Raw genomic sequence first — 230686 nt, forward strand, 5'->3', positions numbered from 1 at the left:
GACCGCCTCCAGCCGGATCCGTTCCCTCGCCGCCCTCTTGGCGTCGGTCAAACCGCCGCCCTGCGCGTATCTCACACCACACAGCTACCGACCCGGCTCAGCCGCTGTCAGCCGAACGGCCCGACATCACCCAATCAAGTTCAGTAGCAGCAACAGTGTCGTAGGACGTCCGCGTGTCTTCGAGCCAGCCGTCAGTGTTCATTCCCATTCCCATGACCGCAGGCTACCCAACAGCCCAAGCAGGACGCCCCTTAGTTCAGAGAAGGATGCACGAGGCCAACAGCATGATCTCCCCGGTGGTCGGCCTCCCCGCCGACCTGCCGGTGATCGAGTGGCCCGAGCTCTTCGCGGAGGACCCCGACGGCCTGTGCTGGAAGACCCGTCCGCTGCTGGAGTGGGCGGCAGGCCGCCCCTTCGCCTGGGTCGACGACATGATCACGGGCCTGGACACGGCCCATGTGGCGGCGCACCACAGCGCTCCGGCGCTGCTCCTGCGGATCCACCCCGGGCGGGGACTGCGGGAGGCGGACTTCGCCACGCTCGCGCGGTGGGCGGAGGCAGTCCGCGCTTCCTGACAGCGTCCGCATCCGCCCGGTCCGGCCCGGGTCGGGCGCTTCGCCGCCCGGATCGCGCCCTTCCCCGCCCGGATCGCGCCCTTCCCCGCCCGCATCACACCGCTTCGCCAATTGGCATGGACCTGCCCAATATCCTCGGCTACGCTCCGCCTGGCACCGCCTGAGAGCGCTCTCCGGCGCCTGCTGTTCCACCCCCACATGCTGCTGGAACAACAGAGAGGGCCAATCCCTTGAGACGCATGACTGTCATACGTAGCAGCCTGTCCGCGCTTCTCGTCCTCGGAACGTGGGCCACGGTCGGTCTCGTCCCGTCCGCCGCCGCGGCTTCCCCCTCCGCCGCCGCCTCCACCGCCGAGGCCCCCGCGTCCGCGAGCCTGCTCGCCGCGATGCGCGAGGACCTGGGCCTGACGAAGAGCCAGGCGGAAGCCCGGCTGGCCGCGGAGAGGACCGCGACAGCCGTCGAAGGAAAGGCGCGGCGCGCGGCCGGCTCGTCGTACGGCGGCGCCTGGTTCGACGCCGGCAGCGGCACACTCACCGTGGCCGTCACCGACAAGCGCAAGGCCGACGCCGTACGGGCGGCCGGCGCGACCGTACATCTGGTGAAGCACAGCGCGGCCCAGCTCGGCGCCGCAAAAGCGAAGATCGACACACTCGGCGCACCGGCCGGGGTCAGCAGCTGGCACGTCGACCCCAAGACCAACCAGGTCGTGGTCGATGTCGTCGCTTCGCGACAGAACGACAGCGCGGTCCAGGACTTCCTCACCCGGGCCCGGCAGGCCGGACCCGTGACCGTCGAGCAGACCACCTCGGCCCCCCGGACCTTCGCGGCGGGGACCGTGGGCGGTGACCCGTACTACACGGGCAACGTCCGGTGCTCCATCGGCTTCTCCGTGATCGGCGGCTTCGTCACGGCCGGCCACTGCGGCCAGCCGGGCGCGGCGGTCAGCGGCTGGGACGGCTCGGCGATCGGCAACTTCCAGGGATCGACCTTCCCGGGCAACGACTACGCCTGGGTGAGCGTCGGCAACGGCTGGTGGACCGTCCCGGTCGTCCTCGGCTGGGGAACAGTCTCCGACCAGCTGGTCCACGGCTCGGCGGAAGCCCCCGTCGGCGCCTCCATCTGCCGCTCCGGATCCACGTCACACTGGCACTGCGGCAATGTGCTGGCGACGAACGAAACGGTCAACTACGCCCAGGGCGCGGTCTACGGGATGACCGGAACCAGCGTCTGCGCCGAGCCCGGTGACTCCGGCGGCTCCTTCATCAGCGGCGACCAGGCCCAGGGCGTCACCTCAGGCGGCTGGGGCGACTGCACCGGCGGCGGCCAGACCTGGCACCAGCCGATCAACCCGATCCTGAGCCACTTCGGCCTCACCCTCCAGACGGCCTGACCCTCAGGGCCCGACGGCATGCGACAAGCCGGGAGTACGGGGAGGCCGCCCAGGCGGCACGACACCACCGCCCCTTGCTCCCGGCTTCCGTCATGCACGTACGATCTTCGGCATGTCGTCCGAGCCACCGCACGAGCCCTCTTCTGCTCCGGCAATTGAGGAAAACCCCGCTCCCCGCCGCGCCGGACAGACTAGAATGAAGACTTACAAAGCGGGCAGCGGGCAGCGGGCAGCGGGCAGCGGGCAGCGGGCAGCGGGCAGCGGGCAGCGGACCGTGCTGTATGCCGTACGGTCGGCGACCGCGCTGAACCGGCTGCTCGACACCCTTCCCGTCTTCGCGGGGGATCACCGCGTGAGCCCGGTCTTCACCCTCGTCCCCGGCTCCGACTTCAGTACGGACGCGCTCGCCGCGCTCGACAGTGCGGGCGCTCGCACCATTCCGTGGCGGGAAGCGGTCCAGGGCGGGCATGACCTCGTGGTGGCCGCCAGTCCCAACGGGCCGCTTCCCGAGCTGTCCGGGCCACTCGTCCTCCTTCCGCATGGGGCCGGGTTCAACAAGCGGCTCCCCCACGCCCGCGCCGAGACCACGCCCTCCGCCAGCGCATCCGCGGCCGCGGCCGCATCGGATGTGGCTTCCGGACTGCACCCACGGCAACTCCTGCGCGGTCAGCTGCCGCTGGCCTCGGTGCATGCCCTCGCGCACCCCAGTCAGCTGACCCGGCTCGCACAGGGGTCACCGGTCGCGGCGGAACGGGCCGCCGTGGTGGGGGACCCGACACTGGACAGGATGCTGGCCTCCCGCTCCCGCCGGGAGCGGTACCGGGACGCGCTGCGCACCGGCGGGCGGCGGCTCGTGGCCGTGGTGTCCACCTGGGGCAAGGAGTCGTTGCTGAAGAGACGGCCCGAGCTGCCCGGGCGGCTGACCGCCGAGCTGCCGTACGACGCCTATCAGGTCGCCCTCGTGCTGCATCCCAACGAGCATGTCGAGCGGGGCGGTTTGACGCTCCATGAGCACATGGAGCCCGCGCTGGCCGCCGGGCTGCTGCTGCCCAGGCCGCACGAGGAGTGGGCGGCGGTCCTCACCGCGGCCGACTGCGTGCTGACGGACCACGGGTCGACCGCGCTGTACCCGGCGGCGCTGGACCGGCCTCTGCTCGGCTGCTACGACGGCGGTACGGAACTGCTGCCCGACAGCCCCATGGCCGAACTTCTCGCCCACGTACCGCGTCTGAGGCCGGACGAGCCCTTCGCCGCGCAGATCGACGCCGCCGTCGCCGCCCACCGTACGGGAGACACCAGCGCACTCGCCGCCACCGCCTTCGCCGAGCGAGGGCGTTCACTGGAGCACCTGCGCGACCACTGCTACCGGCTGCTCGAACTCGAACCACCGCCCGGCCGGCCCCGTGCCCGGCTTCTGCCCGTCCCCCGGACCGCCGCGCGGCGGCCGTCCGGGTTCGCGGCACGCGTCGACGTACGGGGGAACGCGGTGTCGGTGGCCCGCTATCCGCTGAACGGCGGCCCGCACGGGGGGCATGTGGTCGCCGAGGACGGTTTCTCGGAGCTCGGTGAGATGTGGAGCGCCGGGCTCATCGTCCGCTACGCACCGCCCCCGGCCGGGCGCGACCCCCGGGACGCCGTCTGGACGGCCGGCGGATGGACGGTCCACACACTGGCCGGGCATCCCGGATGCCGGAGCGCGGCCGCCATCCTCACATCGGAGCACTGCGTACTGAGGCGCCGCGAGCCGGAAGCCGACGGACCCCACGGACCCCACGGACCCGACGGACCCGACGGATCGTGTGCGCCGACCGGCCCGGAGCGCACGGTCGGACCAGCCGGACCGGACAGAACCGGGCGGCCGGACCGTCAGGGGCTGCTCTCGGTGCGTATCGGCATCGATCCGTCCGAGGGCGAGCCCTGGGTACGGCCCGATCCGGCGGCGGTCCTCTCCGGCGTCCACGAGTGGCTCGAATGCGGGGGTGGTCCACTACCCGCGATGCTCACCTGCACGGTCGGCGGCCGCCGGACGACGGTCCGGCTGGCGTACGCGACCGATGAGGACGCGTACGCCGAGCTGTGACCGTCAGTCGTCCGTCCCGACGCCCGCCTGGTCCCGCAATGCACGGGCGCGGGCGCGGTGCTCCTCGGCCGCCTCCGTGTCACCCGTCTCCCGGGCGAGCTCGGCGAGCTCCTCGTGCAGCGTGGCTTCGTCGTACGTGGAGCCGCGGCGCTCTTCGACGGCCAGCGCCTCACGCAGCGCCGCGACGGCCTGATCAGGACGGCCCAGGGCCCGCCTGACGCGGCCGAGTTCGGCCGCGGAGCGCGCGATCACCCGGCTCCTGTCCAGCTCCCGCGCCTGATCGAGCGCTCCCGTCAGCTCGCTCTCCGCCTCGGCCAGCCGGCCCGCGGTACGCAGGGTCCGGCCGAGCAGAAACCCTTGCAGCAGAGCGCCGTACGGGTTCCCGATCGCGAGGTGGATGGCGCGTGACCGTCCGAAGCACTCCACAGCCCCGTCCCACTGCCCGGTCCGCGCGAAATACTTCCCCCGGAACTCCAGGGCGGAGGCGTGCAGTTTGCTGTCCCGGACCACGGACTCGGCCGACCGCAGCGCCTGCTCGGTCTCCGTGTCCGCCTCCCGCGACCGGCCGGCGCTCCAGAGCGCCTGCGCCAGCTGGCAGCGCATCCGGATCAGGACGTCGGGCAGTTCGCAGCGGAGCGCGGCGTCCCGCCCCGCCCCGAAGGCGCGGATCGCGTCATCGTGATTGCCGTGGTCCTCGTAGTGCTTCCAGAGCGGTTCGCACAGCGACCAGGCGTGGGTGTCCTCGCCCAGATCACTCGCGGTCCGGACGAATCCGTACAGCGCCCTGCGTTCGGTGTCGAGCCAGCCCCGCGCGTCCGCCTCGTGTGTGAACGTCACGTCAGGGGCGTACGGCAGCTCCGGTACGGGGTCGGCCAGCCGCATCCTGGACCGTGCGATCGTCCGGTCGGCCCGCTCGGCCTGTCTGCGGTACCAGACGAGGAGCCGGCGCAGCCCCTCGTGAGTCTCGGCCGGGTCGTCGTGCCGGCTCGCGCAGCGCGTGGCGTGGGCGCGCAGCAGGCCGTGCAGGCGTAGCCGTCCCGGGCGGTGCGGCGGGGACGGGGCCAGCAGTCCCGCCCGCGTCAGATCGTCGAGGGCGTCTTCCGCGTCGTCGAGCCCGGCCCCGAGGAGGGCCGCGGCCGCTTCCGGAGTGATGTCGTGGCCGGGGTGCCGGGGCAGCAGCCGGTAGAGCTGGGCCGCCGGCGCGGCGAGCGCCTCGTAGGTGGCGTTCCAGACCGCCTCCACCACAGGCAAGCCCCTCTCGTCGAGTTCCGAGGTCAGGTCCGCGATGAGCCGTTCCGTACGTCTGCCCGGGTGTTCGCAGAGGTGGCTGCCCGCCGCGCGGAGAGCGGCGGGGAACCCTTCGCAGAGCCGCGCCAACCGGACGAGCGCCTGCGGGGACTCGTCAGGACGTACCGGGCTGATGATCTTCCGGAGGAGGTCGACGGCGTGGTCGTCCGACAGCCGGGGCAGCGGAAGTCCGATCGCGCCGCGCGCCTCCAGGCGCGGCAGCCGCTCCCTCGCGGCGATCAGGACCACCGAGTCGGCCGAGACCGGCAGCAGGGTGGTGACCTCATCGGCGGACCACACGTTGTCGAGGACGAGCACGAGGCGTGCCCCTTGCGTTTTCCGCTCGTACAGCCGCACGAGCGCGCGGTACTCCTCCGGCAGCCAGTTCTCCGCCACACCGAGCCGGACGAGGCGGTCCCTCAGGACCGCCGCGAGGTCGACGGACCCGGCGGTGCGCCATTCGTCGAGGTCGACGTAGCCGGCCGTGAAGTCGCTCTTCAGCTCGTGGGCGAGCCGGACGGCCAGCGCGGTCTTGCCGATGCCTCCCACCCCGCTGAGGACGAACGTCAGCGGGCGGACCGGGCCGGTGTACCGCTGCCGTTCCTCGACCCCGTGCCGCACCCGGTCCCGCTGGGGGTGCCTGTTCTCGAACGGGTCGTCCTCCAGGGGCAACTGGTGCGCCGGCGCCGGTGAGGAGGCGAATACCCCGGCGCCGTCCAGCAGGGCGCGCAGGTCCCCGGCGGCTGCCGGGTCGGCCCGCAAGGTGCGGTGCAGGCGGGAACGGAGTTCCGCGCGGAGGTCGTCCGCGGTCTCCTCGTCGTCGTCCTGCCGGGCCGCGACCAGATCGGCCCGCGTCTCCTCCAGATCCGCTTCGACGGATTCCGCCGACGCGGAGCCCCGTGCGGCGAGAAATCGAACGACCCGGTCGCGTGCCCGGGACCAGCCGTCCGTCGCCATCTGCTGGACGAGTGCCGTCGCTCCTGCCGCCGCCAGCGCCATCAACTCGGCTTCCACCGGGCCCCCTTCGACCGCTTCTCGGGTACGCCGGAGAGCCTACCGGTCACCTGCCGAGCAGGGCGGTGAGCGCGCCGACCGGGTCGGTGTCGGGGGTGCCGCGAGGCCACCAGTCCTCACGGTCGCGGTCGGATTCGTAGCCGTACCAGAGGCCGTCGCGGCCGAAGCGGAGCTGGAGGGAAGGCCCCGAGAGCTGATTGCGCCAGGGGCGGAAGGAGGGGAAGTCCGCTGCGACGAGGGCGGGGCGGGCGCGGTCGAAGGGGCCAGCTGGCGGGTCCCAGGGATCTTCGAGTACGGCGAGGCCGGCGAGCCCGCCCTGACGCCAGGCGGCGACCGCGCGGGCCAGGTCGGTGGGGGTGCGGTCGAGTGCGGCGGCCAGGTCACGGTAGAGGGCGCGGGTGGAGGCGGTCAGTCCGGAGCCGGGGTGGGCGGCGGCCAGGCGCACCGCGTCCTGCCAGGGGGTGAGGGCGGCGACCGGGTCGAGGCCGGTGGTGAGGAAGGTGTGGGCGCGCACGGCCGCTTCGGTGGCGAGGAGGTCGAGGGCGAGCGGGTCAGGGGCGCCGGGTGTCTGCGGGTAGACCGGTGGGCGGCCTGGCTGGGCCGGCACGCGGAACGGGGGCGGCAGCGCGGGCAGCGTGCGCGGGGCGAATGCGGCGCGGGCCGCGACCGTCGGCATGGCCGGTGCGGCCGTGGTCCGTTCGGCCGCCGAGCGGGTGGCGTTGCGCCGGGTCAGATCGGCCAGGACCTCGTGTTCGCCTCGGCCCCGCATGAGGAAGAGCACGAAGGGGTCCTCGTCGAGGAGCCTGGCCGTCTGGTAGCAGAGGGCGGCGGCGTGCTTGCAGGGGTAACCGTCGTCGGGGCAGGAGCAGTCGGGGGTGAGGTCGCCGCCGACGGGCAGGAGGTCGGCCGACGCGGCGAGCGCGTGCGGCATGTCCTTGTCCAGGAGGGCCGCGATGTGATCGGGGCGGGCCGCCGCCGCGTCGAGGAGCTCCTCCCAGTCGGCGTCGCCGAGGGTCCGCAGGCGGATTTCCGTACGGTACGGACGGGGCCTGGAGCCGTGGACGTACGCCGTGACGCGGCCGGGTGTCACGGTGATCGCGTCGACATGGCCCCGGCCCGCGTAGGCACGGCCGCGCTGGAGGCGGGCCGGGTCGAGGGCGGCCTCCTCCATGGACTCCACCCAGGCGTTGCCCCACCAGGTGGCGGCGAAGTCGCCGTCGCCGGCCGGGCGAGGAGGCAGGGCGGGGAAGGTACGGCGGCGGTCGTCGTGGCGGGGGGCGCGCGGGGCGGTCATGCGGGCCTGCGCAGGGAGACGAGATCGGCCAGTTCACGGTCGGTCAGCTCGGTCAGGGCCGCCTCGCCCGAGCCGAGGACGGCGTCGGCGAGCGCCCGCTTGGACGCCAGCATCTCGGCGATCCGGTCCTCGACCGTCCCCTCCGCGATCAGCCGGTGGACCTGCACATGCTGCGTCTGGCCGATGCGGTAGGCGCGGTCGGTGGCCTGCTCCTCCACGGCCGGGTTCCACCAGCGGTCGAAGTGGACGACGTGCCCGGCACGGGTCAGGTTGAGGCCGGTGCCCGCCGCCTTGAGGGACAGGACGAAGACCGGTGTCTCACCGGACTGGAACCGGTCCACCATGCGCTCGCGCTCCGCGACCGGTGTGCCGCCGTGCAGGAGCTGGGACGGGATGGCACGGGCGGTGAGATGGGCGGAGAGCAGGCGGGCCATCGACACGTACTGGGTGAAGATCAGGACCGAGCCGTCCTCCGCGAGGATCGTGTCGAGCAGTTCGTCGAGAAGGGCGAGCTTGCCGGAGCGGCCGGTGAGCCGGGCCGCGTCCTCCTTCAGATACTGCGCGGGGTGGTTGCAGATCTGCTTGAGCGCCGTGAGCAGTTTCATGACGAGGCCGCGCCGGGCGATGCCCTCCGCTTCCTCGATGGCCGCCATCGTCTCGCGGACGACCGCCTCGTAGAGAGAGGCCTGTTCCCGGGTGAGCGCGACGGGGTGGTCGCTCTCCGTCTTGGGCGGCAGCTCGGGGACGATCCCCGGGTCGGACTTCTTCCTGCGCAGGAGGAACGGCCGGACCAGTCGCGACAGCCGCTCCACCGCCTCCGCGTTGTCGGCGTCCTTGATGTCGGCGCTCTTCGCGTTCTCGACGTTCTCGACGATTCGTGCGTGGCGGGCCCGGAAAGCTTTGAGCGGGCCCAGCAGACCGGGGGTGGTCCAGTCGAGGAGCGCCCACAGCTCGGAGAGGTTGTTCTCGACGGGGGTGCCGGTCAGCGCGACCCTGGCGGGCGAGGGGATCGTGCGGAGCGCCTTCGCGGTGGACGAGAAGGGGTTCTTGACGTGTTGGGCCTCGTCGGCGACGACCATCCCCCAGGTGTACGCGGCGAGTTCGCCGGCGCTGCCGCGCATGGTGCCGTACGTGGTGAGGACGAAGCCGTCCGTCACCTCGTCCAGCGTGCGCCCCGCTCCGTGGAAGCGGTGCACGGGCACTCCGGGGGCGAAGCGGGTGATCTCGCGCTGCCAGTTGCCGAGGAGGGAGGCGGGGCAGACGACGAGGGTCGGCGCGGGGCGGCGCCGGTGCAGGTGGAGGGCGATGACCGTGACCGTCTTACCGAGGCCCATGTCGTCCGCGAGGCACCCGCCCAGGCCGAGCGAGGTCATCAGGTCGAGCCACGCGAGGCCGCGCAGCTGGTAGTCGCGCAGGGTCGCGGCGAGGGCCGGCGGCTGGGGGACGGTGGCCGGACCGGCGAGGAGACGGTCCCGCAGAGCGGCCAGCGCGCCCACGGGGACCGCTTCCACCGTCTCGCCGTCCACCTCGGCGGTGCCGCTGAGGGCGACGGCCAGCGCGTCGACCGGCTCCAGCAGGCCCAGTTCCCGTTTGCGCGCCTTGCGTACGAGGGCGGGATCGACGACCACCCACTGGTCGCGCAGCCGCACGATCGGCCGGTGCGACTCGGCCAGCGCGTCCATCTCCCGCTCGGTGAGGGGATCTCCGTCGAGTGCCAACTGCCAGTTGAACTTGAGCAGTTCTTCGCTGTCGAAGAACGGCGTGCCGTCCGTGGCGGAGCCGGGTGCGGGACGGACGACCGCCGCGGCGGTGAGCGTACGGGCCAGCTCCCTGGGCCAGTGGACGGCGACGCCCGCCGCGGCGAGCCGGGCCGCTCCTGGGCCGAGCAGCTCGTACAGCTCGTCCTCGGAGAGCGACAGCGCGTCGGGGACGTCCAGCTCCAGCAGCCGTGCGAGCGGGGTCCAGACGCGGGCCGCCCGGCGCAGGGCGAGCATCGCGTCGATCCGGGCGCGCGGCCCGAAGCTCTCGTCGCCGTCCCCCGCCCAGAGGCCGGCCGCGTCCATCACGAGGGTCGGGTCGGCGAGGCTGTGGATCTGGACGAGCGCGGCCCCGGCCCGCCGCGCCACGCCGGTCTCGCCGGTCTCGCCGGGGGCACCCTCCGCGCCGGTGTCCGTGGCCGTCCCGGCCTGGTCGAAGAGGTCGAACGCGGACAGATCGAGGCGCAGCGAGACCCGGACCCCGGCGTCCATCCCGGCCGCCGCCTCCGCGGCCCAGGTCCTGGCCCCGGGAAGATGCTGCGGGGCACGCGCGGCGAACGGCGCGCCCGCCGCGTACGCGGCGGCGGGGGTACGCGGCAGGGAATCGGCCACCGCGTCGAGGAATGCCCGCACCAGCGCTTCGGGGTCGGGCAGCCGCAGCGGGCGCAGATCCGGCAGTGGCACGGCGTGCGCTTCGGGAGGCATGGCCGCGGCGATCGCCCTCAGTTGCGCGATGTCATCGGCGTCGAGCGGTCCCGCCCGCCAGGCGTCATGGTCGGAGGCGGTGAGTCCGGGCAGGAGGCGGCCGCGCGCCGCCAGCTGGAGGGCGTGCAGCGCGGCGGCGCCCCAGCAGGCGGCGGCCGGATGCGCCGTCTTGTCGCCCCGGGCGCGGACGAGCAGGGGCACGGCGTCGGCGACGGACAGCAGCACGGCGGGGACGGTGCGGGTACGGACACCGGCCCCGTGGCGCCGTACGACCGTGACGTCGCCCCGGCCGAGCCGGACCGGACCGAACACACCACCCGCGGGCCCGCCCGCATCGCCCGTATCACCCGTCTCGCGCGCCGTACCCGTGTCGCTCATGCCTGACTCGCCGCCCGTCGGCTCGTCCTCCGCGCCGACGGGCAGCTCCCCCTCCGGCGCCCAGAAGGCGACCCGCCCCTCCCGTGGCAGTCCGGCGGGCAGGAAGACGGCCGCGCACCGCGAGAGCCCGGCGGTCATGTCGGACACCCGCGCGGGCGGCCGCACCGGGTTGTGTACGAATCGCGTCATGTCCGCCGCCTCCCTCCCGCCTCGGTCGGCCCAAGGTCCGATTACCTCTGCGAGTCTAGGCGGGGGGTCTGACAGTCGGCCCCGGAGTGACATCTGCGCAGGTCAGCGCAGTCAGCTCAGGTCAGGTCAGGTCAGGTCAGGTCAGGTCAGGTCAGGTCAGGTCAGCGCAGTCCTTCCCAGAGCTCCCGCTCCTGCGGCCGAAGATCCTGAGCGGTTCCGGACGCCGCCACGGAACGGGCTCCGGCGTCAGCCGCGGCGCCGAACACCATCGCGGTTCGCGTCCGGCGGTCGTACGGCTCCCAGCCCGGGTCTCCCGTCCCGGCGAACGCCACCCACGCCCGGTGCATCGCGTCCGCCACCTCCTGCGGCGGTCGCTCACCGATCATCGGGGTGTACGACGGGTCCCGGACCCGGTCGAAGACGAAGCCCAGCTCCGCCGCGTGGCAGGCTCCCAGCCGCCCGCCGAATCGCGGGGAACGCCAGGCGAACTCGTACAGGTACGAGCCGGGGACCGACTCGGCGAGGCGGATCGCCGGGATCCGGTAGAACCAGTCCGTCGACATCGCGTCGAACAGCTCACCCGGCGTCGCTCCCGGCCGCGCGCCGCCGTAGACGGAGAGCGCCCGGTCGGGGTCGAGTCCGTAGGCCATGGCGGTCGCGCGCAGCTTGGACCCGGTGAGCGCGTCCAGCCGCTCGGTGGGGACGAGGAAGAGGCGGTACTCCTCGCGGTTGCTGCCGACGAGCAGGTCCACGCCGCAGTCGGGGGCGGGCAGGGTCCGGCCGTCGAGCACCGGCTCGAAGGGCATCATGTTCAGCGCCGCCTCGCCCCACAGAGCGGGATCCGGGCGGGCTCCGATCTCCGACCGCAGTTCCGTCTGGGCGGGCAGCAGCCGGGTGGCGGGCACGGCGGCGAACGCCTCGGCGGTGGGAGCGATCGACAGCTTCCCGGCCAGCCTGGCCGTGATCAGGCGAGCCGAAGGCGGCCGCAGGAAGTGGTGGGCCCCACCGCTCTGCAGGATCGCCCGCCGGAACAGACCACGCGCCCGTTCCATCCCCAGCAGTACGCCGATACTCATCGCCCCGGCCGACTCCCCGAAGACCGTGATCCGCTCCGGATCACCTCCGAAGGAGGCGATGTTGTCCCGGACCCACTCCAGGGCGGCGATCTGATCGAGCAGCCCCCGGTTGTCCGGGACACCGTCCAGGTGGAGGAAACCGTCCACCCCGAGGCGGTAGTTGAGCGTCACGCACACCACGCCGTCCCGCGCGAACGTACTGCCGTCGTACGCGGAAGCCGATCCCGAGCCGTTCGCGAACGCCCCGCCGTGCACCCACACCATGACCGGAAGGCGGGCCTCCGGGCCGGGTGAGGGGGTCCAGACGTTCAGATTCAGACAACTCTCCGCAGGCCCTCCGGGGATGAAGTTCTCCGGGATGAGGGCGTCGAGGGGAGGTGCGTACGGGGCCTTGGACGCGGTCGGACCATACGCGACCGCCGGCCGTATGCCCTCCCACGGCTCGGCCGGGACCGGGCGGCCGAAGCGGGGCGCCGTCGCGTACGGAATGCCCAGGAACGCGGCCACGGGGGCCGGTTCCCCGGCCGACGTGCCGGGCGGTGGCGTGCGAAGACGGCCCCTGACCTGGCCCTGCCGGGTCGTGCACACCGGTTCCATACGCGTCGTGTCTCCTCGGCCGACCGCTCCGGCGGCACCCCGGCGGGTTCCTCCGCCGACCGGTGCGCGCCAGGTGCCCGGCATCGGGCACCGTCCCCTCTCGTACCCTGCCGCCGGCCGCGCGTAAAGATCTCGCGCAAAGATCACAGGACAGGACCCGCCGCGTCAGGCGTGCGGCGGGTCTCCGATGAATCCTGCGGGGCCTGGGGATGCGCACCGGGACTGAGACCGGGGACTGAGACCGGCGACTCAGGCCGGGGGATTCAGACGTGGTGCGACTCCCGCGCCGGCCTCCGGGCGGGCGGGGGCGGGGCGGGCGACGCCGGCGGGGCGGGCGCCCCGGCCGCCTCGGGCTTCCCCGGCGGTACGCCGGGCCCGGCCCCGGCGACGGCCTCCCCCTCGGCGGGCGTCGGCGTCGGCGCTCCGGCCACTCCGGGCGCCGCCTGTACGGCCCCGGAGACCGCCTCCACCGCGTGAGCGGCTTCGGACGGCGTGGCGCGTTCCAGGAAGCGGAGGAGCTCGACCGGGAAGGGCAGGACGAGCGTGGAGTTCTTCTCGGCCGCGACGGCCACGACGGTCTGCAGCAGCCGGAGCTGAAGTGCGGCGGGCTGCCCCGACATCTCCTTGGCCGCCTCGGCGAGCTTCTTCGACGCCTGGAGCTCGGCGTCCGCGTTGATCACCCGCGCGCGCCGTTCCCGGTCGGCCTCGGCCTGCCGTGCCATCGAGCGCTTCATCGTCTCGGGCAGCGACACGTCCTTGATCTCCACCCGGTCGATCTGGACTCCCCAGCCGATCGCCGGACTGTCGATCATCAGCTCAAGTCCCTGATTGAGCTTCTCCCGGTTGGACAGCAGGTCATCCAGGTCGCTCTTGCCGATGATCGACCTCAGGGACGTCTGCGCCATCTGCGAGACCGCGAAGCGGTAGTCCTCGACCCGTACCAGCGCCTCGGCCGCGTCGATGACCTTGAAATAGATCACCGCGTCCACGCGCACCGTCACGTTGTCCCGCGTAATGCCGTCCTGGGCCGGCACGGGCATGGTCACGATCTGCAGGTTGACCTTGCGCAGCTTGTCCACGAAGGGGACGATCACGGTGAATCCGGGCCCTCTGACGCCCTCGCGCAGCCGCCCGAGGCGGAAGACCACGCCCCGCTCGTACTGCTTGACGACGCGCGCGGCCGACAGTGCGTACACCCCGCACGCGCACACGAGCGCTATGACCAATATGACGAGACCTTCGACCATGATGGTGGCCCCCTGACGGCCGGCCCCCGCAGTGTTAATACCACGATATGCCTTGATTGTTCGGTCGGTCGAGACGCGCGGGGGAAAGGTACCCGCCCGTAGCCCGACCGGCCGCGCATCGGATGCCGCCCCGTCGGCGGTCCGGCAGGGTGGCGGACACCAGTCTTCTCCGCACAGACGAGGATCGCCCATGTCCGTGACCGATCACCGGCGCCTCGGCGTCGCCGCCGGGGCAGCACTGCTGACCCTCACCGTCGCGGGCTGTTCCGGCCTCGGCCGGACCGCGGTGGGCACCGTCGCTTACGAGACCGGGCGGCATCGCCATATCCAGGTGTCGAACCCGCTGGTCACGGGCTGCCACCGGCTCGCGCCCGCCGGGGCCGTCGAGATCTCCAACAGCACCCTGGTCGACATGGTGCTGTACCGAACGCCCGACTGCACCGGCCACGGGACCACGTACCTGGCCACCACGCTGGCCGACAGTCCCGCCCCCGGCGCCGGGCCGTGGCGCAGCTACACCATCGTGCACTGACGTTTCCCGGCGAATCCTCGCCCACTCGGGTCGCGGACCACTTCTGTGGGTACACCCCCATAAGGGAGGTATGGGAGGTGATGAGTGATGCGTACGGGGAATGAGCCCGCCACCGCGCGCAGTGCACTGCGCATGCGGTTCTGGCTGAGCGTCTGGGGCCTGATCTGGACCGCCTTCGGCACCACCGCGTTCGCGATGGTGGGGAGAACGGGCTGGTCCGTGGTGTGCGGTGTGCTTTTCTTGATCGTCGTGGTGGACCTGGTCATGGTGCTGCGCCACATCCGCCAGGGGCCGCACTTCCAGCCAGGGCGTGAGGTCCCGCCGTACGATCCGGTCCCCGGCCCGGGCGCGGACGCCGGACGTCCGGACGAGGGCGGCGACCCGGAGCACTACTGGCAGCACGGCGGTGGTCGTGGCCCCCGCCGGGATCCCGCACATCACCGATGAGCGCTCGTGCATCTGATCGCTCGCCGTGCGGTCACTCGCCGTGCGGTCCGGCGCCGTGGCGCCCGTCGTCGTGCGGTCAGTCGTCCTGGCCGCTCGCGCCGGAGTCGAAACGGGCCGCCTTCAGGTACTCCGGCCTGGGGTCCAGCGCGGCCGCCAGGCGGAAGTGCCGCTTGGCGGCCTCCGGCCGACCGGAGCGCTCAAACGTGCGGGCCAGCGCGAAATGCGCGAAGGCGTTGTCCGGCTCACGTTCCAGGACGAGTTCGAATTCCAGCTCCGCCGGGCGGAGTTGGGCCGCCGCGAAGAAGGCGCGCGCACGCAGCAGCCGGGCCGCCGTGTTCTCCGGGTGCGCGGCGATCACCGAGTCGAGCAGCTGAACGGCCCCGCGCGGGTCCCGCGCGGCCAGCAACTGCTCCGCGGCGCGATAGTCGATGACGTGGGTCTCCGGGCTCTCGGGCACGGTCGCTTCCTTCCCTCACTGCGCGCTGTCAACGCCGGGCGCGGTGACGCTATTCCGTCGCCGCTCCGCCACGGCCCTCATGGAGTTCCCGCCAGACCTTGCGGACCTGCGGTTCCAGGCGTTCCAGCGGACCGTCGTTGTCGATGACGATGTCCGCGACCGCCCGGCGCTGCTCGCGGGTGGCCTGCGCGGCCATCCGCCCGCGCGCCTCGGACTCCGCCATGCCCCGCAGCCGTACGAGCCGTTCCAGCTGCGTCCCCGGAGAGGCGTCCACCACCACCACGAGGTCGTACAGCCCGGCCATACCGTTCTCGACCAGCAGGGGTACGTCGTGCACGACGACCGCGTCGGTGTCCGCCGCCGTCTCCAGCTCGGCGGAGCGGGCCCGCACGAGCGGGTGCACGATCGCGTTCAGGGCCCGCAGTCTGCCGGGGTCGCCGAAGACGATGCCACCCAGTTTCGGACGGTCGAGGGCTCCGGTGCCGGTCAGTACCTCCGGGCCGAACTCGGTGACCACCGCCGCGAGTCCCGGTGTTCCTGGCTCGACCACTTCCCGGGCAATCCGGTCGGAGTCGATCAGCACCGCTCCGTAACCGGTCAGCAACCGCGAGACTTCGCTCTTGCCCGCACCGATTCCGCCTGTGAGTCCCAACCGCAGCATGAGGCCAGCCTAGGCCCTGTCCGCCGGTCTCCGCCGGGCCCGGCGGAACGACGAGGGCCCAAGCCCAGGAACCGGGCGAGGCAGGCGGGACAGGCGAGACAAGCGGGCGGGGAAACACAGTGCCGCACGGCTGAGCGGATCAGCCGTGCGGCCCGTACCCGCCCAGGGCCGAGGAGGCGCTTGAGGGCAGGTCTCGCGGGACGGCGGTTTACGCCCCCGTCTCGCCCTCGCGGTCCGCGAGGAACTTCTCGAATTCACGGCCGATCTCGTCGGCCGACGGCAGCTCCGCCGGCTCGGCGACCAGATTGCCGCGCGTCTCCGCGCCCGCGACGGCGTCGTACTGGTGCTCAAGTCCCTGCACCATCGTGACGAGTTCCTCGTCGCCCTCGCCGAGTTGCCGCTCGATCTCGGTCTGGGTGCGCTGGGCCTCCGTACGCAGGGAGTGGGCGACGCTCGGCAGCACCAGACCGGTCGCCGCCGTGATCGCTTCCAGCGCGGTCAGCGCCGCGTCGGGGTACGACGACCTGGCCACGTAGTGCGGCACGTGCGCGGCGACACCGAGGACGTCATGGCCCGACTCCATCAGCCGGTACTCGACGAGCGCCTCGGCGCTGCCGGGCACCTGCGCCTCGTCGAACGGGCTGCGATGGCCGGGCATGAGGTCGGTGCGGTTGCCGTGCGGGGTGATGCCGACGGGCCGGGTGTGCGGGACACCCATGGGGATGCCGTGGAAATTGACCGACAGCCGCACGCCGAGGCGTTCGACGATCTGGCGCACGGCCGTCGCGAAACGCTCCCACTCCACATCCGGCTCGGGTCCGGACAGCAGCAGGAACGGCGCGCCCGTGGCGTCCTGTACGAGCTTCACGTCGAGCGTCGGCGTCTCGTATCCCGCCCACCGGTCGCGGCGGAAGGTCAGCAGCGGGCGCCGGGCGCGGTAGTCGACCAGTCTGTCGTGGTCGAAGCGGGCCACCACCTGGTGAGGCAGCGACTCCAGCAGGTTCTCGACGATCTGGTCGCCGGTCTCACCCGCGTCGATGTAGCCGTTGAAGTGGTACAGCATGACAAGGCCCGCCGACTCCTGCGCGAGCGCCACGTCGACGACTCCGAGCCCCTTGGGCTCCCACTCGTACAAACCCTGCGGATCAAGCACGATTACCGCTCCTCCTCGTGTTCCTCCGCAAGAACACCCCGGGGGGCGCGGGCATTCCCGCGCCCCCCGGGCGGACTGCTCTCAGGCCAGGACGCGTTCGTGCAGCGCGGCCACCGTTTTGCGCGCGGAGGTGAAGGCGCCGTGCTGCCAGGCGTCGGCGTAGGACAGATAGTCACCGGCGAAGTAGACGCGTCCGGCGGCCTTGTTGAGCGGCGCGAAGACGGGCGCGTCCGGCCCACCGGACAGCGAGTGCCAGGATGCCTCCAGGTGGGGGGTCTGGCGCCAGTGGTGGGAGAAGGACGTGGCGAGTTCGCTGCGGTACTTCTCGCCGTGGATCTTCACGCCCTGGGCGACGGCCCGCTCCTCGCGCTCGCGCGGCGTGAGCTTGGCGTAGTTGTCGGCCTGGGAGCCGGTGTTGTAATAACCGACGATCAGACCGCGCTTGCCGTGGTGCCCGTAGGACGGGTACCAGATGTGGGCCAGGTCGAGATCGGTCTCGGTGATGCCCCCGTAGATCCGGTGGTCGCTCTCCCACCACCGGTTGCGGTACTCCAGCCCGATCTTGCCGGCCGACGACGGCGTGCACGCCTCCAGCGCGCTCTGCACGGCCGGGCCCAGATTGTGCGAGGTCTTGGCGAGGATGTTGGGCGGCAGGGCGGCGACGCAGTAGTCCGCGTCGAGGGTGTGGGTACGGCCCTGCTCGGTGTACGTGACGGTCACGCCGTGCGCCTTGTCGGTGATCTTCTGGACGACCGCGCCGGTCCGGATACGGCGCTTGCCGACTTCCCTGGTCAGCGCCGCGGGGATCCGGTCCATGCCGCCGACCGGCTGGAACATCAGCATCGCCTGGTCGTAACCGAATTCGAAGGAGAAGTAGCGGCCGACCCCGCTGGCGAAGACCTCGGACGCCGAGGGCACCGGACCCAGTTCGATGCCCGGCGTGCCGGCGGCGGCCGGGTCCACGCTGTAGCCACGGCGTTCGCTGCCGGTGTACGTCAACTTGCTGCCGATGTCCCCGAAGGACTTGAGGAATTCGAGCAGCCGCTCCTGGTCCTCGGCGGTGATCTCGCTGTCGAGCGCGCCCTTGCCGGTGGCCTTGGCGAGCAGCTCGGACACATAGCCGTACACATCGGCCTTGGCGGTGCGGTAGCGCACCGGGGCCGTCATGCCGGCCTTCTCGTTGAAGAGGTAGGCGTTGGCGTTGCTGTTGGTGAACACCTCGACGGGGACGCCCAGTTCGCGGCAGTAGTCCATGGTGACCATCCACTGCGGGATGCGGCCCGGACCCGCGTTCATGTACTGGCCGTCGCTGAAACGCGCCGTCTGGCGGTTGCCGTACAGATCGAGGTTCGTATCCCCGCCGCGTACGGTGAAGTTGCGCCCGCCGGTACGGTCCCTGGCCTCCAGGATCGTGCAGTCGTAGCCCGCCTTGCCCAGCTCGTACGCGGTGGTGAGACCGGCTATGCCGCCGCCGACTATGACGACCTTGGCGGCGCCCTTGCCTCTGAGGGTGAAGTCGCCCGCGCGGGGCGCTCGGAAGACGGGTTCTCGCCCGGCGGCCTCGGCGGTGGGGGCGAGGCCCAGGGCCCCCATGGTGGCGAGCATCGCTCCCGCTCCCCCGGTGACGCCTACCTGGCGCAGAAAGCTTCGGCGGCTGGTTCCCGTGGTGATGTTCGGCGCATGGCTCATGCCCGGTACCCCTTCCGGTCTTCAGGTGTGCCGGGATCGTGACAAGCGCGTGTTACGGCTCGTCAGGTGATCGTGTGTCCTGCGTGTTGCTCTCGGCTCGCCGCCCCGGGAGCGGGCACACAGCGATCGGCCGTCCGGACACCGGACACGCGTGAGGCCCGCTCCCCCGAAGGGGAACGGGCCTCACGTTCAGCCGTACTACCAGCTAACTACGGGGTCGGAGCGTCAGCTCTGGCCACCGGCCAGCTTCTCGCGCAGGGCAGCCAGGGCCTCGTCCGACGCCAGGGCGCCGGAGTTGTCCGCGGACTCCGAGGAGTACGAACCGCCACCGGAGGCGGCCGGTGCACTGCCACCGCCGGCCGGGGCGGCAGCACCCTCGGCCGCAGCGGCCTCGTCGGCCTCGCGGGACTTGATGACCTGGGCCTGGTGCTGCTCGAAGCGCTGCTGCGCCTCGGCGTACTGGGTCTCCCAGACCTCGCGCTGGGACTCGAAGCCCTCGAGCCAGTCGTTGGTCTCGGGGTCGAAGCCCTCGGGGTAGATGTAGTTCCCCTGGTCGTCGTACGACGCGGCCATGCCGTAGAGGGTCGGGTCGAACTCGACCGAAGCCGGGTCGCCACCGAACGCCTCGTTGGCCTGCTTCAGCGAGAGGCTGATGCGGCGACGCTCCAGGTCGATGTCGATGACCTTGACGAAGATCTCGTCGTTGACCTGGACGACCTGCTCCGGGATCTCCACGTGGCGCTCGGCCAGCTCGGAGATGTGCACCAGGCCCTCGATGCCCTCGTCGACGCGAACGAACGCACCGAACGGGACGAGCTTGGTGACCTTACCCGGGACGACCTGACCGATCTGGTGCGTCCGGGCGAACTGCTGCCACGGGTCTTCCTGCGTCGCCTTGAGCGACAGGGAGACACGCTCGCGGTCCATGTCCACGTCGAGAACCTCGACGGTGACTTCCTGGCCGACCTCGACAACCTCGGAGGGGTGGTCGATGTGCTTCCAGGACAGCTCGGAGACGTGCACGAGACCGTCGACGCCGCCGAGGTCCACGAACGCGCCGAAGTTGACGATCGAGGAAACGACGCCGGAGCGGACCTGGCCCTTCTGCAGGGTCGTGAGGAAGGTCTGGCGGACCTCGCTCTGGGTCTGCTCCAGCCAGGCACGGCGGGACAGGACCACGTTGTTGCGGTTCTTGTCCAGCTCGATGATCTTGGCTTCGAGCTCCTTGCCCACGTAGGGCTGGAGGTCGCGGACGCGGCGCATCTCGACGAGGGAGGCCGGCAGGAAGCCACGGAGGCCGATGTCGAGGATGAGACCACCCTTGACGACCTCGATGACGGTGCCGGTGACGATGCCGTCTTCTTCCTTGATCTTCTCGATCGTGCCCCAGGCGCGCTCGTACTGAGCACGCTTCTTGGAGAGGATCAGACGACCTTCCTTGTCCTCCTTCTGGAGAACAAGGGCTTCGATCTCGTCGCCGACCTTGACGACCTCATTGGGGTCGACGTCGTGCTTGATCGAAAGCTCGCGGGACGGGATCACGCCTTCGGTCTTGTAACCGATGTCGAGCAGGACCTCGTCCCGGTCGACCTTCACGATGACGCCGTCGACGATGTCGCCGTCGTTGAAGTACTTGATCGTCTCGTCGATCGCGGCAAGGAAGGCTTCCGCGTTACCGATGTCGTTGACCGCAACCTGCGGGGTGGTGGCGGTGGTCTCGGTGCTGCTCGTCATGTGGGAAAGGGCTCCGGTGCGGACAGTGAGTCGTAGGTACTGCTACGCCGGGAGCCCGTATCGCCTCTGCCGAAGCCGGACAGCCAAGGAAGCGCCGCCCCCGGACAGCAGGGAAAGCGCCTCGACAACCGAGGGGACCACAACAGATGCGAGCGCGGCTGCTACGTCTGAGGCGCGCAAGCCCGCAGCGCAACCTTTAGCATACGGGGGCAGCCGGGCACGGTCAATGCGCGAAGGCGCACACCCGGGGCAAAACGTCCCAATCCCGGCACAATCCACGTTTGATGAGGCCATGACGGCCCCATCGTGGCCTCCGCCCCCTGCGACCACGCGGTCTCAGCACACTACGACGACGGACAAGATGATCCAAGAGCACGAACCCGAAGCGACACGCCGCGACTCCGGAGACACGGAGAGCAGCCGGGCCAACCGCGGCTGGTGGGACCGGAACGCGGACGACTACCAGATCGAGCACGGCACCTTCCTCGGCGACGACCGTTTCGTCTGGGGCCCGGAGGGGCTCGACGAGGTGGAGGCCGGGCTGCTGGGACCGCAGGAGTCCCTGCGGGGCCTCGACATCCTGGAGATCGGGGCGGGCGCCGCGCAGTGCTCCCGCTGGCTGGCGGCCCAGGGCGCGCGCCCGGTCGCCCTGGACCTCTCGCACCGCCAGCTCCAGCACGCGCTGCGGATCGCCGAGGGCCGCTCCCTCACCTTCCCGCTGGTGGAGGCCGACGCGGGTGTGCTGCCCTTCCGGGACGGCTCCTTCGACCTCGCCTGCTCCGCCTACGGCGCCATCCCCTTCGTCGCCGACCCCGCCAAGGTCTTCCGCGAGGTGCGGCGCGTGCTGCGGCCGGGCGGGCGCTGGATCTTCTCCGCCACCCACCCGATCCGCTGGGCGTTTCCCGACGAGCCGGGGCCCGAGGGTCTGACGGTGACGGCCTCCTACTTCGACCGCACTCCCTATGTCGAGCAGGACGACCAGGGGAACGCCGTCTATGTGGAACACCACAGGACGCTCGGCGACCGGGTGCGGGACCTGGTCGGGGCGGGCTTCCGGCTGGTCGACCTGGTGGAACCGGAATGGCCGGCCTGGAACAGCCAGGAGTGGGGCGGCTGGTCCCCGCTACGGGGCAATCTGATCCCGGGCTCGGCGATCTACGTCTGCGAACGGGACTGACCCGGGACGCGCACCGACAGACCCAGGCAGGCTCAGGCAGGGCCAGGCAGGCTCAGGCAGGGCCAGGCACGGGCGAGCGCGGGGCAGTCGGGCGGCCGGGACGGGACAGGACCGAACACCGGTGAGCACCGTTACCCGGCCACGGCCGCGCCGGACCGGGTAACGGGCTGTCCGGCCCGCGTACGAGACTGGGCGGGTGATCCGCGACGACATCCTGGCCCGCCTGCCCGTACGTACCGCCGTCCCCGCGCTGGAGCGTGCCCTCGACGGGCACGGCAGCGCGGTCCTGTGCGCACCCCCCGGGACCGGCAAGACGACACTGGTGCCGCTGGTCCTGGCCGGGCTGCTCGGCGACGGACCCGTCCGGCGGGTGATCGTCGCCGAGCCCCGGCGGATCGCGGCCCGCGCGGCGGCCCGCCGGATGGCCTGGCTGCTCGGCGAACGCGTCGGGGAGCGCGTCGGCTTCACCGTGCGCGGGGAACGCGCGGTGGGGCGCTCGACGGTGGTGGAGGTGGTGACCACCGGCGTGCTGCTCCAGCGGCTCCAGCGTGACCAGGAACTGGCCGGGGTCGATGTGGTGATCCTCGACGAATGCCACGAGCGGCATCTGGACGCGGACACCGTGGCGGCCTTCCTGCTGGACGTACGGGCGGCCCTGCGGCCCGAGCTGCGTCTGGTGGCGGCTTCCGCGACGACCGACGCCGCCGGCTGGGCGCGGTTGCTGGGGGACGCGCCGGTGGTGGAAGCGCGGGGCGTCTCCTGTCCGGTGGAGGTGGTGTGGGCGCCGCCCGTACAGCCCGTGCGTCCACCGCACGGGATGCGGGTCGATCCGGCGCTGCTCACCCATGTCGCGTCGGTGGTGCGCCGGGCCCTGGCCGAACGGGACGGCGACGTGCTCTGTTTCCTGCCGGGCGTGGGCGAGATCGCCCGGGTCGCGGGACAGCTGGGCGAGACCGGCGCCGAGGTGCTCCAGGTGCACGGGCGGGCACCGGCCGCGGTGCAGGACGCGGTGCTGGCCGGTTCCTCCGGCCGCCGCCGGATCGTCCTCGCGACGGCGGTGGCCGAGTCGAGCCTGACGGTGCCGGGGGTACGGATCGTCGTGGACGCGGGCCTGGCGCGTGAGCCCCGTACCGATCACGCACGGGGGCTGAGCGCCCTCACGACGGTACGGGTCTCGCAGGCGGGCGCCCGGCAGCGGGCGGGCCGGGCCGGGCGCGAGGCCCCCGGCGCCGTCTACCGCTGCTGGTCGGAGGCGGAGGACGCCCGGCTGGTCCGCTTCCCCTCCCCCGAGATCAAGGTCGCGGATCTGGCGGCCTTCGCGCTCCAGGCCGCCTGCTGGGGTGATCCGGACGCGAGCGGGCTCGCGCTGCTGGACCCGCCCCCGGCCGGGGCGCTGGCCGCCGCGCGCACGGTGCTGGCCGCGATCGGCGCGGTGGAGACGGTGCGGACGGTGGAGGCGCCGCGCACGGTGACGGCGGTCGAGGCGGTGGACGGCGGGGCGGCCGGGGGCGGCGGGGGCCGGGTGACGGACCGGGGCGTACGGATGGCCAGGCTCGGCCTGCACCCCCGGCTCGCGCGAGCCCTCCTCGACGGCGCCGGGCAGGTGGGGACGCGCCGGGCGGCCGAGGTGGTGGCGCTCCTGAGCGAGGAGCCGCCGCGCTCGTACGGGGACGATCTGGCGGCGGCCTGGCGTACCGCCCGCTCCGGCGGGGACGCGTACGCGGCCCGGTGGCGCCAGGAGGCGCGGCGGCTGGCCTCGGCGGCCGGCGAGGACACGGCGGGCCGGGAACCGGCCGCCACGGATGACGCCGTCGCCGGGCTCGTGGCCGCGCTCGCCTTCCCGGAGCGGGTGGCACGGGCGCGGGGCGCCGGGTCGTACCTCATGGTGTCGGGCACCGGCGGCGAACTGGCCGACACGTCCCGGCTGCGCGCCGCGCCCTGGCTGGCGGTGGCCGTCGCGGACCGGCCGGCCACGGCGGCGGCGGCGCGGGTACGGCTGGCCGCGGTCATCGACGAGGACACCGCGCGGGCCGCCGCCGGACATCTGCGGGTCGCGGGCGAGGAGGTGCGCTGGGAGGACGGCGATGTCGTCGCCCGGCGGGTCGAGCGCCTGGGCGCGGTCGACCTGTCCGTCAGGGCGCTGCGCTCACCCGATCCACGGCTGGTACGGGAGGCGCTGCTGGACGGGCTGGCGCGCGAGGGGCTCGGGCTGCTGCACTGGACGCGGGACGCGCGGGGGCTGCGGGAGCGGCTCGCCTTCCTGCACCGGGAGGTGGGCCGGGGCTGGCCCGACGTCTCGGACGACGCGCTGCTGGCGGACCCGGACGCCTGGCTGGAGCCGGAGCTCTCCCGGGCGCGGCGCCGCTCGGATCTGGGACGGCTCGACGCGGGACAGGCCCTGCGGCGGCTGCTGCCCTGGGCGACCGGCGAGGCGGCCCGGCTGGACGAGCTGGCGCCGGAGCGCGTCGAGGTGCCGAGCGGGTCGCGGGTGCGGGTGGAATACGGCGGCCCGCAGCCCGTACTGGCGGTGAAACTGCAGGAGTTGTTCGGCCTGCGGGAGACCCCGAAGGTCGCGGGTGTACCGGTGCTGGTCCACCTGCTCTCCCCGGCGGGGCGCCCGGCGGCGGTGACGGCGGACCTGGCGTCCTTCTGGCAGGAGGGCTACCGCGCCGTACGGGCCGAACTGCGCGGCCGCTACCCCCGCCACCCGTGGCCGGAGGACCCGTCCACGGCGGTGGCGACACGCCGTACGAACGCGCGGCGCTGAGAGGACGTCCCGCCGGGGCCGGAGCGCGAACCGCCCGTCGCCCTCCGGTCTGGCGGGACAGAGAACGACGGGCGACGCGCGGCGTGGCGTGGTCCGGCGGGGTCAGGCGACCTTCAGCTCGATGATCAGTGTCGCGCCGCCCTCGGTTTCGAGGCGGAGCAGGAACGTGCCCGTCGTGTCGTCCGCGTAGATCTTCGGAAGCCGGAGGACGCCGTCGGCGTCCGTCCTGAGATCCGTCAGGGACCGGACCGGGTTGCCCGCCGCGTCCTTGAAGCAGGGGCCCGTCACCGGCGTGGTGGCGTCGTCCGCGGACGTGATCATGGCCGCGGTCACCGCCACACCCGACGCGGCGGCCCCCTTGTAGGTGGCCTTGACCTCGACCGGGGCGGCGAACTCGGCGCCGGGCGCGGCGGTCAGCTCCTGGTCGGAGATCCTGGCGAGTCCGTCGGCCCGGGGGGCCGTGACCGTCGCGGCGTACTCGACGGGCGCGACTCCGCTGACGGCGACGGTGGCCCGCACCGTGAACTTCCCGGTCTGCCGGCCCGCCTGGACGGGCGGGGCGCTCGCCGTGCCGTCCTTGCCGGTGATGACGGTCAGCTTGGAGACCTTGAGCGCGCCGCCGACCGCGGTGAAGCGGGCGTCGGTGTCCCCGACGATCTCGAACTGGACGCGTACGTCGGCGACGGGCTTACCCGCCGCGTCCACGGCGCGCACGGACGTCCGCCCGGTGAACACGCTGCCCGCCACGGCGGTCAGCTCGCCCGCGCCGGTGTTCTCGATCCGCTTGACGACGGGCGCGGGCACGGGGGTGCCGGGGCCGTCGCTGTCACCGGGGGCCGGGGTGGGCTTCGAGGGGGCGGGGGTACCGGGCGTGGGCTTCGAAGGAGTGGGGCCCGGGCTCGGCGCGTTGCCGGGCGTGGGATTCGAGGGGACGGGGCTCGGGCTCGGCGTGGAACCGGAGTTCGCGGGTCCGGAGCCGACGGGCAGCACACCGGTGCCGTTCGGAACCTCGTGTGTGCCCTTCTTGTAGTACTGGAACCAGCTCAGGACCGTGTTCAGGTACTCCGTCGAGTGGTTGTACCCGAGGATCGACTTGTGCAGGTTGTCCTCGACCGAGAGGTCACGGTCGCCGGCGCAGAGATAGAGTCCGGCCGCCAGCGCCGCGTCGAAGATGTTGTTGGGGTCCTTGCGGCCGTCACCGTTGGCGTCCTGGCCCCAGGTGGCCCACGTCGACGGGATGAACTGCATCGGGCCGACCGCGCGGTCATGCGTCGAGTCGCCGTCGTACTCACCGTTGTCGGTGTCGGAGATGTTCGCGAAGCCGACGCCGTTGAGGACCGGGCCGAGGATCGGCGAGAGCGTCGTGCCGTTGGCGTCCACCCGGCCGCCCCGTGCCTGGCCCGACTCGACCTTCCCGATCGCGGCGAGGAGCTGCCAGGGCAGGTTGCAGCCGGGCTTGGTCCGCGCGATGGTCTGCTCCGCCTGCTTGTACGCGGCGAGGACCGAAGCCGGTATGCCGGCTTCCGCCGGGCCGGTGGCCGGCAGCTCGATCGAGGTACCCGGGCCGCCGGGTGTGATCAGCGGTGGGAGCTCCGTGTAGTACGGGGAGTTGCCGGTCACGGCGGTGTCGGCGCGCGGTGACGTTTCTTCGGGGGTGTCCTGCGATCCCCCGGCGTTGACGGTGACGGCGCCGGGCGCCTGTGATGCGGAGAGCGCCGCGATCGCGGCGACGGCCGCCGCCGTCGTGGTCGCTCCTCTGCGCAGTCGACGACCGAATAGCGCTGCCATACGTCTGGTCCCTCCCGGTGGCTGACTGTGCGCGCTCCCCGCGCGTGGACTCAGGCGACCCTACGTCAACTCCTGGCCTCAGCACACCGCCCGGTGACCGGTTTTCACCAGTTCGCCACCTGCCGGACGTCCGGGAAAGCGGAGTCCGCTCTGTCCCGTAACCGTCCCGTCAACTGACCAGCGCTTTTCCCCCTCGGACCGGCCCCGGCCGGGGCGTCCTTCCGGAACGCCCCGGCACCACCCGGTCCTCGTCGGCACTCACACTCGTACGTCACACTCGTACGTCGCGCTCGCGCGGGTCAGTGCGCCGCCGACTCCCAGTCAGCCCCCACACCCACCGAGACATCCAGCGGTGCGCGCAGTTCGACGGCGGCCGACATCTCGCGGCGGAGCAGCTCCTCCACCCGGTCGCGTTCGCCGGGGGCGATCTCCAGGACGATTTCGTCGTGGACCTGAAGAAGCATCCGCGAGGTGAGTCCCGCCTCGGTCATCGCCCGGTCCACGTTGAGCATGGCGACCTTGACGATGTCCGCCGCGGTGCCCTGGATCGGCGCGTTGAGCGCCATCCGCTCGGCCATCTCGCGGCGCTGCCGGTTGTCGCTGTTGAGGTCGGGCAGATAGCGGCGGCGGCCGAGCATCGTCTCCGTGTAGCCCGTGGCCCTGGCCTCCACGACGGCTCGCTGCAGATAGTCCCGTACGCCTCCGAAGCGCTCGAAGAACGTGTCCATCAGCCCGCGCGCCTCGGCCGCCTCGATGTTCAGCTGCTGGGAGAGGCCGAACGCCGAGAGCCCGTAGGCCAGTCCGTACGACATCGCCTTGATCTTCCGGCGCATCTCCGGGTCGACCGCGGACTTCGCCACACCGAACACCTGGGAGGCGACGGTGGTGTGCAGGTCCTCACCGGAGGCGAACGCCTCGATCAGGCCCGCGTCCTCGGAGAGGTGGGCCATCACGCGCAGCTCGATCTGGCTGTAGTCGGCCGTCATCAGCGACTCGTACCCCTCGCCGACCACGAAGCCCCGGCGGATGGCCCGGCCCTCGTCGGTGCGGACCGGGATGTTCTGCAGATTGGGGTCGGTCGAGGAGAGCCGGCCGGTCGCCGCCACCGTCTGGTTGAAGGTGGTGTGGATACGGCCGTCGGCCGCGATCGTCTTGATCAGGCCCTCGACGGTGACCCGCAGCTTCGCCTGCTCGCGGTGGCGCAGCATGATGACCGGCAGCTCGTGCTCGGTCTGGGCGGCGAGCCAGGCCAGCGCGTCGGCGTCCGTGGTGTAGCCGGTCTTGGTCTTCTTCGTCCTGGGCAGGCCCAGCTCACCGAAGAGGACCTCCTGGAGCTGCTTGGGCGAGCCGAGGTTGAATTCGTGACCGACGGCCGCGTGCGCCTCCTTCACCGCCTGCTGCACGGCGCCCGCGAACTGCTGCTCCATGGCCTCCAGATGGGCCCGGTCGGCGGCGATGCCGTACCGCTCCATCCGGGCCAGCAGGGTGGAGGTGGGCAGCTCCACGTCGTGCAGCAGCCCGGTGGCACCGACCTCGCCGAGGCGCTCGGTGAACGCGTCACCCAGATCGAGGACCGCGCGCGCCTGCGCCATCAGCGCATCGGCCTCGGCCTGCTCGTCACTGCCGAAGGCGAGCTGTCCGTCGGCGGAGGCCTCCGGGGCCAGTTCACGGCCGAGGTACTCGATGGCCAGGGCGTCCAGCGCGAACGAGCGGCGGCCCGGCTTGACCAGATAGGCGGCCAGCGCGGTGTCCATGGTGACCCCGTCGACCCGCCAGCCGTGCTCGGGGGCGACCCGCATCGCCCCCTTCGCGTTGTGCATGACCTTGGTCCGGGCGGCGTCTCCGAGCCACCCCGCGAACGCCTGCTCGTCGGCCTCGTCCAGCTGCGTCGTGTCGAACCACGCGGCGGCGCCGCCGGCCGCGGCGAGCGCGACCTCGGTGACACTTCCCGTACCCAGCGCCCAGGTGTCGACCGTGGCCACCCCGAGCGGCTGCGCGCCGTGCTCCGCCAGCCAGGGCGCCAGCTCGCCGGAGCCCAGCACCGCGCCGTCCAGCTCGACCCCGGCGGCCGGCGGCGGGGCCTCCTCCTCGGCCGCGCCCGGGTCCACGGCCAGCAGCCGCTCACGCAGGCTCGGGTTCCGGATCTCCAGCACGTCCAGCACGCCCTTCACCGCAGCACGGTCGTACGGGGCGCGCTCCAGGTCCTGCGGGGTCTTGGGCAGCTCGACGTCCCGCACCATCTCGGTCAGCCGGCGGTTCAGCCGCACCGAGTCCAGGTGATCACGGAAATTCTGCCCGGCCTTGCCCTTGACCTCGTCGGCGCGGGCCACCAGCTCGTCGAAGGAACCGAACTGATTGATCCACTTCGCGGCGGTCTTCTCCCCGACCCCCGGGATGCCCGGGAGGTTGTCGGACGGGTCGCCGCGCAGCGCCGCGAAGTCCGGATACTGCTGGGGCGAGAGTCCGTACTTCTCCCGCACCTTCTCCGGTGTGAAACGCGTCAGCTCCGAGACGCCCTTCGTCGGGTACAGCACCGTCGTGTGCTCGCTGATCAGCTGGAAGGAGTCCCGGTCGCCGGTGACGATCAGCACCTCGAAGCCCGCCGCCTCGGCCTGCGTGGCCAGGGTCGCGATGACGTCGTCCGCCTCGAACCCGTCGACCGCGAACCGGTCCGCGCGCATCGCGTCCAGCAGCTCGCCGATCAGCTCGACCTGGCCCTTGAACTCGTCGGGCGTCTTCGAGCGGTTCGCCTTGTACTCCGGGAACTCCTCGGAGCGCCACGTCTTGCGGGACACGTCGAACGCCACGGCGAAATGCGTGGGCGCCTCGTCACGCAGCGTGTTCGCCAGCATCGACGCGAAGCCGTAGATGGCGTTCGTCGGCTGACCGGTCGCGGTCGTGAAATTCTCCGCGGGCAGCGCGAAGAACGCCCGGTACGCCAAGGAGTGCCCGTCCATGAGGAGCAGGCGGGGACGGATGTCTGCGGTCTTCTTCGATGCTGTCTCAGCCACGGACTCGATCCTGCCACGCCCCACCGACAATCCCGACCGCCCCCGTCTCCCCTCCCGTCCGCCGGGGGCGCGTGACAGGATCGGGGGAGACACCCGGAAGAGCAACGTCCGAAGCGGATCCGCGTACGTGTCCGAGGGAGAACGCGATGGCCAGCAAGCCCCCCGCAGGCGATCCGGTCCAGGACGCGCCGCAGGTCCGGCCCCCCAAGCGCGCGGCCGCGGGCATCCCCGCCATCGCGCACACCCTCCGCATCGCCCACCAGCAGATGGGCATCGGCCGCACCGCGAGGACCCTGCTCAAGGTCAACCAGAAGGACGGCTTCGACTGCCCCGGCTGCGCCTGGCCCGAAGGCGACCACCGGCACACCGCGGAATTCTGCGAGAACGGCGCGAAGGCCGTCGCCGAGGAAGCCACGCTGCGCCGGGTCACCCCGGAATTCTTCGCCGCGCACCCGGTGTCCGACCTGGCCGACCGCAGCGGCTACTGGCTGGGACAGCAGGGGCGCATCACCCAGCCCATGCTGCTCGAACGAGCCGCCGGCACGGCCGCCGGTTCGCTATCGGGCGGCTCCCCGCCGCACGGGGCCCGGCACGACGGGGACCGGCACGACGACAGCGGGCACGACGACAGCGGGCACGACGGGGACCATTACCGGCCGGTCAGCTGGGAACGCGCCTTCGCGATCATCGCCGAGGAGCTCACCGCCCTCGACTCCCCCGACGAAGCCCTCTTCTACACCTCGGGCCGCACCAGCAACGAGACCGCCTTCCTCCTCCAGCTCTTCGCCCGCGAATTCGGTACGAACAACCTGCCGGACTGCTCCAACATGTGCCACGAGTCCTCCGGCTCGGCGCTCAACGAGACCATCGGCATCGGCAAGGGCAGCGTCTTTCTGGAGGACCTCCACCAGGCCGACCTGATCATCGTGGCCGGACAGAATCCCGGCACCAACCACCCCCGGATGCTCTCCGCCCTGGAGCAGGCCAAAAAGGCCGGCGCGAAGATCATTTCGGTCAATCCGCTGCCCGAGGCCGGCCTGGAACGGTTCAAGAACCCCCAGACCCCGCGGGGCCTCAGCAAGGGCGCCGCGCTCAACGACCTGTTCCTCCAGATCCGCCTCGGCGGCGACCAGGCCCTCTTCCGGCTGCTCAACAGGCTGATCCTGGAGACCCCCGGCGCCGTCGACGAAGCCTTCGTCCGCGACCACACCCACGGCTACGAGGAATTCACCGCCGCCGCCCGCGCCGCCGACTGGGACGAGACACTCACCGCCACCGGCCTGGAACGCGCGGACATCGAACAGGCCCTCACCCTCGTCCTCGCCTCACAGCGCACCATCGTCTGCTGGGCCATGGGCCTCACCCAGCACAAACACTCCGTGCAGACCATCCGGGAAGTCGTCAACTTCCTGCTGCTGCGCGGCAACATCGGCCGGCCGGGCGCCGGTGTCTGCCCCGTACGCGGCCACTCCAACGTGCAGGGCGACCGCACCATGGGCATCTTCGAACGGCCCGCCCCCGCCTTCCTCGACGCCCTCGACAAAGAATTCGGCATCACCTCGCCGCGCCACCACGGCTACGACGTCGTGCGGTCCATCGAGGCGCTCCGCGACGGCAGGGCCAAGGTCTTCATCGCCATGGGCGGCAACTTCGTCGCCGCCACCCCCGACACGCACGTCACCGAAGCCGCGATGCGCCGCGCCCGCCTCACCGTCCACGTCTCCACCAAACTCAACCGCTCGCACGTCGTGACCGGCACCCGCGCGCTGATCCTGCCCACCCTCGGCCGCACCGACAAGGACATCCAGGCCGGCGTCCGGCAGATCGTCACCGTGGAGGACTCCATGGGCATGGTCCACGCCTCCCGGGGCAACCTCCCGCCCGCGAGCCCCCACCTGCTCTCCGAGCCGGCCATCGTCGCCCGGCTGGCCCGCGCCGTCCTCGGCCCCGGATCCGCCACACCCTGGGAGGAGTTCGAGAAGGACTACGCGAACATCCGCGACCGGATCGCCCGCGTCGTCCCCGGGTTCGAGGACTTCAACGCGCGCGTGGCCCACCCGGGCGGCTTCGCCCTGCCGCACGGTCCGCGCGACGAACGCCGCTTCCCCACCGCCACCGGCAAGGCCAACTTCACCGCCGCGCCCGTGGAGTTCCCGTACCTGCCCGAGGGCCGCCTCCTGCTGCAGACCCTGCGCTCGCACGACCAGTACAACACCACGATCTACGGGCTCGACGACCGCTACCGGGGCATCAAGGGCGGCCGCCGCGTCGTCCTCGTGAACGCCCAGGACGCGGCCGGGCTGGGCCTCGCCGACGGCTCGTACGCCGACCTGATCAGCGAATGGAAGGACGGTGTCGAGCGGCGCGCGCCCGGCTTCCGGGTCGTCCACTACCCCACCGCGCGGGGCTGCGCGGCCGCCTACTACCCGGAGACCAATGTGCTGGTCCCCCTCGGTGCCACCGCCGACAGCAGCAACACCCCGGCGAGCAAGTCCGTCGTCGTGCGCTTCGAGCCGGCCGGCCGGGCCCCGTGACCACCCCTGAGCTGTCACTCGGCGATCTGGTAAGCACTACGGTGCACACACCGCACGAGCGCTGACGATCGGAGCCGGGCCCCATGGGTGACCAGTCCACCGCGAAGTTCCCGCAGGACATCATCGACGAGTACACCGCGCTCGGGGTGGACCTGCCGGCGCTCCTGTCCGCCGGACACCTCGGCACCCGTATGGGCGTGGAGATCGTCGAGGCGTCCGCCGACCGCGTCGTCGGCACCATGCCCGTCGCGGGCAACACCCAGCCGTACGGACTGCTGCACGGCGGGGCCTCCGCCGTCCTCGCCGAAACCCTCGGCTCCGTCGGGGCGATGCTGCACGGCCGCAGCGCCAAGATCGCGGTCGGTGTGGACCTCAACTGCACGCACCACCGCGGCGTCCGCGGCGGAACCGTGACCGGGGTCGCCACCCCCGTCCACCGCGGCCGCACCACCGCCACCTACGACATCGTCATCACCGACGAACAGGACAAGCGGGTCTGTACCGCCCGCCTCACCTGCCTCCTGCGCGACGCCGTACCCCAGAGCTGACCCACGCCCGGGAACGGCCGGATTCCACCCGACGGCGACACCCCCACCGCGTCACCCCAATGGTGACGAACGGTCACCCCACGGCCCCGTCCCGGTCCGATCGACCGGCCCGGGACGCCCGGTCGACCCCCGTACCGGGCCCGCAGTCGATCACCCCTTCCCCAGATGTAACACTGCGTAACATTCACGCAATGGGAAACAGCGCACCGCGGCCGACCCCGACCCACCCTCCGGGCATCGGCGCGACCAGCGGACTGTCAGCACCAAGATCACCCCAAGCGCCTTAGCGGAACTGGGAGTTCTCAGCATGTGAACACCGCGTCAGGTGCGGAAAACACCCATCTGTCCACACTGGCGCCCCCTCCTGTCCGTCCCGGCATAACAAGACAGTCACATCCTGACCTTCACCGCTCCCTCACCACTCTCCCTGCCCTTAGAGTCACGGCCAGTCACCGCGCCGCCGGGCGCGTCCACTGCACGACCCTGCATCACCCCGTACGGCCCGGCGAGACACATGGCACCTCAGCAGAGGCAGCCGCGCCAGGGAGAGGACACATCGTGCGACACCGTTCCTTGCTCATACTCACCTCCGTGCTCACCACGGGAGCGCTTACCCTCACCGCCTGCGGCTCTCGCGACGAAGGCAAGAGCACCGACGCGAGCGGCAAGATCACCGTCGTCATCGGCGTCGACGCCCCGCTCACCGGATCGCTCTCCCCGCTCGGCCAGGGCATCAAGAACTCCGTCGACCTCGCCGCCAAGACCGCGAACAAGAACAACGAGGTCCCGGGCGTCGAGTTCAAGGTCGAAGCCCTCGACGACCAGGCGGTCCCCGCCTCCGGCCAGGCCAACGCCACCAAGCTCGTCGGCGACAAGAACGTCCTCGGCGTCGTCGGCCCCCTCAACTCCGGCGTGGCCCAGTCGATGCAGGGCGTCTTCAACTCCGCCAACCTCCTCGAAGTCTCGCCCGCCAACACCAACCCGTCCCTGAGCCAGGGCGACAACTGGGGCAAGGGCGAATTCAAGCGCCCGTTCAAGACGTACTTCCGCACCGCCGCCACGGACGTCGTCCAGGGCAAGTTCGCCGCGCAGTACTACTTCAACGACGCCAAGAAGAGCAAGGTCTTCATCGTCGACGACAAGCAGACCTACGGCGCCGGCCTCGCCGCGATCTTCGCCGAGGAATTCAAGCGCCTCGGCGGCAAGGTCGTCGGCACCGACCACATCACGGTGAAGGAGACCGACTTCTCCAGCACCGCCGACAAGGTCAAGGCCTCCGGCGCCGACTCCGTCTACTTCGGTGGCCAGTACCCCGAAGGCGGCCTGCTCTCCGACCAGATCAAGAAGACCGGCGCGAAGATCCCCACCATGGGCGGCGACGGCATCTACGACCCCAACTTCATCGCCGCCTCCGGCGAATCGAACGAGGGTGACCTCGCCACCTCGATCGGCTACCCCGTCGAGAAGCTCGACACCGCCAAGAAGTTCATCGCCGACTACGCCGCCGGCGGATACAAGGACCCCTACGGCGCCTACGGCGGCTACTCCTACGACGCCGCCTGGACCATCATCCAGGCCGTCAAGGCCGTCATCGCCGACAACGACGGCAAGCTGCCCGACGACGCCCGCGCCAAGATCGTCGACGCCGCCTCCAAGGTCGCCTTCGACGGCGTGACCGGCGAGGTCGCCTTCGACGAGTACGGCGACACCACCAACAAGCAGCTCACCGTCTACAAGGTCGAGGGCGGCGCCTGGAAGGACGTCAAGAGCGCCACCTTCGAAGACTGACCCCCCACACACCCCCGCAGCACACGACCCAAGCCGCGCGAGGGCGCAACAGCGCCCTCGCGCGGTGTCATATCCGCCACGCACATCGGAGGCCCTGCGGTGAACGAACTGCCGCAACAGCTCGCCAACGGCCTTGCGCTCGGTGCCCTCTACGGCTTGATCGCCATCGGGTACACCATGGTCTACGGCATCGTCCAGCTCATCAACTTCGCCCACGGCGAGATCTTCATGATCGGAGGCTTCGGCGCCCTCACCACCTACCTGTGGCTACCCAGCGGAACATCCCTGCTGGTGTCGATACCCCTCATGATCATCGGTGGTGCCATCGCCTCGGTCGCCGTCGCGACAGCGGCCGAACGCTTCGCCTACCGCCCCCTGCGAACCGCCCCGCGCCTCGCACCCCTGATCACCGCGATCGGCCTCTCCATCGCACTGCAGCAGCTCATCTGGGCGTTCTACCCCGACGCCAAGAAAGCCCGCAGCTTCCCCGAATTCAAGGGCGACTCCTTCCAGCTGCTGGACAATCTCTACCTCCAGCGCGCCGACGCCTTCATCCTGATCCTCGCCCCGGTCTGCATGCTCATCCTCGGCCTCTTCGTCTCCAAGAGCCGCAGCGGACGCGCCATGCAAGCCACCTCGCAGGACCGCGACACCGCCAAACTCATGGGCATCAACACCGACCGCATCATCGTGATGGCCTTCGCCATCGGCGCCGCCTTCGCCGCGGTCGCAGCGGTCGCCTACGGCCTCGACAAGGGCCAGATCAACTTCGAAATGGGCTTCCTCCTCGGACTGAAGGCCTTCACCGCCGCGGTCCTCGGCGGCATCGGCAACATCTACGGAGCCATGGTCGGCGGAGTCGTCCTCGGCCTCGCCGAAGCCATGTCGATCGCCTACATCGAACACATCCCCGGCATGCAGCAACTCGGCGGCGGCGCCTGGGCCAACGTCTGGGCCTTCGTACTCCTCATCGTCGTACTCCTCGTCAGGCCACAGGGGCTGCTCGGTGAGCGCGTCGCGGATCGGGCGTGAGAACAATGACTGACACCACCTCCCGCACCACCCAACTGCGCCTCCTCACCCTCGGCGGCGCCATAGCCACCGTCGCCAGCGCCTTCCTCTCCTGGACCTACACCTCCGAATTCCCCGGCGACCTCACCGTCTACGGATACCCGGGCGGCCTCCAGGTCCTCACCCTCGTCGGAGGCATCCTCACCGCCCTCCTCACCCTGTCCGCACTGGACATCAAGGGGCTGCGCTGGCTCACCCCCGCCGGCTCCACCAACGCCCTCCGGCTGATCGCCCTCGGCACCTTCGCCACCACCTGGTTCACCGTCCTCGCCATCGCCATCGAGCTCGGCGGACTGGTCAACCTCGACCCCGGCGGCTTCGTCGCGGCGGTGGCCTCCGTCATCCCGGTCATCGGCGCCTACCTCCTCCCCGACGACACCCGCCAGGCCGACCGCCCCGGAGAACTCCCCTCCTGGGCCGAAATCCTCATCATCGTCGCCGCGTTCGGTACCGCCCTCTACATCTTCGCCTACGGCATCGGCACCGAATACGCCGAACTCTTCACCGGCTTCCTGCTCACCGTCGGCTTCACCGCCGCGGCACTCTCCAAAGCCGGCCTCATCGCACGGCTCAACGGCCTCACCGCCAAATACCGGATGATCGCCGTCACGGCCGCATTCGTCGCCGCCGCCGCGTTCCCCTTCACCCAGAACACCGACCAGTACACCCTCATCGCGGTCAACATCCTCATCTTCGCGACCGTCGCCCTCGGGCTGAACATCGTCGTCGGCCTCGCCGGCCTCCTCGACCTCGGATACGTCGCCTTCCTCGGCGTCGGCGCCTACACGGCCGCCCTCGTCTCCGGAACCACCGCCTCCGTCTTCGACATCCAATTCCCCTTCTGGGCCTCCGTCCTCACCGGCGCCGTCGTCTCCCTCGTCTTCGGCGTCCTCATCGGCGCACCCACCCTCCGCCTCCGCGGCGACTACCTCGCCATCGTCACCCTCGGCTTCGGAGAAATCTTCCGCATCGCCGTCGGCAACCTCGACGGAGTCTCCGGCCCCCGCATCACCAACGGCCCCAACGGCGTCCCGAACATCCCCGACCTCAACTTCTTCGGGTACAACTTCGGCGAAGCCCACACCATCCTCGGCATCGAGCTCGGCTCCTACGCCAACTACTACCTGCTCATGCTGCTCGCCATGATCCTCGTGGTCGTCGTCTTCAGCCGCGCGGGCAGCTCCCGCATCGGCCGCGCCTGGGTCGCCATCCGCGAGGACGAAACCGCCGCCACCGCCATGGGCATCAACGGCTTCCGCGTCAAACTCATCGCCTTCGCCCTCGGCGCCACCCTCGCCGGCCTCGCCGGCACCGTCCAGGCACACGTACAGCACACCGTCGTACCCGAGATGTACGTCTTCGCCGGACCCGTACCGCCCAACTCCGCCTTCCTGCTCGCCGCGGTCATCCTCGGCGGCATGGGCACCATCACCGGGCCCCTCCTCGGCGCCTCACTGCTCTACCTCATCCCCGCCAAACTGCAATTCCTCCAGGACTACCAGCTCCTCGGCTTCGGAATCGCCCTCATCGTCCTCATGCGCTTCCGCCCCGAAGGGCTCATCGCCAACCGCCGCGCGAAGCTCGAATACCACGAGACCAGCCAACCCGACATACCGGAACAGCCCGGCGCAACCGTCGGCACCGTCAAGGCCGGGGCGTGAAAGACATGACAACCGCGACCAGCACCAGCAGCGCCCCCGAAGCCGACAGCGTCCTCGAAGCCAGCGGCGTCACCATGCGCTTCGGCGGCCTCACCGCCGTACGCTCCGTCGACCTCACCGTCAACGCGGGCGAGATCGTCGGCCTCATCGGACCCAACGGCGCCGGCAAGACCACCTTCTTCAACTGCCTCACCGGCCTCTACGTGCCCACCGAAGGCAAGGTCACCTACAAGGGCACCGTCCTCCCCCCCAAACCCCACCTCGTCACCCAAGCCGGCATCGCCCGCACCTTCCAGAACATCCGGCTCTTCGCCAACATGACCGTCCTCGAAAACGTCCTCGTCGGACGTCACACCAGGACCAAGGAAGGCCTCTGGTCCGCACTCCTGCGAGGCCCCGGCTTCAAGAAAGCCGAAGCCGCCTCCCACGAGCGCGCCATGGAACTCCTCGCGTTCATCGGCCTCCAGCACAAGGCCGACCACCTCGCCCGCAACCTCCCGTACGGCGAACAGCGCAAACTCGAAATCGCCCGCGCCCTCGCCAGCGAACCCGGCCTGCTGCTCCTCGACGAACCCACCGCCGGAATGAACCCGCAGGAAACCCGGGTCACCGAAGAGCTCGTCTTCGCCATCCGCGACCAGGGAATCGCCGTCCTCGTCATCGAGCACGACATGCGGTTCATCTTCAACCTCTGCGACCGCGTCGCCTGCCTCGTCCAGGGCGAGAAACTCGTCGAAGGCACCGCCGAGGTCGTCCAGGGCGACGAACGCGTCGTCGCCGCCTACCTCGGCACCCCCTTCGAAGGCGCCCCGGGCGCCGAAGAACTCGCCGAAGTCGAAGCGGCCGAAGCCGAAGCCGGCACCCAGAACCCCGCCGGGAACACCGGCACCGCCGGAACCGCCGGAACCACCAGCACGATCAGCACAGAGGAGGGCGCCCAGTGACCGCACTGCTGGAGGTCGAAGACCTCAAGGTCGCATACGGCAAGATCGAAGCCGTCAAGGGCATCTCCTTCACCGTCGAGGCCGGCCAGATCGTCACCCTCATCGGCACCAACGGCGCGGGCAAGACCACCACCCTGCGCACCCTCTCCGGGCTGATCAAACCGCTCAGCGGCGACATCAGGTTCAACGGCCAGTCCCTCAACAAGGTCCCGGCCCACCAGGTCGTCGCCCTCGGCCTCGCCCACTCCCCCGAGGGGCGGCACATCTTCCCCCGCATGTCGATCGAGGACAACCTGCGGCTCGGCGCCTTCCTGCGCAAGGACAGCGACGGCATCACCAAGGACATCCAGCGCGCCTACGACCTCTTCCCGATCCTCGGCGAACGAAGGAAGCAGGCGGCGGGCACCCTCTCCGGCGGCGAACAGCAGATGCTCGCCATGGGACGGGCCCTGATGTCCCAGCCCAAACTGCTCATGCTCGACGAGCCCTCCATGGGACTCTCGCCCATCATGATGCAGAAGATCATGGCCACCATCACCGAGCTGAAGGCCCAGGGCACCACCATCCTGCTCGTCGAGCAGAACGCCCAGGCGGCCCTCTCCCTCGCCGACCAGGGCCACGTCATGGAGATCGGCAAGATCGTTCTCTCCGGCACCGGCCAGTCCCTGCTCCACGACGAGTCGGTCCGCAAGGCGTACCTCGGCGAAGACTGAGCCGCACACACCGGCCGTACGAACAGACCGTACGAGCCGAGCGAACAGGCCGTACGCGGACGTCGTACGAAGGAGGCCCGCCCCGGTCGCACCGGGGCGGGCCTCCTCGCATCCTGACCTCCGGGCTACTGGCCCTTCGCGGCCTTCTTCTCCCGCTCGTCCTCGATGACCGCCTCGGCGACCTCCTGCATCGACAGCCGCCGATCCATCGACGTCTTCTGGATCCACCGGAACGCGGCGGGCTCGGTCAGCCCGTACTGCGTCTGAAGGATCGACTTCGCCCGGTCCACCAGCTTCCGCGTCTCCAGCCGCTGCGTGAGATCCGCGACCTCCTGCTCCAGCGTCTTCAGCTCCGTGAACCGCGACACCGCCATCTCGATGGCCGGCACCACGTCGCTCTTGCTGAACGGCTTCACCAGATACGCCATCGCCCCGGCGTCCCGGGCCCGCTCCACGAGATCGCGCTGCGAGAACGCGGTCAGCATCAGGACCGGCGCGATGGACTCCTCGGCGATCTTCTCGGCGGCGGAGATCCCGTCGAGAACGGGCATCTTCACATCGAGGATGACCAGGTCGGGCCGGTGCTCCCGAGCCAGCTCAACGGCCTGCTGCCCGTCACCGGCCTCGCCGACGACCGAGTAGCCCTCCTCCTCCAGCATCTCTTTGAGGTCGAGGCGGATCAGAGCCTCGTCCTCGGCGATGACGACACGCGTCGTCAGCGGCGGGACGTGCGACTTGTCGTCATCGTCGGCGGGCTGGGGAGACTCGGGGGTGGTCACGGTGACTCCTCGTTACAGACAGGATGCTGCTCCCCATGAGCCTACCGAGCCAATAGCCCCAGCGGTCACCCGGTATACTCTGACCAGCAACCTTGCCGGGTTGGCGGAATGGTATACGCTGATGTCTCAAACACATTTGTCCGAAAGGACATGCGGGTTCGAGTCCCGCACCCGGCACCAGAACAAGAAGTGGATGCTCACGTTCGCGTGAACATCCACTTTTTTGCACTCAGGGCGACATTCGATCACACAGAGTGTGTCCATGAGTTCTCATGGGACCGCCGTACGACAGGAAGCGCTCACGCTGCTGCGGACCGGGACGAGGAACGCGGACGTCGCCCGCCGGCTGGGCATACCCCCCGGCACCATCGCTTACTGGCTTCACGTGGACCGCGCCGAGCGCGGCGAATGCCCGGGATCGCACAACCCGAAGTGTCCGCGGTGCGACGGTCGCGCTCTGCACGAAGCCGCCTACGCGTATCTCCTCGGGCTCTACCTGGGCGACGGGCACATCATCCAGTACTCCGAGCACAGAGTGCCGAGCCTGATGATCACATGCGGTGACAACTGGCCAGGACTGATGGATCTGTGCGAGCACGCCATGCGGGCGGTTTTCCCGGACAACTCCGTCTGCCGCGTCCAGCGAATCGGCTGCCACAACGTCAAGGTGTACTCGAAGCACCTGTGGTGCATGTTTCCTCAGCACGGCCCTGGCATGAAGCACACGCGCCCGATCGTCCTCGAAGGCTGGCAGCGGGAAATCGTGGACGCACACCCCTGGGAGTTCGTCCGGGGACTCGTCCACTCCGATGGCTGCCGGAACATGAATTGGACGACCCGCGTCGTCAAGGGCGAGAGGAAGCGGTACGAGTACCCGCGCTACTGGTTCACCAACGTCTCGGACGACATCCGGAAGCTCTACACCGACACCCTCGACACACTGGGCATCGAGTGGAAGAACTGCACCCGGGCGGGGAAGCCGTACAACATATCCGTCGCCCGGCGCGCGTCCGTCGCCCTCATGGACGCGCACATCGGGCCGAAGTACTGACTCCGGCCCGATCCAGCGCCGTCCTTCGTCACTTCGGGCTGTCGTCCTCGCCCACGTGGTGCACCCGTACCAGGTTCGTCGAGCCGGACACGCCGGGCGGGGAGCCTGCCGTGATGACCACGATGTCGCCCTTCTGGCAGCGGCCGATCCGCAGGAGGTGCTCGTCGACCTGCGCGACCATCGCGTCCGTGGAGTCGACGTGCGGGCCGAGGAACGCCTCCACCCCCCAGGTGAGGCTCAGCTGCGCGTGCGTCTCCGGGTCCGGGGTGAAGGCCAGCAGCGGGATCGGTGAGCGGTAGCGGGAGAGGCGCTTGACCGTGTCGCCGGACTGGGTGAAGGCCACGAGGAACTTCGCGCCGAGGAAGTCGCCCATCTCGGCGGCCGCGCGGGCGACCGCGCCGCCCTGGGTGCGGGGCTTGCTGCTCGGGGTGATCTCGGGGAGGCCCTTGGCGAGGATGTCCTCCTCGGCGGCTTCCACGATGCGGCCCATCGTCTTGACGGTCTCGATGGGGTATTTTCCGACGCTGGTCTCGCCGGAGAGCATGACGGCGTCGGTGCCGTCGATGACGGCGTTGGCGACGTCGGAGGCTTCGGCGCGGGTGGGCCGGGAGTTCTCGATCATCGAGTCGAGCATCTGCGTGGCGACGATGACGGGCTTGGCGTTGCGCTTCGCCAGCTTGATCGCGCGCTTCTGGACGATCGGGACCTGTTCGAGGGGCATCTCGACGCCGAGGTCGCCGCGAGCGACCATGATGCCGTCGAAGGCGGCGACGATGTCGTCGATGTTGTCGACGGCCTGCGGCTTCTCCACCTTGGCGATGACGGGGAGCCGGCGGTTCTCCTCGTCCATGACGCGGTGGACGTCGTGGATGTCGGCGCCGCTGCGGACGAAGGAGAGGGCGATGACGTCGGCGCCGATGCGCAGGGCCCAGCGGAGGTCGTCGATGTCCTTCTCGGAGAGGGCGGGGACGGAGACGGCGACGCCGGGCAGGTTGAGGCCCTTGTGGTCGGAGACCATGCCGCCCTCGATGACGAGGGTGTGGACGCGGGGTCCTTCGACGGCGGTGACTTCGAGGGTGACCTTGCCGTCGTCGACGAGGATGCGTTCGCCGGCGGTCACGTCGGCGGCGAGACCGTCGTAGGTGGTGCCGCAGGTGTCGCGGTCGCCTTCGCAGGGTTCGACGGTGATGGTGAATTCGTCGCCGCGTTCAAGGAGTACCGGGCCTTCGCGGAAACGGCCGAGGCGGATCTTCGGGCCTTGAAGGTCGGCGAGGATTCCGACGCTGCGTCCGGTCTCGTCGGCGGCTTTGCGTACGCGGTGGTAGCGCTCCTCGTGTTCGGCGTAGCTGCCGTGGCTGAGGTTGAAGCGGGCGACGTCCATTCCGGCTTCGACCAGGGCTTTGATCTGGTCGTACGAGTCGGTGGCGGGGCCCAGGGTACAGACGATCTTTGCTCGGCGCATGAGTCGAGCCTACGACTTACCGGCCGGTAGAGAATTGGCCGTGCATGACTACTCAACAACCTTTGCGTGAAAGGTTGTTGACAAGTGTTGAAGTGTGCAGAGGCTTGCTCCGATGAGCATTTTTCAGGGTGGTCGGACCGGTGGCTGCCGGTCAGCCGGTGAGGTCGGGCGGGGTCATCGTGAAGCGGGCGTTCACCTGGGCGTAGACGGTCTGCCGCTGCGGTTCGAGGTCCAGGGCGGGGGCTGTGCTGTCCGCCGCGCCGTCGCCGTAGGCGACTCGGCTGCGCATGGCGCCGGGCGGCGGGACCATGCCGTATCCGGCGGTGTTCTCGGCTCCGAGGTCGGCCAGCTCGACGAGGGCGGCGAGGTGGGAGCCGAGGGCTCCGGCGTATTCGCGGGCGCGCTGGACGGCTTCCCGTACGGCTTGGCGGCGGGCTTCGCCGTGGGCCGGGGAGTCGGGGCGCAGGGCCCACCAGGGCCCGCTGACGTGGGTGAGGTCGAGGTCGGCGAGGCGGGTGGTGAGTTCGCCGAGGACGGTGAAGTCGGTGAGTTCGGCGGTGAGGTGGACGCTGCCGTGGTAGGCGCGGACGCGTTCGCCGTGGCCGCGCCGGGTGAGTTCGGGGCTGATGGAGAAGGCGCCGGTTTCGAGTTTTTCGACGGAGTCGCCGTAGGACTTGATGAGGGCGAGGACGTGGGTGTTGCGGCGGGTCAGGTCGTCGAGTGCGGCGCTGCGGTCGGGGCCGCGGGCGGTGACGGCGATGGAGATGCGGGCGATTTCGGGGTCGACTTCGAGGTGTGCTTCACCGCGGACGGCGAGCCTGGGTGTTTCGGGGGTGCCGTAGGGGGCCGCGGGGGTGGAGTGGCCGGTGGTCATGGGGTGACTCCCTCGGGGGTGTGGCCGGTGCTTCGGGCGCGGTGGGGCTCCACCACACTCTCGCACCCCGGTTCGACCGGTGGCGGTCATCCGATCGCAACCCGCGGGGGGTGTTGCGGCGGAGCGTTCTCGGCCAGAATCTACGCGCGTTGCCATGACATCGAGGAGAAGAAATGCCGTTGAACCGTAGGACGTTCCTGGGTCACTCCGCCGCCGCCGGCGCCGGTGCCGCGCTGGTGGCCGGGGCCGCTGTGCCGGCTGGGGCGACCGGCCACGATCACGGCCATGGCCACGGGCGTCCGCGGAAGCGGTACTCGTTCACCGTGATGGGGACGACCGATCTGCACGGCAACGTCTTCAACTGGGACTACTTCACGGACAAGGAGTTCGACGACGCGGCCCACAATGACATCGGGCTCGCGAAGATCTCCACACTGGTCGAGAAGATCCGCAAGGAGAGGGGCCGCCGTAACACCCTCCTGATCGACGCGGGTGACACGATCCAGGGCACGCAGTTGTCGTACTACTACGCCAAGGTCGACCCGATCACGGCGAAGCGCGGCCCGGTGCACCCGATGGCGCAGGCGATGAACGCGATCGGTTACGACGCGGCGGCGCTCGGCAACCACGAGTTCAATTACGGCATTCCGGTGCTGCGGAAGTTCGAGGAGCAGTGCGACTTCCCGCTGCTCGGTGCGAACGCGCTGGACGCGAAGACGCTGAAGCCGGCGTTCGCGCCGTACGTGATCAAGAAGCTGCGGACGCCGCACGGGCACGAGGTGCGGGTGGCGGTCCTCGGTCTGACGAATCCCGGCATCGCGATCTGGGACAAGGCGAACGTGCAGGGGAAGATGACGTTCCCGGGTCTGGAGGAGCAGGCGGCGAAGTGGGTGCCGAAGCTGCGGTCGATGGGCGCTGACGTGGTCATCGTGTCGGCGCACTCGGGGACGGACGGTTCCTCTTCGTACGGTGATCTGCTGCCGTACGTGGAGAACGCGGCGACGCTGGTGGCGGAGAACGTGCCGGGGATCGACGCGATCCTGGTGGGGCACGCGCACGCGGAGATCCCGGAGCGCCGGGTGGTCAACAAGAAGACCGGCAAGGAGGTCGTGCTCTCGGAGCCGGCGAAGTGGGGGCAGCGGCTGACGCTCTTCGATTTCGATCTGGTGTGGGAGCGGGGCGGCTGGTCGGTCGAGCGGGCCGGTTCGCAGGTGCTGAATTCGAACACGTCGGCCGAGGACAAGAAGATCACCCGGCTGCTCTCGGACGAGCACCGCAAGGTGGTGGCGTACGTCAATCAGGTCATCGGTACGTCGACGGCCGCGATGTCCACGGTGGACGCGCCGTGGAAGGACGAGCCGATCATCGATCTGATCAACCATGTGCAGACGGAGACGGTGAAGGCGGCGCTGGCGGGTGGCGCGTACGCGGCGCTGCCGGTGCTGTCGCAGGCGTCGTGTTTCTCGCGTACGGCGGCGATTCCGGCCGGTCAGGTGACCATCAAGGACGCGGCGGGGCTGTACCCGTTCGAGAACACGATGGAGGCGCGGCTGCTGACGGGGGCGCAGGTCAAGGATTATCTGGAGTTCTCGGCGCGGTATTACGTGCAGACGGCGGCGGGTGCGCCGGTGGACACGTCGAAGCTGACGAACGCGGGGAACACGCCGGATTACAACTACGACGCCCTGTCGGGTGTGACGTACGAGATCGACATCGCGAAGCCGGCGGGGTCGCGGATCGCGGATCTGCGGTTCGAGGGGAAGGCGCTGGATCCGGCGGCGACGTTCGTGCTGGCGGTGAACAACTACCGGGCGAGCGGCGGCGGGAACTTCCCGCATGTCGCCGCCGCTCAGCAGGTGTGGTCGAACTCGGACGAGATCCGTAACACGATCATCGGCTGGGTGAAGGACACGGGCACGGTCGATCCGGCGGTGTTCGCGTCGGTGGGCTGGAAGCTGACGCGGGACGGTTCGCCGGTCTTCTAGGGCGGGTCCCGAACGGCCTTCCGGTTCTGTCAGAGGACTTCGGTGAGAGGGACCAGGCCCCTCGGTGCGGGCATCGGGCGGGTCTGGTCCTGCGGGTCGAGACCGAAGCTGGTGAAGGCGGTGCGCCGGGGCAGCGGGTAGGGGTTGCCGCCGGTGAGGTGGTTGAGGATGGTGGCGCTGCGCCAGGCGGCGAGTCCGAGGTCGGGGGCGCCGACGCCGTGGCTGTGCCGTTCCGCGTTCTGTACGTAGACGGAGCCGGTGACGCCGGGGTCGAGGACGAGCCGGTGGTGTTCGTCGACGCGGGGGCGTCCTGAGGCGTCGCGGCGCATGTAGGGGTCGACGCCGGCGAGGATCCGGTCGAGGGGGCGTTCGCGGTAGCCGGTGGCGAGGATGACGGCGTCGGTGGTGAGGCGGGTGCGGGTGGCCTGCCGGGTGTGTTCGAGGTGGAGCTCGATCTTGGTGGTGGCGACGCGTCCCGCGGTGCGGACGGTGACGCCGGGGGTGAGGACGGCTTCGGGCCAGCCGCCGCCGAGGGTGCGCCGGTAGAGCTCGTCGTGGATGGCGGTGATGGTGTCGTGGTCGATGCCCTTGTGCAGTTGCCATTGGCGCGGGACGAGGTCGTCGCGTACGTGCTCGGGCAGGGCGTGGAAGTAGCGGGTGTAGTCGGGGGTGAAGTGCTCCAGGCCGAGCTTGGAGTACTCCATGGGGGTGAAGGCTTCGCTGCGGGCGAGCCAGTGGATCTTCTCGGCTCCGGTGGGGCGGGCGCGGAGCAGGTCGAGGAAGATCTCGGCGCCGGACTGTCCTGATCCGATGACGGTGATGTGTTCGGCGGCGAGGAGCCGTTCGCGGTGGTCGAGGTAGTCCGCGGAGTGGATGACGGGGACGCCGGAGGCCTCAGCGAGGGGTTTGAGGGCGTCGGGGACGTACGGCTCGGTGCCGATACCGAGGGCGATGTGGCGGGTGTAGGCGCGGCCGAGGGCTTCGGCTTCGCCGGCGGGGTCGAGTTGGGTGAAGTCGACTTCGAAGAGGTCGCGTTCGGGGTTCCAGCGGACGGCGTCGACCTGGTGGCCGAAGTGGAGCGCGGGGAGTTGTTCGCTGACCCAGCGGCAGTAGGCGTCGTATTCGGCGCGCTGGATGTGGAAGCGCTCGGCGAAGTAGAAGGGGAAGAGCCGGTCGCGGGCTTTGAGGTAGTTGAGGAAGGTCCAGGGGCTGGCGGGGTCGGCGAGGGTGACGAGGTCGGCGAGGAAGGGGACTTGGAGGGTGGTGCCGTCGATGAGGAGGCCGGGGTGCCAGTGGAAGGCGGGGCGCTGGTCGTAGAAGGTGGCGGCGAGGCGGCCGTGGATGCCGTCGGCGAGGGCCGCGAGGGAGAGGTTGAACGGGCCGATGCCGATGCCCACCAGGTCGTGGGGCTGGTCGAGGTCGGTGGGGGGCTGGGGGGTCATCGGCGGGTGCCGCCTTCCACGAGGGTGAGGAGTGCTTCCAGGTCGCCGGGGGTGGCGTGGGGGTTGAGCAGGGTGGCTTTGAGCCAGAGGCGGTTGTCGGCGTGGGCGCGGCCGAGGACGGTGGTGCCTTCGGTGAGGAGGGCCCGGCGGATGGCGGCGACGGTGTCGTCGGTGGCGCCGGTGGGGCGGAAGAGCACGGTGGTGAGGGTGGGCCGCTCGTGGAGTTCGAGGCCGGGGCGGGCGTCGATGAGGTCGGCGAGGCGCTGGGCGGCGGCGCAGGTGTGGTCGATGAGGGCGGCGAGCCCGGTGCGGCCGAGTGCTTTGAGGGTGACGGCCGTCTTGAGGATGTCGGGGCGGCGGGTGGTGCGCAGGGAGCGGCCGAGGAGGTCGGGGAGGCCGGCTTCGGTGTCGTCGTCGGCGTTGAGGTAGTCGGCGGTGTGGCCGAGGGGGGTGAGGTCGGTGGTGGCGGGGACGGCGAGGAGGCCGGCCGCGATGGGTTGCCAGCCGAGTTTGTGCAGGTCAAGGGTTACGGAGTGGGCGCGGTCGAGTCCGTCGAGCGCGGCGCGGCGGGTGGGGCTGAAGAGGAGTGGTCCGCCGTAGGCGGCGTCGATGTGGAGTTCCGCGCCGTGGGTGTCGCAGATGTCGGCGATGGCGGGGAGCGGGTCGATGCGGCCGGTGTCGGTGGTGCCGGCGGTGGCGGTGACGAGCAGGGGCGGGGTCAGCCGGGAGAGGGCTTCGTCGAGCGCGGCGGGGTCGATGACTCCGGTGGGGGTGGGGAGGGTGATCGGTGCGGGGAGGCCGAGGAGCCAGGCGGCGCGGTGGACGGAGTGGTGGGTGTGGGCGCCGCAGATGATCTGGACGCGGCCGTGGCGTTCGCGGGCGAGGAGCAGGGCGAGGTGGTTGGATTCGGTCCCGCCGGTGGTGACGAGGGCGTCGGGTGCGGGGTGGCGGGGGTAGACCTCGGCGGCGAGGGCCCGGGTGACGAGGGTTTCGAGCACGGAGGCGGCGGGTGCCTGGTCCCAGGAGTCCATGGACTGGTTGAGCGCGGACGCGGCGAGGTCGGCGGCGACGGCGAGTGCGAGGGGCGGGGTGTGCAGGTGGGCCGCGCAGTGGGGGTGGGCGGGGTCGGCGGCGCCCTGGGTGAGGGCGTGGACGAGGGTGCGGAGGGCCTGGTGGGGGCCGGTGCCTTCGTCGGGGAGTACGGGTTCGGCGGCGGCGCGCAGCTGTGCGGCGACGTGTGCGGGGCCGCCGGCGGGGATGGGTCCGCCTCGTCGGGTGGCTCCGTCGCGGAGGGCGTCGAGGACGGTGGCGAGAAGGGGCCGCAGGGCGTCGGGGCCGTGTTCGCCGCCGGCGAGGGGCGGGAGGGGGGTGCCGGTGGGCTGCGTCCTGGGTGGGGCGCTCGGCGGCGTACGCATAGGAGGTCCTTCGGATCCGCTTGGGGCAGATACACCAGGTTCTCCGGGGTTCGGCGGTGGTGCCCGTGGAGCACAACGATCGGAACCCGAAAGGGGTATTGCTGCGCGGTGAAGGAGAGTTGACGGCCCGCCGCCTGATATGACGGCGGCCGCCCCGGGGTCCGCGTACGCGCGTACGAAGGGTGCCGGGGCGGCCGGGTGGTGCGGATGGTCAGGACGTGTGGCTGACCGGCCGCACGTGATCAGGGGTACGGACGGTCAGGGCGTACGGACGGTCAGGGCGTGCGGATGGTGGTGTGGCGCGTACGGCTGGTCAGGCGCCACGGACCCGCAGGGCGCGGGCGAGGTCGTCGAGCTGGTCGACGAGCTTGCGGCGCAGCGCGGGGATCATGTCGGCGGTGTCGAGGTGCTCCTGGCCGAGGCGCAGGGATTCCGCGTCGACGGCGTGGAGCGGGAAGGCGTAGCGGCCCGCGGCGTCGGCGATGGCGGGGCCCCGGCGCTCGGCCACGGCGATCGCCTCGGGGTAGAAGCGGGGCACGTACTCCCTTACGAGGTCGGCTTGTTCGGGCTGCCAGAAGCCCTGGGCGGTGGCGGCGAACAGGTAGTTGGAGAGGTCGTCGCCGGCGAAGAGCCGGGCCCAGGCCTCGGCCTTCGCGGCCGGGTCGGGGAGGGCGGCGCGGCAGCGGGCCGCGCCTTCCTGGCCGGTGGCGCTGGGGTCGCGGTCGAGTTCGGCGTCGATGGCGGAGGCGTCGACGGCGCCGAGGACGGCGAGGCGGGTGAGGACGCGCCAGCGCAGCTCGGGGTCGAGTTCGGGGCCGCCGGGGACGCTGCCGGAGCCGAGCCAGTCCTGGAGGGGGCCCGGCTGGGTGGTGGCGTCGATGAGGTGGCGTACGGCGGTGAGGCGCAGCCCGGGGTTGTTGCCGTCCTCGGTGCGGCGGATGAGGTCGCGGCAGAGGGCGGTGAGGGTGGCGAGGGCGGTGCCGCGTTCCTCGGTGGTGAGGTAGCGGTCGGTGATCTGGCCGGCGGCGAAGGCGAGGACGCCCTGGACGAGGGCGAGGTCGGTCTCGTGCGGGAGGTGGGCGCGGGCGGCGTCGAGGTAGGCGGTGGGGGCGAGTTCGCCGTCGCGGACCATGTCGCGGGCCGCGTTCCAGATGACGGCGCGGGTGAGGGGATCGGGGATGCCGGCCAGGGAGCGCAGGGCGGTGTCCCATGATTGCGCGTCGAGGCGGACCTTGGCGTAGCTGAGGTCGCCGTCGTTGAGGACGACGAGGGCGGGGCGGTGACCGGGGTGGGTGGTGGCGCCGGTCAGCGGGAGGTCGAGGGGGATGCGGTCCCGCTCGACGAGGCGGTCCGGGTCGACGGGGTCGATGTCGTAGGTGCCGACGGTGATGTGGTGGGGGCGGCTGCCGTCCCGTACGACGTCCAGGGTCCATTCGGTGTCGGCGTCGCTGATGTGGGGGGTGAGGGTGTCGACGCCGGAGGTGCGCAGCCACTGGGCGGCCCAGGCGTGGACGTCGCGGTCGGTGGCGTGGGCGAGGGAGTCGATGAAGTCGGCGAGAGTGGCGTTGGCGAATTTGTGCCGGGCGAAGTGGGTGTTGATGCCGGCGAGGAAGTCCTTCTCGCCCAGCCAGGCGACGAGCTGGCGCAGGGCGGAGGCGCCCTTGGCGTACGAGATGCCGTCGAAGTTGAGGAGCGCGGAGGCGGTGTCGGGGACGGCTTCCGGGTCGGGGGCCACGGGGTGGGTGGAGGGGCGCTGGTCGGCGTCGTATCCCCAGGCTTTCCGGCCGATGCCGAATTCGACCCAGGTGTCGGTGAAGCGGGTGGCTTCGGTGAGGGTCTGGTAGCCCATGTACTCGGCGAAGGACTCGTTGAGCCAGATGTCGTCCCACCAGGCGAGGGTGACGAGGTCACCGAACCACATGTGGGCCATTTCGTGGGAGATGACCATGGCGCGGGTCTGGCGTTCGGTCTCGGTGACGGCGGAGCGGTAGATGAATTCGTCGCGGAAGGTGACCAGGCCGGGGTTCTCCATGGCGCCGGCGTTGAATTCGGGGACGAACGCCTGGTCGTAGGAGTCGAAGGGGTACGGCTCCGAGAATTTCTCGTGGTAGCGGTCGTAGCAGGCGCGCGTGATGTCGAGGATCTCGTCGGCGTCGGTGTTGAGGTGGGGGGCGAGGGAGCGCCGGCAGTGGATGCCGAAGGGGAGACCGGCGTGTTCGGTGCGGACGGTGTGCCAGGGGCCGGCGGCGACGGCGACGAGGTAGGTGGAGATGAGGGGCGTGGGGGCGATGGTCCAGCTACCGTCCGGGCTCTGTTCGGCGATGCCGTTGCCGAGGACCGTCCAGCTGTCGGGGGCGGTGACGGTGAGGGCGAAGACGGACTTGAGGTCGGGCTGGTCGAAGGCGGCGAAGACGCGCTGGACGTCGTCCATGAACAGCTGCGTGTAGACGTACGTCTCGCCGTCGGAGGGGTCGGTGAAGCGGTGCATGCCTTCGCCGGTACGGGAGTAGCGCATGTCGGCCTCGACGCGCAGCTCGTGCTCCCCGGCGGTGAGCCCGGTGAGCGGGAGCCGGTTGTCGGTGAGTGCGGCGGTGTCGAGGGCCTGCCCGTCGAGGGTGACGGAGCGCAGGGCTGCGGGCTTCAGCTCGACGAAGGTGTCTCCGGCCGCCCGCGCGGTGAACTGGATGACGGTGCGGGAGTCGAAGGTGTCCTCGCCGGTGGTCAGATCGAGGGCGATCGTGTACCGGTGGATGTCGAGGAGCTGGGCTCGGGTCTGCGCTTCGTCGCGCGTCAGTACGGACATGAGTGCCATGCTGCCTGATGGGCCGGGCCGGGCGCAGCAGGGTTCTTTGCGCTGTCAGCGCAGGGCCATGGTGTGCTGGGCGCCGGGGTGTGGACGGGCAGGTCGCGTTCGATCGCGGCTGCGGCCGGTCGCTTGTCGTAGGTGACGAAAGCGGTCAAGGCTTGTTCGAGTTGCTCCGCGCATGCCAGGTGGATGGCGTCAAGGCTACGCGGATGCCGCTGCGGCAGCATGCCTGCGGCCCGCAGGACGGGGTCGGAGAGCCGGATGCGCAGCACACGGTCAAGCTTCCGGTGCGGATGAGGTCTTCCATGACGCGTTGCTCAGGGTCCGGCGGGCCCAGGACGGCGATGAGACGCCCGTTCCGGGTGATCTCGACCCGCTCCCCGGCCACCACTCTCTCGATGAGCTCACTCGCGTGTTGCTGAAGCTGGCGAATCGGCACTCTTGCCGTCATAACGCCACGCTGGAGGCGGGCGTGCGGCACTTTCGCTCGTACGAAGTACGCAGGGGCCCGTCCGTTGGCGCGCCAGGGGGGGTCAACCGACGGAGGTTTCTCCGTCGTCGGCGTCACGAGCCTCGGTGGCAATCGTCTCGTGGTGCCGGATGACTTCCGCGATGATGAAGTTCAGGAGTTTTTCGGCGAAGGCCGGGTCCAGTCTGGCGCTCTCCGCGAGCTCGCGGAGCCGGGTGATCTGGCGGCCTTCGCGGGCCGGGTCGGCCGGGGGCAGGTGGTGTTCGGCCTTGAGGAAGCCGACCTGCTGGGTGCACTTGAAGCGCTCGGCGAGCATATGGACGACGGCCGCGTCGATGTTGTCGATGCTTTCGCGGAGGCGGTTCAGTTCGGCGCGTACGGAGTCGTCGATGCCGGTGTCGCTCGTGGTCATGGTCCCGGAGCTTAGACCGGCCGGGTCGCGGGCGGCAGTGCGTGGTCACGATGCGGGACCGGGACGCCGGACCGGCACGCGGAGGCGACGACCCGGAGGCAGCGACCCGGAGGCGGCGACGGGAGGCAGCGACCCGGAAGCGGCGACAGCCGGGCGGGGCCGGTGCCGGACCGCCGTGTCCGGCACCGGCCCCGCCGTCACCGCTACAGCCCTGCCGCCGCTGACGCGATGTCGGGGGCGAAGGTGGACACCTCGGTGTAGACACCGGGATACCCGGGCCGGGCGCAGCCGTTGCCCCAGCTCACGATGCCGACCTGGATGAAGGCGCCGGCGTTGTCCTCGCGGAACATCGGGCCGCCCGAGTCGCCCTGGCAGGTGTCGGTGCCGCCTTCGGCGAAGCCGGCGCAGATCTCCTCACCGGCTATCAGCTCGCCGTCGTACGACGCGTCGCAGCTGGCGTCGGAGACGAACGGCACGCTCGCCTTGAGGAGGTAGCGCTGCTGGCCGCCGCCCTCGGTGGCCGCGCCCCAGCCGGCGACGGTGAAGTCGCCGCTGTTGTACGCGGTCGTGGTGGCGATCTTCAGGGTCGGCTGGTCGATCGGCTCGGCGAGCTTGATCAGCGCCCAGTCCTTGCCCGCTCCGTCGTAGCCGGGGGCCTGGAGTACCTCGGTGGACCGGACGGTGACGGCGGCGGCGCTCTGCAGGTCGACGACGCCGGCGGTGGCGGTGATGCTGGTGTCGCTGCCGGATCCGTCCACGCAGTGCGCGGCGGTCAGGACGATGTCCTGGGCGTAGAGGGCGCCGCCGCAGCCCATCGAGAGCCGGATTATGAAGGGGAATTCACCCTGGGCGGCGCGGGTACCGCCGACGACGGGCGGTGCGACGGGCGCCGCGGCCCGGGTCAGGGCCTGGGGGGCGGCCGGCCCGGGGGCAGGCGCGGCGGAGGCGGAAGAGGGCTGGAGACTGACGGCGGCGAGGAGGACGGCGCTGGTGGCGGCACATCTTTTCAGGGCGCGCGGAAGCTGACTCAACAGTCTGCCTTTCGTGGGGGGTGTGGTGCGGTGTGGGGGGTGCGGTGCGGTGTGGGTGTGGTGCGGTGGGGCCGTACGTGGGGGGCCGTACGTGGGGGGTGGCGGTACGCGAGCCCGGTCCGGTCCGCCCGACAGATTTGACATGGACCCGACAAGCAATACCGTGCTCCGGATTATGCGGAGAGGATCAGCCTGGCCACAAGGGCCATGTTTCGGCCAGGCCGGAACAGCCCCCGCTCGGCCGCTGTCCGGCCATCGGACGGCCGGTCGGCTCGTCCCCGTAGAGTTGACGGCGGCCGACCGTCCTTGCAGGGGGTACGACGTGACGAACGGCGGCGAGGTCCTCCACGGCTATCCGCATCTGGCCACCGTGCGGGCGGCGATCACCGCGCTCTACCGGCGGCTCTCCCCCGACGGCGTCCGCGCGTACGCCCCCAGCGTCGCCCCCGCCGACGTGGCCTTCTCCGACCAGGACGACCTGCATCTGGGCACCCAGCGGGTGGCCGGCGCCCTGGTCCGGCAACTGCGGCTGCCGGACGCGCGGGTGATCGTGAGCTTCCGCGAGATGCGGCACGCGGCCGCCGTGGAGCTGGCGGCGGGACCCGAGTACTTCATCGAGCTGAACAACCGCTTCCGCACCCACCGCAGGGACATCGGCGCCGCCCTCGCCCACGAGATCACCCATGTCCTGCTGCACCGGCTCGGGCTGAGCTTCCCCGGCACCCGCGACAACGAGATACTCACCGACACCGCCACGACCTATCTCGGCGCGGGCTGGCTGCTGCTCGACGCGTACCGCGAGGACCGCGACTCCAGCCAGAAGCTCGGCTATCTCACCCCCGAGGAGTTCGGCTACGTCCTCGCCAAGCGGGCGCTCGTCTTCGACGAGGACCCCCGGATCTGGTTCACCAGTCCCCAGGGCTACACCTCGTACACGAAAGGCGGGGAGCGTGCCCTGCGCGACGAGCGGCAGCCGCCGCTGACCACGGCCGGACGGGTGGGCCGGCTCCGGTACGCGAAGGACCGCCGCCACGCGCTCGACCGTCCGGGCGAGGCCCCCGCCCGGGGCGGTGCGACGGGCCGGGACAGCGGCACGGACCCTGCCGCGCCCTACCTGTTCGAGCGGCTGCCGGACGGCCCCCGGGTCTCGTTCCCCTGTCCGACCTGCCACCAGCGCATCCGGCTGCCGGTCCGGGGGCGGGTGCGGGCGCGGTGCGGGCTCTGTCACACCGTTCTGGAGTGCGACACCTGACCGGGCGCCCCACGTAGGGTCCTGGCATGACCAATGAGTCGACAGCGGGCGTCGCGGACCTCTTCGAGGCGGTGCTGCATGGCGCGGAGGACACCGTGGTACGGCTGCTCCGGGCCGGGGTGTCCGCCGAGGCGGCCAACGAGGACGGCGAGACCGTTCTGTACGCGGCGGCGCTCAGCGACGAGCCGTGCGTGGTGCGGCTGCTGCTCGCGGCGGGCGCCGACCCCGAGCGGGCGAGCGGCCGGGACGGCGGGGACCTGTCGCTGTGCGGGGCCGCTTGCAGCGGGCACACCGAGGTCGTGCGCGCCCTGCTCGCCGCGGGCGCCCTGCCCGACAGCCGGGAGGCTTTCGGCTTCACGGCGCTCGCCTGGGCGGTGACCCAGGGGTTTCCCGACACGGTGGAAGCGCTGCTGGAGTACGGCGCCGATCCGGTCCTGCCTGGCCCGGGCGGTGAGCCGCCCCTGCTGCTGGCCGCCCGCCGCGGCTCCACGGCGACCGTACGGGTCCTGCTGCGGTACGGCGCGGGCGGGCACGACGCGGCGCTCGCCGAGGCCCGGCGCTGGATGGCTCTGGATGTGGAACAGGAGCTGCGGGACGGTCTCCTGGCCGCCCACGGTGACGGATACGAGACGGTGGTGCGCCGGATCGAGGCGGACGGTTCGGTGACCGTCGCCGTCGAACTGCTGCGGGACGGCGAGCCGATGGCCGGGCGGGAGCAGGACACCGGTCACGCGGCCGTCGCGACGATACTCGAAGCGGAGCTCGGCATCGCGACGCCGTACGAGGAGCTGGCCGGGCGGGCGCTGCGCTGCGGGGTCCCCGGGCGGGACGACTGGACGGAGTCCGTGGCGGCGCTGTGGCGGCGCGGCGACGAGGAGACGTTCCGGGCGGCGGCGGCCTGGTGCGCGAGCGGGGAGCCACCCCGGCAGGCGTTCGCCGCCGATGTCCTGGCGCGGCTGGGCGCGGTGGACGGGGACGGGGCGGGGCCTTTCACGGCCCGCGTGGTGCCGTTGCTGCGGGAGCTGTCGCGGCGGGCCACGGACCCGGCGCTGGTCCGCGCGGTCGTCGGGGCTCTCGGCCAGCACGGCGATCCGGCGGCGCTGCCGGAGATCCTGCGGCACACCGGGCATCCGGATGCCGGGGTGCGGCGGCGGGCGGCCCTGGCGCTGACGGGGCTCGTACCGGGTGACCACCGGGACGCGGTGTGGGCCCTGGTGCTGTTGAGCAGGGACGCGGACGCGTCGGTCAGGGGCCGGGCGGTGACGGCCCTGGCGAGTGTGGCCGCGAACACGCAGCCGCTGCGTGAGGCGCTGGCATCCCGGCTGACCGAGCCGGACGCGGCGACGGCCGCCGAGGCGGCGCGTGCTCTGGCGGCCCGCCAGGACCGGCGCGCGGTGGCGGCGTTGGCGCGGATTCTGGACGAGGAGCCGGGCGGGTACGCGCGGGCGACGGCGGTGGACGCGGTGCGGTTCGTACCGGAGGGGCCGGAGCGGCGGCGCCTGGAGCGGACGCTCCCGCGCCGCCGCTGAGAGAGCGGGCTCAGCGGAGCCGGAGGACGCCGGGCGCCTCTTCCTCGATGAGCTGGACCAGCTGGTCGAAGACCGTGGGTCCCCGGCCCGCCCGGGCCTCGTCCAGCTGGGCCTGGACAGCGGCGTTATCGCCGGGGTGCGTACGTTCCAGCCGGCGCCGGAGCGTACGCACGGTCTCGTCGTGACCGAGCGCACGGCGCGCCTCGTCGTGGCGGTGCCATTCGATGACGAAGTCGCCGTCGTCCGGTGTGCCGAACCCGCCGTGCAGACAGTCCGCGAGGGCGTCGAGATTGCTCCCGAAGTATCCGCCGGGCCCGTTCACGGCCGCACCGATCACCTGCCAGAAGCGGTCGAGGCTGGTGACCTCCGCCCCGTCGATCACATACGTCACCGTCATGGGACGGAGGTTACCTTCCGGTTCAGCGGCCGTGGTCGGCTCAGCAGCCGTGGTCGACGAGCTTGAACGACGCGTAGTGGTCGGCGGTGTAGTAGTCCTCGTCGGTCGTGTCGCCGGTGATGACGCGGCGGGCACCACGGTCCGGGGAGCCGGGGGTGACGACGGTGTACTCGTGGTAGTAACCGGCCGACCGGCTCGGGAGCAGGCCTTCGCGGTTCTGGAAGACGCCTCCGTCCTGGGAGTACGGGTAGGGCCCGCCGACGTCGATGAGGTCGAGGGTGTCGTGGGCCTGGGACGGCAGGGCGGAGTAGCAGACGCCGCCGACCGCGGTGGGGGCGGCGGAGGTGGCGGCGGCGGTGACTCCGCCGACGAGGAGGGTGGAGACCAGAGCGGCGAGGCCACCGAGGGCGGCGATACGTGGGGGGATTCGCATGAGCACCATGATGACGCGCGTAGACGTGTACGCGTCAATCCCAACTGCCCTGAGTTTCCTGGAAATTAACCCGCTCTCACGCTCCGGCCACACCTCGTGCGCCAGCCCTGCCGCGCGCGCCACAGGTGTGCCGTGACGGCGGAGTCGGAAACCGCGAACACCCCGGAGCACCGCCCCTTTTCGCGAGCACCCCCTTCGGAGCACCCTTCGCGAGCGCCCTCTTCGCGAGCAGGCCCAGGACAGCCGGAAGCCCGGCCCCGCGCTGGGCGCGGGGCCGGGCTCACGTGTCTGTCATGCCGGACGGAGGGCTCAGGCGGCGGTGCGGCGGCCGCCGCCCTCGCCCGTGGCTCCGCCGCCCGGGCGGCCGCGCCGGCCCCGGCTGCCGCGTGCGGCGCCACCGAGGCGGGAGGAACCTCCGCCGGAGCCGGAGCCCGTGCCTCCACCGCTGCCCGTGTTCTTACGGGCCGGGCGGGACGTCCGGGGCTTCTGCTGCTTCGCCTGGACGGTGGGCTGCTGCGGCACCTCGATGGTGACGGCCACCCCGGAGGGCTCCCGCGCACCGGTGAGCTGCGCCAGCTCCTCGTCCGTGGACTTGATCCGCGCGGACCTGGGGGCGATGCCCGCGTCCGACATCAGCCGGGTCATCTCGCGCCGCTGCTCGGGCAGCACCAGCGTCACCACACTGCCGGACTCCCCCGCGCGGGCGGTGCGTCCGCCGCGGTGGAGGTAGTCCTTGTGGTCGACGGGCGGGTCGACGTTCACGACCAGGTCGAGATCGTCGACGTGGATGCCGCGGGCCGCGACGTTGGTCGCGACGAGCGCGGTGACCTGGCCGTTCTTGAACTGCTCCAGGGTCCGGTTGCGCTGCGGCTGGGAACGGCCACCGTGCAGGCCCCCGGCGCGTACGCCGCTGGCCAGCAGCCGCTTGACCAGCCGGTCGACGGACCGCTTGGTGTCCAGGAAGAAGAGCACCCGGCCGTCGCGCGCCGCGATCCGGGTGGTGACGGCCTTCTTGTCGGTCTCGTCGAGGACGTAGAACACGTGGTGTTCCATCGTGACGACGGCGCCCTGGGACGGGTCGACGGAGTGCACGACCGGGTCCGTGAGGTACAGCCGTACGAGCTTGTCGATGTTGCGGTCGAGGGTCGCCGAGAACAGCATCCGCTGTCCGTCCGGCTCGACCTGCTTCAGCAGCGCGGTGACCTGCGGCATGAAGCCCATGTCGGCCATCTGGTCGGCCTCGTCGAGCACGGTGATCGAGACCTTGTCGAGGCGGCAGTCGCCGCGCTCGATGAGGTCCTTGAGCCGTCCGGGTGTCGCGACGAGAACCTCGGCGCCGCGCCGCAGCGCGCTCGCCTGCTTGCCGATCGAGAGACCGCCGACGACCGTGGTCAGCTTGAGGTTCAGGGCGGTGGCGTACGGGGTGAGCGCGTCGGTCACCTGCTGCGCCAGCTCACGCGTGGGGACCAGCACCAGCGCGAGGGGCGCGTGCGGCTCGGCGCGGCGGCCGGCGGTGCGGGCGAGGAGCGCCAGCCCGAAGGCGAGGGTCTTGCCGGATCCGGTGCGTCCCCGGCCGAGGATGTCGCGGCCGGCGAGGGAGTTCGGCAGGGTCGCGCCCTGGATGGGGAACGGGTCGGTCACGCCCTGGGCGGTGAGGGTCTTCAGCAGCCCAGCGGGCATGTCCAGCTCGTCGAACGACTCGACGGCGGGCAGTGCGGGGGTGATGGTCTCCGGCAGCGTGAATTCCTGCGGACGTGCGGCGGTGCGGCGGGCGGGTGCCTTCGCGGAGCCTTGCGCAGATCCTTGGGCGCGGGAATTCACCGGGCGCTTGCCGGCGGGTCGGGCAGCACGGGCCGGGCGTTCGGATCGAGTCATTCGGGAAAGAAGCCTTCCTGGGCCTGAGGACAGCGCGAGCCGGGGCCCGCACCTGCACGGTGCGGGCCCCGGCTGCGAGGTACACGTCCGGAAATTAGGCCGGGACGATGTTCTCCGCCTGCGGGCCCTTCTGGCCCTGCGTCACGTCGAACGAGACCTTCTGGCCCTCCTGGAGCTCACGGAAGCCCTGGGTGGCGATGTTCGAGTAGTGGGCGAAGACGTCGGCGCCGCCGCCGTCCTGCTCGATGAAGCCGAAGCCCTTTTCCGAGTTGAACCACTTCACGGTGCCAGTAGCCATGTCATTCTCCTAAAACAGGTGCAGAGCCGGAAATCCGCACTTTACGAATTCCTCGTCGCCGCATTGAGCCACCCATCCGGAGAAGCCGGCAAAAACAATAATGCGCCTGAGGAACATTCCCGTCAGGCGCACATAAAGTTCATGGGTACCAAAACTGCAACGACGTCAGCCTAGCACGCCCCGGCGGGGAACATCGAGTGGGACACGCCACATGATCACGACGCTCGATGATCTTGACTTTTACCGGATGCGGAGTCGCCCTCGCGGGGTGCGTCCGCACGGCCTCGGGACTGCGTGACCGCCAGCGTCTCGTCGCCGCCGGCGTTCGCCTGGAGGGCGCCTCGCGGGTCACCGGCCCGCCGGGGCTTCACCGGCCACATGCCACGGCGCCTGCCGTCGTCCGGTCGGGGACTGGGGGCAGGCGCCGCGCCTTGCGGAGGGCCCGGGAGTTGTTCTCCCCGGACCGACACCGCCCGTACGCCGTTGTACGGGACGTCTCTTGAGTTGTGCGCTCCGGCGGCCGGGCCTTGTGCGCTCCGGCGGCCGGACCGTCAGACCGTCAGCGCGCGGTCCGTCGGGCGGATCGGCGCCGGCAGGTCGCTCGCCCCGGTCAGGTGGCGGTCCACACCGCGCGCCGCCGAGCGGCCCTCGGCGATGGCCCACACGATCAGGGACTGGCCGCGGCCCGCGTCACCCGCAACGTACACGCCGGGGACATTGGTCGCGTAATCCTCGTCGCGGGCGATGTTTCCGCGCTCGTCCAGCTCCAGGCCGAACTGCTCGACCAGGCCGTTCCGCTGGTCCGTGCCGGTGAAGCCCATGGCGAGGGTGACCAGCTGGGCCGGGATCCTCCGCTCGGTGCCCGGCCGCTGTTCCAGCTTGCCGGCGACGAACTCGACCTCGATGAGGTTGAGGGACTGGACGTTGCCGTCCTCGTCGCCCTCGAAGTGGGTGGTGGAGACGGAGTAGACCCGCTCGCCGCCCTCCTCGTGCGCGCTGCTCACCTTGTAGAGCATCGGGAACGTCGGCCACGGCTGGTGGTCGGCGCGCTCGTCGCCGGGCCTCGGCATGATCTCCAGCTGGGTGACGGAGGCGGCGCCCTGGCGGTGGGCCGTACCGACGCAGTCCGCGCCGGTGTCGCCGCCGCCGATGACCACCACGTGCTTGCCCTCGGCGGAGATCGGGGAGACCGTCAGGTCGCCCTCCTGCACCTTGTTGGAGAGCGGCAGGTACTCCATCGCGAAGTGGATGCCGTTGAGCTCGCGGCCCGGGACGGGCAGGTCGCGGGAGATGGTGGCGCCGGCGGCGATGACCACGGCGTCGTACCGCTTGCGCAGCTTGCCCGCGTCGATGTCGCGGCCGATCTCGGTCTCGGTGCGGAACTTGGTGCCTTCCGCGCGCATCTGCTCGATACGGCGGTTGATGTGCGACTTCTCCATCTTGAACTCGGGGATGCCGTACCGGAGCAGTCCGCCGATGCGGTCGGCCCGCTCGTACACGACGACGGTGTGGCCGGCCCGGGTCAGCTGCTGGGCGGCGGCCAGTCCGGCCGGTCCCGAGCCGATGACGGCGACGGTCTTGCCGGAGAGGCGCTCGGGCGGCTGCGGGGTGACGTCGCCGCTGTCCCACGCCTTGTCGATGATGGAGACTTCGACGTTCTTGATGGTGACGGCGGGCTGGTTGATGGCGAGGACGCACGCGGACTCACAGGGGGCGGGGCAGAGCCGCCCGGTGAACTCCGGGAAGTTGTTGGTGGCGTGCAGCCGCTCGCTCGCCGCCGTCCAGTCCTCGCGGTACGCGTAGTCGTTCCACTCGGGGATCAGGTTCCCCAGCGGACAGCCGTTGTGGCAGAACGGGATACCGCAGTCCATGCAGCGGCCGGCCTGCTTGCTGATGATCGGCAGCAGCGAGCCCGGGACGTAGACCTCGTTCCAGTCCTTGACGCGCTCCTCGGCGGGCCGGGTCCTGGCGACCTCGCGGCCGGTGGTGAGAAAGCCCTTCGGGTCAGCCATGGGTCGCCGCCTCCATCATCTTCTCGGTGGTCTCGGTCTCCGAGAGACCGGCCAGCTCGGCGGCGTCCTTGGCGGCGAGCACTGCCTTGTACGTGGTCGGGATGATCTTGCTGAACCGGTCGGCGGCGATGTCCCAGTCGGCGAGGATCTTCTCGGCGACGGTGGAGCCGGTCTCCTCCTGGTGGCGGCGCACCACGTCGTGCAGCCACTGCTTGTCGGAGTCGGCCAGCGGTTCGACGGCCGCCAGGTTCCCGGCGTTGACGTTGTCCGGGTCGAGGTCGATGACGTACGCGACGCCGCCGGACATGCCGGCCGCGAAGTTGCGTCCGGTCTCGCCGAGGACGACGGCGTGGCCGCCGGTCATGTATTCGCAGCCGTGGTCGCCGACGCCTTCGGAGACCACGGTGGCGCCGGAGTTACGGACGCAGAAGCGTTCGCCGGTGCGGCCGCGCAGGAAGAGTTCGCCGCCGGTGGCGCCGTAGCCGATGGTGTTGCCGGCGATGGTGGAGTACTCGGCGAGGTGGTCGGCGCCCCGGTCGGGGCGGACGATGACCCGGCCGCCGGAGAGGCCCTTGCCGACGTAGTCGTTGGCGTCGCCCTCCAGCCGCAGGGTGATGCCGCTGGGCAGGAAGGCGCCGAAGGACTGACCGGCCGAGCCGGTGAAGGTGATGTCGATGGTGTCGTCGGGCAGGCCGGCGCCACCGAACTTCTTGGTCACCTCGTGGCCGAGCATGGTGCCCACGGTGCGGTTGATGTTGCGGATGGCGATCTGGGCCCGCACGGGCTGGGCCGCTTCGGCGCTCTCGGCGCTCAGCGCGTCGGCGGCGAGCTTGATCAGCTCGTTGTCGAGGGCCTTGGCGAGGCCGTGGTCCTGCTCGATCGTGCGGTGGCGCGCCGCCGTCTCCGCGAGGGCGGGCACGTGGAAGAGCGGCTTGAGGTCGAGGCCCTGGGCCTTCCAGTGGTTGACGGCCCGCTCGGTGTCGAGGAGTTCGGCGTGGCCGACGGCCTCTTCGAGGGTACGGAAGCCCAGCTCGGCGAGGAGTTCGCGGACCTCTTCGGCGATGAACTCGAAGAAGTTGACGATGTGTTCGGCCTTGCCGGTGAACCGTTCGCGCAGCACCGGGTTCTGGGTGGCGATGCCGACGGGGCAGGTGTCGAGGTGGCAGACGCGCATCATGACGCAGCCGGAGACGACGAGCGGCGCGGTCGCGAAGCCGAACTCCTCGGCGCCGAGGAGTGCGGCGATGACGACGTCGCGGCCGGTCTTGAGCTGGCCGTCGGTCTGGACGACGATGCGGTCGCGCAGGCCGTTGAGGAGCAGGGTCTGCTGGGTCTCGGCGAGGCCGAGTTCCCAGGGGCCGCCCGCGTGCTTGAGCGAGGTGAGCGGCGAGGCTCCCGTACCGCCGTCGTGCCCGGAGATCAGGACGACGTCGGCGTGCGCCTTGGAGACGCCGGCGGCGACGGTGCCCACGCCGACCTCCGAGACCAGCTTCACGTGGATGCGGGCCTTCGGGTTGGCGTTCTTGAGGTCGTGGATCAGCTGGGCGAGATCCTCGATGGAGTAGATGTCGTGGTGCGGCGGCGGGGAGATCAGACCGACGCCCGGGGTGGAGTACCGGGTCTTGGCGACCCACGGGTAGACCTTGTGTCCGGGCAGCTGGCCGCCCTCACCGGGCTTGGCGCCCTGCGCCATCTTGATCTGGATGTCGTCGGCGTTGACCAGGTATTCGCTGGTGACGCCGAAGCGGCCGGAGGCGACCTGCTTGATGGAGGAGCGGCGGGCCGGGTCGTACAGCCGGTCCGCGTCCTCGCCGCCCTCGCCGGTGTTGGACTTGCCGCCGAGCTGGTTCATGGCGATGGCGAGGGTTTCGTGCGCCTCGCGGGAGATCGAGCCGTACGACATGGCGCCGGTGGAGAAGCGCTTGACGATCTCGGTGGTCGGCTCGACCTCGTCGAGGGGGATCGACGGGCGGTCGGAGGCGAAGTTGAAGAGGCCGCGCAGCGTCATCAGCCGCTCGGACTGCTCGTTCACCCGGCCGGTGTACTTCTTGAAGATGTCGTAGCGGCGCGAGCGGGTGGCGTGCTGGAGCCGGAAGACGGTCTCCGGGTCGAAGAGGTGCGGTTCGCCCTCGCGGCGCCACTGGTACTCGCCGCCGATCTCCAGCTTGCGGTGGCTGGCGGAGATCCCGGAGGCGGGGTAGCCCTTGGCGTGCCGGGCGGCGACTTCCCTGGCGACGATGTCGAGGCCGGCGCCGCCGATCTTGGTGGCGGTGCCGTTGAAGTACTTGTCGACGAAGGCCTGGTCGAGGCCGACGGCCTCGAAGACCTGCGCGCCCCGGTAGGAGGCGACGGTGGAGATGCCCATCTTGGACATCACCTTGAGGACGCCCTTGCCGAGCGCGTAAATCAGGTTGCGGATCGCCTGCTCGGGCTCCAGGCCCTCGATGAACGTACCGGCGCGGACGAGGTCCTCGACGGATTCCATGGCGAGGTACGGGTTGACGGCGGCGGCGCCGTAGCCGATGAGCAGCGCGACGTGGTGGACCTCGCGGACGTCGCCGGCCTCGACGAGCAGGCCGACCTGGGTGCGCTGCTTGGTGCGGATGAGGTGGTGGTGGACGGCGGCGGTGAGCAGCAGCGAGGGGATCGGGGCGTGCTCGGCGTCGGAGTGCCGGTCGGAGAGCACGATGATCCGGGCGCCGCTCTCGATGGCGGCGTCGGTCTCGGAGCAGATCTCCTCGATCCGGGCGGCGAGGGAGTCGCCGCAGCCGCTGACCCGGTAGAGGCCGGAGAGGGTGGCGGCCTTCATGCCGGGCATGTCGCCGTCGGCGTTTATGTGGACGAGCTTGGCCAGCTCGTCGTTGTCGATCACCGGGAAGGGCAGGGTGACGCTGCGGCAGGACGCGGCGGTCGGGTCCAGCAGGTTGCCCTGGGGTCCGAGGGAGGAGCGCAGCGAGGTGACCAGTTCTTCGCGGATGGCGTCCAGCGGGGGGTTGGTGACCTGGGCGAAGAGCTGGGTGAAGTAGTCGAAGAGCAGCCGGGGGCGCGCGGAGAGCGCGGCGATCGGGGAGTCGGTGCCCATGGAGCCGATCGGCTCGGCCCCGGCCCGCGCCATCGGCGCGAGGAGCACGCGGAGCTCTTCCTCGGTGTAGCCGAAGGTCTGCTGGCGGCGGGTGACCGAGGCGTGGGTGTGCACGATGTGTTCGCGCTCGGGGAGATCGTGCAGCTCGATCTCGCCGGCTTCGAGCCAGTCCTGGTAGGGCTTCTCGGCGGCGAGGGACGCCTTGATCTCGTCGTCCTCGATGATGCGGTGCTCGGCGGTGTCGACGAGGAACATCCGGCCGGGCTGGAGGCGGCCCTTGCGGACGACCTTGGCCGGGTCGATGTCGAGGACGCCGACCTCGGAGGAGAGGACGACGAGGCCGTCGCTGGTGACCCAGTAGCGGCCGGGGCGCAGTCCGTTGCGGTCGAGGACCGCGCCGACCTGGGTGCCGTCGGTGAAGGTGACGCAGGCGGGGCCGTCCCAGGGCTCCATCATCGTCGCGTGGTACTGGTAGAACGCGCGGCGGGCCGGGTCCATGGAGTCGTGGTTCTCCCACGCCTCGGGGACCATCATCAGGACCGAGTGCGGCAGCGACCGGCCGCCGAGGTGGAGGAGCTCCAGGACCTCGTCGAAGGAGGCGGAGTCGGAGGCGTCGGGCGTACAGAGCGGGAAGATCCGCTCCAGCTTGTCGGCTCCGAAGAGGTCCGAGCCGAGCTGGGACTCGCGGGCGCGCATCCAGTTGCGGTTGCCCTTGACCGTGTTGATCTCGCCGTTGTGCGCGACGAAGCGGTACGGGTGGGCGAGCGGCCAGCTCGGGAAGGTGTTGGTGGAGAAGCGCGAGTGGACCAGCGCGATGGCGGTCGCGAAGCGGCGGTCGGAGAGGTCCGGGAAGAACGGCTCCAGCTGGCCGGTGGTGAGCATGCCCTTGTAGACGATCGTGCGGGCGGAGAGCGAGGGGAAGTAGATCCCGGCCTCGCGCTCGGCGCGCTTGCGCAGGAGGAAGGCCTTGCGGTCCAGTGCGATGCCGGTGCTCGTGCCCGTCCGGTCCGCGACGAAGAGCTGGCGGAAGGCCGGCATCGTCGAGCGGGCGGTGGCGCCGAGCAGCGCGGGGGCGACGGGGACCTCGCGCCAGCCGAGGACGGTGAGGCCCTCGTCGGCGGCGATCGTCTCGATCCGTGAGACGGCGGCGCTGGAGTCCTCGGCGGGCAGGAACGCGATGCCGACGGCGTACGAGCCGGCCTCGGGCAGCTCGAATCCGGTGACCTCGCGGAGGAAGGCGTCCGGCACCTGGAGCAGCATTCCGGCGCCGTCGCCGGAGTCGGGCTCGGAGCCGGTGGCGCCACGGTGTTCGAGATTGCGCAGTACGGTCAGCGCCTGCTCCACCAGCGTGTGGCTGGCTACACCGGTCAGGGTGGCCACGAACCCGACACCACAGGCGTCGTGCTCGTTACGGGGGTCGTACAGGCCCTGGGGGGCGGGGCGACCATCCATGGGCGACCAGGCGTCGGAACGCATCGGCTCTCCCGTCGTCGTCGTGGCATATGCGGTACCGAGGGACGACGCTGGCCCTCCAAGAAATTTCGTGCAGGTTACATGATGGGCGGCTTCTCAGGAAGTGGATAGCTCGTTCCAGCATGTGGACACCGCTCGTAGCGGTGGATGGAGGGGCACTGTCGGACAGATCGTCGTCCGGTCGGCTGTGGCGGAGCGGGCTTCATTGCCCGCGACGCGTCCGGCTCATGCCCGTTCGTTGCGAGTTTGAAACCGCGGGGTAACGGTCGCGGGCGAGAGGGCGTCCGGGGCGCCCCGCCCAGTCTTGCATCCCCGGCCGCGGAACGCCCCGGAGCCGCCCCGAAGCCACCCCGGAACCACCCAGGGCGGACAACCGCCCAGGTCAGAAGGTCGCGCCGAACAGCGCGCCGAGCCCGTAGGTGAGCGCGGCGGCCGTCCCTCCGAGCAGCAGCTGCCGCAGCCCGCTGTACCACCAGCTGCGCGCGGTCACCCGGGCCACCAGCGCGCCGCAGGCGAAGAGGCCCAGGAGGGCCGGTATCAGTGCGGGCCAGAGTGCGGTGGCGCCCAGCAGATAGGGCATGACGGGCAGCAGCGCGCCCAGGGCGAAGGAGCCGAACGACGAGACGGCGGCGACCAGCGGGGACGGCAGATCGTCCGGGTCGATGCCCAGTTCCTCGCGGGCGTGGATCTCCAGAGCCTGCTCCGGGTCCTTCGACAGCTGCCGGGCCACCTCGCGCGCCAGCGCGGGCTCCACACCCCGCGAGACGTAGAGCGCGGCCAGCTCCTCCATCTCGTCGGCGGGGTGTTTGCGCAGCTCACGTCGCTCCACCTCCAGCTCCGCCTGGACCAGCTCACGCTGGGAGGCGACGGAGGTGTACTCGCCCGCGGCCATCGAGAAGGCACCGGCCGCGAGGCCCGCCAGCCCGGTGATCACGATCGTGTGCTGGGAGACCGCGCCGCCGGCGACGCCGGTCATCAGCGCGAGGTTGGAGACCAGCCCGTCCATCGCGCCGAACACCGCGGGACGCAGCCAGCCGCCGTTCACATCGCGGTGCGTGTGGTTGTCCCGGTGGGCCTCGTGCAGCGTGGCCTCGGTCTCGATGACGGACATGGTTCTCCTCCTCCGTGGAAGTGGATCCGGGCCCGTCCATGGACCGGTGTCCACCCCTCCCAACGCTCGAAACTACGCACGAAAAAGCGCTCCCGCCAGCAAGGAAGGCCGTACTTACCAGGCCGGGGCCGACCGCGCCCGGGGGGCCGCCCGGGCGCGGTCGGGTGACAGGAAGGTTTCGCGGACTCCCCGGCCGCTCCGCGTGGCACAGATGGGCAAGACAGATGGCAAGACAGATGGCACCAGCGTGCGGCAGAGGCAACAGAAGGCAGCAGAGGGCAGCGACGAGCGGGAACAGCGGCTCGTCGCCCGCGAAAGGGCGACACGATGGAGTTGATCGCATACGATCCGGCAGCCGATGAGATCGCGGCGCTCCGCGACCGGGCGCGCGGGGCGCTGCTCGGCCTCGCCGTCGGTGACGCGCTCGGCGCTCCCGCGGAGAACATGCGCCCCTCCGAGATCCGCCGCCGCTGGGGCCGTATCGAAGGCTTCGTCTCCGACAGCCCGGCGGGTACGGACGACACCGAGTACGCCATCTTCTCCGGGCTGCTGCTCGCCCGGCACGGCTCCGCCCTGACCGTCGCCCATGTCGAGAAGGCCTGGCACCACTGGCTCGCGGACCTGGACGAGGGCCCGTTCCGGGGCGCGGGCTTCAGTGAGCGCGGCACCCTGGAGAACCTCAGACGCGGCCTCGCCGCCCCCATCACCGCGCAGCACCGGCACGCCTGGAGCGACGGTCTCGCGATGCGCGCGGCGCCCTTCGGTGTCTTCGCGGCGGGCCGGCCGGCCGAGGCGGCCCGGCTGGTCGCCGTCGACGGCTGCGTCAGCCATGACGGCGAGGGCATCTACGGCGGCCGGGCGGTGGCGGCGGGGGTCGCCGCCGCGATGACCGGCGCGGGTCCCGCCTCCGTGATCGCCGCCGCGCTCTCCGTCGTCCCCATGGATTCCTGGACGGCCCGCTCCCTGCGGCGCGGGGTCGTGGCCGCGCGGCGGGAGTACGGCGACACCCTCACGCGGGAGCGCGCGGTCCGCTCCGCCGTGGTCATCGGCGGTTACCCCTGGACCGATCTGGCGCCCGAGGCGGTGGGGCTGGCGTTCGGCGCGTTCGCGGCGGCCCGCGGGGACTTCCGTACGTCGGTGCTGACCGCCGTCAACATGGGCCGCGACGCGGACACCACCGCGGCGGTCGCGGGCGCCCTGGCCGGGGCGATGTCGGGGGCCGGCGCGATCCCTCCCGAATGGGCCTCGGTCATCGGCCCGGTCCGGGGCAGCTGCCTGCCCTCGATGCGCGGCTACCACGTTCTGGACATCGCGGACCTCCTGACCCCGGACGACGAAGAGGCCACCTCATGACCACACCCCGCCGACCGGCCGTCCACGAGACACGGCACTCCCCGGCCCCGGCCCCGACCGGCCCCGGCCACGGCGCCTCCGCGCGGGCCGCCGGAGTACCGGCCGGTCCGGCGGCGGGCCGGCCCGCCTCGCCTCCCGCTCCCTGTCCGCCCGTCAGCGGCGGCGCCCCCCATGCCCCGTCCGTACCCGGGCCGGACGGCGGCGGCGCCCCCGGTCTCCCGGCGGGCAAGGTCCCGGCGGGCAAGGTCCCGGCCGGCGAGGTCCCGGCGGCGCCCGGCGGGGACGGCGCACCGACCGCGCGGACCGGGCTGGAGACCCCGCGCGCGGGGGCCCGTAGCCGTACCCCGTACGCTCCCGCCGCCCCCGCCGTCGGCGCGTCATGTGAGGCGGGCGCGCGGCCGGTGCGGCGGATCGAGGGGCTGCTGCTCGGGCTGGCCGCCGGGGACGCCGCCGGGTGGCCGGCCGCCCGGCACCGGGCGGCCCGGATGCCCGAGTGGACACGGCGGCTCACCCGGGAGCTGGACACGTTCGCCGAGCAGAACGCGACGACCACCCTGCCCGTCCCCATCGCTCTCAACCAGCCGCCCGAGCCCCTCAGACTCGGACCTTCCGACGACGCCGAATGGGCCGCGTTCACCGCGCGGGCCCTACTCGCCGCCGCAGGTGACCTCTTCCGCGCGCTGCCCGCCGACCGCCGCGTCCGTGCCGCCATCGACCTGGCCTGGAACGGGCTGGCCGGTGAGATCGCCGCCGCGGCGGCGCGGGCACCCGAGGTCGAGTCCGCCGTACTGCCGCTGCGGGCACGGATCTCCGTGCGCGCGGGTCTGGGCAATCTCGCCACCGGCCTGCGCCCGCCCGCCACCGGTCACGACAATCCGCACTACTTCGACGACGCGGCCTGCGTACGGGCCGTCGTCCTCGCGGTCGCGCACCCCGGCGACCCGTCGGCGGCGGCCGGGCTCGCCGAGTTCGACGCGCGGTACACGCAGGACGGCGACGGGGTGTACGGCGCCCGTGCCATGGCCGCGGCCGTCGCCGCCGCGCTCGGCGGTGCGAACGCCGGGACCGCCGTGGCCGCCGCCCTCGCCCAGCTCCCGGAGGGCACGGAGATCGGCCGCAACGCGCGGCACGCCGTGGAGCTGGCGCGCGGCTTCGCCGAGGAGCCGGCCGGCGCCTTCGCTCTCGTCCCCCTGCTGGAGCATCAGATCGTCGACCACGTCTACAGCTACGGCATCGCCGCGGCCGAGACCGTCCCGGTCGCTCTCGCCCTGACCATCGCCGCCCGGGGCGGCGTCACCGAGGCGGTGCCCGCCGCCGCCTGCCTGTCCAGGGTCGCCGACTCCGCTCCCGCCCTCGCCGGAGCGCTGACCGGCGCGCTCGGCGGCGGCGACGCCGTGCCGGCCGCCTGGCGGGACGCCTGCCGCACCCTCGCGGGCTGCGCGCTCCCCCGGCTGGCCGGGACCGATCTCGTCGAACTCGCCGGGCTGCTGGCAGACACGGAACCGACCTCCCGGGGTGGACAATCCCGACATGACGCTCCTTTCGGCACCTCCCAGGCCCACGACGACGCCCACCCTCGATGACCGGATCACCGGCTGCCTGATCGGCGCGGCCGTCGGCGACGCGCTCGGCGGTCCGGTCGAGGGCTACTCCCCCGACCAGATCGTGGAGCGGCACGGCGGCCGGGTGTCCGGCATCGTCGGGCCGTGGAACGAGAACTGGCGTACCGCCCGCCCGCTCGCCCCCTACCACAAGGGCGACGGCCACGTCACCGACGACACCCTGATGACCCATGCGCTGATCCGGGTGTACGGAGTCGTCCGCGACCACCTCGACGCGTACGCCGTCGCGGGCCATCTGGTTCCTGATCTGATCTCCACGCCGCGCTGGATCCCGGAGCTGGAGGCGGAGGCGCTGCCCCTCCAGCGGATCTTCCTCGCCGAGAAGTGGATGGTGACGCGCCTGCACTACGGGCATGTCGACCCGCGCGAGGCGGGCACCGGGAACATCGTCAACTGCGGTGCGGCGATGTACATGGCGCCCGTCGGGCTGGTCAACGCGGCGCATCCGGCGGGCGCGTACGCCGAGGCCATCGATGTGGCGGGCGCGCACCAGTCGTCGTACGGGCGGGAGGCGGCCGGGGTGTTCGCGGCGGCGGTCGCGGCGGCCTGTCTGCCGGACGCCACCCCGGCCTCGGTCGTCGAGGCGTGTCTCGCGCTCGCCAAGGACGGCACCCGCGCCGCGATCGAGGCGGTGTGCGACGTGGCCGCCCGGCACCGCGACACGGAGTCCGCGCTGCGCGGGCTGCGGGACGCGATCGCGCCCTTCGACACGGTCGGCCCGAACTACCGCGCGCCGTCCCTCGGCGCCCGCCGCCCCTCCCGGCTGCACGCCATCGAGGAACTGCCCGTGGCTCTCGGGATGCTGCTGATCGGCGCGGGCGACTACCGCCGCACGGTGCTGGGTTCGGTCAACTACGGCCGGGACTGCGACTCGATCGCCACGATGAGCGGCGCGCTCGCCGGGGCGCTGAGCGGCGAGTCGGCGATCCCCGCCGAGTGGGCCAAGACGGTGGCCGAGGCGAGCCGCCTCGATCTGCACGCACCGGCCCGAGCGCTGGCGGAGGTCGCGTACGAGGTGTTCGCGCGCGACACCGAACGGCGCCGCGCGCACGAGGGCGCGTTCGCCCGGCTGACGGATCCGCGATGACGGGTCTCCGTCTCACCTGGGTCCAGCCCGAGGACCTGATCGGCCACGAACTGCGCCAGGCGGCCGAGGACGACCGCGACACGGCGGAGATCACCCGCCGCTGGCATACGGCGGGCGGCCGTCCGGCTGCGGAGCGCGCGGGTGCCTCACCGGGTCCCGCCTCCCCCCGGCTGCGCGCGCTGGCGGAGGAGCTGCTGGACGAACTGGCTTCCCTGGATTCACCGTTGGCGGCGACGGAACCGACGGAGCTGGCGGCGGTCAGGGCAGCCTGCCCCTCCTGGCCGGCCGCCGCCCCCGCCCTCGGCCCGGTCCCCGTCCCCGCCCGCGAAGAGCCTCCGAAGCCCGGGGAGCGCACAGGGCCCGGGGAGCGCCCGGCGCCCGAGGAGCGCACAGGGCCCGGGGAGCGCCCGGCGTCGCACCGGGCGCCGGCGCCCGCCTTCACCCTCCCCCAACTGCACGCCGCCTGGCTCGGCCGGGCCGCCGGCTGCCTGCTCGGCAAGCCCGTCGAGAAGCTGCCCCTCCAGGGCATCCGGGCCCTGGCGCGCGCCACCGGCAACTGGCCGTTGCGTACCTGGTTCACCGCCGAGGGACTGCCCGCCGGACTCGCCGCCGCGTATCCCTGGAATCGCCGTTCCGCGCCGACCTCGCTGCGGGAGAACATCGACGGGATGCCCGAGGACGACGACCTGAACTACCCCCTGCTCAATCTGCTGCTGCTCCGGCGTCACGGCCGGGACTTCACCACCGCGCAGGTGGCGAAGCTCTGGCTCGACGAACTGCCCGCCGGGCGTACGTTCACGGCGGAACGGGTCGCGTACCGCAATCTGCTCTCCGGGATCGAGCCGCCGGACACCGCCCGCCACCGCAACCCGTTCCGCGAGTGGATCGGCGCGGCCATCCGGGCCGACACGCACGGCTGGACGAACCCCGGCGATCCGGGCGCCGCCGCCGGGCAGGCGCACCGGGACGCGACGCTCACCCACACCGCCAACGGGGTGTTCGGGGCGATGTTCATCGCGGCGACCATCGCGGCGGCGGCCACGCACGACGACGTGCACGCGTGCCTGCGGGCCGGGCTGAGCGTCGTACCGCCGCGCTCCCGGCTCGCCGGGGCCGTCCACCTCGGCATCGGAACCGCCCGCGCCCACGCCGATTTCGAGACCGTCGCCGACGTGCTCCACTCGGCCCTCGGGCATTACCACTGGGTGCACGTCCTCCCCAACGCGGCGCTGGTCGCCGCCGCGCTCACCCACGCCGACGGCGACTTCGGCGGCTCCATCTGCCGTGCCGTGTCGGGCGGCTGGGACACCGATTCGAACGGCGCGACGGCCGGTTCGGTCGCCGGACTGCTGGCCGGGCACCCGGACCGGCTGCCCGAGCACTGGACGGGCCCGCTCAAGAACCGCCTCGCCACCTCGGTCGGCGGTTTCGACTCCATCGGCTTCGACAGCCTGGCAGAACTCACCCGGACCGTGACCCCACGGCCCGTGAACCTCAGGGAGACACCCCACCCATGACCGGCATCGTGGTGCTCGGCAGCACCAACATGGATCTTGTCGCGTATGTCGCCCGGGCCCCGAAGTCCGGCGAGACCGTCACGGGCCGCGAGTTCCGTATGGTCCCGGGCGGCAAGGGCGCCAATCAGGCCGTCGCCGCCGCCCGGGCGGGCGGCGAGGTGGCGATGATCGGCGCGGTCGGCGCGGACGAATTCGGGGAGCAGCTGCGGCACACCCTGATCGCCTCCGGGGTCGACACCGACCTCCTGCGTACGGCGGAGGGCCTCTCCGGCACCGCCCATGTCGTCGTCGACGACGAGGGCGGCAACTCGATCGTGGTGATCGCCGGTGCGAACCACACCGTCACCTGTCTCGGCCCCGGCGACGAGACGCTCATCGCCACCGCCGGCACCCTGCTCCTCCAGCTCGAACTCCCGCTGAGCGCGGTGCTGTCCGGCGCGGAGGCCGCCCACCGCCATTCCGTACGGACCATTCTCACCCCGTCCCCCGCCCAGCCCCTGCCGTCCGAGCTGCTCGGCACCATCGATCTGCTGGTCCCGAACGAACACGAGGCGGCTGTCCTGACCGGGATCGCCGACCCGCACGCGGCGGCGGAGGCGCTGCTCCGGCAGGTTCCCCAGGTCGTGATCACCCTCGGCGCCGCGGGCAGCCTGTACGCGACGCGGGGCGCGGAACCGGTGACCGTACCGGCTCCCCGGGTCAGCGCCGTGGACACCACCGGCGCCGGCGACACCTTCGTGGGGACCCTGGCGGTCGCGCTCTGCGAGGGCCGGCCGATGCGGGAGGCGATGGGGTGGGCCTCGTCGGCCGCCGCGCTGTGCGTCCAGCGTCACGGGGCGTCCACGTCCATGCCGTACCGCACCGAGATCGAGGCATCATGACCGCCGCGCCCACGCATCCGCCCACCCCGGCACCCGCCCCGGCCGGGGCCCCGGTACCCGCCCTCCCGCCACTGGCCGGGCTGCGCGTCCTCGACCTCGCGACGCTCTTCGCGGGCCCGCTCGCGGCCTCCATGCTCGGCGACTTCGGCGCCGAGGTGATCAAGGTCGAGCACCCCAGCCGCCCCGATCCGTCACGCGGACACGGCCCCGCGAAGGACGGCGTGGGCCTGTGGTGGAAGGTGCTCGGCCGCAACAAGCGCGCCATCACCCTGGACCTGTCCACCCCGGCCGGCCAGGACCTCCTGCTACGCCTCGCCGCCGACGCGGATGTGATCATCGAGAACTTCCGCCCCGGCACCCTGGAGAAATGGGGACTCGGCTGGGACGAGCTCTCCGCCGCCAATCCCCGGCTCGTGCTGGCCCGTGTGACGGGCTTCGGCCAGTTCGGCCCGTACTCCCACCGTCCGGGCTTCGGCACGCTCGCCGAGGCGATGAGCGGCTTCGCCGCCGTCACGGGCGAGCCGGGCGGGCCGCCCACCCTGCCGCCCTTCGGCCTCGCCGACTCGATCGCCGCGCTGGCCACGGCGTACGCGGTGCTGACCGCGCTCACCGGCCGGGCGGCGACGGGCCGCGGGCAGGTGGTCGACCTGGCGATCATCGAGCCGATCCTCACGGTCCTCGGTCCGGCGCCGCTCTGGTACGACCAGCTCGGCTATGTCCAGCCGCGCACCGGCAACCGCTCCCGCAACAACGCGCCCCGCAACACCTACCGCACGGCCGACGGCTCCTGGCTGGCGGTCTCCACCTCCGCCCAGTCGATCGCCGAACGCGTCATGCACCTGGTCGGGCGCCCGGACCTCGTCTCCGAGCCCTGGTTCGCCACCGGCGGCGGGCGCGCGGACCACGCGGACGTCCTGGACGACGCGGTCGGCGGCTGGATCGCCCGGCACACCCGCGACGAGGCGATGGCCGCGTTCGAGAAGGCCGAGGCGGCGATCGCGCCGGTGTACGACATCCGCGACGTCATGGCCGATCCGCAGTACCAGGCGCTGGACACCATCACGGAGGTTCCGGACCCGGAGCTCGGGCCGCTGCGGATGCAGAACGTCCTCTTCCGGCTCTCCGAGACCCCCGGCGCCATCCGCTGGGCGGGCCGCCCGCACGGCGCGGACACCGACACGGTCCTCGCCGAACTGGGCCTGTCGGCACCTGAGATCGCCGCGCTCCGGTCGGGAGGCACGCTGTGACGGTCCCGATCACCTGGCTGTACGTCCCCGGGGACCGCCCGGAGCTCATGACGAAGGCGCTGTCGTCCGGCGCGGATGTCGTGATCGTGGACCTGGAGGACGCGGTCGCTCCCGACCGCAAGGAGTACGCCCGCGCCGCCACCGCCGAATTCCTGGCCTCGCCGCAGCCGCTCCCGGTCCATGTCCGGATCGCCGACGAGCAGGACGTGCCGTTCCTGGTCGGCCTCCCCGCCCTGACCGGGCTGCGGGTGCCGAAGGTCACCCACCCGTCCGACGTGCACCGGGTCGCGGCCCGCGCGGCGGACATCGCGCTGTTCGCGCTGCTCGAATCGGCCATCGCCGTGGAACACGCCCACGCCATCGCCGCCGCGCACCCGGCCGTCCGGGGCATCGCGCTGGGCGAGGCGGACCTCCGCGCCGATCTGGGGGTACGGGAGGACAGCGGCCTGGACTGGGCGCGCAGCCGGGTCGTGGTCGCGGCCCGCGCGGCGGGCCTGGCCGCACCGGCCCAGTCGGTCTACCCCGACGTGCGGGACCTGGACGGGCTGGCCGCGTCCTGCGTACGGGGCCGGTCCCTGGGTTTCCTGGGCCGCGCGGCGATCCACCCCCGGCAGGTACCGGTCATCGAGCGGTCGTACCTGCCCACTCCCCGGGAGATCGAGGAGGCCGAGGAGGTCATCAGCGCGGCGACGGCGGACGCGGGGGCGCTGGCGCTGTCCGACGGCCGCTTCGTGGACGCGGCGGTCGTGGCGGCGGCCCGCCGTACCCTGACGGTGGCCGACCGGGGATAGGCCGGAAAACGCCTGGGGCCGTCGGACCAGCTGGTCCGACGGCCCCAGGCGAACACCGACAGGGCTGTCAGGCCTTTTCGGCCGCCTCGGCTCCGGCGCTCGCGGCGCCCCCGGCCACGACGCCCTCACCGGGCTCAGGCGCGTCGGCCGCGTCGGCCGAATCCGCGGGGTCGGCGGAATCCGCGGCGTCGGCGGAGCCGGAAGGGGTGGCGTCCTTCGGCGCCTCCACCGCCTCCGCACCGGGCTCCACGATCTCCTCGCGCCCCGGGCGTACCCGCGACGAGATGACGATGTAGGCGACCGCCAGGACGAAGACGATGATCGCCGTCCAGTCGTTCAGCCGCAGGCCCAGGACGTGGTGCGCCTCGTCGACCCGCAGGTACTCGATCCAGAACCGGCCCACGCAGTAGGCGGCGACGTACAGGGCGAAGACCCGTCCGTGTCCCAGCTTGAAGCGGCGGTCGGCCCAGACGACGAGGGCCGCGACGCCCAGGCACCACAGCGACTCGTACAGGAAGGTCGGGTGGTAGAGACCCGCCTCGCGGTTCGGGCCCGCGGTGATCTTCACCGCCCACGGCAGGTCGGTCTCCTTGCCGTACAGCTCCTGGTTGAACCAGTTGCCCCAACGGCCGAGGGCCTGGGCGATGGCGATGGCCGGGGCCATGGCGTCGGCCCAGGCGGGAAGCGGGATGCCGCGCCGTCGGCAGCCGATCCAGGCGCCGACCGCGCCGAGCGCGATCGCGCCCCAGATACCGAGGCCGCCCTCCCAGATCTTGAAGGCGTTGACCCAGTCCTCACCGTCGCTGAAGTACAGCTGGTAGTCGGTGATCACGTGGTAGAGGCGGCCGCCGACCAGTCCGAAGGGCACAGCCCAGACGGCGATGTCGGCGACGGTGCCGGCTTTGCCGCCCCGGGCGACCCAGCGCTTGCCGCCGTACCAGACGGCGACGAAGACACCGATGATGATGCAGAAGGCATAGCCGCGCAGCGGAAGCGGTCCGAGATGGAGCACTCCGGTCGACGGGCTGGGAATGTAGGCAAGTTCCATGGCAGGACCGACGCTACAGTGCCGGGCGGAAAGAGCGGCAGCCCGCCCGGCAACTTCTGGATAACGAGCTCAGGCCTGAGGAGTGGCCCCGTCGGGGATCGGGGCGGGCGCGGAAGGCGTTGCGGTGCCCCGCTTCTTGCCCTTGTCGGCCTCCTTGACCCACTTCTTCAGGTTGGCCGGTGTGATGTTTTCGTTACCCTTTTTCGGAAAGACCGATTCTCCGTTGAGCAGAACGGTCGGGGTCCCGCTGAAGTTACCCGTGCGGAACGCCTCGGCCGACTTCTTCACCCACGCGTCGTGGTTCCCGCCGTCCACACACTCCCGGAAGCCCGGCGCGGACTCCAGTCCGGGGACCTTCCCGGCCAGCTCCAGCAAGCGGCTGTTCCTGGCGTAGGCGTCGTCCGTCTCCAGCGGCTGGTTCTCGTACAGCACGTCGTGGTAGGCGGAGAACTTCCCGGCGTCCTGCGCGCACGCGGCGGCGTTGGCGGCGCGCAGCGAGCCGCTGCCGCCCATGTTGCCGTCGATGAGCGTGGCGAGGTGGTACTCGACCTTGAGCTGTCCCGCCTTCTCCAGCTGGTGGACCGTGCTCCGGAAGGTGTTCTCGAACTGGGCGCAGGCCGGGCAGCGGAAGTCCTCCCACACCGTGAGCGTGGACGGCGCGTCCGTCGCCCCCACGGGGATCGCCAGATCGTCCTTGCCGTTCAGACCCGACGGCGCGAGCACCGGCCCCGCCGCCCCGGTGGCCTTGTCCTTGCCCGCGTTCGCGGCGACGACGCCGATCGCCCCGGCCACGGCGAGCACGCCGACCACCGCCGCGGACATGATCAGGGTGCGCCTGCGCTTCTCGCGTGCCTTCTCGATTTCGCGTTCCTGCTGGAGCCGCTCTCTCGCGCTCCGCCTTGCGTCACGGTTCTTCTCGCTCACGCCCACAGCAACGAACCGGGGAGGCGCGTACGCACCTCCCCGGCCCCAGGTCCACCCATACGGGTGAGAATCACCCGGCAGCGCCCCGTATCGCTCGTCAGCGCTTGCGAACGCCCGCCGCCAGCTCGCTCGCCAGCTCGCGCACCGCCACCAGTCCGGCGGCCTCGTCGGGCGCCTCCAGCATCCGCTTCACGAAGGCCGAACCGACGATCACCCCGTCCGCGAAGCCCGCGACCTCCGCCGCCTGCTCGGCGTTGGACACGCCGAGCCCGACACAGACCGGCAGGCCGGTGGTGGCGCGGGTACGCCCCACCAGTTCCTGGGCCTCGACGCCCACGGACACCCGGGTGCCCGTGACGCCCATCAGTGAGGCGGCGTAGACGAAGCCGGTGCCGACCGCCGTGATCTTCGCCAGCCGCTCGTCCCTGCTGCTCGGCGCGACGACGAAGACCGTGGCGAGACCGTGCTTCTCGGCGTGCTCGCGCCACACCGCGGACTCCTCGACGGGCAGGTCCGGCAGGATGCACCCGGCGCCGCCCGCCTCGGCCAGCTCGGTGGTGAACCGCTCGATGCCGTAGCGGTCGATCGGATTCCAGTACGTCATCACCAGGACCGGCTTCCCGGTCGCCTCGTGCGCCTCGCGGACCGTGCGCATCACGTCGGCGATCTTGACGCCGCCGCGCAGCGCGATGTCGTCGGCGGTCTGGATGACCGGTCCGTCGAGCACCGGGTCGCTGTGCGGCAGCCCGACCTCGACCACGTCGGCGCCGCCGTCGAAGACCGCCTTCACGGCGGCGATCCCGCCGTCCACGGTCGGGAACCCGGCCGGCAGATAGGCGATCAGCGCGGCCCTGTCCTCGGCCCTGGCCGCCGCGAGGGTGTCGCTCAGCAGCTGGATGTTCCCGCTCACTTGGTGCCCTCGCCGTCGTACAGCCCGAAGTAGCGGGCGGCCGTGTCCATGTCCTTGTCGCCGCGCCCGGAGAGGTTGACGACGATCAGCCCGTCCTCGCCCAGCTCCCGCCCCAGCTCCAGCGCCCCGGCCAGCGCGTGCGCGCTCTCGATGGCGGGGATGATCCCCTCGGTGCGGGACAGGAGCAGCAGCGCCCCCATGGCGTCGTCGTCGGTGACGGCCCGGTACTCACCGCGTCCGCTGTCCTTGAGATACGCGTGCTCGGGGCCGATGCCCGGGTAGTCCAGTCCGGCCGAGATCGAGTACGGCTCGGTGATCTGGCCTTCCTCGTTCTGCAGCACGTACGAGCGTGACCCGTGCAGGATGCCGGGCTCGCCGGCGGTCAGGGTGGCCGCGTGCTCGCCGCTCTCGATCCCGTGCCCGGCGGGTTCGCAGCCCACCAGCCGTACGGCCGCGTCCGGGATGAACGCGTGGAAGAGCCCGATCGCGTTGGACCCGCCCCCCACGCACGCCACGGCGGCGTCGGGGAGCCGCCCGGCGCGCTCCAGGATCTGCCGCCTGGCCTCGACGCCGATGACCCGGTGGAAGTCCCGCACCATCGCCGGGAAGGGGTGCGGTCCGGCGACCGTACCGAACAGGTAGTGCGTACGGTCCACATTGGCGACCCAGTCGCGGAACGCCTCGTTGATGGCGTCCTTGAGGGTGCGGCTGCCGGACTTCACGGGGATGACCTCGGCGCCGAGCATCCGCATCCGGGCGACGTTGAGGGCCTGGCGCTGGGTGTCGATCTCGCCCATGTAGATGGTGCATTCGAGTCCGAACAGCGCGCAGGCGGTCGCGGTGGCGACCCCGTGCTGCCCGGCGCCGGTCTCGGCGATGACGCGGGTCTTGCCCATGCGCCGGGTCAGCAGCGCCTGGCCCAGCACGTTGTTGATCTTGTGTGAGCCGGTGTGGTTGAGGTCCTCACGCTTGAGGAAGATCCGGGCGCCCCCGGCGTGCCCGGCGAATCGCGGGACCTCGGTCAGCGCGCTGGGCCGGCCGGTGTAGTTGACCATCAGGTCGTTGAGCTCGGCGGCGAAGGCCGGATCGGACTTGGCCTTCTCGTACTCGACGGCGACCTCGTCGACGGCGGCGACGAGCGCCTCGGGGATGAATTTGCCGCCGAAGGCACCGAAGTACCCCGTGGCGCTGGGCACGAGACCCTCGGGATCGGGAATGAAAAACTCGGAAGACACGCGAGAACTCCTCGGGAGGCAACGGGCGGGACTCACCGTATGCGCCCGGAGCGAAGGTGCCCCGCACCCGGCGAAGGACGCGAGGGACGGGCCGCGGTGGCCGGTTCCGGACGATCGGCGTCGCGGAACTGGCCGAGGGGGTGTGACACCGAAGGCGGAGCGGCGGCGGCGCCCGCGCTCCGGAGAGGCGGCGCCACGCGCACCACGGACGGCGCGGCACCCCGCGAGGGGCCGCACAGGCTCAGGACGCGGCTACCCGCGCCATCGCATGCCGTTGACCTGTCCCGGCTCGTCCCCGATCACGTACCGGACCCGCCGGCCGTGCACCCGCCGGGCCGGTGCCCGGCAGCCGCGCGGGCGGCAGCCGCGCGCCAGCGGCGCGTGCGGCACCCGCGCCGGCACCCGGCGGCGCGGGCGCGTGCCCGGCCGGGGTGCCGGCGCGTGGAGGACGACGGGGGCGGTCACGGCGGAGGTCAGTCCCTCCCGTGCCGCAGCGCCGGGTGCGCGCCGGCCGCGACGAGATCGGCCACCGCGGACTTCGGGTCGCGCCCGGTGACCAGTGATTCGCCCACCAGCACGGCGTCCGCGCCGACGTTGGCGTACGCGATCAGGTCGTGCGGCCCGCGCACCCCCGACTCGGCGATCTTGACGATGCCGGCCGGGATCTCGGGGGCGACCCGCTCGAAGGTGCCGCGGTCGACCTGCAGGGTGCGCAGGTCGCGCGCGTTCACACCGATGATCTTCGCGCCGGCGTCCACGGCCCGCTCGACCTCGTCCTCGTCATGGACCTCGACGAGCGGGGTGAGCCCGATGGACTCGGCGCGCTCGATCAGCGAGACCAGCGCCGTCTGCTCCAGCGCGGCGACGATCAGCAGGACGAGGTCGGCGCCGTACGCGCGCGCCTCCCACAGCTGGTACGAGGTGACGATGAAGTCCTTGCGCAGGACCGGGATGTCGACCCGGGCGCGTACGGCCTCCAGGTCGGCGAGCGAGCCGCCGAAACGCCGCTCCTCGGTGAGGACGGAGATGACGGACGCGCCGCCCGCCTCGTAGTCGGCGGCGAGCCCGGCCGGGTCGGCGATCGCGGCGAGCGCGCCCTTCGACGGGCTGGAGCGCTTGACCTCGCAGATGACGTTGACGCTCTCCCCGCGCAGGGCGGCGACACCGTCCCTGGCCAGGGGTGCCTTCGCCGCGCGCTCCTTGAGTTCATCAAGGCTGACGCGTGCCTGCCGCTCTGCGAGGTCCGCGCGAACACCTTCGATGATCTCGTCGAGCACACTCACGCGAGCGGCCCCCTTCCGGGACGGTTCTGGGTGGAGCAGGATCAGCCCTGCCGATGCTAGCCGGAAGAAGCCGAAGGGCCCGCATCCGGTCGGCCGAGCATGCCATCGCCCGCGCCCTCATGGTGCGAGCGGCGAGCCGAACGGCAGATTCCTGATCACCGTGAAGAGCAGGGCCGCCCCACCGAGCGCCCACCACCAGCCGGTCGGCGGTGTCGTCCGTACGGGCAGTCCCTTGCGGGCCCGCACCACCCAGGCCACCCACAGCACGGCGAGGACGGCGTAGCCGACGACGGCCAGCGCGTTGTCACCGAAGGCGGTGGCCAGGTCTCCGTGGGCCACGGCGTGGGCGCCGCGCAGACCGCCGCAACCCGGGCAGTAGAGGCCGGTGACGGCGTACAGCGGGCAGACCGGATAGTGGCCGGGTTGGTTCGGGTCGACGAGCCCGACGTACGTGAACGCGGCGGCGACACCGGCGAGGGTCAGGAGCGGCGCCAGGAGCCGGCGGCGGGCCGGGACCGGCGGCCCGGGCGGCCCGCCGTGCGGCGGCGTAGACACGGGCCCGTATCCCGGCTCGGGTACCGGACCGTATCGCGGCCCGTGTCCCGGCCCGGACAGCGGCCCGGACAGCGGCACAGGGTCCTGCCCTGCGGGGATTGGCATGGCGTCCACCCGGTGATTGTCGCCGCTGATACGGAAAGACGCAGCCCGGCCTCGCCGGACTGCGTCTGGGGTCGGAGCGCCGGCCCGGTCAGACGGTCTGAGCCTGGCGCTCGTCGTGGCCCTTGAGCTGCTGGCGACCGGCCGCGGCCCTGGCTTCCTTCATCGCGGCGGACTCCTTGGGCATGCCGAGCCCGGCCGCCTTCATGCCCAGGCCGACGACACCGCCGAGGAAGACGACGCCGATACCCGCCCAGAAACCGGGCTGGTTGGCCGCCACCATGAAGACTCCGCCGATGCAGAAGCCGATGAACGAGATGGTGACACCGGTCCAGGCCGCCAGGGTGTGTCCGTGGGTGCTGCCCGCCATGAGTTGCTCCTCGTTGGTGTTGCGCTGGGTGAGTCGGACGCTCACGGAACATTGTCCCGCATACGGCGGCTGAACGGCGTCGGGGGTCGGGTACGCCTGGCTGCCGTTCGCCCAGGTCGGGTGGGCCGGGAAAGGACGTCAGCCCTCGCGCGTGGGGTCCTCGCCCCGGTCCAGCGCCTTCCACAGGTCCTCGGGCCGGTCGGGGTTCACGACGGGCGCGCGCCGGGCGGTACGGGCCCGCGCCGTGCCCCCGCCGGAGGCGGCGGTGCCGGGGCGCTCGTAACGGCCGGACATCGCGGGCCACTGCCTGCCGTACCGCAGGGCCAGCAGCCCGGCGAGGAGGATCAGCACACTGCCGGCGCCGGTCAGATAGGGCCATACGGTGTGGGTCAGCGCGTCGACGGTGGCGGCGGTGTCGCCGGTCGTCCGCGCGGCCTTCTCGTCCAGCGCGGAGCTGTCGGAAGCGCCGAGGAAAGCGGCGGCCGCCGCGCCTGCGCCGCTCAGCGCGAGCAGCACGGAGACCAGCAGCCGGCCCGCCCTGCGCACGGCGAAGACCGCGACGAGTGCGGCGAGGCCGACGACGGCGAGCGCGGCGGGGACGCCGGTGACATCACGGCCGTCGGCGTCGAGCGGGACGGAGCCGCCGCCGACGGCCGCCGTGCCGTGGGCCCAGTTCTGGCTGGAGGCCAGGAGCACCACCGCGGCGCCGACGGCGCCGAGGAGCAGTGCGGCGGCGAGACTTCGGCGGCTGCTCGTGGCGTCGGCTGCCGGGGCGCCCGACGGGCGGGCGGCCGAGGGGGTGGCGCGACGGGGCTGGGGTACGGGTACGGCACTCACGCACCCCACTATCCCCTACGGCGTCGCCGGACGTTCAGGCGGTTCCGCGCCCCGCGCCCCGGGGACGCCCCGTCATGAGGACGGTCCCCCGTCGCCGAGCCGGTTCGCGGTGTGTACGGCGCGCAGCACGGCGGCCGCCTTGTTACGGCATTCGGTGTCCTCGGAGACCGGATCGGAGTCGGCGACGACGCCCGCCCCGGCCTGGACGTACGCCGTGCCGTCGCGCAGCAGCGCCGTTCGGATGGCGATGGCCGTGTCGGAGTCCCCGGCGAAGTCGAGATAGCCGACGCAGCCGCCGTACAGGCCGCGCCGGGTGGGCTCCAGCTCGTCGATGATCTGCATGGCGCGCGGCTTGGGCGCCCCGGAGAGGGTGCCGGCGGGGAAACAGGCCGTCAGGACGTCGAAGGCGGTGCGGCCCTCGGCGACCCGTCCGGTGACGGTCGAGACGATGTGCATGACGTGCGAGTACCGCTCGACGGACATGAAGTCGACGACCTCGACGCTGCCCGGCTCGCAGACCCGCCCCAGGTCGTTGCGGCCGAGGTCGACGAGCATCAGGTGCTCGGCCCGCTCCTTGGGGTCGGCCAGCAGTTCGTCGGCGAGGGCCTGGTCCTCCTGCGGGGTGGCGCCGCGCGGCCGGGTGCCGGCGATGGGGTGCACCATGGCGTGCCCGTCCTCGACCTTGACGAGGGCCTCGGGGCTGGAGCCGACGACGTCGAAGGCGCCGCCGTCCCCGGCGGGGAACCGGAAGAGGTACATGTAGGGGCTGGGGTTGGTGGCACGCAGCACCCGGTAGACGTCCAGCGCGCTCGCCGTGCAGGGGGTCTCGAAGCGCTGGGAGGGGACGACCTGGAACGCCTCACCGGCCCGGATCCGCTCCTTGATGTCCTCGACGGCGGCCTGGTAGTCGGCGCCGCCCCAGAGCGCGGTGTACGCGGGGAGTTCGGAGGCGGGCAGTGCGGTGGGCGCGGTGTGGACGGGCTCGGCGAGGTCGGCGGCCATGGCGTCCAGGCGGGCGACGGCGTCCGCGTACGCCTCGTCCACCCCGGTGTCGAGGTCGTTGTGGTTGATCGCGTTGGCGATCAGCAGGACCGTGCCGTCCCAGTGGTCGAGGACGGCGAGGTCCGAGGTGAGCAGCATGGTCAGCTCGGGCAGGCGCAGGTCGTCGCGGGCGTGGTCGCCGATCTTCTCCAGGCGGCGGACGATGTCGTACCCGAGGTAGCCGACCATGCCGCCGGTGAAGGGCGGCATACCGGAGGAGAGGTCCCGGGGGGTGTGCAGGGCCTCGACGGTGGCGCGCAGGGCGGCCAGCGGGTCCCCGTCGACGGGGACGCCGACGGGCGGGGTGCCGAGCCAGTGGGTGCGGCCTTCACGCTCGGTGAGCATGGCGGCGGACCGTACGCCGATGAACGAGTAGCGGGACCAGGAGCGGCCGTTCTCCGCGGACTCCAGCAGAAAGGTGCCGGGGCGCTCGGCGGCGAGCTTGCGGTACAGGCCGACGGGGGTGTCGCCGTCCGCGAGGAGGCGCCGGCTGACGGGGATGACGCGGCGGTCCACCGCCAGCTTGCGGAAGGTGTCGAGGTCCATGGCCGACGACCCTACTCGCCCGGAGGGCCCCGCCTGGGCGCTCACCCGGGCGGTCATGATCCGAGCGGCAGGACGTCGGTGTCGAAGCAGGTGCGGGTGCCGGTGTGGCAGGCGGCGCCGACCTGGTCGACCTGGACCAGCAGGGTGTCGGCGTCGCAGTCCAGGGCGACGGACCTGACGTGCTGGACATGGCCGGAGGTGTCGCCCTTGACCCAGTACTCCTGACGGCTGCGGGACCAGTAGGTGCAGCGGCCGGTGGTGAGGGTGCGGTGCAGGGCCTCGTCGTCCATCCAGCCGAGCATCAGCACCTCACCGGTGTCGTACTGCTGGGCGATGGCCGGGATCAGTCCGTCGGCGCCGCGCTTGAGCCGGTCGGCGATGGTGGGATCGAGGCCGCCGGTCGCGCCGGGGTGGGCGGTCGTGCTGGTCATACGGCCATTGTGCCGCGCCCGTGCGGAAGTCCGGTCCCGCCGTCCACTGGGCGGACGGGGGCCCACCGCCGTACGCTGGCGGACATGTCGACCCATGCCAAGCGTGAACGACTTCTGCTCGCCGACCTGTTGGAGGCGGCGGGCCCCGATGCGCCGACGCTCTGCGAAGGCTGGCTGACCCGTGATCTCGCCGCCCATGTGGTGCTGCGTGAGCGCCGCCCCGACGCGGCGGGCGGGATGATGGTGCCGGCGCTGAGGAACCGTCTGGAACGGGTGCAGAGCGAGTACGTGTCCAAGCCGTACGAGGAGCTCGTCCAGCTGATCCGTACGGGACCGCCGAAGATGTCCCCGTACGGGATCAAGCAGCTCGACGAGCTCGCGAACACCGTCGAGTTCTACGTCCACGCCGAGGATGTCCGCCGGGCGCAGCTCGCCTGGACACCGCGCGAGCTGGACCGGGTCTTCGCGGACACGCTGTGGTCGCGGGTGGAGAAGGGCGGCCGGCTGCTGGGCCGCAAATCCCCGGTGGGCCTGGTGCTGCGCCGCCCGGACGGCCGGACGGTGGTGGCCCACCGGGGCACCCCGGTGGTGACGGTCACCGGGGAGCCGGGTGAGCTGGTGCTCTTCGTGTTCGGCCGGCAGGACGCGACGGACGTACAGCTGGAGGGCGAGAAGGACGCGGTGGCGCGGCTGCGCGGGGCGAAGCTGGGCATGTGACCTCCCGGAGCCGGACCGGGGCTGATCAGGCGGGCAGTTCGGCGGTGCGCAGGGCCGTGGAGGCCAGGCCGATCAGCCCTCCCGTACCGCACACCGCCGCGCTGACGACGAAGACCGGGCCGGTGCCCCAGAGGCCGACCGCCGTGCCGGTGAGCGGATAGCAGAGGGGTGCGACGCCGAGGGTGAAGAGGGTCGCGACGGAGGTGACCCGGCCCAGGTATTCCGGGTCGGCGGCCGTCTGGAGGAGGGCTCCGGTGAGCGCGCCGCTCAGTCCGGCCAGCAGGCCGATGGCGACCCCGGCGACGGTCGCCAGGGCGACCGAGGGTGCGAACGCGAGGGAAGCGAGGGCGACGGATCCCGCGCACAGGGCGGAGGACTGGACGAGTCCGGCGCGCGCCACCCGTCCCCGTACGGTCAGCAGCAGGGAGCTCGCCCCGGCCCCGGCCCCGAAGGCCGCGACGATCCAGCCCATGCCGCCGGCGCCCCAGCCGCGTTCCTGGACGAGCAGGGTGAGCCCGATGTTGAGCGGGCCGACGAAGCCCAGTTCACCGACGGCGATGACGAGCATCAGCGGGGCGAGGACGCGGTGGCGGCGGATGTGGCTCAGCCCGTCGCGGAGTTCACCCCAGGCGGTGCCCGCCGCGCCGGCCGCCGGGTCCTTGGCGCGGCCCGGGGCCATCCGTACGGCGAGGAGCAGCGGCAGCGACACCGCGAACAGCGCCCCGGCCACACCGAACGCGGTCACCGGACCGCCGAGTGCCACGGCGAGCCCGCCGAGCGGCGCCCCGGTCACATTCGCGACGCGCGCGGCGAGCCCGCGCATCCCCTGGACCCGGGCCAGCTGCCCGGGCGTGGTGATCCGGGGCGGCAGGGCGCCGACGGCGGGCAGGAAGAGGGCGTCGACGGCGCCGAAGACCAGCGCGACGGTGATCAGCAGCCAGAGGGTGGGGGTGGTGAACAGCAGCGCCGCCGCCACACCCAGGATGAGGACACAGCGCGCCGCGTCGCTGCCGATGACGACCCGGCGCGGCCCGAACCGGTCGGCGAGCACGCCCCCGCCGAGCATCAGCACGGCGCGCGGCACGGCCCCGGCGGCGAGCACGAGCCCGGCCTGCGCGGGGCTCCCGGTGCGGACCGCCGCCCAGGACAGCGCCATGTAGTAGACGCTGTCCCCGACCGCCGACGCCGTATAGGCGCCGAGCCAGCGCAGGACGTTCCCGTCCTGGTGAGCGGGACGCTCGGGCACCGGGACGGTGCCGGCGGGCAGGGGTATGACGGGGGAGCTCATAGGAAGCCGATCCTCTCAGGGCTCCGGGGAGCGCACGGCCCCGGGGAGCACGTGGAGGGTCGGGAGCACGTGGAGGGTCGGGAGCACGTGGCGCCCCGGGAGCACGTCGAGGGTCGGGGCAACCCGTCACGCGCGTACGCGCCGCACGGGATACCCGTCACGCGCGCACGCGCCGCCGTCAGCGCCTCAGCGCACCGGGTGGCCCGCTTCCCGCAGTGCGTCCTTGACCTGGGCGATCCGCAGGTCGCCGAAGTGGAAGACGGAGGCCGCCAGTACGGCGTCGGCGCCCGCCGTGACGGCCGGGGGGAAGTCCGCGAGGCGGCCCGCGCCTCCGGAGGCGATGACGGGCACGGTGACGTGCCGGCGTACGGCCGCGATCATCTCCGTGTCGTAGCCGTCCTTCGTCCCGTCCGCGTCCATCGAGTTGAGCAGGATCTCGCCCGCGCCCAGTTCCGCCGCCCGGTGTGCCCACTCGACGGCGTCGATGCCGGTGCCCTGGCGCCCGCCGTGGGTGGTGACCTCGAACGACCCCGACGCGGTCCGCCGCGCGTCGACCGACAGCACCAGCACCTGGCGCCCGAAGCGTTCGGCGATCTCGCGGATGAGGTCCGGCCTGGCGATGGCCGCCGTGTTGACGCCGACCTTGTCCGCGCCGGCCCGCAGCAGCTTGTCGACGTCGTCCGGGGTACGGACCCCGCCGCCGACGGTGAGCGGGATGAAGACCTGCTCGGCGGTGCGGCGCACCACGTCGTACGTCGTCTCACGGTCGCCGGACGAGGCGGTGATGTCGAGGAACGTCAGCTCGTCGGCGCCCTCGGCGTCGTACAGCTTGGCCATCTCGACCGGGTCGCCCGCGTCGCGCAGGTTCTGGAAGTTGACGCCCTTGACGACCCGGCCGCCGTCCACGTCCAGGCAGGGGATGACACGTACGGCCACGGTCATGCGGGCTCTCCCTGGAAGGCTTCGACCTCGACCTCGACGACCAGGCTCGGGTCGATGAATCCGGCGACGACGATCATCGACGCGGCCGGCCGTACGGCGTCGAAGAGCTCCTTGTGGGCGCGGCCGACATCGTCGGCGTCCCGGGCGTGGGTGATGTACATCCGGGTGCGCACCACGTGTTCGGCGCCCAGGCCCAGCTCCTCCAGCGCCTTGACGGCCACGCCGAAGGCGGTCTTCGCCTGCTCGTACGGGCCGCCCTCCGCGATCCTTCCGCCGACCACCGAGGTGCAGCCGGAGACCAGGACGAGGCCGTTCGGGAGCCGTACCGCGCGGGAGTAGCCGAAGGACTCCTCCCAGGGGCCGCCGGACGAGATCTTCCGCACGCCGCGCGCCGAGCTGTCGCCGCCCACCGGGCCGTCGCCGCTCATCGGGCCACCGCCGGTCATCGGGCCACCGCCGCGAGCGCCTCTTCCAGGGTGAACGCCTTCGCGTAGAGCGCCTTGCCGACGATCGCGCCCTCGACTCCGGCGGGTACGAGCGTGGCCAGCGCGCGCAGGTCGTCCAGCGAGGAGACCCCGCCGGAGGCGACGACCGGCTTGTCGGTCGCGGCGCAGACGTTCTTCAGCAGCTCCAGGTTGGGGCCCTGCAGAGTGCCGTCCTTGGCGATGTCCGTGACGACGTAGCGGGCGCAGCCCTCGGAGTCGAGGCGCGCGAGCGTCTCGTAGAGGTCGCCGCCGTCGCGGGTCCAGCCCCGGCCGCGCAGGGTCGTGCCGCGTACGTCGAGGCCGACGGCGATCCGGTCGCCGTACTCGGCGATGATCTTCGCGACCCATTCGGGGGTCTCCAGCGCGGCGGTTCCGAGGTTGACCCGGGTGCAGCCGGTCGCGAGGGCCGCCGCGAGCGAGGCGTCGTCGCGGATGCCGCCGGACAGCTCGACCTTGACGTCCATGGCCCCGGCGACCTCCGCGATCAGGTCGCGGTTGTCCCCGGTGCCGAAGGCCGCGTCGAGGTCGACCAGATGCAGCCACTCGGCGCCGGAGCGCTGCCAGGCGAGCGCGGCTTCGAGCGGCGAGCCGTACGACGTCTCCGTACCGGACTCGCCGTGGACGAGCCGTACGGCCTGGCCGTCGCGGACATCGACGGCCGGGAGGAGTTCGAGCTTCGGCACAGGAGGCATCAGAGGGTTCCGATCCAGTTGGTCAGCAGCTGGGCGCCGGCGTCGCCGGACTTCTCGGGGTGGAACTGGGTGGCCCACAGTGCACCGTTCTCCACCGCCGCGACGAAGGGCTCGCCGTGCGTGGACCAGGCGACCCTGGGGGCGCGGATCTTCGGGTTGGTGACCTCCAGGCCCCACCGGTGCACGGCGTACGAGTGCGTGAAGTAGTAGCGGGTGTCGGCGTCGAGCCCCGCGAACAGCTCGCTGTCCGCCGGCGCCTCGACCGTGTTCCACCCCATGTGGGGGACGATCGGGGCCTGGAGCGGCTCGACCGTGCCGGGCCACTCGTCGAGGCCCTCGGTCTCCACGCCGTGCTCGATGCCGCGCTCGAAGAGGACCTGCATGCCGACGCAGATGCCCAGGACCGGGCGGCCGCCGGAGAGCCTGCGGCCGATGATCCACTCGCCCCGGGCGGCGGTGAGCCCGCGCATACAGGCCGAGAAGGCGCCGACGCCGGGGACGAGCAGCCCGTCGGCGTTCATCGCCCGGTCGAAGTCGCGGGTGATCTCGACGTCGGCGCCGGCCCGTGCGAGGGCGCGTTCGGCCGAGCGGACATTGCCGAATCCGTAGTCGAAGACGACGACGTTCTTGGTCATGCCCAGATCCCCTGGATCCGCAGCACGCCGGCGAGCAGGCAGAACACCGAGCACAGGCCCAGGAGCACGATCACACCCAGGGGCAGCTTCTGCTTGTGGAAGGAGTAGACACCGCCGGCGAGGAAGAGCCCTACGACGATCAGAATGGTGGACAGGCCGGTCACAGGGCGCCCTTGGTAGAAGGAAGAATGCCCACCGCGCGCGGGTCGCGCTCGGAGGCGTAGCGCAGCGCGCGGGCGAGGGCCTTGAACTGGCACTCGACGATGTGGTGCGCGTTGCGCCCGTACGGGACGTGGACGTGCAGCGCGATCCGGGCCTGCGCGACGAACGACTCCAGGATGTGCCGGGTCATCGTCGTGTCGTACTCGCCGATCATCGGCGCCATGTTCTCGGGCTCGGTGTGCACCAGATACGGGCGGCCCGACAGGTCGACGGTGACCTCGGCGAGCGACTCGTCCAGCGGGACCGTGCAGTTGCCGAAGCGGTAGAGGCCGACCTTGTCGCCCAGCGCCTGCTTGAAGGCGGCGCCGAGGGCGAGCGCGGTGTCCTCGATGGTGTGGTGCGAGTCGATGTGCAGGTCGCCCTCGGTCTTGACCGTGAGGTCGAACAGGCCGTGCCGGCCGAGCTGGTCGAGCATGTGGTCGAAGAAACCGACGCCTGTCGATACGTCGACCTTGCCGCTGCCGTCGAGGTCGATCTCGACGATGACGGAGGTTTCCTTGGTACTGCGTTCCACCCGGCCGATACGGGTCATGCGCTCTGCTCCTTCTTCAGATCACGTACCGCGTCGAGGAACGCGTCGTTCTCGGACGGGGTGCCCGCGGTGACCCGCAGCCTGCCCGGTACGCCGTTGTCACGGATGAGGACACCCCGGTCGAGGATGTGCCGCCAGGCCGCGTGGGCGTCCTCGAAGCGGCCGAACTGTACGAAGTTCGCGTCCGAGTCGGTGACCTCGAATCCGAGGGCGCGCAACTCGCCGACCAGGCGGTCCCGCTCGGTCTTGAGCTGTTCGACGTACCCCAGCAGCGTATCCGTGTGCTCCAGCGCGGCGAGCGCGGTGGCCTGGGTGACGGCGGAGAGGTGGTACGGCAGGCGCACCAGCTGGACGGCGTCGACCACGGCGGGGTGCGCGGCGAGGTAGCCGAGGCGCAGTCCGGCCGCGCCGAACGCCTTGGACATCGTGCGGGACACGACGAGCCGTGGCCGCCCCTCGATGAGGGGCAGGAGGGACGCGCGGTGGCTGAATTCGACGTACGCCTCGTCGATGACGACGAGGGACGGTTTCGCCGCCTGGGCGGCGTCGTGGAGGGCGAGCACCGTGCCGGCGTCGACGGCCGTGCCCGTCGGGTTGTTGGGCGAGGTGATGAAGACGACATCGGGCCGGTGCTCGGCGATGGCCGTACGGGCCGCCGCCACGTCGATGGTGAAGTCGTCGTGGCGCGGCCCGGAGAGCCAGCCGGTGCCGGTGCCGCGCGCGATGAGGCTGTGCATCGAGTACGAGGGCTCGAAGCCGATCGCGGTGCGGCCGGGCCCGCCGAAGGTCTGGAGCAGCTGCTGGATGACCTCGTTGGAGCCGTTGGCGGCCCATACGTTGGCCGTGGTCAGCGGGTGTTTCCCGGTGCGGGTGAGATAGGCGGCCAGCTCGGTGCGGAGCTCGACCGCGTCCCGGTCGGGGTAGCGGTTGAGCCCGCGTGCGGCCTCGGCGACCCGCTCGGCGATCCGCTCGACGAGCGGCTCGGGCAGCGGGTACGGGTTCTCGTTGGTGTTCAGCTGTACGGGGACGTCCAGCTGGGGCGCGCCGTACGGGGTCCTGCCGCGCAGCTCGTCCCGGACCGGCAGGTCGTCGATGCCGGACGAACCGGTGGCGGATGCTCCTGGGCCGACTGACTCGGGACCGGTCATGCGCCGGGCACCTGCCAGTCGAAGCGCGCCTTGAGCGCCGCGCCGTGCGCGGGCAGGTCCTCCGCCTCCGCCAGCGTCACGACGTGGTGGGTGACCTCGGCGAGGGCGTCCCTGCTGTAGTCGACGATGTGGATGCCACGCAGGAAGGACTGGACGGAGAGCCCGGACGAGTGACAGGCGCAACCGCCGGTGGGCAGCACGTGGTTGGAGCCCGCGCAGTAGTCGCCGAGCGAGACCGGGGCGTACGGGCCGACGAAGATCGCGCCGGCGTTGCGGACCCGCCCGGCCACCCCGGCCGCGTCGGCGGTCTGGATCTCCAGGTGTTCGGCGCCGTAGGCGTCGACGACCCGCAGGCCGTCGTCGAGGGAGTCGACCAGCACGATCGCGGACTGCCGGCCGGTCAGCGCGGGGACGACGCGGTCCTCGACGTGCTTGGTCGCGGCGACCTGCGGGGCGAGTTCCTTCTCGACCGCGTCGGCCAGCTCGGCCGAGTCGGTGACGAGGACGGCCGCGGCGAGCGGGTCGTGCTCGGCCTGGCTGATGAGGTCGGCGGCGACGTGCACCGGGTCGGCGGTGGAGTCGGCGAGGACCGCGATCTCGGTGGGTCCGGCCTCGGCGTCGATGCCGATGCGGCCGGTGAAGTAGCGCTTGGCGGCGGCGACCCAGATGTTGCCGGGGCCGGTGACCATGTTCACCGGGGGGCATTCGTCGGTGCCGTACGCGAACATCGCGACGGCCGTGGCGCCGCCCGCCGCGTACACCTCGTCGATGCCCAGCAGCGCGCACGCGGCGAGGATCGTCGGGTGCGGCAGCCCGCCGAACTCCTTCTGCGCGGGGGAGGCAAGTGCGATGGACTCGACCCCCGCCTCCTGCGCGGGCACCACATTCATGATCACGGACGAGGGGTAGACGGAGCGGCCGCCCGGCGCGTAGAGGCCGACGCGCCCGACCGGCACCCACTTCTCGGTGACCGTGCCGCCGGGTACGACCTGGGTGGTGTGCGGGGAGCGGCGCTGCGCGCGGTGGACGAGCCTGGCCCGCCGGATCGACTCCTCCAGGGCGGCGCGAACGGCTGGATCGAGCCCTTCCAGAGCGTCGGTCAGAGCCGCTACGGGCACCCGGATCCGCTCCAGTCTCACGCCGTCGAAGGTCTCCGCGTACTCGATCAGCGCCGCCGTGCCCCGATGACGCACGTCCTCACAGATCGGCCGCACCTTCTCCAGGGCGGCTTCCACGTCGAACTCGGCACGGGGCAGCAGGTCACGCAGGGCGCCACCCTCGGGGAGGGTGTCGCCGCGCAGATCGATTCGTGAGATCACGGGGCCAATTCTCGCAGACCGGATCAGGCCGCCGGACGCGCGTATCACTGGCTGATACACGCCACGCACGTCACCCGTCACCACGAGCGTTCAACACATCACTCAGGGGGAACAAGGCTTATTACAGGCCATCTGTAACCATCTGTGCGCAATCACGGGGAAGCGGAGGCGGCAGTGACCGAGCCGCAGAACGACGAATCTCCCGACTGGCTCAGCGCGGCGGAACTCGGCATGTGGCAGGCGTTCCGCAACGGCAGTACGTACGACCTGAGCACCTCGGACCCCCTGCTGGACGATCCCTTCTCGGACATCCCCTGGGGCACGGACCGCAGCGTCCGCGCCCGGGTCATGGCTCTGCTGCTGCTCAGCGGGCCGCCCGCGCTGCCGGGCCGGGTCGCGGCGCTCAAGCTCCGGGGGGTGCAGATCACCGGGACGCTGAATCTCGCGGGCGGCACCATCGCGCCGTACGTGGAGCTGAACCACTGCCGCTTCGAGAACGAGGTGGTGCTGCCCGAGTCGCACTGGACCACGCTGCGCATGGCCGCCTGCGCGATCCCCCGGCTGGAGGCCGCGCGGCTGCACACCGAGGGCGACCTGCACCTGCCGCGCTGCCGGGTCGCGCAGGGCATCCGGCTGACGGACGCCCAGATCGGTACGGATCTGCTGATCAGCCAGATCGAGGTGCGCCCCGACCGGATCGGCGTGGCGATCGCCGCCGACGGGATGTGTGTCGCGCAGGACCTCCAGGCCGAACAGATCGAGACGTACGGCGAGGTCAGTCTGCGGGGCGCGAAGGTCGGGGTGTCGCTGAGCCTGCGCGGCAGCCGGCTGCGGTCCGCGCGCGACCGGCGGGCGCTCAACGCGCCCCGTCTGACCGTCGAGCGGACCCTCCACATGACGGGCGCGTGGACGAGCGGGGAGGTGGAGGAGGACGGTTCGACTCCCCCGTACGGCGTCGCCTACGACGGCACCCCGGCGCGCGGCACCCGGCTGCGGCCCTTCGAGTGCCGGGGCGGGGTGCGGCTGGACGACGGACGGTTCGGCGACGCGGTGGACCTGGACGGGGCGCGTTTCTTCCTGGCGCCCACGGAGGAGCTGTCGCTGCGCAGGATCGTCACGCCGGAGCTGCGCTTCAAGTGCGAGCGGGCCGAGGAGGGCCGGGTCGTGCTGAGCGGCGCGAAGATCGTCACACTGGTCGACATGTCGACCAGCTGGCCCGGTCCCGGCGGCCTGGCCATGGGCGGTCTGGTGTACGAGAACCTCGTCCCGTTCGGCCACTTCCCCCTCGACCGGCGCCTGGAGTGGGTGGCCGCCGCGACGCCGGAGTACGCCCCCGAGCCGTACGAGCGGCTGGCGCAGGTGCTGCGGGCCGGCGGCGAGGACGCCGACGCGCGCGAGGTGCTGCTCGCCAAGCAGCGGCGCCGGCGCGAGACGCTGCCGCTCGCGGCGAAGCTCTGGGGCTACCTCCAGGACTGGACGGTGGCGTACGGCTACCGCCCGGGCCGGGCGGCCCTGTGGATGGCGGTGCTGTGGGGCGCGGGCACGATCGGCTTCTCCCGCTACGCGCCGCCGCCGATGCAGTCCGCGCAGCATCCGCAGTGGAATCCCGCGCTCTACGCCCTGGATCTGCTGGTGCCGGTGGTCAATCTCGGCCAGGACGGCTACTGGCGGCCGGAAGGCGTCGGGCAGTGGGCGGCCGCCGCACTGATCGTGCTCGGGTGGATTCTCGCCACCACCGTCGCGACGGGCACCTCCCGCCTCCTGAGACGGGACTGACCCGCCGGGAGGGCCGGCCCGTCGCCCCCCGAGCGCTTTCTTTGCCTTGCCTTGACTTTGGACGGGACAACCATCCGCCCGCTACCAAAGTTTCACAGCCGCCCTCTGGCGCCGCCACGACCTGCGGTTTTCAATGGTCCGCACCATGTCATTGCTTCGTGCCCTGATCGGCACCGCGCGTATGGTCCGGCACACCCCGCATCTCGCCGGCGGGCTGCCGCCCGACGACGCGGTGCTGCTCGACGCCCCCGACGAGCGGCTCGCCCCCGCACTGGTTTCGGCCGCTCTCGGCGACTACGACCGCGCCGCGAAGCTGCTCGCCACCACGCGGGAATCAGCCGAATGGGAGAACCGCGACCGCTATGTGACGCGGCTCGCCGCCTTCGCCCACGGCCGGGACGAGTGGCTCACCGACTGGCTGCGCGCCGCGCCCCGCGACCCGGACGCGCTGCTCGTCAAGGCCGAACTGGCCGTCCGCAGGGCCTGGGAGGCCCCGGCCCGCGCCGAACGGCTGCGGGAGACGGGCCCGCTGATCGACGCGGCCGCCGACGGCGACCCGCGCGACCCGGTGCCCTGGCGTATCGCGCTCGACCACGCGCGCGGCACGCACGCCGCCCACACCACCTTCGAGTCGCTGTGGGAACGGGCCGTACGCCGCTCCTCGCACCACTACGGCTGCCACGTGTCCGCCCTCCAGTACCTCTCGGCCGAGTGGTACGGCTCGCACGGCGAGTGCTTCGACTTCGCCGAGCAGGCGGCGTTCGACGCGCTGCCGGGCTCGCTGGTGCGGGCGCTCCCCCTGCGCGCCGCCTTCAACCGGCTGCTGAGCGGCGAGCCCACCCCCGTACAGCTGGACAGGATCGATTCGGCGGCCGACCTCGCCGTCGAGGTCTCCGCCGAATACCGTCCCGGCGATCCCTGGCCGGCCGAGGTACGCAATCTGCTGGTGTACGTCCTGGTCGCGCGGGGACGCTGGACGGCGGCGCTGGAGCAGTTCCGGCTGATCGGCCCGTACGCGACGTCCTTCCCCTGGACCTGTTTCACCGATGATCCGCTGGGTCAGTTCCTCGAAACGCGGGACGCCGTACGCCTTCAGGTGGCCTCAGCCATGCCTTTGCGGGGCCGGGCAGACCGGAGAAGGCCCCGCGGCCATTACGCTTGAGCGTTGTGACCACCGCGCGCCTCCCTCTCTTCCCGCTGAACACGGTGCTTTTCCCGGGCCTTGTCCTGCCGCTCAACGTCTTCGAGGAGCGCTATCGCGCGATGATGCGCGAGCTGCTCAAGACGGACGAGTCCGAGCCGCGCCGCTTCGCCGTGGTCGCCATCCGCGACGGGCACGAAGTCGTGCCGACGGCGGCCGGGATGCCGGACCCGGCCGGCCTGCCCGAGCGCGGGCCCACCGGCGGTTTCGGCCCCGAACCTCTCACCGCCTTCCATTCGGTGGGCTGTATCGCGGACGCGGCGAACATCCGCGAGCGGCCCGACGGCAGCTTCGAGGTACTGGCCACCGGCACCAGCCGGGTCGGACTGCTCTCGGTCGACGCGAGCGGCCCGTATCTGACGGCCGAGCTGGAAGAGCTCCCGGAGGAGGCGGGCGAGGAGGCGGGCCCGCTCGCCGAGGGCGTCCTGCGCGCGTTCATGAATTACCAGAAGCGGCTGGCCGGGGCGCGCGAGCGGACCCTCACCGCGAGCGACGAGCTGCCCACCGAGCCCTCGGTGGTGTCGTACCTGGTCGCCGCCGCCGCCATGCTCGACACCCCGACGAGGCAGCGGCTGCTGGAGACCCCGGACATCGCGAGCCGGCTGCGCGAGGAGCTGAAACTGCTGCGGGCCGAGACGGCGGTGATCCGGCATCTTCCCTCGCTGCCGATGACCGAGCACACCCAGGTCCCGATCAGCCCCAACTGACGCCCACCGAGCTCGGCGCAGCCCACGCACGCGGCCCGCACCCCACGCGCGCGATCCGCACCCACGTCGCGTACCGCACCCGCGCGCGAGCCACACCGACTTCACGAACCCAACCGACTCGGGGGACAGGCGCCTTGGCGAAGAAGTCCAAGAAGCAGCAGGCAGGAGGCACACCGGCGACGGTCGCGCTGACCGCCTCCGGTACGGCGTACACCCTGCACGCGTACGAGCACGACCCGGCGTCACCCTCCTACGGCGAGGAGGCGGCACAGGCACTGGGTGTCTCCCCGGACCGGGTCTTCAAGACCCTGGTCGCCGATGTCGACGGCGAACTGACCGTGGCCGTCGTCCCGGTCGCCGGCTCGCTCGACCTCAAGGCCCTCGCGGCGGCGGTCGGCGGCAAGCGGGCCGCGATGGCGGACCCGGCGGCGGCGGAGCGTACGACGGGGTACGTGCGCGGCGGCATCTCCCCGCTGGGCCAGCGCAAGCGGCTGCGTACGGTCCTGGACGCGTCGGCGCGGGCCCACGACACGATCTGCGTCTCGGCGGGCCGCCGCGGCCTGGAGGTCGAGGTGTCGCCGGCGGACCTGGCGGCCCTCACGGCGGCGGTCCTGGCCCCCATCGGCCGCGCCTGACCCGGCCGGGGGCCGTACGCGGGGCGGCGGCGCCGACCCGCGGCACACCGTGACGTGCCGGGCCGTGACATGCCACGCCGTGACGTGCCGGGCAACGCCGTGACGTGCCGGGCAGCGCCGTGACGTGCAGCGCCGCGCCGTGGCGTGCAGCGCTGTGCCGGGTCCGTTGCCGCCTCGGGACGTGATGTGGTGTGGCGGCCCGGGCCGTGCTGCGGCGATCCGGGCCGACGACGTGCCGGGCTACCGCTGGTCGTCGCCCTGGAGGCCGGTGCCCGGCGTGCCCTGCGGGCCGCCGTGGATCGCCCCCCACTCCCATTCCGGCTCCGGGTCGCGCGGCCCGAAGAGGGCCGTCAGCGCCAGGTGCACCACCATCGCCGCGATGGGCCACGCCAGCAGCGCGCCCTTCGCGTTCAGTTCGAGCGGGGCATCGAAGGTGACGCCCTTGCCGGCGTCCTTGGCCGCCCGCACCACATCCGCGTCGGGCCCGAACCAGCCGCCGAACTGCCACGCCAGCACCGCGCCCAGCAGACCGCCCAGCGCCAGCCCCACCACCAGCGGGATGCCACCACGCCTGCGGAACAGGAAGACCACGGCCGCGCTGACCGCGCCGAAGGCGAGTGCCAGCAGCGCGAACGTACCGTCCGCGCCGATCGCCTCCTCGCCCTCCGTGTCCTTGAGGAAGACCGCCGTACCGTCCGAGATCAGCGGGACACGCGGCGCCAGCCACACCCACAGCAGCCCGAGCAGCACCCCCGTCACCGCGACCGCGACGGCCACCACGGCGGCCTGCCGCACCTCGCTCCTCACAGCGGTCCCTCCCTCGTCGTCCCCGCCCGCCACGCCGGAAGGGGGCGCTGCGTCGGCCGAATGCTTGTGCCAGGGATCGTCGTGCGGCGTCTGCCGGGAATCGCCCTGCGGCGTCAGAGGTGCGGTCACTGTGCCATCGTGCCAGGCCGGGCCAGGGGTCGCCTCACCGGACCGCTGCCCGCCGGTACGCCCACGTCGCGACCGCCAGCGAGAAGACACCGACCGCCGCGCACACCGCGAGATCGAGAGCGACGGCCGGCCAGTCCGGATGCGCGTCGAAGGTCCGGGCCAGCGCCTCCACACCGTACGTGGACGGCAGCAGATCACGCGCGTACGCGATCGGCCCCGGCAGCCGGTCGGCGGGCAGCACACCCAGCAACAGCGCCGCCGACATGCCCAGCTGCCCCAGCAGGGTCGCCAGTTCCTGGCGCGGCGCGAGCAGACCGAGCGCCGCGCCGAGCCCCGCGAGGGCCGCGCCGGCCAGCGGAATGACCGCCACCAGCACCCAGAGATGGGTGAGCGGCAACTGGAACAGGACGCTGCCCGTGACGGCCGTGACCACCGCGCCCGGCACCGTGAAGGAGGCGTACGCGCCGGCCACGCCGAGCACCACGGCAGCCGGTGGCACCGGCAGGGTCGCGTAATGGTCGAGACCACCACTGGCCCGCATCTGGCCGAAGTACTGGGCGAGCAGATTCAGCGCCACGAACGCGACGACCAGCACACTCGACCCGGCGACGACCGCCCGCGCCTCGTTCCCGCCGTCCACGACACCCCGCATCAGGACCATGATCCCGACGGACTGGAACGTCGCCACGAAGAGCAACGGGATCCGGGCCACCCGGGCCCGCGACAGCTGGGCGCGGTACACCGCGGCGAGTGAGGGCAGCAGCCGCGCCCGGGGCGCGAGAGGCGCCGGCGCGGCACCGTACGCGTCGGCGGGAGGCTCCGCCGACGTCCGGACACGGCCGCTCGCGGACAAGGCCTCCGCGGGCACGATGCTCACCTGGTGCTGCTCCTCTTCGTCATGGGATCCCGGGACACCGGCCGCGCGAGGGGGACGTGGCCGGGGTCCGTGCCCGTACCGCCGCTCACGCCTTCACCAGTCCCCTCGTCTCTCCGCCCAGTGCCAGATATACGTCCTCCAGGCTCGGTGTGGCCAACGTGAAGTCGTCCAGCGCCGCGAAAGCCGCGCCGCCGGTCACGGCGGCGACCGCCGCGCGCGCCTCGTCCGGCGCGAGCCGCAGCACCCAGCGGCGCCCCGACTCCTGGGCGGACCCGCGCAGAGCCGCGACCTCGGGCACGTCGAGCGGGGCGCGCTCACGCCACACCAGCTCGACCCGCACCTCACCGGCGACCTGCTCCTTCAGCCCGGCCGGGGTGTCACAGGCGATGACCTTGCCACGCTCCAGCACGGCCACCCGGTCGAGAACCGTCTCGGCCTCGATGACATTGTGGGTCACGAGCAGCACCGTCGCGCCGCGCTCGGCGCGCCGCCGGTCCACAGCGGCCCACACCGCGCGCCGCGCGACGGGGTCCATGCCGGTGGTGGGCTCATCGAGGACGAGAACGGGCCGCTCCCCCACCAGGGTCGCCGCGAAACAGGCCAGCCTGCGCTGCCCGCCCGACAGCTTCTTCAGCGGCCGTCCCGCGATCTCGGTGAGCCCCAGCTCCACGAGCACCGCGTCCCGCTCCGCCCGCGCCTCCCGCAGCCCGAGCCCGCGCAACCGGCCGGTGGTCTCGGCGGCCAGCGCGACAGTCAGCTCATCGAGCGCCGTCGACTCCTGCCCGAGATAGCCGATGAGCCGCGAGGCCCGCTCCGGATGGCGCACCAGATCGTGCCCCAGCACCTCGACGCTGCCGGAGTCCGGCCGCATCAGGCCCGTCAGCTGACGCACGAGCGTGGACTTGCCCGCCCCGTTGGGTCCGAGCAGGCCGAAGATCTCGCCGCGCCGCACCTCCAGGGAAATCCCGTCGGTGGCGCGCACCGCCGGGGTCCCGGGGGCCCCGCGTCTGCCGCGCGCGGCAGGGTACGTCTTGACCACATCGCGCACCACGCACACCGTACTCACGATGCCCGAGCCTACGGGGTCGACTGCGTCTTGCCTTTTTCGGGGGCTCGGTTCCCCTCCGGGCGCTTTACGCCCCCGCCGGGGGACGGCGACGGGTTCCGGTCGCCCGGCTCCGGCCCGGGCGTTATTCGGCGGCCGGGCCCACCGAGGCGTGTTCCGCCGCGGCTCTTACGTCGATCTCGCGCCAGAAGCCGGCCCGGATCGCGTAGCGGTCGTGTTCGTCGATCTGGTCGTCCTTGTGGGCCAGCAGGCCGAAGCGCGCCGCGTAGCGCAGCAGCTCGCCGTCGATGCGGTGCGGGACGCGCGGGTACATCACGGAGAGCTTCTGGACATGGCTCGACTCCGGCAGTCGTTCCATCCAGCGGCGGGCGAAGACCTGCCCGACCTCGAAGGGGTCGCCGCCGACCGTGGTGATGTCCTCCTCGCGGTCGGCCCAGCGCTGCTCGGCGCTGGTGAGCTGCGCCAGCGTGGGCAGGGAGGCCGTCTCGGGCGGTTCGCCGGCCGTGCCGGCGCCGGGGCGTTCGACCCAGCCCTTGTCGGAGGACCAGCGGAGTGTCGCGCCCGTGGGGGGCGTACCCGGTGAGTGCGGGGCCGGCGGGTGCGGGGCCGGCGGGTGGGCGAGGGCGGGGCCGCGCAGGCTCGCCAGGTCCTTGGGGGTGGGGACGCCCTTCGCGCCCGCGACGCCGGGGTGGCTGTCGGAGCCGTGTTCGGCGGGCGGGGTCGTCGCGCCGCCCCGCCCGGCGGCGGCCTGGGCCTCGGCGGCCCGCTCCGCCGACGCGGCGAGCGCGGACTCGGGCAGCGGCGCGGAGAGGATCGCCGCGATCTCGGGCCGGGGGGCGGGCGGGGGCGGGCAGATGCCGCCCAGGTCCTTGGCGCGTACCGCCTTGGTGATCCAGGCCCGGTCGAGCACCCGCCGCTCGTCGGCCTCCGCGACCAGGTCCTCGGACTGGTTGTAGTCGCCGTCGGCGGCCTGCACCGCCCAGAGGTGGACGGCGACGCCGTGCTCCTTGGCGGACATCAGGCCGGGCAGCAGATCGCCGTCGCCGGTCACCAGCACCACGTCCGAGCAGGCGCGGTTCCTGGCCAGTTCGGTCAACTCCGCGTGCATCGCCGCGTCGACGCCCTTCTGCGCCCAGCGACCGTCGCTGCGGGTGAGAGCCCCCAGTCGTACGGTGACGCGCGGCATCACGCGCAGCCGCCGGTGCTCGGGCTGCGGGACCCGGTCGGGGGCACCGTCGAACCAGTAGATGCGGAGCAGGGGCTGTTCCGTATCGGCCTCGGCCCGCTCGCGCAGACCCAGGATGAGGGCGGCGTGGTCGACGGTGATGCGGGACCGGGCGGGTTCTCCGGCGAGGAGACTCGCGGCGGCGCCGAGCAAATAGCCGGCGTCCACCAGGACGACGCAGCGGTCCACGTGTTCCACCCTCTTTCGGGAACCTCGGGAGATCGTGAGATGGGGAGTTACTGCGGGTTTCCTTCGAGTCTGCCCGACGGCGGGAGGCTTGACGTCCGGAACTCGATCATCGGCGTGGCGTATTGCCGCTCACCCTCCCGACAGGGCTTCACTACGCAGGGCAATGATCCAAAATGCGATGTTTCGCGGCCTATGTGAGTCTGAACGCGGCTGAGCCCTCTCAACCCCGCAGGAGGCATGATCATGGCCAAGAACAAGAACCGGGATCGTGGCAACAAGCAGACCCGTTCCGCCGCCGAGCGCGGCGCCGAACAGTCGAAGTCCTCGTCGATGGAGGAGCGGTCCGACGACGTGCAGTCGCGGATAACCCCGTCGGACGTCGCCCACAAGGGGCGGCAGAAGCGCTTCGGCCACAACTGACGCGCCTGGACCGGCGCGCCGACCGACGCGCCGCGTTTCACCGACGCGTGAGGGGCATGCCCGTTACCGGGTGTGCCCCTCACGCGTTCTGGAGGCAGGGGGACGCGGCGCCGTCGCACGACGCGGGCGGCTACGCGCGAGAGCCCTGAAGCAACTTTGCGTCATAGCCCGAGGTCACCGTCACCCGCCCTCACCGACGGGCCTCGGGGGCCCCTGATGCCCGGCGTGCCGCCGCGTCGCGAGGGTTAGGGTGGATCCTTCCCACGACCCGTCCTCGGAGGTGCCTGCCCGGTGGCCGACAGCTTTGTTCACCTGCACAATCACACCGAATACTCGATGCTCGACGGGGCGCAGCGGCTCAAGCCGATGTTCGCCGAGGTCGAGCGCCAGGGCATGCCGGCGGTGGCGATGAGCGACCACGGCAACATGTTCGGTGCGTACGAGTTCCAGCAGGTGGCCAGGGACTTCGAAAGCGTCAAACCGATCATCGGGATCGAGGCGTACGTCGCGCCGTCCTCGCGGCGCAACCGCAAGCAGGAGTTCTGGGGGCCAGGCGGCCAGCGCGCCATGTCCGACGACGGTGAGGGTTCCAAGGACGTCTCGGGTGGCGGCCGCTTCACGCACATGACCATGTGGGCGCGGAACTCCCAGGGCCTGCGGAATCTGTTCTACCTGTCGACCGAGGCGTCGTACACGGGGCAGTTCCCGGCCGGCAAGCCGCGCATGGACATGGAGCTGATCTCCGAGCACGCCGACGGCATCATCGCGACGACCGGCTGTCCTTCGGGGGCGATCCAGACCCGGCTCCGGCTGAACCAGTACGACGAGGCGCGCCAGGTCGCGAGCTCCTACCAGGACATCTTCGGTAAGGAGAACTACTTCCTGGAGCTGATGGACCACGGTCTCTCCATCGAGCAGGAGGTCCGCCAGGGTCTGCTGCGGCTCGCCAAGGATCTCGGCATCCCGCTGCTGGCGACCAATGACGCGCACTACGTCCTCGAAGAGCACGCCGACGCGCACGACAACCTGCTGTGCATCGGCGTGGGCAAGAACAAGGACGACCCGAAGCGGTTCCGGTTCAACGGCGCCGGCTACTACCTGAAGACCGCCGCCCAGATGCGCGAGCTGTTCTCGGAGCTGCCGGAGGCGTGCGACAACACCCTGCTGATCGCCGAGCGCATCGAGTCGTACAAAGAGGTCTTCGACCCGGAAGACGAGATGCCGCAGTTCCCCGACGTCCCGGAGGGCGAGACGCAGGAGTCGTGGCTGCGCCGGGAGATCGTCAAGGGGATCGAGTACCGGTTCGGCGGCAACCCGAGCCAGGAGGTCCTGGACCGGATCGAGACCGAGATGAAGGTCATCGGTCCGATGGGCTTCTCCTCGTACTTCCTCGTCGTCGCGGACATCTGCAAGCACGCCCGCGACAACGGCATCCCGGTCGGCCCCGGCCGAGGTTCCGCGGCCGGTTCGCTGGTCGCCTATCTGACCCGGATCACCGAGCTGGACCCGATCGAACACGATCTGCTGTTCGAGCGCTTCCTCAACCCCGAGCGCATCAACCCGCCGGATGTCGACATCGACTTCGACGACCGCCAGCGCGACCGGATGGTCCGCTACGTCGTCGAGAAGTACGGCGACGAGTACACCGCGCTGGTGAACACCTTCGGCAAGCTCAAGGCCAAGAACGCGATCAAGGACACGTCGCGACTGCTCGGCTACCCCTTCTCGCACGGTGAGCGGATCACGAAGGCGCTGCCGCCGGACGTGATGGGCAAGGGCATCCCGATCGAGGGGATCTTCAACAAGGAGCATCCCCGGTACGGCGAGGCCGGCGAGGTCCGGCAGATGTTCGAGAACGAGCCGGACGTCAGGAAGGTCATCGAGGGCGCCAAGGGCGTCGAGGGCCTGATTCGCAACACCGGTGTGCACGCCGCCGCCGTCATCCTGTCCAAGACGCGGCTGACCGACCGGATCCCGCTGCACATGCGGGCCAAGGACGGCGTCAAGATCACCGGCTTCGACTACCCCAGTTGCGAGAACATGGGGCTGGTCAAGATGGACTTCCTGGGTCTGCGGAACCTGGGCATCATCGACCACGCCGTCAAGGTCATCAAGGCCAACCGGGGGGTGGAGATCCGGACCGACGCGATCCCTCTGGACGACCCGACGACGTTCGAACTGCTGGCCCGGGGTGACACGCTCGGGGTGTTCCAGCTCGACGGCGGGCCGATGCGGTCGCTGCTGCGGCTGATGAAGCCCACCGAGTTCGCGGACATCTCCGCCGTCTCCGCGCTGTACCGGCCGGGCCCGATGGGCATGAACTCGCACACCAACTACGCGCTGCGCAAGAACGGCCAGCAGGAGATCACTCCGATCCACCCGGAGCTGGAGGAACCGCTGCGGGGGGTCCTCGGCCCGACGTACGGTCTGATCGTCTACCAGGAGCAGGTGCAGCGAGCGGCCCAGGTACTCGCCGGCTACAGCCTCGGACAGGCCGACCTGCTCCGCCGCGCCATGGGCAAGAAGAAGCCCGAGGTGCTCGCCAAGGAGTTCGTCCCCTTCCAGGCCGGCTGCCGGGAGCGCGGCTACTCGGACGAGGCGACCCAGGCGGTGTGGGACGTCCTGGTGCCGTTCGCCGGCTACGCGTTCAACAAGTCGCACTCGGCGGCGTACGGACTGGTCTCCTACTGGACGGCCTATCTCAAGGCGAACTTCCCCGCCGAGTACATGGCGGCGCTCCTCACCTCGGTCGCCGACGACAAGGACAAGGCGGCGATCTATCTCGCCGACGCCCGGAAGAACGGTGTCAACGTGCTGCCGCCGGACGTGAACGAGTCCGTGGCCGAGTTCACCGCCGTCGGCGAGGACGTCCGGTTCGGCCTGAAGTCGGTGCGCAACGTCGGTGACGGCGTCATCGAGTCGCTGATCGCGACCCGCAGGTCCAAGGGGAAGTTCAGCTCCTTCCCCGACTTCCTCGACAAGGCGGAGATCGCCGCGCTGAACAAGCGGGCCGTCGAGTCCATGATCAAGGCGGGTGCGTTCGACTCGCTCGACCACACCCGCAAGGGTCTGTCGGCGGCGCACGAGGACGCGATCGACGCGGTCATCCCGGTGAAGAAGCAGGCCGCCTTCGGCCAGGACGACCTCTTCGCCGGGCTCGGCGACGCGGGCGAGGACACCCCCGCCTTCGGTCTGGACTTCCTGATCGGTGAGGACGAGTGGCCGCGCAAGCAACTCCTCGCCACCGAGCGGGAGATGCTGGGCCTGTACGTCTCCGCCCACCCGCTGGACGGCACCGAGCACATCCTGTCGCGCAACCGGGACATCACGGTCGCGGAGATCCTGGCCTCCAACCACGAGGGTCCGGTGAAGATCGCGGGTCTGATCACCGGGGTCGAACGGCGCATGACCAAACAGGGCAACGCCTGGGCGACCGTGACGTTCGCGGACCGTGACGCCGCCATCGAGGTGTGCTTCTTCCCGGCCTCGTACCAGCTGGTGGGGCACGCGCTGATCCCCGACAGCGTCGTCTCGGTCACCGGCCGCGCGCAGGACCGGGACGGCACGATGAACATCATCGCGCAGGAACTGGCGGAGCTGGACGTCTCGTCCGCCGAACACGGCGGCCGGCCTCCCGTGCAGCTCGTCTTCCGCTCGCACCGGGTGCACGAGAAGACCGTCAAGGAGCTGAAGCGCATCCTGAACTCGCACCGGGGGGAGAGCCCCGTACGGCTGCGGGTACAGACACCGGACAAGACGGTCGTGTACGAACTGGGCTTCCTGGTCGACCCGTTGTCGGTCGCCTCCGACATCAAGGGCACCTTCGGGCCCGACGTCTGGCTCGGCGTGGCCTGAGAGCCTGTCCGCGTCCTGGCACGGAGCGGACGACATTGCGGTACTGACGGAGAGTGGGCACTCGCGCGGAGCGTCGTGCGTTGCCCTTTCGGACGGCGCTCCGGCCGCGTCCGCAAGGGCCGCGCCGGCGCTCCGCCGGTATGTCCGCCCGATTGTCATGTACCAGGAGGCACCCCGCGATGTCGGTACCGCGACCCGTTGAAGCAGCTGACGCACAGCGCGGCGAGGAGATCCTCGCCGTTTTCGACACCGCGTTCGGTGAGCTCCTGGCGGCCGATCCAGCCGCCTTCCAGGTCAAGTTCCGGAAGATGGCCGGGTCCGCGTTCGCCTTCTACCGGGGCACCGCATGCCTGTTCTACAAGGACCTGGAGCGGGAGGGCGTCGGGGGCCCGTTCCTCGACGAGCGCACCGGCCGGGTGTGGATCCACGGCGACCTGCACGCCGAGAACTTCGGCACGTACATGGACGCGAACGGCCGGCTGATCTTCAACGTCAACGACTTCGACGAGGCGTACATCGGCCCCTTCACCTGGGACCTGAAGCGCTTCGCCGCCTCCCTCGCGCTCATCGGTTACACCAAGGCCCTCAGCGACGAGCAGATCACCGAGCTGGTGGAGATCTACGCGGGCGCCTACCGTGAGCGGATCCGCGCGCTGGCCACCGGCGCCAAGAACGACGAGATTCCGCCCTTCTCGCTGGACACCGCGGTGGGCCCGCTGCTCTCGGTGCTGCGCTCCGCCCGCTCCCTGACCCGCTTCGGGCTGCTCGACTCGATGACCGAGATCCGGGAGTACGAGCGGCGCTTCGCACCGGGCGGGGGCTCCGTCGAGCTGGACGCGGCCACCCGGTACAAGATCCTCGCGGCCTTCGACGGCTATCTGGAGACCCTCCCCGAGTCCAGCCTGTCCCGGCCCGACTCGTACCGCGTGAAGGATGTCGTCGGCCGGCGCGGCATCGGCATCGGCTCGGCGGGGCTGCCCTCGTACAACATCCTGCTGGAGGGCAACAGCGACGCCCTGGAGAACGACGTCGTGATCTATATGAAGCAGGCGCAGACCCCCGCGGTCTCCCGGCACATCTCGGACAGCGCGGCCCGCGAGTACTTCCAGCACGAGGGCCATCGCACGGTGATCTCGCAGCGGGCGCTCCAGGCGCACGCCGATCCGTGGCTCGGCTGGACCGAGCTGGACGGGGCCGGCCAGCTGGTGGCGGAGATCTCCCCGTACGCCGTGGATCTCGACTGGTCGGATCTCGACGACCCCGAGGAGATCGCGGCGGTCGTCGCCGATCTCGGCAGGGCGACGGCCACCATGCACGGAGCGGCGGACGACGACAGCGGTCACTCGCTGGTGCCGTTCTCCACGGAGCGGGCCATCGACGCGGCGATCGCGGCCGACGAGGACGGTTTCGCCGGGCTGCTGGTGGACTTCGCGCACTCCTACGGAGCCCGGGTCAGGGCCGACCACCAGATTTTCGTCGACCTGTTCCGCAACGGCCGGCTCCGGTAGGGCGTGCCGCGGGGGTCCGCCGGACGGGGCCGAGCGGAACTTTAGGGACCGTTTACGGGGGCCCATGGCACACTCGGCGAGGATGGACATATCAGGGACGCGACTCAGAGTGGCGCGGGCAGCACTGTTCACGGCACTCGTCGTGACACTGTCCGCGGGCTCGCATGTCCTGCTGTCCCGGGCTCCGCTGCCGCTGCCCGTCGTCGCCGCGCTCAGTGCCGTGGTGTTCCTGCTCGCTTACGCGGCGGCGGGCCGCGAGCGCGGCTTCTGGCGGATCGCCGCCCTGCTCGTCCCCCTCGAACTGGCCGCCGACACGGTCTTCACCAGCGGCCAGAGCTTCTGTTACGGACCGGCCGGCGGCCCCGTCGCGGGGTCGCTGCGTTCGGTCGGCCTCGACGTCCTGTGCGGGGGCGGCCTCGGTACGCGGCTGCCCGGCGTGGCCTCGCCCGACGGCGCCGCGGCCACGCTGCTGAACTCCCCCACCCCGGCCCTGCCCTGGCTGCTGCTCGCCGCCCATGTCTCGATCGGGCTGCTCGCCGCGGCCTGGCTGCGGCACGGCGAGTCGGCGCTGTCCGGTCTGGTGCGGGCCGTGGCGGGGTTCGCTTTCCGGCCGCTGCTGATCGCCGCCGCCACGGCGGGGACCGTGCGCGCCGCCGTACGCCGGGCCTGCCCGGCGGGCCGCCCGCAGCTGTCCCGTACCCGGCTCCTGGTGCATTCCGTAGGACGGCGGGGACCGCCGGGCCTCGCGCTCAGCTCGCTCTGAGCGCGCTCCCCCTCCCCCCGTCGTTCCCGCAGTCGCGCCGCGTCAGCGGCCGCATGTCAGCACCCGGAGTGAACCCGTCATGAGCACACGCAACAACCCGAACAACAAGGCCGCCGCCCGTGAGCGACTGCGTGAGGAGCGCGAGCGGCAGACGAGGAAGGACCGGATCCGCCGGCAGGCCATCGTCGGCGGTTCGACCCTGGTGGTCCTCGCGATAGCCGGCGGCATCGCTCTCGCCGTCGTGCAGAACAACAAGCCCTCGCACTGGGAGGCGATGAAGGACGAGACGACCGTCGTCGCCCCGAAGAACACCGAGGGCGCGGACGGGACGACCGTCGTCATCGGCAAGGCGGACGCGAAGAAGACGCTCGAACTGTACGAGGACTCCCGCTGCCCGGTCTGCGCGAGCTTCGAGCAGACGGTCGGCAAGACCGTGCAGAACGACATCGACGCCGGCAAGTTCAAGGTCAAGTACATCGGCGCGACCTTCATCGACAACTCCGACAACGGCACGGGCTCGAAGAACGCCCTGTCCGCGCTCGGCGCGGCGCTCAATGTGAGCCCCGAGGCGTTCCTCCAGTACAAGAGCGCCCTCTACTCGGCGAAGTACCACCCCGAGGAGAGCAGCGACAAGTTCGCCAAGGACAGCTACCTGATCCAGGTCGCCGACTCGGTGAACGCGCTCAAGGGCAACAAGACGTTCCAGCAGGACGTCAAGGAAGGCACCTTCGACGCCTGGGCGATGAAGATGTCGGCCACCTTCGACAAGAGCGGGGTGCAGGGCACGCCGACGCTCAAGATGGGCGGCCGGACGGTCACGGCCGAGGGCACCCAGAACCCGCCGATGACGGTGGCCGAGTTCAACGCGGCGATCAGCAAGGCGCTCGCGGCGTAGGGCGTCGGCCACAGCTTCTCCGGGGCCGGACACGGCGTAGGGCGGGCGCACCACGGTGGGATGCCCGCCCTACGCCGTGTCCGTGAGCGACACCGCCCCGCTCAGAGCGATTCGATGAAGGCGAGCCCGGTGCGCCACGTCTCCTCGGCGGCGGCCTCGTCGTAGTCCGGCAGCCCGGGATCGGTGTAGAGGTGCCCGGCTCCCGCGTAGCGGTAGACCTCGACGTCCGCGCCGACCTGCCGCATCCGCAGGTACCACGCGGTCAGCCAGTCGTGCGACTCGAAGGGGTCCGGGTCGGCCACGTGCAGCTGTACGGGCAGTTCGTCGACGGACGCGTTCTCCGCGATGTCGGAGGTGCCGTGCAGCAGCATCAGCCCGCGGGCCTTCTCGTCGCCCAGCGCCAGATTCTGCGCGATGGAACCGCCGAGCGAGAAGCCCACGTACACCAGACCGCGCTCCGAGTACGGCGCGGCGGCCAGCACCGCGCGCCGCAGCAGCTCTTCCTTGCCGATCTTGTCCTTCAGCGCCCTGCCCTCCTCCGCGGTCTCGACGGTTTGTCCGTCGAAGAGGTCGGGCACGTGCACCTGGTGCCCGGCGTCACGCAGCCGTCCGGCGGCCTCGTGCACGGCCGGGCGCAGACCGTAGATGGAGTGGAAAAGCATGATGTCCATCCGGACATCCTGCCAGTTCGCCCCGGATGCGGCGCATCGGTACCCAGGGGTGCCGGACCCGCCCGGCACCGCACCGCACAGCACCGCACCGCACCTGAGTTTTCGAGGGAGTCATGGAGAACGTACTGCGCCCACTGATCGTGCTCGGCGGCTCGGTCCTGCTCACGCTCGCGCTCGGCTGGGCCGTCGACATCCTGCTGCGCCGCGCGGACGACCGTCATCCGGAGACCCCGCTGTGGGGACTGCTGCGGCGCTGCCGGCTGCCGCTCCAGGTGGTCCTGCTCACCGCCTTCCTGCGCGGCACGTACCGCCAGACCGGATGGCGGATCATCGACGACCACCGGGACCGGATGGGCCAGGTGCTCTCGCTGGTGCTGATCGGCGCGGGCGCCTGGCTGGTGGTGCGGATCGTGTCCGCCACGGTGGAATCGACGTACGCGCGCTACGCGTCGGTGACCGCGACCCGCGATCCGGCCCGGGTCCGCCGCGTCCGTACGCAGGTGACGCTGATCATGCGGATCGTGACCGCGGTCGTCGTGGTGGTGGCGGTCGCCGCGATCCTGCTCACCTTCCCCGACCTGAAGACCGTCGGCACCTCGATGCTGGCCTCCGCGGGAATCATCGGCATCGTCGCCGGTGTCGCCGCGCAGTCCACCCTCGGCAATCTCTTCGCGGGCTTCCAGATCGCGTTCGGCGACATGGTGCGGATCGGCGACACGGTGGTGGTGGACGGCGAGTGGGGCGTGGTCGAGGAGGTCACCCTGACCTTCCTCGCCGTACGGACCTGGGACGAGCGGCGCATCATGATGCCGGTGTCGTACTTCACCAGCAAGCCCTTCGAGAACTGGTCGCGCGGCGGGATCCAGATGACCGGCACGGTCTTCTTCCAGCTGGACCACACGGCGCCGGTACGGCTGATGCGGGACCGGCTGCACGAGATCCTGCTGGAGTGCCCGGCCTGGGACGGCCGGGACTGGAGCCTGGCGGTGACGGACTCCACACCGACCACGATGGAGGTGCGCGCGGTGGTCACGGCCAAGGACGCGGACGACATCTGGACGGCCCGCTGCGCCGTGCGGGAGCAGATGCTCGCCTGGCTGTCCGAGCACCATCCGCACGCCCTGCCGAGGGTCTCGACGGCCCCGGCGCCGGTCTTCCCGCAGAACGGCCGGCGCCGTTCCGCCGACCTCGACGAGGCCGCCGACGCCGATCAGCCCCGCACCGGACGCGGCTGACGGCCCGCCGGTGGGGGCGGTCCACCGCGACGGCGGCCGGCGGAAGGCGGACCGGGATCAGCGCATGCTGCGTACGTCGAGGTGACGCAGGACGCGGTCGACCACCTCGGGGTCCGCGCCCGGTTCGTTGCGGGCGGAGAGGACCTCGTGGCGGGCGGCGGACATCATGTCGCGCTGGATGCGCTGGACGGTCTTGATCCGGTCCACCCGGGTGGCGAACCAGTCACGGCGCTCGTCGTCGACGATGTCGGGGCTGATCCGCACCCCGATGTCGAACGCGGCGCGCAGCAGCCGTTCGCTGACGTCTTCGGGCAGGTCCTCGACGTCCTCGATCTCCTTGAGCCTGCTCCTGGCCGCTTTGGCCGCGCGGAGGGCGAGGCCGTGCTCCAGCTCCCGTTCGGCGTCCGTGTCCGCCCGGACGCCGAGCTTCCGTACCAGCCAGGGCAGGGTCAGTCCCTGGAGGACCAGTGTGGTCATGATGACGGCGAACGCGATGAAGATGATCTCCGCGCGGCCCGGAAAGGGCTCACCGCTGTCCGTCTTCAGGGGGATCGCGAGCGCCAGCGCGACCGAGGCCACCCCGCGCATCCCCGCCCACCACATGACCACGGTCTCCCGCCAGCTGACCGGGATCTCCTCCTCGTAGTCGCGGAGTGTGTGCATCCGCTTGGCCAGCCAGGTGGCCGGCAGCAGGTACAGGAGCCGCACGCCGACGACGACCACGACGACCGCCGCACCCCAGCCGAGGAGCTCGCCGGCCCGGCCTTCGGCCGCGCCGAAGGCGTTGTGCAGTTCCAGCCCGATCAGGCCGAAGGCGACACCGGTCACGAGGGTGTCGACGATCTGCCAGAAGGCGTTGCCGGTCAGCCGTCCCATGACGTCGTCGGCGTCGGCGGCGTGCTGGGCGAGATAGAGGGCGATGGTGAGGACGGCGAGCACGCCGGAACCGTGCAGCTCCTCCGCCAGCACATAGGCGACGAAAGGCACCAGAAGGGACAGGCCGACCTGAAGGGTCGCGTCACCGAGCATCGACATCAGCTTGTTGGAGAGCCAGCCGAGTACGAGCCCCACCACGACGGCGACCACCGCGGAGAGGACGAGCTGGCCGACCGCCTGAGGCCAGGAGAACGTTCCGCTGACGACGGCGGCGATCGCCACGTGGTAGAGCACGATCGCGGTGACGTCGTTGAACAGCCCCTCGCCCTCCAGGATCGAGACGAGCCGGCGCGGCAGCCCGAGCGATCCGGCGACAGCGGTCGCGGCGACGGGGTCGGGCGGGGCGACCAGCGCGCCCAGCGCGACGGCGGCGGCGATCGGCAGGCCGGGCACGATGGAGTTGGCCACCGCCGCCACCGCGGCCGTCGTCACGAACACCAGGGCGACGGCCAGCAGGAAGATCGGGCGTTTGTTGGCCGCGAACTGCCGCCACGAGGTGCGCTGCACGGCGGCGTAGAGCAGCGGCGGCAACAGCAGCGGAAGGATGAAGCCCGGCGGCACCTGGACGTTCGGTACGAACGGCAGGAGCGCCAGGACGATCCCCACCAGGGTCATCAGCACCGGCGACGGCAGCCCGAGCCGCTCCCCGAGCGGCACCGTGACCACCGCCCCGAGCAACAGCACGAGCAGCAGGGCCAGCTGGTCCACGGTGCGTCCTCCGGCGGTCGAGAGGCTTGATGGCAGACGTCATCGACCAGCTGACCGGGATGCGTCAGGTGATCAAGGGCCAGCCTGCCACGCGCTCCGTCGGGAACCCGCCAGGGGGGTGACCAGGTCGGACGGGATCAGAGGACCCGCCGCATCGAGCGGTGGTCGATGCCCGCGTCCAGGAACTCGGGTCCGTACGCCTCGTACCCGAGCCGCTCGTAGAACCCGAGGGCGTGTGACTGGGCGTGCAGGTCCACCACCGCGAGGCCGCGCTCGCGCGCCGCGTCCTCGACGGCCCGCACCAGCGCGGCGCCGACGCCGCGGCCGCGGGCCGCCTCGCCGACCGCCAGCCGTCCCAGCGAGCCGACGCTCAGGTTCCCGCCGGTCTTGTCGGCCGCGCCGGGACCGTACAGCAGCCGTCCGGTGCCGAGGGGCAGTCCGTCGTCGCGGACGGCCAGCACCAGGACCGCGTCGTGGTCACGTCCGTCGTACTCCAGGTCCTCGGGCACCCGCTGCTCGACGACGAAGACTTCCTTGCGGACCGCGAAGCACGCCTCCAGGTCGGCGGGACCGGCCGCGATCCTGATCGCGTAGCCGAACCCGTCGCTCCCGGTCCCGCTCACGCGTTGCTCTCCGCCCTGACCTGGTCCAGCGCCGCCTGCAGATCGGCGGGGTACGAGCTGGAGAACTCCACCCACTGTCCGTCCGAGGGGTGCTCGAAGCCGAGCCGCATGGCGTGCAGCCACTGGCGGGTCAGTCCGAGCCGCTTGGCCAGGGTCGGGTCGGCGCCGTAGGTGAGATCTCCCACACACGGGTGCCGGTGCGCCGCCATGTGCACGCGGATCTGGTGCGTACGGCCCGTCTCCAGCTTGATGTCGAGCAGCGAGGCCGACCGGAACGCCTCGATCAGGTCGTAGTGCGTGACCGACGGCTTGCCCTCGGCCGTGACCGCGAACTTGTAGTCGTGATTCGGGTGACGGCCGATCGGCGCGTCGATGGTGCCGCTCATCGGGTCCGGGTGGCCCTGCACCAGCGCGTGGTAGCGCTTGTCGACGACGCGCTCCTTGAACTGCGCCTTGAGCAGGGTGTACGCCCGCTCCGACTTGGCGACGACCATCAGCCCGGAGGTGCCGACGTCGAGGCGGTGCACGACGCCCTGGCGCTCGGCGGCGCCGGAGGTCGAGATGCGGTAGCCGGCGGCGGCGAGGCCGCCGATGACGGTCGTACCGGTCCAGCCGGGGCTCGGGTGCGCGGCCACGCCGACCGGCTTGACGATCACGACGATGTCGTCGTCGTCGTGCACGATCTCCATGCCCTCGACGGGCTCGGCCACGATCTGTACGGGGGCGGGCGCGGCGGGCATCTCGACCTCCAGCCAGGCACCGCCGTTCACCCGCTCGGACTTCCCGACGACGGCGCCGTCGACCTGGACCTTTCCGGAGGCGGCCAGCTCGGCCGCCTTCGTACGGGAGAACCCGAACATACGGGCTATGGCGGCGTCGACGCGCTCGCCCTCCAGGCCATCGGGCACGGGCAACGTTCTGATCTCGGGAAAGCTCACCTGTCGAGTATGCCTTGTCAGTCCTTGTGGACGGTCCCGTCGGGGTCCAGCCCCCGGAACGACAGCAGCACGATCAGGATGCCGCCGCAGACGATCGCGGAGTCGGCGAGGTTGAAGACGGCGAAGTGCGCGGGCGCGATGAAGTCCACGACGGCGCCCTGGAAGACGCCGGGCGCCCGGAAGACCCGGTCGGTGAGGTTGCCCAGCGCACCACCGAGCAGCAGGCCGAGCGCCAGCGCCCAGGGCAGGCTGTAGAGCTTGCGCGCCAGCCGGATGATCACGGCGATCACCGTCGCCGCGATGATGGTGAAGATCACCGTGAACGCCTCGCCCATGCCGAACGCGGCGCCCGGGTTCCGTACCGCCTCGAACCGCAGCAGATCACCGATCACGTTGATCGGCTCGTGGTGCTCCAGCCTGGCCACCACGAGCATCTTGCTGCCGAGGTCCAGCAGGTAGGCCACGACGGCGACGGCGAAGAGCGCGATGATCCTGCGCTTGCGTCTGGACCGCTGCTCGGCGGGAGCCGCGGCCTCGTCGTCCATCTCCGGCGCCCCGATGACGCTTTCGCTCTCCGCCTCTGCCACGTGAGTCCCTCAACCTAGGTGCCCTGACTGAGGACGAGCGTACGGCACAGGCGTGCCCGTTCAGCCTCGCCGTTCCTGCTTCTGCTTGTCCTCCACACAGAGCGTGGCCCGCGGGAACGCCTGCATACGGGCCTTGCCGATGGGCTTGCCACAGATCTCGCAGAGCCCGTACGTGCCGGCGTCGAGCCGCTGGAGCGCCCGTTCGGTCTGCTCCACCATCTCGCGGGCGTTGGCGGCCAGGGACATCTCGTGTTCGCGCGTGATGTTCTTGGTGCCGGTGTCCGCCTCGTCGTCGCCGGCACCGTCACCGGAGTCCCGCATCAGGCCGGCCAGCGCGCTCTCGGACGAGGTGATCTCGGCGTGCAGCCGGGCGATCTCGCTCTCCAGCTCGGCCCGCGCCTCGGCGACCTCCTCCGGGGTCCACGGATCCTCGCCCGGCCGTACCGCGAGCTCCCCGGGGGGTGTCGCGACGGCGCGCGCCGGGGAGACCGCTGTCGCGGCCGACGCGGCGCCCTTGCCTGCGGCTGTACCCGCGCCGCCCGCGGTCTTCTTCGCTGCCACCGTCTTGGCTCCCGTCTGTCGCGCGGCCTGGGCCGCCCCCTCGGCCGCGGACGCGGCCTTCTTCGCGGACTTTCCGGCGGCGGCCCGGTCGGGCGCCGCCTTCTCGGCCGCGGACTTCTTCGTGGCCCGCGTGTGCCTGGTGTGCTCGGTCGTCTCGGCGGGCTTCTCGGCGGGCTTCTTCGCGGTGCTCTCGGCGGTCTTCCTGGCGGGCTTCCTGGCGGGCTTCTTCACGGGTGCCCCGCCCGCCGGCTGCTCCCGCGCGGCTGACCGCTTCTCCGCTGCCGCCTTCCGCGCCGCGGTCGTCTTTTTCCCGGCGGTCTTCTTCGCCACCATGGCCGCGGCCCCTTCACCTATCGTGATTCTGCTCGCGAATCTCGCCAGGACGATAAATCGACCTCAGCTCCGCGGCAACGGGGCACGCCGCCGGTTCGGCCCTCCCCCTGTCGTGAGCAAGACGGGCCTCCATCCGTTGTGCCCAGCTCCCCGCCGGGTAATCCGACCTGCGGCAGGCTCCGAATTTCTCCGGAAGTTGTATGACCATTCGGGTCATACGTTCGACCGTACGGCTCCCTCCGAAAACCGGTCGGCCCGCCCGCACCGATCCCCGTACACTGGGCCGAGCGAGAGGCGTGGATGGGGACAAGTAGCGTCGTGAGCGGCCATGAGCGACCCGGGGACGGTGAGAGCCCGGGGGCGAGCGCGAGGTGAAGCATCACCCCGGAGCCGTCGGAAGAAAGCCCCGGCCCCCGGCCGGGGTGAGTAGAACCGGCAGCGCGACCCCAATGAGGGGGCCACGGGCGGCACACGCCCGGGGCCAAGGAGGGTGGTACCGCGGGAGCACTGCTCTCGTCCCTCCGACGGAGATGCCGCAGTTCCGCCGGAGGAAGCGCCCCATGACATCCGTGACACCGCCGCAGTACCGCCAGGTGCCCGCCCAGGTCGACCTGCCCGCGCTGGAGCACGCCGTGCTCGATTTCTGGCGTGAGAACAAGGTCTTCGACAAGACCCTCGACCAGTCCGAGGGCCGCCCGGAGTGGGTCTTCTACGAGGGCCCGCCCACCGCCAACGGCATGCCGGGCGCCCACCACATCGAGGCCCGCGTCTTCAAGGACGTCTTCCCGCGCTTCCGCACCATGCGCGGCTACCACGTCGCCCGCAAGGCCGGCTGGGACTGCCACGGCCTGCCCGTGGAGCTGGCCGTGGAGAAGGAGCTGGGCTTCACCGGCAAGAAGGACATCGAGGCGTACGGCATCGCCGCGTTCAACGCCAAGTGCCGCGAGTCCGTCACCCGCCACACGGACGCCTTCGCCGAGCTGACGACCCGCATGGGGTACTGGGTCGACCTGGACGACGCGTACCGCACGATGGACCCGGAGTACGTCGAGTCCGTCTGGTGGTCCCTGAAGGAGATCTTCAACAAGGGTCTGCTGGTCCAGGACCACCGCGTGGCCCCCTGGTGCCCGCGCGACGAGACCGGCCTGTCCGACCACGAGCTGGCGCAGGGGTACGAGACGATCGTCGACCCCTCGGTCTTCGTCCGCTTCCCGCTGACCTCGGGCCCCCTCGCGGGCGAGGCCGCACTGCTGGTCTGGACGACCACCCCCTGGACCCTGGTCTCGAACACCGCGATCGCCGCGCACCCCGACGTCACGTACGTGGTCGCGACGGACGGCGAGGAGAAGCTCGTCGTCGCCCAGCCGCTGCTGGAGAAGGCGCTCGGCGAGGGCTGGGAGGCCACCGGCGAGTCCTTCACCGGCCGCGAGATGGAGCGCTGGACGTACCGGCGTCCCTTCTCGTTCGTCGCCTTCCCCGAGGACGTCCCGACGCACTACGTCGTCAACGCCGAGTACGTGACGACGGAGGACGGTACGGGCCTGGTCCACCAGTCCCCCGCCTTCGGTGAGGACGACCTCAAGGTCTGCCGCTCGTACGGTCTGCCGGTCGTGAACCCGGTCCGCCGTGACGGGACCTTCGAGGAGGACATCCCGCTGGTCGGCGGTGTCTTCTTCAAGAAGGCCGACGAGGCGCTCGTCGAGGACCTGCGCGAGCGCGGGCTGCTGTTCCGTCACGTCCCGTACGAGCACAGCTACCCGCACTGCTGGCGCTGCCACACCGCGCTCCTCTACTACGCGCAGCCGTCCTGGTACATCCGTACGACGGCGATCAAGGACCGGCTGCTGGCGGAGAACGAGGGGACCAACTGGTTCCCCGACTCGGTCAAGCACGGCCGGTTCGGCGACTGGCTGAACAACAACGTCGACTGGGCGCTCTCCCGCAACCGCTACTGGGGCACCCCGCTGCCTATCTGGCGCTGCGAGGACGACCACCTGACGTGCGTGGGCTCGCGCGCCGAGCTGAGCGACCTGACCGGCACCGACCAGTCCGCGCTCGACCCGCACCGCCCGTACATCGACGACGTCACCTTCGCCTGCCCCGACTGCGGGCGGACGGCGACGCGCGTGCCGGAGGTCATCGACGCCTGGTACGACTCGGGTTCCATGCCGTTCGCGCAGTGGGGCTACCCGTACAAGAACAAGGACCTCTTCGAGAAGCGCTACCCGGCGCAGTTCATCTCGGAGGCGATCGACCAGACGCGCGGCTGGTTCTACACGATGATGGCCGTCGGCACGCTGGTCTTCGACAAGTCGTCGTACGAGAACGTGGTCTGCCTCGGCCACATCCTCGCCGAGGACGGCAGGAAGATGTCCAAGCACCTGGGCAACATCCTCCAGCCGATCCCGCTGATGGACCAGCACGGCGCGGACGCGGTGCGCTGGTTCATGGCGGCCGGCGGTTCCCCCTGGGCGGCCCGCCGCGTCGGCCACGGCACGATCCAGGAAGTCGTCCGCAAGACGCTGCTGACGTACTGGAACACGGTCGCCTTCCAGGCCCTGTACGCCCGGACGTCCGACTGGGCGCCGAGCGAGGCCGATCCGGCCCCCGCCGACCGGCCGCTCCTGGACCGCTGGCTGCTGAGCGAGCTGCACGCGCTGGTCGACCAGACCACGCGGGCCATGGAGACGTACGACACCCAGCGCACCGGCAAGCTGCTCTCGGCTTTCGTGGACGACCTCTCCAACTGGTACGTCCGCCGCTCGCGCCGCCGCTTCTGGCAGGGCGACAAGGCCGCGCTGCGCACGCTGCACGACGTGGTCGAGACGGTCACGCGGCTGATGGCTCCGCTGACGCCGTTCATCACCGAGCGGGTCTGGCAGGACATGGTCGTCCCGGTGACGCCGGACGCCCCCGAGTCGGTGCACCTCGCCACCTGGCCCGAGGCCGATCTCGCGGCGATCGACCCGACGCTGTCCCAGCAGATGCTGCTGGTACGGCGGCTGGTCGAGCTGGGCCGCGCGACGCGGGCCGAGTCGGGTGTGAAGACCCGCCAGCCGCTGTCCCGCGCGCTCATCGCCGCGACGGGCTTCGACGACCTCTCCGCCGAGCTGCGCGCGCAGATCACCGAGGAGCTGAACGTCTCGTCCCTGGCGACGCTCTCCGAGGTGGGCGGATCACTGGTCGACACCACGGCGAAGGCCAACTTCCGGGCGCTGGGCAAGCGTTTCGGCAAGGGCGTCCAGGCGGTGGCCAAGGCGGTCGCCGAGGCGGACGCGGCGGCCCTGTCCGCCGCCCTGCGCGACGGCACGGCCTCGGTCACCGTGGACGGCGAGACGGTCCCGCTCGCTCCCGACGAGGTGATCATCACGGAGACGCCCCGCGAAGGCTGGTCCGTGGCCTCGGACTCCGGCGCGACCGTCGCCCTGGACCTGGAGATCACCCCGGAGCTGCGCCTCGCGGGCCTGGCGCGTGACGCGATCCGCCTCATCCAGGAGGCCCGCAAGAACAGCGGCCTGGACGTCGCGGACCGGATCACGGTGCGCTGGACCTCAACAGCCCCCGAAACGGCGGAGGCTCTCGCCGCCCACGCCGGTCTGATCACGGACGAGGTACTGGCCCTGGACTTCGCGACGGGCGAAGCGGACACCACCTACGGCGACCCGTTCACGGACGAGGGCCTGGCCCTCACGTTCCGCCTCCGCAAGGCGTAGCACCCGCGCAGGCCTCACACCCGCGCAGGGATGTCGGCCCGGCCCCGGCCTCCGGGGCCGGGCCGTCACGCTTTCCCGCGCCGGGATGGGCCGGATTCGAACCGGCGTCTTCCTCCATGCTGTAAAGGCGCGACAGCCACTGCGCTACGCACCCCGGCGCTCGTCGCAGCATAGGACACATAAAAGGGCTGGGCCCGAGGTTTTCACCTCGGGCCCAGCCCTTCAGCCTGCCGACGGCTACGCGTGGTTCACGCGTACGCCCGTCAGTTGTCGTCCTCGTCGATCAGGAATCCGCGCATCGGCGACGGTGCCTGCTGCATCGGCTGCGGCGCCTGCGGCCGTACCGGTGCCATCGGCTGGGTCATCGCCGGCGACATCTGCTGCTGGCCGCCGTACGACGGACCCGCCGAGGGGCCGCCGTGGCCGCCCATCGAGGGGTTGCCCATGCCGTGACCCATCGCGCCCGCACCGGCCGGAGCCATGGACGGCGACGGCGGCAGCGAAGCCGCCGCCGGGGTACGCGGCGGAGCCAGCGAGTCGTCGGCCTGGGTCTCCAACTGGCGCAGCTGGCTCTCCAGGTAGGACTTCAGACGGGTGCGGTACTCGCGCTCGAAGCCCCGCAGATCCTCGACCTTGCGCTCCAGCGTGGCGCGCGCGGACTCCAGGGAGCCCATCGCCACGCGGTGCTTCTCCTGCGCGTCCCGCTCCAGCGCGTCCGCCTTGGCCCGCGCGTCCCGCTCCAGGCCCTCGGCGCGGCTGCGTGCCTCGCCGACGATCTTGTTGGCCTCGGAACGCGCCTCGGCGATCGCCTGGTCGGCGGTCTGCTGGGCAAGGGAGAGCACACGGGCGGCGCTGTCGCCGCCGGGACCCTGACCGGGCTGCGACATCTGCGGACCGTGACCGCCCATGGGGCCGCCCATCGGACCACCCATGGGGCCGCCCTGCATCGGACCGCCCTGACCCATCGGGCCACCCTGCATGGGGCCGCCCTGCATGGGGCCGCCCTGCATCGGACCACCCTGCATGGGGCCGCCCTGACCCATCGGACCGCCCTGCATCGGACCGCCCTGACCCATCGGACCGCCCTGCATCGGACCGCCCTGCATGGGACCGGGGCCGTGCTGGCCCTGCGGTCCGTGACCCTGGGGGCCGTGACCCTGCGGACCGTGGCCGCCGTGGCCGCTCGGTCCCGCGGGAAGCTGTGGAGCGCCACCGGGCAGCTGGGGCGGACCCATCTGCGGGGGCTGCTGCTGGGGCGGTCCAGATATGGCGGCGGGCACGGGAGCGCCGGGCCGGTCCTGCGGCTCCGGCGGCTTGCGCATGCCCTGCTGCTGGTTCTGCGCGGCGGCGCGCGTGGCGGCGGCCAGCTTGGCGCGCAGATCCTCGTTCTCGCGGAGCAGGCGCGTCAGTTCGGCCTCGACCTCGTCGAGAAAGGCATCGACCTCGTCCTCGTCGTAGCCTTCTCGGAGGCGGACGGTCGTGAACTGCTTGTTCCGCACGTCCTCAGGGGTCAACGGCATCTCTTCTTCACCTCTACGTAGTCGTCGGCAGTCGGCAGGACCGTATCGTTCACATTCCCCTCACCAGGCCACTTACGTCGCAAAGCTGCTCACGACCGAGATGAGGATGTACACGATGATCATCAGAACGAAGAAGGACAGGTCGAGTGCCACGCCCCCGAGACGCAGCGGCGGAATGAACCGCCGCAGGAGCTTGAGCGGTGGATCGGTGACAGTGTAGGTGGCCTCCAGAACGACCACCATCGCCTTGCCGGGTTGCCATGAGCGGGCGAACTGGAAGACGTAGTCCATGACCAGCCGGAAAATCAGCACGATGAGGAAGCACATCAGCACGATGTAGATCACCTGTAGTGCTACGCCCATCCCGCGCTTCCCTCTCCCCTGACTCACTCACACCGGCCGCCCGGCCGGTCGTCCCCGCCGTTCGACCGGGTCGTTCCCGGTGTCGTGTTCTCAGCTCTGGTTGAAGAATCCGCCCTCTGCGATGCGGGCCTTGTCCTCCGCCGTGACGTCGACGTTAGCAGGAGACAGCAGGAACACTTTCTGCGTCACCCGCTCAATGCTGCCATGGAGACCGAAGACGAGTCCTGCGGCAAAGTCGACAAGTCGCTTCGCGTCCGTATCGTCCATCTCCGTGAGATTCATGATCACGGGAGTGCCCTCGCGGAAGTGTTCCCCGATGGTACGGGCCTCGTTGTAGGTCCTCGGGTGCAACGTGGTGATGCGGTAAGGCTCCCGCTCGGACACGACCTTGGGCATGATCACCGGTGCGTTCTTCTCCAGACTCGGGCGTTCAGGTGTGATGGATGCCACGGGGGCGATTCGCGCGGGACGTCCGCTTTCTGCCGCTAGCGACACCGGTTCACGTTCGCGCTCACGCTGTGCGGGCGGCTGCACCATGCGCACCGGCTCCTCCCGTTCAGGGACGGGCTGGTGACGCCGATGCTCCCGCTCGGGTTCCGGTTCGGGTTCGAAGTCGTCGTCGGGGTCGAAGCCCCGGCCGTCGTACCCATCGTCCTCCACGAGGCCGAGGTAGACCGCCATCTTGCGCATCGCGCCGGCCATGCTCTGAGTCCTCCGCTCTGTGGTGGATCGGCCTCGTCACCAAGTGCCCGCGATCCACTAGGCCTACCGCCTTCCAGCGGAAATGACCATATTTTCTGCTGTGGTCCGACTTGCTTCGCGACGTTACCCGAGCCGGGGTCGGACTCCGAGTACCGCCGTACCGACGCGTACATGTGTCGCTCCGGCCTTCACGGCGTCCTCCAGGTCCGCACTCATCCCCGCTGACACCATGTTCGCAGCCGGATGGTCCGCGCGCAGGCGGGACGCGAATTCCATGAGCCGCTCGAACGCCGCCTGTTGCCGGCCCGCGTACGGTCCGGCGAGTGGCGCCACGGTCATCAGACCGCCGAGCCGCAGTCCTGGCGCGGCGGCCAGCGCGGCGGCCAACTCCCCGACGCCGTCCGGCGCCACACCGCCCCGCTCCCCTCGCTCGCCGGACCCGGCGTCGAGGGCGACCTGGATCAGGCAGCCGATCTCGCGCTCGGCGCGGACCGCCGCCGCGGAGAGCGAGGAGACGAGCCTGAGCCGGTCGACCGACTGCACCACATCGGCGTAACCGGCCACGGAGCGAACCTTGTTCGTCTGCAACTGACCGACGAAATGCCACGTCAGCGACAGGTCCGCGCAAGCCGCCGCCTTGGGGGCCGCGTCCTGGTCGCGGTTCTCCGCGACGTGCCGCACGCCCAGTTCGTGGAGCAGCCGGACATCGCTCGCGGGGTAGGTCTTGGTGACCACGATGAGGGTCACCTCCGCCCGCTCGCGCCCGGCGGCCGCGCAGGCGGAGGCGATACGTTCTTCCACCAGCGCGAGATTCGCGGCGAGTTCGGTCTTGCGGTCCGTCATGCGCTATCAGTCCAGCCAGACATAGCCGGCGAGCCGCCCGGTCGTGCGGTCGCGGCGGTACGAGTAGTGGTCGTCCGACTCCAGCGTGCAGACCACGGATCGCTGCCGGTCCCGGACCCCGAGGGCGTCGAGCTGCGCGTGCACCCCGGCGGTGACGTCGACGGCCGGGGTGCCCCAGCTGGTCTCGGACCAGGTTCCGGGTACGGCCGCGGCGACCTCGTCCCGCATGGCCGCCGGGACTTCGTAGCACCGTCCGCAGACGGCGGGTCCGGTACGGGCGGCGATCCGGGAGGGTTCGGCGCCGAGCGCGACCATGGCCTCGACGGTGGCCGGCACGATCCCGGCGACCAGGCCGGGCCGCCCGGCGTGGGCGGCGGCGGCGATCCCGGCGACCGGGTCGGCCAGCAGCACCGGGGTGCAGTCCGCGGTGAGTACGGCGAGGGCGAGCCCGCGCCGTACGGTGACGATCGCGTCAACGGCCGGGATCTCCGCGGTCGTCCACGGCCCGTCGACGACGGCCGTCTCGCGGCCGTGCACCTGGTTCATCCAGACGACCCGCTCCGGGTCGAGTGCCAGGGCCTTGGCGGCGAGGCCTCGGTTGGCCCGGACGGCCGCGGGATCGTCGCCGACCGCGCCGCCGAGATTGAGCTGCTCGTACGGAGCGGCGCTCACCCCGCCCCACCGGTCGGTGAAGGCGAAGTGGGCGCCGCTCAGTGTTTCGTGCTGTCGTATCACTTCAAGAAGTCCGGGACATCCAGTTCCTCGGCCTGGCTGTCCTGGTAGGGACGGGCCGTGGGGACATGCGGCGGGCTCATCGGCGAGAACGGCTTCTCGTTGGCCACCGGGGCGGGCTCGGCCTTGGCCGGGCTCTCGTCGCGCGGCGGCACGGTGCCCAGTCCACTGCCGGTCCGGCCGTGGTCGGTGGACCGGGACGGGGCCGACTGCTCGTCGCGCTTGCCGGATCCCGCGCCGAGCACGGTCTCGCGGCGGGTCGGCGGCTGTCCGCCGTCGAAACCGGCCGCGATGACGGTGACCCGCACCTCGTCGCCCAGGGCGTCGTCGATGACGGCACCGAAGATGATGTTGGCCTCGGGGTGAGCGGCCTCGCTCACCAGCTGCGCCGCCTCGTTGATCTCGAAGAGACCGAGGTCGGAACCGCCGGAGATGGAGAGCAGGACGCCACGGGCGCCGTCGATGGACGCTTCGAGCAGCGGCGAGGAGATCGCCATCTCGGCGGCGGCCACCGCGCGGTCGTCGCCACGGGCCGAGCCGATGCCCATGAGCGCCGAGCCGGCCTCCGACATCACGGACTTGACGTCGGCGAAGTCGAGGTTGATGAGACCGGGGGTGGTGATCAGATCGGTGATGCCCTGCACACCCGACAGCAGGACCTGGTCGGCCGACTTGAACGCGTCGAGCACGCTCACCTGGCGGTCCGAGATGGACAGCAGCCGGTCGTTGGGGATGACGATGAGGGTGTCGACCTCTTCGCGGAGCTCGGCGATGCCGTCCTCCGCCTGGTTCGCGCGGCGACGGCCCTCGAAGGTGAACGGGCGGGTGACCACACCGATCGTGAGGGCGCCGAGCGAACGGGCGATGTTGGCGACGACGGGTGCGCCGCCGGTGCCGGTGCCGCCGCCTTCGCCGGCGGTGACGAAGACCATGTCGGCCCCCTTGAGGACCTCCTCGATCTCCTCGCGGTGATCCTCCGCCGCCTTGCGGCCGACTGCCGGGTTGGCTCCGGCGCCGAGGCCGCGGGTGAGTTCGCGGCCGACGTCGAGCTTGACGTCGGCGTCGCTCATCAACAGAGCTTGCGCGTCGGTGTTGATCGCGATGAACTCGACGCCCTTGAGACCGACTTCGATCATCCGGTTGATGGCATTGACACCACCGCCGCCGACACCGATGACCTTGATGACTGCGAGGTAGTTCTGCGGTGCTGCCACGTCGAAGGCCTCTCGCCTCGAGTTACGTGTCGTCGCTTCGCTGATACCGCGCCGCGACGACTGATGCCGAATGGGACGGTCCGAAACGCCGACCCAAACCCTAACGTTGAAGTTTAGGGTTACCAGTGTGTCTGTTTCCTGGACTCTTCCGAACAGGACACTAAGTCGACAAGTGGCGCGCGTTCAACGAACACGCCGAACCTCCCGTTTTTCTTTTCACCCTATGTGATCACCCATAGCGCTGACCAACCAGGGGGCTGGCCAGCACATTTGAGCGTCAACTCCCGGTTGCCGCCGGGGCGGTGGGGGCGCTCACGTCGTAGTGCCGCGCCTTCGGGACCGCTCTCATCAGGGCGGTGAGTGCCCGGGCCTTCGCCGCCCCGTCCTCTCCGGTGCCCCACATGACCGTGCGGCCGCCGCTCAGCTCCAGGGTGATCGAATCGTACGAGCGGACGCGCACCGCACGCGTGTCCCCGGCCACTTTTCCGGGGAGTTCGGCGCGGACCCGTACCGCTTCGAGCACCAGGCGGTCGGTTCCGAAGCGGCGCAGACTCGGCGACCGGTCCGCCGCCATCCTCAGCAGCGGAACCCCGGCCGGCGCCTTCTCCACGGTCGCGAAACGGACTCCGCCGGAGTCCAGTTCGATGAACTCCGCACCCTTCTCGATGAGCAGGGCAGGCGTTCGTTCACTCACGCGCAGAGTGATCCCGTGCGGCCAGGAACGCGTCACGGCGACGGAGTCGATGCGCGGCAGCTTCCGCCGCAACCGGGCCTCGATCGCGTCCGTGTCCACGGACACCAGCGGGGAGCCGACCGGCACGGCCGCGGCGGCCTCCACCTCGGCCCGGGTGAGCACGTCGGTGCCCGAGGTGCTCACCCGCTGGACGCGCAGCCACGCGGAGCCGTACAACACCCAGATCACGCCCGCGAGAAGCCCAACCGCTGCGATCAGTACGATCATCAGCCGTCGGCCGGGGGCCCGGAGACGCGGCCGGCCCTCCGGTCCCCCAGGACGGGGGCGGCCGGACTCCGACTGCGGTCGTGCGTCTCGCTCGGCGGTCGTCGGTCCGGCCACGCTCCCCTGCCTCCCTACGCCTTGCGGCGTGCAGCGATCGCCTCGTACACCATGCCGACCAGCAGATCGTCGGCGTCCCTGCGGCCGAACTCGGAGGCCGCGCGGGACATCTCGTACAGCCGGTGCGGATCGGCGAGCACCGGGAGCACGTGGCTCTGCACCCACTCGGGCGTCAGCTCGGCGTCGTCGACCAGCAGGCCGCCGCCGGCCTTCACCACCGGCTGGGCGTTCAGCCGCTGTTCGCCGTTGCCGATCGGCAGCGGGACATACGCGGCGGGGAGCCCGACGGCGGAGAGTTCGGCGACGGTCATCGCGCCCGCGCGGCAGAGCATCATGTCGGCCGCGGCGTACGCGAGATCCATCCGGTCCACGTACGGTACCGGGATATAGGGCGGCATACCGGGCATGTTGTCCACGCGCGGCATTTCGTTCTTGGGGCCGACCGCGTGCAGGATCTGGATCCCGGAGCGCTGGAGCACCGGAGCGATCTGCTGGACCACCTCGTTGAGCCGGCGCGCGCCCTGCGAGCCACCGGAGACCAGCAGCGTCGGCAGGTTGGGGTCGAGACCGAACGCGGCGCGTGCCTCGGGGCGCACCCGGGCACGGTCGAGGGTGGCGATGGTGCGGCGCAGCGGAATGCCGATGTAACGGGCGTTCCGCAGCTTGCTGTCCGGGGTGGAGACGGCCACACCGGCCGCGTACCGCGAGCCGATCTTGTTGGCCAGCCCGGGCCTGGCGTTGGCCTCGTGGACGATGATCGGCACCCCGAGGCGCTTGGCCGCGAGATAGCCGGGCAGCGCCACATAGCCGCCGAAGCCGACGACGCAGTCCGCCTTCGTGCGCTCCAGGATCTGCTCGGCCGCCTTGATGGTGCCGCGCAGCCGCCCGGGGACGGTGATCAGTTCAGGGGTGGGTTTACGCGGCAGGGGTACGGCGGGGATCAGTCCCAGCTCGTACCCGCGCTCGGGTACGAGCCTGGTCTCCAGACCGCGCTCCGTGCCGAGGGCCGTGATCCCCACGGTGGGGTCCTGCCTGCGCAGGGCGTCCGCGAGGGCGAGCGCCGGCTCGATGTGGCCGGCGGTCCCCCCACCGGCGAGTACGACATGCACCGAAATTCACCGCTCTCCGGACGGACGCTTCTTGACGCGCCGTCTCATCGTCTTCCATCTCACCCCGGGCCGCCGCATGGCCAGGGCCGCCTTCGCGGCGGGATCCTCCCGCGCGAACGCGATCAGCAGCCCGATAGCGAACATGGTCGGCAGCAGGGCCGACCCCCCGTAGGAGAACAGCGGGAGCGGGACCCCGGCGATCGGCAGCAGGCCGAGCACCGCACCGATGTTGATCACGGCCTGGGCCGTGATCCACGTGGTCACGCCTCCCGCGGCATACCGTACGAAGGGGTCCTCCGTGCGTCCGGCCACGCGGATACCCGCATAGCCTAGAGCCGCGAACAGGGCGAGTACCGACAGCGTCCCCGCCAGCCCCAGTTCCTCCCCGGTGATGGCGAAGATGAAGTCGGTGTGCGGTTCGGGCAGTTGACCCCACTTTTCCACACTCGCGCCGAGTCCGGAACCGAACCACCCGCCGGAGGCGAGCGCGTAGATTCCGTGCACGGCCTGCCAGCATTCTCCCTTCGGGCCGAGGTCCATCGCGCCGACGCAGGCGAAGCGGGAGAGCCGGTTCTGATTGGTCTGGATCAGCGTGAAGCCGACCAGAGCGGCGACGGCGAGCACCCCGGCGAAGAGGCGGGTGGGCGCTCCGGCCAGCCAGAGCAGGCCGAAGAGGATGGCGGTGAGGATGATCGCCGTACCCATGTCGCCGCCGAGCATGATCAGTCCGAGCAGCAGGAAGGTGACGGGGACGAGTGGCACCAGCAGATGCTTCCACTGGGCCAGCAGCCGTCTGTCCTGCTTGCGGGCGAGCAGATCGGCGCCCCAGAGGATCAGCGCCAGCTTGCCGAACTCACTGGGCTGGAGCTGGAACGGGCCGCCCAGATAGATCCAGTTCTGGTTTCCGTTGACGGATCGCCCGATCCCGGGGATCTGGACGAGCATCATCAGGAAGACCGTGCCGACCAGCAGCGGGTAGGAGAAGGCCCGGTGCAGCTTGACCGGCACCTTGGCGGCGAGCAGCAGCAGACCGGAGCCGATGACCACCGCGACGAACTGCTTGCGGAAGAAGTAGGTGCCGGGCAGATCCAGCTGGAGGGCGTAGATCATCGAGGCGGAGTACACCATCACCAGGCCGAGCACGGTGATCAGCAGACCGCTGCCGAAAATCAGGTAGTACGCGGTGAGTGGCCGGTCCCAGGTGCGGCGTGCCTGCTCGTAGAGGCGCCGGGGGCCACCGCCACGGGGCGGGCGGCCCGCGCGGGTCCGGCCGGTTCCCCGGTCGGCGGACGGGCGGCCCACGGCGGCTCCGGCGGCCCGGCCGCGCAGCGCGAGCCCGCGTCCGCCGCGTCCGAGGCCGAGACCCCGCGCGCGTACGGTTCCGCACGCCGCTTCCGCGCCCGCGCGCTCGCCGGGTCGTGGGTCCACGCCGGGTGTCCCCGCGAGGGCGGATACGCCCGCGAGGCCCCAGCGGCGTACCGCGGCAAGCTGGTTCCGTCCCGCGGTGTCGTCGGCCGGCATCGTCGCTGTCCCCTCCAGTCGTGCCTGGCGCGGCTGCCGGAGATCCGGGGCTCCCGGCGGAACCGCCGGTGCCGCGGTCCCCGGGCCGGCTCGGCGCGGGGCCGGGCCGGTCAGGCGTGCTCGGCGGCGAGTGCGCGTACCGCGTCCGCGAACGCCTCGCCTCGCTTGTTGTAGTTGGCGAACATGTCCATCGAGGCACAGGCCGGGGCCATCAGTACCGTGTCCCCGGGCCGCGCGAGCCGTGCCGCTTCGCGGACCGCCGCCGACATCGCCCCAGTGTCGGTCCGGTCGAGGTCCACGACCGGGACTTCGGGGGCGTGTCGCGCGAGGGCTTCCCGGATCAGCGCGCGATCGGCGCCGATCAGGACCACTCCGCGCAGCCGCTTCGCCGACGCGGCGACGAGTTCGTCGAAGGTCGCGCCCTTGGCGAGGCCGCCCGCGATCCAGACGATCGGATCGTAGGCCGCCAGGGACGCCTCCGCGGCATGGGTGTTGGTGGCCTTGGAGTCGTCGACGTACGCGACGTCCGCGACGTCCGCGACGTGTTCGATGCGGTGCGGGTCGGGGCGGAAGGCGCGCAGGCCGTCCCGTACGGCGGCGGGCTCGACGCCGTAGGCGCGGGCCAGGGCCGCCGCGGCGAGGGCGTTGGCGATGTTGTGCGGGGCCGGCGGGGTCACGTCGGAGACCTGGGCGAGCTCCTGGGCGTGCTCGCGGCGGTTCTCGACGAAGGCGCGGTCGACCAGGATGCCGTCCACGACGCCGAGTTGGGACGGTCCGGGGGTGCCGAGGGTGAAGCCGATCGCGCGGCAGCCCTCGTCGACGTCGGCCTCGCGCACCAGGTCCTCGGTGGCCCGGTCGGCCGCGTTGTAGACGCAGGCGACGCTGTTGCCCTCGTAGATCCGGCCCTTGTCGGCGGCGTACGCGGCCATGGAGCCGTGCCAGTCGAGGTGGTCGGGGGCGAGGTTGAGGACGGCCGCGGAGTGGGCGCGCGGGCTCGGCGCCCAGTGCAGTTGGTAGCTGGAGAGTTCGACGGCGAGGACGTCGTACGTCTCCTCGCCGGCGACAGCGTCGATCAGCGAGACGCCGATGTTGCCGACGGCGGCCGTACGCAGCCCCGCCGCCTCCAGGATCGAGGCGAGCATCCTGACCGTCGTCGTCTTGCCGTTGGTGCCGGTGACGGCCAACCAGGGGGCGGCGTCGGGGCCGCGCAGCCGCCAGGCCAGCTCGACATCGCCCCAGATCTCCACCCCGGCCGCCGAGGCGGCCGTGAAGAGGGGCTTGTCCGGGCGCCAGCCGGGGGCGGTGACGACGAGTTCGGTGCCCTCGGGGAGGGTGTCCCCGTCGCCGAGGCGGACGGTGACGCCGAGCTTTTCCAGCTCGGCGGCCTGGCCGCGGGCCCGCTCGTCGTCCCCGTCGTTGACGACGGTGACCTCGGCGCCGAGTTGGTGGAGAACCCGGGCCGCCGGGATCCCGGAGACTCCGAGACCCGCGACGGTGACCCGCTTGCCGTGCCAGTTCACTTATCGGCCGCCCAGCCCGCGTAGAAGAGACCCAGACCCACGATCACGCACATGCCCTGGATGATCCAGAAACGGACCACGACCAGGACTTCCGACCACCCCTTGAGTTCGAAGTGGTGCTGGAGTGGCGCCATCCGGAAAACGCGCTTTCCGGTCATCTTGAAGGAACCTACCTGAATCACCACGGACATGGTGATCAGGACGAAGAGGCCGCCGAGGAGAGCGAGCAGGAACTCCGTACGGGAGACGATCGCCAGGCCGGCGAGCGCGCCGCCGAGCGCCAGCGATCCGGTGTCGCCCATGAAGATCTTGGCGGGTGAGGTGTTCCACCACAGGAACCCGAAGCAGGAGCCCATCAGCGCGGAGGCCACGACCGCGAGGTCGAGTGGATCCCGGACCTCGAAACAGGCGTTGGGGTTGGTCAGGGTCGCCGCGTTGGCGCAGGACTCCTGGAACTGCCACAGGCCGATGAAGGTGTACGCGCCGAAGACCATCACCGAGGCGCCGGTGGCGAGGCCGTCCAGCCCGTCCGTCAGGTTCACGCCGTTGGACATCGCGAGGATCATGAAGAGCGCCCAGACCACGAACAGCACCGGGCCGATCGACCAGCCGAAGTCCGTGACGAACGACAGCTTGGTGGAGGCGGGGGTGTTACCCCGGGCGTCGGCGAACTGGAGCGACAGCAGCGCGAAGGCGATACCGACGATCAGCTGGCCCGCCATCTTGGCCTTGGCCCGCAGACCCAGCGACCGCTGCTTCACGATCTTGATGTAGTCGTCGAGGAAACCGACGAGACCCATGCCGGCCATCAGGAAGAGGACCAGCACACCCGAGAAGGTCGGGTCCTCACCGGTGAGGACCTTCGACAGGGCGTACGCGATGAGCGTGGCCAGGATGAAGGCGATGCCGCCCATCGTGGGCGTGCCCTTCTTGCTGCCGTGGCTGCGCGGGCCGTCGTCCCGGATGAACTGCCCGTATCCCTTGCGGGCCAGGAGCTTGATCAGCAGCGGTGTGCCGATCAGGGTCAGGAAGAGCCCGATGGCTCCCGCGAAGAGGATCTGCCTCATCGGCCGGTGACCTCGCCCTCGGTGTTCTCGAGCAGCGCCTGGGCGACCCGCTCAAGACCGACCGACCTCGAAGCCTTCACCAGCACGACGTCTCCCGGACGCAGTTCACTGCGCAACAGGTCGACCGCCGCTTCCGCGTCGGACACGTGCACCGACTCCTCACCCCACGAACCCTCGTTGTAAGCGCCCAGTTGCAGCCAGGACGCTTCCCTGCCCCCGACTGCGACGAGCTTGCTGACGTTGAGCCGGACGACAAGCCGTCCGACCGCGTCGTGCTCGGCGAGCGATTCGTCCCCCAGCTCGGCCATCTGGCCCAGCACCGCCCACGTACGGCCCCCCGTGGCCCGTGTGGCACCGCCCATGGCGGCCAGCGCGCGGAGCGCCGCTTTCATGGATTCAGGGTTCGCGTTGTAGGCGTCGTTGACGATCGTCACGCCGTCCGAGCGCTCCGTGACCTCCATACGCCAGCGGGAGAGGGTTCCCGCCTCGGAGAGCGCCACGGCGATCTCGTCGACGGACATGCCCAACTCATGAGCGACGGCGGCCGCGGCAAGCGCGTTCGACACGTGGTGCTCACCGTACAGCCGCAGCTTCACGTCGCTGCACCCGGAGGGTGTTCGAAGCCGGAAAGCGGCCTGTCCGGTCTCGGTGAGGTGGACGTTCTCTGCCCGTACGTCTGCTTCGTCTGACTCTCCGAAGAGGACGGTGCGGGCCGTGGTGCGCGATGTCATGGCGCGAACGAGCGGATCGTCGGCGTTGAGGACCGCCACACCGCCGTCGGCCGCCGACGGGAGGGACTCCACCATCTCGCCCTTGGCCTGGGCGATCTGCTCCCGGCCGCCGAATTCGCCGATGTGGGCGGTGCCGACGTTCAGGACCAGGCCGATCCTCGGCGGGACGAGTCCGGTGAGGTAGCGGATGTCGCCGATGTACCGGGCGCCCATTTCGAGGACCAGGTAGCGGGTGTCCTCGACGGCCCGCAGCGCGGTGATCGGCAGTCCGATCTCGTTGTTGAGGTTGCCCTCGGGCCAGATGGTGGGCCCCGCGCGGTTCAGGAGCTGCGCGATCAGGTCCTTGGTGCTGGTCTTGCCGGCCGAGCCGGTGAGCGCGACCACGGTGGCGCCGAGGCTCTCCACGACGGCCTTGGCGAGCGCTCCGAGGGCACGGACGACGTCGTCGACGACGAGGACGGGGACACCGTCGAGGGGGCGGGTGGCCAGAACGGCCACCGAGCCCGCCTCGACGGCGCCGCGCGCGTAGTCGTGGCCGTCGACGCGCTCGCCCGCGAAGGCGGCGAAGAGACTGCCTGGCGCGACCTTGCGGGAGTCGTAGACGACGGGGCCGGTGACGCGGACGGTCGGATCCGGTATGTCGTGCGGCTGCCCGCCGACGATGGCGGCGATCTCGGCGAGGGAGAGGGCGATCACTGGGTCATCCCTGACTGTTGTTCTCGTGGCGGTGCCCGTGGTGGCGCTCGATGGCTTCGCGCAGGACCTGGCGGTCGTCGAAGGGGCGTACCACCCCGGCGATGTCCTGGCCCTGCTCGTGTCCCTTGCCGGCGATCAGCACGGTGTCGCCGGCCTGGGCGCGGGCGACCACACCGGCGATGGCACAGGCCCGGTCGGCGTCGACGAGGACGTCGCCGCGCTCGTGGATCGGCACCTCGGCGGCGCCGGCGAGCATCGCCGCGAGGATGGCGAGCGGGTCCTCGGAGCGTGGGTTGTCGGAGGTGAGTACGGCGGTGTCGGCGAGCCGGGCGGCGGCCGCGCCCATCGGCCCGCGCTTGGTCTCGTCGCGGTCGCCGCCGCAGCCGAGCACGATGTGCAGCTTGCCCTCGGTGACCTTGCGCAGGGAGCGCAGGACCGATTCGACGGCGTCCGTCTTGTGGGCGTAGTCGACGACGGCGAGGTACGGCTGGCCCGCTTCCACGCGCTCCAGCCTCCCCGGCACCCCGGGGACGGCGGCGATGCCGTCGGCGGCGGTCCCCGGGTCGATCCCGGCGACGGCGAGGGTGACCACAGCGGCCAGGGTGTTGGCGACGTTGAACGGGCCGGGCAGCGGCGCCTCGGCCCTGACGCGCTCGCCCTTGGGGCCGACGGCGGTGAACGTGGAGCCGTGCGAGCCGACTTCGACGTCCTCGGCACGCCAGTCGGCGTCCGGGTGGCCCTCGGCGGAGAAGGTGGTGACGGGGACGGTCGCCTCGGTGATGAGCCTGCGGCCGTACTCGTCGTCGAAGTTCACCACGCCGGTCCTGCTGCGCGGGGGGGTGAAGAGCTGTGCCTTCGCCTGGAAGTAGTCCTCCATGCCGGAGTGGAACTCCATGTGCTCCGGGCTGAGGTTGTTGAAGACGGCGACGTCGAACACGCAGCCGTCGACCCGGCCGAGCACCAGAGCGTGGCTGGAGACCTCCATGGCGACCGATTCGACGCCGCGCTCGCGCATGACGGCGAAGAGTGCCTGGAGGTCGGTGGCTTCCGGGGTGGTGCGTTCGGACTTGATGCGTTCGTCGTCGATCCGCATCTCGACGGTGCCGATCAGGCCGGTGCGGTGGCCGGCGCCGCGCAGTCCTCCCTCGACGAGATACGCCGTGGTGGTCTTGCCGGAGGTGCCGGTGATGCCGATCTGGAGGAGATCGGCGCCGGGGCGCCCGTAGATCTCGGCGGCGAGTTCGCCCATGGAGCCCCGGGGGTCGGGGACGACGAGGAGCGGCAGCCCGGTGGCGGCGGCCCGCTCGGCGCCCGCCGGGTCGGTGAGGATAGCGGTGGCGCCGAGGTCCGCCGCCTGGGCGGCGAAGTCGGCGCCGTGGAAGCGGGCGCCGGGCAGGGCGGCGTACACGTCCCCGGGGCGTACGGCCCGCGAGTCGTGGGTGATGCCGGTGGCTTCGCCCGGGCCCTTCGCCTCCCCGGGGGCGGGCGCCTCGGCGCCCAGCCGGGCGGCCAGCTCGTCGAGGGAGATCGGGCGGAGCCGGGCCGGACGGGGCGTCCCCGGATGGTTCACAGAGGCGTCCTTCGGGGTGGTTCGGTACTGATCAGCGTGTGACACGGCGGTGAGCGTACCGGCCGTGGCGGGGCCCGGGCCACGTGAGGGGGGCGCGTGCGCGGCGGGTTCCTCGCGGTTCCCGGGACGGGGGGTGATGGTTGTCACTGGGGCTTTCCCTGGGGTCACTCGCCGGGTTTGAAGGTGACCGGCAGCCGGGCGGGTTCACTGCCGGTCGGGGCGACCTGCAGGGTCTTGAGCGCGAACTCCATGACCTTCTTGTAGATGGGTCCGCAGATCTGTCCGCCGAAATAGCTGCCCCTGGTGGGGTTCTGGATGGCGCAGTAGACGGTGATCTGCGGGTTGTCGGCGGGCGCGAAGCCCGCGAAGGAGGCGGTGTAGCCCCGGTAGCGACCCAGCTCCGGGTCGACCCGGTTGGCCGTACCGGTCTTGCCCGCCACGCGGTAGCCGGGGATGCGGGCCTTGGTGCCCGTACCCTCCTCGTTCCCGACGACGGACTCCAGCATGGTGGCGACCGTCTTCGCGGTCTTCTCGCTGACCACGCGGGTCTTCTTGGGGGCGGGGGCCGGGGTGAAGCGGCCGTCGGGGCCCCGGGTGCCGCGGATCAGGGTGGGTTCGATCCGTACGCCGTCGTTGGCGATGGTCGAGTAGACGGAGGCGGCCTGCATGGCGTTGAGGGAGAGGCCCTGGCCGAAGGGGATCGTGTACTGCTGCGAGGTGGACCAGTCCTGCGGCTCGGCGAGGATGCCCTGGGTCTCGCCCGGATAGCCGAGACCGGTGGGACGGCCGATGCCGAACCTGCTGAGGTACTCGTGGAGGACCTTGTTGGCCACCGGCTGCGTGGGGCCGAGCCGGCCGGTCGCCAGGATGGTGCCGATGTTGCTGGACTTGGCGAGGACGCCGTTGAGTGTGAGGTTCCAGGTGGGGTGGTCGATGTCGTCCTTGAAGAGCCGGTCGCCGCGGTGCAGCCGGTTGGGGACGATGACATGGGTGCGGGGGGTCGCGACCTTCTCCTCCAGCACGGCGGCCATGGACATCACCTTGGCGGTGGATCCGGGCTCGTACGCGTCCTGGAGTGCCGCGTTGCCCATGGAGGCGGCGTTGGCCTGGGAGAGGTCGTTGGGGTCGAAGCCCGGGGCGTTGGCCATGGCGAGGACCTCGCCGGTCCTGGCGTTCTGGACCATCACATAGCCGCGGTCCGCATTGGATTCCCCCACCTGGTCGGCGATGGCCTGCTGGGCGGCCCACTGGATGTCCCGGTCGATGGTCAGCTCGATGTCGGAGCCGGGCACCGCGGGCTTCTCGCGGGAACTGGCGGTGGGCACGCGGCGGCCGCCGGACTGGGTGTAGGTGACCCGTCCGTCCTCGCCGGCCAGTTCCTTGTCGAGCATGGACTCCACGCCGCCGGCGCCCTGACCGGCCGCGTTGACGTAACCCAGTATCCCGGAGGCGAGGTCGCCGTTCGGGTACACCCGCTTGCTGGTGGCCTCCTGGAAGACGCCGGCCAGCACGCTGACGGCGGGGCCTTCGGCGGTCCTCTCCTTGCTCGCCTTCTCGGCGAGGACGCCCTTGATGTCCTTGATCTGGTTCCAGACCTGCGGGGTCTGGCGGCGGGCCAGCACCGCGTAGCGGGACTTGGGGGCCTTGAGCTTCTTCACCAGGTCGCCGGCGTCCGCCCCGAGGATGGGGGCGAGCAGTGCGGCGGCCTGCTCCGGGGCGTCCGGGACCTTGCTGAAGCCGGGGGTGAACATGAACGGGTCGGCGGTGATGTCGTACGCGTCGACGCTGTCGGCGAGGGCGATGCCGGAGCGGTCGGTGATCTCGCCGCGCTCGGCGGTGATCGTGTGGCTGAGGTAGCGGTTCTTCTCCGCCTTGGCGGCGTACGCGCTCGCGTCGACGGCCTGTACCTGGAGCAGCCGGACGACGAAGACCAGCATCACGAGGGTCAGGCCGAGGCCGACGAGACGCAGTCGGGGGCGGGGATTGCCGAGCCGGAGCGGGCGCGGGGGGCGGGCCCCGGCGCGCGGGCGCCGGTTCGCGGCGGACCGGTTGGCGGCGGGCCGGGAACGGCCTCCGTTGCCGGAGCGCGCGGGGCCCGGCACCCGGCGGCGCGGTGGTTCCTTGGGGGGCACTGCGTCACCTGCCGGAGGTCGTCGGGGCCGGCTTGCCGGGGCTCTGCGCGGGGGCGCCCGGGGGCGCCGTCACGGGAGAGCCGGCCGGGGCCGGAGGGGAGGCGGGGACCGTCAGCGAGGACGCCGAGGACGCCGCGGCCGGGGTGTGCTCCGGAGGCGCCTGCGTGGCGGGCGGCAGCGGTTCGGCCTCGCCGGGGACGCCGCGGACCGTGCCGTCGGAGTTGAGGAAGGCGGGGCTGCCGCCGGGCACCATGCCGAGCCGGCGGGCCCGCCGCTCCAGCGCGTCGGGGGCGGAGTGGTCGTCCACGTCCCGTTGCAGCGCCTGCTGTTCGTCGGTGAGGTCGGTGGTGCGCTTCTTCAGTTCGCTGAGCCGGAACGAGCCCTCGTTGAGGGAGGAGTTCAGCAGCAGCAGGGTGATCAGGCCGCCGCCGAGGAGCAGGACGACCAGCAGGACGAAGGGGGTACGGGCGGCCGAGCTGGATCCGGAGGGCATCAGCCGGGCGAGCCGGGCGGCCCGCCCCTTCAACTGCTTGGCCGGTCCGCTCACAGAACGTCCTCCCGGATCCGCCGCGCCCCCCGCAGCCGGGCCGGGGCCGCCCGGCGGTTCTCGGCGACCTCTTCCTCGGTGGGGAGTTCGGCGCCACGGGTGAGCAGTTCGAGGCGGGGCTGGTACCGCTCGGGGACGACGGGCAGGCCGGGTGGCGCGGTGTTGGCCGCGCCGGCCGCGAAGACCTGCTTGACCAGGCGGTCCTCCAGCGAGTGGTACGAGAGGACCGCGATGCGGCCGTCGACGGCGAGGGTCTTCACGGCGGCCGGGATCGCCTCCTCCAGCACGGACAGTTCGCCGTTGACCTCGATACGCAGCGCCTGGAAGGTGCGCTTGGCAGGGTTGCCGCCGGTGCGCTTGGCGGCCTGCGGCAGTGCGTCCCGGATCAGTTCGACGAGCCGGGCGCTGTGCGTGAAGGGCTCCTTGTCGCGCTCCTTGACGACGGCGGAGACGATCCGCTTGGCCTGCTTCTCCTCGCCGTACGCGCGCAGGATCCGGACGAGTTCGCCGGGCGGGTAGGTGTTGAGGACCTCGGCGGCGCTGACACCGGCCGTCTGGTCCATCCGCATGTCGAGCGGGGAGTCCTGGGCGTACGCGAAGCCGCGGTCGGCCTCGTCGAGCTGCATCGAGGAGACGCCGAGGTCGAAGAGGACGCCCTGGACACGCGGGATACCCAGCCGGTCGAGGACCTCGGGCAGTTCGTCGTAGACGGCGTGCACCAGGGTGGCCCGGTCGCCGAACGGGGCGAGCCGCTCGCCGGAGAGGCGGAGTGCCTCCTTGTCGCGGTCGAGCGCGATCAGCCGTGCGGAGGGGAAGGTGGTGAGCAGTGCTTCGCTGTGTCCGCCGAGGCCGAGGGTGCAGTCGACGACCACCGCACCGGGCTGGGCGAGAGCGGGGGCCAGCAGGTCGAGGCACCGCCGGAGCATCACCGGGACATGTCGTGCCTGGTTCATGCGCCCTCTCAGGTCCGGCGCGGCCGTACGTACCACCGAGCGGGAGGAGAGCCGAGCCGCACGTACGCCGCACACGCGGGGAAAACGGGATGAGTTCGAATGTGTTCGGATGAGTTCGGGACGGGTCCGTGAACTTCGCGTCACTTTAGTCCACTCGCTCAACCCGCTCTCGGTCACTCAACCGGCCAGCGCGTCGAAAGGGTCACTCACCAGAGGTCCGACAACGGCATAGTTCACCCGTTCGGGCGCCTCTCACTCGCCCGTGTGGGTTAGCTCACACCAAGGTGTGTTGACGTTTTTTGTCCAGTCTCACAGCGGGCCACACCCCCGCCTGACCAGTACCGTCATAGGTATGTCGACTTCCGCACACCTGCCCGCGGAGCCCGACCGGACGGTCACCGACCGTCTCGTCGAGGCGAACCACCACTACGCCGCCGGCTTCAGCGACCCGGGGATGGACGCGCGGCCCGTGCTGCGGGTCGCCGTGGTCGCCTGCATGGACGCCCGGCTCGATCTGCACGACGCGCTCGGCCTCTCGCTCGGCGACTGCCACACCATCCGCAACGCGGGCGGCGTGGTCACCGATGACGTCATCCGCTCCCTCACCATCAGCCAGCGGGCGCTGGGCACCCGCAGCGTCGTCCTCATCCACCACACCGGCTGCGGCCTGGAGACCCTCACCGAGGAATTCCGGCACGAGCTGGAGATGGAGGTCGGGCAGCGGCCGGCCTGGGCGGTGGAGGCGTTCCGCGATGTCGACCAGGACGTACGGCAGTCGATGCGCCGCATACTCACCTCGCCCTTCCTCCCGCACACCGACGATGTGCGCGGCTTCGTCTTCGATGTGAAGTCCGGCCTGCTGCGGGAGATCGATCCCGCCGGCTGAGCACCCGACCACCCTGACGCCGGCCCCGCACAGGCTCCACACAGACCCGATAAGACAGCAATACCGGCATATCGCGCCGAGTTATCCACAGGCGAGTGACACAAAGCGGTAACGGCAACAAGAATGCTCCTGGGCAGTGTTCCGGAGCCTTCCGGAGACGGTGTCCGCGTTGGGGAGGGCCGGGCCGTCTGATGATCATCGGCCCGTGGAAAGGGCCGAGGAGGGCCGGTGACGACCTATGACGATCGAGCGAGCCTCACTGATCTGACCACCACAGCGGAACGGGTCCGCGCGTCGGTGGAGGGTGTGATCGAGGGCAAGCCGGAGGTCGTACGGCTTTCGCTGACCGTGCTGCTCGCCGAGGGACATCTGCTGATCGAGGACGTCCCCGGCGTGGGCAAGACCATGCTGGCGAAAGCGCTCGCGCGCTCCGTCGACTGTTCGGTGCGGCGTATCCAGTTCACTCCCGACCTGCTGCCCTCGGACATCACCGGGGTGTCCATCTACGACCAGCAGCGGCGGGACTTCGAGTTCAAGCCGGGCGCGATCTTCGCCCAGATAGTGATCGGCGACGAGATCAACCGGGCCTCGCCCAAGACCCAGTCCGCGCTCCTGGAGTCCATGGAGGAGCGCCAGGTCACCATCGACGGGCAGACCTACGAACTGCCCAGCCCCTTCATGGTGGTGGCCACCCAGAACCCGGTGGAGATGGAAGGCACGTATCCGCTGCCCGAGGCGCAGCGCGACCGCTTCATGGCCCGGGTGTCGATCGGCTACCCGAGCGCGGAGGCCGAGCTGCGGATGCTGGACACGCACGGCGGGACCTCCCCGCTGGACGACCTCCAGCCGGTGGCCCACGCGCACGAGATCGTGAAGCTGGTCGAGGCCGTGCGCTCGGTCCATGTCGCCGACTCCGTCCAGCGGTACGCCGTCGCGCTGGTCGGGGCGACCCGCACCCACCCGGATCTCAGACTCGGGGCCTCACCGCGCGCGACGCTCCATCTGCTGCGCGCGGCGAAAGCCTCGGCGGCGCTGAGCGGGCGGGACTACGTCCTGCCGGACGACGTACAGGCCCTGGCGGTGGCGGTGCTCGCCCACCGGCTGCTCCCCACGGCCCAGGCCCAGTTGAACCGCCGTACCGCGGAGCGGGTGGTGGGGGAAATCCTTCAGGGCACCCCGGTGCCCACCGCGGACGGCGGCCGGACCCCCGGTCACCCGGCGCCCGGCGGGGCGCTCTTCGGACGGCCCGCCAGGCGCCGGCTGTGACGGAGGCAGGGGGGCGCGCCGCCCCGGGAGGCCGGGACGGGCGGGGGCTGTGGGCCGCGCTCTCCGGGCTGACCACGCGCGGCCGGTCGTTCCTCGCCGCCGGGATCGCGGCGGCCGCCTGCTCCTACGTCCTGGGACTCTCCGATCTGCTGCGCGTGGGGCTGCTGCTCGCCGTGCTGCCGCCGCTGTGCGCGGCGGTCCTGTACCGCACGCGCTACCGGGTCTCGGGCAGCAGGGAGCTGTCGCCTTCCCGGGTACCGGCGGGTACGGAGGCGCGGGTACGGCTGCGGATGGACAACGTGACGCGGCTGCCCACCGGGCTGCTGATGCTCCAGGACCGAGTCCCGTACGTGCTCGGCCCGCGCCCGCGCTTCGTGCTGGACCGGGTGGAGCCGGGTGGCCGGCGCGAGGTGTCGTACCGGGTCCGCTCGGACCTGCGCGGCCGGTATCCGCTCGGACCGCTGCAGTTGCGGCTGAGTGATCCCTTCGGGATGTGTGAACTGACGCGCTCGTTCAGCGCGTACGACACCCTGACCGTCGTTCCGCGTACCGAACCACTGCCGCCGGTACGGCTCGGGGGCGAGTCCGCGGGGTACGGCGACGGGCGGCAGCGGTCGCTGTCGCCGGCCGGCGAGGACGACGTGATCCCGCGCGGCTACCGCCACGGCGACGACCTGCGCCGGGTGCACTGGCGTTCCACCGCCCGCTACGGCGAGTTGATGGTGCGCCGAGAGGAACAGCCGCGGCGGGCCGGGTGCACGGTACTTCTCGACACCCGGCGCGGCGGCTACCAGGGCGCGGGGCCCGACTCGGCCTTCGAGTGGGCGGTGTCGGGCGCGGCCTCCACACTGGTACACCTGCTGGAACGGGGCTTCTCGGTAAGGCTGTTGACGGATTCCGGCCGTTCGGTGCCGGGCGAGGGGCCGGACGGTTACGCCGGGACCGCTCAGGGGGCGGCCGACACGGCCGGGCTGATGATGGACACCCTCGCGGTCGTCGACCACTCCGGGGAGGCGGGGCTGTCGCGTGCGCACGAGGTGCTGCGCGGCTCCACCGAAGGGCTGCTGGTGGCCTTCTTCGGCGATCTGGACGAGGAACAGGCCGCGGTGGCGGCCGGGATGCGGCGGCGCGGCGGCGCCGCCGTCGCCTTCGTGCTCGACAGCGCCGGCTGGGCGGAGGGCCACGGATCCGGTGAGCGGGTGGAGGCGCGGCTGCGGCAGCTGCGGGAGGCGGGCTGGACGGCCCTCGCCGTGACATCAGGGGCGGCGCTGCCGGAGTTGTGGCGGCAGGCCGCGCGGCAGACGTCCGACTCGGGCGGCGGGGGCGGCCCGGCTGTCGAGGGCGGCGCGGGCGTTTCCGGAGGAGGGTCATGAGTGGTCGCGGACGGCTGGCGCTGTGCGCCATGGCCGCCACGCTGATGACGGCGGGCTCCCTGCTGCAGGTGGTCGAACCGGCTTCCTGGTTCGTCCAGGCCGCGGTCATGACGGCGATCGTGAGCGGGGTGGGCGCGCTGGCCCGGAGGGTGTCGCCGGCGCGGTCGCTGACAGTGGCGCCGCAGGCCGTCGCCGCGCTGCTGATGCTCACGGTGGTTTTCGCCGGGGATCGGGCGCTGCTCGGCGTCCTGCCGACGCCCGGGGTGTTCGCGGAGTTCGGCCGGCTGGTGACGGCGGGCGTCGACGACGCCGGGCGGTACGCGATTCCGGCGCCGGCCACCGACGGCATCAGGATGATGCTGATCGGCGGCGTGCTGGTCATCGGGCTCGCGGTGGACGTCCTCGCGGTGACCTTCCGGGGCGCGGCCCCGGCCGGGCTGCCGCTGCTCGCCCTCTACTCGGTGGCCGCCGGGCTCTCCGGCGGTTCCGGCGGGCTCTGGTTCCTGCTCGCGGCCGCCGGCTATCTGCTGCTGCTTCTGGCCGAGGGCCGGGACCGGCTCTCCCAGTGGGGCCGGGTGTTCGGCGGCGGACCGCGCGCGCCCGGCCGTTTCCCCGCCCTGGACGGCAGCCGGGCACGGGGACCGGTCCGTACCGGACGGCGCATCGGCGCGGTGGCGCTGGGGTTCGCGCTGGTGGTCCCGGCCGCACTGCCCGCTCTGGACGGCGGACTGCTGACCGGTGCCGCCGGCGCCGACGGCTCGGGGCCGGGCCGGGGAGGCGTCATCTCCGCGGTGAATCCGCTGGTCTCGCTCCAGGACGATCTGAATCAGCCGGAGGACCGCGAGGCGCTGCGCTACCGGACGAACGCGGAAGGCACCGAGAACCTGTACCTGCGGATCATGGCGCTGGACAAGTTCGACGGGACATCCTGGCGGTTCTCGGAGCGTGCGGTCGACAACGTTCCCGGCCGGCTGCCCGACGTTCCGGGGCTGCGGCCCGATGTCGCCGCCACCGAGGTCACGACCACCGTCTCGGCCGCCACCTGGTACCGGCAGAACTACCTGCCGATGCCGTATCCGGCGACCGGGGTGAAGATCAACGGGCGCTGGCGCTTCGAACCCACGGGCCGGACGCTGGTGGGTGATCGCGGCCAGTCGACGCGGGGTGCGCGGTACGAGGTCAGCAGTCTGCTGGTGAATCCCACCCGGGAGCAGCTCGCCACGGCGCCCCAGGCCCCGTCCTCGCTGCGCCGGGAGTACACCAAGGTCCCCGCGGACCTCCCTGAGGTGGTGAAGTCGACCGCCCTCGATGTGACCACGGGGGCGGCGAACGACTACGAGCGGGCCGTCAAGCTGCAGGACTGGTTCGCGCTGGAGGGCGGCTTCAGCTACGACACCCAGGTGGATTCCGGCACCGGCATCGCGGCCATCACCCGCTTCCTGCGCAACAGAGAGGGCTTCTGCGTCCACTTCTCCTTCACGATGGCGGCGATGGCCCGCACGCTGGGGATCCCGGCGCGGGTGGCGGTGGGCTTCACGCCCGGTACGCCGCAGCCGGACGGCACGATGTCCGTCGGGCTGAGCGACGCGCACGCCTGGCCGGAGCTGTATTTCGAGGGGGTGGGGTGGACCCGCTTCGAGCCGACCCCGAGCCGGGGCAGCACGCCCGACTACACCATCGCCGAGGCGTTGCCCGGCAGCCCGAACGATCCCCTGCGGCCGGACGACGGGACCTCCGCCGCACCATCCGTGGCACCGTCCGCCTCGGACAGCTGTACGGCGCAGTCGCGGCGGCCGGCCGAGTGCGGCGCGCTCGCTCCTGGAGAGGCGCTGCCGCCGGCACGGACGGACCCTCCGGCGGGCGCCGTGGTCGCCATCGCTCTGGGCGCCGCGGCCGTTCTGCTGCTCGCGCTGCTGCCGCTGGTGTGGCGGGTCAGAGTACGGGCCCGGCGGCTTGGTTCCGGCGGGCGTACGGCGGCGGACGCCACGGCGCGGACGCTCGCGGTCTGGCGGGAGATCACCGATACGGCGTGGGACCACGGCATCGTGCCGGACGACGCGCGGACACCACGGGCGGCGGCGGGCCGGATCGTGCGGCTGGGCCGGCTGGAGGGCCCGGCGGCCGACGCGGTGTACCGGGTGTCCGGCTCGGTGGAGCACGTGCTGTACGCGCCCCGGCCACGGCAGGGCACCGGTCTCGCCGAGGATGCCCGGCGGATCCGCGAAGGACTGCGGGCCTCGGCCGGACGCCGGACGCGGTTGCGGGCGCTCCTCGCGCCACGCTCGTCCATTCGGGTGATCTGGGAGGTCTCCGACCGCTGGGCGTCGCTCAGGTCCCGCTGGGGTTTCCACCGCCTGCTCCCCGCCCGCCTGCGGAGCTGACCCGCCGGGCTGTGCACGGGGCCGGGGTGTGAACAAGGCTGAGGGGCGTGAACGAGGCTGAGGGGCGTGAACGAGGCTGAGGGGCGTGAACGAGGCTGAGGGGCGAACGCGTCGTGCGTTCGCCCCTCAGCCTCGCGGTCACAGTCGTGGAAGTCGATCGTCGGCGGGGACTCAGTCCCGGAGACTCAGTCCCACAGACTCAGTCCCGGAAACTCATTGGCCCTGTTCGTCACGGCGGCGCTGCCAGCGCTGCTCGATCCGGTCCATCATCGAGCGACGGGATCGGGATGGTGGACGGCCTGCCGCACCGCCGCCCGCCGCCTGTTGTTCACCTGGTTTGGGTGCTTTTCGCCACCCGGTGACCGCGAGGACCGCACAGCCGAGCATGACGAGGAAGCCCACCACGCTGATCCAGATCTGCTGGGCGACCATTCCGGCCATGAGGAGCGCGATACCCACCAGAAAGCCTGCGACTGCCTGATAGACCCGTCGCCGGGTGTATGTACGCAGCCCGCTTCCCTCAAGCGCTGTCGCGAACTTGGGATCTTCGGCGTACAGCGCTCGCTCCATTTGCTCGAGCATTCGCTGCTCGTGCTCCGAGAGCGGCACGGAGTCCTCCTAGTCGTCGGTCGCGGGGGGCGACCGGTATGCGGCCCCTTCAAGAATAGGCAGGGAACCGCCCCCGTGAAACCCGCCCTCAACGCCATTTCGCTATTCCGGGCCGCCATGCCGATTCGGCCGCTGAGGCGTTGATTCCCCAACCATCGATCCGTCATGCCGGATGGTGTACTCCGATCATACGGCGCCGAGCGCTCGGCCGGTGGTCCAGCAGCCGACTCCGTGCACGGCTGCGCCGCTGATCAGCCCGGCGATCAGCGGCCCGGGACGGGCTCAGGACGGACTCCGAACCGGCTCCGGGCGCTTCCCGGCGGCGCCGGTCAGTCGCGCTTCTCGCCCAGGACGTGCAGCTGGGTGGCGATGGAGTGGAAAGCGGGCAGCTCGGCGGCGGCCGCCTCCAGCTTCAGCAGGGCGTCCAGCGCCCCTGGCTGGGTGTCCACGAGGCCCCCGGGGACGAGGTCCGCGAAGACCCGTACGCCGTGTACGGCACCGACCCGCAGGCCGGCTCCGCCGACGAGCCGGGTCAGCTGCTCGGCGGTGAAACGCCTCGGCACCGGGTCGCCCTCGCCCCAGCGGCCCGCCGGGTCCGTGAGCGCCTGGCGGGCGTCGCTGAAGTGCCCGGCGAGCGCCCTGGCCAGGACGGCGCCACCGAGACCGGCGGCGAGCAGGCTGAGCGACCCGGCAGGGCGGAGCGCGTCGACGGCGTTCCGCACGTCCGCGGCCGGGTCGTCCACGTACTCCAGGACGCCGTGGCACAGCACCGCGTCGAAGCCGCCGCGCTCGACCACGTCGAAGAGGCCGTGGATGTCGCCCTGCACCCCGCGTACCCGCTCGGCGACCCCGCCCTCGGCGGCCCGGCGCTCCAGCGCGAAGAGCGCGTTGGGGCTGGGGTCGACGACGGTCACCCGGTGGCCGAGCCGGGCGACGGGCACCGCGAAGTTACCCGTACCGCCGCCGGTGTCGAGCACGTCCAGGACGCCCGTGCCGGCGGCCTTGGCCCGGCGGTCCAGAGCGTCCTTGAGGACCTCCCAGACCACCGCGGTACGGAGGGAGCCACGGGGGCGCGAAGGCGTCTCCCCACCGAAGGCGGGGGAAGGGTCCGACACGGCAGTTGACTCCTCGGCGCGATGCCGCGCCTGACGGCGGGCGTGAACGGTGTACGGGCTCCGCCCACCCTATTGCCTCACCCGGCTCCCTCACCTCGCGGCGGCCGCTCGGGTCCGGGCTCGGGCAGGACGGGTTCGAGCACCAGGAGCCGTTCGACCAGACGCAGGAACAGGGTCACGTCGCGCAGGAGGTCGTCGGCGTCACGGCTGCTCGCCGCCGACCGGATGCCCGCCTCGGCGCGCGCCCTGCGCGGGGCGCCCGAGGCGAAGAGGCCACTCCACTCGGACAGTTCGGGTGCGATCTCGGGAAGGACCTCCCAGGCACTCCTGATGCGCCCACGCGGCCGCGCCGCCGTCTCGGGGCGCCCCCGGGCCGCGAGCACCGCCGCGGCGGTACGCAGGGCGGCGAGGTGGGCCGTGGCGTAGCGCTCGTTCGGAGCGTCCAGGGTGGCGGCCTCGTCGAGCCCGGCACGGGCCTTGGCGAGGAGATCGAGGGCGGCGGGGGGCGCGGCGGCCCGTCGCGGCACGGGATGGACGTCGGCCGGCGGGCCGGTCAACGAGGGTATGGGGCCGCCTGTACGGCGCCGGGGTGCGGGACTGGGGGAGGAACTGCCCATGACGAACCTCCTGTCGTCGTGTCACGGCACGGTGGCCGTATGTCCCCATCGTGCGGGGCGCCACTGACAATCGGCTCCGACCAGGCGGTTCAACGGAGTTCGCCCGTGCGGAGCGGAGCTGTCCGGGCCATGGCGGGCGCGGAGGCCGCGGGCGGAATCCCACGTCATCGCGCCGGGCTTCTGCCTGCGGCTTTGCCCGGCCCATCCGTTCGGAGTAGCTTTCTGTACTGACTGGTCAGTACAAAAGCATCGGGAGGGTGCCATGGAGAGCCGGGAAGGCGACCGGGCGGGCGGGGACGGCAAGCATGCGGACGGGGGCGCGAGCGGGGACCGGGACAGGGACAGGACCAGGGACGGCGAACGGGCGGACGGGGACCAGGACCGGGACGGCAGCGGTGCCGGTGCGCGCGGCGCGGCCGTCGTCGCCGAGAACTTCGGGCTGAAGGGCCCCCGCGGCTGGGCGTTCCGTCATGTCCGGGTCACCGCCGGGCCCGGCGCGCTCGTCGCGATCACGGGTCCCTCGGGCTCAGGCCGCACCTGCCTGCTGCTCGCGCTCACCGGCCGTATGCGTCCCACCGAGGGCCGCGCGGAGGTCGGCGGCCTCCCCCTGCCGCGCTCCCTGGCCGCCGTACGCCGGATCAGCGCCCTCGGACCCGTCCCCGGCGTCAGCGATCTCGATCCGGCCCTGACCGTCGCCGAGCATCTGCGTGAACGGGCCCTGCTGCGGCGCCGGTTCGAAGGATCACCGCGCGCCCTGCTGCGCCGGCTCGCCCGCCCGCGCGCCGAGCGGGCGGCGGAGACCCGGGACCGTATCGCGGGAGCACTCGCCGCGGCCGGTCTCGACCCGGCCGCCCTGCCGAAGGGCGAGCGGACCCCGGTGCGTGATCTGGAGCGGCTCGAAGCGCTGCGCCTCTCGATCGCCCTGGCGCTGATCGGCCGGCCCCTGCTGCTCGCGGTGGACGACCTGGACCTCAAGCTCTCCGACGCCGACCGCGCCCGGGCGTGGGCGCTGCTGCGATCGGTGGCGGAGGGCGGCACGACCGTGCTCGCCGTGTGCGGCCAGGCGCCCACGGGCGCGGACACCGTCGTCATCACGGGCGGTGTCGTCGCGGGCAGCACCGACACCGCCGCCACGGGCACGGGCACTGGCACTGGCACTGACACTGGCACCGCCACCTACCGGGAAGGAGCGGCAGATGCGTTCGCCACGACTGGCCGCGCTTGAGCTGAAGCGGTTCGGCAGGGGAAAGCTGCCGCGCGCCGCGCTCGTCGCGATCACGCTGCTCCCGCTGCTGTACGGAGCGCTGTACCTGTGGTCGTTCTGGGACCCGTACGGGCGTCTCGACCGGATACCCGTCGCGCTCGTCAACGACGACCGGGGCGCCACCGCTTCGGGACAGAAGATCACGGCGGGCGACGAGATCACCCGTGGGCTGCGCGACAGCGCGGTGTTCGCCTGGCACGAGGTGAGCGCGGCCGAGGCCCGTGCGGGGGTGGAGGACGGCTCGTACTACCTCTCCCTGACCATGCCGGCCGATCTCAGCGAGCGGATCGCCTCCAGTTCGGGCGATCTCCCCGAGACGGGCGCGCTCCAGGTGCGGACGAACGACGCCAACAACTACATCGTCGGCCAGATCTCCCGCACGGTGTTCTCCGAGGTGCGGACCGCCGCGTCGACGAACGCCTCCCGCTCCTTCCTCGACAGGATCTTCATCTCCTTCTCCGACATCCATGACGCCACCGCGAAGGCCGCCCAGGGGGCCGACGAGCTCACGGGCGGTATCGGAAAGGCGGAGCAGGGATCCAGGGATCTCGTGGACGGACTGCGGACCGCCGAGGACGGCAGCGGTCAACTGGCCGCCGGGCTGACGAAGCTCGGCACCGGCGCGGGCGATCTGGAGACCGGCGCCCGGCAGGTCGCCGACGGCACCCGGTCGCTCGCCGCACAGGTCAACGGCGCGGCCGGCCAGGTCCGTCCGTATCTGTCGGACAACGGGAAGGCCATCGGTGACACGGCCCGGCTGGTCGCGGACTCCTCGCAGGCGATACGGGACAACCTCGACGCGTTCGTGAAGGCCGCGCCCGCCGCCGCGACCGCCGCGCACCGGGCCGCCGCCGAACTGGACGCCGTCCACGCCTCACGCTGCGCGGACCGGCCCGCCCCCGACCCCGACGTCTGCCCGCCCCTGAGCCGCGCGAGGAAAGCGGCGGCCGATGTGGCCGCCGTCGCCGACGACGTCAACGGCCTGGTGACGAGCGCCGACGGCGACCTGAGGAAGCTCGACGGCCAACTCGCCACCCTGCACGACCGGGCGACCGGACTCGCCGAGCGCGCGCCGCGTCTGGACGAGGACCTGGAAACCGCCGTCGCCCGGATCAACGCGCTCGACACCGGCGCGCGGAAGGTCGCCCAGGGCGCGGAGCGGCTGCGCGCCGGCCTCACCGACGCCCGGAACGGCGCGACCACCCTCGACACGGGTATCGGCAGGCTCAGCGACGGCGCGAGCACCCTCGACGGTGGCCTCTTCCAGCTCGCCGGCGGATCGGCCGAGTTGGCCGGCGGTCTCCATGACGGCGTGGGCCGGATCCCCGACTACGACAGCTCCGACCGGGACCGGCACACGGGTGTGATGGCCGACCCCGTCCAGCTCGCCTCCCGTTCGCTGCACCCCGCGCCCAACTACGGCACCGGCTTCGCCCCGTACTTCATCCCACTCTCCCTCTGGGTGGGCGCGATGGTGGCGTACATGCTGATCCAGCCGCTGAACCGGCGCGCGCTGGCGGCCGGCGCCGCCGCCTGGCGGGTCGCCCTCGCGGGCTGGCTGCCGGTCGCCGCGATCGGCCTGGTCCAGGTGGCCGCGCTGATCTCCGTACTGCACTGGGCGATCGGCCTGAAGATGGCGCGCGCCGCCGGAACGGTCGGCTTCCTCGCGCTGGTCACCTGCTGTTTCACCGCGATCGTCCAGTGGCTGGTCGCGCGCTTCGGTCCCGCCGGGCGCCTTCTCGTCCTGGCGCTGCTGATGCTGCAGCTGACCTCCGCCGGCGGCACGTATCCCGTGCAGACGAGTCCGGGTTTCTTCGGCGCCATCCACCCCTTCCTGCCGATGAGTTACGTCGTCGACGCGCTGCGCCGGCTCATCACGGGCGGCGGTCTCGGTCCGGTGGGGCAGGCCTGCGCCGTCCTCACCGCCTTCACCGCGGGCGCGCTGGCGCTGACCGCCGTATCCGCGCGGAGGAAGCAGGTGTGGACCCTCGACCGGCTGCACCCGGAGCTGAGCCTGTGAGAATCTCCCCATGGACAGCAGCAGCAGCCGCCGCCGGGCCACCCGCCAGAAGCTCTACGAGGCCGCCGTGACCCTCATCGCCGAGCAGGGCTTCTCGGCGACCACGGTGGACGAGATCGCCGAGCGCGCCGGGGTCGCCAAGGGCACGGTCTACTACAACTTCAAGAGCAAGACGGATCTGTTCGAGGAGTTGCTGCGGCACGGCGTCGGGCTCCTCACGTCCTCGCTGCGGACCGCCGCCGAGGCGACGGCGGAGCGCGGCGGCAGCCGGGTCGAATCGCTGGACGCGATGATCAGGGCCGGTCTGGAGTTCATCGACCGCTATCCGGCCTTCACGCAGCTGTACGTCGCCGAGCTGTGGCGCACCAACCGGGCCTGGCAGTCGACGCTGCTGGTGGTGCGCCAGGAGGCGGTCGCGGTCGTCGAGACGGTGATCGGGGAGGCCGTCGAGCGCGGTGAGCTGAGCGATGAGATCGACATTCCGCTGACGGCGGCGGCGCTGGTGGGGATGGTGCTGGTGGCGGCACTGGACTGGCAGGCGTTCCAGCCGGAGCGCTCGCTCGACGAGGTGCACGCGGCGCTTTCGCGGCTGCTGCACGGCCGGGTCGGCGGGCGCTGACGCGTAGGTCCGGACCGTACGGGTGCACCCTGAGGGCGAGACGCACGGGTGAACGTACGGGCAAGACGTACGGACGAGACGCACGGGTGAACGTACGGGCAAGACGTACGGGCGGGGGAAAAAGGCCGGTCCGGCGCGGCTCTGTTCCCCCTGAGCCGCGCCGGTCCGGCGCTTTCCCCGTGATCCCCCGAGATCCCCGTGATCCCCCGTGGTCCCGGTCCCCCGTTCCGTCCGGGGAGCCGCGCCGGTTCCGCCGCCCCGTGCCGGCGGTGCCGGCGCCGCGCCCCTTCGGTGATCCCCACTCTTCCGTCCCCGCCGGGGAAGCCCCATCCGCGCCCCTACTCATCTCCCCGTCTGAGTACACGTACTCAGACGTGCGTACCGCTGCTCCCCGGCCCCGGACGGCCCCCGGTCCGCCGGACGGTATTGCCCCGATAAAGTCACTGGCATGGCACGGATTGCGGTGATCGGCGCCGGGATGGGCGCCATGGCAGGGGCCGCCCGGCTGGCCGTGGCAGGCCACCGGGTGACGGTGTACGAACGCTCGGCGACCTACGGCGGGTCGGTGGGCCGGTTCGAGCGGGACGGTTTCGTCTTCGACACCGGCCCCGGGCTGCTGCACCTGCCGGCCGTCCAGCGCGACCTGTTCGTGAAGACCGGCAAGGAACCCCTGGAGGCCTGCGTCCAGCTCGACCAGGTCGACCCGGCGAGCCGCCACGTCTTCGCCGACGGCACTTCCGTATCGCTGCCGAACGCCTCCCGGGGCGGCGTGGTCGCCGCACTGGACGCGGCGCTGGGCGAGGGCGCCGGAGAGCGCTGGGGCGCCTTCCTCGGCCGTGCCCGGGACGCCTGGGACCGCTCACGCCGCCCCCTGCTGGAGGAGCCGCTGTGGGCCGACCGGGGCGCACTCGGGCGGGATCCGTATCCGGCGGTGCGGCAGCGGAGGCTGCTGCGGGGCGCCCGGCAGGCCACCACGGTCGCGGAGATCGGCGCCTGGGAGCTGGCCGACCCCCGGCTGGCCGCGCTGCTGGACGGGTACGCGCTGTCGTACGGTCTCGATCCCCGGCACACCCCGGCGAGCGCCGCGCTGCTGCCGTACCTGGAGCAGACCTTCGGCAGCTGGTACGTGCGGGGCGGGATGCGGGAGCTGGCCCGTGCGGTGTACGAGCGGTGCCTGGCCCGCAGGGTGGAGTTCGTCTTCGGGGCCGAGGTGGCCCGGATCACCGAGCGGGACGGCCGGGCGGCCGGGGTCGAGCTGGCGGACGGTACGGTCGCCGCCGCCGATCACGTGGTGGCGGGCGTCGCGCCGGAGCACCTGGTGGGGCAGCCGGAGCACCTGGCGGGGCAGGGCGACGGGCCACCGCGGGAGGACGGCGTGCGGCCGGACCGGGCGGACGCCGCTCCGGTGCCCGGACGGTTCACGGTGCTGCTGGCCCTGCGCGGCGCGCGGCCGGCGGACACCGCGCACCGGACGGTCGTGCACTCCCCCGACGGATCCGCCGAGGCGGCCGGTATCTTCGCGGGCCGCACGGCTGACCGGCCGACGGTCACGGTGCTGCGGCCCGACGATCCGGGGACGCGCCCCGACGACGGTCATGAGGCGGTCACGGTCACCACGACCGTCGCCCCGCACGGCCCGGTCGACTGGTCCGACGCGGCGCTGCGCGAGCGGTACGCGCGGGTGCTGGTGGCCGCCGCCGGGGCGGCCGTGCCGGACCTGGCGGAACGGCTGCTGTGGCGGGAGGTGCGTACGCCCGCCGACACCGCCGCCGAGACGGGCGCCGTGGGCGGTTCGGTGCCCGCACCCGCGCTGGCCGGAGCCGGGGGCCGGCTGCTGCGCCCGGCGAACAGCACCCGGCTGCCCGGGCTGTATCTCGCGGGTGGCTGGGCCCATCCGGGCGGCGGCCTCGCGCACGCCGGGATGTCCGGGGCGCTGGTCGCCGGGCTGATCATCGAGGGAGCGGACTTCCGCGGCTCGCGGTAGGAGATGCCGCGGGAGGTCAGCGGCGTTGCTCAATAACGATATTGCTGCTCGTCGCGCTCGTCGTGGTATCCGGAGCCGTAGCCGTACTGATCGGGCTGTTGCGTCGGTATCGGCGGATTCTGGTCGCCCTCGCGTTGCTGCGGCACCCAGACTCCGCCGGGCGGCGTCTCCCCGCCGCCGTACTGCTGCTGGTGCTGCTCGCCGTACGGGTCGGTGTACTGCTGGCCGCCGTAGCCCTCGTACGCGCCGTACTGCTGACCGCCGTTGGCCGGTTCGGCGTAGGAGTCGGAGTACCCGGCGTACTGCTCCCGGCTGTCGGTCCCGTAGCCGTACTGGTTGGCGTAGGCGTCCTGGCCGCCATAGGCGCCCTGGTCCGCGTACGGGTCCTGGCCGGCGTATCCGCTCTCCTGGCCGGCGTAACCGTCCCCACCCGCGTACATGTCCTGAGCGGCGTACGTGTCGTGGGCGGCGTACGTCTCCTGGGCGGCGTACGTCTCCTGAGGAGCGGTGTACGTCTCCTGAGCGCTGTACGTCTCCTGGTAGGCGTCGAAGCCGTCTCCGTACTCGCCCCGCTGGTGCGGCTGGTACGCCTGATTCCCCTCGCGGGGGGCGTCGTTGTAGACGCCGTACGACCCGGTGTCGTCGGGCATCGGCTCCGTCGCGTACAGCGACGCGGGCTCCGTGGCCGGAGCCGCCTCCTCGACCTGCTCGTACTCCAGGTCCGAGACCTCAAGCGTGGGCTCGCGCTCCTCGGCCGGCCTGCTCCCGGCCTTGCGGCGGCGGCTGGCACCCGGGCTGCCACCGATCGCCCAGCCCGTGGAGAAGCCCCGCCGGAAGGAGAGCGTCACATACGTCTGGCCGACCGCGAAGGCGACCGCGCCCAGCGCGATGACGAGCACGGAGGACATCAGGACCCCGAGGACCACACAGACGAACCCGGTGAAGGCGAGCAACCGCCAGCGCAGCCGCGCCTTGTACTGCAGGAGCACTTCGCCCAGCAGCCACAGCGCAACGAAACCGAACGCGACGTAGAGGACCGTCCAGCCCATGCCCGCCCCTCTCCTGCGGCCACCCGCCCGCGACGGGACGGGTACGGCCGGTCACGACTGCTCGTGCAGTCCGAGATTCTCGTAGATTTCGAGCGTCGCAGTGGAGTTGTTGAGTGTGATGAAGTGCAGGCCCGGGACACCCTCGGAGAGCAGTCCGGCGCAGAACTCCGTCGCGAAGTCGATGCCAATGGAGCGTACAGCGACGGGATCCTCCCTGACGGAGAGCATCCGCTCTTTCAACTCGGCCGGGAACACAGCGGTGCTGAGCTGCGGCAGCCGCTCCAGCATCCTGACGCTCGTGACCGGCATGATCTCCGGAATGATCGGGGTGGCGCAACCGGCGGCGGCCACGCGATCACGCAGCCGCAGATAGCCATCGGGTTCGAAGAACATCTGCGTGATGGCGTAGTCGGCGCCGCCCCGGCACTTGTCCACGAAGTGCCGGATGTCGGTGTCCCAGTCCTCCGAGCGCGGGTGCATCTCGGGGAAGGCCGCGACGCCGACGCAGAAGTCCCCCGACTCCTTGATCAGCCTGACCAGTTCGGCGGCGTAGCGCACTCCCTCGGGGTGCTTGACCCACTCGCCCATGGGGTCGCCGGGCGGGTCGCCGCGCACGGCGAGGATGTTGCGGATTCCGGCGTCGGCGTACTGCCCGACCATGTTGCGCAGCTCCGCGACGGACTGCCCGACGGCCGTGAGGTGCGCGACCGGGGTGAGGGTCGTGTCCGAGGCGATCCGCTCGGTGGCCTTGACCGTGCCCGCGCGGGTGGAGCCGCCCGCGCCATAGGTCACGGAGACGAAGCTCGGCGCCACCGCTTCCACCCGGCGCAGTGCGTTCCAGAGGTTCCGCTCGCCCTTTTCGGTCTTGGGTGCCCAGAACTCGAACGAAAACGACGTCTTGTCGGTCGCGAGTAGATCACGCACGGTGCGTGCATGATCAGATCTGGTCGAAGCTGCGCCTAGGGCCATGTCTGCAGGCTATCGAGGGGGCGCCGGTCACCCCAACCGAACGGGGCGAAATTCCGGGAATGCCGGTTTCCCGTCCACGCCTCGGACACCCGCCGGTCACGGAGTCAGCCGGCGAGCTCCCCTTCCCTGACCCGCTTCGCCAGATCCGCCGTCGCCCCGGCCGGGTCATCGGCCTCGGTGATCGCCCGTACGACGACGATCCTGCGGGCGCCGGCCTCCAGCACCTGGTCGAGATTGCCGGCGTCGATCCCCCCGATCGCGAACCACGGCCGGGCGGCGGCGCGGGCCGAGGCGTACCGCACCAGATCGAGACCCGGCGCGTGGCGGCCGGGCTTGGTCGGAGTGGGCCAGCACGGGCCCGTACAGAAATAGTCGACGCCGGGCTGGACGGCCGCCGCGTCGACCTCGGCCTCGGCATGCGTGGAGCGGCCGATCAGCACCTCGTCCCCCAGGATCGCGCGGGCCGCCGGGACGGGCAGGTCACCCTGGCCCAGATGCAGCACGTCGGAGCGGACGGCATGCGCGACGTCGGCGCGGTCGTTCACGGCGAGAAGCACGCCGTGACGGCGGCAGGCGTCGGCGAAGATCTGGAGGTGTTCCAGCTCCTCGGCGGCCTCCATACCCTTGTCCCGCAGTTGCACGATGTCCACGCCGGACGAGAGCACGGCGTCGAGGAACTCGGCGAGGTCCCCCTGCCGCGCGCGGGCGTCCGTGCAGAGATAGAGCCGGGCGTCGGACAGCCGGGTTCGAGGCGTGGGCATGGGACGGTCCCCCCGTCGGTTCGGCGGCGTGCGGCGACGGCGGTGACCGTGCTCCGGTCGCCGCCGCGCCACCGCACACCGTGCGTGGTGATGTCGTCAGACGGCGAGCGCCTGGGCCCGGCGCTTCACCTCCGTGCCGCGATTCTCACTGAGCGCCTGCGCGGGCGTACCCGGCAGGCTCGGGTCGGGGGTGAAGAGCCACTCAAGCATCTCTTCGTCGGAGTAGCCGTCGTCCCTCAGAAGCGTCAGGGTCCCGGCGAGGCCCTTGACGACCTTGCTGCCGTCAATGAAGGCGGCGGGCACCTGAAGCGTCCTGTTCTCACCGCGGCGCACGGCGATCAGCTGGCCGTCCTTCACCAGCTGCCGCACGCGCGTCACCTCGATATCGAACATTTCGGCGATATCGGGCAGGTGGAGCCATGCGGGGACGAGAGCATCGATCTTTGCGTCAATCTCGGTCACAGGACAAGCGTGCCATCCCGGACCGACAGACGGTACCCAGGTCCCCCCGGAAGTGCTGACCCTTAGCCAGGGGGCGTGATGGGGCACCCAGAGTGCGTGGCTTCCAGGGCACCCGGGGTCCCCCCGGAAGTGCTCACCGTGAGCCAGGGGGCGTGATGGGGCACCCAGAGTGCGTGGCTTCCAGGGCACCCGGGGTCCCCCCGGAAGTGCTCACCGTGAGCCAGGGGGCGCGATGGGGCACCCAGAGTGCGTGGCTTCCAGCGCACCCGGGGTCCCCCCGGAAGTGCTCACCGTGAGCCAGGGGGCGCGATGTCCGTCGTGGGCCGGGCCGGGCCGGGGCGTGGAGCCGTGGCCTGGTCCCGTCAGAGCACCGCCTTCCGCAGCGCCACCGACGCGTCCGCCGCGCGCTCCGGATCCAGGCGGGCCTTCGCCTCGATCAGTTTGCGGCCCTGCGCCAGGTCACGGGGTCTTCCCACGGCGAGCAGGGCGACCAGGATCCCGTCCCGGAGCCACACCACCGACCAGGCCGCCTCCGCCGGGTCGCCGCGTCGCACCAGGGTGTCGGCGGCGGCGTGGTGGCCCGCGTACTGCACGAAGCGGCCGAACTGCTCGGACCAGAAGTACGGCACCGGGTCGTAGACCTGGTCGCTCTCGCCGACGATCTGGGCGGCGACCGTGCGCGGCCCCTGGAGAGCGTTGTCCCAGTGGTGGACGAGCAGTCGCTCACCGTAGCGGGCGGAGGGGAAGGAGGCGACGTCGCCGACCGCGTACACCTCGGGCAGTGAGGTCCGCAGCCGGTCGTCCGCCGTGACCGAACCGTCCGGGCCGAGGGCGATGCCCGAGCCGGTGAGCCAGCCCGTCGCGGGCCGCGCTCCGATGCCGACGACCACCGCGTCCGCCGGCAGCCGCCGTCCGTCCGCGAGGACCACCTCGCCGGGTCCGACCCCGGCCACCCGCGCCCGCGTGAGCAGTGCGGCGCCGCTCTCCGCGTACCAGTCGGCCATGGGGGCGGCCGCCTCGGGCGGCAGGACCCCCGCGAACGGCAGGTCCGCCGCCTCGACGACCGTCACGGCGCATCCGGCCGCGCGGGCGGCCGTCGCGAACTCCGCGCCGATCCATCCCGCGCCGACGACCACGATCTCGCTCCGCCGTTCCAGGACGGGCCGCAGCCGTTCGGCGTCGTCCAGCGTCCGCAGCAGATGGACGCCGGGCGCCCCCTCGGCGCCGGGCAGCGCGATCGGCTCCGCGCCGGTGGCGAGGACCAGCACGTCGTACGGGACGGGCCCGGCCGGGGTGTCGAGTTCCCGTGCGCCGGGGCGCAGCCCGGTCACCTCCAGGCCGAGCCGCAGCTCGACGGAGAGGCCCGCGAAGTCGATGTCGAAGGCCGGGCTGTCCCCCGTGCCCAGCAGGACCGCTTTGGAGAGCGGTGGCCGGTCGTACGGCTGATGCGGTTCGGCGCCGATGAGGGTGACGGGGCCGCCGTAGCCGTTCTCCCGGAGCGCCACGGCGGTCTGCACGCCCGCCATGCCCGCACCGACGATGACGACACGCGGCTGCTGTTCCGCCCGCGCCGGCCGCTCCGCCTGCCCCTGCTCTTCCGTTTGTCTCCGCTGCTCGCTCACCCGATCACCTTAAACAGCTGACATGCCGTCAGGAGAGTGGGTGCTGGTGCCGCGCCCGGCGATGGCCGCGACGGGGGCGAAGCTCGCCGGGAACGGCACTACGCTGGCCGGTGACACTACCTCGCGGGAGCCCGCACGCAGCGGGCTGAGAGGGAGGCTGGGACGGCCTCCGACCGTACGAACCTGATCCGGGTCATGCCGGCGAAGGGAGGGGCTGGACGCCCATGCAGGCATTCACGCGTCATCAAGGACCCGGTACGAGCGGCACGGGCTCCGACGTCCTTGTCGTCGGGGGCGGGATCATCGGTCTGGTCACCGCCTGGCGGGCGGCGCGGCGCGGGCTGCGGACCGCCGTCGCCGACCCCGATCCCGGCGGCGGGGCCGCCCGGGTCGCGGCGGGCATGCTCGCCGCCGTCACCGAACTCCACTACGGCGAGGAGACGTTGCTCGGCCTCAATCTGGCCTCCGCCGAGCGCTACCCCGCCTTCGTCGCCGAGCTGGAGGCCGCGAGCGGTCAGGACACCGGCTACCGCGCCTGCGGCACCCTCGCCGTCGCCCTCGACGCGGACGACCGCGCCCTCCTGCGCGAGCTGCACGCCCTCCAGCAGCGCTCCGGCCTCACGTCCGAGTGGCTCACCGGGCGCGAATGCCGGCGCCTGGAGCCGATGCTCGCGCCGGGTGTGCGCGGCGGGCTGCGCGTGGACGGGGACCACCAGATCGATCCGCGCAGGCTGGCGGCGGCCCTGGTGACGGCGTGCGAGCGGGCCGGCGTCGTCTTCCACCGTGCCTGGGCCGAGCGGCTCACCGTCGTACGGGACCGGGCCGTGGGCGCCGTCCTGGCCGGCGGCCTCGCGCTCACCGCCGACCAGGTGGTGCTGGCGGGCGGAAGCCTCAGCGGCCGGCTCGGAGGCGTACCGGACGAGGTGCGTCCGCCGGTACGGCCCGTCAAGGGCCAGGTGCTGCGGCTGAGCGTGCCCCGCCCGTACGCGCCGTTCCTGTCCCGGACGGTACGGGCGGTGGTGCGCGGCAGCCAGGTCTACCTGGTGCCGCGCGCGAACGGTGAGCTGGTGGTCGGCGCCACCAGCGAAGAGCTCGGCTGGGACACCTCGGTCACGGCGGGCGGGGTGTACGGGCTGCTGCGGGACGCCCATGACCTGGTGCCCGGCATCACCGAACTGCCCCTCGTCGAGACCCGTGCGGGGCTGCGCCCCGGATCGCCGGACAACGCCCCGCTGCTCGGTCCGACCGCGCTGCCCGGCCTGCATCTGGCCACCGGCCACTTCCGCAACGGGGTGCTGCTCACGCCCATCACCGGCGAGGTGATGGCCACCGTGCTGGCCACCGGCGAACTCCCCGAAGAGGCCCGGCCGTTCACCCCCCGGCGCTTCCCGCCCGGCGTCCGCACCGCCCCCGCCGTCCCCGCCGGCACATCAGCCGCCACGCCGGCCGCAACGTCAGCCGCGACGTCAGCCGCCTCCGAATGTCAGGAGCAGCCCGCATGAGCCGTACCCGTACGCACTCCGGTGCCGAGAACGTGACCGTGACCGTCTCCGTGAACGGCGAGCCGCGCGAGCTGGCCGCCGGCACCACGCTCGGCGCGCTGGTCGCGGCTCTCACCCCCGCGCCCTCGGGTGTCGCCGCCGCTGTCAACGAAACGGTCGTCCCGCGCGGGCACTGGTCCGCCACCCCGCTCGGGGACGGCGACCGTGTCGAAGTCCTCACCGCCGTCCAGGGAGGCTGACCATGGCCGACGACCCGCTCACCATCGGTTCCACCACCTTCGGCTCGCGGCTGATCATGGGCACGGGCGGGGCACCCAGCCTCGACGTACTGGAACGCTCGCTGGCCGCCTCGGGCACCGAACTCACCACGGTCGCGATGCGCCGCCTGGACCCCACGGTCCAGGGCTCCGTCCTCTCCGTGCTCGGCTCCCTGGGCATCCGCGCCCTGCCCAACACGGCCGGCTGCTTCACCGCCGGGGAAGCCGTCCTCACCGCCCGGCTGGCCCGCGAGGCGCTCTCCACCGACTGGATCAAGCTGGAGGTGGTCGCGGACGAGCGCACCCTGCTCCCCGACCCGATCGAGCTGCTGGAGGCGGCGGAGACACTGGTCGACGACGGCTTCACGGTCCTCCCGTACACCAATGACGATCCGGTGCTCGCCCGGAGACTGGAGGACGTGGGGTGCGCCGCGATCATGCCGCTCGGCTCGCCGATCGGCTCCGGACTCGGCATCCGCAATCCGCACAACTTCCAGCTGATCGTGGAGCAGGCGGGCGTGCCGGTGATCCTGGACGCGGGCGCCGGTACCGCCTCGGACGCGGCGCTCGCCATGGAGCTGGGCTGCGCCGCCGTGATGCTGGCCTCGGCGGTCACCCGCGCCCAGGAGCCGGTGCTGATGGCCGGGGCGATGCGCCACGCGGTGACGGCGGGCCGCCTCGCCCACCGCGCGGGGCGTATCCCCCGCCGCCACTTCGCGACGGCTTCCTCCCCCATGGACGGTCTGCCGGCCTGGGATCCGGAACGGCCGTCTTTCGTGGGCTAGAAGAACCAGCTCGTAGACTCAGGGGGTGGATACGACCCTTCAGGACCCTCTCGTCGGGCAGCTGCTCGACGGCCGCTACCGCGTCGATGCGCGCATCGCCGTCGGCGGCATGGCCACGGTCTACCGGGCCCTCGACACCCGGCTCGACCGGGTGCTGGCTCTGAAGGTGATGCATCCGGCGCTCGCCACCGATGTCACCTTCGTGGAGCGCTTCATCCGGGAGGCCAAGTCGGTGGCCCGGCTGGCGCACCCCAACGTGGTCGCCGTGTTCGACCAGGGCGCGGACGGGGCGTACGTCTATCTGGCGATGGAGTACGTCGAGGGCTGCACCCTGCGTGACGTGCTGCGTGAGCGCGGCGCGCTCCAGCCACGGGCCGCGCTGGACATCCTGGAGCCGGTGCTCGCCGCGCTCGGCGCCGCGCACCGGGCCGGGTTCGTCCACCGGGACATGAAGCCGGAAAACGTCCTGATAGGGGACGACGGACGGGTCAAGGTCGCCGATTTCGGTCTGGTACGGACCGTGGGCGACGTGACCAGCACCACCGGGTCCCTTCTCGGCACGGTGTCGTATCTCGCGCCCGAGCAGATCGAGCACGGCTCGTCGGACACCCGGGTCGATGTGTACGCCTGCGGGGTCGTCCTGCACGAGATACTGACGGGCGCGAAGCCGCATGCGGGCGACACTCCCGCTCAGGTGCTCTACCTGCATCTGAACGAGGATGTTCCCGCGCCGTCGGCCGCCGTCCCGGGGCTGGCCGTCGAGCTGGACGGGCTGGTCGCGGCGGCCACCGCCCGCCACCCCGGCACCCGGCCGCCCGACGCGGTGGCGCTGCTCGCCCTGGTGCTCGACGCCCGCGCCGCGCTGAGCGACGCGCAGCTGGACGCCGTACCGCCGGGGGCCCGGCCGGAGACCTCGGCCGAGAGCCGTACGACGGTGCTGCCGCGCGCGCTCCCCGCCGAGGGGGCGCCCCCGGAGGAGCCGGCCAACCGCACCAGCCGGCTGGAGATGGCGCCGCCGGACGGTGTGCCGCCCCGGACGACGCGCGCGCGTGGGCGGAGCGGGGCCGCGCCGCGCCGGGGTCTCATCGCGGCGGTCGTGGCCGTGCTGCTGGTGTTCGGCGTCGGGGCCGGTGTCTGGTACATCAATTCCGGGCAGTTCACCCGGGTCCCGTCGCTGCTCGGCCAGAGCGAGCAGGAGGCCAGGAAGCGGCTCGCCGACGCGGGGCTCGACGCGAAGGTGAGCAGGGACTTCAGCGACGCGTTCGCGCGGGGGACGGTCCTGCGCAGCGATCCCGGGGACCGGACGCGGATCCGTGGCAACGGTGTGGTGACCCTCGTCGTGTCGCGCGGCCCCGAGATCGTCCAGGTCCCCCAGCTGGCGGGGCTGTCCCTCGCCGACGCGAGGCGGGCACTGAAGAAGGCGGGTCTGGCGGCCGGGATCGTCTCCCGGTCCTTCGACGAGGATGTCGAGCAGGGCGCCGTGGTCGGCTCGGCGCCGGCGGCCGGGAGCGATGTACGGCCGGACTCCGGCGTCGCGCTCGTCGTCAGCAGGGGCGTCCCGGTCGAGGTCGAGGACGTGACCGGCGAGTCCGCGGAGGACGCCACCGCCGAGCTGGAGGACGCGGGGCTCAGGGTGCGGATCGCCGCCGAGCGGGTGGCTTCGCCCGAGGACGAGGGCTCCGTCGCGAGGCAGTCCGTGGCCGAGGGCACCCAGCTGGCCCGGGGCGACACGGTCACCCTGACCCTGTCCAAGGGGCCCCGGCGGGTCCTCGTCCCCGACGTCACGGGGCTGAAGACGGAGGAGGCCAGGAGCCGGCTGGAGAAGGCGGGATTCGAGGTCGAGATCGACCGCGGCTTCCCGTTCTTCGGCGACACGGTGACCGAGCAGTCCGTCAAGGGCGGCGAGAAGGCGCCCGAGGGCAGCACCGTCACCATCAAGACCAAGGGACTGTAGAAGCGATGCGCAACCCTGTCGGCGGCCATGTCCCCGTGGCCGGCGGGCTCGCCACGACCGGTCTGGCGTACGCACGTGAGCTGGGCGCCGAGACCGTCCAGGTCTTCGCGGCCAATCCGCGCGGCTGGGCGACGCCGGCCGGGAATCCGGCGCAGGACGAGGAGTTCCGCGCACGGTGCGCCGCCGAGTCCATCTCCGCGTACGTCCACGCCCCGTATCTGATCAACTTCGGGTCGCACACCGAGGCGACCGCCGAGAAGTCGGTCCGGTCGCTGCGGCACAGCCTGCGCCGGGCCCGGGAGATCGGCGCGCTGGGTGTGGTCGTCCACACCGGCTCGGCGACCGGCGGTCGCCACCGCGAGGTGGCTCTGGCGCAGGTACGGGAGCTGATGCTGCCGCTCCTCGACGAACTGACCCATGACGACGACCCGTTCCTGCTGCTGGAGTCGACCGCCGGACAGGGCTCCTCGCTCTGCTCCAGGACCTGGGACTTCGGCCCGTACTTCGCGGCGCTCGACTCCCACCCGAAGCTCGGAATCTGCCTGGACACCTGCCACATCTTCGCGGCGGGGCATGATCTGGGAGGGCCGGACGGGATGCGGCAGACGCTGGATCTGCTGGTGGGGACGGTCGGTGAGGGCCGCCTCAAGCTGATCCACGCCAATGACTCGAAGGATGTGGCGGGGGCGCACAAGGACCGGCACGAGAACATCGGCGCGGGGCACATCGGCGAGGAGCCGTTCCGTGAGCTGTTCTCGCACCCGGCGACCGAGGGGGTGCCGCTGGTGATCGAGACGCCGGGCGGCAAGGAAGGTCACGTGGCGGACGTGGAGCGGCTGAAGAAGCTGCGCGACGCCTGACCGGACCGGGCAGGGCCACCGGACCGGGCAGGGCACCGGACCGAGCGGGACGAACCGCGGGATCGTGCCCTGGCGGCTACAGCTCGGGGCCGTCTCCCGGCTCCTCCTGGTAGGAGTAGCGCTGCTCGGCCCACGGGTCGCCGACGTTGTGATAGCCGCGTTCCTCCCAGAAGCCGCGGCGGTCGGCGGTCATGTACTCCACGCCCCGCACCCACTTGGGGCCCTTCCAGGCGTACAGGTGCGGGACGATCAGGCGCACCGGGAAGCCGTGTTCGGCGGTGAGCAGCTCACCGTCCTTGTGGGTGGCGAACACCGTGCGCTCCGAGGCGAAGTCGGCGAGCCGCAGATTGGCGCTGAAGCCGTACTCGGCCCAGACCATCACATGCGTGACGGCGGGCGCGGGCGGGGCGAGTTCCAGGACCGTACGGGCGGCCACACCGCCCCATTCGGCCCCCAGCATGCTGAACTTCGTGACGCAGTGCAGATCGGCGGTGACCGTGGAGAACGGCAGGACGGAGAATTCCTGGTGGTTCCAGCCGTGTTTGCCGCCGTCGGCGGTGGCGCCGAACACCTGAAACTCCCAGCGGTCCGGCTTGAACTTGGGTACGGGCCCGTAGTGGGTGACCGGCCAGCCGCGCTGCGGCCGCTGACCCGGGGGTAGTGCGGACCGCTCCGGTTCCGGACGATCCCGGCTTTCCGGCTGATCCATGCCTTCCATGGTGACAGACCGGGGACATGGTCATGACCTGGGGACGACCTATCGGGACAACTCATAGTAAGCGTGCACTTACTGGACGGCCCCGGGTCGCGGTGCGAGGATGCGCGCATTCTGCCCCGTTTCACGCCTGGAAGGAGCCGCTGCGATGCAGGGCGACCCCGAGGTCATCGAGTTCCTCAATGAACAGCTGACGGCCGAACTGACGGCGATCAACCAGTACTTTCTGCACGCGAAGATGCAGGAGAACTTCGGCTGGACCAAGCTCGCCAAATACACCAGGGCCGAGTCGTTCGACGAGATGAAGCACGCCGAGCTGCTCACCGACCGGCTCCTGTTCCTGGAAGCCCTGCCGAATTACCAGCGACTGTTCCACGTACGGGTCGGCCAGACGGTCACCGAGATGTTCCAGGCCGACCGCCAGGTGGAGGTGGAGGCGATCGACCGCCTCAAGCGCGGGATCGATCTCATGCGGGCCAAGGACGATCACACGTCCAAGCGCATCTTCGAGTCGATCCTGGCGGACGAGGAACACCACATCGACTACCTCGACACCCAGCTGGAGCTGGTCGAGAAGCTCGGCGAACCGCTCTACATCGCCCAGCTCATCGAGCAGCCGGACAGCTGAGCCGACCGGCGCCGGGGCGTCAGGCCGCCTCGTCCAGGCGGACGGGGGCCGGTTCGCGCGTGCGGGCAGGTCGGCCGTTGACGGCCGGTTCACCGGTGAAGGCCGGTTGCCGCGTGAGCGCCGGGACCGGCTCCGGGGCCGGGGCCGTCGCGGTCAGGTCCGCGCCTTCGAGGAGGTCCCGACGTGCGCAGCCGGCGCCACGCCCGAGAATGGACTGGATACGGCGTACACAGGAGCCGCAGTCGGTGCCGGCCTTGCTGGCCGACGCGATCTGGCGCGGGGTGCACGCCCCGGCGGCCGCGTGTTCCTTGACCTGTGACTCGGTGATCCCGAAGCACGAGCAGACGTACACGCGGTTCACCTCCCGGCGGAATCGAAGTTTGACCGCCTCGAACCGTTGGTGAGGCAAACCTAACCTTACCCGTCACTCCGCTCGCGCAAAAGCCAGAAAAACGACGATGGGGCGCGGATCACATCGATCCGCGCCCCGCCGGTCCGTGTTTCCGGGGGTTCCGGGGGTTCCGGGGGTTCCGGGGGTTCCGGGGTAAGAAATTCCGGGATTCCCGCCCCCTCCCGGGTCCTACTGGTCCCGGTACATCTCGGCGACCAGGAAGGCCAGGTCCAGCGACTGGCTGCGGTTGAGCCGCGGGTCGCAGGCCGTCTCGTACCGCTGGTGCAGATCGTCGACGAAGATCTCGTCCCCGCCGCCCACGCACTCGGTGACATCGTCACCGGTCAGCTCGACATGGATACCGCCCGGGTGCGTACCGAGCCCCTTGTGGACCTCGAAGAAGCCCTTGACCTCGTCGAGCACGTCGTCGAAGCGGCGGGTCTTGTGTCCCGACGCCGCCTCGAAGGTGTTGCCGTGCATGGGGTCGGTCACCCAGGCCACCGTGGCACCGGAGGCCGTGACCTTCTCGACCAGCTCGGGAAGCTTGTCCCTGACCTTGTCGGCGCCCATCCGGACGATGAAGGTCAGCCGGCCGGGCTCCCGGTCGGGGTCGAGCCGGTCGATGTACGTGAGCGCGTCGTCGACCGTCGTCGTCGGGCCGAGCTTGATACCGATCGGGTTGTTGATCTTCGAGGCGAACTCGATGTGCGCGCCGTCCATCTGGCGGGTGCGCTCACCGATCCAGACCATGTGGCCGGAGACGTCGTACAACCGGCCCGTCCGGGAGTCGACCCGGGTCAGCGCCGACTCGTAGGCCAGCAGCAGCGCCTCGTGCGAGGAGTAGAACTCGACGGTGCGGAACTCCGCCGGGTCGGTGCCCGCTGCCTTCATGAAGTTCAGCGCGTTGTCGATCTCGCGCGCGAGCTGCTCGTAGCGCTGCCCGGACGGCGACGACTTCACGAAGTCCTGGTTCCAGGCGTGCACCTGGCGCAGGTCGGCGTAGCCGCCGGTGGTGAAGGCGCGGACCAGGTTGAGCGTCGCGGCGGACGCGTGGTACATCCGCTTGAGCCGCTCGGGGTCCGGGATCCGGTCCTTCTCGTTGAAGGCGAAACCGTTGACGGAGTCCCCACGGTACGTCGGCAGGGTCACGCCGTCGCGGGTCTCGGTGCCCTTGGAGCGCGGCTTCGAGTACTGCCCGGCGATCCGGCCGACCTTCACCACGGGCACGGACGCCGCGTAGGTGAGGACCGCGCCCATCTGGAGGAGCGTCTTCAGCTTGCTACGGATGTGATCGGCGGATACGGCGTCGAACGCCTCCGCGCAGTCACCGCCCTGGAGCAGGAATGCCTCGCCCTTGGCGACGGACGCCAGCCGGGCGCGCAGCTGGTCGCACTCCCCGGCGAAGACGAGCGGCGGATACGACTCCAGCTCGGCCACGACTCCGCTCAGGGCCTCCTGGTCCGGATACTCCGGCTGCTGGGCAGCGGGAAGACCTTGCCAGGACGGCACATGGGTGGCGGGGCTCTCAGCGTTCACTGTCACGCGCCCCAGATTACGTGGTCGCGGACAGTGGCATACGCGGCGCTCACACTCTGGAACGCGCGGCTTCACTCGTCGTATGCGCTATCGTGCCGCTCATGTTCGCGCACTCGAATCAGACCTGGTGGTGGCCGGCACATCCGGCGGCCTGCTGATTCACGCGCGCACCGCGCACCGCGAAGGCCGCCCGAGGGGCGGCCTTCGGTGTTTCCGGGTCCGGGTTTCCGGGCGGAGAAGCGGGCCGTTCCTCCCCCACCCGGAAGGAACACCACCCATGCCCGAACGCCAGTCCACCGGCGGACACCCCGACACGCTCGTCGCCAGGCTCCTGAGCGACGACTGCCCGCCCTTCGCCCTGCTGCGCCGCCGTACGCCCGGCCGCGACCACGACACCGTGGAGCTGCTGATCGGAGCCGTGCACGAGGCCGACCGGCTCGCCGCGATCCCGGCCGGGGAGCGGCCCTCGCTCGCGCTGGTGCCGTTCCGGCAGATCAGGGAGCGCGGCTTCGACGTACGGGACGACGGCACACCGCTCTCGGTGCTCGTCGCGGACGAGACGTACGAACTGCCGCTCGCGGAGCTGCTCGGCCGGCTGCCCGGCCACGAGGTACGGGTCGAGGACGGCGCCTTCGACATCGACGACGAGCGGTACGCGGAGATCGTCCGGCGGGTCGTCACGGACGAGATCGGCCGCGGCGAAGGCGCGAACTTCGTCATCAAGCGGACCTTCGAGGGCCGGATCCCCGGCTTCGGCAGGGCCGACGCCCTCGCGCTCTTCCGCCGGCTGCTCACCGGGGAGCGCGGCGCGTACTGGACCTTCGTCGTGCACACGGGCGCGCGCACCCTGGTCGGGGCCAGCCCCGAGGTGCACGTCCGGATGAGCGGCGGGACCGTCGTGATGAACCCGATCAGCGGGACCTTCCGCTATCCGCCCGAGGGGCCGACCCCGGAGGCGCTGCTCGGCTTCCTGGGCGACCGCAAGGAGACCGAGGAGCTCTCCATGGTCGTCGACGAGGAGCTGAAGATGATGTGCACCGTCGGGGACCGGGGCGGGGTGGTGATCGGCCCCCGGCTCAAGGAGATGGCGCACCTCGCGCACACCGAGTACGAGCTGCGCGGCCGGTCCTCGCTCGATGTGCGCGAGGTGCTCAGGGAGACGATGTTCGCGGCGACGGTGACCGGCTCCCCGGTCCAGAACGCGTGCCGGGTCATCGAACGCCACGAGCCCCTCGGGCGGGACGGGACCGGACGCGGCTACTACGGCGGAGCGCTCGCGCTCATCGGGCGCGACGCGGGCGGGGCGCGGACACTCGACTCGCCCATTCTGATCCGTACCGCCGACATCGACCGCGACGGAGGTCTGCGGGTCGCGGTCGGCGCCACGCTCGTACGCCACTCGGACCCGGCGGCCGAGGTGGCCGAGACCCACGCCAAGGCGGCGGGCGTACTGGCGGCGCTGGGGGTACGTCCCGGGCGCCCGCGGAACGCGGCCGGGCTTCCCCGGCTCGCCGACGACCCGAGGGTGCGGGCCGCGCTGGACGCCCGGCGGGCGGACCTCGCGCCGTTCTGGCTGAAGATGCGGACCGGTCCCGCCACCCTGGGCGGCCACGCCCTGATCGTCGACGGCGAGGACACCTTCACCGCGATGCTCGCCCATCTGCTGCGTTCCTCGGGCCTCGGGGTGACCGTACGGCGCTTCGACGAGCCGGGTCTGCGCGGGGCCGTGCGCGCGCACGAGGGGCCGGTGGTGCTGGGACCCGGCCCCGGCGATCCGGCCGACGCGGACGACCCGAAGATGCGCTCGCTGCGCGCCCTCGCCGCCGAACTGATCCGCGCCCGGCGCCATCCGCTGCTCGGCGTCTGCCTCGGCCATGAGCTGATCGCGGCCGAACTGGGCCTGGAGACCGTACGCAAGCGGGTCCCGTACCAGGGCGCGCAGACCAGGATCGACCTCTTCGGGAGCGCGGAGACGGTCGGCTTCTACAACAGCTTCACCGCGCGCTGCGACGACGCGGAGGCCCGTGAACTGGCGGCGCACGGCATCGAGGTGAGCCGCGAGGAGGAGAGCGGAGAGGTGCACGCGCTGCGGGGGGCGGGATTCGCCTCGGTGCAGTTCCACCCCGAGTCCCTCCTGACCCTCAACGGGCCGGCGATCGTGGCGGAGTTGCTCACCGGGGCGATGACCGGGACGGTGGCCGGGGCGACGGCCGGTGCCCGCGCGGAGGCCCGGTCGGCAGGCGTCGGGCAGGCCTGAAAGCAGACCGGACCCGGACGCGGTGGCCGAAGGGGCTCAGCCGGGCGGATCAGCTGGAGGCAGCGGGAGGGGCTCAGCGGGAGGGGGCTCAGCTGGACGGGCTCAGCCGACGAGGACCTCCCGCGTCCTCGTACGTGGTGCCCGGCCGGGCCGTCCCGACCGCGCCGGCGGCCTCGGTCATCGACACCCGCACGATGTCCGTCCCCCGAGGGGCGACCATCCTTCCGTACGCGCCGTCACGGACCGCGTCGATCGCGTGCTGCCCGGACCGGGTCGCCAGCCACCGGTCATGCGCGCTCGGTGCGCCACCCCGCTGCGCCGGGCCCAGGACGGTGCTCCTGGCTTCCCTGCCGGTGCGCTTCTCGATCTCCTCGGCCAGCCGTACGCCGGCGGCCCTCGGCCGGACCTCCCCGACGGGCTGCGCGCCCTCCGCGACGACGACCACCAGGGCCGACGCCTCCCCGGACCGCGAGGTCACCCAGGAGCAGACCTGATCGGTGTCGAAGCGCTCCTCCGGCAGGAGCAGGACATTCGTCCGCCCGGCCGCTCCCACGTGGGCGGCGGCCCAGTCGGCGTGACGTCCCGTCACCTCGCAGACCTGGACGCGCGCGGGGGAACCGGCGGTGGCCCGCAGCCGGCCGATCGCCTCCGTGGTGATCCCGGCCACCGTGTCGAAACCGAGCGCGCGGTCGGTCACGGACCCGTCGCCGTCGAGGGCCACGGGCACGCCGACGCAGGAGATGCCGTACTCCCGGGTGAGCCGGGCCGCCACCCCCAGGGTGTCCCGTCCACCGATCACGATCAGCGCGTCGACGCCGTACGCGGCGAGATTCTCCTTGATCCGGCGGACGCCGTCCGCCGTCCCGAGGGGGTCGGTGCGCGAGGAGCCGAGCATCGTGCCGCCGCGCGGCAGGATGCCCCGCACCGCCGCGACATCGAGCGGGACGCGGTCACCGTCGAGCACTCCACGCCACCCGTCCCGGAACCCGGTGAAGGCGAACCCGTACTGGCGGACGCCCTTGCGCACGGTGGCGCGGATCACCGCGTCGAGCCCCGGGCAGTCGCCGCCCCCGGTCAGTACTCCGACTCGCATGGAAACGCGTCCCTTCGCCGTCGGCGGACTGGTGGCGAACCCGGGCCACGGCAAAGGTGACACAGGTCACCCCGACATGGTGCGCGGAATGAACCCCTTCGCGCCAGAGGCCGGTGGGAAGTGATGAGGCCGGGTCCGCCCGAGCCAGGCCGCTCAGGCTTCGTCGAGGCCGCGCTCGATGGCGTAACGCACCAGCTCGACGCGGTTGTGCAGGTGCAGCTTACCGAGAGTGTTCTGCACGTGGTTCTGCACCGTACGGTGCGAGATGACCAACCGTTCGGCGATCTGTTTGTACGACAGTCCCTTGGCGACCAGTCGCAGCACCTCGGTCTCCCGCTCGGTCAGGCGCGGCGCCTTGGGCTCATCGGCGGCGGCCGGCGCGGGCTCCGAGGCGAGCCGGCGGTACTCCCCGAGCACCAGGCCGGCCAGGCCGGGGGTGAAGACCGGATCGCCCGCGGCCGTACGGCGCACCGCGTCGACCAGCTCTTCCGTACTGGCCGACTTGAGCAGATAACCGGTCGCGCCCGACTTCACCGCCTCCAGGACATCGGCGTGCTCCCCGCTGGCCGAGAGCACCAGGACACGCAGCCCGGGCTGAGAGCCGACCAGCTCCTTGCAGACCTGAACACCCGGCATCCCGGGCAGGTTGAGGTCCAGGACCAGTACCTCGGGCGTGGTGGCCGTGGCCCGGCGCACCGCCCCCGGGCCGTCACCGGCGGTCGCGACCACCTCGCAGCCCGCCGCGTCCAGATCCCGGGCGACGGCATCCCGCCACATCGGATGGTCGTCGACCACCATCACCCTGACCGGCCGCGCCACCGATTCCTTCAGCGCCTCGTTCATCGCTCCGCCCTCCCCCGCCCCCGCGGGACCCTCAACTCGACTTCCGTACCCTGGCCCGGCACCGAGACCAGCTCGGCCGTGCCACCCAGATCCCGCAACCGCCCACGGATCGACAGGGCGACCCCGAGCCGCCCCTCCCCCTCGGCCTGGGCCAGCCGTCCTTCCGGGATGCCGGGTCCGTCGTCCCGGACGGTCACGATCACTTCCTCCGGCCACTCCTCGACCAGGATCCAGGCGCGCGCGTCCGCACCCGCGTGCCTGCGGACATTGTCCAGCGCGGCACCGACAGCGGCGGCCAGCTCCCCGGCCGCCCCGGACGCCAGCAGCACCGGGGCGCCCGGCTCGGCGAAGGTCACCGTCGAGCCCGAGTACGGGGCGAGCAGCGACCGCAGATCGCATGACGCGGCGTCAACCGGATCGGGGCCGGGCCGTTCGGGCCCCGCGTGCGCGGAGCCGCGCGCGGCGGGCACCAGTCCGCCGGAGACCAGCGTCCGCAGAGCGATCTCCTGCTCCCCCGCCATCCGCCCCAGCTCCGCGGCCTCGCCGCCCATCGCCGTACCGCGCCGCTGCACCATCGCCAGCACCTGCAGCACGCCGTCGTGGATGTCCCGGGCCAGCCGCTCGCGCTCCCGCGTCGCGGCCTCGATCTCCAGGGCGCGGGCGAGGGTACGTTCGGAGGCGCGGGCGACCTCCACGACATACCCGATCGCGATGGAGGCGACACAGACCAGCAGGACATTGTGCAGGGTGTCCCGGCTCGGGTGGCCGCGCTCGATGAGGTTCGCGACGGCGACGAAGGAAGAGGCCACACCGGCCCAGCGCCAGCCGCCCTTGATGGCGAAGGCGAGAACGGAACCGGCGGTCCATATCGAGGGCAGGGTCGGGCTGTCGACCTGCTGGACCTGTGCGTCGGCCAGCGGTGTGAGCAGGATGCCGGTCAGCGCGACGGTGAGATCGGCGATCAGGAAGCGCCTGGTGCAGCTCGCGGTGTTCGCCACTCGGCGCAGCGTCGCGAGGGTCCAGAGCGCCAGGAAGGCGAGGAACGCGGCGGCGATCCAAGGGCGTTCATAGCGCTCGTGTCCAAAACCGAACAGCAGGACCGCGTACACCATGGTGAGAGGGCGGTAGGCACTCAACGCCCGCCACAACGGCTGCTCGACCGACACGTGGGATCCCCCCCTTTTTTGAGGCCTCGGTTCGCCTCCGGGGCGCTTTATGCCCCCGCCGACACTCGACCGTGCTCGACCCCTCGTCCCTCGGGGCCTCCGCGCGCTCTCCCTTACGGCAGCGGCGCGCCCCTTCAGCTCACCGCCCCCCTTTTTAAGGCCTCGGTTCGCCTCCGGGGCGCTTTATGCCCCCGCCGACACTCGACCGTGCTCGACCCCTCGTCCCTCGGGGCCTCCGCGCGCTCTCCCTTACGGCAGCGGCGCGCCCCTTCGGCTCACTCGGCAGGGGGTGGTGCCGCGCTTCCTGGCGCCTTGGCCTTCGCCTCTTCCGCGAGTTGGCGCTTCGCGGCCGTCGCGTAGACGTCCACGTACTCCTGGCCGGAAAGCTTCATGATCTCGTACATGACCTCGTCGGTCAGCGACCGCAGGATGAAGCGGTCGCCCTCCATGCCCTGGTAGCGGCTGAAGTCCAGCGGCTTTCCGATCCTGATCCCCGGGCGCATCAGCTTGGGGACCACCTTGCCGGGCGGCTGGATCTTCTCCGTGTCGATCATGGCGACGGGGATGACCGGAGCGCCGGTCGCGAGCGTCACCCGGGCCAGGCCGCCCGGCTTGCCCCGGTAGAGCCGGCCGTCAGGTGAGCGGGTGCCCTCCGGGTAGATACCGAAGAGTTCTCCGCCCTCCAGGACCTTGATCCCGCTCTGGATCGCCGCCTCGCCGGCACCGCGGCCACCCGAGCGGTCCACGGGCAGCTGGCCGACGCCCTTGAAGAAGGCCGCGGTGAGCTTGCCCTTGACGCCGGGCGACGTGAAGTACTCCGCCTTGGCGATGAAGGTGACCTTGCGGTCGAGTACGGCCGGGAGGAAGAACGAGTCCGAGAACGACAGATGGTTGCTCGCGAGGATCGCCGGCCCCTCGGCGGGAATGTTCTCAAGGCCCTCCACCCAGGGCCGGAAGGCAAGCTTCAGGGACCCGCCGATGGAGAACTTCATTGCGCCGTAGATCAACTCGTCTGCCTCCTCTGTGCTGTCCGACAGACCTTAACGCGTGGGCGGCGCGCGCTCCCCTTCCCTGGGGCCGACCGTGGGTCCTGACGTGGGGGCCGGACGGCTCTGGTCGGTGTCGGCCCGGTCGCGTACGGTGAAGTACACCCTTCCGAGCCTCACGAACAGGAGACCCCGGTGCCGGTCCTTCCTGGAGCCGAGCCGTACCGCCATGAGGGCGGCGAGGTCGGCGTCCTTCTCTGTCACGGATTCACCGGTTCCCCTCAATCGCTGCGCCCCTGGGCCGAGTATCTGGCCGAGCGGGGACTGACCGTGTCCCTGCCGCTGCTCCCCGGGCACGGCACACGCTGGCAGGACATGCAGCTCACCGGCTGGCAGGACTGGTACGCGGAGGTGGACAGGGCGCTGCGTGAGCTGATGGAACGCTGCTCCCAGGTCTTCGTCCTCGGGCTCTCGATGGGCGGGGCGCTGGCGCTGCGGCTCGCCGCGAAGCACGGTCCGGCGATCAGCGGGGTGGTCGTGGTCAACCCCGGGGTGAAGGTGCACGGACTGGCCGCGTACGCCCTTCCGGTGGTCCGCCATCTGGTTCCCACGACCAAGGGGCTGACGAGCGACATCGCCAAGGAGGGGAGTGCGGAGATCGGCTACGACCGGGTGCCGCTGCACGCCGCGTACTCCCTGCGGAAGTTCTTCCAGCTGGTGGACGGCGCGCTGCCGCAGGTGACGCAGCCGCTGCTGCTGCTGCACAGCCCCCAGGACCACGTCGTACCGCCCGCCGACTCGGCCCGGGTCCTCGCGCGCGTCTCGTCGACGGATGTTCGTGAGGTCCTGCTGGAACAGAGCTACCACGTGGCGACGTTGGACCATGACGCGGAGCGGATTTTCCAGGAGAGTCACGCGTTCATCGGCCGGCTCGCTCCGAGTGCCGGCAAGAAGGGGAGCACCACCGGTGGCTGAGCATGACGCGGACCGCGAGCCGCAGCCGATCGACGAGGACGCGGCGTGGGCGGCGATCGTCGCCGGATACGGCAAGGAGCCGGCGGACCCACCGGGTGCGAAGCCGTTCAAGTCGATCGACGGCCTGGCCCTGCTGGAGAGCGACCGGAACAGGACCGGCCCGGATACGGGACCGGAGCCGGCCGCCCCGGAGGAGGACCCGGACGACGCGAAGCCCGCGCTGGGCGCCTCGGTCCGCTTCGCGCCCGGGGTGGGCGGTCCGCGCGACTACCAGGTGGCGGATCCGCGCGAGGAGGATTTCGACGACGGCGACGAGGGGCATTTCGTACCGCCGGAGCCGCCGCCGCTGCCGGAGTCGGATGTGACGGCGAAGTTCGGCTGGCTCGCGGTGGTCGGCGGTCCGGTGCTGATGCTGGTCGCCGTCCTGCTCCAGTGGGACATGACGTGGTGGCTGACCACCCTGTGCATCGGCGGTTTCCTGGGTGGTTTCGCCACGCTGGTGGCGCGGATGGGTGACAGCGACGAAGAGGACGACGACCCGGGGCGCGGCGCGGTCGTCTGAGCCGTGCGCTCAGGACGCGGGCGCGTCGCTCAGGACGCGGGCACGTCGCTCAGGACGCGGGCGCGTCGCTCAGGACGCGGGCACGTGGAGGGCGGCCAGCACCGGAAGGTGATCCGTGGCCGCCCTCATGTCGTCCTCGGTGATGCCGGGCAGCCCGCGCGGGACCCCGCAGCCGAGGACCGTGATCCCCCGGGTGGCGAAGACCGCGTCGATGCGCTGACGCGGGTTCGCGGGCGTCGAGGTGTACTCGTCCCCCCAGGGCTCGGCGGTCCAGCAGTCCTGGAGGCGCTCGGCGAGCAGCCGGAAACCGGGGCCGGTGGGCCGCTCGTTCAGGTCTCCGGCCAGGATCGCGTTCGGCGTGTCCATGGTGTCCAGCTGGTCGAGTGCCATTCCCGCCTGTGCGAACCGTTCATCGGCGCGCAGGCTCAGATGACAACTGAGCAGGCCGACCCTGGCCCGCCCGAACCGTACGACCGCCGTCGCGAAGCCGCGCCGGTGCAGGCCGGGGGTGAGCGGAAGCAGGATGTCCTCGGTGCGCTCCACCGTGGCGCGCATCGAACAGAGCAGCATGGGTCCGGCGGCGGGGGCTCCGCCGCTCAGCACCACGAGGCCGGTACGGGCCGCCAGCCGGGCGGCGGGCTTGCGCCAGCGGAAGAACCGGGGCGCTTCCTGGATGAAGACCAGATCGGGTGCGCAGGCGCGGATCACCCGGGCCAGCGCGTCGCGGTCGTCGCGCATCGAGCGGATGTTGTAACTGAGCACCCGGATCACGGCCGAACCGTCCGGCTCGGTACGGGAGTCGGGCAGCGGGGGCATCGCCATGCCCTCACGATACGGGAGCCGCCCTCCGGGGCCCGGCACGGCGGCCCGGAGCGTCGCCCCGCCCTTACCCGGCTGGGGCCGCCGTTACCTGGCTGCGCCCGCCCTTAGCGGGCTGGGCCCACCGTTACCTGGCTGCGCCCGCCCTTAGCGGGCTGGGCCCACCGGATCCCGCTGCGCCCGCCGTTGCCTCGCCGCGCCCGCCGGACATGGCGGTGCCCGCCGTACCCCTCGCGGGGCGCGGCGGGCACCGTCGCGGTCGGTCAGCCCTGCCTGGCGAGGTCGGCGGCTCCCACCAGCCCGGCCTCGCCGCCCAGTTGGGCCGCCAGGACCTGGGCGTGCGGACGCCATTCGCCGCCGATCAGCCAGCGCCGGAAGGACTTTCGGATCGGGTCGAGGACGAGTTCGCCCTCGTCCGAGACGCCGCCGCCGACGATGAACGCGGACGGGTCGAAGAGCGAGGCCAGGTCGGCCAGGCCCGCGCCGGCCCAACGGGCCAGCTCCCGGAAGGAGTCGACGGCCACCGGGTCACCGGCGCGGGCAGCCGCGCTGATGTGCCGGCCTTCGATGCCCTCCGCCGTGCCGTCGCCGAGGCCGAGGAGCACTTCGGCGTTCTCCGGCGTCGCGTTGGCGCGCTGGCGCGCGTACCGGACGAGGGCGCGCCCGGAGGCGTACTGCTCCCAGCAGCCCTGGCTGCCGCAGCCGCACAGCAGACCGTCGGGCACGACCCGGATGTGCCCGAACTCGGCCGCCACACCGAAGCGTCCACGGCGCAGCTTGTTGCCGATGATGATGCCGCCGCCCAGGCCCGTGCCGAGCGTGATGCAGATGACGTCCTCGTGGCCCTGCCCGGCGCCGAACTTGTACTCGCCCCAGGCGGCCGCGTTGGCGTCGTTCTCCACGACGACCGGCAGGCCGACCCGCTGCTCGACCTTGTCCTTGAGCGGTTCGTGCCGCCAGTTGATGTTCGGCGCGAAGAGGACGGTGGCGCGCTTGTCGTCGACGTAGCCGGCGGCACCGATGCCGACGGCTTCGATCTGATGCCCCGCGCCGGCGCCGGAGACAGCCGCGCAGATCGCGTCGACGATGCCTTCGGCGGTCGGCGGGGTCGCCACCTTGTGCGTCTCCAGGATGGCGCCCTCTTCGTCGACCACGCCGGCCGCGATCTTCGTGCCGCCGATGTCGACGCCGATGGTGAGTCCCATGTGTCCCTCAGTTTTCGGTCGAGCCCCGCTACGGCCCAACCGTACCCGAGGGCAGGCGTACCCCCGTCAGTCCAGGTCGATATGGCCGCCCGGGCCAGGCCCTTCGTCCCGGGGATCCGTGGGGTCGCCGGGCTTCTCCGTGGCCTGTGGGGCGTCCGGGTCCGCTGACTCGTTTCCGGCCGAACCGGCCGTGGACGGCGGGGTGTCGGCGCCCTGGGTCCAGCGGCTCTCCTGGCCCTCGACGGCCGAACGGTACGCCGCCAGCAGCTCGTTGCCCGCGGCGGCGAGGTGATCAAAGACACCGGGGTTGCGCTCGATGACCGGTTCCACGGCGGCCTTGGCCTGGCCGATCAGCTGCTGTACGGCGCCCTGCGCGGCCATGCCGAAGATCGGGTTCTGCAGGGACGAGACCTTGTCGGCGACGGCGTCGACGAGCTTGCGCAGTTCCTCGGCGGCGGAGCCCGGCGGCGGGCCGTAGGAGGCGCGGCGGCGGGCCTTCTCCTCCGCGAGGTCCTCGGCCACCGCCGTGGCCCAGGCGTCCGGGTCGGCGTCGGGACGCTCGCTGGCATCGCTCATGGGGTACTCCTGCGCGTCAGTGGCAGCGGGTCTTCCGCCATGGGCAGCGGAAGGGTGCTCTCCTTCGACGGTACCCGAAGGGCCCCGGGACGTTCAGTCCGTACGCGGCGGGCCCCGGGACGTTCAGTCCGTACGCGGCCACAGCCCGGGGTCGGGGGTGAAGCGCACGCGCAGTTCCCCGTCCGTGAGGGCCGCCCCGGAGACGGTGCAGCGGCGCAGCGCGGACGGCAGGGGAACGATCCGGCGGAACGGTCCTACGGTGAGCAGGAGTTCGTCGTTCCGGCGGACGAGGCCCACATCGCTCTTGACCGCGCCGGGCAGCGGGAGGCACCAGACGAGCAGACCGTCCTCGGTCCGCTGGTCCTCGACCCGCCAGGGGTCGGGGGCGGGTCCCGGCGCCCGGTCGTCGAGTCCGGCGGCGAGTCCGGCGCTTCCGGAGGTGTCGCGGGATGCTTCCCCGGAGGTGTCGCGGGGTGCTTCCCCGGAGGTGTCGCGGGGTGCTTCCCCGGAGGTGTCGCGGGGTGCTTCCCCGGAGGTGTCGCCCGGGACGCCGCCCCGGTCCAGCTCGGTGAGGTCGTCGAGGCCGCGCGGGTCCCTGCCCAGGTGGTTCACCGGCCGCAGCGCCGTCCCCGGCGCCCACTGTTCGTGCCAGTCGTCCAGGCACGCGCGCTGCCGCGCGATCAGCGGCGCCAGCCACGGGTCGGCCGAGTGCCGGGGCAGGATCCGGTTCGGTACGAGGGTGTCGACACGCAGCCCGAACAGCGCGGCTCCGGTACGGCCGGCGCGCAGGGCCGCGGCAGCGGCGGGTCCGGGCTCCGCGACCAGCCGCAGCGTCGTCGTCCGGTCCTCGATCAGCGACTGGAGGGCGGCCAGGTCGGTGTCCCGGCGGGCGGCGGTCTCGTACAGCCACTGCGACGGCATCGGGACCCCGGCGAGCTGGGCCATCAGCGGGCGCAGGGCGCGGGCGGCCTGCCGTTCCTGGGGCAGCAGGCGGCGCAGGTAGCGGCGCAGCTGCTCGGGCAGGGCGAGTACGGCGAGGGCCTCGCGCAGCGGCGGCATGTCGACGACCAGGACGTCCCAGTCGCCGGCGGCGGCCCCGCGCAGCCCGTGCAGGAGGGCGAATTCCGCGCTGCCGGGCAGCTCGGTGAGTTCCTCGCCCTCCAGTCGGCGGGCGCCGAGGAGTTCGAGTCCGGCGGCGGCCCGTTCCTGGAAGACGAGCAGTTCGGTGCGGAAGTGTTCGCCGGAGTCCGTGCGGGCGGCCCACAGGCCGTCCCGTACCCGGGTGGGCTCCGGGCCCACCGGGGTGCCCAGGAGGTCGTCGAGGGGGTCCGCGGAGAGCAGCAGGGTGCGCCTGCCGCGCCGGGCGGCGGCCAGCGCGGTGGCCGAGGCGATGGTGGTACGGCCCGAGCCGCCGGGGCCGGTGACGAGAACCGTACGCATGCGGGTCAGGCTCCGGGGACGGACTCGACGCGCTTCTTGAGGCCCGCGAGGGCGCGGTCGATGATGACCTTCTCCGCCTTGCGCTTGATCATGCCGAGCATCGGGATCTTGACGTCGACGGTGAGGCGGTAGGTGACCTCGGTGCGGTCGCCGCCGGTGCCGACGGGCGCGAGGAGGTAGGAGCCGTCCAGGGAGCGCAGCATCGCGGACTTCACCAGCGTCCAGCTGACCTCGTCGTCGGTCCAGGTGTACGCGAGGGTGTGGTCGTCCTTGATCGCTCCGGCGTCGAGCACCAGCCGGACCTGCTCGGCGCGGCCCTGGGCGTCGGTGGAGAGCACCTCGGCCTCCTTCACCTCGCCGGTCCACTCCGGGTAGCGGGCGAAGTCGGCGATCACGCCCATGACGTCGGCCGGTGCCGCCTCGATCGTGATGCTCGAACTGGTGTGTTCCGCCATCGCCGTGCTCCTCAGGTGCTGGGTACGCGGTGAGCAGGCTATCGCGAGTGCGCCGGTCACCATTCCAGGACCCAGGGCCGCCCGGTCGAGGCGAAGTGGCCGACGTTCACGCACTCCGTGGCGCCGACGCGGATCCGGCGGGCCAGCGGCTGGTGGACATGGCCGAAGAGGGCGTACCGCGGTTTCGTACGGCGGATGGCGTCCAGCAGGGCGCGGCTGCCGCGTTCGAAGCGGCGGGCGACGGTGTCGTACGTCAGCTCGGGCAGGTCGGGCGGGATGTGCGAGCAGAGCACGTCGACCTCGCCGAGCGCCTCCACCTTGGCGGCGTACTCCTCGTCGGAGATCTCGTACGGGGTGCGCATGGGCGTGCGCAGCCCGCCGCCGACGAAGCCGAAGACCCGGCCGCCGATCTCGACGCGTTCGCCGTCGAGGACGGTGGTGCCGGGGCCCGCGTACTCCGGCCAGAGCGCCGGGATGTCGACATTTCCGTAGGTGGCGTACGTGGGGGTGGGGAAGGCGGCGAACATCTCGGCGTACTGGCGCCGCACCGCGTCCTCGATGGCGGCGGCCCTGCCATCCCTGCCACCTCTGTCACCCCTGTCACCACTGCCACCCCTGTCACCACTGCCGGCTCCGTCCAGGTCGAGGCTCTCCCAGAGCGCGGCGCCGAAGGCCCGGGCCTCGTCGAAACGGCGCGCGGTGCGCAGTTCCACGAGGCGGTCGGCGTTCCCGGCGCCGAAGAGGTCGGGAAAAATGCCGCGCGAGTGATCCGCGTAGTCCAGGAAGAGGACGAGATCGCCGAGGCAGACGAGGGCGTCGGCGCCGTCACCCGCCGTCCGCAGAGCCGCCGCGTTCCCGTGCACATCGCTGATCACGTTGACTCGCATACCTGGCATGCCGATCACCCTAGGACGTGCGTGTCGCGAAAGCAGCGCCGTCCCCTTACCCGGTGGAGATTCGGTAGAGGTAGCCGGACCTGCGGTTACTTCCGCGCTGTCAGAGGTGTGGACTACTGTGCGCGAAGTACCGCCAAAAGGTGTGACGGGGGGAACATCCGGTCCGAACCCCCTACCCGAGCCAGTACCGATGGGTAACGTCCGGGCAGTCCGTTCACCTCCGGCGGCGGCCCGGCAACAGCCCCGCAGCAGTCCCGACAGCAGTCCGGTCACCGTCCCGTCACAGAGCCCTGGCGCCGGAGCCCGATGAGGAGCAGCAGTCTTGCGCGAGTTCAGTCTTCCGGCCCTGTACGAGGTCCCCTCGGACGGCAATCTGACGGATCTCATCCGCCGCAATGCCGCTCAGCACCCCGATGTGGCGGTCCTCGGCCGCAAAGTGGCCGGTGTCTGGACGGATGTCACCGCCACCCAGTTCCTCGCCGAGGTGCGGGCCGCGGCCAAGGGCCTGATCGCGGCGGGCATCCGGCCCGGCGACCGGGTCGCGCTGATGTCCCGTACCCGCTTCGAGTGGGTGCTGCTGGACTTCGCCATCTGGAGCGCCGGCGCGATCACCGTGCCGGTGTACGAGACCAGCTCGCCCGAGCAGGTGCAGTGGATCCTGGGCGACTCCGGCGCGGTCGCCGTGATCGTGGAGAGCGAGGCGCACGCCGCCACGGTGGCGTCGGTGCGCCCGGGGCTGCCCACGTTGCGGGACGTCTGGCGGATCGACCAGGGCGGCGTCGAGGAGCTGACCACCGCGGGCGCGGAGGTCACGGAAGCCACGGTGGACGAGCGCGCCGCGTCCGCGAAGGCCGACGACCCGGCGACGATCGTCTACACCTCGGGGACCACCGGCCGTCCCAAGGGCTGCGTGCTGACCCACCGCAGCTTCTTCGCGGAGGTCGGCAACGCGGTGGAACGGCTGAGGCCCCTCTTCCGCACCGGGGAGTGCTCCGTCCTGCTCTTCCTCCCCGCCGCGCACGTCTTCGGACGGCTGGTCGAGGTGGCGGCCGTGATGGCGCCGATCAAGCTCGGCTGCGTACCCGACGTCAAGGACCTCACCACGGAACTGGCCGCGTTCCGGCCGACGCTGATCCTCGGAGTGCCGCGCGTCTTCGAGAAGGTCTACAACTCGGCGCGCGCCAAGGCCCAGGCCGACGGCAAGGGCCGGATCTTCGACCGGGCCGCACACACCGCGATCGCGTACAGCCGCGCGCTGTCCACCGTGCGGGGCCCCTCCCTCGGCCTGCGGATCCAGCACAAGATCTTCGACAGGCTCGTCTACCGCAAACTGCGGGCGGTGCTGGGCGGGCGCGGGGAGTACGCGATCTCCGGGGGCGCCCCGCTGGGCGAGCGGCTCGGGCACTTCTACCGGGGCATCGGCTTCACGGTGCTGGAGGGGTACGGCCTCACCGAGTCCTGCGGGGCCAGCGCCTTCAACCCGTGGGACCGGCAGAAGATCGGCACGGTCGGGCAGCCGCTGCCGGGGTCCGTGATCCGGATCGCGGACGACGGCGAGGTGCTGCTGCACGGGGAGCACCTGTTCACGGGGTACTGGAACAACGAGGAGGCGACCGCCGAGGCGCTGGCCGACGGCTGGTTCCACACCGGTGACATCGGCACGCTCGACGAGGACGGCTATCTGGCGATCACCGGCCGGAAGAAGGAGATCCTGGTGACCGCCGGGGGCAAGAATGTCGCCCCCGCCGTGATCGAGGACCGTATCCGGGCGCACGCGCTGGTCGCGGAGTGCATGGTGGTCGGCGACGGGCGGCCCTTCGTCGGTGCGCTGATCACGCTCGACGAGGAGTTCCTGGGGCGCTGGGCGGCGGAGCACGGCAAGCCGTCCGCGTCGACGGCGGCGGCCCTGCGCCGGGACGCGGATCTGCTGGCCGAGGTGCAGCGGGCGGTCGACGAGGGCAACACAGCGGTGTCCAAGGCGGAGTCCGTACGGAAGTTCCGCGTGCTCGGGGCCCAGTTCACGGAAGAGGCCGGACACATCACGCCGTCGATGAAGCTCAAGCGCAATGTGGTCGCGAAGGACTTCGCGGACGAGATCGAGGCGCTCTACCAGGCGTGACGGGGCCCCTGCGGCGGGTCCGGCGGGCTGTCGCGGAGGTCCGCCGGACCGTCGCGGGGTTCCGCCCGGGCTGCCCGTGGCGGGTCCGGCGGACCCTCCGGCCGGCGGCTCACAGCAGCGTTCTGAGCTTCTCCGCGAGCAGGTCCCAGCGCCACTTCTCCTCGACCCACTCCCGGCCGCGCTCGCCCATGCGACGTCGCAGCCGCGGGTCCTGGAGCAGTGTGACGATCCGCTCGGCCGACTCCGCCGCCGCGGCCCGGGAGGGCCCGCCCCGGACGACCCAGCCGGTCCCGCCGTCGAGTACGGCGTCGGGGGCGCCCCCCGAGTCACCCGCGACCACCGGCAGTCCGGTCGCCGACGCCTCCAGGTAGACGATGCCGAGACCCTCCACGTCGAGGCCGCCCCGGCGGGTGCGGCAGGGCATCGCGAAGACATCGCCCGCGCCGTAGTGGGCGGGCAGTTCGGCCCAGGGGACGGCGCCGGTGAAGCGTACGGAGCCGGCGACCCCGGTCTCCCGTGCCAGCTTCCGCAACTGCCGGTCGTACGGTCCGCCTCCGACGATCAGCAGGACCGCGTCCGGGACCCGGGCCAGGATCGCGGGCATCGCGAGGATCAGGGTGTCCTGGCCCTTGCGCGGCACCAGCCGGGACACACAGACGACGACGGGCCGGCCGGTCAGCCCGAGCCGCTCGCGGACGGCGGGCCCGCCCGAGCCGGGGTGGAAGGTCTTCTCGTCGACCCCGGGCGGCAGTTGCACCATGCGCGCGGCGGCTTCGGGGGTGAGCGCGGCCGCGATGCGGGAGCGGGTGTACTCACCGAGATAGGTGATCGTGTCGGTGGACTCGCCGATGCGCCGCAGCAGTTGCCGGGCCCCGGGCAGCTGCGCCCAGCCGGCCTCGTGCCCGTGGCTGGTGGCGACCAGGCGCCGGGCTCCCGCCGCACGCAGGGCGGGCGCCATCAGCCCGAGCGGGGCCGCCGCCCCGAACCAGACGGACTCACAGCCGTGTTCCCGCAGCAGCCGCGCCGCCCGCCGGGTGACGCGCGGGGTCGGCAGCAGCATCGTCGTACGGTCGCGTACGACGGTGAAGGGCTGCTCGGCGTCGAAGGCGGCGGTCGCCTCGGCGCCTTCGCGCCCGCGCTTCCAGGTGGACGCGTAGACGACCAGCTGTTCGGGGTCCAGCCGCAGCGCCATGTTGTGCAGGAACGCCTGGATGCCGCCGGGCCGGGGCGGGAAGTCATTGGTCACGATCAGCGTCTTGTGCATCGCCGCAGACAGTACCGGGCGGCCCCGCCTCGTCGCTCAGGGTGGGACCCGCCCGGCATCATGACTTTCGCAATCATGGACGAACCGGACGGGATGGTCATGAGCGGGATGGTCACGGGCGAGGAGGCCGGCGGCGAGGAGGCTCCGGGCGGCGCCGCCGTGGGCGGGGCGGCCCTGGACAGGACGGCTCCGGGCGGCGCCGCCGTGGGCGGAGTGACCGTCGGAGCGGCCGGGCGCGGGGCGGCCCGGGCAGCGGCGCGCGGCGCCTGGCTCCCGGCCGCCCTGGTGTGGGCCCTCACCAGGGCGGCGCTGCTGCTCTGCGCCGTCAAGGCCGTCACGGTCCCGGGCCCGGACGTCACCGTCGATGTCTCGGTGATCTACCAGGGCTGGTACGAGGTGCTGCGGGCCGGCACGTATCCGCTGCGGGACGTGACCTGGCAGTACCCGCCCGGCGCGGCCCTCGCGATCGCCTCCCCGGCGGCCCTGCCGTTCCTCGGCTACGCCGCCGCCTTCTTCACCCTGGTGTGCCTGTGCGACGCGCTGGTCCTCGTCCTGCTGCTGCGCGCGGGCCGGGGGCCCGGCGGGTCCCGGCGGGGGGCGTGGGTTTGGGTGGCGGGGGCGCCGCTGCTCGGCCCGACCTCGTACGCGCGCTACGACCTGATGGTGACGGCGGTCGCCGTCGCCGCGCTCCTCGCGGGCGTCCGCAGGCCCCGGCTGATGGGGGCGCTCGCCGGACTCGGCGCGCTGCTGAAGGTCTGGCCGGTCCTGCTCCTGCTGGGCACCCCACGCGGCCGGGCCACCCGCCGCTCATGGGTGAGCGCCGCCGGGACGGCCGCCGCGCTGCTCGCGGTGTGCTGCGCGACGCTGCCGGGCGCTCTGGCCTTTCTCACCTTCCAGCGCGACCGGGGCACCGAGATCGAGTCACTGGGCGGCCTGGTCTTCCAGGTGGCCCGGCACACCGGCTGGCAGGGCCGGGTGCTGCTCCACTACGGGTCGGTGGAATTCCTCGGGCCGTACGTGCCACTGGTCAGCGCGGCGGCGCTGGGACTGAGTCTGCTCGCGCTGTGCTGGCTGCTGCTGTGGCGGCTCCGGGCGCGCGCGTTCACCGCGGGCACGCCCTGCGACGCGGCGTTCGCGGCGGTGCTGCTGTTCACCACCACGAGCCGGGTGATCAGCCCCCAGTACCTGCTGTGGCTGGTCGGCCTGGCCGCCGTCTGCCTGACCCTGCGGACGAGCCGGATGGCCCGGCCGGCCCTGCTGGTGCTGGCCGCCACCGCCGTGACGCTGCTCGAATTCCCGCTGCTGTTCACCCACGTCGTCATCGGCGACCCGCTGGGGGTCCTGCTGCTCGCCGTGCGCAACGGCCTGCTGGTCGCGGCGGCCCTGACCGCCTGCCACCGGCTGTGGCGGCGGACGGTGTCCGGGCCCCGGAGCCGCGAGCACCGGCCGGCGAACCGGGCCGGGGCGGTCAGCCCAGCCGCTCCACCAGGTACGTCCGCCAGCGCGCCGTGAAGGCCTCCGGTGTCGTGGCCAGGACGTCGTTCATCGCGTCCTCCACGGCGCCCGGGCGCTCCCCGTGGACGCCCACGGCGCGGTAGAAATCGGTGAGCCGCCGCTCGCCCCACCGCGAGGCGATCAGTTCGCAGGCCAGCCAGCCGCCCTCGTACGCGCGGGCCAGCCGGTCGGCGTCGCCGCTGAAGGCGAAGTCCTCGTCCGCCGGCAGGGCGGCGGGCACCTCGCCCCGGCGGACGGCGCGCTGGAGTTCGGGCGCGATGTCGCCGGCGTCGCGGCCCGTCGAGCGGTAGGCGGCCCGGTCCGCGAAGCCCTCCGAGAGCCAGTCCGGGGTGGCGGCCGAGGTGGCCGCGCGGGTCGCGACATGGGTGGTCTCGTGGGTGAGGACGACCTGCTGCCCGAAGGCACCGAGAGTGGCGTACGCGTCGGGGTTGACGATGATCCGGTCGGCGGGGGCCGCTCCGGGCCCGCCGGCCCCGCCCGTGGTGAGCGCCGCGATCCCCCGGTAACCGCCGGCGGGCGCCCCCAGCAGCTTTCCCAGGGCGTCCAGCGATCCCGGCACCAGCACGACCACCCGGCGGCCCCACGGGCCGGGCCAGGCGCCGTCCACGGCGGGTACCGCCAGATCGGCGTCCGCCGCGATCCCGCGCAGCCGCTCCGTGTCCTGCCCGACGCCGAGGACCAGGCTGCGGGCGCCGCGTACGACCCGTACCCGGCCCTGTTCCCAGAGCTGCTCGCCGCCGCCCTCGCCGGGCCGGTCCGCCGTCACGTACCAGCGGCCGGCCCGCTCGGCCAGCTCCAGCGTGCGGGGCACCGGCACGGGCGCGCTGTCGTAGCCCTCGATCCGGTAGCGCAGCTCGGCGCGGACCCGGGCCCGGTGACCGGATCCCGGGCGCTCGATGTCGGTGACCCGGTACGTCCACGAGCTGAGCGGCACCTCCGCGAGGTTCTCGAATGCGGCACGCTCCGTGACGCGCGGCGCCGCCGCCGACGGGTCGAGGACCGCCAGATACGCCTGCTCGTCCCGGTCCAGGACGGCGGCCGCCCAGCGGTCAAGGGTCCGCCGGATGTCCCCGGCGGCGGTGTCGGCGGCCGGGGCCTTCGCCGGAGCCGTACAGGCCGACGCCAGCAGCAGGGCGGCGAGCCATCCCGCCGCCGTACGTCGGCGCGCGGAGCCTCGGGGTCCGCTCGCGGTACGCCTCTGACCTGCCATCCGGCCGATCGTACGGGGTCGGCGGGGCGAGCGGCCCCGGCGGTCAGACCCGGGTGACCGAGGAGACGGGCATCATGCCGACCGGGTCGTAGCGCACCTTGGCACCCGGGTAGGGCGCGTGGATCACCTGGCCGTTGCCCACGTACATCCCGATGTGGCTGGCGTCGTCGCGGTACGCCACGAGATCGCCGGGCCGCGCCTCGGAGAGTGTGACGCGGTGTCCGGCGTCGCGCTGCGCCTGGGAGGTGCGCGGCAGTCCGACGCCGGCCTGGGCGTACGACCACTGGGTCAGCCCCGAACAGTCGAAGCCGGACGGCCCGTTGGCACCCCATACGTAGGGCCGTCCGACGGCCCGCTGGGCCGCGAGCACCGCGGCGGCGGCGCGCGAGGAGGCCGGGGCGCCGCCGGTGGGCAGGGCCAGATCCTGGCGGCCCGAGCGGGAGGCCCGGCCGAAGGGGGCGCGGTCGGCGGCGGGCAGGGAGTGGAGCAGCCGTCGCGCCTCGGCGAGTTTGCGTTCGACGGTGCGCTTGTGGCGGGTGACGGCGGCCCGGCTGCGCTCCAGTTCGGTGAGGTCGCGGGCGGCTTCCATACGTTCCCGTCCCAGCTTGCGCTGAGCCTGCTGGAGTTCCCGGAGGACTCCGGACTGGCGCTGCCCGGCCCGGTTCAGGACGGACGCCTTGTCGAGGTAGTTGTCGGGGTCCGAGGAGAGCAGCAGGGCGAGGCCCGGATCGATACCGCCGGTGCGGTACTGGGCGCTCGCGGCGGAGCCGAGCGCTCCGCGCATCCGGTTGATCCGGTCCTGGCCGCGTGCCGCGCTGTCCTGCGCCTGGTCCACCAGGGTGCGCAGCCGCTCGGCGCGCTCGGTGGCGGAGTCGTACAGCTCGGTGGCCTCTTCGGCCTGCTCGTACAGCTGATCCACCCTGGCCGCGGCGGCCTCGGGCGTCTCGTGGGGTTCGGCGCCCGCCGGGGCGGCCGCGAGAGCCGCGACCGCCGTGGCCGCCGCGGCGGACAGGACGCTCACCCGGGCGCTCCGGGTGGGGCCGGGCTGTGAAGGACGGCGATGGGACACCACAGGAAGCCGCACTCCCTTCCGCTGTACGCACTCACGCGGCCCCTGCCGCCCGACGGGCGGACCGATGGCCGGAGCCGCGTGCGGCAGACAGTAGCCGGGCGACTACGGAGCGACCAACGACCCTTCCGGGCACACACAGTGACGCCCCGCCGGAGACCACAGGTCATCGGCGGGGCGCGGGGTCAGCGGGAGTTGCCGGAATTCGCCCGAATGGGCGGTGTCAGCGACAGGTGGTCCCGTATGTGCCGGATGGGCGTCAGATGCGTACACCGAACTGGAAGGGCATGTTGCCGATCGCCTCGTAGCGCACGCTGGCGCCCGGCTTGGGGGCGTGCAGCACCTGGCCGTTGCCCGCGTAGAAGCCGACGTGGTGGTAATCGCCGTAGAAGATGACCAGGTCGCCCTGCTGGAGCTGGCTCATCCCGAGGCGCTGGCCCGCGTTGGCCTGGGACTCGGAGGTGCGCGGTATCGAGACACCGGCCTGCGCGTACGCCCAGGAGGTCAGCCCGGAGCAGTCGAAGGAGCTGGGGCCGCTGGCGCCGTAGACGTACGGCGTGCCGATCTTGCTCTGGGCGGCGGCGAACGCGGCGGAGGCGCGCTGCGACGCGGGCACGGCGTTGCCGAGCTCCACGCGGGAGGACGAGCCCCGGTTGGCGCGGGACGCGTCGGCGGCTTCGAGGGAGGCGCGCTCCTGCGCGGTGAGCGTGTTGAGCAGCTTCTGCGCGGAGGCGAGCTTGCTCTGGACTTCCTTCTTCTTCTGGCCGAGTTCCTTGCGGGTGTCCGCGAGGTCCTTGACCTTCGCCTGCGCCTCCTTGCGCTGCTGCGCGAGGGAGCGCTGCTTCGCCTGGATCTGCTGGAGCGACTCGGCCTGCTTGGCGCTGACCTGGTCGAGCGTGGACGCCCGCTCCAGGTAGCTGTCCGGATCCGAGGAGAGGAAGAGCTGGATGGCGGGGTCGATGCCACCGGTGCGGTACTGGGCGCTGGCCATCGAACCGAGGCCGTCGCGCAGGTCGTTGAGCTCGTCCTGGCCGCGGGCGACCTTGTCCTGGAGGGCGTCGACCTGCTTTTCGAGCTTGCCCTGCTGCTCCTTGGCCCCGTTGTACTTCTCGGTGGCCTTCTCCGCGTCCTCGTAGAGCTTGTCGACCTTCTCCTTGACGTCGCTCTTGCTCGGCTTCGGATCGGCGTGAGCGGCCTGGGAGGTCAGGGCGACGGCAGCGGCGGCGGTCGCGGTGAGCACGGTCACACGGGCGCGGCTCGGCTGCTTGGGACGACGGTGGGACGCCACGAAGGCGAGCTCCTTCTTCCTCAGCCGCCTACCGGGCCAGATGGGGACGGGGCCCCGGCTCCACGCGTTCGACTCCCCCGCGAACTGGGATGAACTGCGTGAAATCGGCGGTTCCTTCGCTGCCACCCCGGATGGGTGATCTACCGCGCGAAGGTTCGAACCCCGACCTTAGTGACCTACTTGTGATCAGTTCAAATCCTGACGAGGAAAATCTCAGTCAGGAAGAACACAATTTCCGGACGCCATACGGGCAGTGATGGGCATTTGACACTGCGCTCCGCCACCGACCGGCCAATTGGGGCATTACACGCATCGGTTGACCAGTGCCGCGACTGGCGATGTTTACCCCGAAAGGACATCGCGACGGGGCGAACCCTGCCGGAAGCGGCACTGACGCCGGGACGAAGCCTGCCGGGAACGGCGCCAGTGCGCCGGGAACCACACCGGTGCCGCGACCGGCGCTAGACGCGCGAAAGCCGCTTCAGCAGCAAGGCGGACGCGACGGGCCTGGCCCCGGCCCGCGCCACTCCGTCCGCGACCTCCCGGTCGGTGGAGACCACCACGAGCGGCCGGCCCGCCGGCTCCGCCCTGACCAGCTGACGGATCAACTCGTCGGCGGTCACCCCTGGTTTGGAGAACAGCACACGAACACCGCGTGGCGGCGCGAGCAACACCGGCGCCGCCAGCTCCGCACCGTCGAAGACACAGGTCATCTCGGCGCCCGTCTGCGCCGCGAGCATCGCGAGTCCGCCGAGCAGCCGCAGCCGCTGCTTCTCCAGCGGCATCGTCGGATAACCGGTCTTGGTGACGTTGTAGCCGTCCACGACCAGGTGCGCCTGCGGCAGCGCGAGCAACTGGTCAAGCAGCGCGGGATCGGTCTCGGAGAGCGCGCGCGCCGCGATGTCCTTGGGCGACATCCGGCCCGGCTCGACCGCGTCGACGGTGTCGGCGGGCCGGCTCGCGGCGGGCGGCAGGGCCAGCTCACGCCGCAGCCCCTGCGCCGCCTCCAGCACCGTGTCCAGCAGCAGCCGCAACCGCATGTCCTCGACCGAACGGCTCTCCCGGGTGGAACGGCGGCTCGCCTCGACCGCCGACTCCGCCTCGCCGAGCCGTGCCCTGATCCGGCGTGTCTCGCTCTCGGCGGCCGACACCTGCGCGGCCGCCTCGGCTCTGACCGCCTCGGACTCCGCTCTCGTACGGCGCAGCGCGGCCTCGCCCCGCTTGATGTCGCTCTGGGCGCTGCGCAGCTTGCGCTGGAGCGATTCGGCCTCCTTGCGGGCCGCCTCCAGCTCCGCGCGCAGCCGTTCGGTCTCCGTCCTGGTCTGGGTCCGGGCCGCGACCAGCTCCGCACGCAGCCGTTCCACCTCGCGCCGGGTCTCCTCGTCGGCGCGCTCGGCGTCCGCGCGCTGGGCCTCCTCGCCCGCGGCGGCCACCAACTTCACCCATCCGGGGGGCCGCAGCACGTACGCGGCGGCGGCCACGTCGACAGGATCGGCCGCGGCGGGCGCCGATCCCGACCCCAGAGCGGCGGCCAGCTCGGGCTGCGACTGGCCGATCCGCTCCCCGATGCGCTGCCGGAAGAGCGGGTCGCTCTCCAGCGCGGCGGCCATCGCGTTGCCCGCGAACTTCGACCGCCTGTTCGGCGTGAAGCGGGCGTACTGCCGTAGCTGCGCGGGCAGTTCGCTGACGGTCAGTCCGCCGAAGGCGTCCGAGACCAACGCCACGACCCGGCGCCGTACCCCGTCCGGGAGCGGGCGGTCGAGCGCCTCGGCGGCGTCACCGCCGGCCGCACCGGCCGGCTCAGCTCCGCTCGCGGGCTGCTCCACGATCCGTCACCCCACTACCCTTTTTGGGCCGCTCCGTCAGGAACCGGCACCCGGCCTGTCCACCAGTTCGATCTGATCCAGCGCGTTGCACCAGCGGCAGCGCACCGACTCGATGGTCTCACTGACCACCTCGCGCTCCTCGACGTTCGGTTCCCCGGCCAGGTCCAGATGGACGTACTCGACGACCTTCGACGACCGGGTCACGTCGAAGCGCGTGAGATTCCCGCACAGGGTGCAGCGCCATCGCGTGGCGTCCGTCGGCTGGGGCACCGTCGTCATCGTCGCGGTCCTCTTTCGTCGTCCCTCGTGCGGCTTCCCGCCGTACGCCCTCGAACTGGCGGATGTACTCCTCGTAACCCTACGGCCTCACGGGTACCCCACGGGGCGGCGAGGCACTCCGTGCCGTTCGGTCCGGGTAAGCCATGCTCTGTCCGTGATCAATACGCGGACGACGGCCGGCGGACCGGTGGTGACCTACGGACTGATCGGCCTCTGCTGTCTGGCTTTCCTGGTCAGCCCGCTGTCGGGCTTCAATCCGGCGTTCGGGAGAGGCGACGCCCTCCTGGCCGCGCAGAGCGCGTATTTCGAACGGTGGGGTGTCATCCCGGGCGAGTTGACGACCGGTTCCCCGCGCGCCCTCCTCACCCCCCTGACCGCGCTCTTCGTCCACGGCAGTTGGCTTCATCTGCTGGGCAACATGCTCTTCCTCTACGTCTTCGGGGCGATGACCGAGGAACGCATGGGCCGGTTGCGGTTCGCGCTCTTCTACCTCGCCGTCGGCTATCTCGCCCTGTCCGCGTACGCCGTGGCCAACGCCACGTCGGAACAGACCCTGGTGGGAGCGTCGGGGGCGATCTCGGGGGTCCTCGGCGCCTTCCTCTACCTCTTTCCCCGGGCGCGCGTCACCAGCGTCTTCCCGTTCCTCCTCTTCCTGCCGCTGCGCTTCCCCGCCTGGATCGTGCTGATCTTCTGGTTCGTGCTCCAGTGGCTGGCGGCGCGCGGCGCGGGTGCCGGGCCCGGGGTCGCCTATCTCGCGCATCTGGTGGGCTTCGGCGCCGGCTTCCTCTACGCCGGGGCGCGGTACTGGCGTAGCGCTAGAGTGAGGATCCAAACCGGGGCCACCGAGGGAGAACGCCAACCGTGATCACCGCGATCGTGCTCATCAAGACCAGCGTGGACCGGATCCCGGAGATCGCCGAGTCGATCGCCGCGCTGGACAGCGTCAGCGAGGTCTACTCGGTCACCGGCACGTACGACCTCATCGCCATGGTGCGGGTGGCCAAGCACGACGATCTGGCGGATGTCATTCCCGGCCGGATCAGCAAGATCGCGGGGGTCGAGGCCACCGACACGCATGTGGCGTTCCGCACCTACTCGCAGCACGACCTCGAAGCGGCCTTCGCCATCGGGCTCGACGCCTGAGACCCGTCCGGCGAAGATCCCGGACAGGCCCTCGGGCCGCCTTGCCGCTTGCGGGTCGGGCCGCCGCCTTCCCGGTCACGGGTCAGGCCGCCGCGCCGTCCCGGTCGGGGACGCAACGGCCGTCCTCCGTGCGGTAGTTCCAGCGCGCACCCTCGCGCACCAGCTCCGTCACCGCGCGGACGAAACGCTCCACGTGCTCGTCCGGTGTGCCGGCGCCGAAGCTGACCCGGATGGCGTTGAGCGAGCGCTCGCCCGGCTCGGCCTCCGGGGCGCCGCACTCCCCCGCCTCCCCCGGGTCGCTGTCCAGCAGGGTCCGCAGCAGCGGGTGGGCGCAGAAGAGACCGTCCCGGACGCCGATGCCGTACTCCGCCGACAGCGCGGCGGCGAAGTGCGAGCTGTTCCACCCCTCGACCACGAAGGACAGGACGCCCACCCGGGGGGCGTCGTCGCCGAACAGCGAGAGCACCCGGACCTCGGGAACCCCGGCGAGACCGGCGCGCACCCGTCCGACGAGCCGCTGCTCACGGGCGGCCAGGGCGTCGAAGCCGGCCTCGGTGAGGGCCTTGCAGGCCGAGGCGATCGCGTACACCCCGATGACGTTGGGCGAACCGGCCTCGTGACGGGCGCTCGTGGTGTGCCAGTCGACATCCACCCCGCCGTCCGCGCGCCGGACCACCTTCCGGCTGGCGCCGCCGCCGGCGAGGTACGGCTCCGCGTCACCGAGCCAGTCGGCCCGGCCCGCGAGCACCCCGGAGCCGAACGGCGCGTACAGCTTGTGCCCGGAGAAGGCGACCCAGTCGACGTCGAGAGCGGCGATGTCCACCGGGTGGTGCGGCGCGAGCTGCGCGGCGTCGAGGACGATCCGGGCGCCCCGCGCGTGTGCGGCGGCGGCCAGCTCCCGTACCGGCCACAGCTCACCGGTGACGTTGGAGGCGCCGGTGACACAGACCAGCGCCGGGGCCTTCGGATCCCGCCCGGCGAGCGCCCGCTCCAGCGTGGCGACGGCCTCGGCGGGGGTGCGGGGCGCGTTCAGGTAGGTCACCCGGGCGTCCCGCCAGGGCAGCAGCGACGCGTGGTGCTCGGTCTCGAAGACGAACACCTCGCAGCCGGCCGGGACCACGGCGGCCAGCAGGTTCAGTGAGTCGGTGGTCGAGCGGGTGAAGACGACCTGGTCACCGGGGCGGCAGCCGAGGAACTCCGCGACCACCGCGCGGCTGTTCTCGAAGAGGTCGGTGGACAGCTGCGAGAGATACCCGGCGCCCCGGTGCACGCTGCCGTAGTACGGGGCGTACGCGGCGACGTCGTCCCACACCCGCTGGAGGGCCGGGGCGCTGGCCGCGTAGTCGAGCGCGGCATAGGTGACCTCGCCGCCGGTGACGAGGGGGACGGTGACATCGCGCCCGAGCACCGGCAGCGGCGCGGCACAGGCGGGGATGTCGGCGGACTCGGCCGCTTCGGCGGGCTGGACGGTCGTGGCGGCGGCGTGCGGGTATGCGGACATGGCGGTTTCTCCCGGCAGGACAAGTCGGAACGGCTTCAAGGACCCGCACGGCGGCACGACGCCACGGCAGCACGACGGACGACGACACGACGGACGACGTCACGGAACCAGGCGCTCAGGGCCGATGCGGGGAATGCCTCGACACACGGAGATCACCGTGCGGAGGTGGGCTGAAGAAGAGGGCTGACAGCCCTAGCACATTCGCTTGCTCACGAGACTGCTCCCTTGAGGACCAGGACCCCAGAGGTTGCAGGGGTCCGCGCTTGCCGTGAGCCTTGCTGCCCACGGCCTGGTCTTCACCCGGGGCACCCCGCCACGGACGGAGGGTTGCCGGACAGCGAGCCGGGGCCTTAATCGCTGTCACTCATGACCTTGGCCGAGAGTATGGCACAGGGGGTGAGGCGCCCCGAAGTGGTGTCCGCGATACGGGACACAGAAGACGGGACGCGGGAGACGGAACACGGGAGACGGGACGCAGACGACGGGACGCGGGAGAACGGGGCTCAGGAGAACGGGACTCAGGGCACGGGAGACCGCCCGGTGCGCCCCACCGCCGGCGGGGCGCACCTGACCTCGGCTACCTGTTGCTCGCCGCGACCCAGCGCTCCAGGGCGCGCTTCGCCGCCCCTGAGTCGATGGACTCGGCCGCCCGGGCGATCCCGGCCGCGAGCTGGAGCTCCAGCGAGTCGCCGGTCGGATCCAGCGCCGCCAGCGCCGCCGCCGAGTTGAGCAGCACGGCGTCCCGTACGGGGCCGGTCTCCCCGGCCAGCAGCCGGCGCGCGACATCCGCGTTGTACGAGGCGTCCGCACCGCGCAGCGCCTCGACCGGCACCAGCTCCAGGCCGACGTCCCGGGGGTCGAAAGCTACCTCGGTCACCTTGCCGTCCCGGACCATCCAGACCCGTGAGGTGGCGGTGGTGGTCAGTTCGTCGAGCCCGTCGTCGCCCCGGAAGACCAGCGACGAGTTGCCCCGGCCCGCGAGCACTCCGGCCACGATGGGCGCCATCCGCGCATCCGCCACGCCGACGGCCTGGGACCGTACCCGGGCCGGGTTGGTGAGCGGGCCGAGGATGTTGAACGTGGTCTGCGCGCCGAGCTCTTTACGGGCCTTGGCCGCGTACCGCAGGGCGGGGTGGAACTTCACCGCGAAGCAGAAGGTGATCCCCGCCTCCTCCGCGACCTCGACGACCCGCCGGGGCGTCAGCTCCAGATTGACGCCGAGCTTCTCCAGGACGTCCGAGGCACCGCTCGCCGAGGAGGCAGCGCGGTTGCCGTGCTTGACGACCTTGGCGCCGGTGCCGGCCACCACGATCGCCGACATGGTGGAGATGTTGACGGTCTTGGCGAGATCACCGCCGGTCCCGACGATGTCGACCGTGCGGCCCGGCACCTCGATCGTGTTGGCGTGCTCGTACATGGTGCGGACCAGCCCGGAGACCTCGTCGACGGTCTCCCCCTTCGCCCGCAGCGCGACCGCGAAACCGGCGATCTGCGCGTCGGTGGCCTCGCCGCTCATGATGCGGTCCATGGCCCACGCGGTGTCGTCCGTGGTCAGGTTCTCGCCGCGCAGCAGGGGGTTCAGTACGCCCGGCCAGGTGCGGGCCGCCACGGTGTCGCCTCCGACGGGGGTAACAGCGCTCATGCTCGCTCCTGGGTGTCCGGTGACGGGTGCGTGACCTTGTGCGGCCCGCCGCAAGCCTATCGGCGTACCCCGGCGCGCAGGACCGGGTACGCCGAGGGCCCCGGCCGGTTCCCTCGCGGGATACCGGGCCGGGGCCCTCGGTGGTGACGACCGCCGGCGGCCGGGCGGGATCAGTGGTGGCCGTGGCCGCTCGTGATCTCGTTGTACTCCTCGGCGGAGGGCTTGGGGATCTGGTTCCCCTCGCCGTAGTAGCTCTTGCTGAGCTTCGTACGGAGCTTCTCGGCGGGGTTGACCTTGCGGGCGACCCCGTTCTCGTCGACCTCGGGGCCGATCTCGGCGGGCTCGTACTGGTCGTGCGCCGTGAGCTTGTACAGGTCGCCCTGGTCGAGCGGCGTGTGCACCTCGACGAACTCACCGTGCGGCAGCCGCTTGATGACGCCGGACTCGCGTCCGTGCAGCACCTTCTCGGCGTCGCGCCGCTGCAGACCCATGCAGATCCGCTTGGTGACGACGAAGGCGATGACCGGTGCGACGAAGAACCCGATCCGGACCACCCAGGTGATCGCGTTGATCGAGAGGTGGAAGTGCGTCGCCCAGATGTCGTTGCCGCCGCCGACCAGCAGGATGAAGTACCAGGTCAGCCAGGCCATACCGAAAGCGGTACGGGTCGGGGCGTTGCGCGGGCGGTCCAGGATGTGGTGCTCGCGCTTGTCCCCGGTGACCCAGGACTCGATGAACGGGTAGACCGCGATCGCGGCCAGCACCAGCGGGAAGATGATCAGCGGGATGAAGACACCCAGGACGAGGGTGTGGCCCCCGAAGTTGATCTCCCAGCCCGGCATGACACGGATGAGGCCTTCGGAGAAGCCCATGTACCAGTCGGGCTGCGCACCGGTGGACACCTGGTCCGGGCGGTACGGGCCGATCGCCCAGATCGGGTTGATCGTGGCGATCGCCGCGACCACCGAGATGATGCCGAAGACCAGGAAGAAGAAGCCTCCGGCCTTCGCCATGTAGACCGGCAGCAGCGGCATGCCCACGACGTTGTTGTTCGTCCGGCCGGGGCCCGCGAACTGGGTGTGCTTGTGGTAGAAGACCAGGATCAGGTGGCCCACCAGCAGGCCCATCATGATGCCGGGCAGCAGCAGGATGTGGACCGAGTAGAACCGGGCCACGAAGTCGCCGCCGGGGAACTCCCCGCCGAACAGGAACATCGACAGGTACGTACCCACGATCGGTACGGACAGGATCGCGCCCTGCATGAAGCGGACACCGGTGCCGGAGAGCAGGTCGTCCGGGAGCGAGTAGCCGGTGAAGCCGGTGAACATGCCCAGGACGAGCAGCAGGAAGCCGAAGATCCAGTTGATCTCACGCGGCTTGCGGAACGCGCCGGTGAAGAACACGCGCATCATGTGCACGATCATCGCCGCGACGAAGATCAGCGCGCCCCAGTGGTGGATCTGCCGGATGAGCAGACCGCCACGGACGTCGAAGCTGATGTCGAGCGTGGAGGAGAACGCCTCCGACATCCGCACGCCCTGGAGCGGGACGTAACCGCCGTGGTACACGACCTCGTTCATCGAGGGGTGGAAGAACAGCGTCAGATACACACCCGTGAGGATGATGATGATGAAGCTGTAGAGGCAGATCTCACCGAGCATGAAGGACCAGTGGTCCGGGAAGATCTTCCGCATGTTGGCCTTGGCCAGGCCGTAGATGCCGAGCCGGCCGTCCGCCCAGTCGGCGACCCGCTCACCGGCAGGTGCCTTGCGGTTGTTTTTGTCAGCGGTACTCATCCGCGCTCCCAGAAGGCAGGGCCGACGGGCTCGTCGAAGTCGCCGAGCGCTTCGAGGTTGCCCTCAGCGTTCACGCCGATCCGCAGCTGCGGAAGAGCGTGACCGGCCGGGCCGAAGATGACGCGGGCGCCGTCGGAGAGGTCGAAGGTGGACTGGTGGCACGGGCAGAGCACGTGGTGCGTCTGCTGCTCGTACAGGCTGATCGGGCAGCCGACGTGGGTACAGATCTTCGAGAACGCCACGATCCCCTGGTGGGACCATTCGAGCTCGCGCTTGTCCTTGATCTCGTCCGGCTGGATACGGACGATCATCAGGGCCGCCTTGGCGATCTCCTTCTGGAACTCCTCGCTGTCCTCGTGCAGCCCCTCGGGCATGGCGAAGGTCAGCGAGCCCACGATGACGTCCTCGGGACGCAGGGGCTCATCGGTGTTCATGTTGATGAGCACCTTGCCCTTCGCCCACAGGGTCGAGCGGAGCTTCTTCTCGGGCAGCGGGCCGAGGTCGCGCAGCAGCACCACACCGGAGAGCGGCACCAGCGCCAGCGCGCCGAACATCGTGTTGCGGATCAGCTTGCGCCGGCCGAAGCCGGACTCGGCCGCGCCCGCCGCGAAGTCCGCCAGGACCTGCGCCTTGACCTCGGGCGGCGCCTCGATCGGGTGGCGCTCGGCGGGGGTCTCCACGTCCGACATCAGGGTGCGGGCCCAGTGGACCGCGCCGGCACCGATGCAGAAGAGGGCGATACCCAGCGTCACACCCAGCGAGAAGTGCAGGATGCTGACGTGGCCGATGGGCCAGATGAAGACGCTCTTGTCGACCGGGAACGCCACGAACGAGGCGATGAAGGCGACGGTCGCCACCATCGACAGCAGGAACAGGAAGGCGACCACGCGCTCGGACCGCTTGGCCGCGCGCTCGTCGATGTCCTGGATCCGCGGCTGGTGGGCCGGCAGGCCCGGGTCGGCGAACGGGTCGCCCGCTCGCCGCACCTGGCTGTGTCCGGCGCCCTGCTCGTGCGGCAGGTTCTCTTCTGGATTCTCTTGGCTACTCATGACTTCTTGGCCTTAGCGGTGTGGGCCGCGACCCAGATGGCAACTGCGATCAAAGCACCCAGACCGAAGATCCAGGCGAACAAGCCCTCGCTGACCGGGCCCAGGCCGCCCAGCTTGAGCCCGCCGGGGCTCTCGGTCTGGTCTCCGTTCACCGCCTTGACGTAGGCGATGATGTCCTTCTTCTGCTGCTCCGGCAGGGTGCTGTCGGGGAACGAAGGCATGTTCTGCGGGCCGGTCTGCATGGCCTCGTACAGGTGCTTCGGGCTGACGCCCTCAAGGCCGGGGGCGAACTTCCCGTGGGTGAGTGCGCCGCCCTCGCCGGTGAAGTTGTGGCACTGGGTGCAGTTGGTACGGAACAGGTCGCCGCCCTTGGCGATGTCGGCGCCGTCGGGGCTGTACTGCTGCTCGGTCGGGATGATCGGACCGGCACCGAGCGACGCGACGTACGCGGCGAGCTGGTCGATCTCCTTCTGGTTGTAGATGACCTTCTTCTTCGGCACCTGCGCGCCGGGCTGCTGGGCGGGCATACGGCCGGTGCCGACCTGGAAGTCCACGGCGGCTGCGCCGACGCCGACCAGGCTCGGGCCGTCAGTGGTTCCCTGACCGCCGGTTCCGTGGCAGCTGGCGCAGCCGACGGAGTAGAGCTTCTTGCCCTCCTCGATGGCGAGGGACTGGGCGGTCTCGTCGGCCTGCGCCGTGCCCGCGGGCGCGAACGCGGCGTACAGCCCCCCGGTGGCCGCCAGCGCGAGGAGTAGGACGACGAGCGCCGCCAACGGGTGGCGTCGTCGTGCGGAGAGCTTTTTCACGGATTACCCCGGTGTCAGGATCTTCAGCGTCGGTGCTTCTGGACTGTGAGCGCTTCGGGCGCGGTGCCCGGCTACTTGATCAAGTAGATCGTGGCGAAGAGGCCGATCCAGACGACATCGACGAAGTGCCAGTAGTAGGACACGACGATGGCGGCTGTCGCCTGCTCATGAGTGAATCTCTTGGCCGCGTACGTCCTGCCGAGAACGAACAGGAACGCGATCAGACCACCTGTCACATGCAGACCATGGAAGCCGGTGGTCAGATAGAACACCGAGCCGTACGGGTCCGAGGACAGCGAGAGGCCGTCCTCCCTGACCAGCTCGGTGTACTCGAAGATCTGACCGCCGATGAAGATCGCACCCATCACGAACGTGACCACGAACCACGCCCGGAGCTTCTTCACGTCGCCTCGCTCGGCGGCGAATACGCCGAGCTGACAGGTGAGTGAGGAGAGCACCAGGATGGTGGTGTTCGTCGCCGAGAACGGGACGTTCAGGTGCGAGGCCACTTCCTTCCAGTGGGCCGCACCCATCACCGATCGCAGGGTGAAGTACATCGCGAAGAGGGCCGCGAAGAACATCAGCTCGGAACTCAGCCAAATGATGGTTCCGACGCTGGTGAGGTTCGGCCGATTGACCGACGGGTGCGCGTGCCCGGTTTCTACTGTCGTTGCTGTCGCCACGACCGACATTATGTCGGTCGCTTATCCCGCCCTCACCTCGGGGGGTGCCGTTCGGTGTGTCCATGGGGTGTGTCCAGCCCGAACGGCCCAGTGAAGGGGTGTCATTAACCGTGCTGACACGGTGTCCGACGGAGTAGCATCCGCGCATCGGTTCATGGCAATGAAGCCCTGAAGCCCTCGCAGACACTGATGTCACGGAGGAACAATGCAGCCGACCGCCACGGTGCTGGTCTACAGCGACGACGCGAACACCCGCGAGCAGGTGCGGCTGGCAGCGGGACGCAGGCCGGCCGCCGACGTACCGCCGGTCGAGTTCCTGGAGTGCGCCACCCTGCCCGCGGTACTGAAGCACCTGGACAGGGGCGGCATCGATGTCTGCGTGCTGGACGGCGAGTCGGTCCCGGCGGGCGGCATGGGCGTCTGCAGGCAGATCAAGGACGAGGTCTTCAACTGCCCGCCCGTGCTGCTGCTGATCGGCCGCCCGCAGGACGCCTGGCTGGCCACCTGGAGCCGTGCGGACGCCGCGGTGACCCTTCCGGTCGAACCGGTCGGTTTCGCGGACGCCCTGGCGGCGCTGCTGCGCGCCAGGCTGGCCGTGGGGGCCTGAGGGGGACCGTGCGGGCCTGATGGGCGGACCGGCGGCGCTGAGCGGAGCCCGGCCGGGGCCCTGGGCCTTTCCGGGGGCCCAGGGGCGCCTTCAGACCTCGGGACGGAGCCGTGCCGCGTCGGCGGGGCCGCTGCCGTCCCGGGTCCCCGCCTGCAGGACGCTGCCCTTGCGCCATTTGGCCCAGCTCAGGTTCCAGTCTCCGAAGCCGTTGCCGAAGTCCTCCATCGTGTCGCCTTCGCTGTTGACGACTTTCACGATGTCACCCTGACGCACGGTGTCGTAGAACCATTCGGCGTTACTGGTGGACATGCCGATGCACCCGTGGCTGACGTTCGCGGACCCCTGTGAGCCGACGGACCACGGCGCGGCGTGAACATACTCACCGCTCCACGTCACCCTGGTGGCCCAGTAAACGGGCAGATCGTACGAGTCACTGCTGCCTTCGGCGATGCCGATGCTGGTGCCGCGCATCCGTACGAACTCCTCCTTGCCCAGCACGACCTTGATGCCGTTGCGGGTCGAGAAACCGGGCTTGCCCGTCGTCACCGGGATGCTGTTGATCTCCTCGCCGTTGCGCAGGACCGTCATGTAGTGCGATTCGGCGTCGGCGACGGCCTCCACCCGGTCCCCGGTGGTCAGCTTGAGCGGCTTGGCGGCGCCGCCGTACAACTGGTTGCCGACCTTCATTCCTTCGAGGTTGCTCGTCGCGGTGATGGTCCCGTTCGCCGGCCAGTACTCCTTGGGGCGGAAGTGCAGCTCCTTGTCGTCCACCCAGTGCCAGGCGCCGTCCACGACCGGCGTGGAGCGGACCTTCAGGGCTCCCTCGACGACGGCCCTGTCCTGCTTCGACTTCACCGGCGCGCTGAGCTTGGCCGTGATGGGCTGTCCGACACCGTACTTGCCCGCCTCCGGGCCGAATTCGACCTTGAGGGTCTTCTTGGCGGCGGCGGTGTCGAAGGTGATGGTCCGGGCGCCGGGCGCGCCGTCCTCGTCCTCGGTGGCCACCCTGACGGTGTACCGGGCGCCGGCCGCCAGCGGGGCCGTGGAGTGCCAGCGCGTGCCGTCGGCGGTGAGTTCACCGGCCAGGTGGTGGCCTGCCGTGTCCATGGCGGTGACGTCGGTGATCCGGTCGTCGCCCCCCTTGGCGGTGACCTCCAGGGGCTTGTCCAGATCGACCTTGGTGCTGCCGCCGGGCGCGCTGAAGGCGACCTGTCCCGTGGCGTCGTGGGGCCGGGAGGCGAGCGGGTGGCTGTCGGCACCGCACGCGGTCGCGCCCGCCCCGAGGGACACGACCAGCAGGGTGCAGCTGAGAACGGTGCGCAAGCGTGGCGTGTGGTTCATGGCTTCACGGTATGAAGATTCGTCCGTACCAGCGCGACGAGTGATGCAAATGGGGGGCCCGGACACTCCTTGTCGGAGTGTCCGGGCCCCCTGGGAGCACTGCGCGTGCTACTGGTTCCGGCTCTCACCGCGGTAGAACTCGAAGACCCAGCCCCAGAGTCCGACGAGGATCAGCGGGGCGGCGAAGTAGATCAGCCACCAGCCGATCGCGATGCCGAGGAATCCGAGCGCGCCACCGACCGCGAGCGCGAACGGCTGCCAGCTGTGCGGGGCGAAGAACCCCACCTCGCCGGCCTCGTCCGCGACATCGGCTTCCTTGTCGTCCTGGGCCATCGCGTCCACCCGGCGGGCGGTGAAGGCCAGGTAGAAGCCGATCATGATGCTCAGGCCGAAGGCCAGGAAGAGCGCCGTCGTACCGACCGGGTCCTTCGACCAGACGCCGTACAGGATGGCGATGGCCAGGATGAAGATGCTCAGCCAGATGAACATCCTGCCTTGGATCTTCACTTCCCGGCCTCCTTGCCACCGGCGAGGGCCTCGGCCCCGGTGCCGTGGTCGGCGTTCTCGAGCTGGTCGAGCGCGGCGATCTCAGGGTGATGCAGGTCGAATGCCGGGGATTCGGAGCGAATACGCGGCAGGGTGATGAAGTTGTGCCGCGGCGGCGGGGAGGACGTCGCCCATTCGAGCGACCGGCCGTAGCCCCACGGGTCGTCGACACCGACCGGCTTGCCGTACTTGGCGGTCTTCCAGACGTTGTAGAAGAACGGCAGGACCGACAGGCCGAGCAGGAAGGAACTGATGGTGGAGATGGTGTTCAGCGTGGTGAAGCCATCGGCGGCGAGGTAGTCCGCGTACCGCCGGGGCATACCTTCAGCGCCCAGCCAGTGCTGCACCAGGAACGTGCCGTGGAAGCCGATGAACAGCGTCCAGAAGGTCATCTTGCCGAGCCGCTCGTCCAGCATCTTGCCGGTGAACTTCGGCCACCAGAAGTGGAAGCCGGCGAACATCGCGAACACCACGGTGCCGAAGACGACGTAGTGGAAGTGCGCGACGACGAAGTACGAGTCGGAGACGTGGAAGTCCATCGGGGGCGAGGCCAGGATGACGCCGGTCAGACCACCGAAGGTGAAGGTGACCAGGAAGCCGATCGTCCAGAGCATCGGTGTCTCGAAGGACAGTGAGCCCTTCCACATGGTGCCGATCCAGTTGAAGAACTTCACCCCGGTCGGTACCGCGATCAGGAAGGTCATGAAGGAGAAGAACGGCAGCAGCACACCGCCGGTCACGTACATGTGGTGCGCCCACACCGTCACCGAAAGGCCCGCGATAGCGATCGTCGCCGCCACCAGGCCGATATAACCGAACATCGGTTTGCGACTGAAGACGGGAATGATCTCGGAGACGATCCCGAAGAACGGCAAGGCGATGATGTACACCTCTGGATGGCCGAAGAACCAGAAGAGGTGCTGCCAGAGCAAGGACCCGCCATTGGCGGCGTCGAAGATATGCGCACCGAACTTGCGGTCCGCCTCCAGGGCGAAGAGCGCGGCGGCCAGCACCGGGAACGCCAGCAGCACCAGCACACCGGTGAGCAGGACGTTCCAGACGAAGATCGGCATCCGGAACATCGTCATGCCGGGCGCGCGCATGCAGATGATCGTGGTGATGAAGTTGACCGAACCGAGGATCGTGCCGAAGCCGGAGAAGGCCAGACCCATGATCCACAAGTCGGCGCCGATACCCGGCGAGCGGACGGCGTCCGACAGCGGGGAGTAGGCGAACCAGCCGAAGTCGGCGGCACCCTGGGGGGTGAGGAAGCCGGCCACGGCGATGATCGAGCCGAAGAGGTACAGCCAGTACGCGAACATGTTCAGCCGCGGGAACGCCACGTCGGGCGCGCCGATCTGCAGCGGCATGATCCAGTTCGCGAATCCGGCGAACAGCGGCGTCGCGAACATCAGCAGCATGATCGTGCCGTGCATCGTGAACGCCTGGTTGAACTGCTCGTTCGACATGATCTGCGTGCCGGGACGGGCCAGCTCGGCGCGCATGAAGAGCGCCATCAGTCCGCCGATGCAGAAGAACGCGAACGACGTGACCAGGTACATCGTGCCGATGGTCTTGTGGTCGGTGGTGGTCAGCCACTTCACGACGACATTGCCCGGCTGCCTGCGCCGGACCGGCAGTTGGTCCTCGTACGAGTCTTCGCCTGCGACCGCGTCACCGTGGGGTTCGTTGAGAATGCTCACAGTTTCTTCGTCTCCGCATTCCTGGCCGGATCCGTCTGCGCGATGCCGGACGGGATGTAGCCCTTCTGGCCCTGCTTGGCCAGCTCTTCCAGGTGCTTCTGGTAGCGCTCCGGGGAGACCACCTTGACGTTGAAGAGCATCCGCGAATGGTCCACACCGCAGAGTTCGGCGCACTTGCCCAGGAAGGTGCCCTCCTGGTTCGGGGTCACCTCGAAGGAGTTGGTGTGCCCCGGGATGACGTCCTGCTTCATGAGGAACGGCACCACCCAGAAGGAGTGGATGACATCACGCGACGTCAGGATGAACCGGACCTTCTCGCCCTTGGGGAGCCAGAGGGTCGGACCCGGGTTGCCGGTCTGCGGATTCCGCGTGCCCGGGATGCCGGCGTCGTAGACGCCTTCCGCACCCTTCGGGAATTCCTTCCGGAACCGGTCGGGGATGGCGTCGAGCTGCGAGGGGATCTTGTTCCCCGTGCTGGCGTCGCCGTCCACGTTCTCGATGTAGTTGAAGCCCCAGCTCCACTGGTAGCCGACCACGTTCACGGTGTGGGCCGGCTTGGCGGAGAGGGAAAGGAGCTTCGTCTCGTCCCGAGCGGTGAAGTAGAAGAGCACCGAGACGATGATGAGGGGGACCACGGTGTACAGCGCCTCGATGGGCATGTTGTACCGGGTCTGCGGAGGTACCTCCACCTTGGTGCGGCTGCGCCGGTGGAAGATGACGCTCCACAGGATCAGACCCCACACCAGAATGCCCGTGATGAGCGCTGCCGCCCACGAGCCCTGCCACAGGGAGAGGATCCGAGGCGCCTCCTCCGTCACCGGGGTGGGCATACCAAGGCGGGGAAAGTCCTTGTATGTGCAACCGGTGGCGGTTGCGAGGATCAGGCCCGCAGTCAGCACCTGCGGCAGCTTCCGCCGCATCGGGCGCCGCGACGAGCGGTCGGAGCCGTTGGGACTCACGTAGCGCCTTCCCGAGAGTCTCGCCCGCGCGGCCGGCTGCGGCCGTCTCGATCGGTCGCCGGCCCTGTCGCGGGCAGGGGTTTGGATGTTTATGCGGACCAAACCCTACTGGACGCAATTTAGGGTCGCGCGGGGAGGGTGCCCAACGCGCCGCCCGACACCCCGAAGGGATGGAATACCCGGCTCAGGAGTGCTTCTGACGCTCCCTCCGGCTACCCGCGCCGGGGGGATTTGTCGGACAGGGGCTAGCGTGGCCGCGTGCCCTACTTCGACACCGCTTCCTCGGCCCCGCTGCACCCCGTCGCCCGGCAGGCCCTGCAAGCCTCCCTGGACGAGGGCTGGGCCGACCCGGCCCGGCTCTACCGGGAGGGCCGACGGGCCGGACTGCTGCTGGACGCGGCCCGGGAGGCCGCCGCGGAGGCCGTCGGCTGCCGTCCCGACGAGCTCGTTTTCACCCCGTCGGGGACTTATGCGGTGCATTCCGGAATGTCCGGCGTGCTTTCCGGCCGTCGGCGTGTCGGCGGACATGTGGCGGTATCCGCGGTCGAACACTCCTCCGTACTCCACGCGGCGTCCGCCCATGCGGCGGCGACCGGTGGCACGGTGACCGAGGTGCCGGTGGACCGGTACGGGGCGGTCGCGCCGGACACGTACGCCGGAGTCCTGCGCGAGGACACGGCGCTGGCCTGCCTCCAGTCGGCCAATCACGAGGTGGGCACGGAACAGCCGGTGGCGGCGGTGGCCGAGGCGTGCCGGAGCCGGGGCGTGCCGCTGCTGGTGGACGCGGCACAGTCGCTGGGGTGGGGGCCGGTCGGGGGCGCCTGGTCGGTGCTGGCCGCGAGCGCGCACAAGTGGGGCGGCCCGGCGGGCGTCGGACTGCTCGCCGTACGCAAGGGTGTCCGATTCGCCCCGCAAGGTCCGGCCGACGAGCGGGAGTCGGGGCGCGCTCCGGGCTTCCAGAACATCCCGGCGATCGTGGCCGCGGCCGCGTCCCTGCGGGCGGTACGCGCCGAGGCGGCGGACGAGGCGGCCCGGCTGCGGGCGCTGGTGGACCGGATCAGGTCCCGGGTCCCGGAACTGGTGCCGGACGTCGAGGTGGTGGGTGATCCGGAGCTCCGGCTCCCGCATCTCGTGACCTTCTCCTGTCTCTATGTCGACGGAGAGGCGCTGCTGCACGAGCTGGACCGGGCGGACTTCTCCGTCTCCTCCGGCTCGTCCTGCACGAGCAGCACCCTGACGCCGAGCCATGTGCTGCGGGCGATGGGTGTGCTGTCGGAGGGAAACGTCCGGGTGTCGCTCCCGCTCGGCACGCCGGAGGCGGAGGTGGACCGGTTCCTGGAGGTGCTTCCCGGGGTCGTGTCCGGTGTACGGGAGCGGCTCGGCGCCCCTGCCTCCCCCGCCGGGAGGCGGGCGGAGGGGCCGTCCGTGACGGCGGCCCCGGTGCCGGCGGACGGATCGTCGCTCGTCGTGGACGCGCTCGGCCGGCGGTGTCCGATCCCGGTGATCGAGCTGGCCAAGGTGTTCGACGAGGTGCCGGTCGGCGGGACGGTGACGGTCCTCGCGGACGACGAGGCCGCGCGGCTGGACATTCCGGCGTGGTGCGGGATGCGCGGCCAGGAGTACCTGGGTGAGCGTCCGGCGGACCACGGTGTCGCCTATGTGGTCCGCCGGGTGTCCTGAACGGGGGCTCGCTCCGGCCGGTCAGGCCAGGTGGGTCCGGACCTCGGCGGCGGCGTCGTGACCGTACGCCTTGGTGAAGCGGTCCATGAACTGGGTCCGGCCCAGGGTGTACTCCTGGGTCCCCAGCGTCTCGATCACCAGGGTGGCGAGCATGCAGCCGACCTGGGCCGCGCGCTCCAGGCTGACCCCCCAGGAGAGGCCGGAGAGGAAGCCGGCGCGGAAGGCGTCGCCGACACCGGTCGGGTCGACCTTGGCGTCCTCCTCCGGGCAGCCGACGACGATGGACTCCTCGCCGACGCGGTCGATACGGACACCCTCCTTGCCGAGGGTGGTGACGCGGTGGCCGACCCTGGAGAGGATCTCGGCCTCGGTCCAGCCGGTCTTGGACTCGATGAGCCCCTTCTCGTACTCGTTGGAGAAGAGGTAGGTGGCGCCGTCGAGCAGGGTGCGGATCTCGTCGCCGTTCATGCGCGCGATCTGCTGGGAGAAGTCCGCGGCGAAGGGGATCGACCGGGTGCGGCACTCCTCGGTGTGGCGGAGCATCGCCTCGGGGTCGTCCGCGCCGATCAGCACCAGGTCCAGACCACCGACGCGGTCAGCGACCTTCTTCAGCTCGATCTGACGGGCCTCGCTCATCGCGCCCGTGTAGAAGGAGCCGATCTGGTTGTGGTCGGTGTCCGTCGTGCAGACGAACCGGGCCGTGTGCAGGACTTCGGAGATCCGGACCGAGTCGGTGTCGACGCCGTGGCGGTCGAGCCAGGCGCGGTACTCGTCGAAGTCCGAGCCGGCCGCACCGACCAGGATCGGGCGGATGCCCAACTGGCCCATGCCGAAGCAGATGTTCGGGCCGACACCGCCCCTGCGTACGTCGAGGGTGTCGACGAGGAAGGAGAGGGAGACCGTGTGCAGCTGCTCGGCGACCAACTGGTCGGCGAAGCGGCCGGGAAAGGTCATCAGATGGTCGGTGGCGATGGAGCCGGTGACTGCGATTCGCACGGCTGGAACGCTCCTGATGAGGACGACGGTTGACAGTTAACGCTACCGGTTCTGGGGCTTCTCCCGGGGCATCCCCGGGGAAAACCGCCGCTCAGGGATGCTGATCCGTGAACCACGCAATAATAGGGCTTTCTCCGCGAGGCGGACTCCGCGCCGCCGGGAACCGGGTGCCCCTCCGTTCCGTCCCAGGGACGTCATGGGACAGCACACGGTCGAAGGAGCGAATCGATGACCAGCACGAACGGGCCCCAGGAGCGGTCGTCGCGGCGGCGTTTCCCGCTCGCCGCCCTGACGGTGGCGGCGGCGGTACTGATCGCCGGAGGCAGTGGCGCCTATGTCGCCACGAGCGCCGCCGGTGGCAGCGGCGGCGGTACGGACAGCAGGAGCGGCGGCGGCACACCGGGGGGCGACGGCGCTCCGCCCCCGCTCTCCCTCGACGGCCCGGCGGGCGCGTCGGCCCCCGCGCCGCCGCAGGGCATCGCGCCCGGTGAGCCGGATCCGCACGGGGTGACGTACCTGTCCAGGAGCGAGCTGCCCGACGGCCCCGGCTCGGCGCGTGTCTACCGTACGAACGGGCAGGTCGCGGCGGCCGAGGTGACGCGGCTGGCTCGCGCGCTCGGGGTGCCGGGCACCCCGCGCGTGGACGGGACGGCCTGGAAGATCGGTCCTGACAAGGACGGCTCGGGACCACAGCTGCGGGTCGAGCGGCAGGCACCGGGCACCTGGACGTTCGCCCGTTTCGGCACGTCCCGGGGTGGTGACGACTGCGGGAAGGGCAAGGGCTGTCCCGCCGGGGGCGGGGCCGGGGGTTCCGCTCCCGGCGGTGAGGGTGCGGCCGTGAGCGAGGCGGTGGCGAAGAAGGCGGCCGGGCCCGTCCTGACGGCGGTGGGCCAGGGCGACGCGGATCTCGACGCCCGTCAGCTGATGGGCGCGATCCGGGTGGTGAACGCGGATCCGGTGGTCGGCGGGCTGCCCACGTACGGCTGGTCGACCGGGATCCAGGTCGGCGCCGACGGTCAGGTGCTCGGAGGCAGCGGGCAGGTGAAGGCGCCCGAGCGGGGGCAGGTCTATCCGGTGATCAGCGCGGACGAAGCGCTGAAGGAGCTGAACAGGTCGGCCGAACCTCCCGCCGGTCCGGTCGGCGGCTGCGCGACGGCGGTGCCGCTGGACGGGTCGAACGCGGCGACCGGCACGGGCGCCGCGAAGCCCGCCGCGAAGCCCACCGCACCGTGCGGGGCGGAGAGCCACGCCATCCGGCGGCCGGTGGAGATCGACAGGGCGGTCTTCGGGCTCGCGCTGCGCTCCGTGGACGGGCGGGGGGCGCTCGTCCCCTCCTGGCTGTTCGAGGTGGAGCCGGGCGGCGACGCCCTGCCGTACACGGTCACCCAGCCCGCGGTGGCGCCGGAGTTCCTGACGCGGCCCGCACCTCCGCACAAGGAGTCACCGGGCACCGCGTCCGGGCGTCGGATCGCGTCGTACAGCACGGCGGGGCGGACGCTGACCCTGCGCTTCATGGCCGGGGTGTGCGGGGAGTACACGGCGCGGGCCGACGAGAGCGGTACGGCGGTGAAGGTGACGGTCACCGAACCGGCGCCCGAACCGGGCAAGGTGTGTGTGGCCATGGCCAAGGAGCGGTCCGCGACGGTGACACTGGACCGGCCGCTGGACGGCCGGCGCGTGGTGGACGGGATGACGGGCGATCCGGTGCCGGCGAGCTGACCCCGCCGGGCAGCGGTCCGGAGCACGCGGAAGGCGGCGGTCCCGAGGGGACCGCCGCCTTCCGTGCGTGCGTGCCGGACGTCGCCGTCCGGGCCGGGCCCGACCGACAGTGGCCGGCGGCTCCAGCTCCGTCGCGGCTGAGGGACCGGCCGAGGTCCTGGCCGGCCGAGGTCCTAGCTGAAGGAGTCGCCGCAGGCGCAGGAGCCCGAGGCGTTCGGGTTGTCGATCGTGAAGCCCTGCTTCTCGATCGTGTCGACGAAGTCGATGGAGGCGCCGCCGAGGTACGGAGCGCTCATCCGGTCGGTGACGACCTTGACGCCGCCGAAGTCCTTGACGACATCGCCGTCGAGCGAACGCTCGTCGAAGAACAGCTGGTAACGCAGGCCGGAGCAGCCACCGGGCTGAACGGCGACGCGCAGCGCGAGGTCGTCCCGGCCTTCCTGGTCCAGCAGCGCCTTGACCTTGCCCGCGGCGTTGTCGGACAGGAGGATGCCGTCGCTCACTTTGGTGGTCTCGTCCGATACGGACATCTGCTTCTCTCCCGGGGTTGTACGGACTGCTTGCCGACAGTGCAACCGGCGTGGGCCGCGATTCATTCCGGCCCTGGTGCTTGCCTTCCTCTTCATGCTCGCACACCAGGTCGTGGGAGGGCAGTGGGCGGCGGCCCGGGAATGCGTCACATCGACGCTATCGCCATCGTCAACGTGACGCGAGCGGGTTATGATAGATAGCGTCAAACAGACGAAAAGGCTTTCCGCAGAAAGAAAGGGTGCGTGACGTGACCACGGCCCAACCCCTTCAGGACCTCGGCGTGCAGCCGACGCCCCTTGCCCTGCTGCTCCTCGGCCGCGAGGCCGACCCGCGAAGCGAACGCGGCGTGGACTGCCGCGGCGACCTGCCCTCCCCGTCCGACCCGGACCTGGTGGAGCGCGCCCGCGCGGCGAAGGAGAAGCTCGGGGACAAGGTCTTCATCCTCGGCCACCACTATCAGCGCGACGAGGTCATCCAATTCGCGGATGTCACCGGGGACTCCTTCAAGCTGGCCCGGGACGCGGCGGCACGGCCCGAGGCGGAGTACATCGTCTTCTGCGGCGTGCACTTCATGGCCGAGTCCGCGGACATCCTGACCGGCGACGACCAGAAAGTCGTGCTGCCCGACCTGGCGGCGGGCTGCTCCATGGCCGACATGGCCACGGCCGAGCAGGTCGCGGAGTGCTGGGACGTCCTGACCGAGGCGGGCGTGGCCGATCAGGTCGTGCCCGTCTCGTACATGAACTCCTCCGCCGACATCAAGGCCTTCACCGGCAAACACGGCGGCACGATCTGTACGTCCTCCAACGCCGAGCGGGCCCTGAACTGGGCCTTCGAGCAGGGCGAGAAGGTGCTCTTCCTCCCCGACCAGCACCTGGGGCGCAACACCGCCGTGCGGGATCTGGGGATGTCGCTGGAGGACTGTGTCCTCTACAACCCGCACAAGCCGAACGGCGGCCTCACGGCGCAGGAGCTGCGGGACGCCAAGATGATCCTGTGGCGCGGCCACTGCTCGGTGCACGGCCGCTTCTCGCTGGACTCGGTCCAGGAGGTACGGGAGCGGATCCCGGGCGTGAACGTCCTGGTGCACCCCGAGTGCAAGCACGAGGTCGTGGCGGCGGCGGACTACGTCGGCTCGACGGAGTACATCATCAAGGCGCTGGAGGAGGCCCCGGCCGGCTCCAAGTGGGCCATCGGTACGGAGCTGAACCTGGTCCAGCGACTGGCGAATCGTTTCGCCGCCGAGGACAAGGAGATCGTCTTCCTCGACAGGACGGTCTGCTTCTGCTCCACCATGAACCGGATCGACCTGCCGCACCTGGTCTGGACGCTGGAGTCGCTGGCCGAGGGCAACGAGGTCAACCGCATCCAGGTCGACAAGGAGACGGCGGACTTCTCCCGGCTCGCCCTGGAGCGCATGCTGGCCCTGCCGTAACGGGAACCACGTAGCGCGAACCGCGTAGCGCGCGTAGCACGAACCGCTTAGCGCGCCCGGCATGTCATCGCCCGTCAGGGGGCGCCCCGCCTCATCGCGGGGCGCCCCCTGACGTATGACGGCGGCGCGGTGGACGGAACCACATCGGCCCCGTCCGCTCCCCCGGTGCGGGGAGCGGACGGGGCCGACGGTCGCGTCAGGCGGGCCTGACGGGACGGGTCACTCAGGCGTTGGCCGGCTCCGGGTCGTGGTCGGAGTCCTTCACCAGCGCGGCGGACCCGGGCGGCGTGCCGCCCGACTTCAGCGCCCTCTTCTTCGCGCGGCGCTCCTTGCCCAGCTCCACCATCGCGTACAGCGTCGGCACCAGCAGCAGTGTCAGCACGGTGGAGGTCAGCAGGCCACCGATCACCACGACCGCCAGCGGCTGGGCGATGAAGCCGCCCTCGCCGGTCACGCCCAGCGCCATCGGGATGAGCGCGAAGATCGTCGCGAGTGCTGTCATCAGGATCGGGCGGAGCCGGTGACGGCCACCCTCGATGACCGCCTCGACGACGCCCAGGCCCCGCGACCGGTACTGGTTGATCAGGTCGATCAGCACGATCGCGTTGGTGACCACGATGCCGATGAGCATCAGCATGCCGATCATCGCCGGGACGCCCATCGGGGTGCCGGTCAGGAGCAGCAGGCCGATCGCGCCGGTCGCCGCGAACGGCACGGAGACCAGCAGGATCAGCGGCTGGATCAGCGAGCGGAAGGTGCCGACCAGCAGCATGAAGACGATGGCGATGGCCGCGAGCATGGCCAGGCCGAGCTTCATGAACGCGTCGTCCTGGTCCGAGGAGACACCGCCGATGGACGCGGTGGCGCCCTCCGGCAGATCCAGCGCCTTGATCTTGGAGCTGAGCGCGGCGCTGACCGCGCCGGTGTCGTCACCGGTCGGCCGGGCCGTCACGGTCGCGGCGCGGGCGCCGTCGATCCGGGTCATCGAGACCGGTCCGGGGACCAGCGCGACATCGGCGATCTGGCCGAGCTGGACCGGGCCCAGCGGGAGCGCCTTCAGTTCGGCGATCGTCGTGGCCGGCTTGGCGGAGGTGACGACGACATCGCGCTCGGTGTCGTCGATGATCACCTTGCCGGAGGTGGTGCCTCGTACGGCCTGGGCCACGGCCATGCCGAGCGTGGCGTTGTTGTACCCGGCGGCCGCCGCCTTGTCGTTGGCCCTGACCGAGATGCGCGGGACGCTGGTCGACAGGTCGCTGCGGACGTCCGTGACGTCGTCGAGCGTGGCGACGGCGTCCTGCACCTGATCGGCGGCCTTGCGGAGGGTGTCCGCGTCGGCCGCCTTGACGACGACGCTCAGGTCCTGGCTGCCGAAGCCGCCACCGGCGCCGACCGTGGTCCGGCCGATGCCGTCGAGCTTGGCCAGCTCCTTCTCGATCTTGTCCTGGGTGCTGGTGTACGCCGAGGCGTCCTTGAGGGTCACCTGGTACGACGCCTGGTTCGCGCCGCTGCCGCCGCCGAAGGCCGCCATGAAGCCGGACGAACCGACGGTGACCTGGTAGTCCTTCACCTCGTCGAGGCCGGCGAGCACCTTCTCGACCTTCCGCGCGGCCGCGTCGGCCGCCGTCAGGCTGGTGCCGGGGGCCAGCTCCTGCTTGAGGGAGATGGTCTCCTGCTCGCCCTGGTCGAAGAAGTTGGTCTTGAGGAGCCCGGCCATGCCGAACGTACCGAGCAGGACGACCACCGCGATGCCCACGCTGGTGAGCCGGCGCCGGGTGGCGAACCGCAGCACCGGTACGTACAGGCGCTGGAGCTTGCTCGCGGCCTCCTTCTCCTCGGCCTGGCGGCGGGCCTCCTCGGGCGAGATCCCGGCGACGCTCTTCGGCGGCCGCAGGAACCAGTACGAGAGGACCGGCACGATCGTCAGCGAGACGAGCAGCGAGCCGAGCAGGGCCGCCGTCACGGTCAGCGAGAACGAGCCGAACAGCTCGCCGACCATGCCGCCCACGAGACCGATCGGCAGGAACACCGCGACGGTGGTGAGGGTGGACGAGGTGACCGCGCCCGCGACTTCCTTGACCGCGGTGAGGATGGCGGCTTCGCGCTCCTCGCCGTAGCCGAGGTGCCGCTTGATGTTCTCCAGCACGACGATCGAGTCGTCGACGACCCGGCCGATCGCGATGGTCAGCGCGCCGAGGGTGAGCATGTTGAGGGAGAGGTCCCGCGTCCACAGCACGATCAGCGCCAGGAGGACGGAGAGCGGGATGGAGATCGCGGTGACCAGGGTGGAGCGGATCGAGGCCAGGAAGACCAGGATCACGATCACCGCGAAGACCAGGCCGAGCGCGCCCTCGGTGGTCAGGCCGGAGATCGACTTGGCGACGGCCGGACCCTGATCGCTCACGACGGTGAGGGTGGCGCCGGAGCCGAGGTCCTTGCGGAGACCGTCCAGCTTGTCCTGGACGGCGTCCGAGATGGCGACGGCGCTGCCGTCCTTGTCCATGGTGACCGAGACGGAGAGGCTGGGCTTGCCGTCCGTACGGGTCAGGGAGACCGCGGCGGCCGGCTGCTGCTCGACGGTGGCGATGTCACCGAGGCGTACCGGACCGGCGCCCTGGCCGGAGCCGCCACCGGGGCCGCCGGCCTGGGGAACGATCCGCAGGTCCTCGATCTGCTTCAGCGAGGTGAACCCGCCGCCGACCTGCACGGTGCGGCTCTTGCCGTCCTCGGAGAACGAACCGGCCGGGATCGTCGCGCCGCCGGCCTTCAGGGCTTCGGAGAGCGCCCCGGTGGTGAGGCCCGCCGCGGCGAGCTTCTTGGTGTCGGGGGTGACGTTGACCTGGAGGTCGCGCACACCGTCGACGGAGACCCGGCCGACGCCGTCGATGTCCGACAGGGCCGGGACGACCGTACGGTCCAGCTGATCCGCGAGCGCCTGCTGGTCCTTGTCGGAGGTGACGGCGAGGACGACGGTCGGAATGTCATCCGTGGAACCGGCGATGACCTGCGGGTCGACCCCGTCCGGCAGCTGGCTCCTGGCACGGTTCACGGCCTGCTGGATGTCGGCGACGAGTTGCTTGGTGCCCTCGTCCCCGAAGTCGAAGCTGGCCATGATCAGGGCGTTGCCCTCGCTGGCCGTGGAGGTGACACCGCTGATGCCGTCGACACTCTTGATCGAGGCTTCGAGCGGCTCGACGACCTGCTTCTCGACCACATCGGGGGAGGCGCCCTGGTAGGGGGCGAGCACCGAGACCATCGGCAGTTCGATGGTGGGCAGCAGCTGCTGCTTGAGCTGCGGTATCGCGATCGCTCCGAAGACGATCGCGATGATCGCTATCAGCCCTGTCAGGGCCCGTTGCGCGAGGCTGAATTTCGACAGCCAGGACATTGGGGTCTCTCTTCTGTGGTGTACGCGGCAGGTGGGCGCGGTGCCCCGGTACGCGGGCGGTACGCGGGCGGTCCGGTTGCGGGCGGTGCCGTGCGGGCGGTCCGGCCGCGGATGACACAGCGGCCCCTCTATACGATCCGCCCTGCGGAAGGTCCGATCCGTAGCCCCCAGGTCCAATTCCTCGGACCTCGCGTACCGCGCCTGGAGTACGCGGGAGGTGGGCGTCTACTCCACCCTTGGGCGCACCAGGCCGGATTCGTAGGCGATGACCACCAATTGAGCACGGTCCCGGGCACCGAGTTTGGCCATCGCGCGGTTGACATGGGTCTTGACGGTCAGCGGGCTGACCACCAGGCGCTCCGCGATCTCGTCGTTGGACTGACCGCCCGCGACCAGGACGAGGACCTCGCGCTCGCGCCCGGTGAGGGCCGCGAGGCGGGCGGCGTGCAGGGCCGGGTCAGGTCCTTCGGCGGCGCCGGCGCTCTGGGCGAGGAAGGTGGCGATGAGGCCCTTCGTCGCGGCGGGCGACAGCAGGGCGTCGCCGGCCGCGGCGATGCGGATGGCGGCCAGTAGTTCCTCCGGCTCCGCGCCCTTGCCGAGGAAGCCGGAGGCCCCGGCGCGCAGCGACTGCACGACGTACTCGTCGACCTCGAAGGTCGTCAGCATGACGACGTGCACCCCGGCCAGGTCCGGATCGGCGCTGATCGTGCGGGTCGCGGCGAGGCCGTCCGTGCCGGGCATCCGGATGTCCATCAGGACGACGTCGGGCCGTTCCGAGCGGGCGAGGGCGACGGCCTGCGCGCCGTCGGCGGCCTCGCCGACGACCTCCATGTCCGGCTCCGAGTCCACGAGCACGCGGAACGCGCTGCGCAGGAGGGTCTGGTCGTCGGCGAGCAGCACTCTGATCGTCACGCGTTCTCCGCCGTCCGCCCCGTAGGTGTCTTGACCGGCAGTATCGCCTGCGTGCGGAAACCACCGCCGAAGCGGGGTGCCGCGGTGAGGGTGCCGCCGAGCGCGGTGACGCGTTCGCGCATGCCGGGCAGGCCGTGGCCGCCACCGCTCGGGGGTTCGGCGTCGCCGTTGCCCTGGCCGTTGTCCAGGACGGTGATCTCGACGGTGGAGCCGACCCGTACGACGCTGACCTCGGCGACGGCTCCGGGGCCCGCGTGCTTGCGTACGTTGGTCAGCGCCTCCTGGACGATCCGGTACGCGGCGAGGTCGACGGCGGCGGGGAGGTCCGGTTCCTGGGCGGCGGCGAACGCGACGGGCAGGCCCGCGTTGCGGAAGGTGTCCAGCAGCGCGTCGAGGTACGCGAGGCCCGGGGCGGGTTCGGTGGGGGCAGCCGGGTCGCCGGACTGGCGCAGCAGGCCGACGGTGGCGCGGAGTTCGTTGAGCGCGGAGCGGCTGGCTTCCCGTACGTGGGCGAGGGCTTCCTTGGCCTGGTCGGGGCGCTTGTCCATGACATGCGAGGCGACGCCGGCCTGCACGTTGACCAGCGCGATGTGGTGGGCGACGACGTCGTGCAGATCGCGGGCGATGCGCAGCCGCTCCTCGGCGACGCGGCGGCGGGCCTCCTCCTCGCGGGTGCGTTCGGCGCGTTCGGCGCGTTCGCGTATGGCGTCGATGAAGGCGCGCCGGCTGCGTACGGCGTCGCCGGCCGCGCTCGCCATGCCGGTCCAGGCGAAGATCGCCAGATTCTCCTGGGCGTACCAGGGCCCGGAGCTGAAGATCATCGCGACGGCGGTGAGCACGGTCATGGTGGCGAGGCCGACGCGCCAGGTGGTGGGGCGGTCGGTGCGGGCGGCGACGCTGTAGAGCGCGATGACCACGCAGAGGATCACGGGGGCGGGCGGGCGGCTGGTGATCAGCTCGACGACGGTGACGGCGACGGCGCACAGGAGCACGGGCCGGGGGCCCCGGCGGCGCAGGACGAGTGAGGCGGCCCCTAGCACCATGAGCAGGACGCTGAGGGCGCTGGGGGTGCGGGTCCCGAAGTGCGGGCCGCCGCCGGGCCCGACGGGACCGCCGTGCGGATCGGCGAACGATCCGATGATCATGCAGCCGAGGACGATGGCGGCGAGGGACGCGTCGGGTGCGACCGGATGCGCGCGCGCCCAGCCCCGGGCACGGCCGAACGCGGTTCCGATGGAGGTCACATCGAGCAACGGTACGGCCTGCCGGCGCCGGCCCGGCCGGCGCGGGGGCTCCGGGTGGTACGCCCGGGTGGTCCGCCCGCCCGGTGACGCGCGATGCCCCGCACCTCGTGGTGCGGGGCATCGCCCACGGCTGGAGTACGACCGGCGGGCCGGTGCCGTCAGGCCGTCAGGCCGTCAGGCCGTCAGGATCAGACCGACGGAATCAGACCCTCGTTGTTCAGGAGTTCCCTGACCTCTTCCAGGGTCGCCCCCGGGGCGGGCAGGATCAGCTCGGACGGCTCCAGGGAGTCATCCGGCAACGGCTCGCCGAGCTCGCGGACCTTGGCGAGGAGGGCGTGGAAAGTCCGGCGGAAGCCGTCCCCGTCACCGTTCCTGACCTCGGCCAGCAGCTCGTCGTCGAGCTGGTTGAGTTCGGTGAAGTGGCTGTCCGCCAGCTTCACCTGACCCTCACCCATGATCCGTACGATCATGACGCGCCCCTACTGCTTGTCGTATTTATGCAGGTTCGGCTGGGCGTCCTGCTGCTCGCCCGTGCCGCCTTCGATCGCCTGCTGCTGCGTCGACCCGCCGGCGAGCTCCGCCTTCATGCGCTGGAGCTCCAGCTCGACATCCGTACCGCCGGAGATCCGGTCCAGCTCGGCGGCGATGTCGTCCTTCGCCATCCCGGACTGGTCGTCCAGGGCGCCGGAGGCGAGCAGCTCGTCGATCGCGCCGGCCCTCGCCTGGAGCTGCGCGGTCTTGTCCTCGGCGCGCTGGATCGCCATGCCGACGTCGCCCATCTCCTCGGAGATGCCCGAGAAGGCCTCGCCGATCCGGGTCTGCGCCTGGGCGGCGGTGTAGGTGGCCTTGATGGTCTCCTTCTTCGTACGGAAGGCGTCCACCTTGGACTGAAGGCGCTGCGCGGCGAGCGTGAGCTTCTCCTCCTCGCCCTGCAGCGTCGTGTGCTGCGTCTCCAGGTCGGTGACCTGCTGCTGCAGCGCGGCGCGGCGGGACAGCGCCTCGCGCGCCAGGTCCTCCCGGCCGAGGGCCAGTGCCTTGCGGCCCTGCTCCTCCAGCTTGGTCGACTGCCCCTGGAGCTGGTTCAGCTGCAGCTCCAGGCGCTTGCGTGAGGTCGCGACGTCGGCGACGCCGCGACGCACCTTCTGGAGCAGTTCGAGCTGCTTCTGGTACGAGTAATCAAGGGTCTCGCGCGGATCCTCGGCCCGGTCAAGAGCCTTGTTCGCTTTCGCGCGGAAGATCATCCCCATACGCTTCATGACACCGCTCATGGGCTTCGCGCGCCCCCTTCTGACGGACTCCGGCTGCGGCACTCCAACAGAACCCACAGTACGGGCCCTGCCTCTATTACCGCACTGTTCGAGCGCGGATGCGCTCATCCCCAAGGACGACTGCTCGCGACCGGCACTCCGGCGCAAGGAGTAGATGACCATGATGAGCATGTGGACGGCCATCAGGGGAGAGCGGGGACAAACTTTCCGGCAAAGCCCCCTTCGTCCCCCATAAGGACGCGGGCTGTTGCGGGATCGTTCCCCGTGGGGGTGGGGCCCAACCACGACACCCCGTACCCTTGGGCTTTGTGTTCCGAAGCCGTTCGAATGAAGAGCAGGCCCCCGCCACTCAGGTGACGGAGGACTCCTCCACGCAGACCAGACACCCGCAGGCCCCGAAGGGCCGCCCGACCCCCAAGCGCAGCGAGGCGCAGACGCAGCGGCGTCGCGCCTCGACGACGCCGACTGACCGCAAGTCGGCCATGAAGCGCCAGCGCGAGGTGCGCCGCGCGGACCTCGCGAAGCAGCGCGAGGCGCTGGCGAGCGGCGACGAGCGCTACCTGCCGGTCCGCGACAAGGGCCCGGTGCGTCGTTTCGTCCGCGACTACGTGGACTCCCGCTTCCACATCGCCGAGTACTTCCTGCCGTTCGCGGTGGTGATCCTGCTCCTGAGGCTGGTCAGGGTCGGTTCGATCCAGAACATCGCGCTCCTGATCTGGGTCGGCCTCATGGTCCTGATCGTGCTCGACTCGGTCGTTCTCTGGATCCGGCTGCGCAAGGAGCTGGCCGCGCGCTTCCCGGACACCCCCAAGCGCGGCGCCGTGCCCTACGGCCTGATGCGTACCCTCCAGATCCGCCGCCTGCGCCTGCCCAAGCCGCAGGTCAAGCGCGGAGAGCGGCCCTGAGCGGACTGCGTGGCACCGTCCGGCGTGAGCTGGTCGCGCGCCAGCTAGACGAGCAGATAACGGCACGGTTCCCGGTCGGGCAGCGGCTGCGTGTGCTGGACGTGGGGATGGGGCGGGACGCCCAGTACCTGCGGCTGGCGCGGGCCGGGCACACGGTGACCGGCCTGGAGTCCGACGCGGCGACGCTGTCCGCCGTCCGCGAGGTGCTGGACGGCGAACCGGCCGGTATACGGGAGCGCGTCCGGCTGGTCGAGGGCGACGGTCCGGAGACCGGCGCGCACTTCCTGCCGGGCAGTTTCGACGTGGTCCTCTGCCACGGCGTTCTGATGCACGTGCCCGAGCCGGACGCGATGCTCGCGGGCCTCGCCAGGATGCTGGCGCCGGGCGGCCTGCTGTCCCTGCTCGTACGGAACGCGGACACGCTGGCCCTGCGGCCGGGCCTGTCCGGGGACTGGGCGGGTGCGCTGGAGGCCTTCGAGACGGATACCTACACCAACCGGCTCGGCCTGCCGGTCCGCGCGGACCGGCTGGACGCACTCACCGCGACGCTGGCCGGCATCGCCGCGCCGCTGCACGCCTGGTACGGCGTCCGCGTCTTCACGGACGTGGCCGCGTCCGACGCGGAGCCACCGACCGGCGACGAGCTGGAGCGGCTGCTGGCGGCGGAGGACCGGGCGGGGCGCACCGATCCGTACCGATCGGTCGCGGCCCTGCTGCACCTGTGCGGCGTGCGCGGCTGAGAGCCTGAACGGGTGGCCTTCGGCCGCCTGTTCAGAGGCCACCCGACCGGCTCCGAGGTTCCGGGTGGACGGCCGGGCCGCGTGCCCGGCGGCCGGCGGCGGCGAACCGGCCGACCGTGAGGGTCCGGCCGACCGTGTCGCCCGGCAGGCGGCGGGACCGCGGCCGCCGCCCCCTGATCGGCGGCGCACCGCAGGCAGCCCACGGGGGGCAAAAGGGATACTCCGGACATGGATGCTTCCCTTCACCGCGTTCACCGCCGCGCGCGCCGACTTCTGCTGCCCGTGACCGCCGCCCTATGCGCGGTCGCCCTGGCCGGCGGCTGCTCCGGCTCCGGCGGGTCGCGATCCGGCCTGTCGACGCCTGCCGTGCCTGGCACGGCCGACCGGGCGGCCGAGGTGGCCGCCGTCGAGCGCGTGCAGAACGACCTGCAGACCGACTACGAGACCGTCATCAAGAACGTGCTGCCGTCGGTCGTGCAGGTCGACACCGGCGACAGCCTGGGGTCGGGCATCGTCTACGACAACCAGGGCCATATCGTCACCAACGCCCATGTGGTCGGCAAGCAGAAGACCTTCCGGGTCACGGTCGCCACCCGCGAGCAGCCGCTCAGCGCCAAGCTGGTCTCCAGCTTCCCGCAGCAGGATCTCGCCGTCATCAAGCTCGACAGTGTCCCGAAAGGGCTGAAGCCCGCCGTCTTCGGTGACACGTCGCAGGTCGCGGTCGGTCAGATCGTGCTGGCCATGGGCTCACCGCTGGGCCTGTCGAGCAGTGTCACCCAGGGCATCGTCTCGGCGGTCGGCCGGACCGTCACCGAGAGCGACTCGGGCGGCGGTACGGGCGCCACCATCGCCAACATGGTGCAGACCTCGGCGGCCATCAACCCGGGCAACAGCGGGGGCGCGCTGGTCAACCTGAACAGCGCGGTGATCGGCATCCCGACGCTGGCCGCGACCGACCAGCAGGAGGGCGGCGCCGCGCCCGGCATCGGCTTCGCGATCCCCGTGTCGATGGTGAAGAACGTCGCCGACCAGATCATCAAGAACGGCAAGGTCACCGACTCGGGCCGGGCGGCCCTCGGCATCACCGGCCGTACCGTCCTCGGCGGGGACCTCCAGCCGGCCGGCGTCGCGGTCGTCAAGGCCGTGAAGGGCGGCCCGGCGGCGGGCGCGGGGATCAGGACCGGGGACATCATCACCAAGGTCGGTGACACCGACGTCACCACGATCCAGACGCTGTCCGCGGAGCTGGCGTCGGACAAGCCGGGCCAGAAGGTCCGGGTGACCTACGTACGGGGCAGTGCGACGAAGACGGTGACGGTCAAGCTCGCCGAGATGTAGGGCGCCGGGGCGGTGCCCCGCCCGACACCGGGACCAACGACACCGGGACACAGGGACACAGGGACATGCGGACGACCGGCCGGACGACCGGCACGCGGGCGCCCCGGGCATGCGGGCGCCCGCGGACCCGGGGGTGCCGCGGGCGCCTTCGCGCTTCCGGTCCGTCCTGGCCGGCCCTGGTCAGGGCCGGAGGTCAGGGCCGGCCAGGACGGATGGTCAGGCCTGGTCGGCGTGCAGGCTCATCGGACCGTAGATCTTGGCACTGTCCTCGAACAGCGCCACCTGGTCCGCGCCCCCTTCCAGGAGCTCCTTCCACGCCTCACCGATCCATGACTCGGCGTCGCCCTGCGTGGTGAACTCCTCCGGCTCCACCGCCGGCGGGACTTCCGTTCCGTCGCTCTTCTCGAATCGCCACGTCCACGCCATGTGCGCCTCCCGGGTCCCGCCGAACTGCGTCAGTTTCCTGCCCGCAGCGTAGCCGGGCGCGCACCGTATGCGGTGACACGGGAGGATCATCTTCGTGGAACTGACTCTGCTCGGCACCGGAGCCCCCGCCGGGCTCCCCCGCCCCGACTGCCCCTGCGCCGCCTGCGCGACCGCCCGTGGTGAGCGGACCCGTGCCGCGACCGCCCTGCTCGCGGACGGTGTCCTGCTGCTCGATCTGACCCCCGGGGCGGCGCTCGCGGCGGCTCGCGCCGGGCACTCACTCGTGGGCGTACGGCAGGTCCTGCTCACCCATCCGCACGACGGGCCGGCGCTGGAGCTGCCCGCCGGGCTGCCCACGGCGGGCCGGGTGGCGGACGGGCGGGTGCTGACGCTGCTCAGCGGCCACCGGGTGCGGGCGGTGGCGATGGACTCGCCGGGCACGGGGTACGAGGTGACGGCCCCCGGCGGCGAGCGGCTGCTCTATCTGCCGCCGGGCGGTGCCCCCGCAGGGCTGCCCGACGGCAACGGCCGGGCGGCCCCCGCCCCGTACGACATGGTGGCGGCCGACGTCACGGGGCGGCCCGACGCGGTGGCGCGGCTGCGGGCGGCCGGGCTGATCGGGCCCGCGACCGATGTCGTCGCCGTGCATCTCGACCACGACGTGCCGCCCGGGGCCGAGCTGGACCGGCGGCTCGCGGCGGCGGGCGCGCGGGCCGTCCCGGACGGGACGACGCTGACGGTCGGCGCGTACCACCCCGTACCGCTGGTGCCACGGCGCACGCTGGTGACGGGCGGGGCGCGTTCGGGCAAGTCCTGGGAGGCCGAGCGGCGGCTGACCGCGTTCCCCGGGGTGCTGTACGTGGCGACGGGCGGCAGCCGTACCGGCGACCAGGAGTGGGACGCCCGGGTACGCGCGCACCGCGAGCGGCGGCCCGGCTCCTGGCGAACGGCCGAGACGTGCGATCTCGTACCGCTGCTCGCGGACGACGGGCCGCCGCTGCTGATCGACTGCCTGTCGCTGTGGCTGACGGACGCCATGGACCGGGTGAACGCCTGGGACGACGCGGCCTGGGCGGCGGGCGGCGAGAAGGCGCTGCGCGAGCGGACGGCGGAGCTGACGCTGGCCGTACGGGAGACCGGGCGCACGGTCGTCGCGGTGACGAACGATGTGGGCTCGGGCGTGGTCCCCGCGACGGTGTCCGGCCGCCGCTTCCGCGACGAGCTGGGCCGGCTGAACGCGTCCGTCGCCGCCGAGTGCGAGCACGTCCTGCTGGTCGTCGCGGGCCAGGCGCTGGCGCTGCGCGGCTGAGCCCCGGTCAGCGGGCCGGGCGGCGGGCCGGGCAGCGGCCGGTGCCGGGGGCACTGCCGGTACTGTTCGGCGAATGAGCGCGCTGAATCTCGATGACTTCTCCGACCTGATCGAGCGCCCCGACGGCGGTATGCGACGGGACGCCGAGGAACGCCGGGAGCGGCTGTCCGTGCCGCCCGGGGCTCTCGGGCGCCTCGACGAACTGGGCGAGTGGCTGGCCGCCGCACAGGGCTCCGTACCCGTCAAGGCCGTACGGCAGCCGCGCGTGGTGCTGTTCGCCGGGGATCACGGGGTGGCGGCTCTCGATGTGTCGGGCCGTCCCGCCGGCGGCGCGCACCAGCTGGTCCGCGCCGTGCTGGAGGGCACGAGCCCCGTCGCCGTACTGGCCCGGCTGGCCGGGGTGCCGGTACGGATCATCGACGCCGGGCTGGACTGCGACCCGGAGCTGCTGCCCGACGAGGTCGTACGCCACCGGGTGCGGCGCGGCAGCGGACGGATCGACATCGAGGACGCGCTGACGGTCGAGGAGGCCGAGCGGGCCGTACGGCTCGGCATGGCGATCGCCGACGAGGAGGCGGACTCCGGCACGGACCTGGTCGTCCTCGGAGACCTGAGCGTCGGCGGCACGACCGCCGCGTCGACCCTGATCGCCGCGCTGTGCGGCACGGACGCGTCGGTGGTCACCGGGCGGGGCGGGGCGGGGATCGACGATCTGGCGTGGATGCGCAAGTGCGCGGCCATCCGCGACGCGTTGCGCCGGGCGCGGCCCGTCCTCGGCGACCAGGTGGAGCTGCTGGCGGCGGTCGGCGGCGCGGATCTGGCCGCGATCACGGGTTTCCTGCTGCAGAGCGCGGTACGGCGGATGCCGGTGATCCTGGACGGTGTGGTCTCGTCGGCCTGTGCGCTGGTCGGCCAGCGTGCCGCGTTCCGGGCGCCGGACTGGTGGCTGGCGGGCCATGTGAGCGGCGAGCCCGCGCAGGCGAAGGCGCTGGACCGGATGGCGCTGCACGCGCTGCTGGACCACGGGGTGACGGTCGGGGAAGGCGCCGGGGCGCTGCTGGCGCTTCCGCTCGTCCGGGCCGCGGCCGCCCTCGCCGCGGAACTGCCCGAGCAGCCGGACGTGTTGCCGGACGTGTCGGAGCAGCCGGACGGGCCCGGGGAGCAGGACGTACCCGCGGAGCAGGAAGCGGTGGAACAGCCCGTCGTGGATCCGTCGGAGGACGACGGGGCGGGGACGCGGGACGCGGAGAGCAGCACGAACTGACGTCACCGGCGCGGGCCACCGGCCCGGTCGACGGTCCGGTCGACGGTCCGGTCGACGGTCCGGGCCCCCGGAAGCGACCGGCCGCGCGGGCCGGCGGTGTCAGCGCGGCAGCCGCCCCGGCCGCTCCGGTTCGTCGGGGGCTCCGCCGATCCAGTCCTGGACCCGGCGGCGCGGACCGGCCCAGCGGGCATCGCGGTGGTAGGCGCGCAGCGCGCCCTTCGCGCGCGCCTTGGGCCGCGCGCGGTAGAAGCGCCGGGCCCACGGGGAGCCCGGCCGGGCCAGCCGGAACGCGCCGATGAGCGCGACGAAGGGCACGAGCACGCCGACCAGTGCCATGCGCGGTTTGCCCTTGACGAGGGTGATGAGCACGAAGCCGAAGTTGACCACGAGCGTCACGATCGCCGTGCCGCGGCCCTGTTCCTGATCCGGGGTCAGGGAGTTGACGTCGAGCGGCGAGAAGCCGCTGAGCACCAGCAGGGCGAGGGCGGCGGCGAGGATCACGACCTCGACGCTCCGGCGGCCCTGCTCGGTCCAGTAGACGTCGTGGAGATGGACGATCAGCGCGAACTCGTCGAGCACCAGACCGGCGCCGAGACCGAAGACGACCGCGCAGACGGACGCGGCGATGCCGTGCGTACCGGTGCTGACCGCGCCGAAGCCGCCGACCACGGTCAGCACCACACCGGGCACGGCGTGGTGGATGTGCAGACCACCCGGCGAGACGTCCCGGAAGGGGCCCTTCCCGGCCCGGATGAGCCGGGTGACCGTACGGGTCAGCAGGAAGGTCAGCACGAAGGTGGCGAGCGCGAGCAAGGTGGGGAGCTTGCCCGGCTCGATGATGTTCCGCTGAAACCAGTGACCCATGCCACCTGCTTCCGAATGGTGAGGTATGCGCAATTTAGCGTCTTTGCCCGCCCGTTCGGGGCCGCTGCCCGGGCTACTCTTCGCGCGATGACCCCCATGGACGGCACCCCGGACGACATACCGGCGGACACGGAGACGGCCGGCACCGCACGCCCCGCGCACAGCACGCTCGCCGACGGCCTGCGTTTCGCCTTCGGCACCCTCACCGTGTTCCCGGTCCGGGTGGCCCGCTGGGACCGCGCGGCCGCCCGCGCCGGGATGCTGAGCGCGCCGGCCGCGGGCCTGGCCGTGGGCCTGTGCGCGGCGGCCGTCGGCGCCCTGCTGCTGTTCGCCGGGTCGGCGCCCCTGCTCGCCGCGGTGGCCACGGTCGCCGTACCGGCCGTCCTCACCCGTGGCCTGCACCTCGACGGTCTCGCCGACACGGCGGACGGTCTCGGCAGTGGCAGACCGGCCGAGGACGCGCTGCGGATCATGAAGCGGTCGGACATCGGCCCCTTCGGCGTGATCACGCTGCTGCTGGTGCTGCTGGCGCAGGTCGCGGCGGTCTGCGAGTTGTACGGCCAGGGCTGGGCGCGCGGCGCCGTGGCGGTGGTGGCCGCCGGGGTCACGGCCCGCCTCGCGCTGACCCTCGCCAGCCGCGCGGGCGTACCACCGGCCCGCCCCGAGGGGCTGGGAGCGGCGGTCGCGGGCACGGTGCCGGTGCGGGCCGCGGTCCTCGCGGCGCTGCTGGTCACCGCCGGCTGCGCGGCGGCGGGCGCGCTCTTCGGGCTCTCCGGGGCCGTGCGGCAGGCGGCGGCGGTGCTGGCCGGCCTGGCCGCCGCGCACGCTCTGCTGCACCATGGGGTACGACGCTTCGGCGGGGTCACCGGCGATGTCTTCGGAGCCCTCGCCGAGACGGCGGCGACCGCGTCGCTGGTCGTCATGACACTGGGCTGACGGCTCCGCCAACAAGGGCCAGGGCCAAGGAGATTCGCCTCCTTCACCTTTCGTGACGGGCCGGCGGGCAACCCGTCGCTCCCCCGGTGGGTCGAACCCGTGCCATCAGCGGCCGGGACCGGTGGGCGGCCGCCGCTGTGGGCGACGGCCATTACCGAGCGTAGGCTCTTTCCCGCCGCGGCTCGGGCCGGATGACGACGCGGCGGGCCCGGTCGGCCCACCCATCGACCCCCAAGAAACTCAACGGAAGCGAGATTTCACCACCGTGACTGCTCTCACTCTCAGCACTGCCGGCGCGGCGACGCTGCGCGCCGACGCGATCGTCGTCGGTGTCGCGAAGGGCTCCAGGGGCCCTGTTGTGGCGCCGGGCGCCGAGGCCGTGGACAAGGCGTTCGACGGAAAGCTCGCCGCCATCCTGGAGACCCTGGGCGCCTCCGGTGCCGAGGGCGAGGTGACCAAGCTGCCCGCGCCGTCCGGTCTGAAGACCCCGGTCGTCCTCGCGATCGGCCTCGGTGCGGTCCCGGCCAAGGACGAGGCGTACGACTCCGAGGCGCTGCGCCGTGCCGCCGGTACCGCCGCGCGCGCCCTGTCGGGCAGCAAGAAGGCCGCGTTCGCGCTGCCGATCGAGGCGGCCGAGGACGTCGAGGCGATCGCCGAGGGCGCTCTGCTCGGCGCGTACGCCTTCACCGCGTACCAGGGCGGCGAGAAGGCCGCGAAGAAGGGCGACAAGGGCCCGAAGCTGCCGCTCGCCGAGGTCGCCGTGCTCGGCGCCAAGGCGCGCGACAAGGCCCACAAGGCCGCGGCCGACCGCGCGATCGCGCTGACCGAAGAGGTCAACCGCGCCCGCGACCTGGTCAACACCCCGCCGAACGACCTCACCCCCGAGGCCTTCGCCGCCGTGGCCACCGCCGCCGGCAAGGAGCACGGCGTCAAGGTCCAGGTGCTCGACGAGAAGGCGCTCGCCAAGGGCGGCTTCGGCGGCATCCTCGGCGTGGGCCAGGGCTCGGCCAACCCGCCGCGCCTGGTGAAGCTCTCCTACACGCACCCCAAGGCGGAGAAGACCCTCGCCCTCGTCGGCAAGGGCATCACCTACGACTCGGGCGGCATCTCGCTGAAGCCGGCCGGTCACAACGAGACCATGAAGTGCGACATGGCGGGCGCCGCCTCGGTGTTCGCCGCGGTGATCTCGGCGGCCCGTCTCGGCCTGCGCGTCAACGTCACCGGCTGGCTCGCCCTGGCGGAGAACATGCCGTCCGGCTCCGCCACCCGCCCGGGTGACGTCCTGCGCATGTACAGCGGCAAGACCGTCGAGGTGCTCAACACCGACGCCGAGGGCCGGCTCGTCCTCGCGGACGCGCTGACCCGCGCTTCCGAGGAGAACCCGGACGCGATCGTCGACGTGGCGACCCTGACCGGTGCGATGGTCCTGGCGCTCGGCAACCGCACGTTCGGCATCATGGCGAACGACGACGCGTTCCGCACGGCCATCCACGGGATCGCCGAGGAGGTCGGTGAGGCGTCCTGGCCGATGCCGCTCCCCGCCGACCTGCGCAAGGGCATGGACTCCCCCACCGCCGACATGGCCAACATGGGTGAGCGGATGGGCGGCGGCCTGGTCGCCGGTCTCTTCCTGAAGGAGTTCGTCGGCGAGGGCATCACCTGGGCCCACCTCGACATCGCGGGCCCGGCCTTCCACGAGGGTGCGCCGTACGGCTACACCCCCAAGGGCGGCACCGGCTCCTCGATCCGCACCCTGCTGAAGCTGGCGGAGCGCACGGCCGACGGCGACCTCGGCTGACCCTGTCCGACAGGTCACGGCCACGGGCCGTCCCCGGGGCCGCGTGCCCCGGGGACGGCCCGTTCCCGGACATGGGTCCGGGCCGTCCCCGGGGCGGGAGCCCAGAATTTCGCCCTCAATGAAATGCGTACATTTGTATGCAGCGGTAGCCCTTTAGGGTTGGCCGTCGTACGTCTCACACCCCGGCCCCGCGTCCCGCTTCCCATCAACAAGTGCGAAGATGGGTTCTCGGCAGGACAGGGCCCCCACCACAGGGCCGACGAAACAGCGGCCGAACACCAGCCGCCGCCCGGTCATCGCAGACCGCGCCCGGCGCACATGCATGGAGGACGTGACGTGGCGAACGACGCCAGCACCGTTTTCGACCTAGTGATCCTCGGCGGCGGTAGCGGCGGTTACGCCGCGGCGCTGCGCGGAGCGCAGCTGGGCCTGGACGTCGCCCTGATCGAGAAGAACAAGCTCGGCGGCACCTGCCTGCACAACGGCTGCATCCCGACGAAGGCCCTGCTGCACGCCGGCGAGATCGCCGATCAGGCGCGCGAGAGCGAGCAGTTCGGTGTCAAGGCCACCTTCGAGGGCATCGACATCGCGGGCGTCCACAAGTACAAGGACGACGTGGTCGCGGGCCTGTACAAGGGCCTGCAGGGGCTGGTCGCCTCCCGCAAGGTGACCTACATCGAGGGTGAGGGCCGGCTCTCGTCCCCCACCTCCGTCGACGTGAACGGCCGGCGCGTGCAGGGCCGCCATGTCCTGCTCGCGACCGGCTCCGTGCCGAAGTCGCTGCCGGGCCTGATCATCGACGGCGAGCGGATCATCTCCTCGGACCACGCGCTGACGCTGAACCGCGTCCCGCAGTCCGCGATCATCCTGGGCGGCGGCGTCATCGGCGTCGAGTTCGCCTCGGCGTGGAAGTCCTTCGGCACCGATGTCACGGTCGTCGAGGGCCTCAAGCACCTCGTCCCGGTCGAGGACGAGAACAGCTCCAAGCTTCTTGAGCGCGCTTTCCGCAAGCGCGGCATCAAGTTCAACCTCGGCACGTTCTTCGAGAAGGCCGAGTACACCCCGGACGGCATCCGCGTCACGCTGGCCGACGGCAAGACCTTCGAGGCGGAGGTGCTGCTGGTCGCCATCGGCCGCGGCCCGGTCTCGCAGGGCCTCGGTTACGAGGAGCAGGGTGTCGCGATGGACCGCGGTTACGTCCTGGTCGACGAGTACATGCGGACCAACGTGGAGACGATCTCGGCGGTCGGCGACCTCGTCCCGACCCTCCAGCTCGCGCACGTCGGCTTCGCCGAGGGCATCCTCGTCGCCGAGCGGCTGGCCGGTCTCAAGACCGTTCCGATCGACTACGACGGTGTGCCCCGGGTGACGTACTGCCACCCCGAGGTCGCCTCCGTCGGCATCACCGAGGCCAAGGCCAAGGAGATCTACGGCGCGGACAAGGTCGTCGCGCTGAAGTACAACCTGGCGGGCAACGGCAAGAGCAAGATCCTCAAGACCACGGGCGAGATCAAGCTCGTCCAGGTCAAGGACGGCGCCGTGGTCGGCGTCCACATGGTCGGCGACCGTATGGGCGAGCAGGTCGGCGAAGCTCAGCTGATCTACAACTGGGAGGCTCTGCCTGCCGAGGTCGCGCAGCTCATCCACGCGCACCCGACCCAGAACGAGGCTCTCGGCGAGGCCCACCTGGCCCTGGCCGGCAAGCCCCTCCACTCCCACGACTGATCCAGTCCCGGGCGCGACCGACCACTACCGCACTTTTGTTAGGAGCAACTGAAACCATGGCGGTTTCCGTAACCCTGCCGGCGCTCGGCGAGAGCGTCACCGAGGGCACTGTCACCCGCTGGCTGAAGGCCGAGGGTGAGCGCGTCGAGGTCGACGAGCCGCTGCTCGAGGTCTCCACCGACAAGGTCGACACCGAGATCCCGGCCCCCGTCGCGGGTGTGCTGGCGTCCATCAAGGTCGCCGAGGACGAGACCGTCGAGGTCGGCGCCGAGCTGGCCATCATCGACGACGGCACGGGCGCCCCCGAGGCCGCTCCGGCCCCGGCGCAGGAAGCCCCGGCGGCTCCCGCCCCGGCGCCCGAGACCACCCCGTCCGCCGAGGCCGCGGCCCCGGCTCCGGCGCCCAGCGCCGAGGCGGCGGCCGGCGGCGGTTCGGCCGAGGGCACCGACGTGGTCCTGCCGGCGCTCGGTGAGAGCGTCACGGAGGGCACCGTCACCCGCTGGCTGAAGGAGGTCGGCGAGTCGGTCGAGGCCGACGAGCCGCTGCTGGAGGTCTCCACCGACAAGGTGGACACCGAGATCCCCGCGCCCGTCTCCGGCGTGCTGCTGGCGATCGTGGTCGCCGAGGACGAGACCGCCGAGGTCGGCGCCAAGCTCGCCGTCATCGGTGCTCCCGGTGCGGCTCCGGCCCAGGCCGCCGCCCCCGCCGCTCCAGCGCCCGCCCCGGTGCAGGAGGCCCCGAAGGCCGCTCCGGCACCGGCCGCCCCGGCCCCCGCGCCGGTCCAGCCCGCCGCCCCGGCCCCGGCTCCGGCCGCCCCGGCCCCGGCCCCCGTCGCGCAGGCTCCGGCCCCCGCGCCGGTCCAGCCCGCCGCTCCGGCTCCGGCTCCCGCCGCGACGTCCGGTGACGACGGCGCGTACGTCACGCCGCTGGTGCGCAAGCTCGCCGCCGAGAACGGTGTCGACCTGGGCGCCGTCAACGGCACCGGCGTCGGCGGCCGCATCCGCAAGCAGGACGTCATCTCCGCCGCCGAGGCCGCCAAGGCCGCGGCGGCAGCCGCTCAGGCCCCGGCCCCGGCCGCCGCTCCCGCCGCCGCGCGGGCGCCGAAGCTGGAGACGTCGCCGCTGCGCGGTCAGACCGTCAAGATGACCCGCATGCGCAAGGTCATCGGCGAGAACATGATGAAGGCGCTGCACACGCAGGCGCAGCTGACCTCCGTGGTCGAGGTGGACATCACCAAGCTGATGCGTCTGCGGGCCAAGGCCAAGGAGTCCTTCGCCGCCCGTGAGGGTGTCAAGCTCTCCCCGATGCCGTTCTTCGTCAAGGCGGCGGCCCAGGCGCTGAAGGCCCACCCGGTCATCAACGCCCGGATCAACGAGGACGAAGGCACGATCACGTACTTCGACTCGGAGAACATTGGCATCGCCGTGGACTCCGAGAAGGGTCTGATGACCCCGGTCATCAAGGGTGCGGGCGACCTGAACATCGCCGGTATCTCCAAGAAGACCGCGGAGCTGGCGGCGGCTGTCCGCGCCAGCAAGATCACGCCGGACGACCTGGCCGGCGCGACCTTCACCATCAGCAACACCGGTTCGCGCGGCGCGCTGTTCGACACGATCATCGTGCCCCCGAACCAGGTCGCGATCCTGGGTATCGGTGCCACCGTCAAGCGCCCGGTGGTCATCAACCACCCGGAGCTGGGCGAGACCATCGCCATCCGCGACATGACGTACGTGGCGCTCTCCTACGACCACCGTCTGGTGGACGGCGCCGACGCCGCCCGTTACCTGACGGCTGTCAAGGCGATCCTCGAAGCCGGCGAGTTCGAGGTCGAGCTCGGCCTGTAAGGGCCCTTGTGCGCCCCTGAAGCACCCCGCAAGGCAATGGCGCCCCCGTCCGGACCTCTCCGGACGGGGGCGCCGCCGTATGGTCTACGCATCGCCCGTTGCCCCACGAGGAGCGCTTCATGACCCCGCCCGTCATCCACTCGCTGCGCGAACAGATCCGCGAGCACATCGTGGAAGGGATCGTCAGCGGGCGATGGAAGCCGGGCGAGCGGATCGTCGAGCGGCGGATCGCGACCGAGCTCCAGGTCAGCCAGACGCCCGTACGCGAGGCGCTGCGCGAGCTGGAGAGCCTGCGGCTGATCGAGTCGGCGCCCAACAAGGGCGTACGGGTCCGGAGTCTGACCGCGGCCGATCTGGAGGAGAGCTATCCGGTACGGGCCGGTCTGGAGCAGATCGCGGCGGAACTGGCCGCCGAGCGGCTGGCCCTGGACTGCTCGGCGCTGGAGCCGCATGTGACGGCGCTGTACGAGGCCGACCGAAGAACCGACGGAACGGGGCAGGTCCGGCACACCGTGGCCTTCCACCGGGAGCTGGTGCGGGCGGCCGGCAACAGCGTGCTGCTGCACACCTGGGAGGGCCTGGGGATCGAGGTGTTCACCGCGCTGTCGATCCGCTGGCTGGGGACCGTGCAGAAGTCGTACGCGGAGGAGCACGAGGAGCTGGTCGAGGCGTTCCGCAGACGGGACCCGCTCATCGGCGCGCTGGTGAAGAATCACGTCCTCGGATGCGCACCGCGCGCCTGATAGACCCTCGCGACCGATTCACCCCTTTTATCGCGATTGATCACGATAAACAACCAGTCACTCGGTGCCTTTTCCCGCGGCACGGAATGCCAATTCGTTCAGATCGCGAAGTTTTACCGTTCATACTTTGATCGATCATCGATCAGCGCTCTACAGTCGACGAGGGCTGCACCCAGCCCGTCGCCCTGTCCTGCCAGACAAGGCTTTTCTCCACCCCCCTCCTGTCCGGAAGGCGGCGACCATGCCCGACCCCGTAGGCAAGCTTCCGAGCGAGCTGGACCAGCTCCCGGACCGTGACACCGAGGAGACCGCCGAATGGGCGGCCTCCCTGGACGCCGTCACCGAGCACGCCGGTCCCCACCGCGCCGCGTATCTGATGCGCCGCACCCTCCAGCACGCCGGCACCGCCGGGGTTCCGGTGCCCGCGCTGTTGGAAACCGACTATGTGAACACCATCCCCACCGCCGCCGAGCCCGCCTTCGACGGCGACGAGGCGATGGAGTCCCGGATCACCGCCTGGAACCGCTGGAACGCGGCCGCGATGGTCACCCGGGGCGCCCGCCTCGGCGTCGGCGGCCACATCGCCACCTTCGCGTCGGCGGCCTGGCTGTACGAGACCGGCTTCAACCACTTCTTCCGCGGCAAGGAGGGGGACGGCTCCGGCGACCAGCTCTACATCCAGGGCCACGCCTCCCCCGGCATCTACGCCCGCGCCTTCCTCGACGGCCGGCTGTCCGAGGCCGACCTGGACAACTTTCGCCAGGAGGCGGGCGGCAAGGGCCTGCCCTCGTACCCGCACCCGCGCCGGCTGCCCTGGCTGTGGGAGTTCCCCACCGTCTCCATGGGCCTCGGCCCGCTCTCCGCGATCTACCAGGCGCGCTTCAACCGCTACCTGACCAACCGCGGCATCAAGGACACCTCCGCCTCGCACGTGTGGGCGTTCCTCGGTGACGGCGAGATGGACGAGCCCGAGTCGACCGCGGCCCTCGCCCTCGCCTCCCGTGAGGGCCTGGACAACCTGACCTTCGTCATCAACTGCAATCTGCAGCGCCTCGACGGTCCGGTCCGCGCCAACTTCAAGATCGTGCAGGAGCTGGAGGCCCAGTTCCGCGGCGCCGGCTGGAACGTCGTCAAGTCGCTGTGGGGCTCCGCCTGGGACGAGCTGCTCGCCCTGGACACCACGGGCGCGCTGGTACGCCGGCTGCGCCAGGTTCCGGACGCGCAGTTCCAGACGTACGCGACCCGCGACGTGGCCTACATCCGCGAGCACTTCTTCGGTGCCGAGCCGGCCCTCGTCGAGCTCGCGAAGCTGCTGCCCGACGCGAAGATCGCCGAGTGCTTCTTCACCTCGCGCGGCGGCCACGAGGCCCGCAAGGTGTACGCGGCCTACCGCGCGGCGCTGGCCCACAAGGGCGCGCCGACCGTGATCCTCGCGCAGACGGTGAAGGGCTACACGCTCGGCGCCGGCTTCGAGTCGCGCAACGCCAACCACCAGATGAAGAAGCTCTCCGGCGAGCAGTTCCGCACCATGCGCGACCTGCTGGAGCTGCCCATACCGGACTCCAAGCTGGACGAGAGCCTGGTGCCGTACATGCACCCCGGCGCCGACTCCCCCGAGGTCCGCTACCTCCAGGAGCGCCGCGCGGAACTGGGCGGTCCCGCCCCGGCCCGCCGGGTGCACACCGTGGCGCTGCCCGAGCAGTCCGAGAAGCCGTTCCAGGCGGTCTACAAGGGCTCCGGCACCCAGTCGGTGGCGACGACCATGGCGTTCGTCCGCCTGATGAAGGACCTGATGCGGGACAAGGAGACCGGCAAGCGCTGGGTCCCCATCGTCCCGGACGAGGCCCGCACCTTCGGTATGGAGGCGCTCTTCCCGTCGGCCGGCATCTACTCGCCGCTCGGCCAGACGTACGACCCGGTCGACCGCGACCAGATCATGTACTACAAGGAAGCCAAGGACGGCCAGATCCTCAACGAGGGGATCACCGAGGCCGGTTCCATGGCCGACTTCATCGCCGCGGCGACGTCGTACGCGACGCACGGCGAGACGATGATCCCGTTCTACATCTTCTACTCGATGTTCGGCTGGCAGCGCACGGGCGACCAGATGTGGCAGCTCGCCGACCAGCTCGGCAAGGGCTTCATCGTCGGCGCCACGGCGGGCCGTACGACCCTGACGGGTGAGGGCCTCCAGCACGCCGACGGCCACTCGCACCTCATCGCGTCCACGAACCCGGCCGCGCTGAACTACGACCCGGCCTTCGCGTACGAGATCGCGGTCATCGTCAAGGACGGTCTGCGCCGGATGTACGGCCACTCCGACCCGGCTCAGAACGAGAACGTCTTCTACTACCTGACGGTCTACAACGAACCGAAGCCGCAGCCCGCGATGCCGGAAGGCATCGAGGAGGGCATCCTCAAGGGCCTGTACCGCTTCAAGGAGGGCACCCCGGCGGCGCCCGACGCCCCCCGCACCCAGCTTCTGGCGTCCGGTACGGCGATCCACTGGGC

193 protein-coding genes, 2 tRNA genes, 1 pseudogene and 2 riboswitches (1 of these 198 cut by a window edge) are annotated in these 230686 nt (G+C 71.5%); of the genes and pseudogenes, 75 read left to right on the forward strand and 121 right to left on the reverse strand.

The features are described from left to right. Window positions 1-266: 266 nt before the first annotated feature. The 3 genes and pseudogenes from ACIBAE_RS08255 to ACIBAE_RS08265 all read left to right on the forward strand — a co-directional run. A pseudogene (locus tag ACIBAE_RS08255) lies at window positions 267-575 on the forward strand (hypothetical protein); the annotation flags it as partial. 239 nt (window positions 576-814) lie between these two features. Further along, the gene (locus ACIBAE_RS08260) at window positions 815-1966 is read left to right on the forward strand and encodes a S1 family peptidase (RefSeq protein WP_399283084.1); all 1152 of its coding nucleotides are present in this window, start codon (window positions 815-817) and stop codon (window positions 1964-1966) included. A 196-nt stretch (window positions 1967-2162) separates the two neighbouring features. Next, window positions 2163-4046 (forward strand): translation initiation factor 2, encoded by a 1884-nt coding sequence (locus tag ACIBAE_RS08265; RefSeq protein WP_399283086.1) that lies wholly within the window; start codon window positions 2163-2165, stop codon window positions 4044-4046. Window positions 4047-4049: 3 nt separating this feature from the next. Here ACIBAE_RS08265 and ACIBAE_RS08270 read toward each other — a convergent pair whose 3' ends face one another. The 5 genes from ACIBAE_RS08270 to ACIBAE_RS08290 all read right to left on the reverse strand — a co-directional run bounded on the left by ACIBAE_RS08270 (window position 4050) and on the right by ACIBAE_RS08290 (window position 13590). Continuing rightward, a complete protein-coding gene (locus ACIBAE_RS08270; RefSeq protein WP_399283088.1) occupies window positions 4050-6347 on the reverse strand; it encodes a tetratricopeptide repeat protein in 2298 nt (765 codons plus the stop codon). 46 nt (window positions 6348-6393) lie between these two features. After that, window positions 6394-7641, reverse strand: coding sequence for an SWIM zinc finger family protein (locus ACIBAE_RS08275; protein WP_399283090.1), 1248 nt, complete (start codon window positions 7639-7641; stop codon window positions 6394-6396). Beyond that, the gene (locus tag ACIBAE_RS08280; RefSeq protein WP_399283771.1) at window positions 7638-10619 is read right to left on the reverse strand and encodes a DEAD/DEAH box helicase; all 2982 of its coding nucleotides are present in this window, start codon (window positions 10617-10619) and stop codon (window positions 7638-7640) included. The genes ACIBAE_RS08275 and ACIBAE_RS08280 overlap by 4 nt, the downstream gene beginning before the upstream one ends. Before the next feature lie 212 nt (window positions 10620-10831). Continuing rightward, the gene (locus ACIBAE_RS08285) at window positions 10832-12343 is read right to left on the reverse strand and encodes a carboxylesterase/lipase family protein (RefSeq protein ID WP_399283092.1); all 1512 of its coding nucleotides are present in this window, start codon (window positions 12341-12343) and stop codon (window positions 10832-10834) included. 263 nt (window positions 12344-12606) lie between these two features. Then, the gene (locus tag ACIBAE_RS08290) at window positions 12607-13590 is read right to left on the reverse strand and encodes a slipin family protein (RefSeq protein ID WP_399283093.1); all 984 of its coding nucleotides are present in this window, start codon (window positions 13588-13590) and stop codon (window positions 12607-12609) included. 190 nt (window positions 13591-13780) lie between these two features. Here ACIBAE_RS08290 and ACIBAE_RS08295 point away from each other — a divergent pair, with 190 nt between their 5' ends. After that, complete coding sequence (locus tag ACIBAE_RS08295) at window positions 13781-14122, forward strand: hypothetical protein (protein ID WP_399283095.1); 342 nt, start codon at window positions 13781-13783, stop codon at window positions 14120-14122. Between the two features lie 87 nt (window positions 14123-14209). Next, on the forward strand, window positions 14210-14569 hold the full coding sequence (locus ACIBAE_RS08300) for a DUF6343 family protein (RefSeq protein WP_399283098.1): 360 nt from the start codon (window positions 14210-14212) through the stop codon (window positions 14567-14569). Between the two features lie 76 nt (window positions 14570-14645). Here ACIBAE_RS08300 and ACIBAE_RS08305 read toward each other — a convergent pair whose 3' ends face one another. The 5 genes from ACIBAE_RS08305 to rpsA form a co-directional block, all read right to left on the reverse strand. Further along, window positions 14646-15026: a tetratricopeptide repeat protein gene (locus tag ACIBAE_RS08305; protein WP_399283100.1), complete on the reverse strand. Its 381-nt coding sequence runs from the start codon at window positions 15024-15026 to the stop codon at window positions 14646-14648. A 49-nt stretch (window positions 15027-15075) separates the two neighbouring features. Then, entirely contained in the window at window positions 15076-15687 is a 612-nt protein-coding gene (gene coaE / locus ACIBAE_RS08310; protein WP_399283102.1) for a dephospho-CoA kinase, read from the reverse strand. Window positions 15688-15895: 208 nt separating this feature from the next. After that, the gene (locus tag ACIBAE_RS08315; protein WP_399283103.1) at window positions 15896-16840 is read right to left on the reverse strand and encodes a PAC2 family protein; all 945 of its coding nucleotides are present in this window, start codon (window positions 16838-16840) and stop codon (window positions 15896-15898) included. Between the two features lie 81 nt (window positions 16841-16921). Further along, window positions 16922-18445 carry a flavin monoamine oxidase family protein gene (locus tag ACIBAE_RS08320; protein WP_399283773.1) on the reverse strand — a complete coding sequence of 508 codons (1524 nt, stop codon included), beginning with the start codon at window positions 18443-18445 and terminating at the stop codon, window positions 16922-16924. A 309-nt stretch (window positions 18446-18754) separates the two neighbouring features. After that, window positions 18755-20263: a 30S ribosomal protein S1 gene (gene rpsA / locus ACIBAE_RS08325; protein WP_399283104.1), complete on the reverse strand. Its 1509-nt coding sequence runs from the start codon at window positions 20261-20263 to the stop codon at window positions 18755-18757. Between the two features lie 292 nt (window positions 20264-20555). Here rpsA and ACIBAE_RS08330 point away from each other — a divergent pair, with 292 nt between their 5' ends. Then, window positions 20556-21440, forward strand: a complete 885-nt coding sequence (locus tag ACIBAE_RS08330; RefSeq protein ID WP_399283106.1) for a class I SAM-dependent methyltransferase — start codon at window positions 20556-20558, stop codon at window positions 21438-21440. A 196-nt stretch (window positions 21441-21636) separates the two neighbouring features. Next, a complete protein-coding gene (gene hrpB / locus ACIBAE_RS08335) occupies window positions 21637-24207 on the forward strand; it encodes an ATP-dependent helicase HrpB (RefSeq protein WP_399283107.1) in 2571 nt (856 codons plus the stop codon). 102 nt (window positions 24208-24309) lie between these two features. On the opposite strand, the gene ACIBAE_RS08340 is transcribed toward hrpB, so the two are convergent. Further along, window positions 24310-25995, reverse strand: coding sequence for a lytic transglycosylase (locus tag ACIBAE_RS08340; protein ID WP_399283109.1), 1686 nt, complete (start codon window positions 25993-25995; stop codon window positions 24310-24312). A 299-nt stretch (window positions 25996-26294) separates the two neighbouring features. Next, window positions 26295-29006 (reverse strand): DNA polymerase I, encoded by a 2712-nt coding sequence (polA, locus tag ACIBAE_RS08345; RefSeq protein WP_399283110.1) that lies wholly within the window; start codon window positions 29004-29006, stop codon window positions 26295-26297. Window positions 29007-29152: 146 nt separating this feature from the next. Between polA and ACIBAE_RS08350 the strand changes: the two genes are divergently transcribed. The 7 genes from ACIBAE_RS08350 (at window position 29153) to ACIBAE_RS08380 (ending at window position 38265) form a co-directional block, all read left to right on the forward strand. Beyond that, window positions 29153-31540: an FdhF/YdeP family oxidoreductase gene (locus ACIBAE_RS08350; RefSeq protein WP_399283111.1), complete on the forward strand. Its 2388-nt coding sequence runs from the start codon at window positions 29153-29155 to the stop codon at window positions 31538-31540. An 83-nt stretch (window positions 31541-31623) separates the two neighbouring features. Next, window positions 31624-32088 (forward strand): PaaI family thioesterase, encoded by a 465-nt coding sequence (locus ACIBAE_RS08355; protein WP_399283112.1) that lies wholly within the window; start codon window positions 31624-31626, stop codon window positions 32086-32088. Between the two features lie 558 nt (window positions 32089-32646). Then, window positions 32647-33876: a branched-chain amino acid ABC transporter substrate-binding protein gene (locus ACIBAE_RS08360; protein ID WP_399283113.1), complete on the forward strand. Its 1230-nt coding sequence runs from the start codon at window positions 32647-32649 to the stop codon at window positions 33874-33876. Between the two features lie 99 nt (window positions 33877-33975). Beyond that, window positions 33976-34908 (forward strand): branched-chain amino acid ABC transporter permease, encoded by a 933-nt coding sequence (locus tag ACIBAE_RS08365; RefSeq protein WP_399283114.1) that lies wholly within the window; start codon window positions 33976-33978, stop codon window positions 34906-34908. 5 nt (window positions 34909-34913) lie between these two features. Beyond that, complete coding sequence (locus tag ACIBAE_RS08370) at window positions 34914-36608, forward strand: branched-chain amino acid ABC transporter permease (protein ID WP_399283116.1); 1695 nt, start codon at window positions 34914-34916, stop codon at window positions 36606-36608. A 5-nt stretch (window positions 36609-36613) separates the two neighbouring features. Next, the gene (locus ACIBAE_RS08375) at window positions 36614-37552 is read left to right on the forward strand and encodes an ABC transporter ATP-binding protein (protein WP_399283117.1); all 939 of its coding nucleotides are present in this window, start codon (window positions 36614-36616) and stop codon (window positions 37550-37552) included. Continuing rightward, window positions 37549-38265, forward strand: a complete 717-nt coding sequence (locus ACIBAE_RS08380; protein WP_399283118.1) for an ABC transporter ATP-binding protein — start codon at window positions 37549-37551, stop codon at window positions 38263-38265. Before ACIBAE_RS08375 ends, ACIBAE_RS08380 begins: the two co-directional genes overlap by 4 nt. 125 nt (window positions 38266-38390) lie before the next feature. Here ACIBAE_RS08380 and ACIBAE_RS08385 read toward each other — a convergent pair whose 3' ends face one another. Then, window positions 38391-39044 carry an ANTAR domain-containing response regulator gene (locus tag ACIBAE_RS08385; RefSeq protein WP_399283120.1) on the reverse strand — a complete coding sequence of 218 codons (654 nt, stop codon included), beginning with the start codon at window positions 39042-39044 and terminating at the stop codon, window positions 38391-38393. Between the two features lie 94 nt (window positions 39045-39138). Between ACIBAE_RS08385 and ACIBAE_RS08390 the strand changes: the two genes are divergently transcribed. Further along, window positions 39139-39224 (forward strand) — tRNA-Leu (locus ACIBAE_RS08390). Window positions 39225-39306: 82 nt separating this feature from the next. Further along, a complete protein-coding gene (locus ACIBAE_RS08395) occupies window positions 39307-40095 on the forward strand; it encodes a helix-turn-helix domain-containing protein (protein WP_399283121.1) in 789 nt (262 codons plus the stop codon). Window positions 40096-40123: 28 nt separating this feature from the next. Here ACIBAE_RS08395 and pyk read toward each other — a convergent pair whose 3' ends face one another. Then, a complete protein-coding gene (gene pyk, locus ACIBAE_RS08400; RefSeq protein ID WP_399283122.1) occupies window positions 40124-41557 on the reverse strand; it encodes a pyruvate kinase in 1434 nt (477 codons plus the stop codon). Between the two features lie 151 nt (window positions 41558-41708). Beyond that, complete coding sequence (locus ACIBAE_RS08405; RefSeq protein WP_399283123.1) at window positions 41709-42431, reverse strand: SIMPL domain-containing protein; 723 nt, start codon at window positions 42429-42431, stop codon at window positions 41709-41711. 173 nt (window positions 42432-42604) lie between these two features. Here ACIBAE_RS08405 and ACIBAE_RS08410 point away from each other — a divergent pair, with 173 nt between their 5' ends. Continuing rightward, complete coding sequence (locus tag ACIBAE_RS08410; protein ID WP_399283124.1) at window positions 42605-44416, forward strand: bifunctional metallophosphatase/5'-nucleotidase; 1812 nt, start codon at window positions 42605-42607, stop codon at window positions 44414-44416. A gap of 29 nt (window positions 44417-44445) precedes the next feature. On the opposite strand, the gene ACIBAE_RS08415 is transcribed toward ACIBAE_RS08410, so the two are convergent. The 6 genes from ACIBAE_RS08415 to ACIBAE_RS08440 all read right to left on the reverse strand — a co-directional run bounded on the left by ACIBAE_RS08415 (window position 44446) and on the right by ACIBAE_RS08440 (window position 51991). After that, window positions 44446-45858, reverse strand: a complete 1413-nt coding sequence (locus ACIBAE_RS08415) for a lysine N(6)-hydroxylase/L-ornithine N(5)-oxygenase family protein (RefSeq protein WP_399283126.1) — start codon at window positions 45856-45858, stop codon at window positions 44446-44448. Next, entirely contained in the window at window positions 45855-47273 is a 1419-nt protein-coding gene (locus ACIBAE_RS08420; protein ID WP_399283128.1) for a pyridoxal phosphate-dependent decarboxylase family protein, read from the reverse strand. Before ACIBAE_RS08420 ends, ACIBAE_RS08415 begins: the two co-directional genes overlap by 4 nt. Window positions 47274-47586: 313 nt before the next feature. Beyond that, window positions 47587-50076 carry an aminopeptidase N gene (gene pepN, locus ACIBAE_RS08425; RefSeq protein WP_399283130.1) on the reverse strand — a complete coding sequence of 830 codons (2490 nt, stop codon included), beginning with the start codon at window positions 50074-50076 and terminating at the stop codon, window positions 47587-47589. Window positions 50077-50230: 154 nt separating this feature from the next. Continuing rightward, entirely contained in the window at window positions 50231-50530 is a 300-nt protein-coding gene (locus ACIBAE_RS08430; RefSeq protein ID WP_399283132.1) for a type II toxin-antitoxin system Phd/YefM family antitoxin, read from the reverse strand. Window positions 50531-50612: 82 nt separating this feature from the next. After that, on the reverse strand, window positions 50613-50960 hold the full coding sequence (locus tag ACIBAE_RS08435) for a chorismate mutase (RefSeq protein WP_399283133.1): 348 nt from the start codon (window positions 50958-50960) through the stop codon (window positions 50613-50615). A gap of 203 nt (window positions 50961-51163) precedes the next feature. Further along, window positions 51164-51991: a S1 family peptidase gene (locus ACIBAE_RS08440; RefSeq protein ID WP_399283135.1), complete on the reverse strand. Its 828-nt coding sequence runs from the start codon at window positions 51989-51991 to the stop codon at window positions 51164-51166. A 322-nt stretch (window positions 51992-52313) separates the two neighbouring features. Here ACIBAE_RS08440 and ACIBAE_RS08445 point away from each other — a divergent pair, with 322 nt between their 5' ends. Together ACIBAE_RS08445 and ACIBAE_RS08450 are read left to right on the forward strand one after the other, a co-directional pair. Continuing rightward, window positions 52314-53243: a hypothetical protein gene (locus ACIBAE_RS08445; protein WP_399283137.1), complete on the forward strand. Its 930-nt coding sequence runs from the start codon at window positions 52314-52316 to the stop codon at window positions 53241-53243. Window positions 53244-53269: 26 nt separating this feature from the next. Further along, window positions 53270-54772 (forward strand): ankyrin repeat domain-containing protein, encoded by a 1503-nt coding sequence (locus ACIBAE_RS08450; RefSeq protein ID WP_399283139.1) that lies wholly within the window; start codon window positions 53270-53272, stop codon window positions 54770-54772. A 10-nt stretch (window positions 54773-54782) separates the two neighbouring features. On the opposite strand, the gene ACIBAE_RS08455 is transcribed toward ACIBAE_RS08450, so the two are convergent. The 7 genes from ACIBAE_RS08455 to ACIBAE_RS08485 form a co-directional block, all read right to left on the reverse strand. Continuing rightward, window positions 54783-55169 carry a barstar family protein gene (locus tag ACIBAE_RS08455; RefSeq protein WP_399283140.1) on the reverse strand — a complete coding sequence of 129 codons (387 nt, stop codon included), beginning with the start codon at window positions 55167-55169 and terminating at the stop codon, window positions 54783-54785. Between the two features lie 40 nt (window positions 55170-55209). Continuing rightward, complete coding sequence (locus ACIBAE_RS08460) at window positions 55210-55602, reverse strand: ribonuclease domain-containing protein (protein WP_399283142.1); 393 nt, start codon at window positions 55600-55602, stop codon at window positions 55210-55212. Between the two features lie 309 nt (window positions 55603-55911). After that, on the reverse strand, window positions 55912-57477 hold the full coding sequence (locus ACIBAE_RS08465) for a DEAD/DEAH box helicase (RefSeq protein ID WP_399283143.1): 1566 nt from the start codon (window positions 57475-57477) through the stop codon (window positions 55912-55914). A 94-nt stretch (window positions 57478-57571) separates the two neighbouring features. After that, on the reverse strand, window positions 57572-57775 hold the full coding sequence (locus ACIBAE_RS08470) for a cold-shock protein (protein WP_015607926.1): 204 nt from the start codon (window positions 57773-57775) through the stop codon (window positions 57572-57574). A 551-nt stretch (window positions 57776-58326) separates the two neighbouring features. Beyond that, window positions 58327-59787, reverse strand: a complete 1461-nt coding sequence (locus ACIBAE_RS08475; RefSeq protein ID WP_399283145.1) for a glutamate synthase subunit beta — start codon at window positions 59785-59787, stop codon at window positions 58327-58329. Then, window positions 59780-64345, reverse strand: a complete 4566-nt coding sequence (gene gltB / locus ACIBAE_RS08480) for a glutamate synthase large subunit (protein ID WP_399283147.1) — start codon at window positions 64343-64345, stop codon at window positions 59780-59782. The genes ACIBAE_RS08475 and gltB overlap by 8 nt, the downstream gene beginning before the upstream one ends. Before the next feature lie 379 nt (window positions 64346-64724). Continuing rightward, entirely contained in the window at window positions 64725-65453 is a 729-nt protein-coding gene (locus ACIBAE_RS08485) for a VIT1/CCC1 transporter family protein (RefSeq protein WP_399283149.1), read from the reverse strand. A gap of 327 nt (window positions 65454-65780) precedes the next feature. Between ACIBAE_RS08485 and ACIBAE_RS08490 the strand changes: the two genes are divergently transcribed. From ACIBAE_RS08490 to ACIBAE_RS08520, 7 genes are read left to right on the forward strand one after another with little or no spacing between them, the layout of a single operon-like run. Further along, the gene (locus ACIBAE_RS08490) at window positions 65781-66806 is read left to right on the forward strand and encodes an ADP-ribosylglycohydrolase family protein (RefSeq protein WP_399283151.1); all 1026 of its coding nucleotides are present in this window, start codon (window positions 65781-65783) and stop codon (window positions 66804-66806) included. Then, window positions 66803-68389 (forward strand): ADP-ribosylglycohydrolase family protein, encoded by a 1587-nt coding sequence (locus ACIBAE_RS08495; RefSeq protein WP_399283152.1) that lies wholly within the window; start codon window positions 66803-66805, stop codon window positions 68387-68389. The genes ACIBAE_RS08490 and ACIBAE_RS08495 overlap by 4 nt, the downstream gene beginning before the upstream one ends. Beyond that, window positions 68337-69515 (forward strand): ADP-ribosylglycohydrolase family protein, encoded by a 1179-nt coding sequence (locus ACIBAE_RS08500; RefSeq protein ID WP_399283155.1) that lies wholly within the window; start codon window positions 68337-68339, stop codon window positions 69513-69515. Before ACIBAE_RS08495 ends, ACIBAE_RS08500 begins: the two co-directional genes overlap by 53 nt. Beyond that, on the forward strand, window positions 69512-71032 hold the full coding sequence (locus ACIBAE_RS08505) for an ADP-ribosylglycohydrolase family protein (protein ID WP_399283156.1): 1521 nt from the start codon (window positions 69512-69514) through the stop codon (window positions 71030-71032). The genes ACIBAE_RS08500 and ACIBAE_RS08505 overlap by 4 nt, the downstream gene beginning before the upstream one ends. After that, window positions 71029-71913, forward strand: coding sequence for a ribokinase (gene rbsK, locus ACIBAE_RS08510; protein WP_399283158.1), 885 nt, complete (start codon window positions 71029-71031; stop codon window positions 71911-71913). Before ACIBAE_RS08505 ends, rbsK begins: the two co-directional genes overlap by 4 nt. Further along, a complete protein-coding gene (locus ACIBAE_RS08515; RefSeq protein ID WP_399283160.1) occupies window positions 71910-73160 on the forward strand; it encodes a CaiB/BaiF CoA transferase family protein in 1251 nt (416 codons plus the stop codon). The genes rbsK and ACIBAE_RS08515 overlap by 4 nt, the downstream gene beginning before the upstream one ends. Further along, a complete protein-coding gene (locus ACIBAE_RS08520) occupies window positions 73157-73951 on the forward strand; it encodes an HpcH/HpaI aldolase/citrate lyase family protein (protein WP_399283161.1) in 795 nt (264 codons plus the stop codon). Before ACIBAE_RS08515 ends, ACIBAE_RS08520 begins: the two co-directional genes overlap by 4 nt. A 67-nt stretch (window positions 73952-74018) precedes the next feature. Here ACIBAE_RS08520 and lgt read toward each other — a convergent pair whose 3' ends face one another. The 11 genes from lgt to hisI all read right to left on the reverse strand — a co-directional run bounded on the left by lgt (window position 74019) and on the right by hisI (window position 83233). Further along, complete coding sequence (gene lgt / locus ACIBAE_RS08525; protein WP_399283163.1) at window positions 74019-74999, reverse strand: prolipoprotein diacylglyceryl transferase; 981 nt, start codon at window positions 74997-74999, stop codon at window positions 74019-74021. 69 nt (window positions 75000-75068) lie between these two features. Next, window positions 75069-75923: a thioredoxin domain-containing protein gene (locus ACIBAE_RS08530; RefSeq protein ID WP_399283165.1), complete on the reverse strand. Its 855-nt coding sequence runs from the start codon at window positions 75921-75923 to the stop codon at window positions 75069-75071. Window positions 75924-76020: 97 nt separating this feature from the next. Beyond that, window positions 76021-76833, reverse strand: coding sequence for a tryptophan synthase subunit alpha (gene trpA, locus ACIBAE_RS08535; RefSeq protein ID WP_399283167.1), 813 nt, complete (start codon window positions 76831-76833; stop codon window positions 76021-76023). Then, window positions 76830-78068 (reverse strand): tryptophan synthase subunit beta, encoded by a 1239-nt coding sequence (gene trpB / locus ACIBAE_RS08540; protein WP_399283169.1) that lies wholly within the window; start codon window positions 78066-78068, stop codon window positions 76830-76832. The genes trpA and trpB overlap by 4 nt, the downstream gene beginning before the upstream one ends. Window positions 78069-78320: 252 nt before the next feature. Beyond that, complete coding sequence (gene trpM, locus ACIBAE_RS08545; protein ID WP_399283775.1) at window positions 78321-78470, reverse strand: tryptophan biosynthesis modulator TrpM; 150 nt, start codon at window positions 78468-78470, stop codon at window positions 78321-78323. 71 nt (window positions 78471-78541) lie between these two features. Continuing rightward, window positions 78542-79351: an indole-3-glycerol phosphate synthase TrpC gene (gene trpC / locus ACIBAE_RS08550; protein ID WP_399283170.1), complete on the reverse strand. Its 810-nt coding sequence runs from the start codon at window positions 79349-79351 to the stop codon at window positions 78542-78544. 117 nt (window positions 79352-79468) lie between these two features. Further along, window positions 79469-79906, reverse strand: a complete 438-nt coding sequence (locus tag ACIBAE_RS08555; protein ID WP_399283172.1) for a DUF2752 domain-containing protein — start codon at window positions 79904-79906, stop codon at window positions 79469-79471. A gap of 193 nt (window positions 79907-80099) precedes the next feature. Continuing rightward, window positions 80100-80378, reverse strand: coding sequence for an HGxxPAAW family protein (locus ACIBAE_RS08560; RefSeq protein WP_399283776.1), 279 nt, complete (start codon window positions 80376-80378; stop codon window positions 80100-80102). Between the two features lie 138 nt (window positions 80379-80516). Beyond that, the gene (locus tag ACIBAE_RS08565) at window positions 80517-81224 is read right to left on the reverse strand and encodes a TIGR02234 family membrane protein (RefSeq protein WP_399283173.1); all 708 of its coding nucleotides are present in this window, start codon (window positions 81222-81224) and stop codon (window positions 80517-80519) included. A 63-nt stretch (window positions 81225-81287) separates the two neighbouring features. After that, on the reverse strand, window positions 81288-82802 hold the full coding sequence (locus ACIBAE_RS08570; RefSeq protein ID WP_399283175.1) for an anthranilate synthase component I: 1515 nt from the start codon (window positions 82800-82802) through the stop codon (window positions 81288-81290). Window positions 82803-82855: 53 nt separating this feature from the next. Beyond that, the gene (hisI, locus tag ACIBAE_RS08575) at window positions 82856-83233 is read right to left on the reverse strand and encodes a phosphoribosyl-AMP cyclohydrolase (protein WP_399283176.1); all 378 of its coding nucleotides are present in this window, start codon (window positions 83231-83233) and stop codon (window positions 82856-82858) included. Window positions 83234-83317: 84 nt separating this feature from the next. Between hisI and ACIBAE_RS08580 the strand changes: the two genes are divergently transcribed. Further along, the gene (locus ACIBAE_RS08580; protein ID WP_399283178.1) at window positions 83318-83950 is read left to right on the forward strand and encodes a TIGR03085 family metal-binding protein; all 633 of its coding nucleotides are present in this window, start codon (window positions 83318-83320) and stop codon (window positions 83948-83950) included. 25 nt (window positions 83951-83975) lie between these two features. On the opposite strand, the gene ACIBAE_RS08585 is transcribed toward ACIBAE_RS08580, so the two are convergent. The 9 genes from ACIBAE_RS08585 to hisD form a co-directional block, all read right to left on the reverse strand. Next, complete coding sequence (locus ACIBAE_RS08585) at window positions 83976-85238, reverse strand: MFS transporter (protein WP_399283180.1); 1263 nt, start codon at window positions 85236-85238, stop codon at window positions 83976-83978. Window positions 85239-85424: 186 nt separating this feature from the next. Next, window positions 85425-86180, reverse strand: a complete 756-nt coding sequence (hisF, locus tag ACIBAE_RS08590) for an imidazole glycerol phosphate synthase subunit HisF (RefSeq protein WP_399283182.1) — start codon at window positions 86178-86180, stop codon at window positions 85425-85427. Beyond that, on the reverse strand, window positions 86177-86608 hold the full coding sequence (locus ACIBAE_RS08595; RefSeq protein ID WP_399283184.1) for a RidA family protein: 432 nt from the start codon (window positions 86606-86608) through the stop codon (window positions 86177-86179). Before ACIBAE_RS08595 ends, hisF begins: the two co-directional genes overlap by 4 nt. Window positions 86609-86622: 14 nt before the next feature. Next, window positions 86623-87348 carry a bifunctional 1-(5-phosphoribosyl)-5-((5-phosphoribosylamino)methylideneamino)imidazole-4-carboxamide isomerase/phosphoribosylanthranilate isomerase PriA gene (priA, locus tag ACIBAE_RS08600; RefSeq protein ID WP_399283778.1) on the reverse strand — a complete coding sequence of 242 codons (726 nt, stop codon included), beginning with the start codon at window positions 87346-87348 and terminating at the stop codon, window positions 86623-86625. Window positions 87349-87356: 8 nt separating this feature from the next. After that, complete coding sequence (gene hisH / locus ACIBAE_RS08605) at window positions 87357-87992, reverse strand: imidazole glycerol phosphate synthase subunit HisH (RefSeq protein ID WP_399283186.1); 636 nt, start codon at window positions 87990-87992, stop codon at window positions 87357-87359. Then, window positions 87989-88156 (reverse strand): hypothetical protein, encoded by a 168-nt coding sequence (locus ACIBAE_RS08610; RefSeq protein ID WP_399283188.1) that lies wholly within the window; start codon window positions 88154-88156, stop codon window positions 87989-87991. Before ACIBAE_RS08610 ends, hisH begins: the two co-directional genes overlap by 4 nt. After that, a complete protein-coding gene (hisB, locus tag ACIBAE_RS08615) occupies window positions 88153-88746 on the reverse strand; it encodes an imidazoleglycerol-phosphate dehydratase HisB (protein ID WP_399283190.1) in 594 nt (197 codons plus the stop codon). The genes ACIBAE_RS08610 and hisB overlap by 4 nt, the downstream gene beginning before the upstream one ends. Then, a complete protein-coding gene (locus ACIBAE_RS08620) occupies window positions 88743-89894 on the reverse strand; it encodes a histidinol-phosphate transaminase (protein WP_399283191.1) in 1152 nt (383 codons plus the stop codon). Before ACIBAE_RS08620 ends, hisB begins: the two co-directional genes overlap by 4 nt. After that, window positions 89891-91213, reverse strand: a complete 1323-nt coding sequence (hisD, locus tag ACIBAE_RS08625; protein WP_399283193.1) for a histidinol dehydrogenase — start codon at window positions 91211-91213, stop codon at window positions 89891-89893. The genes ACIBAE_RS08620 and hisD overlap by 4 nt, the downstream gene beginning before the upstream one ends. A 231-nt stretch (window positions 91214-91444) precedes the next feature. Here hisD and ACIBAE_RS08630 point away from each other — a divergent pair, with 231 nt between their 5' ends. The 4 genes from ACIBAE_RS08630 (at window position 91445) to ybaK (ending at window position 95532) form a co-directional block, all read left to right on the forward strand. Then, window positions 91445-92989, forward strand: coding sequence for an oxidoreductase (locus ACIBAE_RS08630; RefSeq protein ID WP_399283780.1), 1545 nt, complete (start codon window positions 91445-91447; stop codon window positions 92987-92989). Between the two features lie 133 nt (window positions 92990-93122). After that, window positions 93123-94151: a hypothetical protein gene (locus ACIBAE_RS08635; RefSeq protein WP_399283195.1), complete on the forward strand. Its 1029-nt coding sequence runs from the start codon at window positions 93123-93125 to the stop codon at window positions 94149-94151. Between the two features lie 5 nt (window positions 94152-94156). Beyond that, window positions 94157-94897, forward strand: a complete 741-nt coding sequence (locus tag ACIBAE_RS08640) for an LON peptidase substrate-binding domain-containing protein (RefSeq protein ID WP_399283197.1) — start codon at window positions 94157-94159, stop codon at window positions 94895-94897. 134 nt (window positions 94898-95031) lie between these two features. Continuing rightward, on the forward strand, window positions 95032-95532 hold the full coding sequence (ybaK, locus tag ACIBAE_RS08645; protein ID WP_399283199.1) for a Cys-tRNA(Pro) deacylase: 501 nt from the start codon (window positions 95032-95034) through the stop codon (window positions 95530-95532). 240 nt (window positions 95533-95772) lie between these two features. Here the strand turns inward: ybaK and ACIBAE_RS08650 are convergent, their stop codons facing one another. From ACIBAE_RS08650 to ACIBAE_RS08665, 4 genes are all read right to left on the reverse strand, one after another. Continuing rightward, window positions 95773-96468: a DUF2567 domain-containing protein gene (locus tag ACIBAE_RS08650; protein WP_399283201.1), complete on the reverse strand. Its 696-nt coding sequence runs from the start codon at window positions 96466-96468 to the stop codon at window positions 95773-95775. 34 nt (window positions 96469-96502) lie between these two features. Beyond that, window positions 96503-97345, reverse strand: a complete 843-nt coding sequence (locus tag ACIBAE_RS08655; protein WP_399283202.1) for an ABC transporter permease — start codon at window positions 97343-97345, stop codon at window positions 96503-96505. A gap of 85 nt (window positions 97346-97430) precedes the next feature. Then, a complete protein-coding gene (locus ACIBAE_RS08660; RefSeq protein ID WP_399283782.1) occupies window positions 97431-98402 on the reverse strand; it encodes an ABC transporter ATP-binding protein in 972 nt (323 codons plus the stop codon). Window positions 98403-98535: 133 nt separating this feature from the next. Beyond that, window positions 98536-99834 carry an NYN domain-containing protein gene (locus ACIBAE_RS08665; protein WP_399283204.1) on the reverse strand — a complete coding sequence of 433 codons (1299 nt, stop codon included), beginning with the start codon at window positions 99832-99834 and terminating at the stop codon, window positions 98536-98538. Window positions 99835-100068: 234 nt separating this feature from the next. On the opposite strand from ACIBAE_RS08665, the gene ACIBAE_RS08670 reads away from it, so the two are divergent. From ACIBAE_RS08670 to ACIBAE_RS08690, 5 genes are all read left to right on the forward strand, one after another. Then, the gene (locus ACIBAE_RS08670; protein ID WP_399283205.1) at window positions 100069-100245 is read left to right on the forward strand and encodes a hypothetical protein; all 177 of its coding nucleotides are present in this window, start codon (window positions 100069-100071) and stop codon (window positions 100243-100245) included. Window positions 100246-100536: 291 nt separating this feature from the next. Continuing rightward, window positions 100537-104100, forward strand: coding sequence for a DNA polymerase III subunit alpha (dnaE, locus tag ACIBAE_RS08675; protein ID WP_399283206.1), 3564 nt, complete (start codon window positions 100537-100539; stop codon window positions 104098-104100). Window positions 104101-104279: 179 nt separating this feature from the next. Continuing rightward, complete coding sequence (locus ACIBAE_RS08680; protein WP_399283208.1) at window positions 104280-105608, forward strand: DUF2252 domain-containing protein; 1329 nt, start codon at window positions 104280-104282, stop codon at window positions 105606-105608. A gap of 82 nt (window positions 105609-105690) precedes the next feature. After that, window positions 105691-106371 (forward strand): hypothetical protein, encoded by a 681-nt coding sequence (locus tag ACIBAE_RS08685; RefSeq protein ID WP_399283209.1) that lies wholly within the window; start codon window positions 105691-105693, stop codon window positions 106369-106371. 79 nt (window positions 106372-106450) lie between these two features. Continuing rightward, window positions 106451-107266: a DsbA family protein gene (locus tag ACIBAE_RS08690; protein ID WP_399283210.1), complete on the forward strand. Its 816-nt coding sequence runs from the start codon at window positions 106451-106453 to the stop codon at window positions 107264-107266. 101 nt (window positions 107267-107367) lie between these two features. Here the strand turns inward: ACIBAE_RS08690 and ACIBAE_RS08695 are convergent, their stop codons facing one another. Then, complete coding sequence (locus ACIBAE_RS08695) at window positions 107368-107937, reverse strand: dienelactone hydrolase family protein (RefSeq protein WP_399283212.1); 570 nt, start codon at window positions 107935-107937, stop codon at window positions 107368-107370. Between the two features lie 113 nt (window positions 107938-108050). Here ACIBAE_RS08695 and ACIBAE_RS08700 point away from each other — a divergent pair, with 113 nt between their 5' ends. Further along, window positions 108051-109172 (forward strand): mechanosensitive ion channel family protein, encoded by a 1122-nt coding sequence (locus ACIBAE_RS08700; RefSeq protein WP_399283214.1) that lies wholly within the window; start codon window positions 108051-108053, stop codon window positions 109170-109172. A 57-nt stretch (window positions 109173-109229) separates the two neighbouring features. On the opposite strand, the gene ACIBAE_RS08705 is transcribed toward ACIBAE_RS08700, so the two are convergent. From ACIBAE_RS08705 to ACIBAE_RS08725, 5 genes are all read right to left on the reverse strand, one after another. Then, window positions 109230-110816, reverse strand: a complete 1587-nt coding sequence (locus ACIBAE_RS08705) for a Na+/H+ antiporter (RefSeq protein WP_399283215.1) — start codon at window positions 110814-110816, stop codon at window positions 109230-109232. Between the two features lie 137 nt (window positions 110817-110953). Continuing rightward, the gene (locus ACIBAE_RS08710; protein WP_399283217.1) at window positions 110954-111439 is read right to left on the reverse strand and encodes a GNAT family N-acetyltransferase; all 486 of its coding nucleotides are present in this window, start codon (window positions 111437-111439) and stop codon (window positions 110954-110956) included. Continuing rightward, entirely contained in the window at window positions 111436-112377 is a 942-nt protein-coding gene (locus ACIBAE_RS08715; RefSeq protein WP_399283218.1) for an RluA family pseudouridine synthase, read from the reverse strand. Before ACIBAE_RS08715 ends, ACIBAE_RS08710 begins: the two co-directional genes overlap by 4 nt. A 17-nt stretch (window positions 112378-112394) precedes the next feature. After that, complete coding sequence (gene lspA / locus ACIBAE_RS08720) at window positions 112395-112922, reverse strand: signal peptidase II (RefSeq protein ID WP_399283783.1); 528 nt, start codon at window positions 112920-112922, stop codon at window positions 112395-112397. Between the two features lie 102 nt (window positions 112923-113024). Next, window positions 113025-113858 (reverse strand): TraR/DksA family transcriptional regulator, encoded by an 834-nt coding sequence (locus ACIBAE_RS08725; RefSeq protein WP_399283219.1) that lies wholly within the window; start codon window positions 113856-113858, stop codon window positions 113025-113027. A gap of 560 nt (window positions 113859-114418) precedes the next feature. Between ACIBAE_RS08725 and ileS the strand changes: the two genes are divergently transcribed. Next, entirely contained in the window at window positions 114419-117571 is a 3153-nt protein-coding gene (ileS, locus tag ACIBAE_RS08730) for an isoleucine--tRNA ligase (protein WP_399283220.1), read from the forward strand. 81 nt (window positions 117572-117652) lie between these two features. On the opposite strand, the gene ACIBAE_RS08735 is transcribed toward ileS, so the two are convergent. The 17 genes from ACIBAE_RS08735 to rsmH all read right to left on the reverse strand — a co-directional run bounded on the left by ACIBAE_RS08735 (window position 117653) and on the right by rsmH (window position 135866). Then, a tRNA-Leu gene (locus ACIBAE_RS08735) sits at window positions 117653-117726 on the reverse strand. Window positions 117727-117834: 108 nt separating this feature from the next. Continuing rightward, complete coding sequence (locus ACIBAE_RS08740; protein WP_399283221.1) at window positions 117835-119091, reverse strand: DivIVA domain-containing protein; 1257 nt, start codon at window positions 119089-119091, stop codon at window positions 117835-117837. 72 nt (window positions 119092-119163) lie between these two features. Then, entirely contained in the window at window positions 119164-119454 is a 291-nt protein-coding gene (locus ACIBAE_RS08745; protein WP_399283222.1) for a YggT family protein, read from the reverse strand. Between the two features lie 90 nt (window positions 119455-119544). Further along, entirely contained in the window at window positions 119545-120156 is a 612-nt protein-coding gene (locus tag ACIBAE_RS08750) for a cell division protein SepF (RefSeq protein ID WP_399283224.1), read from the reverse strand. A 123-nt stretch (window positions 120157-120279) separates the two neighbouring features. Then, complete coding sequence (locus ACIBAE_RS08755; protein WP_399283225.1) at window positions 120280-120999, reverse strand: YggS family pyridoxal phosphate-dependent enzyme; 720 nt, start codon at window positions 120997-120999, stop codon at window positions 120280-120282. Window positions 121000-121005: 6 nt separating this feature from the next. Further along, window positions 121006-121734: a peptidoglycan editing factor PgeF gene (pgeF, locus tag ACIBAE_RS08760; protein WP_399283227.1), complete on the reverse strand. Its 729-nt coding sequence runs from the start codon at window positions 121732-121734 to the stop codon at window positions 121006-121008. After that, window positions 121731-122945 (reverse strand): cell division protein FtsZ, encoded by a 1215-nt coding sequence (gene ftsZ / locus ACIBAE_RS08765; protein ID WP_399283229.1) that lies wholly within the window; start codon window positions 122943-122945, stop codon window positions 121731-121733. Before ftsZ ends, pgeF begins: the two co-directional genes overlap by 4 nt. Window positions 122946-123222: 277 nt before the next feature. After that, window positions 123223-124020 carry a cell division protein FtsQ/DivIB gene (locus ACIBAE_RS08770; protein WP_399283231.1) on the reverse strand — a complete coding sequence of 266 codons (798 nt, stop codon included), beginning with the start codon at window positions 124018-124020 and terminating at the stop codon, window positions 123223-123225. A gap of 14 nt (window positions 124021-124034) precedes the next feature. Further along, window positions 124035-125129 carry an undecaprenyldiphospho-muramoylpentapeptide beta-N-acetylglucosaminyltransferase gene (murG, locus tag ACIBAE_RS08775; RefSeq protein ID WP_399283233.1) on the reverse strand — a complete coding sequence of 365 codons (1095 nt, stop codon included), beginning with the start codon at window positions 125127-125129 and terminating at the stop codon, window positions 124035-124037. A 6-nt stretch (window positions 125130-125135) separates the two neighbouring features. Beyond that, complete coding sequence (gene ftsW, locus ACIBAE_RS08780) at window positions 125136-126650, reverse strand: putative lipid II flippase FtsW (RefSeq protein ID WP_399283235.1); 1515 nt, start codon at window positions 126648-126650, stop codon at window positions 125136-125138. A 110-nt stretch (window positions 126651-126760) separates the two neighbouring features. Continuing rightward, entirely contained in the window at window positions 126761-128170 is a 1410-nt protein-coding gene (gene murD, locus ACIBAE_RS08785; RefSeq protein ID WP_399283237.1) for a UDP-N-acetylmuramoyl-L-alanine--D-glutamate ligase, read from the reverse strand. Next, window positions 128167-129237, reverse strand: a complete 1071-nt coding sequence (gene mraY / locus ACIBAE_RS08790; protein ID WP_399283238.1) for a phospho-N-acetylmuramoyl-pentapeptide-transferase — start codon at window positions 129235-129237, stop codon at window positions 128167-128169. Before mraY ends, murD begins: the two co-directional genes overlap by 4 nt. Then, on the reverse strand, window positions 129234-130664 hold the full coding sequence (gene murF / locus ACIBAE_RS08795; RefSeq protein ID WP_399283239.1) for a UDP-N-acetylmuramoyl-tripeptide--D-alanyl-D-alanine ligase: 1431 nt from the start codon (window positions 130662-130664) through the stop codon (window positions 129234-129236). The genes mraY and murF overlap by 4 nt, the downstream gene beginning before the upstream one ends. Before the next feature lie 4 nt (window positions 130665-130668). After that, complete coding sequence (locus tag ACIBAE_RS08800) at window positions 130669-132381, reverse strand: UDP-N-acetylmuramoyl-L-alanyl-D-glutamate--2,6-diaminopimelate ligase (RefSeq protein WP_399283240.1); 1713 nt, start codon at window positions 132379-132381, stop codon at window positions 130669-130671. A gap of 17 nt (window positions 132382-132398) precedes the next feature. Further along, entirely contained in the window at window positions 132399-134366 is a 1968-nt protein-coding gene (locus ACIBAE_RS08805) for a peptidoglycan D,D-transpeptidase FtsI family protein (RefSeq protein ID WP_399283241.1), read from the reverse strand. 4 nt (window positions 134367-134370) lie between these two features. Continuing rightward, on the reverse strand, window positions 134371-134913 hold the full coding sequence (locus ACIBAE_RS08810) for a cell division protein FtsL (protein ID WP_399283242.1): 543 nt from the start codon (window positions 134911-134913) through the stop codon (window positions 134371-134373). Continuing rightward, complete coding sequence (rsmH, locus tag ACIBAE_RS08815) at window positions 134910-135866, reverse strand: 16S rRNA (cytosine(1402)-N(4))-methyltransferase RsmH (RefSeq protein WP_399283244.1); 957 nt, start codon at window positions 135864-135866, stop codon at window positions 134910-134912. Before rsmH ends, ACIBAE_RS08810 begins: the two co-directional genes overlap by 4 nt. 289 nt (window positions 135867-136155) lie before the next feature. On the opposite strand from rsmH, the gene ACIBAE_RS08820 reads away from it, so the two are divergent. From ACIBAE_RS08820 to ACIBAE_RS08835, 4 genes are all read left to right on the forward strand, one after another. Continuing rightward, complete coding sequence (locus tag ACIBAE_RS08820) at window positions 136156-136752, forward strand: beta-class carbonic anhydrase (protein ID WP_399283246.1); 597 nt, start codon at window positions 136156-136158, stop codon at window positions 136750-136752. A gap of 228 nt (window positions 136753-136980) precedes the next feature. Further along, entirely contained in the window at window positions 136981-138018 is a 1038-nt protein-coding gene (locus ACIBAE_RS08825; RefSeq protein ID WP_399283248.1) for an AAA family ATPase, read from the forward strand. After that, entirely contained in the window at window positions 138015-139391 is a 1377-nt protein-coding gene (locus tag ACIBAE_RS08830) for a DUF58 domain-containing protein (protein ID WP_399283249.1), read from the forward strand. Before ACIBAE_RS08825 ends, ACIBAE_RS08830 begins: the two co-directional genes overlap by 4 nt. Beyond that, on the forward strand, window positions 139388-141772 hold the full coding sequence (locus ACIBAE_RS08835; protein WP_399283250.1) for a DUF3488 and DUF4129 domain-containing transglutaminase family protein: 2385 nt from the start codon (window positions 139388-139390) through the stop codon (window positions 141770-141772). The genes ACIBAE_RS08830 and ACIBAE_RS08835 overlap by 4 nt, the downstream gene beginning before the upstream one ends. Before the next feature lie 213 nt (window positions 141773-141985). Here the strand turns inward: ACIBAE_RS08835 and ACIBAE_RS08840 are convergent, their stop codons facing one another. The 3 genes from ACIBAE_RS08840 to ACIBAE_RS08850 all read right to left on the reverse strand — a co-directional run bounded on the left by ACIBAE_RS08840 (window position 141986) and on the right by ACIBAE_RS08850 (window position 144113). After that, window positions 141986-142381: a DUF3040 domain-containing protein gene (locus ACIBAE_RS08840; protein ID WP_399283252.1), complete on the reverse strand. Its 396-nt coding sequence runs from the start codon at window positions 142379-142381 to the stop codon at window positions 141986-141988. 329 nt (window positions 142382-142710) lie between these two features. Beyond that, entirely contained in the window at window positions 142711-143496 is a 786-nt protein-coding gene (locus ACIBAE_RS08845) for a methyltransferase (RefSeq protein WP_399283254.1), read from the reverse strand. Between the two features lie 77 nt (window positions 143497-143573). Then, window positions 143574-144113, reverse strand: coding sequence for an SAV_6107 family HEPN domain-containing protein (locus ACIBAE_RS08850; RefSeq protein ID WP_399283255.1), 540 nt, complete (start codon window positions 144111-144113; stop codon window positions 143574-143576). A 262-nt stretch (window positions 144114-144375) separates the two neighbouring features. On the opposite strand from ACIBAE_RS08850, the gene ACIBAE_RS08855 reads away from it, so the two are divergent. From ACIBAE_RS08855 to ACIBAE_RS08870, 4 genes are all read left to right on the forward strand, one after another. Beyond that, the gene (locus tag ACIBAE_RS08855; RefSeq protein ID WP_399283256.1) at window positions 144376-145338 is read left to right on the forward strand and encodes an ATP-binding cassette domain-containing protein; all 963 of its coding nucleotides are present in this window, start codon (window positions 144376-144378) and stop codon (window positions 145336-145338) included. Next, window positions 145310-147397, forward strand: a complete 2088-nt coding sequence (locus ACIBAE_RS08860) for a YhgE/Pip family protein (protein WP_399283258.1) — start codon at window positions 145310-145312, stop codon at window positions 147395-147397. The genes ACIBAE_RS08855 and ACIBAE_RS08860 overlap by 29 nt, the downstream gene beginning before the upstream one ends. A gap of 10 nt (window positions 147398-147407) precedes the next feature. Further along, the gene (locus tag ACIBAE_RS08865; RefSeq protein WP_399283259.1) at window positions 147408-148016 is read left to right on the forward strand and encodes a TetR/AcrR family transcriptional regulator; all 609 of its coding nucleotides are present in this window, start codon (window positions 147408-147410) and stop codon (window positions 148014-148016) included. A 448-nt stretch (window positions 148017-148464) separates the two neighbouring features. Beyond that, entirely contained in the window at window positions 148465-150000 is a 1536-nt protein-coding gene (locus tag ACIBAE_RS08870; protein WP_399283261.1) for a phytoene desaturase family protein, read from the forward strand. A 29-nt stretch (window positions 150001-150029) separates the two neighbouring features. Here the strand turns inward: ACIBAE_RS08870 and ACIBAE_RS08875 are convergent, their stop codons facing one another. From ACIBAE_RS08875 to ACIBAE_RS08895, 5 genes are all read right to left on the reverse strand, one after another. Then, the gene (locus ACIBAE_RS08875; RefSeq protein ID WP_399283263.1) at window positions 150030-151049 is read right to left on the reverse strand and encodes a hypothetical protein; all 1020 of its coding nucleotides are present in this window, start codon (window positions 151047-151049) and stop codon (window positions 150030-150032) included. A gap of 51 nt (window positions 151050-151100) precedes the next feature. After that, window positions 151101-152018 carry a methylenetetrahydrofolate reductase [NAD(P)H] gene (gene metF, locus ACIBAE_RS08880; RefSeq protein WP_399283264.1) on the reverse strand — a complete coding sequence of 306 codons (918 nt, stop codon included), beginning with the start codon at window positions 152016-152018 and terminating at the stop codon, window positions 151101-151103. Between the two features lie 104 nt (window positions 152019-152122). Continuing rightward, a complete protein-coding gene (thiE, locus tag ACIBAE_RS08885; protein WP_399283266.1) occupies window positions 152123-152779 on the reverse strand; it encodes a thiamine phosphate synthase in 657 nt (218 codons plus the stop codon). A gap of 96 nt (window positions 152780-152875) precedes the next feature. Continuing rightward, on the reverse strand, window positions 152876-153241 hold the full coding sequence (locus tag ACIBAE_RS08890; protein ID WP_399283268.1) for an Rv2175c family DNA-binding protein: 366 nt from the start codon (window positions 153239-153241) through the stop codon (window positions 152876-152878). Window positions 153242-153603: 362 nt separating this feature from the next. After that, window positions 153604-154767 carry an NAD(P)/FAD-dependent oxidoreductase gene (locus ACIBAE_RS08895; RefSeq protein ID WP_399283784.1) on the reverse strand — a complete coding sequence of 388 codons (1164 nt, stop codon included), beginning with the start codon at window positions 154765-154767 and terminating at the stop codon, window positions 153604-153606. A gap of 209 nt (window positions 154768-154976) precedes the next feature. Continuing rightward, a riboswitch (TPP riboswitch) is annotated at window positions 154977-155090 on the forward strand. On the opposite strand from ACIBAE_RS08895, the gene thiO reads away from it, so the two are divergent. The 5 genes from thiO to ACIBAE_RS08920 all read left to right on the forward strand — a co-directional run bounded on the left by thiO (window position 155088) and on the right by ACIBAE_RS08920 (window position 160221). Further along, window positions 155088-156365, forward strand: coding sequence for a glycine oxidase ThiO (gene thiO, locus ACIBAE_RS08900; RefSeq protein ID WP_399283269.1), 1278 nt, complete (start codon window positions 155088-155090; stop codon window positions 156363-156365). It overlaps the preceding riboswitch by 3 nt. Further along, entirely contained in the window at window positions 156362-156604 is a 243-nt protein-coding gene (gene thiS / locus ACIBAE_RS08905; protein ID WP_399283271.1) for a sulfur carrier protein ThiS, read from the forward strand. The genes thiO and thiS overlap by 4 nt, the downstream gene beginning before the upstream one ends. Window positions 156605-156606: 2 nt before the next feature. Continuing rightward, the gene (locus ACIBAE_RS08910) at window positions 156607-157407 is read left to right on the forward strand and encodes a thiazole synthase (protein WP_399283272.1); all 801 of its coding nucleotides are present in this window, start codon (window positions 156607-156609) and stop codon (window positions 157405-157407) included. A 25-nt stretch (window positions 157408-157432) separates the two neighbouring features. Further along, window positions 157433-159361: a Stk1 family PASTA domain-containing Ser/Thr kinase gene (gene pknB / locus ACIBAE_RS08915; RefSeq protein ID WP_399283274.1), complete on the forward strand. Its 1929-nt coding sequence runs from the start codon at window positions 157433-157435 to the stop codon at window positions 159359-159361. Window positions 159362-159366: 5 nt separating this feature from the next. Then, the gene (locus ACIBAE_RS08920) at window positions 159367-160221 is read left to right on the forward strand and encodes a deoxyribonuclease IV (protein ID WP_399283275.1); all 855 of its coding nucleotides are present in this window, start codon (window positions 159367-159369) and stop codon (window positions 160219-160221) included. A 76-nt stretch (window positions 160222-160297) separates the two neighbouring features. Here ACIBAE_RS08920 and ACIBAE_RS08925 read toward each other — a convergent pair whose 3' ends face one another. Next, a complete protein-coding gene (locus ACIBAE_RS08925) occupies window positions 160298-160930 on the reverse strand; it encodes a sulfite oxidase-like oxidoreductase (protein WP_399283277.1) in 633 nt (210 codons plus the stop codon). 154 nt (window positions 160931-161084) lie between these two features. Between ACIBAE_RS08925 and bfr the strand changes: the two genes are divergently transcribed. After that, window positions 161085-161564: a bacterioferritin gene (gene bfr, locus ACIBAE_RS08930; RefSeq protein WP_399283278.1), complete on the forward strand. Its 480-nt coding sequence runs from the start codon at window positions 161085-161087 to the stop codon at window positions 161562-161564. A gap of 19 nt (window positions 161565-161583) precedes the next feature. On the opposite strand, the gene ACIBAE_RS08935 is transcribed toward bfr, so the two are convergent. Both ACIBAE_RS08935 and ACIBAE_RS08940 read right to left on the reverse strand, forming a co-directional pair. Then, on the reverse strand, window positions 161584-161916 hold the full coding sequence (locus ACIBAE_RS08935; RefSeq protein ID WP_399283279.1) for a bacterioferritin-associated ferredoxin: 333 nt from the start codon (window positions 161914-161916) through the stop codon (window positions 161584-161586). A gap of 228 nt (window positions 161917-162144) precedes the next feature. Beyond that, the gene (locus tag ACIBAE_RS08940) at window positions 162145-163497 is read right to left on the reverse strand and encodes a class II 3-deoxy-7-phosphoheptulonate synthase (protein ID WP_399283280.1); all 1353 of its coding nucleotides are present in this window, start codon (window positions 163495-163497) and stop codon (window positions 162145-162147) included. A gap of 95 nt (window positions 163498-163592) precedes the next feature. Here ACIBAE_RS08940 and ACIBAE_RS08945 point away from each other — a divergent pair, with 95 nt between their 5' ends. Both ACIBAE_RS08945 and ACIBAE_RS08950 read left to right on the forward strand, forming a co-directional pair. Then, window positions 163593-163649 (forward strand): trp operon leader peptide, encoded by a 57-nt coding sequence (locus tag ACIBAE_RS08945; RefSeq protein ID WP_399283785.1) that lies wholly within the window; start codon window positions 163593-163595, stop codon window positions 163647-163649. Window positions 163650-163768: 119 nt separating this feature from the next. Further along, window positions 163769-165748 (forward strand): anthranilate synthase family protein, encoded by a 1980-nt coding sequence (locus ACIBAE_RS08950; protein ID WP_399283282.1) that lies wholly within the window; start codon window positions 163769-163771, stop codon window positions 165746-165748. An 88-nt stretch (window positions 165749-165836) separates the two neighbouring features. Here the strand turns inward: ACIBAE_RS08950 and ACIBAE_RS08955 are convergent, their stop codons facing one another. The 4 genes from ACIBAE_RS08955 to ACIBAE_RS08970 all read right to left on the reverse strand — a co-directional run bounded on the left by ACIBAE_RS08955 (window position 165837) and on the right by ACIBAE_RS08970 (window position 169857). After that, complete coding sequence (locus ACIBAE_RS08955) at window positions 165837-166841, reverse strand: ATP-dependent 6-phosphofructokinase (RefSeq protein ID WP_399283285.1); 1005 nt, start codon at window positions 166839-166841, stop codon at window positions 165837-165839. Window positions 166842-166994: 153 nt separating this feature from the next. Next, window positions 166995-167684, reverse strand: coding sequence for a response regulator (locus tag ACIBAE_RS08960; protein WP_399283287.1), 690 nt, complete (start codon window positions 167682-167684; stop codon window positions 166995-166997). Beyond that, window positions 167681-168850, reverse strand: coding sequence for a MacS family sensor histidine kinase (gene macS, locus ACIBAE_RS08965; RefSeq protein ID WP_399283289.1), 1170 nt, complete (start codon window positions 168848-168850; stop codon window positions 167681-167683). The genes ACIBAE_RS08960 and macS overlap by 4 nt, the downstream gene beginning before the upstream one ends. 275 nt (window positions 168851-169125) lie before the next feature. Next, window positions 169126-169857 (reverse strand): lysophospholipid acyltransferase family protein, encoded by a 732-nt coding sequence (locus ACIBAE_RS08970; RefSeq protein WP_399283290.1) that lies wholly within the window; start codon window positions 169855-169857, stop codon window positions 169126-169128. A gap of 174 nt (window positions 169858-170031) precedes the next feature. On the opposite strand from ACIBAE_RS08970, the gene ACIBAE_RS08975 reads away from it, so the two are divergent. Then, a complete protein-coding gene (locus ACIBAE_RS08975; protein ID WP_399283292.1) occupies window positions 170032-170811 on the forward strand; it encodes an alpha/beta hydrolase in 780 nt (259 codons plus the stop codon). Beyond that, window positions 170804-171373 (forward strand): hypothetical protein, encoded by a 570-nt coding sequence (locus tag ACIBAE_RS08980; RefSeq protein ID WP_399283293.1) that lies wholly within the window; start codon window positions 170804-170806, stop codon window positions 171371-171373. The genes ACIBAE_RS08975 and ACIBAE_RS08980 overlap by 8 nt, the downstream gene beginning before the upstream one ends. A 69-nt stretch (window positions 171374-171442) precedes the next feature. On the opposite strand, the gene ACIBAE_RS08985 is transcribed toward ACIBAE_RS08980, so the two are convergent. The 6 genes from ACIBAE_RS08985 to ACIBAE_RS09010 all read right to left on the reverse strand — a co-directional run bounded on the left by ACIBAE_RS08985 (window position 171443) and on the right by ACIBAE_RS09010 (window position 176755). Beyond that, window positions 171443-172195 carry an endonuclease/exonuclease/phosphatase family protein gene (locus ACIBAE_RS08985; RefSeq protein WP_399283295.1) on the reverse strand — a complete coding sequence of 251 codons (753 nt, stop codon included), beginning with the start codon at window positions 172193-172195 and terminating at the stop codon, window positions 171443-171445. 260 nt (window positions 172196-172455) lie between these two features. Further along, complete coding sequence (locus tag ACIBAE_RS08990; RefSeq protein WP_399283297.1) at window positions 172456-173397, reverse strand: ROK family glucokinase; 942 nt, start codon at window positions 173395-173397, stop codon at window positions 172456-172458. A gap of 66 nt (window positions 173398-173463) precedes the next feature. Then, window positions 173464-173973 (reverse strand): DUF5304 domain-containing protein, encoded by a 510-nt coding sequence (locus ACIBAE_RS08995; protein WP_399283298.1) that lies wholly within the window; start codon window positions 173971-173973, stop codon window positions 173464-173466. A 123-nt stretch (window positions 173974-174096) separates the two neighbouring features. Beyond that, window positions 174097-175413, reverse strand: a complete 1317-nt coding sequence (locus tag ACIBAE_RS09000; RefSeq protein ID WP_399283300.1) for an ArsA family ATPase — start codon at window positions 175411-175413, stop codon at window positions 174097-174099. A 5-nt stretch (window positions 175414-175418) separates the two neighbouring features. Then, window positions 175419-175868, reverse strand: coding sequence for an SRPBCC family protein (locus ACIBAE_RS09005; protein ID WP_399283301.1), 450 nt, complete (start codon window positions 175866-175868; stop codon window positions 175419-175421). A 56-nt stretch (window positions 175869-175924) separates the two neighbouring features. Further along, entirely contained in the window at window positions 175925-176755 is an 831-nt protein-coding gene (locus ACIBAE_RS09010) for a metallophosphoesterase (RefSeq protein WP_399283787.1), read from the reverse strand. A 331-nt stretch (window positions 176756-177086) separates the two neighbouring features. Between ACIBAE_RS09010 and ACIBAE_RS09015 the strand changes: the two genes are divergently transcribed. Beyond that, window positions 177087-178883, forward strand: a complete 1797-nt coding sequence (locus tag ACIBAE_RS09015) for an AMP-dependent synthetase/ligase (RefSeq protein WP_399283302.1) — start codon at window positions 177087-177089, stop codon at window positions 178881-178883. Between the two features lie 109 nt (window positions 178884-178992). On the opposite strand, the gene ACIBAE_RS09020 is transcribed toward ACIBAE_RS09015, so the two are convergent. Beyond that, complete coding sequence (locus ACIBAE_RS09020; protein WP_399283304.1) at window positions 178993-180147, reverse strand: glycosyltransferase family 4 protein; 1155 nt, start codon at window positions 180145-180147, stop codon at window positions 178993-178995. Window positions 180148-180222: 75 nt separating this feature from the next. Here ACIBAE_RS09020 and ACIBAE_RS09025 point away from each other — a divergent pair, with 75 nt between their 5' ends. Then, entirely contained in the window at window positions 180223-181659 is a 1437-nt protein-coding gene (locus ACIBAE_RS09025) for a glycosyltransferase 87 family protein (RefSeq protein WP_399283306.1), read from the forward strand. On the opposite strand, the gene ACIBAE_RS09030 is transcribed toward ACIBAE_RS09025, so the two are convergent. From ACIBAE_RS09030 to ACIBAE_RS09050, 5 genes are all read right to left on the reverse strand, one after another. Continuing rightward, window positions 181616-182872, reverse strand: coding sequence for a hypothetical protein (locus ACIBAE_RS09030; RefSeq protein WP_399283307.1), 1257 nt, complete (start codon window positions 182870-182872; stop codon window positions 181616-181618). The two genes, ACIBAE_RS09025 and ACIBAE_RS09030, sit on opposite strands and share 44 nt — an antisense overlap. A gap of 43 nt (window positions 182873-182915) precedes the next feature. Continuing rightward, window positions 182916-183944, reverse strand: coding sequence for an NlpC/P60 family protein (locus ACIBAE_RS09035; protein WP_399283309.1), 1029 nt, complete (start codon window positions 183942-183944; stop codon window positions 182916-182918). A gap of 256 nt (window positions 183945-184200) precedes the next feature. Further along, window positions 184201-185229 (reverse strand): NlpC/P60 family protein, encoded by a 1029-nt coding sequence (locus tag ACIBAE_RS09040; protein WP_399283311.1) that lies wholly within the window; start codon window positions 185227-185229, stop codon window positions 184201-184203. A gap of 461 nt (window positions 185230-185690) precedes the next feature. Further along, a complete protein-coding gene (locus ACIBAE_RS09045) occupies window positions 185691-187055 on the reverse strand; it encodes an NYN domain-containing protein (protein WP_399283313.1) in 1365 nt (454 codons plus the stop codon). 36 nt (window positions 187056-187091) lie between these two features. After that, window positions 187092-187334 (reverse strand): hypothetical protein, encoded by a 243-nt coding sequence (locus ACIBAE_RS09050; RefSeq protein WP_399283315.1) that lies wholly within the window; start codon window positions 187332-187334, stop codon window positions 187092-187094. Window positions 187335-187488: 154 nt separating this feature from the next. Here ACIBAE_RS09050 and ACIBAE_RS09055 point away from each other — a divergent pair, with 154 nt between their 5' ends. Continuing rightward, window positions 187489-188199, forward strand: a complete 711-nt coding sequence (locus ACIBAE_RS09055; RefSeq protein ID WP_399283316.1) for a rhomboid family intramembrane serine protease — start codon at window positions 187489-187491, stop codon at window positions 188197-188199. Continuing rightward, window positions 188196-188477: an Lrp/AsnC family transcriptional regulator gene (locus tag ACIBAE_RS09060; RefSeq protein ID WP_399283318.1), complete on the forward strand. Its 282-nt coding sequence runs from the start codon at window positions 188196-188198 to the stop codon at window positions 188475-188477. Before ACIBAE_RS09055 ends, ACIBAE_RS09060 begins: the two co-directional genes overlap by 4 nt. A gap of 82 nt (window positions 188478-188559) precedes the next feature. On the opposite strand, the gene ACIBAE_RS09065 is transcribed toward ACIBAE_RS09060, so the two are convergent. From ACIBAE_RS09065 to ACIBAE_RS09090, 6 genes are all read right to left on the reverse strand, one after another. Next, window positions 188560-189978, reverse strand: coding sequence for an aminotransferase class V-fold PLP-dependent enzyme (locus tag ACIBAE_RS09065; protein ID WP_399283319.1), 1419 nt, complete (start codon window positions 189976-189978; stop codon window positions 188560-188562). A gap of 254 nt (window positions 189979-190232) precedes the next feature. After that, window positions 190233-190350, reverse strand: a riboswitch (SAM riboswitch). A 205-nt stretch (window positions 190351-190555) separates the two neighbouring features. Further along, window positions 190556-191620: an anthranilate phosphoribosyltransferase gene (gene trpD, locus ACIBAE_RS09070; protein ID WP_399283321.1), complete on the reverse strand. Its 1065-nt coding sequence runs from the start codon at window positions 191618-191620 to the stop codon at window positions 190556-190558. A 170-nt stretch (window positions 191621-191790) separates the two neighbouring features. Continuing rightward, window positions 191791-193416, reverse strand: coding sequence for a cytochrome bc complex cytochrome b subunit (locus tag ACIBAE_RS09075; RefSeq protein WP_399283323.1), 1626 nt, complete (start codon window positions 193414-193416; stop codon window positions 191791-191793). Then, complete coding sequence (locus tag ACIBAE_RS09080; RefSeq protein ID WP_399283324.1) at window positions 193413-194465, reverse strand: Rieske 2Fe-2S domain-containing protein; 1053 nt, start codon at window positions 194463-194465, stop codon at window positions 193413-193415. The genes ACIBAE_RS09075 and ACIBAE_RS09080 overlap by 4 nt, the downstream gene beginning before the upstream one ends. Next, a complete protein-coding gene (locus ACIBAE_RS09085) occupies window positions 194462-195271 on the reverse strand; it encodes a c-type cytochrome (RefSeq protein ID WP_399283326.1) in 810 nt (269 codons plus the stop codon). Before ACIBAE_RS09085 ends, ACIBAE_RS09080 begins: the two co-directional genes overlap by 4 nt. Window positions 195272-195342: 71 nt before the next feature. Then, window positions 195343-195963, reverse strand: a complete 621-nt coding sequence (locus ACIBAE_RS09090; protein ID WP_399283328.1) for a heme-copper oxidase subunit III — start codon at window positions 195961-195963, stop codon at window positions 195343-195345. A 196-nt stretch (window positions 195964-196159) separates the two neighbouring features. Between ACIBAE_RS09090 and ACIBAE_RS09095 the strand changes: the two genes are divergently transcribed. Further along, on the forward strand, window positions 196160-196561 hold the full coding sequence (locus ACIBAE_RS09095) for a hypothetical protein (protein ID WP_399283329.1): 402 nt from the start codon (window positions 196160-196162) through the stop codon (window positions 196559-196561). 90 nt (window positions 196562-196651) lie between these two features. Here the strand turns inward: ACIBAE_RS09095 and ACIBAE_RS09100 are convergent, their stop codons facing one another. The 4 genes from ACIBAE_RS09100 to coxB form a co-directional block, all read right to left on the reverse strand. After that, the gene (locus tag ACIBAE_RS09100) at window positions 196652-197902 is read right to left on the reverse strand and encodes an Ig-like domain-containing protein (protein ID WP_399283331.1); all 1251 of its coding nucleotides are present in this window, start codon (window positions 197900-197902) and stop codon (window positions 196652-196654) included. Window positions 197903-198010: 108 nt separating this feature from the next. Then, entirely contained in the window at window positions 198011-198409 is a 399-nt protein-coding gene (locus ACIBAE_RS09105; protein WP_399283333.1) for a cytochrome c oxidase subunit 4, read from the reverse strand. Beyond that, window positions 198406-200151 carry a cytochrome c oxidase subunit I gene (ctaD, locus tag ACIBAE_RS09110; RefSeq protein WP_399283334.1) on the reverse strand — a complete coding sequence of 582 codons (1746 nt, stop codon included), beginning with the start codon at window positions 200149-200151 and terminating at the stop codon, window positions 198406-198408. Before ctaD ends, ACIBAE_RS09105 begins: the two co-directional genes overlap by 4 nt. Then, window positions 200148-201110 carry a cytochrome c oxidase subunit II gene (gene coxB / locus ACIBAE_RS09115; protein ID WP_399283335.1) on the reverse strand — a complete coding sequence of 321 codons (963 nt, stop codon included), beginning with the start codon at window positions 201108-201110 and terminating at the stop codon, window positions 200148-200150. The genes ctaD and coxB overlap by 4 nt, the downstream gene beginning before the upstream one ends. A gap of 258 nt (window positions 201111-201368) precedes the next feature. Between coxB and ACIBAE_RS09120 the strand changes: the two genes are divergently transcribed. Further along, entirely contained in the window at window positions 201369-202790 is a 1422-nt protein-coding gene (locus ACIBAE_RS09120) for a cysteine desulfurase/sulfurtransferase TusA family protein (RefSeq protein ID WP_399283337.1), read from the forward strand. 21 nt (window positions 202791-202811) lie between these two features. Here ACIBAE_RS09120 and ACIBAE_RS09125 read toward each other — a convergent pair whose 3' ends face one another. After that, the gene (locus tag ACIBAE_RS09125; protein ID WP_399283339.1) at window positions 202812-203786 is read right to left on the reverse strand and encodes a carbohydrate kinase family protein; all 975 of its coding nucleotides are present in this window, start codon (window positions 203784-203786) and stop codon (window positions 202812-202814) included. Window positions 203787-204014: 228 nt separating this feature from the next. Between ACIBAE_RS09125 and ACIBAE_RS09130 the strand changes: the two genes are divergently transcribed. After that, on the forward strand, window positions 204015-205505 hold the full coding sequence (locus ACIBAE_RS09130; RefSeq protein ID WP_399283341.1) for a hypothetical protein: 1491 nt from the start codon (window positions 204015-204017) through the stop codon (window positions 205503-205505). Between the two features lie 173 nt (window positions 205506-205678). Here ACIBAE_RS09130 and ACIBAE_RS09135 read toward each other — a convergent pair whose 3' ends face one another. Continuing rightward, window positions 205679-206035, reverse strand: coding sequence for a HesB/IscA family protein (locus tag ACIBAE_RS09135; RefSeq protein WP_399283342.1), 357 nt, complete (start codon window positions 206033-206035; stop codon window positions 205679-205681). Between the two features lie 239 nt (window positions 206036-206274). Between ACIBAE_RS09135 and nadA the strand changes: the two genes are divergently transcribed. After that, window positions 206275-207471: a quinolinate synthase NadA gene (gene nadA / locus ACIBAE_RS09140; RefSeq protein ID WP_399283344.1), complete on the forward strand. Its 1197-nt coding sequence runs from the start codon at window positions 206275-206277 to the stop codon at window positions 207469-207471. A 223-nt stretch (window positions 207472-207694) separates the two neighbouring features. Here the strand turns inward: nadA and ACIBAE_RS09145 are convergent, their stop codons facing one another. From ACIBAE_RS09145 to ACIBAE_RS09165, 5 genes are all read right to left on the reverse strand, one after another. Then, window positions 207695-210859, reverse strand: a complete 3165-nt coding sequence (locus ACIBAE_RS09145) for an efflux RND transporter permease subunit (RefSeq protein ID WP_399283346.1) — start codon at window positions 210857-210859, stop codon at window positions 207695-207697. Window positions 210860-211084: 225 nt separating this feature from the next. Next, window positions 211085-211771, reverse strand: a complete 687-nt coding sequence (locus ACIBAE_RS09150; protein WP_399283348.1) for a response regulator — start codon at window positions 211769-211771, stop codon at window positions 211085-211087. Beyond that, window positions 211768-213015 carry a sensor histidine kinase gene (locus tag ACIBAE_RS09155; protein WP_399283350.1) on the reverse strand — a complete coding sequence of 416 codons (1248 nt, stop codon included), beginning with the start codon at window positions 213013-213015 and terminating at the stop codon, window positions 211768-211770. Before ACIBAE_RS09155 ends, ACIBAE_RS09150 begins: the two co-directional genes overlap by 4 nt. A 188-nt stretch (window positions 213016-213203) precedes the next feature. Beyond that, window positions 213204-213485, reverse strand: a complete 282-nt coding sequence (locus ACIBAE_RS09160) for a hypothetical protein (protein WP_399283352.1) — start codon at window positions 213483-213485, stop codon at window positions 213204-213206. 9 nt (window positions 213486-213494) lie between these two features. Next, complete coding sequence (locus ACIBAE_RS09165) at window positions 213495-214283, reverse strand: PspA/IM30 family protein (protein WP_399283353.1); 789 nt, start codon at window positions 214281-214283, stop codon at window positions 213495-213497. Window positions 214284-214591: 308 nt separating this feature from the next. Between ACIBAE_RS09165 and ACIBAE_RS09170 the strand changes: the two genes are divergently transcribed. The 3 genes from ACIBAE_RS09170 to ACIBAE_RS09180 all read left to right on the forward strand — a co-directional run bounded on the left by ACIBAE_RS09170 (window position 214592) and on the right by ACIBAE_RS09180 (window position 217266). Continuing rightward, window positions 214592-215188, forward strand: a complete 597-nt coding sequence (locus ACIBAE_RS09170) for a DUF3043 domain-containing protein (RefSeq protein WP_399283354.1) — start codon at window positions 214592-214594, stop codon at window positions 215186-215188. Next, complete coding sequence (locus tag ACIBAE_RS09175; RefSeq protein ID WP_399283788.1) at window positions 215185-215928, forward strand: class I SAM-dependent methyltransferase; 744 nt, start codon at window positions 215185-215187, stop codon at window positions 215926-215928. Before ACIBAE_RS09170 ends, ACIBAE_RS09175 begins: the two co-directional genes overlap by 4 nt. 228 nt (window positions 215929-216156) lie before the next feature. Then, window positions 216157-217266: a S1C family serine protease gene (locus ACIBAE_RS09180; protein ID WP_399283355.1), complete on the forward strand. Its 1110-nt coding sequence runs from the start codon at window positions 216157-216159 to the stop codon at window positions 217264-217266. Between the two features lie 216 nt (window positions 217267-217482). Here ACIBAE_RS09180 and ACIBAE_RS09185 read toward each other — a convergent pair whose 3' ends face one another. Continuing rightward, complete coding sequence (locus ACIBAE_RS09185) at window positions 217483-217692, reverse strand: hypothetical protein (protein ID WP_399283357.1); 210 nt, start codon at window positions 217690-217692, stop codon at window positions 217483-217485. 94 nt (window positions 217693-217786) lie between these two features. On the opposite strand from ACIBAE_RS09185, the gene ACIBAE_RS09190 reads away from it, so the two are divergent. Together ACIBAE_RS09190 and cobT are read left to right on the forward strand one after the other, a co-directional pair. Next, window positions 217787-219001, forward strand: a complete 1215-nt coding sequence (locus tag ACIBAE_RS09190) for a bifunctional adenosylcobinamide kinase/adenosylcobinamide-phosphate guanylyltransferase (RefSeq protein WP_399283358.1) — start codon at window positions 217787-217789, stop codon at window positions 218999-219001. 82 nt (window positions 219002-219083) lie between these two features. Continuing rightward, entirely contained in the window at window positions 219084-220265 is a 1182-nt protein-coding gene (gene cobT, locus ACIBAE_RS09195; protein WP_399283789.1) for a nicotinate-nucleotide--dimethylbenzimidazole phosphoribosyltransferase, read from the forward strand. A gap of 99 nt (window positions 220266-220364) precedes the next feature. Here cobT and ACIBAE_RS09200 read toward each other — a convergent pair whose 3' ends face one another. Then, entirely contained in the window at window positions 220365-221129 is a 765-nt protein-coding gene (locus ACIBAE_RS09200) for a hypothetical protein (RefSeq protein WP_399283361.1), read from the reverse strand. 96 nt (window positions 221130-221225) lie between these two features. Between ACIBAE_RS09200 and ACIBAE_RS09205 the strand changes: the two genes are divergently transcribed. The 6 genes from ACIBAE_RS09205 to aceE form a co-directional block, all read left to right on the forward strand. After that, window positions 221226-222065 carry an adenosylcobinamide-GDP ribazoletransferase gene (locus ACIBAE_RS09205; RefSeq protein ID WP_399283790.1) on the forward strand — a complete coding sequence of 280 codons (840 nt, stop codon included), beginning with the start codon at window positions 221226-221228 and terminating at the stop codon, window positions 222063-222065. Between the two features lie 265 nt (window positions 222066-222330). Next, the gene (locus ACIBAE_RS09210) at window positions 222331-223863 is read left to right on the forward strand and encodes a leucyl aminopeptidase (RefSeq protein WP_399283363.1); all 1533 of its coding nucleotides are present in this window, start codon (window positions 222331-222333) and stop codon (window positions 223861-223863) included. 336 nt (window positions 223864-224199) lie between these two features. After that, window positions 224200-225588, forward strand: coding sequence for a dihydrolipoyl dehydrogenase (gene lpdA, locus ACIBAE_RS09215; RefSeq protein ID WP_399283365.1), 1389 nt, complete (start codon window positions 224200-224202; stop codon window positions 225586-225588). Between the two features lie 56 nt (window positions 225589-225644). Further along, the gene (gene sucB, locus ACIBAE_RS09220; RefSeq protein ID WP_399283367.1) at window positions 225645-227432 is read left to right on the forward strand and encodes a 2-oxoglutarate dehydrogenase, E2 component, dihydrolipoamide succinyltransferase; all 1788 of its coding nucleotides are present in this window, start codon (window positions 225645-225647) and stop codon (window positions 227430-227432) included. Between the two features lie 119 nt (window positions 227433-227551). Then, the gene (locus ACIBAE_RS09225; RefSeq protein ID WP_399283368.1) at window positions 227552-228175 is read left to right on the forward strand and encodes a GntR family transcriptional regulator; all 624 of its coding nucleotides are present in this window, start codon (window positions 227552-227554) and stop codon (window positions 228173-228175) included. 241 nt (window positions 228176-228416) lie between these two features. Next, window positions 228417-230686: the 5' portion of a pyruvate dehydrogenase (acetyl-transferring), homodimeric type gene (gene aceE, locus ACIBAE_RS09230; RefSeq protein ID WP_399283370.1), read on the forward strand. Its footprint extends 412 nt past the window's final position; 2270 of the gene's 2682 nt are visible here — the first part of the coding sequence; the start codon lies at window positions 228417-228419; its stop codon lies off the right edge, out of view.

The organism is Streptomyces sp. NPDC051569, assembly GCF_044454085.1.
Lineage (GTDB): Bacteria > Actinomycetota > Actinomycetes > Streptomycetales > Streptomycetaceae > Streptomyces.

Bases quoted from the DNA above. Each gene is read 5' to 3' on its own strand.
- ACIBAE_RS08260 (WP_399283084.1), top strand. From the start codon at position 815: ATGACTGTCATACGTAGCAGCCTGTCCGCGCTTCTCGTCCTCGGAACG.
- ACIBAE_RS08265 (WP_399283086.1), top strand. From the start codon at position 2,163: ATGAAGACTTACAAAGCGGGCAGCGGGCAGCGGGCAGCGGGCAGCGGG.
- ACIBAE_RS08275 (WP_399283090.1), bottom strand. From the start codon at position 7,641: ATGACCGCCCCGCGCGCCCCCCGCCACGACGACCGCCGCCGTACCTTC.
- ACIBAE_RS08280 (WP_399283771.1), bottom strand. From the start codon at position 10,619: ATGACCGCCGGGCTCTCGCGGTGCGCGGCCGTCTTCCTGCCCGCCGGA.
- ACIBAE_RS08285 (WP_399283092.1), bottom strand. From the start codon at position 12,343: ATGGAACCGGTGTGCACGACCCGGCAGGGCCAGGTCAGGGGCCGTCTT.
- ACIBAE_RS08290 (WP_399283093.1), bottom strand. From the start codon at position 13,590: ATGGTCGAAGGTCTCGTCATATTGGTCATAGCGCTCGTGTGCGCGTGC.
- ACIBAE_RS08295 (WP_399283095.1), top strand. From the start codon at position 13,781: ATGTCCGTGACCGATCACCGGCGCCTCGGCGTCGCCGCCGGGGCAGCA.
- ACIBAE_RS08300 (WP_399283098.1), top strand. From the start codon at position 14,210: ATGCGTACGGGGAATGAGCCCGCCACCGCGCGCAGTGCACTGCGCATG.
- coaE (WP_399283102.1), bottom strand. From the start codon at position 15,687: ATGCTGCGGTTGGGACTCACAGGCGGAATCGGTGCGGGCAAGAGCGAA.
- ACIBAE_RS08320 (WP_399283773.1), bottom strand. From the start codon at position 18,445: ATGCTCGCCACCATGGGGGCCCTGGGCCTCGCCCCCACCGCCGAGGCC.
- rpsA (WP_399283104.1), bottom strand. From the start codon at position 20,263: ATGACGAGCAGCACCGAGACCACCGCCACCACCCCGCAGGTTGCGGTC.
- ACIBAE_RS08330 (WP_399283106.1), top strand. From the start codon at position 20,556: ATGACGGCCCCATCGTGGCCTCCGCCCCCTGCGACCACGCGGTCTCAG.
- ACIBAE_RS08340 (WP_399283109.1), bottom strand. From the start codon at position 25,995: ATGGCAGCGCTATTCGGTCGTCGACTGCGCAGAGGAGCGACCACGACG.
- ACIBAE_RS08350 (WP_399283111.1), top strand. From the start codon at position 29,153: ATGGCCAGCAAGCCCCCCGCAGGCGATCCGGTCCAGGACGCGCCGCAG.
- ACIBAE_RS08355 (WP_399283112.1), top strand. From the start codon at position 31,624: ATGGGTGACCAGTCCACCGCGAAGTTCCCGCAGGACATCATCGACGAG.
- ACIBAE_RS08370 (WP_399283116.1), top strand. From the start codon at position 34,914: ATGACTGACACCACCTCCCGCACCACCCAACTGCGCCTCCTCACCCTC.
- ACIBAE_RS08375 (WP_399283117.1), top strand. From the start codon at position 36,614: ATGACAACCGCGACCAGCACCAGCAGCGCCCCCGAAGCCGACAGCGTC.
- ACIBAE_RS08395 (WP_399283121.1), top strand. From the start codon at position 39,307: ATGAGTTCTCATGGGACCGCCGTACGACAGGAAGCGCTCACGCTGCTG.
- pyk (WP_399283122.1), bottom strand. From the start codon at position 41,557: ATGCGCCGAGCAAAGATCGTCTGTACCCTGGGCCCCGCCACCGACTCG.
- ACIBAE_RS08405 (WP_399283123.1), bottom strand. From the start codon at position 42,431: ATGACCACCGGCCACTCCACCCCCGCGGCCCCCTACGGCACCCCCGAA.
- ACIBAE_RS08410 (WP_399283124.1), top strand. From the start codon at position 42,605: ATGCCGTTGAACCGTAGGACGTTCCTGGGTCACTCCGCCGCCGCCGGC.
- ACIBAE_RS08415 (WP_399283126.1), bottom strand. From the start codon at position 45,858: ATGACCCCCCAGCCCCCCACCGACCTCGACCAGCCCCACGACCTGGTG.
- ACIBAE_RS08420 (WP_399283128.1), bottom strand. From the start codon at position 47,273: ATGCGTACGCCGCCGAGCGCCCCACCCAGGACGCAGCCCACCGGCACC.
- pepN (WP_399283130.1), bottom strand. From the start codon at position 50,076: ATGTCCGTACTGACGCGCGACGAAGCGCAGACCCGAGCCCAGCTCCTC.
- ACIBAE_RS08430 (WP_399283132.1), bottom strand. From the start codon at position 50,530: ATGACGGCAAGAGTGCCGATTCGCCAGCTTCAGCAACACGCGAGTGAG.
- ACIBAE_RS08435 (WP_399283133.1), bottom strand. From the start codon at position 50,960: ATGACCACGAGCGACACCGGCATCGACGACTCCGTACGCGCCGAACTG.
- ACIBAE_RS08450 (WP_399283139.1), top strand. From the start codon at position 53,270: ATGACCAATGAGTCGACAGCGGGCGTCGCGGACCTCTTCGAGGCGGTG.
- ACIBAE_RS08455 (WP_399283140.1), bottom strand. From the start codon at position 55,169: ATGACGGTGACGTATGTGATCGACGGGGCGGAGGTCACCAGCCTCGAC.
- ACIBAE_RS08460 (WP_399283142.1), bottom strand. From the start codon at position 55,602: ATGCGAATCCCCCCACGTATCGCCGCCCTCGGTGGCCTCGCCGCTCTG.
- ACIBAE_RS08465 (WP_399283143.1), bottom strand. From the start codon at position 57,477: ATGACTCGATCCGAACGCCCGGCCCGTGCTGCCCGACCCGCCGGCAAG.
- ACIBAE_RS08470 (WP_015607926.1), bottom strand. From the start codon at position 57,775: ATGGCTACTGGCACCGTGAAGTGGTTCAACTCGGAAAAGGGCTTCGGC.
- ACIBAE_RS08475 (WP_399283145.1), bottom strand. From the start codon at position 59,787: ATGGCTGACCCGAAGGGCTTTCTCACCACCGGCCGCGAGGTCGCCAGG.
- gltB (WP_399283147.1), bottom strand. From the start codon at position 64,345: ATGCGTTCCGACGCCTGGTCGCCCATGGATGGTCGCCCCGCCCCCCAG.
- ACIBAE_RS08485 (WP_399283149.1), bottom strand. From the start codon at position 65,453: ATGTCCGTCATCGAGACCGAGGCCACGCTGCACGAGGCCCACCGGGAC.
- ACIBAE_RS08490 (WP_399283151.1), top strand. From the start codon at position 65,781: ATGGAGTTGATCGCATACGATCCGGCAGCCGATGAGATCGCGGCGCTC.
- ACIBAE_RS08495 (WP_399283152.1), top strand. From the start codon at position 66,803: ATGACCACACCCCGCCGACCGGCCGTCCACGAGACACGGCACTCCCCG.
- ACIBAE_RS08500 (WP_399283155.1), top strand. From the start codon at position 68,337: ATGACGCTCCTTTCGGCACCTCCCAGGCCCACGACGACGCCCACCCTC.
- ACIBAE_RS08505 (WP_399283156.1), top strand. From the start codon at position 69,512: ATGACGGGTCTCCGTCTCACCTGGGTCCAGCCCGAGGACCTGATCGGC.
- rbsK (WP_399283158.1), top strand. From the start codon at position 71,029: ATGACCGGCATCGTGGTGCTCGGCAGCACCAACATGGATCTTGTCGCG.
- ACIBAE_RS08515 (WP_399283160.1), top strand. From the start codon at position 71,910: ATGACCGCCGCGCCCACGCATCCGCCCACCCCGGCACCCGCCCCGGCC.
- lgt (WP_399283163.1), bottom strand. From the start codon at position 74,999: ATGGAACTTGCCTACATTCCCAGCCCGTCGACCGGAGTGCTCCATCTC.
- ACIBAE_RS08560 (WP_399283776.1), bottom strand. From the start codon at position 80,378: ATGGCGGGCAGCACCCACGGACACACCCTGGCGGCCTGGACCGGTGTC.
- ACIBAE_RS08570 (WP_399283175.1), bottom strand. From the start codon at position 82,802: ATGGACCTCGACACCTTCCGCAAGCTGGCGGTGGACCGCCGCGTCATC.
- hisI (WP_399283176.1), bottom strand. From the start codon at position 83,233: ATGACCAGCACGACCGCCCACCCCGGCGCGACCGGCGGCCTCGATCCC.
- ACIBAE_RS08580 (WP_399283178.1), top strand. From the start codon at position 83,318: ATGTCGACCCATGCCAAGCGTGAACGACTTCTGCTCGCCGACCTGTTG.
- ACIBAE_RS08585 (WP_399283180.1), bottom strand. From the start codon at position 85,238: ATGAGCTCCCCCGTCATACCCCTGCCCGCCGGCACCGTCCCGGTGCCC.
- hisF (WP_399283182.1), bottom strand. From the start codon at position 86,180: ATGACCGTGGCCGTACGTGTCATCCCCTGCCTGGACGTGGACGGCGGC.
- ACIBAE_RS08595 (WP_399283184.1), bottom strand. From the start codon at position 86,608: ATGAGCGGCGACGGCCCGGTGGGCGGCGACAGCTCGGCGCGCGGCGTG.
- hisH (WP_399283186.1), bottom strand. From the start codon at position 87,992: ATGACCAAGAACGTCGTCGTCTTCGACTACGGATTCGGCAATGTCCGC.
- hisB (WP_399283190.1), bottom strand. From the start codon at position 88,746: ATGACCCGTATCGGCCGGGTGGAACGCAGTACCAAGGAAACCTCCGTC.
- ACIBAE_RS08620 (WP_399283191.1), bottom strand. From the start codon at position 89,894: ATGACCGGTCCCGAGTCAGTCGGCCCAGGAGCATCCGCCACCGGTTCG.
- ACIBAE_RS08630 (WP_399283780.1), top strand. From the start codon at position 91,445: ATGTGGCAGGCGTTCCGCAACGGCAGTACGTACGACCTGAGCACCTCG.
- ACIBAE_RS08635 (WP_399283195.1), top strand. From the start codon at position 93,123: ATGGTCCGCACCATGTCATTGCTTCGTGCCCTGATCGGCACCGCGCGT.
- ACIBAE_RS08670 (WP_399283205.1), top strand. From the start codon at position 100,069: ATGGCCAAGAACAAGAACCGGGATCGTGGCAACAAGCAGACCCGTTCC.
- ACIBAE_RS08680 (WP_399283208.1), top strand. From the start codon at position 104,280: ATGTCGGTACCGCGACCCGTTGAAGCAGCTGACGCACAGCGCGGCGAG.
- ACIBAE_RS08685 (WP_399283209.1), top strand. From the start codon at position 105,691: ATGGACATATCAGGGACGCGACTCAGAGTGGCGCGGGCAGCACTGTTC.
- ACIBAE_RS08690 (WP_399283210.1), top strand. From the start codon at position 106,451: ATGAGCACACGCAACAACCCGAACAACAAGGCCGCCGCCCGTGAGCGA.
- ACIBAE_RS08695 (WP_399283212.1), bottom strand. From the start codon at position 107,937: ATGGACATCATGCTTTTCCACTCCATCTACGGTCTGCGCCCGGCCGTG.
- ACIBAE_RS08700 (WP_399283214.1), top strand. From the start codon at position 108,051: ATGGAGAACGTACTGCGCCCACTGATCGTGCTCGGCGGCTCGGTCCTG.
- lspA (WP_399283783.1), bottom strand. From the start codon at position 112,922: ATGGACGACGAGGCCGCGGCTCCCGCCGAGCAGCGGTCCAGACGCAAG.
- ACIBAE_RS08725 (WP_399283219.1), bottom strand. From the start codon at position 113,858: ATGGTGGCGAAGAAGACCGCCGGGAAAAAGACGACCGCGGCGCGGAAG.
- ileS (WP_399283220.1), top strand. From the start codon at position 114,419: ATGACATCCGTGACACCGCCGCAGTACCGCCAGGTGCCCGCCCAGGTC.
- ACIBAE_RS08740 (WP_399283221.1), bottom strand. From the start codon at position 119,091: ATGCCGTTGACCCCTGAGGACGTGCGGAACAAGCAGTTCACGACCGTC.
- ACIBAE_RS08745 (WP_399283222.1), bottom strand. From the start codon at position 119,454: ATGGGCGTAGCACTACAGGTGATCTACATCGTGCTGATGTGCTTCCTC.
- ACIBAE_RS08750 (WP_399283224.1), bottom strand. From the start codon at position 120,156: ATGGCCGGCGCGATGCGCAAGATGGCGGTCTACCTCGGCCTCGTGGAG.
- ACIBAE_RS08755 (WP_399283225.1), bottom strand. From the start codon at position 120,999: ATGACGGACCGCAAGACCGAACTCGCCGCGAATCTCGCGCTGGTGGAA.
- ftsW (WP_399283235.1), bottom strand. From the start codon at position 126,650: ATGCCGGCCGACGACACCGCGGGACGGAACCAGCTTGCCGCGGTACGC.
- mraY (WP_399283238.1), bottom strand. From the start codon at position 129,237: ATGAGGCAGATCCTCTTCGCGGGAGCCATCGGGCTCTTCCTGACCCTG.
- rsmH (WP_399283244.1), bottom strand. From the start codon at position 135,866: ATGAACCAGGCACGACATGTCCCGGTGATGCTCCGGCGGTGCCTCGAC.
- ACIBAE_RS08835 (WP_399283250.1), top strand. From the start codon at position 139,388: ATGAGTGGTCGCGGACGGCTGGCGCTGTGCGCCATGGCCGCCACGCTG.
- ACIBAE_RS08850 (WP_399283255.1), bottom strand. From the start codon at position 144,113: ATGGGCAGTTCCTCCCCCAGTCCCGCACCCCGGCGCCGTACAGGCGGC.
- ACIBAE_RS08855 (WP_399283256.1), top strand. From the start codon at position 144,376: ATGGAGAGCCGGGAAGGCGACCGGGCGGGCGGGGACGGCAAGCATGCG.
- ACIBAE_RS08860 (WP_399283258.1), top strand. From the start codon at position 145,310: ATGCGTTCGCCACGACTGGCCGCGCTTGAGCTGAAGCGGTTCGGCAGG.
- ACIBAE_RS08865 (WP_399283259.1), top strand. From the start codon at position 147,408: ATGGACAGCAGCAGCAGCCGCCGCCGGGCCACCCGCCAGAAGCTCTAC.
- ACIBAE_RS08870 (WP_399283261.1), top strand. From the start codon at position 148,465: ATGGCACGGATTGCGGTGATCGGCGCCGGGATGGGCGCCATGGCAGGG.
- ACIBAE_RS08875 (WP_399283263.1), bottom strand. From the start codon at position 151,049: ATGGGCTGGACGGTCCTCTACGTCGCGTTCGGTTTCGTTGCGCTGTGG.
- metF (WP_399283264.1), bottom strand. From the start codon at position 152,018: ATGGCCCTAGGCGCAGCTTCGACCAGATCTGATCATGCACGCACCGTG.
- thiE (WP_399283266.1), bottom strand. From the start codon at position 152,779: ATGCCCACGCCTCGAACCCGGCTGTCCGACGCCCGGCTCTATCTCTGC.
- ACIBAE_RS08895 (WP_399283784.1), bottom strand. From the start codon at position 154,767: ATGGCGGGCGTGCAGACCGCCGTGGCGCTCCGGGAGAACGGCTACGGC.
- thiO (WP_399283269.1), top strand. From the start codon at position 155,088: ATGCAGGCATTCACGCGTCATCAAGGACCCGGTACGAGCGGCACGGGC.
- thiS (WP_399283271.1), top strand. From the start codon at position 156,362: ATGAGCCGTACCCGTACGCACTCCGGTGCCGAGAACGTGACCGTGACC.
- ACIBAE_RS08910 (WP_399283272.1), top strand. From the start codon at position 156,607: ATGGCCGACGACCCGCTCACCATCGGTTCCACCACCTTCGGCTCGCGG.
- ACIBAE_RS08920 (WP_399283275.1), top strand. From the start codon at position 159,367: ATGCGCAACCCTGTCGGCGGCCATGTCCCCGTGGCCGGCGGGCTCGCC.
- ACIBAE_RS08925 (WP_399283277.1), bottom strand. From the start codon at position 160,930: ATGGATCAGCCGGAAAGCCGGGATCGTCCGGAACCGGAGCGGTCCGCA.
- bfr (WP_399283278.1), top strand. From the start codon at position 161,085: ATGCAGGGCGACCCCGAGGTCATCGAGTTCCTCAATGAACAGCTGACG.
- ACIBAE_RS08950 (WP_399283282.1), top strand. From the start codon at position 163,769: ATGCCCGAACGCCAGTCCACCGGCGGACACCCCGACACGCTCGTCGCC.
- ACIBAE_RS08955 (WP_399283285.1), bottom strand. From the start codon at position 166,841: ATGCGAGTCGGAGTACTGACCGGGGGCGGCGACTGCCCGGGGCTCGAC.
- ACIBAE_RS08960 (WP_399283287.1), bottom strand. From the start codon at position 167,684: ATGAACGAGGCGCTGAAGGAATCGGTGGCGCGGCCGGTCAGGGTGATG.
- ACIBAE_RS08985 (WP_399283295.1), bottom strand. From the start codon at position 172,195: ATGGCGATGCCCCCGCTGCCCGACTCCCGTACCGAGCCGGACGGTTCG.
- ACIBAE_RS08990 (WP_399283297.1), bottom strand. From the start codon at position 173,397: ATGGGACTCACCATCGGCGTCGACATCGGCGGCACGAAGATCGCGGCC.
- ACIBAE_RS08995 (WP_399283298.1), bottom strand. From the start codon at position 173,973: ATGAGCGATGCCAGCGAGCGTCCCGACGCCGACCCGGACGCCTGGGCC.
- ACIBAE_RS09000 (WP_399283300.1), bottom strand. From the start codon at position 175,413: ATGCGTACGGTTCTCGTCACCGGCCCCGGCGGCTCGGGCCGTACCACC.
- ACIBAE_RS09005 (WP_399283301.1), bottom strand. From the start codon at position 175,868: ATGGCGGAACACACCAGTTCGAGCATCACGATCGAGGCGGCACCGGCC.
- ACIBAE_RS09010 (WP_399283787.1), bottom strand. From the start codon at position 176,755: ATGCGAGTCAACGTGATCAGCGATGTGCACGGGAACGCGGCGGCTCTG.
- ACIBAE_RS09020 (WP_399283304.1), bottom strand. From the start codon at position 180,147: ATGCACAAGACGCTGATCGTGACCAATGACTTCCCGCCCCGGCCCGGC.
- ACIBAE_RS09025 (WP_399283306.1), top strand. From the start codon at position 180,223: ATGGACGAACCGGACGGGATGGTCATGAGCGGGATGGTCACGGGCGAG.
- ACIBAE_RS09030 (WP_399283307.1), bottom strand. From the start codon at position 182,872: ATGGCAGGTCAGAGGCGTACCGCGAGCGGACCCCGAGGCTCCGCGCGC.
- ACIBAE_RS09050 (WP_399283315.1), bottom strand. From the start codon at position 187,334: ATGACGACGGTGCCCCAGCCGACGGACGCCACGCGATGGCGCTGCACC.
- ACIBAE_RS09065 (WP_399283319.1), bottom strand. From the start codon at position 189,978: ATGTCCGCATACCCGCACGCCGCCGCCACGACCGTCCAGCCCGCCGAA.
- trpD (WP_399283321.1), bottom strand. From the start codon at position 191,620: ATGAGCGCTGTTACCCCCGTCGGAGGCGACACCGTGGCGGCCCGCACC.
- ACIBAE_RS09075 (WP_399283323.1), bottom strand. From the start codon at position 193,416: ATGAGTACCGCTGACAAAAACAACCGCAAGGCACCTGCCGGTGAGCGG.
- ACIBAE_RS09080 (WP_399283324.1), bottom strand. From the start codon at position 194,465: ATGAGTAGCCAAGAGAATCCAGAAGAGAACCTGCCGCACGAGCAGGGC.
- ACIBAE_RS09090 (WP_399283328.1), bottom strand. From the start codon at position 195,963: ATGTCGGTCGTGGCGACAGCAACGACAGTAGAAACCGGGCACGCGCAC.
- ACIBAE_RS09095 (WP_399283329.1), top strand. From the start codon at position 196,160: ATGCAGCCGACCGCCACGGTGCTGGTCTACAGCGACGACGCGAACACC.
- ACIBAE_RS09100 (WP_399283331.1), bottom strand. From the start codon at position 197,902: ATGAACCACACGCCACGCTTGCGCACCGTTCTCAGCTGCACCCTGCTG.
- ACIBAE_RS09130 (WP_399283341.1), top strand. From the start codon at position 204,015: ATGACCAGCACGAACGGGCCCCAGGAGCGGTCGTCGCGGCGGCGTTTC.
- ACIBAE_RS09135 (WP_399283342.1), bottom strand. From the start codon at position 206,035: ATGTCCGTATCGGACGAGACCACCAAAGTGAGCGACGGCATCCTCCTG.
- ACIBAE_RS09145 (WP_399283346.1), bottom strand. From the start codon at position 210,859: ATGTCCTGGCTGTCGAAATTCAGCCTCGCGCAACGGGCCCTGACAGGG.
- ACIBAE_RS09160 (WP_399283352.1), bottom strand. From the start codon at position 213,485: ATGATCGTACGGATCATGGGTGAGGGTCAGGTGAAGCTGGCGGACAGC.
- ACIBAE_RS09165 (WP_399283353.1), bottom strand. From the start codon at position 214,283: ATGAGCGGTGTCATGAAGCGTATGGGGATGATCTTCCGCGCGAAAGCG.
- ACIBAE_RS09180 (WP_399283355.1), top strand. From the start codon at position 216,157: ATGGATGCTTCCCTTCACCGCGTTCACCGCCGCGCGCGCCGACTTCTG.
- ACIBAE_RS09185 (WP_399283357.1), bottom strand. From the start codon at position 217,692: ATGGCGTGGACGTGGCGATTCGAGAAGAGCGACGGAACGGAAGTCCCG.
- ACIBAE_RS09200 (WP_399283361.1), bottom strand. From the start codon at position 221,129: ATGGGTCACTGGTTTCAGCGGAACATCATCGAGCCGGGCAAGCTCCCC.
- ACIBAE_RS09205 (WP_399283790.1), top strand. From the start codon at position 221,226: ATGGACGGCACCCCGGACGACATACCGGCGGACACGGAGACGGCCGGC.
- sucB (WP_399283367.1), top strand. From the start codon at position 225,645: ATGGCGGTTTCCGTAACCCTGCCGGCGCTCGGCGAGAGCGTCACCGAG.
- ACIBAE_RS09225 (WP_399283368.1), top strand. From the start codon at position 227,552: ATGACCCCGCCCGTCATCCACTCGCTGCGCGAACAGATCCGCGAGCAC.